This is a genomic window from Streptomyces lavendulae subsp. lavendulae (assembly GCF_002803845.1).
In the GTDB taxonomy this organism is placed as follows: domain Bacteria; phylum Actinomycetota; class Actinomycetes; order Streptomycetales; family Streptomycetaceae; genus Streptomyces; species Streptomyces lavendulae.
On sequence record NZ_CP024985.1, the window covers coordinates 4947690 to 5155000 of the forward strand.

The 207311-nt window shown below is 73.1% G+C and carries 173 protein-coding genes, 3 tRNA genes and 1 riboswitch (2 of these 177 cut by a window edge); of the genes, 112 read left to right on the plus strand and 64 right to left on the minus strand.

Features of this window, described 5'->3' with window-relative positions; genetic code table 11:
• The 5 genes from murJ to SLAV_RS21985 form a co-directional block, all read left to right on the plus strand.
• Positions 1-1099 carry the 3' portion of a murein biosynthesis integral membrane protein MurJ gene (gene murJ / locus SLAV_RS21965; RefSeq protein WP_388096881.1) on the plus strand. It extends 767 nt beyond the left edge of the window, so 1099 of the gene's 1866 nt are visible here — the last part of the coding sequence; the start codon falls outside the window, past its left edge; it ends in the stop codon at positions 1097-1099.
• Positions 1089-1865, plus strand: a complete 777-nt coding sequence (locus SLAV_RS21970) for a polysaccharide deacetylase family protein (RefSeq protein WP_030238824.1) — start codon at positions 1089-1091, stop codon at positions 1863-1865. Before murJ ends, SLAV_RS21970 begins: the two co-directional genes overlap by 11 nt.
• On the plus strand, positions 1862-3181 hold the full coding sequence (locus SLAV_RS21975) for a glycosyltransferase (protein WP_078950613.1): 1320 nt from the start codon (positions 1862-1864) through the stop codon (positions 3179-3181). Before SLAV_RS21970 ends, SLAV_RS21975 begins: the two co-directional genes overlap by 4 nt.
• 71 nt (positions 3182-3252) lie before the next feature.
• A complete protein-coding gene (locus SLAV_RS21980) occupies positions 3253-3945 on the plus strand; it encodes a YveK family protein (RefSeq protein ID WP_030238819.1) in 693 nt (230 codons plus the stop codon).
• Entirely contained in the window at positions 3942-5084 is a 1143-nt protein-coding gene (locus SLAV_RS21985; protein WP_030238816.1) for a GNAT family N-acetyltransferase, read from the plus strand. The genes SLAV_RS21980 and SLAV_RS21985 overlap by 4 nt, the downstream gene beginning before the upstream one ends.
• Before the next feature lie 5 nt (positions 5085-5089).
• Here SLAV_RS21985 and SLAV_RS21990 read toward each other — a convergent pair whose 3' ends face one another.
• Positions 5090-6619, minus strand: coding sequence for a glycoside hydrolase family 26 protein (locus tag SLAV_RS21990; RefSeq protein ID WP_030238813.1), 1530 nt, complete (start codon positions 6617-6619; stop codon positions 5090-5092).
• Between the two features lie 294 nt (positions 6620-6913).
• On the opposite strand from SLAV_RS21990, the gene SLAV_RS21995 reads away from it, so the two are divergent.
• The 5 genes from SLAV_RS21995 (at position 6914) to SLAV_RS41560 (ending at position 12372) form a co-directional block, all read left to right on the plus strand.
• Positions 6914-8383 carry an ATP-grasp domain-containing protein gene (locus SLAV_RS21995; protein WP_078950611.1) on the plus strand — a complete coding sequence of 490 codons (1470 nt, stop codon included), beginning with the start codon at positions 6914-6916 and terminating at the stop codon, positions 8381-8383.
• Positions 8384-8414: 31 nt separating this feature from the next.
• A complete protein-coding gene (locus SLAV_RS22000; protein WP_030238808.1) occupies positions 8415-9695 on the plus strand; it encodes an NAD(P)-binding domain-containing protein in 1281 nt (426 codons plus the stop codon).
• Between the two features lie 24 nt (positions 9696-9719).
• Entirely contained in the window at positions 9720-10016 is a 297-nt protein-coding gene (locus tag SLAV_RS22005) for a hypothetical protein (protein WP_030238805.1), read from the plus strand.
• Between the two features lie 12 nt (positions 10017-10028).
• Entirely contained in the window at positions 10029-12119 is a 2091-nt protein-coding gene (locus SLAV_RS22010; protein WP_051841368.1) for a SpoIIE family protein phosphatase, read from the plus strand.
• A gap of 85 nt (positions 12120-12204) precedes the next feature.
• Positions 12205-12372 carry a hypothetical protein gene (locus SLAV_RS41560; protein WP_167456798.1) on the plus strand — a complete coding sequence of 56 codons (168 nt, stop codon included), beginning with the start codon at positions 12205-12207 and terminating at the stop codon, positions 12370-12372.
• Positions 12373-12477: 105 nt separating this feature from the next.
• On the opposite strand, the gene SLAV_RS22015 is transcribed toward SLAV_RS41560, so the two are convergent.
• The gene (locus SLAV_RS22015) at positions 12478-12918 is read right to left on the minus strand and encodes a DUF6299 family protein (RefSeq protein ID WP_158740864.1); all 441 of its coding nucleotides are present in this window, start codon (positions 12916-12918) and stop codon (positions 12478-12480) included.
• 171 nt (positions 12919-13089) lie between these two features.
• Here SLAV_RS22015 and SLAV_RS22020 point away from each other — a divergent pair, with 171 nt between their 5' ends.
• Positions 13090-13701: a DUF4352 domain-containing protein gene (locus tag SLAV_RS22020; protein WP_051841366.1), complete on the plus strand. Its 612-nt coding sequence runs from the start codon at positions 13090-13092 to the stop codon at positions 13699-13701.
• Between the two features lie 57 nt (positions 13702-13758).
• A complete protein-coding gene (locus SLAV_RS22025) occupies positions 13759-14253 on the plus strand; it encodes a DUF5949 family protein (RefSeq protein WP_030238798.1) in 495 nt (164 codons plus the stop codon).
• Between the two features lie 66 nt (positions 14254-14319).
• On the opposite strand, the gene SLAV_RS22030 is transcribed toward SLAV_RS22025, so the two are convergent.
• Complete coding sequence (locus tag SLAV_RS22030) at positions 14320-15585, minus strand: cytochrome P450 (protein ID WP_030238795.1); 1266 nt, start codon at positions 15583-15585, stop codon at positions 14320-14322.
• 134 nt (positions 15586-15719) lie between these two features.
• On the minus strand, positions 15720-16886 hold the full coding sequence (locus SLAV_RS22035; RefSeq protein ID WP_051841365.1) for a low temperature requirement protein A: 1167 nt from the start codon (positions 16884-16886) through the stop codon (positions 15720-15722).
• A gap of 539 nt (positions 16887-17425) precedes the next feature.
• On the opposite strand from SLAV_RS22035, the gene SLAV_RS22045 reads away from it, so the two are divergent.
• Positions 17426-17683 (plus strand): hypothetical protein, encoded by a 258-nt coding sequence (locus SLAV_RS22045; RefSeq protein WP_030238788.1) that lies wholly within the window; start codon positions 17426-17428, stop codon positions 17681-17683.
• Between the two features lie 13 nt (positions 17684-17696).
• Here SLAV_RS22045 and mscL read toward each other — a convergent pair whose 3' ends face one another.
• On the minus strand, positions 17697-18197 hold the full coding sequence (gene mscL / locus SLAV_RS22050; protein WP_030238785.1) for a large conductance mechanosensitive channel protein MscL: 501 nt from the start codon (positions 18195-18197) through the stop codon (positions 17697-17699).
• Positions 18198-18320: 123 nt separating this feature from the next.
• Positions 18321-18854 carry a hypothetical protein gene (locus tag SLAV_RS41825; protein ID WP_078950616.1) on the minus strand — a complete coding sequence of 178 codons (534 nt, stop codon included), beginning with the start codon at positions 18852-18854 and terminating at the stop codon, positions 18321-18323.
• A gap of 201 nt (positions 18855-19055) precedes the next feature.
• Between SLAV_RS41825 and SLAV_RS22060 the strand changes: the two genes are divergently transcribed.
• A complete protein-coding gene (locus SLAV_RS22060) occupies positions 19056-19418 on the plus strand; it encodes a DUF6086 family protein (protein ID WP_100660940.1) in 363 nt (120 codons plus the stop codon).
• A gap of 58 nt (positions 19419-19476) precedes the next feature.
• Here SLAV_RS22060 and SLAV_RS22065 read toward each other — a convergent pair whose 3' ends face one another.
• The 4 genes from SLAV_RS22065 to SLAV_RS22080 form a co-directional block, all read right to left on the minus strand.
• Positions 19477-20310, minus strand: a complete 834-nt coding sequence (locus SLAV_RS22065; RefSeq protein WP_030238777.1) for an S-methyl-5'-thioadenosine phosphorylase — start codon at positions 20308-20310, stop codon at positions 19477-19479.
• An 83-nt stretch (positions 20311-20393) separates the two neighbouring features.
• On the minus strand, positions 20394-20711 hold the full coding sequence (locus SLAV_RS22070; protein ID WP_030238776.1) for an FmdB family zinc ribbon protein: 318 nt from the start codon (positions 20709-20711) through the stop codon (positions 20394-20396).
• Positions 20712-20778: 67 nt separating this feature from the next.
• Entirely contained in the window at positions 20779-22134 is a 1356-nt protein-coding gene (locus SLAV_RS22075) for an MFS transporter (protein ID WP_030238773.1), read from the minus strand.
• Between the two features lie 590 nt (positions 22135-22724).
• Entirely contained in the window at positions 22725-24185 is a 1461-nt protein-coding gene (locus tag SLAV_RS22080; protein ID WP_030238770.1) for a potassium/proton antiporter, read from the minus strand.
• Between the two features lie 289 nt (positions 24186-24474).
• Here SLAV_RS22080 and SLAV_RS22085 point away from each other — a divergent pair, with 289 nt between their 5' ends.
• Positions 24475-27405, plus strand: coding sequence for a penicillin acylase family protein (locus SLAV_RS22085; protein WP_030238767.1), 2931 nt, complete (start codon positions 24475-24477; stop codon positions 27403-27405).
• A gap of 11 nt (positions 27406-27416) precedes the next feature.
• Here SLAV_RS22085 and SLAV_RS22090 read toward each other — a convergent pair whose 3' ends face one another.
• Positions 27417-28061 (minus strand): 5-formyltetrahydrofolate cyclo-ligase, encoded by a 645-nt coding sequence (locus SLAV_RS22090; RefSeq protein ID WP_051841363.1) that lies wholly within the window; start codon positions 28059-28061, stop codon positions 27417-27419.
• A gap of 51 nt (positions 28062-28112) precedes the next feature.
• On the opposite strand from SLAV_RS22090, the gene galU reads away from it, so the two are divergent.
• The 8 genes from galU (at position 28113) to SLAV_RS22130 (ending at position 34965) form a co-directional block, all read left to right on the plus strand.
• On the plus strand, positions 28113-29015 hold the full coding sequence (gene galU / locus SLAV_RS22095; RefSeq protein ID WP_030238761.1) for a UTP--glucose-1-phosphate uridylyltransferase GalU: 903 nt from the start codon (positions 28113-28115) through the stop codon (positions 29013-29015).
• Between the two features lie 4 nt (positions 29016-29019).
• Positions 29020-30360 (plus strand): molybdotransferase-like divisome protein Glp, encoded by a 1341-nt coding sequence (gene glp, locus SLAV_RS22100; protein ID WP_051841362.1) that lies wholly within the window; start codon positions 29020-29022, stop codon positions 30358-30360.
• Positions 30361-30441: 81 nt separating this feature from the next.
• Positions 30442-30921, plus strand: coding sequence for a cyclic pyranopterin monophosphate synthase MoaC (moaC, locus tag SLAV_RS22105; protein WP_030238757.1), 480 nt, complete (start codon positions 30442-30444; stop codon positions 30919-30921).
• The gene (locus SLAV_RS22110) at positions 30918-31529 is read left to right on the plus strand and encodes a MogA/MoaB family molybdenum cofactor biosynthesis protein (RefSeq protein WP_078950608.1); all 612 of its coding nucleotides are present in this window, start codon (positions 30918-30920) and stop codon (positions 31527-31529) included. Before moaC ends, SLAV_RS22110 begins: the two co-directional genes overlap by 4 nt.
• A 17-nt stretch (positions 31530-31546) precedes the next feature.
• Complete coding sequence (locus SLAV_RS22115) at positions 31547-32176, plus strand: GNAT family N-acetyltransferase (RefSeq protein ID WP_030238752.1); 630 nt, start codon at positions 31547-31549, stop codon at positions 32174-32176.
• A gap of 145 nt (positions 32177-32321) precedes the next feature.
• Positions 32322-33365: a divisome protein SepX/GlpR gene (sepX, locus tag SLAV_RS22120; RefSeq protein WP_030238749.1), complete on the plus strand. Its 1044-nt coding sequence runs from the start codon at positions 32322-32324 to the stop codon at positions 33363-33365.
• A 74-nt stretch (positions 33366-33439) separates the two neighbouring features.
• Positions 33440-33513: transfer RNA gene (locus SLAV_RS22125), tRNA-Ala, on the plus strand.
• Between the two features lie 138 nt (positions 33514-33651).
• Positions 33652-34965, plus strand: a complete 1314-nt coding sequence (locus SLAV_RS22130; protein ID WP_078950607.1) for a CoA transferase — start codon at positions 33652-33654, stop codon at positions 34963-34965.
• A 39-nt stretch (positions 34966-35004) separates the two neighbouring features.
• Here the strand turns inward: SLAV_RS22130 and SLAV_RS22135 are convergent, their stop codons facing one another.
• Positions 35005-35499, minus strand: a complete 495-nt coding sequence (locus SLAV_RS22135; protein ID WP_199922224.1) for a GNAT family N-acetyltransferase — start codon at positions 35497-35499, stop codon at positions 35005-35007.
• Between the two features lie 38 nt (positions 35500-35537).
• Here SLAV_RS22135 and SLAV_RS22140 point away from each other — a divergent pair, with 38 nt between their 5' ends.
• Positions 35538-36341: an exodeoxyribonuclease III gene (locus SLAV_RS22140; protein ID WP_030238742.1), complete on the plus strand. Its 804-nt coding sequence runs from the start codon at positions 35538-35540 to the stop codon at positions 36339-36341.
• Here the strand turns inward: SLAV_RS22140 and SLAV_RS22145 are convergent.
• On the minus strand, positions 36323-37039 hold the full coding sequence (locus tag SLAV_RS22145; protein ID WP_030238740.1) for a MerR family transcriptional regulator: 717 nt from the start codon (positions 37037-37039) through the stop codon (positions 36323-36325). The two genes, SLAV_RS22140 and SLAV_RS22145, sit on opposite strands and share 19 nt — an antisense overlap.
• Before the next feature lie 182 nt (positions 37040-37221).
• Between SLAV_RS22145 and SLAV_RS22150 the strand changes: the two genes are divergently transcribed.
• From SLAV_RS22150 to SLAV_RS22165, 4 genes are all read left to right on the plus strand, one after another.
• Positions 37222-38799 carry a flavin-containing monooxygenase gene (locus SLAV_RS22150; RefSeq protein ID WP_030238737.1) on the plus strand — a complete coding sequence of 526 codons (1578 nt, stop codon included), beginning with the start codon at positions 37222-37224 and terminating at the stop codon, positions 38797-38799.
• Positions 38796-39722, plus strand: a complete 927-nt coding sequence (locus SLAV_RS22155) for an alpha/beta fold hydrolase (RefSeq protein ID WP_030238734.1) — start codon at positions 38796-38798, stop codon at positions 39720-39722. The genes SLAV_RS22150 and SLAV_RS22155 overlap by 4 nt, the downstream gene beginning before the upstream one ends.
• Positions 39719-40603, plus strand: coding sequence for an SDR family oxidoreductase (locus tag SLAV_RS22160; protein WP_030238731.1), 885 nt, complete (start codon positions 39719-39721; stop codon positions 40601-40603). The genes SLAV_RS22155 and SLAV_RS22160 overlap by 4 nt, the downstream gene beginning before the upstream one ends.
• Before the next feature lie 75 nt (positions 40604-40678).
• Positions 40679-40864: a hypothetical protein gene (locus SLAV_RS22165; protein WP_030238728.1), complete on the plus strand. Its 186-nt coding sequence runs from the start codon at positions 40679-40681 to the stop codon at positions 40862-40864.
• Between the two features lie 67 nt (positions 40865-40931).
• Here SLAV_RS22165 and SLAV_RS22170 read toward each other — a convergent pair whose 3' ends face one another.
• A complete protein-coding gene (locus SLAV_RS22170) occupies positions 40932-44216 on the minus strand; it encodes a S41 family peptidase (protein ID WP_030238726.1) in 3285 nt (1094 codons plus the stop codon).
• A gap of 179 nt (positions 44217-44395) precedes the next feature.
• On the opposite strand from SLAV_RS22170, the gene SLAV_RS22175 reads away from it, so the two are divergent.
• The gene (locus SLAV_RS22175) at positions 44396-44974 is read left to right on the plus strand and encodes a TetR/AcrR family transcriptional regulator (protein WP_030238723.1); all 579 of its coding nucleotides are present in this window, start codon (positions 44396-44398) and stop codon (positions 44972-44974) included.
• 189 nt (positions 44975-45163) lie between these two features.
• The gene (locus tag SLAV_RS22180) at positions 45164-47368 is read left to right on the plus strand and encodes an MMPL family transporter (RefSeq protein ID WP_030238720.1); all 2205 of its coding nucleotides are present in this window, start codon (positions 45164-45166) and stop codon (positions 47366-47368) included.
• Between the two features lie 117 nt (positions 47369-47485).
• Here SLAV_RS22180 and SLAV_RS22185 read toward each other — a convergent pair whose 3' ends face one another.
• Complete coding sequence (locus tag SLAV_RS22185; RefSeq protein ID WP_030238717.1) at positions 47486-47950, minus strand: SsgA family sporulation/cell division regulator; 465 nt, start codon at positions 47948-47950, stop codon at positions 47486-47488.
• A 177-nt stretch (positions 47951-48127) separates the two neighbouring features.
• On the opposite strand from SLAV_RS22185, the gene SLAV_RS22190 reads away from it, so the two are divergent.
• The 4 genes from SLAV_RS22190 to SLAV_RS22205 are packed head-to-tail and all read left to right on the plus strand — an operon-like array spanning position 48128 to position 51926.
• Positions 48128-49192, plus strand: coding sequence for an energy-coupling factor ABC transporter permease (locus SLAV_RS22190; RefSeq protein WP_030238714.1), 1065 nt, complete (start codon positions 48128-48130; stop codon positions 49190-49192).
• A gap of 1 nt (position 49193) precedes the next feature.
• Positions 49194-49955 (plus strand): cobalt ECF transporter T component CbiQ, encoded by a 762-nt coding sequence (gene cbiQ / locus SLAV_RS22195; RefSeq protein ID WP_030238712.1) that lies wholly within the window; start codon positions 49194-49196, stop codon positions 49953-49955.
• Positions 49943-50740 (plus strand): energy-coupling factor ABC transporter ATP-binding protein, encoded by a 798-nt coding sequence (locus SLAV_RS22200; RefSeq protein ID WP_051841361.1) that lies wholly within the window; start codon positions 49943-49945, stop codon positions 50738-50740. Before cbiQ ends, SLAV_RS22200 begins: the two co-directional genes overlap by 13 nt.
• 28 nt (positions 50741-50768) lie before the next feature.
• Positions 50769-51926 carry a serine hydrolase domain-containing protein gene (locus SLAV_RS22205; RefSeq protein WP_030238707.1) on the plus strand — a complete coding sequence of 386 codons (1158 nt, stop codon included), beginning with the start codon at positions 50769-50771 and terminating at the stop codon, positions 51924-51926.
• Between the two features lie 68 nt (positions 51927-51994).
• Here the strand turns inward: SLAV_RS22205 and SLAV_RS22210 are convergent, their stop codons facing one another.
• Entirely contained in the window at positions 51995-53638 is a 1644-nt protein-coding gene (locus SLAV_RS22210) for a penicillin-binding transpeptidase domain-containing protein (protein ID WP_030238704.1), read from the minus strand.
• A gap of 280 nt (positions 53639-53918) precedes the next feature.
• Between SLAV_RS22210 and SLAV_RS22215 the strand changes: the two genes are divergently transcribed.
• On the plus strand, positions 53919-54875 hold the full coding sequence (locus SLAV_RS22215; protein WP_100660760.1) for an IS481 family transposase: 957 nt from the start codon (positions 53919-53921) through the stop codon (positions 54873-54875).
• Here the strand turns inward: SLAV_RS22215 and SLAV_RS22220 are convergent.
• The gene (locus tag SLAV_RS22220; protein WP_030242202.1) at positions 54872-56638 is read right to left on the minus strand and encodes a dolichyl-phosphate-mannose--protein mannosyltransferase; all 1767 of its coding nucleotides are present in this window, start codon (positions 56636-56638) and stop codon (positions 54872-54874) included. The genes SLAV_RS22215 and SLAV_RS22220 overlap by 4 nt on opposite strands.
• Before the next feature lie 143 nt (positions 56639-56781).
• Here SLAV_RS22220 and rsmI point away from each other — a divergent pair, with 143 nt between their 5' ends.
• The 13 genes from rsmI (at position 56782) to SLAV_RS22285 (ending at position 73795) form a co-directional block, all read left to right on the plus strand.
• The gene (gene rsmI / locus SLAV_RS22225) at positions 56782-57681 is read left to right on the plus strand and encodes a 16S rRNA (cytidine(1402)-2'-O)-methyltransferase (protein ID WP_051841588.1); all 900 of its coding nucleotides are present in this window, start codon (positions 56782-56784) and stop codon (positions 57679-57681) included.
• Positions 57682-57841: 160 nt separating this feature from the next.
• A complete protein-coding gene (locus SLAV_RS22230) occupies positions 57842-58336 on the plus strand; it encodes a hypothetical protein (RefSeq protein WP_030242197.1) in 495 nt (164 codons plus the stop codon).
• Between the two features lie 10 nt (positions 58337-58346).
• Positions 58347-59234, plus strand: a complete 888-nt coding sequence (locus tag SLAV_RS22235; protein WP_030242194.1) for a TatD family hydrolase — start codon at positions 58347-58349, stop codon at positions 59232-59234.
• Between the two features lie 967 nt (positions 59235-60201).
• Positions 60202-61734, plus strand: a complete 1533-nt coding sequence (locus SLAV_RS22240) for a resuscitation-promoting factor (protein ID WP_394298622.1) — start codon at positions 60202-60204, stop codon at positions 61732-61734.
• A gap of 154 nt (positions 61735-61888) precedes the next feature.
• On the plus strand, positions 61889-62791 hold the full coding sequence (gene rsmA / locus SLAV_RS22245) for a 16S rRNA (adenine(1518)-N(6)/adenine(1519)-N(6))-dimethyltransferase RsmA (RefSeq protein WP_030231962.1): 903 nt from the start codon (positions 61889-61891) through the stop codon (positions 62789-62791).
• A 23-nt stretch (positions 62792-62814) separates the two neighbouring features.
• Entirely contained in the window at positions 62815-63741 is a 927-nt protein-coding gene (locus tag SLAV_RS22250) for a 4-(cytidine 5'-diphospho)-2-C-methyl-D-erythritol kinase (protein WP_388096923.1), read from the plus strand.
• A gap of 74 nt (positions 63742-63815) precedes the next feature.
• The gene (locus SLAV_RS22255) at positions 63816-65156 is read left to right on the plus strand and encodes an acyltransferase family protein (RefSeq protein WP_030231958.1); all 1341 of its coding nucleotides are present in this window, start codon (positions 63816-63818) and stop codon (positions 65154-65156) included.
• Positions 65157-65184: 28 nt separating this feature from the next.
• Entirely contained in the window at positions 65185-66984 is a 1800-nt protein-coding gene (locus tag SLAV_RS22260) for an ABC-F family ATP-binding cassette domain-containing protein (RefSeq protein ID WP_030231956.1), read from the plus strand.
• Between the two features lie 185 nt (positions 66985-67169).
• Positions 67170-68846, plus strand: coding sequence for an outer membrane protein assembly factor BamB family protein (locus SLAV_RS22265; RefSeq protein WP_051841060.1), 1677 nt, complete (start codon positions 67170-67172; stop codon positions 68844-68846).
• A 43-nt stretch (positions 68847-68889) separates the two neighbouring features.
• A complete protein-coding gene (locus SLAV_RS22270; RefSeq protein WP_030231951.1) occupies positions 68890-70668 on the plus strand; it encodes an outer membrane protein assembly factor BamB family protein in 1779 nt (592 codons plus the stop codon).
• Between the two features lie 126 nt (positions 70669-70794).
• Entirely contained in the window at positions 70795-71499 is a 705-nt protein-coding gene (locus tag SLAV_RS22275) for a LuxR C-terminal-related transcriptional regulator (RefSeq protein WP_030231949.1), read from the plus strand.
• A gap of 97 nt (positions 71500-71596) precedes the next feature.
• Positions 71597-72556, plus strand: coding sequence for a UDP-glucose 4-epimerase GalE (gene galE / locus SLAV_RS22280; protein WP_030231946.1), 960 nt, complete (start codon positions 71597-71599; stop codon positions 72554-72556).
• A gap of 474 nt (positions 72557-73030) precedes the next feature.
• A complete protein-coding gene (locus SLAV_RS22285; RefSeq protein WP_030231943.1) occupies positions 73031-73795 on the plus strand; it encodes a response regulator transcription factor in 765 nt (254 codons plus the stop codon).
• On the opposite strand, the gene SLAV_RS22290 is transcribed toward SLAV_RS22285, so the two are convergent.
• Positions 73754-74251 (minus strand): MarR family winged helix-turn-helix transcriptional regulator, encoded by a 498-nt coding sequence (locus SLAV_RS22290; protein WP_030231940.1) that lies wholly within the window; start codon positions 74249-74251, stop codon positions 73754-73756. The two genes, SLAV_RS22285 and SLAV_RS22290, sit on opposite strands and share 42 nt — an antisense overlap.
• A gap of 143 nt (positions 74252-74394) precedes the next feature.
• Here SLAV_RS22290 and SLAV_RS22295 point away from each other — a divergent pair, with 143 nt between their 5' ends.
• On the plus strand, positions 74395-75261 hold the full coding sequence (locus SLAV_RS22295; protein ID WP_030231938.1) for a trans-aconitate 2-methyltransferase: 867 nt from the start codon (positions 74395-74397) through the stop codon (positions 75259-75261).
• A gap of 127 nt (positions 75262-75388) precedes the next feature.
• Here the strand turns inward: SLAV_RS22295 and SLAV_RS22300 are convergent, their stop codons facing one another.
• Positions 75389-76063: a TetR/AcrR family transcriptional regulator gene (locus SLAV_RS22300; protein ID WP_030231935.1), complete on the minus strand. Its 675-nt coding sequence runs from the start codon at positions 76061-76063 to the stop codon at positions 75389-75391.
• Positions 76060-77046, minus strand: coding sequence for an acyl-CoA desaturase (locus SLAV_RS22305; protein WP_030231932.1), 987 nt, complete (start codon positions 77044-77046; stop codon positions 76060-76062). The genes SLAV_RS22300 and SLAV_RS22305 overlap by 4 nt, the downstream gene beginning before the upstream one ends.
• 336 nt (positions 77047-77382) lie before the next feature.
• On the opposite strand from SLAV_RS22305, the gene ppc reads away from it, so the two are divergent.
• Positions 77383-80145 carry a phosphoenolpyruvate carboxylase gene (ppc, locus tag SLAV_RS22310; protein ID WP_030231930.1) on the plus strand — a complete coding sequence of 921 codons (2763 nt, stop codon included), beginning with the start codon at positions 77383-77385 and terminating at the stop codon, positions 80143-80145.
• A gap of 71 nt (positions 80146-80216) precedes the next feature.
• On the opposite strand, the gene pth is transcribed toward ppc, so the two are convergent.
• The 5 genes from pth to SLAV_RS22335 all read right to left on the minus strand — a co-directional run bounded on the left by pth (position 80217) and on the right by SLAV_RS22335 (position 84451).
• Positions 80217-80807 (minus strand): aminoacyl-tRNA hydrolase, encoded by a 591-nt coding sequence (gene pth / locus SLAV_RS22315; protein WP_030231928.1) that lies wholly within the window; start codon positions 80805-80807, stop codon positions 80217-80219.
• Between the two features lie 100 nt (positions 80808-80907).
• Positions 80908-81492, minus strand: coding sequence for a 50S ribosomal protein L25/general stress protein Ctc (locus SLAV_RS22320; RefSeq protein WP_030231927.1), 585 nt, complete (start codon positions 81490-81492; stop codon positions 80908-80910).
• A 181-nt stretch (positions 81493-81673) separates the two neighbouring features.
• Positions 81674-82651 carry a ribose-phosphate diphosphokinase gene (locus SLAV_RS22325; RefSeq protein ID WP_030231925.1) on the minus strand — a complete coding sequence of 326 codons (978 nt, stop codon included), beginning with the start codon at positions 82649-82651 and terminating at the stop codon, positions 81674-81676.
• 134 nt (positions 82652-82785) lie between these two features.
• Positions 82786-84234 carry a bifunctional UDP-N-acetylglucosamine diphosphorylase/glucosamine-1-phosphate N-acetyltransferase GlmU gene (gene glmU / locus SLAV_RS22330; protein ID WP_030231923.1) on the minus strand — a complete coding sequence of 483 codons (1449 nt, stop codon included), beginning with the start codon at positions 84232-84234 and terminating at the stop codon, positions 82786-82788.
• A 145-nt stretch (positions 84235-84379) separates the two neighbouring features.
• A tRNA-Gln gene (locus SLAV_RS22335) sits at positions 84380-84451 on the minus strand.
• Between the two features lie 145 nt (positions 84452-84596).
• Between SLAV_RS22335 and SLAV_RS22340 the strand changes: the two genes are divergently transcribed.
• Entirely contained in the window at positions 84597-85874 is a 1278-nt protein-coding gene (locus SLAV_RS22340; protein ID WP_030231922.1) for a sensor histidine kinase, read from the plus strand.
• A gap of 46 nt (positions 85875-85920) precedes the next feature.
• On the opposite strand, the gene SLAV_RS22345 is transcribed toward SLAV_RS22340, so the two are convergent.
• A complete protein-coding gene (locus SLAV_RS22345) occupies positions 85921-86439 on the minus strand; it encodes an SUKH-3 domain-containing protein (RefSeq protein ID WP_030231920.1) in 519 nt (172 codons plus the stop codon).
• 5 nt (positions 86440-86444) lie between these two features.
• Positions 86445-87002: a YwqJ-related putative deaminase gene (locus SLAV_RS22350; protein ID WP_078950397.1), complete on the minus strand. Its 558-nt coding sequence runs from the start codon at positions 87000-87002 to the stop codon at positions 86445-86447.
• 230 nt (positions 87003-87232) lie between these two features.
• On the opposite strand from SLAV_RS22350, the gene SLAV_RS22355 reads away from it, so the two are divergent.
• The 3 genes from SLAV_RS22355 (at position 87233) to SLAV_RS22365 (ending at position 91649) form a co-directional block, all read left to right on the plus strand.
• Positions 87233-88228, plus strand: a complete 996-nt coding sequence (locus tag SLAV_RS22355; protein WP_078950396.1) for an SMI1/KNR4 family protein — start codon at positions 87233-87235, stop codon at positions 88226-88228.
• Positions 88229-88235: 7 nt separating this feature from the next.
• Complete coding sequence (locus SLAV_RS22360) at positions 88236-90629, plus strand: SUKH-4 family immunity protein (RefSeq protein WP_100660941.1); 2394 nt, start codon at positions 88236-88238, stop codon at positions 90627-90629.
• A 135-nt stretch (positions 90630-90764) separates the two neighbouring features.
• Positions 90765-91649 (plus strand): DivIVA domain-containing protein, encoded by an 885-nt coding sequence (locus SLAV_RS22365; protein ID WP_388096834.1) that lies wholly within the window; start codon positions 90765-90767, stop codon positions 91647-91649.
• A gap of 43 nt (positions 91650-91692) precedes the next feature.
• On the opposite strand, the gene SLAV_RS22370 is transcribed toward SLAV_RS22365, so the two are convergent.
• A complete protein-coding gene (locus SLAV_RS22370) occupies positions 91693-92544 on the minus strand; it encodes an alpha/beta fold hydrolase (protein WP_030231910.1) in 852 nt (283 codons plus the stop codon).
• 81 nt (positions 92545-92625) lie between these two features.
• Between SLAV_RS22370 and SLAV_RS22375 the strand changes: the two genes are divergently transcribed.
• Both SLAV_RS22375 and SLAV_RS22380 read left to right on the plus strand, forming a co-directional pair.
• Positions 92626-93171: a CGNR zinc finger domain-containing protein gene (locus tag SLAV_RS22375; RefSeq protein ID WP_030231908.1), complete on the plus strand. Its 546-nt coding sequence runs from the start codon at positions 92626-92628 to the stop codon at positions 93169-93171.
• A complete protein-coding gene (locus tag SLAV_RS22380; RefSeq protein ID WP_030231905.1) occupies positions 93168-93569 on the plus strand; it encodes a hypothetical protein in 402 nt (133 codons plus the stop codon). The genes SLAV_RS22375 and SLAV_RS22380 overlap by 4 nt, the downstream gene beginning before the upstream one ends.
• Here the strand turns inward: SLAV_RS22380 and SLAV_RS22385 are convergent.
• Positions 93551-94366, minus strand: coding sequence for a hypothetical protein (locus SLAV_RS22385; protein ID WP_234333666.1), 816 nt, complete (start codon positions 94364-94366; stop codon positions 93551-93553). The two genes, SLAV_RS22380 and SLAV_RS22385, sit on opposite strands and share 19 nt — an antisense overlap.
• 76 nt (positions 94367-94442) lie before the next feature.
• The gene (locus SLAV_RS22390) at positions 94443-96083 is read right to left on the minus strand and encodes an MFS transporter (RefSeq protein WP_078950394.1); all 1641 of its coding nucleotides are present in this window, start codon (positions 96081-96083) and stop codon (positions 94443-94445) included.
• A gap of 300 nt (positions 96084-96383) precedes the next feature.
• On the opposite strand from SLAV_RS22390, the gene SLAV_RS22395 reads away from it, so the two are divergent.
• Both SLAV_RS22395 and SLAV_RS22400 read left to right on the plus strand, forming a co-directional pair.
• Positions 96384-97160 (plus strand): ABC transporter ATP-binding protein, encoded by a 777-nt coding sequence (locus SLAV_RS22395; protein WP_388096921.1) that lies wholly within the window; start codon positions 96384-96386, stop codon positions 97158-97160.
• Positions 97157-99730: an ABC transporter permease gene (locus SLAV_RS22400; RefSeq protein ID WP_030231895.1), complete on the plus strand. Its 2574-nt coding sequence runs from the start codon at positions 97157-97159 to the stop codon at positions 99728-99730. The genes SLAV_RS22395 and SLAV_RS22400 overlap by 4 nt, the downstream gene beginning before the upstream one ends.
• 136 nt (positions 99731-99866) lie before the next feature.
• Here SLAV_RS22400 and SLAV_RS22405 read toward each other — a convergent pair whose 3' ends face one another.
• Complete coding sequence (locus SLAV_RS22405) at positions 99867-101333, minus strand: DUF2079 domain-containing protein (RefSeq protein WP_030231891.1); 1467 nt, start codon at positions 101331-101333, stop codon at positions 99867-99869.
• A gap of 189 nt (positions 101334-101522) precedes the next feature.
• On the opposite strand from SLAV_RS22405, the gene mfd reads away from it, so the two are divergent.
• Positions 101523-105059, plus strand: a complete 3537-nt coding sequence (mfd, locus tag SLAV_RS22410) for a transcription-repair coupling factor (RefSeq protein ID WP_030231888.1) — start codon at positions 101523-101525, stop codon at positions 105057-105059.
• Between the two features lie 38 nt (positions 105060-105097).
• Complete coding sequence (locus SLAV_RS22415; protein ID WP_037687591.1) at positions 105098-105652, plus strand: GNAT family N-acetyltransferase; 555 nt, start codon at positions 105098-105100, stop codon at positions 105650-105652.
• A gap of 15 nt (positions 105653-105667) precedes the next feature.
• On the opposite strand, the gene SLAV_RS22420 is transcribed toward SLAV_RS22415, so the two are convergent.
• Complete coding sequence (locus SLAV_RS22420) at positions 105668-106519, minus strand: hypothetical protein (RefSeq protein WP_030231883.1); 852 nt, start codon at positions 106517-106519, stop codon at positions 105668-105670.
• A gap of 31 nt (positions 106520-106550) precedes the next feature.
• Positions 106551-107312, minus strand: coding sequence for a hypothetical protein (locus SLAV_RS22425; RefSeq protein WP_158740706.1), 762 nt, complete (start codon positions 107310-107312; stop codon positions 106551-106553).
• Positions 107313-107640: 328 nt separating this feature from the next.
• Here SLAV_RS22425 and SLAV_RS22430 point away from each other — a divergent pair, with 328 nt between their 5' ends.
• Together SLAV_RS22430 and SLAV_RS22435 are read left to right on the plus strand one after the other, a co-directional pair.
• On the plus strand, positions 107641-108264 hold the full coding sequence (locus SLAV_RS22430; RefSeq protein ID WP_234333665.1) for a hypothetical protein: 624 nt from the start codon (positions 107641-107643) through the stop codon (positions 108262-108264).
• The gene (locus SLAV_RS22435; RefSeq protein WP_030231875.1) at positions 108261-109775 is read left to right on the plus strand and encodes a serine/threonine-protein kinase; all 1515 of its coding nucleotides are present in this window, start codon (positions 108261-108263) and stop codon (positions 109773-109775) included. The genes SLAV_RS22430 and SLAV_RS22435 overlap by 4 nt, the downstream gene beginning before the upstream one ends.
• Positions 109776-109849: 74 nt before the next feature.
• Here the strand turns inward: SLAV_RS22435 and SLAV_RS22440 are convergent, their stop codons facing one another.
• On the minus strand, positions 109850-112240 hold the full coding sequence (locus SLAV_RS22440) for a YfhO family protein (protein ID WP_078950393.1): 2391 nt from the start codon (positions 112238-112240) through the stop codon (positions 109850-109852).
• Between the two features lie 177 nt (positions 112241-112417).
• On the opposite strand from SLAV_RS22440, the gene SLAV_RS22445 reads away from it, so the two are divergent.
• Both SLAV_RS22445 and SLAV_RS22450 read left to right on the plus strand, forming a co-directional pair.
• Positions 112418-113044 (plus strand): SurA N-terminal domain-containing protein, encoded by a 627-nt coding sequence (locus tag SLAV_RS22445; RefSeq protein ID WP_030231868.1) that lies wholly within the window; start codon positions 112418-112420, stop codon positions 113042-113044.
• Positions 113045-113189: 145 nt separating this feature from the next.
• Entirely contained in the window at positions 113190-114254 is a 1065-nt protein-coding gene (locus tag SLAV_RS22450; RefSeq protein ID WP_030231866.1) for a nucleoside triphosphate pyrophosphohydrolase, read from the plus strand.
• A 16-nt stretch (positions 114255-114270) separates the two neighbouring features.
• Here SLAV_RS22450 and SLAV_RS22455 read toward each other — a convergent pair whose 3' ends face one another.
• Positions 114271-115476 (minus strand): globin domain-containing protein, encoded by a 1206-nt coding sequence (locus SLAV_RS22455; protein WP_234333664.1) that lies wholly within the window; start codon positions 115474-115476, stop codon positions 114271-114273.
• Between the two features lie 121 nt (positions 115477-115597).
• Between SLAV_RS22455 and SLAV_RS22460 the strand changes: the two genes are divergently transcribed.
• The 7 genes from SLAV_RS22460 to SLAV_RS22490 all read left to right on the plus strand — a co-directional run bounded on the left by SLAV_RS22460 (position 115598) and on the right by SLAV_RS22490 (position 123080).
• Positions 115598-116881 (plus strand): cytochrome P450 family protein, encoded by a 1284-nt coding sequence (locus SLAV_RS22460; protein ID WP_030231860.1) that lies wholly within the window; start codon positions 115598-115600, stop codon positions 116879-116881.
• A gap of 136 nt (positions 116882-117017) precedes the next feature.
• Positions 117018-118040 (plus strand): LysM peptidoglycan-binding domain-containing protein, encoded by a 1023-nt coding sequence (locus SLAV_RS22465; protein WP_030231857.1) that lies wholly within the window; start codon positions 117018-117020, stop codon positions 118038-118040.
• Positions 118041-118314: 274 nt separating this feature from the next.
• Positions 118315-118484: riboswitch (cyclic di-AMP (ydaO/yuaA leader) on the plus strand.
• A gap of 2 nt (positions 118485-118486) precedes the next feature.
• Positions 118487-119239, plus strand: coding sequence for a LysM peptidoglycan-binding domain-containing protein (locus tag SLAV_RS22470; RefSeq protein WP_030231854.1), 753 nt, complete (start codon positions 118487-118489; stop codon positions 119237-119239).
• Positions 119240-119654: 415 nt separating this feature from the next.
• Complete coding sequence (eno, locus tag SLAV_RS22475) at positions 119655-120941, plus strand: phosphopyruvate hydratase (protein WP_030028493.1); 1287 nt, start codon at positions 119655-119657, stop codon at positions 120939-120941.
• Positions 120942-121040: 99 nt separating this feature from the next.
• Positions 121041-121529: an FtsB family cell division protein gene (locus tag SLAV_RS22480; RefSeq protein ID WP_030231848.1), complete on the plus strand. Its 489-nt coding sequence runs from the start codon at positions 121041-121043 to the stop codon at positions 121527-121529.
• A gap of 70 nt (positions 121530-121599) precedes the next feature.
• Positions 121600-122142 carry a DUF501 domain-containing protein gene (locus tag SLAV_RS22485; RefSeq protein ID WP_030231845.1) on the plus strand — a complete coding sequence of 181 codons (543 nt, stop codon included), beginning with the start codon at positions 121600-121602 and terminating at the stop codon, positions 122140-122142.
• Entirely contained in the window at positions 122139-123080 is a 942-nt protein-coding gene (locus tag SLAV_RS22490) for a Ppx/GppA phosphatase family protein (protein ID WP_030231842.1), read from the plus strand. The genes SLAV_RS22485 and SLAV_RS22490 overlap by 4 nt, the downstream gene beginning before the upstream one ends.
• Before the next feature lie 71 nt (positions 123081-123151).
• Here SLAV_RS22490 and SLAV_RS22495 read toward each other — a convergent pair whose 3' ends face one another.
• Together SLAV_RS22495 and SLAV_RS22500 are read right to left on the minus strand one after the other, a co-directional pair.
• Positions 123152-123421, minus strand: a complete 270-nt coding sequence (locus SLAV_RS22495) for a type II toxin-antitoxin system RelE family toxin (protein WP_030231841.1) — start codon at positions 123419-123421, stop codon at positions 123152-123154.
• Positions 123418-123690 carry a type II toxin-antitoxin system Phd/YefM family antitoxin gene (locus SLAV_RS22500; protein WP_030231838.1) on the minus strand — a complete coding sequence of 91 codons (273 nt, stop codon included), beginning with the start codon at positions 123688-123690 and terminating at the stop codon, positions 123418-123420. The genes SLAV_RS22495 and SLAV_RS22500 overlap by 4 nt, the downstream gene beginning before the upstream one ends.
• Positions 123691-124250: 560 nt before the next feature.
• Between SLAV_RS22500 and SLAV_RS22505 the strand changes: the two genes are divergently transcribed.
• Positions 124251-125636, plus strand: coding sequence for an NAD(P)/FAD-dependent oxidoreductase (locus SLAV_RS22505; protein ID WP_037687579.1), 1386 nt, complete (start codon positions 124251-124253; stop codon positions 125634-125636).
• 165 nt (positions 125637-125801) lie between these two features.
• A complete protein-coding gene (locus SLAV_RS22510) occupies positions 125802-127169 on the plus strand; it encodes an SAM-dependent methyltransferase (RefSeq protein WP_030231832.1) in 1368 nt (455 codons plus the stop codon).
• A gap of 83 nt (positions 127170-127252) precedes the next feature.
• Here SLAV_RS22510 and SLAV_RS22515 read toward each other — a convergent pair whose 3' ends face one another.
• The gene (locus SLAV_RS22515) at positions 127253-129796 is read right to left on the minus strand and encodes an ABC transporter permease (protein ID WP_030231830.1); all 2544 of its coding nucleotides are present in this window, start codon (positions 129794-129796) and stop codon (positions 127253-127255) included.
• A 67-nt stretch (positions 129797-129863) separates the two neighbouring features.
• Positions 129864-130631 carry an ABC transporter ATP-binding protein gene (locus SLAV_RS22520; protein ID WP_030231828.1) on the minus strand — a complete coding sequence of 256 codons (768 nt, stop codon included), beginning with the start codon at positions 130629-130631 and terminating at the stop codon, positions 129864-129866.
• A 465-nt stretch (positions 130632-131096) separates the two neighbouring features.
• Between SLAV_RS22520 and SLAV_RS22530 the strand changes: the two genes are divergently transcribed.
• Both SLAV_RS22530 and SLAV_RS22535 read left to right on the plus strand, forming a co-directional pair.
• Positions 131097-131178: transfer RNA gene (locus SLAV_RS22530), tRNA-Leu, on the plus strand.
• Positions 131179-131314: 136 nt separating this feature from the next.
• The gene (locus SLAV_RS22535; protein ID WP_030231825.1) at positions 131315-132169 is read left to right on the plus strand and encodes a Bax inhibitor-1/YccA family protein; all 855 of its coding nucleotides are present in this window, start codon (positions 131315-131317) and stop codon (positions 132167-132169) included.
• A 115-nt stretch (positions 132170-132284) separates the two neighbouring features.
• On the opposite strand, the gene SLAV_RS22540 is transcribed toward SLAV_RS22535, so the two are convergent.
• Positions 132285-132515, minus strand: coding sequence for a DUF4287 domain-containing protein (locus tag SLAV_RS22540; protein ID WP_030231822.1), 231 nt, complete (start codon positions 132513-132515; stop codon positions 132285-132287).
• A gap of 101 nt (positions 132516-132616) precedes the next feature.
• Between SLAV_RS22540 and SLAV_RS22545 the strand changes: the two genes are divergently transcribed.
• Complete coding sequence (locus SLAV_RS22545; protein ID WP_030231821.1) at positions 132617-132964, plus strand: hypothetical protein; 348 nt, start codon at positions 132617-132619, stop codon at positions 132962-132964.
• Here the strand turns inward: SLAV_RS22545 and SLAV_RS22550 are convergent.
• The 3 genes from SLAV_RS22550 to SLAV_RS22560 all read right to left on the minus strand — a co-directional run bounded on the left by SLAV_RS22550 (position 132948) and on the right by SLAV_RS22560 (position 136508).
• Positions 132948-133751: a hypothetical protein gene (locus SLAV_RS22550; RefSeq protein ID WP_030231818.1), complete on the minus strand. Its 804-nt coding sequence runs from the start codon at positions 133749-133751 to the stop codon at positions 132948-132950. The genes SLAV_RS22545 and SLAV_RS22550 overlap by 17 nt on opposite strands.
• 375 nt (positions 133752-134126) lie before the next feature.
• A complete protein-coding gene (locus tag SLAV_RS22555) occupies positions 134127-135347 on the minus strand; it encodes an acetyl-CoA C-acetyltransferase (RefSeq protein WP_030231814.1) in 1221 nt (406 codons plus the stop codon).
• Positions 135348-135491: 144 nt separating this feature from the next.
• Positions 135492-136508: an SGNH/GDSL hydrolase family protein gene (locus SLAV_RS22560; RefSeq protein WP_030231813.1), complete on the minus strand. Its 1017-nt coding sequence runs from the start codon at positions 136506-136508 to the stop codon at positions 135492-135494.
• 131 nt (positions 136509-136639) lie between these two features.
• Between SLAV_RS22560 and SLAV_RS22565 the strand changes: the two genes are divergently transcribed.
• Positions 136640-138022 (plus strand): cystathionine beta-synthase, encoded by a 1383-nt coding sequence (locus SLAV_RS22565; RefSeq protein ID WP_030231811.1) that lies wholly within the window; start codon positions 136640-136642, stop codon positions 138020-138022.
• A gap of 317 nt (positions 138023-138339) precedes the next feature.
• On the opposite strand, the gene SLAV_RS22570 is transcribed toward SLAV_RS22565, so the two are convergent.
• A complete protein-coding gene (locus tag SLAV_RS22570; protein WP_030231808.1) occupies positions 138340-138732 on the minus strand; it encodes a hypothetical protein in 393 nt (130 codons plus the stop codon).
• 148 nt (positions 138733-138880) lie between these two features.
• On the opposite strand from SLAV_RS22570, the gene SLAV_RS22575 reads away from it, so the two are divergent.
• Positions 138881-139723 carry a MurR/RpiR family transcriptional regulator gene (locus tag SLAV_RS22575; RefSeq protein WP_030231799.1) on the plus strand — a complete coding sequence of 281 codons (843 nt, stop codon included), beginning with the start codon at positions 138881-138883 and terminating at the stop codon, positions 139721-139723.
• 24 nt (positions 139724-139747) lie between these two features.
• Here the strand turns inward: SLAV_RS22575 and SLAV_RS22580 are convergent, their stop codons facing one another.
• Positions 139748-140563, minus strand: coding sequence for an alpha/beta hydrolase (locus SLAV_RS22580; RefSeq protein WP_037687589.1), 816 nt, complete (start codon positions 140561-140563; stop codon positions 139748-139750).
• A 283-nt stretch (positions 140564-140846) separates the two neighbouring features.
• Positions 140847-142202 carry a type III PLP-dependent enzyme domain-containing protein gene (locus tag SLAV_RS22585; RefSeq protein ID WP_030231796.1) on the minus strand — a complete coding sequence of 452 codons (1356 nt, stop codon included), beginning with the start codon at positions 142200-142202 and terminating at the stop codon, positions 140847-140849.
• 104 nt (positions 142203-142306) lie between these two features.
• Here SLAV_RS22585 and hutU point away from each other — a divergent pair, with 104 nt between their 5' ends.
• From hutU to SLAV_RS22625, 8 genes are all read left to right on the plus strand, one after another.
• Positions 142307-143968 carry a urocanate hydratase gene (gene hutU, locus SLAV_RS22590; RefSeq protein ID WP_030231790.1) on the plus strand — a complete coding sequence of 554 codons (1662 nt, stop codon included), beginning with the start codon at positions 142307-142309 and terminating at the stop codon, positions 143966-143968.
• Positions 143968-145242 (plus strand): allantoate amidohydrolase, encoded by a 1275-nt coding sequence (locus SLAV_RS22595; RefSeq protein ID WP_388098553.1) that lies wholly within the window; start codon positions 143968-143970, stop codon positions 145240-145242. Before hutU ends, SLAV_RS22595 begins: the two co-directional genes overlap by 1 nt.
• Complete coding sequence (locus tag SLAV_RS22600) at positions 145233-146573, plus strand: formimidoylglutamate deiminase (RefSeq protein ID WP_030231785.1); 1341 nt, start codon at positions 145233-145235, stop codon at positions 146571-146573. The genes SLAV_RS22595 and SLAV_RS22600 overlap by 10 nt, the downstream gene beginning before the upstream one ends.
• A 212-nt stretch (positions 146574-146785) precedes the next feature.
• Positions 146786-147964, plus strand: a complete 1179-nt coding sequence (hutI, locus tag SLAV_RS22605; protein ID WP_030231782.1) for an imidazolonepropionase — start codon at positions 146786-146788, stop codon at positions 147962-147964.
• Positions 147965-148142: 178 nt separating this feature from the next.
• A complete protein-coding gene (locus SLAV_RS22610; RefSeq protein ID WP_030231779.1) occupies positions 148143-148823 on the plus strand; it encodes an LPXTG cell wall anchor domain-containing protein in 681 nt (226 codons plus the stop codon).
• A 16-nt stretch (positions 148824-148839) separates the two neighbouring features.
• On the plus strand, positions 148840-149835 hold the full coding sequence (locus SLAV_RS22615) for a COG1470 family protein (protein WP_030231776.1): 996 nt from the start codon (positions 148840-148842) through the stop codon (positions 149833-149835).
• Positions 149832-150956: a hypothetical protein gene (locus tag SLAV_RS22620; protein ID WP_030231774.1), complete on the plus strand. Its 1125-nt coding sequence runs from the start codon at positions 149832-149834 to the stop codon at positions 150954-150956. Before SLAV_RS22615 ends, SLAV_RS22620 begins: the two co-directional genes overlap by 4 nt.
• Positions 150953-152320: a hypothetical protein gene (locus tag SLAV_RS22625; RefSeq protein ID WP_234333663.1), complete on the plus strand. Its 1368-nt coding sequence runs from the start codon at positions 150953-150955 to the stop codon at positions 152318-152320. The genes SLAV_RS22620 and SLAV_RS22625 overlap by 4 nt, the downstream gene beginning before the upstream one ends.
• Positions 152321-152402: 82 nt before the next feature.
• Here the strand turns inward: SLAV_RS22625 and SLAV_RS22630 are convergent, their stop codons facing one another.
• Positions 152403-153920: a peptide MFS transporter gene (locus tag SLAV_RS22630; protein ID WP_030231770.1), complete on the minus strand. Its 1518-nt coding sequence runs from the start codon at positions 153918-153920 to the stop codon at positions 152403-152405.
• A gap of 469 nt (positions 153921-154389) precedes the next feature.
• Between SLAV_RS22630 and SLAV_RS22635 the strand changes: the two genes are divergently transcribed.
• Both SLAV_RS22635 and SLAV_RS22640 read left to right on the plus strand, forming a co-directional pair.
• Positions 154390-155067, plus strand: coding sequence for a response regulator transcription factor (locus tag SLAV_RS22635; protein ID WP_030231763.1), 678 nt, complete (start codon positions 154390-154392; stop codon positions 155065-155067).
• 28 nt (positions 155068-155095) lie between these two features.
• Positions 155096-156361: a sensor histidine kinase gene (locus SLAV_RS22640; protein WP_030231762.1), complete on the plus strand. Its 1266-nt coding sequence runs from the start codon at positions 155096-155098 to the stop codon at positions 156359-156361.
• A gap of 65 nt (positions 156362-156426) precedes the next feature.
• Here the strand turns inward: SLAV_RS22640 and SLAV_RS22645 are convergent, their stop codons facing one another.
• On the minus strand, positions 156427-156954 hold the full coding sequence (locus SLAV_RS22645; protein ID WP_037687574.1) for a GtrA family protein: 528 nt from the start codon (positions 156952-156954) through the stop codon (positions 156427-156429).
• A 197-nt stretch (positions 156955-157151) separates the two neighbouring features.
• Here SLAV_RS22645 and SLAV_RS22650 point away from each other — a divergent pair, with 197 nt between their 5' ends.
• From SLAV_RS22650 to SLAV_RS22665, 4 genes are all read left to right on the plus strand, one after another.
• A complete protein-coding gene (locus SLAV_RS22650) occupies positions 157152-158291 on the plus strand; it encodes a 5-(carboxyamino)imidazole ribonucleotide synthase (protein ID WP_078950391.1) in 1140 nt (379 codons plus the stop codon).
• Positions 158288-158824 carry a 5-(carboxyamino)imidazole ribonucleotide mutase gene (gene purE, locus SLAV_RS22655; RefSeq protein WP_030231757.1) on the plus strand — a complete coding sequence of 179 codons (537 nt, stop codon included), beginning with the start codon at positions 158288-158290 and terminating at the stop codon, positions 158822-158824. The genes SLAV_RS22650 and purE overlap by 4 nt, the downstream gene beginning before the upstream one ends.
• Positions 158821-159999: a dipeptidase gene (locus SLAV_RS22660; RefSeq protein ID WP_030231753.1), complete on the plus strand. Its 1179-nt coding sequence runs from the start codon at positions 158821-158823 to the stop codon at positions 159997-159999. The genes purE and SLAV_RS22660 overlap by 4 nt, the downstream gene beginning before the upstream one ends.
• A 114-nt stretch (positions 160000-160113) precedes the next feature.
• Entirely contained in the window at positions 160114-161265 is a 1152-nt protein-coding gene (locus SLAV_RS22665; protein WP_234333662.1) for a membrane dipeptidase, read from the plus strand.
• Here SLAV_RS22665 and SLAV_RS22670 read toward each other — a convergent pair.
• Together SLAV_RS22670 and SLAV_RS22675 are read right to left on the minus strand one after the other, a co-directional pair.
• A complete protein-coding gene (locus SLAV_RS22670) occupies positions 161262-162470 on the minus strand; it encodes a glycosyltransferase 87 family protein (RefSeq protein WP_037687573.1) in 1209 nt (402 codons plus the stop codon). The two genes, SLAV_RS22665 and SLAV_RS22670, sit on opposite strands and share 4 nt — an antisense overlap.
• Before the next feature lie 214 nt (positions 162471-162684).
• Positions 162685-164028, minus strand: a complete 1344-nt coding sequence (locus tag SLAV_RS22675; protein WP_030231743.1) for a UDP-glucose dehydrogenase family protein — start codon at positions 164026-164028, stop codon at positions 162685-162687.
• 196 nt (positions 164029-164224) lie between these two features.
• Here SLAV_RS22675 and SLAV_RS22680 point away from each other — a divergent pair, with 196 nt between their 5' ends.
• The 3 genes from SLAV_RS22680 (at position 164225) to SLAV_RS22690 (ending at position 167767) form a co-directional block, all read left to right on the plus strand.
• Positions 164225-165397 (plus strand): acyl-CoA dehydrogenase, encoded by a 1173-nt coding sequence (locus SLAV_RS22680; RefSeq protein ID WP_030011045.1) that lies wholly within the window; start codon positions 164225-164227, stop codon positions 165395-165397.
• A 457-nt stretch (positions 165398-165854) separates the two neighbouring features.
• Positions 165855-166937: a mannose-1-phosphate guanylyltransferase gene (gene manB / locus SLAV_RS22685; protein ID WP_030231739.1), complete on the plus strand. Its 1083-nt coding sequence runs from the start codon at positions 165855-165857 to the stop codon at positions 166935-166937.
• A gap of 113 nt (positions 166938-167050) precedes the next feature.
• Complete coding sequence (locus SLAV_RS22690) at positions 167051-167767, plus strand: polyprenol monophosphomannose synthase (protein ID WP_234333671.1); 717 nt, start codon at positions 167051-167053, stop codon at positions 167765-167767.
• Positions 167768-167851: 84 nt separating this feature from the next.
• On the opposite strand, the gene SLAV_RS22695 is transcribed toward SLAV_RS22690, so the two are convergent.
• Both SLAV_RS22695 and SLAV_RS22700 read right to left on the minus strand, forming a co-directional pair.
• Positions 167852-169021: an acyltransferase family protein gene (locus SLAV_RS22695; RefSeq protein WP_051841059.1), complete on the minus strand. Its 1170-nt coding sequence runs from the start codon at positions 169019-169021 to the stop codon at positions 167852-167854.
• A 177-nt stretch (positions 169022-169198) separates the two neighbouring features.
• Positions 169199-170569, minus strand: a complete 1371-nt coding sequence (locus SLAV_RS22700; protein WP_051841058.1) for an LCP family protein — start codon at positions 170567-170569, stop codon at positions 169199-169201.
• Positions 170570-170675: 106 nt separating this feature from the next.
• Here SLAV_RS22700 and SLAV_RS22705 point away from each other — a divergent pair, with 106 nt between their 5' ends.
• A complete protein-coding gene (locus SLAV_RS22705) occupies positions 170676-171212 on the plus strand; it encodes an acyl-CoA thioesterase (protein WP_030231729.1) in 537 nt (178 codons plus the stop codon).
• A gap of 167 nt (positions 171213-171379) precedes the next feature.
• Complete coding sequence (locus SLAV_RS22710) at positions 171380-172873, plus strand: glycosyltransferase family 39 protein (protein WP_051841057.1); 1494 nt, start codon at positions 171380-171382, stop codon at positions 172871-172873.
• A gap of 12 nt (positions 172874-172885) precedes the next feature.
• Here the strand turns inward: SLAV_RS22710 and SLAV_RS22715 are convergent, their stop codons facing one another.
• Positions 172886-174382, minus strand: coding sequence for an LCP family protein (locus SLAV_RS22715; protein ID WP_435846447.1), 1497 nt, complete (start codon positions 174380-174382; stop codon positions 172886-172888).
• A gap of 166 nt (positions 174383-174548) precedes the next feature.
• Here SLAV_RS22715 and SLAV_RS22720 point away from each other — a divergent pair, with 166 nt between their 5' ends.
• On the plus strand, positions 174549-175574 hold the full coding sequence (locus SLAV_RS22720) for a glycosyltransferase family 2 protein (RefSeq protein ID WP_030231721.1): 1026 nt from the start codon (positions 174549-174551) through the stop codon (positions 175572-175574).
• Between the two features lie 97 nt (positions 175575-175671).
• Here SLAV_RS22720 and SLAV_RS22725 read toward each other — a convergent pair whose 3' ends face one another.
• The 4 genes from SLAV_RS22725 to SLAV_RS22740 form a co-directional block, all read right to left on the minus strand.
• Complete coding sequence (locus SLAV_RS22725; protein WP_391386555.1) at positions 175672-177384, minus strand: LCP family protein; 1713 nt, start codon at positions 177382-177384, stop codon at positions 175672-175674.
• Positions 177385-177489: 105 nt separating this feature from the next.
• Entirely contained in the window at positions 177490-179223 is a 1734-nt protein-coding gene (locus SLAV_RS22730) for an LCP family protein (protein WP_030231715.1), read from the minus strand.
• 222 nt (positions 179224-179445) lie between these two features.
• On the minus strand, positions 179446-180726 hold the full coding sequence (locus SLAV_RS22735; protein WP_391283771.1) for an LCP family protein: 1281 nt from the start codon (positions 180724-180726) through the stop codon (positions 179446-179448).
• Positions 180727-180871: 145 nt separating this feature from the next.
• Complete coding sequence (locus SLAV_RS22740) at positions 180872-181621, minus strand: TIGR03089 family protein (protein WP_030231710.1); 750 nt, start codon at positions 181619-181621, stop codon at positions 180872-180874.
• Between the two features lie 140 nt (positions 181622-181761).
• Between SLAV_RS22740 and SLAV_RS22745 the strand changes: the two genes are divergently transcribed.
• Positions 181762-183177 carry a peptidoglycan recognition protein family protein gene (locus SLAV_RS22745; RefSeq protein WP_030231708.1) on the plus strand — a complete coding sequence of 472 codons (1416 nt, stop codon included), beginning with the start codon at positions 181762-181764 and terminating at the stop codon, positions 183175-183177.
• A gap of 138 nt (positions 183178-183315) precedes the next feature.
• Positions 183316-184305: a DNA-3-methyladenine glycosylase family protein gene (locus SLAV_RS22750; RefSeq protein ID WP_030231705.1), complete on the plus strand. Its 990-nt coding sequence runs from the start codon at positions 183316-183318 to the stop codon at positions 184303-184305.
• Here SLAV_RS22750 and SLAV_RS22755 read toward each other — a convergent pair.
• The 3 genes from SLAV_RS22755 to SLAV_RS22765 form a co-directional block, all read right to left on the minus strand.
• The gene (locus SLAV_RS22755; protein WP_030231703.1) at positions 184302-185603 is read right to left on the minus strand and encodes a coenzyme F420-0:L-glutamate ligase; all 1302 of its coding nucleotides are present in this window, start codon (positions 185601-185603) and stop codon (positions 184302-184304) included. The two genes, SLAV_RS22750 and SLAV_RS22755, sit on opposite strands and share 4 nt — an antisense overlap.
• Positions 185600-186559, minus strand: coding sequence for a 2-phospho-L-lactate transferase (cofD, locus tag SLAV_RS22760; RefSeq protein ID WP_030231700.1), 960 nt, complete (start codon positions 186557-186559; stop codon positions 185600-185602). Before cofD ends, SLAV_RS22755 begins: the two co-directional genes overlap by 4 nt.
• A 67-nt stretch (positions 186560-186626) precedes the next feature.
• Positions 186627-187160 (minus strand): cupin domain-containing protein, encoded by a 534-nt coding sequence (locus SLAV_RS22765; RefSeq protein ID WP_051841056.1) that lies wholly within the window; start codon positions 187158-187160, stop codon positions 186627-186629.
• A 642-nt stretch (positions 187161-187802) separates the two neighbouring features.
• Between SLAV_RS22765 and SLAV_RS22770 the strand changes: the two genes are divergently transcribed.
• From SLAV_RS22770 to SLAV_RS22780, 3 genes are all read left to right on the plus strand, one after another.
• Complete coding sequence (locus SLAV_RS22770) at positions 187803-188066, plus strand: WhiB family transcriptional regulator (protein WP_030231695.1); 264 nt, start codon at positions 187803-187805, stop codon at positions 188064-188066.
• A 325-nt stretch (positions 188067-188391) separates the two neighbouring features.
• The gene (locus tag SLAV_RS22775; protein WP_051841055.1) at positions 188392-192051 is read left to right on the plus strand and encodes a glycosyltransferase family 2 protein; all 3660 of its coding nucleotides are present in this window, start codon (positions 188392-188394) and stop codon (positions 192049-192051) included.
• Entirely contained in the window at positions 192048-193529 is a 1482-nt protein-coding gene (locus SLAV_RS22780; RefSeq protein ID WP_030231683.1) for a DUF5719 family protein, read from the plus strand. The genes SLAV_RS22775 and SLAV_RS22780 overlap by 4 nt, the downstream gene beginning before the upstream one ends.
• A gap of 20 nt (positions 193530-193549) precedes the next feature.
• Here SLAV_RS22780 and SLAV_RS22785 read toward each other — a convergent pair whose 3' ends face one another.
• Positions 193550-194026, minus strand: coding sequence for a metallopeptidase family protein (locus SLAV_RS22785; protein WP_051841054.1), 477 nt, complete (start codon positions 194024-194026; stop codon positions 193550-193552).
• A 216-nt stretch (positions 194027-194242) separates the two neighbouring features.
• Here SLAV_RS22785 and SLAV_RS22790 point away from each other — a divergent pair, with 216 nt between their 5' ends.
• From SLAV_RS22790 to SLAV_RS22815, 6 genes are all read left to right on the plus strand, one after another.
• Positions 194243-194617, plus strand: coding sequence for a DUF3499 domain-containing protein (locus SLAV_RS22790; RefSeq protein WP_030231678.1), 375 nt, complete (start codon positions 194243-194245; stop codon positions 194615-194617).
• Between the two features lie 78 nt (positions 194618-194695).
• Positions 194696-196066, plus strand: a complete 1371-nt coding sequence (locus SLAV_RS22795) for a phosphomannomutase/phosphoglucomutase (RefSeq protein WP_030231676.1) — start codon at positions 194696-194698, stop codon at positions 196064-196066.
• Positions 196067-196372: 306 nt separating this feature from the next.
• Entirely contained in the window at positions 196373-196558 is a 186-nt protein-coding gene (locus SLAV_RS22800) for a Trm112 family protein (RefSeq protein ID WP_030231673.1), read from the plus strand.
• A 68-nt stretch (positions 196559-196626) separates the two neighbouring features.
• Positions 196627-197760: an SIS domain-containing protein gene (locus SLAV_RS22805; RefSeq protein WP_030231671.1), complete on the plus strand. Its 1134-nt coding sequence runs from the start codon at positions 196627-196629 to the stop codon at positions 197758-197760.
• Between the two features lie 50 nt (positions 197761-197810).
• Positions 197811-198968 carry a mannose-6-phosphate isomerase, class I gene (manA, locus tag SLAV_RS22810; protein ID WP_030231669.1) on the plus strand — a complete coding sequence of 386 codons (1158 nt, stop codon included), beginning with the start codon at positions 197811-197813 and terminating at the stop codon, positions 198966-198968.
• Positions 198969-199042: 74 nt separating this feature from the next.
• Complete coding sequence (locus SLAV_RS22815) at positions 199043-199978, plus strand: cation diffusion facilitator family transporter (protein ID WP_030231666.1); 936 nt, start codon at positions 199043-199045, stop codon at positions 199976-199978.
• Between the two features lie 84 nt (positions 199979-200062).
• On the opposite strand, the gene lepB is transcribed toward SLAV_RS22815, so the two are convergent.
• Both lepB and SLAV_RS22825 read right to left on the minus strand, forming a co-directional pair.
• Positions 200063-200884, minus strand: a complete 822-nt coding sequence (gene lepB, locus SLAV_RS22820; RefSeq protein WP_030231664.1) for a signal peptidase I — start codon at positions 200882-200884, stop codon at positions 200063-200065.
• Positions 200885-201058: 174 nt separating this feature from the next.
• Positions 201059-203128, minus strand: coding sequence for a fructose-specific PTS transporter subunit EIIC (locus SLAV_RS22825; protein WP_030231661.1), 2070 nt, complete (start codon positions 203126-203128; stop codon positions 201059-201061).
• 344 nt (positions 203129-203472) lie between these two features.
• Between SLAV_RS22825 and ahcY the strand changes: the two genes are divergently transcribed.
• Both ahcY and SLAV_RS22835 read left to right on the plus strand, forming a co-directional pair.
• Positions 203473-204909, plus strand: coding sequence for an adenosylhomocysteinase (gene ahcY / locus SLAV_RS22830; RefSeq protein WP_100660945.1), 1437 nt, complete (start codon positions 203473-203475; stop codon positions 204907-204909).
• A 104-nt stretch (positions 204910-205013) separates the two neighbouring features.
• Entirely contained in the window at positions 205014-205670 is a 657-nt protein-coding gene (locus tag SLAV_RS22835) for a hypothetical protein (RefSeq protein WP_030242300.1), read from the plus strand.
• Here SLAV_RS22835 and SLAV_RS22840 read toward each other — a convergent pair.
• Positions 205667-206602 (minus strand): RDD family protein, encoded by a 936-nt coding sequence (locus SLAV_RS22840; RefSeq protein WP_030242302.1) that lies wholly within the window; start codon positions 206600-206602, stop codon positions 205667-205669. The genes SLAV_RS22835 and SLAV_RS22840 overlap by 4 nt on opposite strands.
• Before the next feature lie 110 nt (positions 206603-206712).
• On the opposite strand from SLAV_RS22840, the gene SLAV_RS22845 reads away from it, so the two are divergent.
• A protein-coding gene (locus tag SLAV_RS22845; RefSeq protein WP_030242304.1) for a stage II sporulation protein M crosses the window boundary here: on the plus strand, positions 206713-207311 show its 5' portion. It continues 409 nt past the right edge of the window; the window shows 599 of its 1008 coding nt (coding positions 1-599); the start codon lies at positions 206713-206715; its stop codon lies beyond the right edge, outside the window.

Genomic DNA, 207311 nt, shown 5'->3' on the forward strand with positions numbered 1-207311 from the left:
CTCGTACAACGTCGGGATCATCGGCACCATGGTCGCCCTCCACACCCTGTGGGGCGTGCGCGCCGCCGCCGCCGGAGTCGCCGTCGGCGGACTGCTGATGGTCCTCGTCCAGCTTCCCGCCTTCATCCGCAACGTCGGCTTCGGACCGGCCCGCGCCAAGGGAGCCCCGCGCAGCCAGCGCGACCGGGACCGGCCCACCCTCATCGCCTTCGGACTCATCGCCCCCGTCATCTTCTTCGCCGTCTTCCGCCAGTCCCAGGTCCTCGTCGAACGCTTCCTCGCCGCCTCCCTCCCCCCGGGCGCCATCTCGCACCTCAACTACGCGCAGAAGGTCGCGCAGATGCCGATGGTGCTCTCCCTGATGATCTGCACCGTCACCTTCCCCGTCGTCGCCCAGGCAATGGCCGGCGGGGAACGCGAGAAGGCCCGCCGCCGGGTGGAACAGGACCTCGCCCTCGCCTCCCTCGCCGTCCTCATGGGCAGCGCCCTCGTCATCGGCTACGCGCCGCAGATCATCCAGGTCCTCTTCGAACGCGGCGCCTTCACCCACCGCGACACCCTCGCCACCGCCGACGTCATGCGCGTCTACGGACTCGGACTCCTTGGCCACTGCCTCGTCGGAGCACTCTCCCGGCCCTTCTTCTCGACCGCCCGGCCCACCTGGTTCCCGGCGCTCGCGATGGGCGCCGGGCTGCTCGTCAACATCGTGGCCGGAACCCTCGCCGTCGGCTGGTGGGGCACCTACGGCATCGCCGCCGCCAACGCCGCCGGCATCTCCACCACCGCCGCCCTCCTCCTCACCGGACTCGGCTCCCGCATCATCGCCATCCAGGTCCGCCGCGTCGCCCTCAGCATCGGACGCCTCGCGGTCGCCGCCGTCGCCGCCGGCGCCACCGGCTGGCTCGCCGGCCCGATGATCCCCGACCCCATGCTCAGCGCCGCCCTCGGCTGCCTGCTGGTCCCGGCCATGTTCGGAGCCACCGGCACGGCCATGCGGGCCATCGAGGTCACCGCCCTGCCCGCCCAGATCGCCCAGCTCACCTCCCGGCTCACCCACCGCCTGACCCAGCTCACCCAGAGGTTCCGCAATGTCCGCTGACACCGACACGGCACCCCCCGTCGTCCGGGGCCCCGCCCGACGGTCCGCATCGCCGTGGGTCCTGATGTACCACTCGGTCGCCGAGTTCACCGACCCCGCCGAGGATCCGTACGGGATCACCGTCACCCCCGCCGCCCTGGAGACCCAGCTGCTGTGGCTGCGCGCCCGGAAACTGCGCGGGGTGTCCGTCGGCGAACTGCTGCGGGCCCGCGCCGCCGGAGCGGGACGCGGCCTCGTCGGACTCACCTTCGACGACGGCTACACCGACTTCCTCACCGCCGCCCTGCCCCTGCTGCGCCGCCACGACTGCACCGCCACCCTGTTCGTCCTGCCCGGACGGCTCGGCGCCGACAACGCGTGGGACCCGCTCGGGCCCCGCAAGTCCCTGCTCACCGCCGAACAGATCCGCGAAGCCGCCGCCGGCGGAACGGAGATCGGCTCGCACGGACTGCTCCACCAGGACCTCACCCAAGCCCCCGACGACGTCCTGCGCCAGGAACTGCGCGGCAGCCGCGACCGGCTGCGCGAACTCACCGGCAGCCTCCCCGGCGGCTTCTGCTACCCCTACGGACACCTCGACGCCCGCGTCGCCGGAGCCACCCGGGCCGCCGGATACGCGTACGCCTGCGCGATCACCCCCGGCCGGCTCACCGGCCCGCACGCCCTGCCCCGCACCCACGTCAGCCAGGCCGACGGCCGCGGCCGCATGCGGATCAAGCAGCTCCGCCACCGGTTGCGCGAACTGCGACGGGTGGTCCTGCCGTGAAGGCCCTCCACGTCATCACCGGACTCGGCGTCGGCGGCGCCGAACAGCAACTGAGGCTCCTGCTGCGCCACATGCCGATGCCCTGCGACGTGCTCACGCTCACCAACCCCGGCCAGGTCGCCGAAGGACTGCGCGCCGACGGTGTCCGGGTCGTCCACCTCGGCATGCGCGGCAACCGCGACCTGGGCGCCCTGCCGCGCCTGGCCCGCTTCATCCGGAACGGCCGCTACGACCTCGTCCACACCCACCTCTACCGGGCCTGCGTCTACGGGCGCCTCGCCGCCCGGCTCGCCGGAGTACGGGCCGTCGTCGCCACCGAACACTCCCTCGGCGAGGCGGAGATCGAAGGCCGCCCCCTGACCGGCGGGGTCCGGGCCCTCTACCTGGCCGGCGAACGGCTCGGCTCGGCCACCGTCGCCGTGTCGGACACCGTCGCGGCCCGCCTGGAGGGCTGGGGCGTGCCCGCGTCCCGGATCCACGTCGTCCCGAACGGCATCGAAGCCGCCCGCTTCCGCTTCGACGAAGGCACCCGCCGCGCCACCCGGGCCCGCACGGGCCTGCCCGAACGGGCCTTCGTGGTCGGCGGGGTCGGCAGGCTGGTACCGGGCAAGCGGTTCGACGTACTCGTCCGGGCCGTCGCCGCACTGCCCGGCGCCCACCTGCTCCTCGCCGGGGACGGGCCGGAGCGGGCCGCGCTGCGCACGCTCGCCGCCGAACTCGGCGCGCAGGGCCGCATCCACCTCCTGGGGGAGCGCGACCCCTTCGGCGACAGCCCCGACGGGCGCACGCCCGGGATCCCCGCCCTGCTCTGCGCCATGGACGTCTTCGTGTCCCCCTCCAAGGAGGAGGCCTTCGGGCTCGCCGTGGTCGAGGCCCTGGCCGCGGGCCTGCCCGTGCTCCACGTGACCTGCCCCGCCATCGACGACCTCCCCGCCGACCGGGCGCCCGGGGCGCGGCGGATCGGCCCCGGCACGGAGGAACTCGTCGCCGCCCTGCGCGGGCAGATGGAAGCGGGCGCCCGCCGACTCCCCGCACCCCCGGTGGTCCGCCGCTACGACATCACCCGCACCGCCGCCCAACTCCTCGATGTCTACGCGACCGCCTTCTCCACCCCGAACCCGGGCACGGCGACGGCTCCCGCTCCGGCACCCGGCCCGGGCCCCGATCCGGTCGCGGCTCAGGGCCCCGACCCCGGCACGGCTTCCGCCACGGGCCCCGGAGGCGGGGGGAGACCCCGGGCCGGGGCCGCGGAGGCGGCCGTGCCGGGAGCCGGATCCCGTACCACGGCGGACGCCCCCGCACCCGGCGGGGCCTGACCCCGCCCCCGCATCCCACCCCCGGCCGGGGGTGAACGAACTCCCCTCCACCCAGGAAGCGAGCACCGCACATGGCCGACACCGCCGACCAGAAGAAGCCCGACCACCGGTCGGAGCGCAAGCGCCGACTGCTGCCACCGCCCGCCTGGTGGCCCCTGCCCGCCTGCGCCCTGCTCGGCCTCGCCGCGGGCGGGGCGTACGGGGTCCTCAAGGCCCCCGAGTACGCCGCCACCGGCTACGTCGTCGCCGTCCCCAACGAGACCACCGAGCCCGCCACCGCCCTCGGCTTCGCCCAGGCCTACGGACGGATCGCCACCAGCAGTTCCACCCTCGCCTACGCCCAGCCCCGCGCCGGGATCGACGCCCGCCGCCTGCGCACCCAGGTCCGTACCGAGACCTCCCCCGACTCCCCGATGATCGCCATCACCGGGACGTCGAAGAGCCCCTCCGAGGCCGCCGACATCGCCAACGCCGTCGCCGACGCGCTCACCCTGACCAGCAACCAGGCCGCCAAGAACACCGGCGTACAGCTGCTCCTGTTCAACCAGGCCGTCGCGCCGAGCGAGCCCGCCTCCCCCTCGGCCCCCGTCAGCGGCGCCGTCGGGCTGTGCGCGGGCGGACTGCTGGGCGGGCTGTGGCTGCTGGCCCGGCCCGGCCGCCGCAGGCAGGAGGCGGACGACGCGCTCCCGGTCGTGGAGGAGTACGCCTCGCTGCCCGCCCAGGGCGAGCACTCCGAGACCAAGGAGAAGGAGTCCGTGCGATGACGCGGGGCTCCACCGGGGCCCTGACGGTGACGATGTGCCGCGACCCCCGGCAGTTCGCCGCGCTGGAGGAGCCGTGGAACCGGCTCGTCCGAGGCTGTCGCACCGCCACCCCCTTCCAGAGCCACGCCTGGCTCCACTCGTGGTGGCTCTCGTACGGAAAGGACGGCCGGCTCCGGGTCCTGCTCGTGCGGCGGGGCGGGGAACTGGTCGGCGCGGCCGCGCTGATGCTCGTACACCGGCCGCTGCCGCGGCTGGTGCCGCTCGGCGGGCCCATCACCGACTACTTCGACGTGCTCGTGGCCGACGGGTGCGCCGAACAGGCCGTGCCCGCCCTGGCCCACGGGCTGCACCGGGCCGCCCGCAGCGCGGTCGTGGACCTGCGCGAGGTACGGCCGGGGGCGGCGGCCGAGGCGCTGTACGAGGCGTGGCCGGGGGTGTCCAGCAAGCTGGCGGACTCCACCTGCATGGAGCTGCCCGCGCTGCCCTTCGACGAGCTCGTCAAACGGATGCCGGCCTCCGGCGCCCAGCGGGTGCGGGCCAAGCTGCGCAAGACCGACGCGGCCGGGATCGAGGAACACGAGGTCACCGAGGACGAGGTGCCGGGGGCCGTACGGACCCTGCTGCGGCTCCACGAGAAGCAGTGGCGCGGCCGGGGGGTCACCCCCGAACACCTGCGGCCCCGGTTCGCCGAGCACCTGACCCGGGCCACCCGGCGGATGGTGCGGGCGGGGGAGGGGCGGCTGACGGAGTTCCGGCTGGACGGCGCGGTGGTGGCGGCCAACGTCACGCTGCTGTCGGCCGGGCTGAGCGGCGGCTACCTGTACGGCGCCGATCCGGAGCTGAGGGACCGCAAGGTCGACGTCGCGACGCTGCTGCTGCGCTACGAGGCGGGCCGGGCCCTGGCCGAGGGCCGGCCGGTGGTGAGCTTCCTGCGCGGCAACGAGCCGTACAAGAACCACTGGCGGCCCGAGACGGTCGTCAACCAGCGCCTCCTGCTGGCCACGCACGCGCTCGCGCCCCTGCTGCGGCTGCACGAGTCGCAGGTCACGGGGCGCGAGCGGGCGGTGGACGCGCTGCGCGAGGCGCTGCCGGCCGCCCGGGACTGGCGGGCGCGGCTGAACGAACTGCGGGTGCGATGACCCGTCTAGAAGGGCCAGAAGCCGGAGTCCTTGCCCCAGTCGAGCCTGATGCAGACCGCCTGCTTGCCGACCAGCTTGGACAGCCACTCGCCGAAGTTGAGCGGGACGCACCACTGCGTGCTGTTGGTGTCCGGCCGGGGAGCGGGCGGCTTCGGCGCCGGGCTGGGCACGGGTACGGGGGCGGGGACGAGCGGGCTCGGCGACGCGGGCACCGTGACCTCGGGCGTCGGCGCGGGCGTCGGCGCGGGCGGGAACACCGGCGGGACGGACACCTCGGGCTCGGGCTTGGGCTCGGGGGTCGGCGTCGGGGTCGGGGTCGGGGTCGGGGCCGGGCTCGGGACGACCGGGGGGTCGGACGCCTCCGGGGTGGGGGCCGGCGTCGGGACCTGTGGCGTCGGGACCTGTGGCGTGGGGATCTGGGGCGTCGGGACCTGCGGGGTCGGGACCTGCGGGGTCGGGACGACCGGGGTGGGGACCACCGGGGTGGGGACCACCGGTGTCGGGACGACCGGCGTCGGGATCACGGGCGTCGGGACCACCGGGGGCGTGGGCTCGACCGGCACCCGCGGGGTCAGCGCCTCGCGGAAGACCCTCGACGACTCGGGGTTCTGCTTGCACTGCCACACGCCGTGCGGGCAGTAGTCGGTGATGGTGTGGTAGAGCGGCTTGTGCTGCTCGATCCACTTCAGCATCCGCCGCACGTACTCCGGGTTGTCCCCGTTGCGGAACAGCCCCCACTCCGGGTACGAGATCTCCTTGCCGTGTGCCTTCGCGAAGTCGACGTGCGCCTGGAGCCCGTACGGCTGCGTGATCTGGTCGTCGAAGGTCCGGCCGGGCGCCTGGTCGTACGAATCCATGCCGATGACGTCGACCACGTCGTCGCCCGGGTAGCACTTGGTCCAGCCGATCGCGTCCGTCCCCCGGTTGGGGGCGAAATCGAACTTGAACCGCTGGCCGGGGACGGCGCGCATCGCGTTGACGACGCGCTTCCAGTACACCTTCCAGTTCTCCGGGTCGGGCCCGCAGCGCTGGGTGTAGGTGGTGCCGTTCATCTCCCAGCCGAGCACCACGACCGTGTCCGGCACCCCCAGCGCCACCAGCCGTTCGGCCAGCTTCGTGAAGTGCCGGTCGTACTGGCCCTCCGCGCCGGCCCGGATCAGCTGGGCCACCTGCCAGTCCGGCACCCGGCCCTCGTTGCGGGCCTGCATGGGCACGTTCAGCACGAACATCCGGTCGTCCTCGGCCCGCCGCCACCGGGCCCAGTCCGCCAGGAAGGGCACGTTGCCCTCGATGCCCGCCCACTGGTCACCGGGCAGATACGTGTGCCCGACCCGGATCTCCTTGCCGCCCAGCCAGCGCGACAGGTACGGGATCCGGGCGACGCCGGGCGGCCCGTAGTCGAGGTAGGCGCCCATGGCGATGTCGGAGCCCGCGGGCTCTTCCTCCGGTGCCGCGAGGGCGGCCCCGGTGGCGAGCAGCCCGGCCGTGACCGTACCGATGCAGGTGCTCGCCAGTCGGCGGCGTGGTCTGGGCATGGCGTCTCCCGAGCTTTCCTGAACCGGTGTGCTTGCCACAGACGTTAGACATCACATCTGACGAATGGCCTGTCCGATGGCCCGCGCGTAGGCCATTCGCAGCTGCGCATCCTCCCCGCTTGGTCCGACTAGGTGAAAGACACCGTTTCCATGCACGCGTTCGCCAACCATGTGCCCGCTGTTCTGCTCAGACTCGATCGGAATCCGTTCCACCACGGAACCCTCGGCGCCGTCAGATCCCTTGGGCGCAAGGGCGTGGAGGTCCATGCCGTCGTCGAATCCGGGGGAGGTCCCATGGGGCGTTCGCGGTACCTGCGCGCCACCCACCCCGGTCCCGACGGGGGGCTCGACCCCGAGGCGCCCGAGGCGCTGCTGGAGTGCCTGACCGCGGTGTCCGAGCGGATCGGGCGGCCGGCGGTGCTCGTCGCCATGGACGACCTGAGCGCCATCGCGGTCTCCCGGGTCGCCCCGATGCTGACGGACCGTTTCCGGATCCCCCATCAGCCCGACAACCTGCCCGCACGCGTCGCCGACAAGGCGGAGCTGTCGCGGCTCTGCGCCCGCTGGGACGTCCCGCACCCGGAGACGGTGATCCCGGCGAGCGGGGCCGAGGCGGCCGAGGCCGCCTGGCGGCTCGGCCTGCCGGTGGTGGCCAAGTGGAGCCGGCCGTGGCTGCTGCCCGCCGCCGCCGGACTGCGCAGCACCACCTTGGTGCACGGCGTCGCGGAGGTGCGGCGGCTGTACGAACGCTCCGCGGAGGCCGGGAGCCGCCTGCTGCTCCAGCGGTTCCTGCCCGCCGGCCCCGACACCGACTGGTTCTTCCACGGGGCCTTCGCCCGGGGCGGGCGCCCGCTGCTCGCCGGGTCGGGCCGCAAGGAGCTGTCCTGGCCGGTGCGGACGGGGCTCACGGCGGTCGGGCGGTGGCTGCCGGACCCGGCCGTGGAGGAGTCGGGGCTGCGGCTCGCCGAACGGCTCGGCTACCAGGGGATCCTGGACCTCGACTTCCGGTGCGACGAGCGGGGCACCTTCCGGCTGGTGGACTTCAACCCGCGGCCCGGGGCGCAGTTCCGGCTGTTCACGGACGACCGCGGGCTGGACGTGGTCCAGGCGATGTACCTGGATCTGACGGGGCAACGGGTGCCGGAGCCGGTGGGCGGGCCCGGCCGGGTGTTCGTCGCCGAGAACTACGCGCTGCTCGCGGCGGTACGCGGCCGCCGCCTGCCCACGGCGACGGCCGCACGCTCCGTCGACACCGCTGCCGGGGCCGCTGGCGGGCTCGCTGCCGGGCCCGGGGCCGGGCGGGACGCGGTGCCCGGGGGTGCCGGGGCCGCCCGGGTGCCCGGTCCCGTACCGCCCCGCGAGGAACGGCGTGCGGCGGAGGCGGGTCCCGTCCTGCCCGCCGGGCGGCGCCCGGAGCCGGGCCCGCCGCCCGCCGCCGGTCCGGCCGACGGGGCCCGGGGCCCCCTCGCCGGGCGGCGCCCCGGGCCGGTGCGGGCGGCACCCTCGCGGGAGCGGCGGGGCCGCGTGGAGGCGGCCTGGTTCGCCCCCGACGACCTCGGGCCGTTCCTGGCGATGCTCGGGGCCTTCCTGGGCCGCGGCCTCGGCAAGGGGGCCCGAGCTCTGCGCGGCGTACCCGAACAGGGGCGCCGGGGGGCCCGCGCCGTGCGGGCCCCCCGGCAGCGCGGGGGCGAACGGCCCGGGCCCCCGGCCCGCCGGACCCCACCGGAGGCCCCGGCGGAGCCGGACGAACTGGTCACCCGGTAACCGAGGAGCTGGAGGAACGGCCGTGAGGCGGATGGACGATCTCGTGGTGATCGGCGCGGGCCCGTACGGGCTGTCGATCGCCGCGCACGCGGCTGCGGCCGGGCTCGGGGTGCGCGTGGTGGGACGGCCCATGGCCTCCTGGCGGGACCACATGCCCGAGGGCATGTACCTCAAGTCGGAGCCCTGGTCCTCCAACCTCTCCGCGCCCGGCGGCCGTCACACCCTCGCCGAGTACTGCGCCACCCGCGGGCTCGCGGCGGAACACGGCAGCCCGCTGCCCATCGCCACCTTCAGCGCGTACGGGCTCTGGTTCGCCCGCCACGCCGGGCTGCCCGAGGTGGAGGAGGACACCGTCACCGAGGTCGCCCCGCACGGCGACGGCTTCCTCGTCCGCACCGCCGGCGGCCCGCCCCGCCCGGCCCGCACCGTGGCCGTGGCGGTCGGGGTGATGCCCTTCACCCGGTACCCGGACGCCCTGCGCGACCTGCCCCCCGGCCACTGCTCGCACAGCACCGGCCACAGCGACCTGACCCGCTTCGCCGGGCGGGAGGTGGCCGTCCTCGGCGCCGGGCAGGCCGCCCTGGAGACCGCCGCGCTCCTCGCGGAGGCCGGCGCCCGGCCCTGCCTGGTGGCCCGGCGGTCCCGGCTGAACTGGAACACCGTCCCGCAGCCCCTGGACCGGCCCCTGCTCCGCGCCCTGCGCGACCCCCACAGCGGCCTCGGCACCGGCTGGCGCAGCTGGGTGTGGTCGGAGCTGCCCTGGGCGGTACGGCGGCTGCCCGCCCCGACCCGGGAGCGGATCGCCGCCACCGCTCTGGGGCCCGCCGGGGCCTGGTGGCTGCGGGACCGCTTCGAACGGCGGGTGCCGACGCTGCTGGGACACCGGCTCCACCGGGCGGTGCCCGTGGCCGGCGGCCGGACCCGGCTCGGGCTGACCACGGCGGCCGGGGAGTCCGTCGTACTCGACACCGCGCACGTCATCGCCGCCACCGGCTTCGCCCCCGACCTGGCCCGGCTGGAACTCCTCGACGCGGGACTGCGCGCGGCCCTGGCGACCGTGGGCGACGGCGGCACCCCCGAGCTGAGCCCCGGGTTCGAGTCCTCCTGGCCCGGACTGTTCTTCGCGGGGCTGCTGACCGCTCCCTCGTTCGGACCTTCCATGCGATTCGTACACGGCGCGGGCTTCACGGCGGGGAGACTGGTGAAGGGAGTCCTGGGCCGCCTCGGCGCCCGGGGCCCGCTCACCGGCACCACCGACGGCGCCGGCCCGCACCGGGCCGCCGCCGCGCATCCGAAAACGTATCTACGCTGAGATCCACCGGAGAGGGGTCCCGCGATGGGCGCGGAGCGAGCACAGGGCGGCCGTGGCTGGGTGCGCATCCCCGCCAGCCGCGGGGAACACCCCCCGGCCACGGCCGCCCCCGGCACACCGTACGGCCGGCGGGGGTCCGCCGGCGGCCGGCCACCGGGCCCCTCCGGCCCCGGTCCCTCGGGGAGCTTCGCCCCCGCCGATCAGGCCGCCATCTACCTCGCCCTCCTCAAGCGCTGGCGGGAGGCCGGACGCACCCTCCCGGGGCATCCTGACGAGGAGTGGGAGCGGCTCATCTCCCAGCCGTGCTGGCCAGGCCGTTAGGTGGTGTGACTCGTGGCAGCGGCGGAGCGTGACAGACCCGGGCGGGGCGGCGCCCCCGGCCCGCTGACCGGGCCCGGGGAACGGCTCGCCCTCAACGGCATGGGCAGCTTCGAATGGGAACTCGACGCCGGAACCGTCGCCATCGACGAGGCCGGCCTGGCCGTCTTCGACCTGGAGCCGCACGAGTTCGACCACACCCCCGAGGGCCTCGGGCTGCGGATCCCCGCCGACGACTCGGCGCGGCTCCAGGACACCGTCGTCGGCGTCCTGGACGGCGGCGGCGAGACCTACGGCTCGTACTTCACGGTCCGCCGCCGCGACGGCCGCGACCAGTGGACCCACATCCAGGGCCGGGTGCTGCGCGACCCCGACGGGCAGCCGCTGCGCATCGTCGCGATCGTGCGCGACGCCACCGCCGAGCTCGCCCACGCCACCGTGCTGCGCAAGCTGGAGAACGCCCGCATCCAGCAGGCCGCCATCGTGCAGCGCACCACCGACGCCCTCTCGCGCGCCGTCACCGTCGACGACGTCACGGCCGCCCTGACCGGCGCGGGCGCCCTGGAACGGCTCGGCGCCGACGGGCTCGCGCTGGGCCTCGTCGAGAACGGCACCATCAAGATCATCGCGCTGAGCGGGGAGTCCCTGGAGATCCTCAGCGAACGCAGGTTCACCCGTCTGGACGGATCACTGCCGCTGTCACAGGCCGTGCTCACCAGGCAGGCACGTTTCGTCACCTCGCTCACCGACCTGGCCGCCGAGTTCCCGCTGCTCGCCGACTACCTCAACCGGATCCGCTACGACGCCGCCGCCTACCTCCCGCTGATCGCCCAGGCCAAGGCCATCGGCGGACTCGTGCTCTTCTACCGGCGGCGCAGCGAGTTCAGCCCGGAGGAACAGAACCTCTGCCTCGGCCTCGCCGGCATCGTCGCCCAGTCCCTGCAGCGGGCCCTGCTCTTCGACCAGGAACGCGAGTTCGCCACCGGCCTCCAGGCCGCCATGCTGCCCCGCCGGATCCCCGACATCACCGGCGGCGAGATCGCCGTGCGCTACCACTCGGCCTGGAGCGGACGCGAGGTCGGCGGCGACTGGTACGACGTGATCTCCCTGCCCCGCGACCGGGTCGGCATCGTCGTCGGCGACGTCCAGGGCCACGACACCCACGCCGCCGCCATCATGGGCCAGCTGCGCATCGCCCTGCGCGCCTACGCCGGCGAAGGGCACTCGCCCTCCACCGTCCTGGCCCGCGCCTCCCGCTTCCTCGCCGAACTCGACACCGAACGCTTCGCCACCTGCATGTACGCGCAGGTGGACCTGGAAACCGGAGGCGTACGGGCGGCCCGCGCCGGCCACCTCGGCCCGCTCATCCGGCACACCGACGGCCGCACCGGCTGGCCCAACGTACGCGGCGGCCTGCCACTGGGACTGGCCACCGCCTTCGAACAGGAGGAGTTCCCCGAGACCCGCCTGGACCTGGTGCCCGGCGAGACCCTCGTCCTGTGCACCGACGGACTCGTCGAGGAACCCGGCACCGCCATCACCCAGGGCATGGAAGCCCTCGCCCACGCCGTGCGCAGCGGCCCCCAGGACCCCGGAGCCCTCGCCGACCACCTCTCCGACCGGCTCTGGGAACGCTGGGGCTCCGGCGACGACGTCGCCCTGCTCGTGCTGCGCCGCGCCCCCGACCCCGGCACCCACCGGGCCCCGCGCATCCACCAGTACGTCCACCAGGCCGACCCGGAGGGGCTCTCCGAGGCCCGCTACGCCCTGCGGCAGGCCCTGCGCGACTGGGGCATGGCCGAGCTGGCCGACGACGTCGAGCTGGCGGCGGGGGAGCTGCTGGTCAACGCCCTCCTGCACACCGACGGCGGGGCCGTGCTGACCATGGAGGTGCTGCCCGAACCCGTGCGGCGGATCCGGCTGTGGGTCAAGGACCGCTCCAGCGTCTGGCCGCGCCGGCGCACCCCGGGCGAGGCCGCCACCACGGGGCGCGGGCTGCTGCTGGTCGACGCCCTGGCCACGCACTGGGGCGTGGAGTCCCGGGGCGACGGGAAGGCCGTCTGGTGCGAGTTCGACGCCCGCCGCGCCCCGCGCGGCACCGCGTGAGCGGAGGGCCGCTCCGGGTTGTGGGGTACCGGGTGCGGGGTGATGATGCGCCCATGGAACGGAAGGTTTTGTCTCGGGCCGTGCCGTGCGCCGCCTGAGCAGGGGCGCCGTCACGGGCCTCCTGGCGGTGCTGCTGCTCGTGGCCGGGGTGCCGAAGGTCGTGGACTGGACGACGGGACGGCCCCACGCGGACCCCGGGTGCCAGACGGTCGCGTTCATGTCGATGACGGGCGTCGCGCCCGAATGCCACTGACCCGCCACCGCCGTCACACCACTGCCCTCATGCCCCTCAGCGGGGGCGCCGCCCGGCCGCCCGGCCGCCCGGCGACCGGCCGGACAGCCGACGCGCGCGCGGGCCTCAGCGCTGCTCGTGGATCTCGATGTCCCGGCTGTCCGCGGCGACCGTGTCGACCGCCCTCGGCATCAGGCCGTGCAGGTGCACCTCCTGGAGCTCCACCGTCGCCACCGCACGGCCCGGGTGCAGGCCCGCGCCGTACTGCGGCGCCCGTACCTTCCACTCGTGCGCCGCGCCGTCGCAGACGGCACCGGTCCCGATGCTGAGCCTGCCCGAGTCCTTCTGGGCGACGGTCACCCTGATCTGCGTCGCCCCGCCGGGGGACGCGGTCTCGCACCGGTAGGCCCCGTGAAGGGTGATCGCACCGTCCCGGGCGATCTCCGCGTCCGCGCCGACGACGACGGCCTGCTGATAGACGGTGGCGGCGGCGGGCGCGGCGAACAAAGCGGTGGCGGCCAGTGCGGAGAAGGCGGAGAAGGCCATTCGGCGGGCAGGCGTACGCATTCTTCCTCCAGGGGGGAGTGGATGACGGGAATCCGCCGGAACGCATTGTGCTGGCAGTCGGCGGGCAAACGCGCACCGCATACCCGTGTCGGTGTGTGCAATTGCCCGCTCGGGCGCGTGAGACTGGCCGAAATACATCTCCGCACCGAAGATCCCCGAAGGGGTCCCCGTATGCGCCAGCCCGCTTCCGTCCTCGCCGCCGCCACCCTCCTGCCCGTCCTGCTGCTCGGCGCCACCGCCTGCCAGAGCGCCCCCGAGGGCGCCGCGCTCGCCCCCGCCGCCGCACCCGCCGTCCCGGTCGACGACGGGGCGCCCGGCACCGACGAGGAGCCCGGCGCGCCGGCCCGCGGCGCCGAGGGGGCCGCCGCGAAGGACGCCCATGTGGGTGACTCCGTACGGGTGCAGGGCAAGGAGGTGGGGCGACACCTCCAGGCCGTGCTCGCCGCCTACGTGGACCCCGCGCTCAGCGTGGAGCCGAACTACGGGCCCCCCGCCGGGAAGCGCTGGGCCGCCGCCTCCATGTCGTTCGTCAACGTCGGCGGAGCCTCGTACGGGCCCCTCGGGCGCATGTGGGCGTACGACAGCGCGGGAAAGCGCTACCCCATCGTGCGCACCGGTGAACTGACCACCGGCAAACCACTCGTCTTCGATTCCCTCGCGGTCGGTGAGCGGGCCGAGGGATGGGTGGTGTTCGAAATTCCGGAAAACACGCGCATTGTGCGGCTGCAGTATGAGGACGCGAACATGCGGGCGAATTCCGGAGGGGGTTTCTGGTCGGTCTAGCCCGCCCGGGTGAAAGGCCGTGAAAGGGCCGGGTTCCAGAGCACTAAGGTGCGGCGCATGACTTCAACGCAAGCCGAAATCGACCGGTCCCAGCTCGGCACCCTTTCCGTGCTCGCCTGGATCGGTGACCCCTCCGAAGGGCACGACATCCCGTACCTCCTCGCCTACACCCTCGGCGACGGCCCGCAGGGCCGGGAGGCGGGCGAGAGGGCCGCGCGCGGATTGCTGGAGGAGATCGGCCTGCCCATCGGCGACGTGGTCATGGACGGCACCCGCAGTCCGCGCACCTTCGCCGTGCAGATCCTCCTCGCGGGCAACCAGGTCGCCCTGACCCTGCCCGGCCTGAACGCGACCTGCACCGCCCCCGACGAGTGGGTCGCCGCGGCCGTCGAGAGCGGCCAGGCGTACTTCCTGTTCGCCACGCGCGCCTGGCCCGAGGCCGTCCCCGGCAAGCCGGTCACCCCCGAGCTCCTGCAGGCCTTCGCCGGCGACGAGGAAGTGCTGACCAGCAGCGCCCACTGCGTCCTGACGGTGCAGAGCCTCCAGCAGTAGACGGGGCCGCGCTCCGGCCGCCGGGCTCCCAGCCCGCCCGGTGGCCGGTCCCCCCCCCGCCTGCCGTCACACTTCGGCGTGGGGGCAGTCGAAGGCGAAGCGCAGCGAGCGCACCCGGTTGTCGAAGCTGGACCCCGCCAGATCGGGCAGCCCCACCGCCCGCAGCCCCACCGGACGGGTCAGCAGCTCGCGGAAGAGCGCCTTCATCTCCACCCGGGCCAGGTGCGCGCCCAGGCAGAAGTGCGGACCGCCACCCCCGAACCCCAGATGAGGGTTGGGCGAGCGGGTGATGTCGAAGGCGTCCGGATCGGGGAAGACCGCCTCGTCACGGTTGGCGGAGGCGTAGTACAGCACCACCTTGTCGCCGGGCCGGAACACGTGCCCGCCCAGAGCGTGTTCGGCCACCACCGTCCGGCGGAACTGGATGATCGGCGTCGAATGCCGGATCATCTCGTCCACCGCGCCGTCCGCGTACTTCTCGAAGTCCGACAGCAACAGGTCCCGCTGCTCCGGGAAGTCCGTCAGCAGCGTCAGCCCGTGCGTGATGGCGTTACGCGTCGTCTCCACCCCGGCCACCATCAGCAGACTGAAGAACGCGCCCAGCTGACGGGCCCCGAGCGCCTGGCCGTCGACGTTCGCGCAGACCAGCGCCGAGATCAGATCGTCGGTGGGGTGCCTGCGCCGCTCCCGCCCGATCCCCGCGACCATCCGCTGCATCCGCGCCAGCGCCCGCAGCCCCCGCCCCGGCATCCGCAGCCGCGACGCCAGACCCCGCTCCACCCCGATGTGCTCCGACGCGTGGTTGACCCGGTCCGCGATCTCCGCCCGGTAGCGCTCCGGGATGCCCATCATGTTGCAGATGACCTCCAGCGGCAGCCGGGAGGCCACCGCCGAGACGAACTCGTCCGGCCGCCCCTCCAGCACGTCGTCCACGATCCGCGCCGCGACCGCGTGGATGTCCTCCTCGGCGGCCGCCAGCAGGCGGGGCGTGAAGGCCCGCTGCACGATCTTGCGCAGCTGCGCGTGGTCCGGACCGTCCAGGTTGACCATCGAGTCCCCGAACAGCGCCCGCACCCACCGGGCCGGCTCCGGCGTGGTGACCCCGGGCGCGCTGGCGAACACCTTGGGCAGCCGGCTCGCCTCCTGCACGTCCGCGTGCCGGACCAGCGCCCAGTGGCCAGCCCCTTCCGGGACGAACACCGGGGACGGCAGCGCGCGCAGGCGCGCGAAGGCGGCCAGGCGCCGGTCCGGCGGAAGCTGCCAGAAACCCGGCTCGGCCAGTTCCGCTCCGGGACCGGTCGCGGTGCCCTGCCGTTGCGGGGGGAGTGTCATGGGACCGTCTCTTCCTGTCGCCGTGGTGCGTGATGTGTCTGGCGTGCCGTACGTGGTGCGCCGTGCTGCAGAACGGATCCACGGCCACGGGAGTGACGGCCCCACGGCCGGCGCCTGGCCGCGGGCCCCGGAGCTCAGACGGCGACGGCCGCCCGCGACCCGCCCCGCACCGAGAGGGTCTGGCCCACCGCCACGGTCGCCGTCGCGACCAGGCCCGCGTAGAACACGGCGTAGGCACCCGTCCACGTGCACGCCAGGATCGCCACGGCCGCCCCCGGCAGCACCAGCTGCTGGGCCGGACCCCGCTTGAAGTGCCGGGAGTGCAGCAGCCACACCATCATCAGGAACAACGCCGTCGGGACGGTGACGGCGGCGTTCGCGGCCACCTGCGAAATGTGGGCCTTGCCCACCGCGTGCTCCACCGCGACCTCGATCCCCGCACCGATCGCCGCCCCCGAGGCGAAGATCAGCAGATGGCCGTACCCCCACGGGATCGCCTCCCGGTTGGACGTCAGCCGCTCGTGCATCGGCACCGCGAAGTAGATCCACCACGCGGCGAACACGATCAACAGCCCGCCCGCGGCGATCGGCAGCAGCTCGCCGAGGGCCTCGTGCTCGTCGATCGCCGACTTCACGGCCACCGTGCTCGCGGCGATCGTCTCGCCGAGCACGATGATGGTGAACAGCCCGTACCGCTCCGCGATGTGGTGCGCGTGCCACGGCGTCTGGTGCCCCCGCTCGGCCAGCACCGGAACCAACAGCTCCGCCGCCACCAGCACCAGGAACAGCCACCGCTTCGATTCGTTCGGGGCGAACAGCAGCGCCACCCAGCCCGCCTGGCAGAGCACCAGCCCCGCCGCGTACTTCAACGCCGCCGTACGGGCCGCACCGCTCTCCCCGGACGCCGCCCGCAGCCACTGCGCCGTCAACGCCACCCGCATGATCAGGTAGCCGATGACGGCCACCGTCCAGTCGTTGTCGTTGAAGGCCCGGCTCACCCCCGCCGCGTAGACCAGCACACCGGCGATCTGCACGAGCGTCGCGATCCGGTACGGCACGTCGTCACAGTCGTAGGCCGACGCGAACCACGTGAAGTTCATCCAAGCCCACCACACCCCGAAGAAGACGAAGAAGTACCCGATCACCCCGCTCCCCGGATGGCCCTCCGCCAGCGAGTGCACCAGACACTGGCCGGCCTGGGCGATCGCGACGACGAAACAGAGATCGAAGAACAGCTCCAGCGGGGTCGCCGCCCGGTGGTCCTCGTCGCGGCTGCGCGCGGTCATCGGTACGTACGTCATACCGCCCAGCACAGCAGTGCCCGGCCGCCTGACCGCCGAGGCGCGCGGCCCGCACCCCACGGGTACCCCGGGCGGACTCGTAACGACCCACCCCCAGCCGGGCCCTCCACAGCCCCCCGGCCAACGCCCCCGACACCGTCCGTACCCCCGCCGCACCACCGAAACGCCCCGCACCCACCGGGCACGCCACCACCGCGACCCGGCGCCGCCATGGGGCGTCAGGACACTTCCCGAGGTTCAGGACCACGTCATGGGTTCCGCCACGCAGCAAGCGCCAGAGGCGCTCGCCGATCCGGCGCGGTACCGTCCGGGCCGCACCATCACCGACTGGACGCCGCAGGACCCGGCCTTCTGGCGCACCACCGGCAAGAAGGTCGCCACCCGCAATCCGTGGATCGCGGTCCCGGCCCTGCTGGTGGCCTTCGTCATCGGCTTCCACGCGACCTGTCTCGCCGTGTGCTGGTGGTTCTGCGCCCGCAAGGGCGCCGAGGCCCCCAGCCGGACCGGGCGGGCGGTGGGGGTCGCCGTACCCTGGACGCATGAGCACCTCCGCCGCCCCCGACCCGCTGCCCGAGTCCGCCGAGACGCCTGCCGCGACGCCTTCTCCGGCCCCGGCCCCGGCACCGGCGCCGTCGGCACCGGCTCCCAGGCCGCGCCCCCGGCTGATCTTCGACGACCCGCTGGACCAGCAGTCGTCGGACGACACCGACCGGGGCTGGGGCGAGCGGCCGCCCGCCGGCGGAAGCGCGGCCGACCTGGCCCGCTTCCTCGACGAGAAGCCCCCGCACCACATCTGATCCGCCCGAGCGGTCAGAAGGCGTCCCGCGCCCCCGGAGCCTGGCCGTTGCCGCCGTTCGAGCCCCGCTGCGCCACCAGGGCGTCGCGGATCTCCTTGAGGACCTCCAGCTCGGTGATCTCCATGGTCTCCTTCACCCCCTCCTTGGCCTTGCGGCGCGCCTCCTGCCTGGCCAGGTACTTCGCCATCGGCAGGACCATCAGGAAGTAGACGACCGCCGCGGTGATCAGGAAGGTCAGTGCGGCGTTGAGGACCGATCCCCACAGGATGTTGACGCCGATCGGATCGCCCTTCGCGTCGACGCCACAGAAGCCCTTCAGGCACGAGGTGTAGACATCCAGGCTTTTGGTGCCGATGGCGCCCACGAGCGGGCTGATGATGCCCTTCACGATCGAGTTCACGATGTTCGTGAACGCGGCGCCGATGACCACGGCCACCGCCAGGTCCACCACGTTGCCGCGCATCAGGAAGGCCTTGAAGCCCGCCAGCACGCTCTCCTTCTTCTTCTCGCCCACCGCTGTGCCTTTCTCTGGAACCGCTGAATGCGGAGTCAACTGTTCCGAAAGTTACGGCAGTCCGAGTCCACAGTGTCCAATCGAGCCACACATCAAGGCGACTTGACTGGGCGTGCGTGCGAATCAGCACAACGTCACCGCCAGCCGCGCCACCGCGCCCGCGCCCACCAGGGCCCGCGCGGTGTCCCGGGGGACGGACAGCACCACCAGCGCGCCACCGTCCCCGACGCCCTTCTCCGGCTCGGGCACCTCGGCGACCCGGGCTCCGGCCGCCACCACACGGGGCGGGCCGGTCCGCTCCGCCGCGACCACGTCCACCCGGTCCCCGGGGCGCAGCAGCCGCACCGTCGCCGCGTCCGCGATGCGCACGGGTGCCGACACCAGCCGCACCACCGCCGCCGGCGGCTTCGCCACGGGCGGGGCCGCGCCCCGGGAGGCGCGGGCCTGCGCCCCGCCCACCGCCAGGGCCGCCGCCACGACGGCCAGCCCGGCCGCGGTGGCCCGCCTGCGTCGGCGCACCGCGCGCCGCAGCCGGCCCCCGGCCCGGCCCACGCGGAGCGGGGGGAAGGGGGGAACGGGGCGCGCGGGGGGACACGTAGAAGACGAGGGGGAGGGGGAGGAGGGCGAGCAGGGGGGACGGGCAGGGGTCCTGGACATGGTGAGCACCGCCGAGCCGATCGGGATCCGGTGTCCGGGTCCATCGCCCGGACCCCCTCACGATCCGCCGTTCCGCCCGACCCGGCACCGGCCTGTGGACGGTCCCCAGGTTGTGGACAACCCCGTCACCCTCACGGGTGGGCCCGGAGGCCACCCCACCCGATGCCCGGGCCGCGGCTTCCTCCACGCGATCATCGACGCATGAGCCAGTACTACAACATGGGTGACGAGGTCCTCTGGAACCCGGCGACAGGAGTCTCCCGGCTCTTCCTCGCGCAGGTGGCCGCCTTCGAGCGGGAACTGGGGATCCCCTCCGGGATCGGGCACATGGAGGCCGACGACAGCGAGGTCGACCCCGTGGGGCTCGCCCGGTTCGCCGAGGAGCTCGTGAGCCGGTACCTGCGCGGCAGCCATCCCGTCGCCGCCGCGCTGTCCGAAGGGTTCACCGCCGTCGTGGCGGCCCTGGCCGCGAACGCCCGGATCCCCCTCGACCTGGGGGAGGGGGACCGGGCGGACCGGCTCCGCGAACTCGTCCGCGGGATGCGGCCGGCCGTGAGCGGCTGAGCCGGCTGAGCCGGCTGAGCCGGACGGGGGAAGGCGAGGCCGGGGGGGGGAAACGTGGCTACGGGAGCTCGATGCCGAGGTCCCAGCCGTCGTGGGCATGGGTGCACAGGCAGGAGCGGGACGCGGTCGGCGGGAGGGCCGCGACGGCGTCGAACAGGACCTCGCGCAGCCGGCCGACGTTCTCGCCGAACACCTTGAGCACCTCCGTGTGGGAGACGCCCTCGCCCGTCTCGGCGCCCGCGTCCAGGTCGGTGACCAGGGCCATCGAGGTGTAGCAGAGTCCCAGCTCGCGGGCGAGGACCGCCTCCGGGTGCCCGGTCATGCCGACCACCGACCAGCCCGCCGCCGCGTGCCAGCGCGATTCCGCCCGCGTGGAGAACCGGGGCCCTTCTATGACGACCATCGTGCCGCCGTCCACCGGCTCCCAGCCGCGCCCCCGCGCTGATTCGAGCGCCACCGTGCGCCCGACGGGGCAGTACGGGTCGGCGAAGGTCGTGTGCACCACGTTGGGGACGCTGCCGTCCGGCAGCGGCTCCCCGTCGAAGTAGGTCTGGGCGCGGGACTTCGTACGGTCGACCAGCTGGTCCGGGACGAGCAGCGTGCCCGGCCCGTACTCGGCCCGCAGCCCGCCCACCGCGCACGGGCCCAGCACCTGGCGGACACCGACCGAGCGCAGCGCCCACAGGTTGGCCCGGTAGTTGATCTTGTGTGGGGGCACGGTGTGGCTGCGCCCGTGCCGGGGCAGGAAGGCGACCTGGCGCCCGGCCAGCTCACCCAGGTACAGGGAGTCGCTGGGGGGCCCGTACGGGGTCTCCACCTGGATCTCCGAGACGTCGTCCAGGAAGGAGTAGAAGCCCGAGCCGCCGATGACACCGATCTCTGCGTTGACCATGGCGCCACCCTAACCGGGTACGCGTAAGGCCCCGCCGCCCAGGAGGGCGAGCGGGGCCTTACGGAAAAAGGAAGGCGTACGGGTCAGGCGGCGGAAGTGGAGCCGACGCTACTGCCCGTGCCGGACGACGACGTCGAGGAGGACGAAGCGGCGGCAGGCGCTGCGGTGGTCGTCGTCGAGGACGAGGACGAGGGCTTCGAGGCGGGCGTGCTGCTCGACGAAGCGCCACGGCTGTCGTTCCGGTAGAAACCGGAACCCTTGAAGACGATGCCGACCGCGGAGAACACCTTCTTCAGGCGTCCGTCGCAGTTCGGGCACACGGTCAGTGCGTCATCGGTGAACTTCTGCACGGCCTCAAGGCCCTCACCGCACTCGGTGCACTGGTACTGGTAGGTCGGCACGAATTTCCTCCTGGCACTCTGACTCAATGAGTGCTAACGACGCTCCATGGTGACGTATTCCGGCGGATCAGTCCACCGTCACAGGCTGGCGGTGACCCATGCCACGCTCGTTCACCCGGTTCCGGGCGGCCGGCGCGGGGGTTGCCGCACGGGACGCCGAGGCGGCGGGGGCGGACGAATTCACGAGCCGGCTCGTGGCCGCGGGCGCCAGCTTCGACCGCAGGGCCAGCAGGGTGACCAGCGCGAGGGCGGTGGCCACCAGCGGCACGAGGAAACCGTACGAGGACCCGTGCGCGTCCGTCAGCCGGCCGGCCAGGGTCACGGCGCCGGCCTGGCCGAAGGCGACCGCGCCGGTGAGCCAGGTGAAGGCCTCGGTGCGCGAGGCGGCCGGGATCAGCTGCTCGATCATGGTGTAGCCGGTGATCAGTGCCGGGGCGATGCACAGGCCGACGACCAGGCCGAGCGCGCCCAGCAGGATCATCGAGTGGGCGGCCCACAGGACGGACGCGGCGGCGGTGAGGCCGATGTAGCCGAGGATCAGGCGGCGGCGCGGGCCGATCTTCCAGGCGATGGCGCCCATCGCGATGCCGGCGGTCATGTTGCCGGCCGCGAAGATGCCGTACAGCAGACCGTTGGCGCCCGGGTTGCCGATCTCGTTGGAGAAGGCGGCGAGCGAGACCTGCATGCCGCCGAAGACGGCGCCGATGCCGATGAAGGCGACGATCAGGACGCGCAGGCCCGGGAAGGACAGCGCGGAGGCGTGCTTCTGGCCGCCGGCCGGGACCGGGGCGGGCTTCGGCTCGGTGGCGCGCTGCGCGGCGAAGAAGAGGCCGCCGAGCAGGGTCAGCGCCGCCTCGGTGGCCAGACCGGCCGCCGGGTGGATGCCGGTGCACAGGGCGGTGGCGAGCACGGGTCCGACGACGAAGGTGAACTCGTCGGTGACGGACTCGAACGCGGCGGCCGTCGGCAGCAGCGGGGATCCTTCGAGCTTGGCCGCCCAGCGGGAGCGGACCATGGGCCCGACCTGGGGGACGGATGCGCCGGCCGGGACGGCGGCCAGCGCGAGCGCCCACAGCGGGGCGCCGAGGAGGGCCAGCGCGGTCAGAGCGGAGACCGCGGCGGCGTGGACGAGGACGACCGGCACGAGCACGGCGCTCTGGCCGCGGCGGTCGGTGAACTTGCCCATGACCGGTGCGAAGAGGGCCATGGAGACGCCGGTGACGGCGGCGACGATGCCGGCGTCGCCGTAGGAGCCGGTGGCGTGCTGGACGAGCAGCAGGATGCTGATCGTCAGCATGCCGAACGGCAGACGGGCGGCGAAGCCGGGGAGGACGAAGCCGAGGGCGTCGGGCGTGCGCAGCAGCTGCCCGTAGCCGGGTCGGGTGGACGTGGCGGACTTGTCGGTCGTGACCGCGGATGTCACGGCCTGGCCTTTCCGCTGCCTGGTAGAGCGTCCCCGTCTGCGGACGGTGTGCCGCCTTGTGAGCGACCGCACCCGTACATGTGGGAGCCCCGAGAGCTGTCCTCTTGCGCAGAACCGAGTGATACCTGGGCGCCCACTGCGGGAGGGTGCCACGGCCGCTTTGCGGTCGCGCCAGCTCTGCGTCAGGCAGAGTTGGTTCGATCTGGTGTGCCTTCATCGTACAGGGGAATCCGCTACCACGCCCTGTGATTTCTCTGGCAACTCGTGTCTTCACCTGCGATTAACTGGAGCTTCGCATTCCGGCGCCCATGAAATGGGGGCGAAGAAGGTCATACGCCACTGAAACTGGCCAGTTTAGAGCAACGCTCTATAGCGGAGTGTTCATCTGGCCCGCCTCTGCGTCACCCTCCGTCACCGAAAATCGCCGCCGACCCACCACGGGTGACCGTGCGGGCGGCGGCCGCAGGTGTCCACAAAGTCGACAAATCGCTACAGGTGGGTGGCGAAGTGCGTCGACGGCCGGCGGTGGCCGCCCGGGGGTGCCGAAGGTGCCGGGAGTTCCGGTCGGCGCCGCCGTCCGTCGGCCGCCGTTACAACGAGGTTCCGCCCCCGGTGCCCAGCCACCCCGCCAGCTTGCCGCCGCGCGCGACCGCCCGCAGCCGGGCCTCCGCCGCGTCGCGTACCGGATCCGTGGCCACCACCAGCAGCTCGTCGCCGCGCCGCAGCACGGTCGAAGGCGCCGGTACGAAGCTCTTCGCGTCCCGGACCACCAGCGTCACCGACGCCCCCGCCGGCAGCCGCAGCTCGCTGACCTCCACCCCGTGCATGCGCGAGGCGGGCGGGATGGCGAAGGACAGCAGGTGCCCGCGCAGCTTCTCAAGCGGCGCCGACTCGATCCCGAGGTCCGCCGCGGCCTCGTCCGTGTCGCCGAGCTTCAGCTTGCGCGCCAGCCACGGCAGGGTCGGGCCCTGGACCAGGGTGTAGACGACGACGAGCACGAAGACGATGTTGAAGACCCGGTCGCTGCCCTCGATGCCGGTCACCATCGGGATGGTCGCCAGGATGATGGGGACGGCGCCACGCAGGCCCGCCCACGACATCAGGGCCTGCTCCTGCCACGGGATCCGGAAGGGCAGGAGGCTGATGAAGACCTCCAGGGGCCGCGCCACCATCGTCAGCACCAGTCCGATGATCACCGCGGGCCAGAAGTCGCCCGCCAGCTCGTGCGGGGTGACCAGCAAGCCCAGCAGCACGAACATGCCGATCTGCGCGATCCAGCCGAGCCCGTCCGCGAACCCGCGGGTGGCAGGCCAGTGCGGCAGCTTCGCGTTCCCGAGGACCATGGCCGCCAGGTACACCGCCAGGAAGCCGGAACCGTGCGCCATCGCGCCGGCGGCATACGCGGCCACGGCTATCGCCATCACCGCGATCGGGTACAGACCGGAGGCCGGCAGTGCCACGTGCCGCAGTCCGTACGCCCCCAGGAAGCCCACCGTCAGGCCGATCGCGGCGCCGATCGCCAGCTCCAGCGCGATTTTGCCGAGCAGGACGTACCAGTCGTCCACCGGTCCGACCGTCGCGAAGGCCACCACCAGGATCACGACGGGAGCGTCGTTGAATCCGGACTCGGCCTCCAGCACGCCCGTCACCCGCGAGGGGAGCGGGACCTTCCGCAGAACGGAGAAGACGGCCGCCGCGTCGGTCGAGGAGACGACCGCGCCGATCAGCAGGGCCTGGCGCCATTCCAGCCCGACCAGGTAGTGCGCGCCCGCCGCCGTGACGCCCACGCTCACCGCTACGCCGACCAGCGACAGCACGATCGCGGCCGGCAGAGCGGGTTTGATCTCTTTCCACTTGGTGCCCAGACCACCCTCGGCGAGGATCACGACGAGTGCGGCATAACCGATGACCTGCGTCAGCTCGGCATTGTCGAATACGACGTTGCCGATGCCGTCCTGGCCTATCGCTATGCCTATGCCGAGGTAGATGAGCAGGCTGGGGAGGCCGCTGCGTGAGGAGATGCGTACCGCCGCTACCGCGACGAGCAGCACGAGCGAGCAGACCAGCAGGAGCTCGTTGAGCGTGTGGACAGTCAGCGGGCGGCCCTTTCCTCAGCGCGCCTGACGGAGCGGCGGATCGTTCCTTCCGGAGGCGCGTCCGGCAAGTTACTTCGTTACCTTACCTAATCTTTGACGATTCCTTGACGTGATAGTCACATTGTGAAACGCCTGTTCGGTCCTGTCCTCATGACCTCGACCCCTGGCGGATCAACGGACAGGGTCCTGCGCCTATGGTTGCTCCCAGCACTCCCAGGACCACCCTGCCCCTCTAAGGACAGCGATGCCCGCCAATGAATCCGGACCTTCCGTCAAGAAGAAGGGACGACGCGCACGCCTGCTCGTGCTCGTCTTGGTCCTGGTGCTCTTGGCGGCAATCGGCTACGGCGCGTACTGGAGCGTGGACACCGTGCGCGCCTCCTTCCCGCAGACCACCGGCTCCCTCAAGGTCCCCGGTCTGACCGGGACCGTCGACGTCAAGCGCGACGAGCACGGGATTCCGCAGCTCTACGCCGACAACGACGAGGACCTCTTCCGCGCGCAGGGCTTCGTCCACGCGCAGGACCGGTTCTGGGAGATGGACGTGCGCCGTCACATGACCTCCGGCCGGCTCTCCGAGATGTTCGGGTCCGGCCAGGTGGAGACCGACGCCTTCCTGCGCACGCTGGGCTGGCGCCAGGTCGCCCAGGCCGAGTACGACACCAAGCTTTCGCCGGAGACCAAGAAGTACCTCCAGGCCTACGCCGACGGGGTCAACGCGTACCTGAAGGGGAAGTCCGGCAAGGACCTCTCCGTCGAGCACGCCGCCCTCAAGCTGACCGGCGACTACAAGCCGGAACAGTGGACGCCGGTGGACTCGGTCGCCTGGCTCAAGGCCATGGCCTGGGACCTGCGCGGCAACATGCAGGACGAGATCGACCGCTCGCTGATGGCGAACACGCTCTCGCAGGCGCAGATCGACGAGCTCTACCCGCCGTACCCCTTCGACCGGAACAAGCCGATCGTCGAGGGCGGCGCGGTCGCGGGCGGCAAGTACGCCCCCCAGGGAACCCCGGGCACCGGCACGACCGGCACCGGAACGGGCACGGGTACGGGCACCGGCACCGGCACGGGATCGACCGGAACGGGCACGACCGGCACCGGCACGACCGGCACGGGAACGGGCACGGGAACCGGTTCGACCGGCACCGGCACCGGAACGGGCACCGGCACCGGCTCGCAGGCCACCCCCAACGGCGGCAGCACCGGCCTCGCCGGCAACGCCTCCGCCCAGGGCGCCACGGTCGGCCTGCGCACGCAGCTGACCTCCCTCTCCAAGACCCTGGACGAGATCCCCGCCATCCTCGGCCCCAACGGCAGCGGCATCGGCTCCAACTCCTGGGTCATCGGCGGCAAGTACACGACGACCGGCAAGCCGCTCCTCGCGAACGACCCGCACCTCTCCCCGCAGCTGCCTTCGGTCTGGTACCAGATGGGCCTGCACTGCCGCGCCGTCTCGCCCCAGTGCCAGTACGACGTGGCCGGCTACACCTTCTCGGGCATGCCCGGCGTGGTCATCGGCCACAACGCCGACATCGCCTGGGGCATGACCAACCTCGGCGCCGACGTGACCGACCTCTACCTGGAGCAGGTCAAGCCCGACGGCTACGTCTACGACAACAAGGTGCTCCCCTTCACCACCCGTGAAGAGGTCATCAAGGTCGCGGGCGGCAAGAGCAAGAAGATCACCGTCCGTACCACCAACAACGGACCGCTGATCTCCGACCGCAGCGACGAGCTGGAGACCGTGGGCGTCCGCGCCCCCGTCCCCACGTCGGCCCCCGACCGCGGCAACGGCTACGCCGTCGCCCTGCGCTGGACCGCCCTGGACCCCGGCAAGTCGATGGACGCGGTGTTCAAGCTCGACCGCGCCAAGGACTTCGCGAGCTTCCGGGCGGCCGCGGCCGACTTCGAGGTCCCCTCGCAGAACCTGATCTACGCGGACAACAAGGGCGCCAACGGAAACATCGGCTACCAGGCCCCGGGCCGCATCCCGATGCGGGGCCAGGGCGACGGCCGCATGCCGGCGCCCGGCTGGGACCCGAAGTACGCCTGGAAGGGCGGCAAGGACGGCAACGCGGGCTACATCCCGCAGAACGAGATGCCCTGGGAGCTCAACCCGGCCCGCGGCTACGTCGTCACCGCCAACCAGGCCGTCACCGAGTCCGGCCCCGGCAAGTACCCGTACGTGCTGACCACGGACTGGGGCTACGGCGCCCGCAGCCAGCGGATCAACGACCTCATCGAGGCGAAGATCAAGGACAGCGGCAAGATCTCGACCGACGACATGCGCACCATGCAGATGGACAACAGCAGCGAGATCGCCGCGCTGCTGACCCCGATGCTGGCCAAGATCCAGGTCTCGGACCCGGACGTGCGCTCGGCGCAGAAGCTCCTCGAAGGCTGGAACTACACGCAGGAGAACGACTCGGCGGCCGCCGCCTACTTCAACGCGGTCTGGCGCAACATCCTCAAGCTGTCCTTCGGCGACAAGATGCCCAAGGAGCTGCGGATCGAGGGCAGCTGCGCCAACGTCCAGGAGAGCGGCGGTCCCAACGACGACCTCACCAAGACGGTCCGCGAGTGCGGCACCCGCGGCCCCGACTCGGCGCAGCCGGACGGCGGCGACCGCTGGTTCGAGGTGGTGCGCCGCCTGGTCAAGGACGAGAAGTCGCCGTGGTGGTCCTCGCCCAAGACGCTCACCAAGCCGGCGACGACCACCCGTGACCAGCTCTTCGCCCGCGCCATGAACGACGCGCGCTGGGAGCTGACGGCCAAGCTCGGCAAGGACCAGTCGACCTGGACCTGGGGCCGGCTGCACCAGCTGAACCTGAAGAACCAGACGATCGGCACCGAGGGCCCCGGCTTCATGCAGTGGCTCCTCAACCGCGGCCCGTGGAACCTGGGCGGCGGCGAGGCCACCGTCAACGCGACCGGCTGGAACGCCTCCAGCGGGTACGGGGTCACCTGGGTGCCGTCGATGCGGATGGTCGTCAACCTCAACGACCTGGACAAGTCCCGCTGGATCAACCTGACCGGGGCCTCCGGTCACGCGTACGCCTCCACGTACACGGACCAGACGACGATGTGGGCCAAGGGCGAACTGCTGGAGTGGCCCTTCGGCAAGGAGGCTGTCGACAAGTCGACGGTCGACACGCTGACGCTGAAGCCGTAACGCCGAAGGCGTCAGAAGCGCACCACCCCCGACGGGGTGGCGACCGCCTGGACGGGGTGGTCGTGCGGTTCCTCCGGGACCCGCGCGACCACCTCTTCGTCGTAGAGGAGCACCACCAGCGCCGGGTGCGTCCCGGCGCGCTCCAGCCGGGCCAGCACCCGGTCGTACGAGCCGCCGCCGCGGCCGAGCCGCATGCCGCGCCCGTCGACCGCCAGTCCGGGCAGCAGGACGGCGTCGGCGGCGGTGACGGCCTCCGGGCCGAGCGCCGGTCCGGAGGGCTCCAGCAGCCGCATCTTCCCGGGGTGCGCGGCCTCGGTGAGGCTGCCGGGGCCCTCGTACGCGGCCCAGTCGAGATCGTTGTCGGGCAGCAGCAGGGGCAGCAGCACCCGCTTGCCGGCCGCGCGCAGCGCGTCGAGCAGCTCGTGGGTGCCGGGCTCCGCGCCGACCGAGACGTACGCCGCCACCGTGCGCGCCCCGGCCAGTTCGGGCAGGGCGAGGGCGGAGCGGGCGAGCGCGCGGGCGGCCGCGCCGCGGGACTCGGGGGACAGGGCGCGGCGGGCGGCCAGCAGTTGCCGGCGCAGGGCGGCCTTCTCGGGCGGGGGGTGCTCCGTCACTATGAGGTCACATACCTTTCCTATATGTGTATATCCGGACATAATTACCGGAATCTGGGCGGGTGTTCGGCACGACCCACTATCGTTCTGCCCATGACTCAGTCGCACCCCGTGATCAAGAAGGCCGTCATCCCGGCCGCGGGCCTCGGCACTCGGTTCCTTCCGGCGACCAAGGCGACCCCCAAGGAAATGCTCCCGGTCGTGGACAAGCCGGCCATCCAGTACGTGGTCGAGGAGGCCGTCTCGGCCGGCCTGGACGACGTCCTGATGATCACAGGACGTAACAAGCGGGCCCTCGAAGACCACTTCGACCGCAACTACGAGCTGGAGTCGGCCCTCATCGCCAAGGGCGACGACGACCGGCTGAAGAAGGTCCAGGAGTCCAGCGACCTGGCCACCATGCACTACGTCCGCCAGGGCGACCCGCGCGGCCTGGGTCACGCCGTCCTCTGTGCCGAGCCGCACGTCGGCAGCGAGCCCTTCGCCGTCCTGCTCGGCGACGACCTCATCGACCCGCGCGACCCCCTCCTGCGCCAGATGGTCGACATCCACGCGCGCACCGGCGGCACCGTCATCGCGCTGATGGAGGTCGACCCGGCCAGCGTGCACCTCTACGGCTGCGCCGCCGTCGAGCCGACCGGAGAGCCGGACGTCGTCCGCGTCACCGGACTCGTCGAGAAGCCGGACGCCTCCGAGGCCCCCAGCAATTTCGCGGTCATCGGACGGTACGTCCTCAACCCCGCGATCTTCGGCATACTGCGGGAGACCGAGCCGGGCCGCGGCGGGGAGATCCAGCTCACCGACGCCCTGCAGAAGCTGGCCGCCGACGAGAGCGTGGGCGGCCCGGTGCACGGCGTGGTCTTCCGCGGCCGCCGCTACGACACCGGGGACCGCGGGGACTACCTGCGGGCCATCGTCCGACTCGCGTGCGAACGTGAGGACCTGGGCCCGGAGTTCCGCACCTGGCTTCACCGTTACGTCACGGAGGAGATGTAGGACCGTGAGCAGTTCCGCACCGCAGGACACCGCACCGCACCGTCTGTGGTCGGTGGACGAGCACCTCGCGGACGTCCTCGCCGCCGTCCGGCCGCTGGAGCCCATCGAGCTCCAGCTGCTCGACGCCCAGGGCTGTGTCCTGGTCGAGGACGTCACCGTGCCCGTCGCCCTCCCGCCCTTCGACAACAGCTCCATGGACGGGTACGCCGTCCGCGTGGCCGACGTCCAGGGTGCGAGCGAGGAGTTCCCCGCGGTGCTCGCCGTCATCGGCGACGTCGCGGCGGGCAGTGGCGAACTGCCCACCGTCGGCCCCGGCCAGGCCGCCCGCATCATGACCGGGGCCCCGCTGCCGCCCGGCGCCGAGGCCGTCGTCCCGGTCGAGTGGACCGACGGCGGCACGGGCGGCGGCGCCGCCTCCGGGATGACCCCGGCCAGCGCCGCGCCCGAGGGCGCGGGCGGCGAGGTGCGCGTCCACCGCGCCGCCGAGGCGCGGGCGCACGTGCGCTCGCGCGGCAGCGACGTCCAGGCCGGCGACCTGGCCCTGGCCGCCGGCACCGTCCTCGGCCCGCCGCAGATCGCCCTGCTGGCCGCCATCGGCCGCGGCACCGTACGGGTCCGCCCCCGCCCCCGGGTGGTGGTCCTGTCCACCGGCAGCGAGCTGGTCCAACCGGGTGAGGCGCTGGCCGCCGGGGCCATCTACGACTCCAACAGCTTCGCGCTCGCCGCCGCCGCCCGCGACGCCGGCGCCATCGCCTACCGGGTCGGGGCGGTCGCCGACGACGCCGAGACCCTGCGCGGCGTCATCGAGGACCAGCTGATCCGGGCCGACCTCCTCGTCACCACGGGCGGGGTCAGCGTCGGCGCGTACGACGTGGTCAAGGAGGCGCTGACCTCCGTCTCGGCGGGCGACGAGGCCGTCGAGGCGGGACGCGTCGACTTCCGCAAGCTCGCCATGCAGCCCGGGAAGCCGCAGGGCTTCGGCACGGTCGGCCCCGACCACACCCCGCTGCTGGCCCTCCCCGGCAACCCGGTGTCCTCCTACGTCTCCTTCGAGCTGTTCGTGCGTCCCGCGATCCGGGCGCTGATGGGCCTGCCCGCGTCCGAGGTCAGCCGGCCGAGCGTGCGCGCCGTGCTCAAGGCCGACCGGCCGATCGGCTCGCCGGCCGGCCGCCGCCAGTTCCTGCGCGGCACCCACGACCCCGAGAGCGGGACGGTCAGTCCGGTCGGCGGATCGGGCTCCCACCTGATCGCGGCACTGGCGCACGCGGACTCGCTGATGGTGGTGCCGGAGGACGTCACCTCGGTGGAGCCGGGGGCCGAGCTGGAAGTGATCCTGCTCGGCTGAGGACCCCCCGGTGCGGGTAGCGTGTTGCACCACACAGGCCCCCGGGCTCCAGGGGGCCCGGAGCGGGAGTGGCACGCAGACATGAGTACGCAGAGCAGGCTGACGCACATCGACGAGGCCGGCGCGGCCCGGATGGTAGACGTCTCGGCGAAAGACGTCACCACCCGGACGGCCCGGGCCAGCGGACGCGTCCTCGTGGCCCCCCGGGTGATCGAGCTGCTGCGCGGCGAGGGCGTACCGAAGGGCGACGCCCTCGCCACCGCGCGGATCGCGGGGATCATGGGGGCCAAGAAGACCCCGGACCTGATCCCGCTGTGCCATCCGCTGGCCGTGTCCGGCGTGACGGTGGACCTGAAGGTCGCCGACGACGCCGTGGAGATCCTCGCCACGGTCAGGACCACCGACCGCACGGGCGTCGAGATGGAAGCGCTGACCGCGGTCGCGGTCGCCGGGCTCACCGTGATCGACATGGTGAAGGCCGTCGACAAGGGCGCGGTCATCACCGACGTCCGGGTGGAGGAGAAGACCGGCGGCAAGTCCGGCGACTGGACCCGCGCGTGAACGCCCCCCGCGGCGGCGAGGTCCACAGCCACAGCCACGGTGACGTCGAGGCGGCCCCGGCCCCGGCCCCCGCGGCGGCGGCCCGGCCCGCCGCCGGGACCCCCGCACCGCGCGGGCTGGTGGTCACCGCCTCGAACCGCGCGTCCCAGGGCGTCTACGAGGACCGGGGCGGCCCCCTGCTCGCCGGGGCGCTGGAACGCCTCGGCTTCGCCGTGGACGGCCCGCGCGTCGTCCCGGACGGCGACCCGGTGGAGCTGGCCCTGCGCGAGGGCGTGGCCGCCGGGTACGACGTCATCCTGACCACCGGCGGCACCGGCATCTCCCCGACCGACCGGACCCCGGACGCCACCGCGCGCGTACTGGACTACGAGATCCCCGGGATCCCGCAGGCCATCCGCGCCGAAGGCCTGGAGAAGGTACCGACCGCCGCCCTGTCGCGGGGCCTGGCGGGCGTGGCGGGCCGCACCCTGATCGTCAACCTGCCCGGCTCCACGGGCGGGGTGCGCGACGGCCTCGCGGTCCTGGCCCGGATCCTGCCGCACGCCGTGGACCAGCTCCGCGGCGGCGACCACCCCAGACCCGCGACGCAGCCCGGGAGCCAGAGCTGAACGGCCCCACCTGGCCGGTGGTGCTGACGGACGGCGATGTCACCCTCCGGCCGATAAAGCTGCGGGACCAGCGCGCCTGGCGCGAGGTCAACCGGCGCAACCGCGACTGGCTGCGCCCCTGGGAGGCGACGATCCCGCCGCCCGCGCCGTGGGGGCCGGTCATCCAGCGGCCGACGTACCGGCAGATGGTCCGCCACCTGCGGGCGGAGGCCAACGCGGGCCGGATGCTGCCGTTCGTCATCGAGTACCAGGGCCGGCTGGTCGGTCAGCTGACGGTCGCCGGGATCACCTGGGGGTCGATGTGCGCCGCCCACGTGGGCTACTGGGTGGACCGGGACGTGGCGGGCCGCGGGGTCATGCCGACGGCGGTCGCGCTGGCCGTCGACCACTGCTTCGGGAAGGTCGGGCTGCACCGGATCGAGGTGTGCATCCGGCCGGAGAACGTGCCGAGCCGGCGGGTCGTGGAGAAGCTCGGCTTCCGCGAGGAGGGGCTGAGACCGCGCTACCTGCACATCGACGGCGCGTGGCGGGACCACCTGGTCTTCGCGCTGACGGTGGAGGAGGTGCCGGAGGGGCTGGTGCGCCGCTGGCACCGGACGCGGAAGCCGCCGCAGGGATCGGCGTCCGGGCCGCCGGAAATCAGGTAATCGCAAAAACGTTCGAATTTCTGGCCGATTCGCCCATAACCTGATCCGAAGAATCACAAAAAAAGTCCGTGATATCAGCCGGATCGTGCGACACACCGGCTCAATTGGCTGATCCCCTCGGCCGCGCCCCTCTACGGTGTGGGGTGTGAGCAGCAGCGGCCTCATCTACGCAGTCATTGTCGGGGCCTGGGCCGCCTACTTGGTGCCCATGTGGCTCCGCAGGCAGGACGAGCTGAACGAAGCCCGTCCGACGGAACGCTTCTCCACTGCCATCCGGCTGCTTTCCGGCCGGGCGGGAATGGAGCGCCGTTATGCCAAGGGGCTGCGTGAGCGCGGTGAGGAACAGGCGGAGCCCCAGCCCCACGCGGACCCGGAAGCGGCGACGGAAACGGTGAATTCCGTGGCCGCCGACGCCCGGGCCCTCGGCATGTCCCCGACCAGGACCGAGCCGAGAGCGAGCGAGGCCGAGCGGGTCAGGCGGCAGCAGCGTCTCCAGGTGCTCGCGCGCCGCCGGCGCACCACCGCGCTTCTCTTCCTCGTCTTCAGCGGCGGCGCGATCGCCGCTGCCGTCGGCGGCCTGCGGTACCTGTGGGCACCGGCCGTTCCGGCCCTGCTGCTGAGCGCGTACATCGTGCACCTGCGGGTCCAGGAGCGACGGCGCTACGAGTTCACGATGGACCGGCGCCGCGCCGAGGCGGCCGCGCGCCAGCTGCGCGAGAGCCGCCTGCGCCGCCGGCCCGCCGAGGACGCCCCCGAGGCCGGAGCCGAACCGGACCCCGCGCCGCCGCTCTCCCCGCAGGAGGCCGGGCGGCGTGCGCTCGTCGAGCAGACCGACCACGCCGAGTGGGTGGACCAGCAGCGCGAGCGGGAGCGCGGACCGGCGCGCGGGGACAGCTGGGAGCCGGTGCCGGTCCCGCTGCCGACCTACGTGACCGCCCCCGTCGCCCCCCGCGCCACCGGCCCGGCGGCCCCCGACGGCTGGAGCTCGGCCCGCTCCAGCGCCGCGGAGCCGACCGACCCGCGCCTGCGCGCCCAGCCGGCCCTCCCGAAGCCGGCCCCGGGCCCGGACCAGAAGACCCCGGACCAGAAGACCCCGTCCGCCCCGCGCCCCCGGGGCCAGGGGCGGGGCCGCACCCCGCTCTTCGACCAGTACGAGGGCGAGGACCGGCCCCGCGCCGCCAACGAGTGACGGGGTGCGGGTGACCTGCGCGGAACGCGTTTTGGAGCACCCGCCCGGGGATGCTAATGTTTCACACGTCGCAAGGGCCTGTGGCGCAGTCTGGTAGCGCACCTCGTTCGCATCGAGGGGGTCTGGGGTTCAAATCCCCACAGGTCCACAGACGACAGCTCGCGGGTTGCTCCCGAGAGCGTCACGAGATCCCGTCCGGTCGGAAGACCGGGCGGGATCTCGGCGTTTCCGGGGTGATCGCCCGTCAGGAGGCGTTTCCGGGGGAAGTCCGGCCCACAATGGCCGGATGGGGAACGTTGACGTTGCGACGGGGCAGGCGTGGGCGGCGCTCGGTGGAGCGGCCGACGAGGCGGAGCGGGTGCGGTACCGGGGGGCCGGCGGCTGGGAGGGGCCCCTGCCCGTAGGGGAGTTGGCGCGGGCCTGCGTGGGGGTGTGCGGGCTCGCGGCGGCGCGGCTGGGCGCCGTACGGGCCGGGGGCGCGCTGCGGGACGCGGAGCCGGTGGTGGTGGACGAGGGGGCCGTGGCCACCGCGTTCGTCAGCGAGAGGCACCTGCGGGTGGACGGCCGGGCGCCGGTCTCCTTCGCGCCGCTGTCCGGGTTCTGGCGGGCCTCCGACGGGTGGGTGCGGACCCACGCCAACTACCCCCACCACGAGGCCGCCCTGGTGCGGGCCCTGGGCGTGCCCGGGACCCCGGAGGCGGTGCGCGGGGCGCTCGCGGCGCGCAGCGCCGTGGAGGCGCAGGAACTGGTCTACGCCGAGGGCGGGCTGGCCGTGGCCGTGACGGCCGGGTACGGGGAGCCGCAGCCGCTGGTGGAGACCGTACGGGGGCCCGGGCGGGGGCGGGCGCTGGGTCCGGCGGCGCTGCCCGCGGCCGGCGTGCGGGTGCTCGACCTCACCCGGGTGATCGCCGGACCCGTCGCCACCCGGACCCTCGGGGTGCTCGGAGCGGACGTGCTGCGGATCGACCCGCCCGGGCTGGCGGAGTCCGGTGACGCGTACGCCGACACCGGGTTCGGGAAGCGGTCCGCGCTGCTGGACCTGGCGCGGCCGGACGGCCGGGCCGTGCTGGAGGGGCTGCTCGGCGAGGCCGACGTGGTGGTGACCGGGTACCGGCCGGGGGCGCTGGAGCGGTTCGGGCTGGGCGGCGGGGAACTGCTCGCCCGGTGGCCCGGCCTGGTGGTGGCGGAGCTGTGCGCGTGGGGCCGGCACGGGCCGTGGTCGGCGCGGCGCGGCTTCGACTCGCTGGTGCAGGCCGGGTACGGGATCGCCGCCGCGTGCGGTGAGGACGGCCGGCCGGGGGTGCTGCCGGCGCAGGCCCTGGACCACGGGACGGGGTACCTGATGGCGGCCGGCGTGCTGAAGGCGCTCGCGGAGGGGGGCGGGCGGCTGCTGCGGTTCTCCCTCGCGGGGACGGCGTCGTGGCTGGTCCGGGACGTGCCGAGGGGCGAGGGCGGGGCTGCGGGCCATACGGCGGAGCCGTGGCTGCGGGAGACCTCGTCCGGGTACGGGGTGCTGCGGTACGCCGCCAGCCCCTTCGGGGAGTGGGGGCGGGGGCCCTCGCGGTGGGGGACCGACACCGCCGAATGGCTCCGCCGGTAGGGGAGTGGTCCGGAGGCCCAGCCCCCGGACCCACGCGCCTCAGGGGTGCAGGGGCTTCGTCATGCAGCGGCTGGACTCGTGGAAGCGGTAGTAGCCGAACTTCTCGGACAGGGAGTACCCCGAGGAGAGGTACAGGGCGATCGCCTCCGGCTGCTGGTCGCCCGTTTCGAGGACCATGCGGGTGCGGCCCGCCGCGCGGGCGTCCGCTTCGAGTTCCGCCAGGATGCGGCGGGCCAGGCCCGTGCCGCGGGCCTCCGGGACCACGTACATGCGCTTGATCTCGGCGTCGCCGTCCGAGTAGCCCTCGTCGTTGTGGTCCTGGCAGCGCCAGCCGCCGCTCGCCACCGGGGCGTCCGAGGCGTCGTAGGCGAGCAGGTACAGCCCGATGGGCGGGACGAACATCGCCGGGTCGAGGAAGGTGGCGTCGCCCTCGCCCTCGTAGCGCGTCCGGTACTCGACCTGGACCTGGGCATCGAGCTCGACCGCGTCCGGGTGGTCGTACGGTACGGCGCGGAGGTTTATACCGTGAGACATTTGAATATCGTACGGAACCATCCCGCTATGGTGCAGGGATGCTCACTGTGACCTCCGTGAATGTGAATGGGATCCGCGCCGCCGCGAAGAAGGGCTTCGTGGAGTGGCTCGCCGGATCCGACGCCGACGTCGTGTGCCTCCAGGAGGTACGCGCCGAGGAGGGGCAGATTCCGGCCGAGGCCAGGGAGCCCGAGGGCTGGCACACCGTGTTCGCGCCGGCCGCGGCCAAGGGGCGGGCCGGGGTCGCGCTGTACACGCGGCGGGCGCCCGAGCGGGTGCGGGTCGGCTTCGGGAGCGAGGAGTTCGACGGCAGCGGCCGGTACCTGGAGATCGACCTGCCCGGTGTGACCGTGGCGAGCCTGTACCTGCCCTCCGGGGAGGCCGGGACCGAGAAGCAGGACGAGAAGTACCGGTTCATGGAGGAGTTCCTCCCCTACCTCCGGGGCCTGAGGGAGCGGGCGGCCGCCGACGGGCGGGAGGTCGTGGTCTGCGGCGACTGGAACATCTGCCACCAGGAGGCCGACCTCAAGAACTGGAAGACCAACCGCAAGAACGCCGGCTTCCTGCCCGAGGAGCGGGAGTGGCTCGGGAAGGTCTACACGGAGGCCGGGTACGTGGACGTGGTGCGCGCCCTGCACCCGGACGCGGAGGGGCCGTACTCCTGGTGGTCCTACCGCGGTCGGGCCTTCGACAACGACGCCGGCTGGCGCATCGACCTCCAGGTCGCGACCCCGGGGCTGGCGGGCAAGGCCGTGAAGGCCTTCGTCGAGCGGGCCGAGACGCACCCCGAGCGCTGGTCCGACCACGCGCCCGTGACCGTCGTCTACGAGCTCGGTGTCTGAGGGGCCGAGGTCCGGCTCTGGTGCAGGCGGTCCATCGCCATCGTGAGTTCCGCCTCCACCACGCTCTTCGCCAGGGGGCGCAGGCGGGTGACCGGGTCCTCGGCGGTGCCGGTGCCGGTTTCGGTGTCGGCGGTGAGGTGCGTGGAGATCAGGTCGGTGAACAGGGCCGCCAGGGCGTCCGCGTGCTCGCGCACCCGGCGGGCCGTCTCCAGGACCGCCGCGAGCGGGACGCCCTCGCCGACCAGTGCCGAGGAGACGTCCAGCAGGCGGCGGCTGACGTGCACGATCTCCTCGCCGTCTGTGGCGAGGTAGCCGAGGTCCAGGGACGCCGCGAGGTTCTCCGGGGTGACCTCGCCCTCGAAGTAGTCGGCCAGGGCCTCGGGGGTCAGCCGGACGGGGGTCTCCTCCGACCAGCCGATGCCGAGCAGCTCGCCGAGCTGGCCGACGTCGCGGCCGTGCTCGAAGGCGGCGGTCAGTTCCGCGATGCCGCCGAGGGTGTGGCCGCGCTCCAGCAGGGCGGCGATGGTGCGCAGCCGGGCCAGGTGCTGGTCGTCGTACCAGGCGATCCGGCCCTCGCGGCGCGGCGGCGGGAGCAGCTTGCGCTCGCGGTAGAAGCGCAGGGTACGGACGGGTATGCCGGCCGCCTCGGCGAGTTCCTCCGTCCGGTATTCGCGCATGGTGCTCCCTGACTCGGCCATAGGGTTCTCCGCCACAGGCGCAGCCTAGGGCGTACCCGCAGTAACTTTCCGGGCGCGACCCCTACCCATGGGTACGGGGCTGCTCTACCCTCCCGATTGTGCCAGTGATTGCTGGCAGTGTTGCGGTGTGGTGGCTGGGACTGCGGAAGCGGAAGGCGGCGGGCATGGGCGGCATCGACGGCATGGGCGGACGCGAGCACGTACGGGTGGCGGTGATCGGGTCCGGTTTCGGCGGGCTCGGGGCCGCCGTACGGCTGCGGCGCGAGGGGATCACGGACTTCGTCGTCCTGGAGCGGGCCGACTCCGTCGGCGGCACCTGGCGCGACAACAGCTACCCGGGATGCGCCTGCGACGTCCCGTCCCACCTGTACTCCTTCTCCTTCGCGCCCAATCCCGACTGGCCGCGGACCTTCTCCGGGCAGCCCGCGATCCGGGAGTACCTGGAACACGTCGCCGACGTCTTCGGGCTGCGTCGGCACATCCGGCTGAACCACGAGGTCCGGATGATGCGCTGGGACGCCGACGAGCTGCGCTGGGAGATCGAGACCTCCGGCGGGGACCTCACGGCCGACGTCGTCGTCTCGGCCACCGGACCGCTGTCCGACCCGAAGATGCCGGAGATCCCGGGCCTCGCGGAGTTCCCCGGCAAGGTCTTCCACTCGGCCCGCTGGGACCACGACTACGACCTGCGGGGCAAGCGCGTCGCCATGATCGGGACCGGCGCCTCGGCCATCCAGATCGTGCCCGCCATCGCGCCCGAGGTGGAGCGGCTCACCCTCTTCCAGCGGACCCCGCCGTGGGTGATGCCGCGCACCGACCGGGCGATCACCGCGGTGGAGCGCTGGCTCCACCGTCAGCTGCCCTTCACCCGGGCGGCGCGGCGCGGGCTGCTGTGGGGGATCCGTGAGCTCCAGGTCAGCGCGTTCACCAAGCGGCCGAACCAGCTCGGGCTGATCGAGTCGCTGGCCAAGGCCAACATGGCGCGCTCGATCAAGGACCCGGCGCTGCTGGCCAAGCTGACGCCCTCGTACCGGATCGGCTGCAAGCGGATCCTGCTCTCCAGCGAGTACTACCCGGCGCTCGCCCGGCCGGACGTGGACCTGGTCGCCTCCGGGCTGAAGGAGATCCGGGGCTCGGTGCTGGTCGCCGCCGACGGGACCGAGACCGAGGTCGACGCGATCATCTTCGGCACCGGCTTCCACGTGACGGACATGCCGATCGCCGACCGGGTGGTGGGCGCCGACGGGAAGACCCTGGCCGACGCCTGGAAGGACGGCATGCAGGCGCTGCGCGGGGCGACCGCCGCGGGCTTCCCGAACTGGATGACGATCATCGGGCCCAACACGGGCCTCGGGAACAGCTCGATGATCCTGATGATCGAGTCGCAGCTGAACTACATGGCGGACTACATGCGCCAGCTCGGCGTCCTGGGCGGGCGGACCGCGCTCGCGGCCCGGCCGTCCGCGGTGAACCAGTGGAACCGGCGCGTCCAGGCGCGGATGGAACGGACGGTGTGGAACACCGGCGGCTGCACGAGCTGGTACCTGGACGCGCAGGGCCGCAACACCACCGTCTGGCCGGGGACGACGGGCGAATTCCGCAAGGAGACGCGGAGCGTCGACCTGTCGGAGTACGAGGTCATCCGTGGGCGGGACGGGGACAGGGGGAGGCGCGTGGAGCGGGTGCCGGCGGCGGAGCGGCCGCCCGCGAAGCCGGGTCACGCCGCCGCGAAGGCCGCTGCCGGGGAGGCTGTGGCGTGAGCGGGACCGCGTACGTCACCGCCGGGCGGTACGCGCCGCCCGCCCCGGCCCGCACCCTGACCGCCGTCTCCGCCGACGGGGCCCGCCTGCACGTCGAGGTGCACGGCGCCGAAGGGGCCCCGGCCGTGGTGCTCTCCCACGGCTGGACCTGTTCCACCGCCTTCTGGGCCGCCCAGATACGCGAACTGGCCCGGGACCACCGCGTCGTCGCCTACGACCAGCGCGGCCACGGCCGCAGCCCGGCCGGCGCGAAGCGGTACAGCACCACCGCCCTCGCCGACGACCTGGCCGCCGTGCTGAAGGCCGCCCTCGCCCCCGGCGAGCGGGCCGTCGTCGCGGGACACTCCATGGGCGGCATGACCGTCATGGCCTCCGCCGGGCGCCCCGAGTTCACCGAGCACGCCGCGGCCGCCCTGCTGTGCAGCACCGGGAGCTCCGGGCTGGTCGAGGGGTCCACCGTGCTGCCGCTGCCCCCGGGGCGCGTGCGGACCCGGCTGACCCGCGCGGTGCTGGGCTCGCGCGCCCCCCTCGGGCCGGTCACGCCCGCCGCGCGCGCCGTGCTCCGGTACGCGACCATGGGCCCCGGCTCCGCGCCGGACCGGGTCGAGGCCTGTGCCCGCATCGTCCACGGCTGCCCCACGGCGGTGCGCCACGCCTGGTCGGTGGTGCTGGCCGGGCTGGACCTGGACGAGGGACTCGCCCGGCTGACCCTGCCCACCGCCGTGCTCGCGGGCCGCGACGACCGGCTCACCCCGGTGGCGCACGCCCGCGGGCTGGCGGCCGCGCTGCCGCACTGCGTCGGCCTGACCGAGCTCACCGGCATGGGCCACATGACCCCGGTCGAGGCGCCGGAGGCCGTGACGGCGGCCATCCGCGAACTGACGTCCCGCTACCTCGAAACCGAGAAGGAGAAGACCGCGTGAGCGCTCACAGGAGTCTGGAAGGCCAGGTCGCGGTCGTCACCGGAGCCGCCCGCGGCGTCGGCGAACTGCTCGCCCGCAAGCTGTCCGCGCGCGGGGCGAAGGTCGCGCTGGTCGGGCTGGAGCCGGAGGCGCTCAAGGAGGTCTCCGAGCGGCTGCACACCGACAGCGACCACTGGTACGCCGACGTCACCGACCACGAGGCGATGGCCCGGGTGGCGCGGGAGGTCAAGGAGCGTTTCGGGAAGGTGGACGTCGTCGTCGCCAACGCGGGCGTCGCCGCCGGCGGGCCGTTCGCCGACTCCGACCCCGAGGCCTGGCGCCGGGTGATCGAGGTCAACCTGATCGGCGGGGCCGTCACCGCCCGCGCCTTCCTCCCCGTACTCATGGAGAGCCGCGGCTACTTCCTCCAGATCGCCTCGCTCGCCGCGATCACCCCGGCGCCGATGATGACGGCCTACTGCGCCTCCAAGTCCGGGGTCGAGGCATTCGCCCACTGCCTGCGCGCCGAAGTCGGCCACCAGGGCGTCAGGGTGGGCGTCGGCTACCTCTCCTGGACCGACACCGACATGGTCCGCGGCGCCGACGAGAACGAGGTCATGCGGGAACTGCGCCGGCGGCTGCCGTGGCCCGCGAACCGCACCTACCCGCTGGGGCCGGCCGTCGACCGGATCGTGGCCGGCATCGAGCGCCGCTCGCCGCACGTGTACGCGCAGGGGTGGCTGCGCGGGATGCAGGGCGTGCGCGGCTACCTGCCCGGGATCATCGCGGCGTCCGGACAGCGCGAGATGAAGCGCTTCGGACCGAGGCTCGCCTCGGTCTCCAAGGGGCTCGTGGGTGCGGGCGGGGCGGCGGACGAGAAGGCGCGCACGCAGCGTCACTGATCGAAATGCGAGGGATGTCCGCCCGTGAAAGTCTGGGCGAGGCCCACCCCCGACACCCCTCATGGAGTGAAGAGCATGGCTATCAAGGACCAGTTCCAGGACAAGGCGGAGGAGCTCAAGAGCCGGGCGCAGAAGGCGTCCCGCCCGGGTGCGAAGGACGGGACGCCCGAGCGCGCGCAGCAGCCCGGCGAGAAGAAGCCCGGCGCCAAGCAGAAGGCGCCGAAGGTGCACGACGAGCTCGACGACAACTGGGACATCTGAACCGGCGTACGAAGGGGCGCGATCCGGCACCGTTGCCGGGTCGCGCCCCCTTCGTACGTCCCGCCGGTTACCGGGGCGGCAGCTTCGGACGCCGTAGGTCCGGTACGTCCGCGTACCCGGGCGGCACCGCGGCCGGGTCCTGCTCCAGCAGTTCCAGCGCCAGGTGCACGGCGTCGTCCAGTTGGGCGTACCGCCCCTCCGCCCAGTCGAGCGGGGTGCGCAGGATCGCCAGGTCCGGCTCCACGCCGTGGTTCTCCACCGACCAGCCGTACTCGGGGAACCAGGCGGCGTTCATGGGAACGGTGATGACGGTGCCGTCGCCCAGGGTGTGCCGGCCGGTCATGCCGACGACCCCGCCCCAGGTGCGCTGGCCCACCACCGGTCCCAGGCCCAGCAGTTTGAAGGCCGCGGTGATCATGTCCCCGTCGGAGGAGGTCGCCTCGTCGGCGAGGGCGACGATCGGGCCGCGGGGCGCGTTGGAGGCGTAGGAGACGGGCTGGGCGTTGCGGGTCAGGTCCCAGCCGAGGATGGAGCGGGTGAGCTTCTCCACCACCAGTTCGCTGATGTGCCCGCCCGCGTTGCCGCGCACGTCGACGATCAGGGCGGGCCGGGAGACCTCCAGGCGCAGGTCCCGGTTGAACTGGGCCCAGCCGGAGCCGCCCATGTCGGGGATGTGCAGGTAGCCGCAGCGGCCGCCGCTGATCTCACGGACCACCGCGCGCCGTTTGGAGACCCAGTCCTGGTAGCGCAGGGGCCGTTCGTCGACGAGGGGGACGATCGCGACCCGGCGGGCCGGGCCCTCGCCTCCGTCGGGCTGGAAGGTGAGTTCGACGGTGGTGCCCCCGGCCGCCGCGAGCAGCGGGTAGGGGCCGGCGACGGGGTCCACGGGCCGGCCGTCGACGTGGGTGATGACGGCGCCGTCGCGGATGCCCGTTCCGGCGAGCGGGGAGCGGGCCTTGGAGTCGGAGGACTCGCCGGGCAGGATCCGCGAGACCGCCCAGGCCCCGTCCCGGCAGACCAGGTTGGCGCCGAGGAGTCCGATGGGCCGCTGGTAGTGCGGCGGGCCCTCGTTGCGGCGGGCGGGGGAGACGTAGGCGTGCGAGGTGCCGAGTTCGCCGAGGACCTCGCGCAGCAGGTCGGCGAACTCGTCGGGGGAGGCGACCCGTTCGACCAGGGGGCGGTACTGGCGCAGGACGCCGTCCCAGTCGATGCCGCACATGTCCGGTTCCCAGAAGTAGGCGCGGATGAGCCGGCCGGCCTCCTCGAAGGCCTGGCGCCACTCGGCGGCCGGGTCCACCTCGTGCAGGATGCGCCGCAGGTCGAGGTAGACGGTGGAGTCGCCGTCGCCGGACTCGGTGGCGGGGACCGCGCGCAGGTCGCCGTCGTCGTTGAGGACGAGGCGGGTGCCGTCGCCGCTGGCCGCGAACCAGTCCAGTCCGGAGGCCAGTTCGCTCTTGCGCGCCTTGGTGATGTCGAAGTGCTCCAGCGTCGGCTTGCCGCTGGTGTCGGCCGGGTTGGCGAAGGTCTCGCCGAGCGCGCCCGAGATGGGCCAGCGCAGCCAGACCAGTCCGCCGCCGTGCACGGGGTGGAGGGCCGAGTACTTCGACGCGCTCACGGGGAAGGGGGTGACCCGGCTCTCCAGGCCCTCGACCTCCACGGTCACCGAGCCGTCGCCCTCGCCGCTCTCCCCCTCGACGGGGTCGAGTCCGCCCGCGGCGGGGCGGCCGTCGGGGGAGAAGGCGAAGGGGGACGGGGTGGCCGAGGAGAGGGGTACCAGGTAGGGGCGGCAGCCCAGGGGGAAGGACAGGTCGCCGGTGTGGACGTCGTAGACGGGGTCGAACCCGCGCCAGGACAGGAAGGCGAGGTAGCGGCCGTCGCGGGTGAAGACCGGGTTCTCGTCCTCGAAGCGGCCGTTGGTGACGTCGACGATGACCCGCGACCCGGGGCCGGAGATCCGGGCCATCTTGATCTGCCGCAGGGAGCGGCCGATGCCCGGGTGCGACCAGGTCAGCCAGCAGCCGTCGGGGGAGAAGGCGAGGTCGGTGACGGGGCCGTTGATGGACCGGATGAGTTCGGTGACCTCCCCGTCGGACTCCTCCGTCGCGTCGAGGAGCAGCAGCCGTCCGTCGTTCGAGGCGATGGCGAGGCGTTCCCCGTCGGGGTCGGACAGCAGTTCCAGTACGCGGCCCAGCTCGCCGGAGGCCAGCCGGCGGGGTTCGCGTGGCCCGGAGGCGCGGGGGAGGTAGGCGATCTCGATCGCGTCCTCGCCCTCGGCGTCGGTGACGTAGGCGACCTGTCCGCTGCTGCCGAGCATCTCGGGCAGCCGCACCCGTACGCCCGGGGTGTCGGCGATGGTGCGGGCCGGGCCGTCGCGGTGGGTGAGCCAGTACAGGCTGCCGCGCACGACGACGGCGCTGGCCCGGCCGGTGGCGTCGACGGAGAGGGAGTCGACGTTGCTGGCGGCCGGCACCTGGTAGACGCGCCGGCCGGCGCGCGGGCCGCCGAGGCGGACGTCGAGCCGGCGGGGCGTGCTGTCGGCGTCGAGGGAGTCGACGAGCCAGAGGTCGCCGGCGCACTGGTAGACGACGCGGGTGCCGTCGCTGGAGGCGTGCCGGGCGTAGAAGGCGTCGTGGTCGGTGTGGCGGCGCAGCCCGGTGCCGTCGGGGAGGCAGGAGTAGAGGTTGCCGATGCCCTCGTGGTCGGAGAGGAAGGCGATCCGGCCGTTCACGAACATGGGCGAGTCGAGGTGGCCCTCGATGTCCTCCAGCAGCCGTTGCCCGTGCAGCCACAGCCGGCCGGTGGCGCCGCCGCGGTAGCGCTTCCAGGCGGCGGGCTCGTGCGGGGGCTTCCCGGTGAGGAGCAGGCTGCGGCGTTCGCCCCCGGGGCCGTCGGGGGCGTGGACGGCGATGTCGGAGACGGGGCCCCAGGGCAGGCGGCCGCCGGGGCTGCCGTCGGTGGGCAGGCTGTAGGCCCAGGCGAAGTAGGAGAAGGGCTGGCCGTGGGAGGACACGGCGAGGATGTCGCTGCGGCCCTCCTCGTCGGGCGGGGTCCAGCCGCAGACGCGGGTGTCGGTGGCGCCCCAGTGGGTGAGGCGGCGGGCGGGTCCGCCGGCGACGGGGGCGAGGTGGATCTCGGGGTCGAGGCTGCGCCAGGTCGTGAAGGCGATGTGCCGTCCGTCCGGGGAGAAGCGGGGGTGGCCGACCCTGGTCCGGTCGACGGTGATCCGCCAGGCGCGGCCGGGGCTGCGGCCGTCGGGGACCAGGGGGGCGACCCAGAGATCGTCCTCGGTGGCGAAGCACAGCAGGTCGTCGTGCAGGTGCGGGAAGCGGAGGTACGCGACGTCGTGACTCACCCCCCAATGCTTTCCGCGGCAGGGGGGTGCGGCAACTCGTACAGGTGATCCACCTCACTCCCCGATCGAAACGGAACGGTTTCGTTTCGTTAGAGAGGGGGGTAGTCTTCGTGGAGTACGAAACGGTTTCGTTCGGATGGGTGGTCGTGATGAAGGGAAGCTGCCGGGTGACCGACGTCATGTCGGTTCGGCGCAGCCGGATCACGCCCGAACGCGAGGCCGAACTCCACGGGGCGGTCCTCGACCTCCTGCGCGAGGTCGGCTACGAGGCGCTGACCATGGACGCGGTCGCCGCCCGTACGAAGTCCAGCAAGGCCACCCTCTACCGCCAGTGGGGGAGCAAGCCGGAGCTGGTGGCCCAGGCACTGCGGTGTACCCAGCCGGTCTCCCTGCGGGAGATCGACACGGGCACCCTGCGCGGCGACTTCGCGCTCATGGTCGAGCGTTCGGACGACGTGCAGATGGCCAAGGACACCGCGCTCATGCGGGGTCTGGCCCATGCGGTGCACGAGAGCCCGGAGCTCCACAGGGCGCTGCGCGACCTGTTGGTGGACCCGGAGATCAACGGTCTCCAGGAGATGCTCCGGCGCGCGGTGGCGCGGGGCGAGATCCGGCCGGACTGTCCGGCGCTGGATTTCGTACCGCACATGCTCATCGGGGCGTTCATCGCCCTCCCGCTGATCGAGGACCGGTCCGTCGACCGGGCCTTCCTCGGACAGTTCATCGACGCCGTGGTCTTCCCCGCCCTCGGCGTCTGAGTCCCCGCTCCCCGCGCCCGACCGTTCCGCCCTTCCCCGTACAGCCGAACAGCCGTCCAGGCCGTCCAGCCGTACCCCGTACACGCACTTCCCGCTGCTCCTGACACGCCGCTCTCGTCGTCGGGCCGGCTTTCGACGCCCTGATCCGTCCCGGATCCATCCCACGACCTGAAACGGGAGAACCACGACGTGGCCACCTTCCTCTACCGGCTCGGCCGAGGCGCCTTCAGGCGCCGCGGCCTCGTCGCCCTCGTCTGGGTGGCGCTGCTGTTCGCGGCCGGCTTCGGCGCCGCGACCGCCTCGGCACCCACCTCCGGCTCCTTCTCGATACCCGGGACGGAGGCCCAGAAGGCCTTCGACCTGCTGGACCAGAAGTTCCCGGGCATGTCCGCCGACGGCGCGACCGCCCGCATCGTCGTCAAGGCCCCGGCGGGCGCCAAGGTCACCGACCCGGCGCCCAAGGCCGAGGTCGAGAAGCTCATCTCCGGCCTGAAGGGCGGCCCCGGCGCCGACCAGATCGCCAGCGTCGAGGACCCGTACCAGACGAAGGCGGTGAGCCAGGACGGCTCCACCACCTACGTCAGCGTGAAGTACAAGGTCAGCGGGATGGAGCTGAAGGACGACGCCCGCGACGCCCTCAAGGACTCCGGCCACGACGCGCAGAAGGCCGGCCTCCAGGTCGAGATCGGCGGCGACGCGCTGATGGAGGCCCCCGAGACGGGCTCCGGCGAGGTCATCGGCATCCTGATCGCCGCGGTCGTCCTCGTCATCACCTTCGGTTCGCTGATCGCGGCCGGGCTGCCGCTGCTGACCGCGCTGATCGGCGTGGGCATCGGCGTCTCCTCCATCACCGCGCTCGCCAACGTGCTGGACCTCGGCAACACCACCTCCACCCTCGCGATGATGATCGGCCTCGCGGTCGGCATCGACTACGCCCTCTTCATCGTCTCCCGCTACCGCGCGGAGCTCGCCGAGGGCCGCGAGCGCGACGAAGCGGCCGGCCGGGCAACCGGAACCGCTGGTTCCGCCGTGGTGTTCGCCGGTCTGACCGTGGTCATCGCCCTGGTGGGCCTGGCCGTCGTCAACATCCCGATGCTGACGAAGATGGGTGTCGCGGCCGCCGGAACGGTGGTCATCGCGGTGCTCGTCGCCCTGACCCTGGTCCCCGCCATCCTGGGCTTCGCGGGCAAGAAGGTGCTGCCCGCCGGTACGAAGAGCAAGCTCTTCGGCAAGGGCAAGCCGGCTGGTACCGAGCCCAAGGCCAACGGCGGCACCCGCTGGGCCCGCTTCGTGCTGCGCCGCCCGGTCATGGTCCTGCTGGTCGGCGTGATCGGCCTCGGTGCGGTCGCCATTCCGGCGAGCAAGCTGGAGATGGGCCTGCCGGACGACGGCTCCAAGCCCGTCTCCACCAGCCAGCGCAAGGCGTACGACCTGCTCTCCGAGGGCTTCGGCCCCGGCTTCAACGGTCCCCTGATGGTGGTCGTCGACGGTGACAAGGCGCTCGCCGACAAGACCGCCGACCGGATCAAGGGCCTGGACGGGGTGGCGGTCGTGATGCCGCCGGTCCAGAACGAGGCCAAGGACGCGGCGATCGTCAGCGTCATCCCGAAGGACCGGCCGTCCTCCGTCGAGACCGAGGACCTGGTCCACTCGATCCGCGAGGGCGACCCCGAGGGCGTGTACGTCAGCGGCCAGACCGCGATGAACATCGACTTCTCGCAGAAGATGAACGACGCGCTGCTGCCCTACCTGGCGCTCGTGGTCGGCCTGGCCTTCCTGCTGCTGATGCTGGTCTTCCGCTCGATCCTGGTCCCGCTCAAGGCGGCCCTCGGCTTCCTGCTGTCGGTCGTCGCGGCCCTCGGCGCGGTCGTCGCGGTCTTCCAGTGGGGCTGGCTCGGCTCGCTGTTCGGGGTGGAGCAGACCGGTCCGATCATGTCGATGATGCCGATCTTCATGGTGGGCGTGGTCTTCGGCCTGGCCATGGACTACGAGGTCTTCCTGGTCACCCGCATGCGTGAGGCGTACGTCCACGGCGAGCGCCCGGGCCAGGCCGTGGTGACCGGCTTCCAGTACAGCGCCCGCGTGGTCGTGGCCGCCGCCGTCATCATGATCGCCGTCTTCTCCGGCTTCCTGGGGGCCAGCGACGCGATGGTCAAGATGATCGGCTTCGGTCTCGCCGTCGCGGTCCTCTTCGACGCCTTCGTGGTACGCATGGCCATCGTCCCGGCGGTGCTGGCGCTGCTCGGCCACAAGGCCTGGTGGCTGCCGAAGTGGCTCGACCGGATCCTGCCGAACGTGGACGTGGAGGGCGAGAGCCTGCGCAAGCACCTCGGCGACGCCGACTCCGGCTCCGCGGAGGGCCCGGACAAGGACCGCGAGCTGGTCAACGCCTGACGGCTGACGGCTGACGCCTGACGTGAACCCGGCCCCGTACCTGGACTCCAGGTACGGGGCCGGTGGCGTTTCGTCTCGTCCGCCGTCACGCCGTCACGCCGTCGCGCGGCGTTGGGCCTACCGGGTGGCGGTGACCGCGTACGTGCGGCGCACGAAGCGGCGCAGCGCGGCGATGTCGAACTGGATGACGGCCACTCCCTCGGGAGAGTGGAACTCGACCACGGCCTGCACCCGCCCGCAGGGCCACACGCGGACGTCCCCGGTCCCGGTCGGGGCCAGCAGGCCCGCCTCCAGGAGGGCCCGGGGGAAGACCCACTCGTTGTCGGTGTCCTCAGGGGACAGCTCGGCGGGGAAGACGACGCGGACGGCGAGCGGTTCGGCGGCGGTGAAGCGCAGGGCCACGGGAATGGCGCGGTAGAGGGGGTCGTCGCTGATGACGCGGGCGCGCACGCGCATCTCGACGGTGGGGGCGGAGGCGGAAGCGGTCGCGGTCGGCGGCGCGGGCGCTGTCGCCGTGGCGGTCCCGGCGGCCCCGGCGGCCCCGGCGGTGCGGCCCGGTGGATTCTCGGCGGTGGCTGACATCGGCCAGACTCCTCAAAATCGGAGCAAATAAGTCCGTTTGTCCGTCCAGCGTCGCACATTCCCACGAAATCGCGCGGGTCCATTTGTGACGGACCCGCTCTTGCCAACCATTTGCAACTGGGCACTATTCTTGAACGGTTAAAGACTTAAGTGAGGAAGAGGAAGCGGAGCCGCTCCATGCATGTGCCCGACGGATTCATCAACGCACCCGTCTCGGTGGCCGCCGGAGCAGTGGCCGCCACCGCCGTCGCGGTCAGCCTGCGCGGAGCCCGCCGCGAGCTCGACGAGCGCACCGCCCCGCTCGCCGGCCTCGTCGCCGCCTTCATCTTCGCCGTGCAGATGCTGAACTTCCCGGTCGCCGCCGGCACCAGCGGCCACCTGCTCGGAGGGGCGCTCGCCGCCATACTCGTCGGCCCCTGCACGGGCGTCCTGTGCGTCTCCGTCGTCCTGCTGATGCAGGGCATCCTCTTCGCCGACGGCGGCCTGACCGCCCTCGGCGTCAACATCACCAACATGGCCGTCGTCACCGTGGTCGTCGCCTACGCCGTTTTCCGCGGGCTGCTCAAGGTGCTGCCCGCCGGCCGCCGCTCGGTCACCGTCGCCGCCTTCGCCGGAGCCCTGCTCTCGGTGCCCGGCGCGGCCGTCATGTTCACCCTCTTCTACGCCCTCGGCGGCACCACCGACGTCCCGATCGGCAAGGTGTTCACCGCGATGACCGGCGTGCACGTCCTCATCGGCATCGGCGAAGCCGTCATCACCGCCGCGACCGTGGGCGCCGTCATCGCCGTACGGCCCGACCTGGTGCACGGCGCGCGCGGACTGGCCGTCCCGCTGAAGCTGCGCGTCGACGGCCGGCTCGTCGACGCCCCCGCCGCCGCGGCCGCCGCCCCCGTGCCGGCCGCCGCCCGCTCCACCCGCCCGCTGTGGATCAGCGGCCTGGTCACCGCCCTGGTCCTCGCCGGGTTCGTCTCCTACTACGCCTCCTCCAGCCCCGACGGCCTGGAGAAGGTGGCCGCCGACCAGGGCATCGACGCCAAGGCCCGCGAGCACGCCGCCGCGGGCTCCCCGCTCGCCGACTACAGCGTCAAGGACGTCTCCGACGCCCGCCTCTCCGGCGGCCTCGCCGGGATCATCGGCGTCGGCGGGACCGTCCTCGTCGGCACCGGCATCTTCTGGGCCGTGCGCCGGCGCCGCGCCGAAGACCTCACCGCCACCGCCACGGCCGCCCCCTCGGCCCACTGACATGGGAGCCGGTCACGCGCACAAGCTCTACCGGCACGGGCACTCGCCCGTGCACGGGCTGCCGCCGCACTGCAAGATCGCCGCGACCTTCGCGTTCGTGGTCGTCGTCGTGTCCACCCCGCGCGAGGCGATGTGGGCCTTCGGCCTCTACGCCGTCCTGCTCGCGGTCGTCGCGGCGGCGGCCCGGGTCCCCGCCGGCTTCCTGCTGCGCCGGCTGCTGATCGAGGTCCCCTTCGTCGCCTTCGCCGTCCTCATGCCCTTCGTCGCCGAAGGCGAGCAGGTCCAGGTCCTCGGCCTCTCCCTGAGCGTCTCCGGCCTGTGGGGGGCCTGGAACGTCCTGGCCAAGGGCACCCTCGGCGTGGCCGCCTCCGTCCTGCTCGCCTCGACGACCGAACTGCGCGCCCTGCTGCTGGGCCTGCAGCGCCTGAAGCTCCCGCCGCTGCTCGTCCAGATCGCCTCCTTCATGATCCGGTACGGCGACGTGATCACCGGGGAGCTGCGCCGGATGTCCATCGCCCGCCGCTCCCGCGGCTTCGAGGCCCGGGGCGTGCGCCACTGGGGCGTCCTCGCCAAAACGGCCGGCGCCCTCTTCATCCGCTCCTACGAGCGCGGCGAGCGGGTCTACCTCGCGATGGTCAGCCGCGGCTACACCGGCTCGATGCCGGTGATCGACGACGTCACGGCCAGCCGCGCCCAGTGGGCGTACGCGGCCGTGCTCCCGGTGACGGCCCTCGCCGTCTGTCTGATGGGATGGACGCTGTGACCGCTCCCTCCGCCCCCGCTTCCGCCTCCTCCACGCCGCCCGCGCCCTCCCTGGAGGTGTCCGGCGTCGCCTACGCCTACCCCGACGGGCACCAGGCCCTCTTCGGCGTCGACCTCACCGTCGCCGCCGGGGAGCGGGTCGCCCTGCTCGGCCCCAACGGCGCGGGCAAGACCACCCTCGTGCTCCACCTCAACGGCATCCTGGGCGGCGGGGTCGGCACCGTGACCGTCGCCGGGCTGCCCGTGGAGAAGCGCAACCTCGCCGAGATCCGCCGCCGGGTCGGCATCGTCTTCCAGGACCCCGACGACCAGCTCTTCATGCCGACCGTCCGCGAGGACGTGGCCTTCGGCCCGGCGGCGGCCGGCCTGCGCGGCGCCGGACTGGAGGAGCGGGTCCGCGAGGCCCTCGACCTGGTCGGCATGGCCGACTTCGCCGACCGCCCCCCGCACCACCTCTCCTTCGGGCAGCGTCGCCGGGTGGCGGTGGCGACCGTACTGGCGATGCGCCCCGAGATCCTCGTCCTGGACGAGCCCTCCTCCAACCTCGACCCCGCCTCGCGCCGCGAGCTCGCCGACATCCTGCGCTCGCTGGACGTGACCGTGCTGATGGTCACCCACGACCTGCCGTACGCGCTGGAACTGTGCCCGCGCTCGGTGATCCTCAGCGAGGGCGTCATCGCCGCCGACGGCCGCACCCGTGACCTGCTGTGCGACGAGGCCCTGATGGGCGCCCACCGGCTGGAGCTGCCCTTCGGCTTCGACCCCCGCTCGGTACCCGTGGCATAAGCGCCGGCCTGCGGTTGTTGCCCCGGACGTGAACATCCAGGGTGTGGTGACCGAGGGCTTCGAGCCCGTCCGAGAGGCCTTCGCGCGCAACTTCCAGGTGCTGGGCGACCGGGGTGCGGCCGTGGCCGTCTACCGGGACGGCCGCAAGGTCGTCGACCTGTGGGGCGGCACCAAGGACGCCGAGGGCACCGAGCCCTGGACCGAGGACACCGCGCAGATCGTGCGCTCCGCCACCAAGGGCGTGTCCGCCGCCGTGCCGCTGCTGCTGCACCAGCGCGGACTGCTGGACCTGGACGCGCCCGTGGGCTCGTACTGGCCGGAGTTCAAGGCGGGCGGCAAGGACCGGACCCTGGTCCGCCACCTGCTCGCCCACCAGGCCGGGGTACCCGCCCTGGACCGCGGACTCACCGTGGAGCAGGCCGTGGACGGCGTCACCGGCCCGCGCGCCGTCGCCGCGCAGCGGGCCCACTGGGAACCCGGCACCGCGCACGGCTACCACGCCCAGACCTTCAGCTGGCTGGTGTCCGAGCTGGTGCTGCGGGCGACCGGCCGCACGGTGGGCGGGATCCTCGCCGAGGAGATAGCCGAGCCGCTGGGACTGGACTTCTGGATCGGCCTCCCGGAGGACCAGGCGCACCGGGTGGGCCGGGTGGCCCCGGTCGAGCCCCCGGAGAGTGCCGGCCTGCTGAAGACCCGGCCGAGGAGAAACGTCTCGGAGGCCTACGCGGACCCGGAGTCCCTCACCCGCCGCGCCTTCGCCGCCATCGACCCCCAGCCCGACGAGAACGACCCCGTGTACCAGGCCGCCGAACTCCCCGGTTCCGCGGGCATCGGAACGGCCCGCGCACTGGCCCGCTTCTACGGGGCCACCATCGGGGTGGTCGAGGACGGCGCCCGCGTCTTCACCCCGGCGACGACCGCGCTCGCCGGCACCGAGTTCGCGTCGGGCGCCGACCGGGTGCTGGTGGTGGGCACCCGCTTCGGCCCGGGGTACATGCTGCACGGCCCGGCCTCGCCGCTGCTGTCCCCGGCCTCCTTCGGACACCCGGGGCGGGGCGGCTCGCTGGCGTTCGCCGACCCGGAGGCGGGCATCGGCTTCGGCTACGTGACGAACGCCCACGCCAAGTCGGTCACCGCCGACCCCCGCGCCCAGGCCCTGGTCCGCGCACTGCGCAGCTGCCTGTGACCCCGCCGGGCCGGTGACCTCCGCGGGCCTGTGACCTCCGCGGGCCCGGGACCCCGGCGGGCGGTGCGTCAGGAGTTGAGGACCTGGGCGACGATCGGGCCCGCCGCGTCGGCCCCGTGACCGCCGCCCTCGACCATCGCCGCGGCCGCCACGTCACCGCTGAAGCCCGTGAACCAGCTGTCGGGGGCGGCCGCGCCGTCGACCTCCGCCGAGCCGGTCTTCGCGCCCTTGTCGGAGCCGTGGACCGAGGACATCGCCCCGGCGGCGGTGCCGCTCGTGGCGGTCTGCCGCATCATCTGGACCAGCTGCGCCGAGACCCCGGGCGCCAGCCGGCGGGAGGCCGTGGCCAGCGTGCGCCCGTCCAGGGAGGCCTTGACGAGCACCGGCTGGCGGAACACGCCGCTGCGGGCCGTGGCCGTGATGGAGGCGATGTTCAGCGGGTTCATCTGGATCGCGCCCTGGCCTATGTACTCGGCCGCCGCCGCGGACCCGGAGGCCGGCGGTACCGAGCCGTCCTGCGAGGGGACGCCCGTCTTCCAGTCCAGCCCGATGCCGAAGGCATCGCGGGCCACGCCCGGCAGGGCGCCGTTGTCCTTCACGTCGTCGATCAGGCTGATGAAGGCGGTGTTGCAGGACCGGGCGAAGCTGTTCGCGAAGGTCTGGCCCTGTGTGGAGAAGCCGCCCTGGTTGCGGAAGACCTTGCCGTCCCAGGAGGCGGTGGCCGGGCAGGCCGCGGGCCGGTCCGCGGCCACCAGTCCTTTCTCCAGCAGCATCGCCGCCGTCACGATCTTCATGGTGGAGCCGGGGGCCCGCTTGCCCTGCATCGCCGCGTTGAAGCCGTCCCGGCGGTGGTTGGCCACCGCCAGGATGTCGCCGGTGCTCGGCTGGACCGCGACGACCGAGGCCTCGGCGCGCCCGGCGACCGCCTTCTCGGCCGCCGCCTGCACATCGGCGTCCAGGACGGTCTCGATCCGTCCGGGCTTGCCCTCGGCCAGCGTCACCAGCGTCCGCTTGGGGGCGTCGGGGGTGGCGGGTTCGATCCACAGCTCGGCGCCGGGGGTGCCGCCGGTCTTCTCCCCGTACGTCTTGCGCAGCGCGTCCAGGACCGGGCCCAGCGACGGGTAGCGCTCCGCCGTGAGTTCCTTGCCGTTGCGGTCCACGGCCCGCACCGGCGGGCTCGCCGGGGTGCCCGCGCGCAGCCGCTCGTCGCGCTGGAGCTGCGGGTGGATCACCGAGGGCTGCCAGTCCACGAGCGCCTTGCCGGTGCTCTCGCCTCGTACGACGGTCAGCCGGGAGTCGTAGACGAGAGGCTTGGTCGTGCCCTGGTAGGTGACCTCGGCCTCGACCTTGAAAGGCACGGTGGTGCCTTCGGGGGTGCCGGGGGTGATCACGGCCTTGGAGACGTACGCGGCCTTCCGGTAGTCGGCCACCGCCGACTGCGCGGCCTGCGTGTCGTTCGTCAGGCCGGCCGCGGTCCCGTCGTCGCCGGCCGCCCACGCGGCCAGGAAGGCCCGCGCGGTCTCGGCGGTCTCCTTCTCGGTGACGGGCCCGCTCGCCTTCTGTCCGCCCGGAGCGCTGCCGCTCATCGAGCCCTTGGCGTCGCCGCCGCCGGAGCCCGCGTCGCCGACCAGGCTGTAGACCCCGTACGCGGTGCCGCCGACCATGGCGATAAACACCCCGCCGACGATGGCACCCTTCGCCGCCCCGTTCATACGTCCCCTCCCCAGGAACCCCCGTTCTCTGAACATGTTCAAAGAACTCCTGGTGTGGACCTTACGCTGCGCGAGCGTGATCTCACGCTGTTGTTCACCGGAACGGGATGTCGCACGCATCACACGGTGAACGCGGGGAACGCGGGGAACGCGGCGATGCGGCGAACGCGCTAGATGTATTGATCACGAGCGTTGTTGACACTCGGTGGGTCTTGAACATGACGAAGACCTCCGGTGTGGTGGGAGCTGTCTAGGAACCCATTGCACAACGGAGGTCTTCGTGTCCCACCGTAATGCCCGGCTGACCGTCTTCGGTAGGCGCCTGCTGGTCGAGCGGGTCGCTTCGGGCCGCCCGGTCGCGCACGTGGCCGCCGAGATGGGCATATCTCGGGCCACCGCACACAAGTGGGTGCGCCGGTGGCGGGACGACGGCCCGGCCGGGTTGCACGACCGCTCCAGCCGACCTCGCACGACCCCGCACCGGACCTCGGCCGAGGTCGAAGCGAGGGTCTGCGACCTGCGGCGGGCCCGCAAGCTGGGCCCCGCCCGGATCGGCCCGGTCCTTGGCCTGCCCGCCTCGACCGTCCACCGAATCCTGACCCGGCACGGTCTGAACCGGCTCTCGTTCATGGACCGTCCCACCGGCACCCTGATCCGCCGCTACGAACGCGAGAAGCCCGGCGAGCTGATCCATGTCGATGTGAAGAAGCTCGGCCGGATCCCCGACGGCGGCGGCCACAAGGCCCTGGGCCGGCAGGCCGGCCGTGCCACCCGCAACGGGATGGGCTTCGACTACGTCCATTCCGCGGTCGACGACCACTCCCGCCTGGCCTACAGCGAGATCCACCCCGACGAGAAGGTCGCGACCTGCGCGGGGTTCCTCACCCGCGCGGCCGCGTTCTTCCACCACCACGGCATCACCCGCATCGAACGGGTCCTGACCGACAACGCCTGGGCCTACCGCAAGGGCCTGGCCTGGAAGACCGTCCTGGCCCACCTCGGCGCAAGCGGCAAACTCACCCGCGCCTACCGGCCCCAGACCAACGGCAAAGTCGAACGCTTCAACCGCACCCTGCTCGACGAATGGGCCTACCTGCGGCCCTACACCTCAAACGACGAGCGGACAGCAGCCCTGGCAGACTTCCTCCACACCTACAACCACCACCGCTGCCACACCGCCCTGGGCGGACACCCGCCCATCAGCCGCGTAAACAACCCTGCGGGTCAATACAGCTAGATCCAGGTGTCCAGCCACATGCGGCCGCGCCAGGAGTCCATCGGGAGGGTCTGGCCGGTGTAGATGGGCCAGAAGTAGATGAAGTTCCAGACGATCAGCAGGACGAGGACGCCCGCCCCGATCGCGCCCAGGGCGCGGCGGCGTTCGGTGGAGCCCGCCGGGCCCAGCAGGGCGCCGATCATCATGGCCACGGCCAGACACAGGTACGGGACGAAGACCACCGCGTAGAAGTAGAAGATGGTCCGCTCCTGGTAGTTGAACCAGGGCAGCAGGCCGGCGCCCAGCGCGCACGCGATGGCGCCCGCCCGCCAGTCGCGGCGGAAGAACCACCGCCACAGCACGTACAGCAGCGCGAAGCAGCCCGCCCACCACAGCAGCGGGGTGCCCAGGGCCAGGACCTCGCGGGCGCACTTGCCCGCCTCGGTCGCCGGGCAGCCGTCGGTGCCGGGGGAGGGGGACTCGTAGAAGTAGGAGACGGGCCGGCCCAGGACCAGCCAGCTCCACGGGTTCGACTCGTAGGTGTGGCCCGAGGTCAGGCCCACGTGGAACTTGTAGACCTCGGTTTCGTAGTGCCACAGGCTGCGCAGCCACTCCGGGAGGAAGGAGAGCGAGCTGTTCCGGTCGTACTTGGCGGCCCAGTCGCGGAAGTAGCCGCCCTTGCCGTTGTCCGGGCTCAGGATCCAGCCCGCCCAGGAGGCCAGGTACACGCCGATCGCCACCGGCACCGTCGACAGGAAGGCCGGCAGCGCGTCCCGGCGCAGCATCGCCGTGTACGGGGTACCCGCGCCGGCGGTGCGGCGGGCGGCCGCGTCCCACAGCACGGTCAGCACGCCGAAGAAGGCCAGCACCACCAGGCCGTTCCACTTGGTGCCGAAGGCCAGGCCCAGGCAGACGCCGGCCAGCAGCCGGTACGGGCGCAGACCCAGCCGCAGGTTCCGCGCGACGTCCGGGTCGGGGCGGGCCCGGCCCTCCTCGTCGAGCGGGAGCGCCGCCGCGAGCCGGGCGCGGGCCTTGTCGCGGTCGATGACCAGCGCCCCGAAGGCCGCCAGGACGAAGAACATGAGGACCAGGTCGAGGAGGGCCGTGCGGCTCATCACCAGGTGCAGGCCGTCCACCGCGAGCAGCGCGCCGGCCAGGCAGCCGAGGAAGGTGGAGCGGAACAGCCGGCGGCCGATCCGGCACAGCATCAGCACCGACAGGGTGCCGAGCACGGCCGTCATGAACCGCCAGCCGAAGGGGTCGAAGCCGAACATCCACTCGCCGAGCCCGATCACCCATTTGCCGACCGGAGGGTGGACGACGTAGCCGGGGTCCAGGGGGAGCGGCACGCCGTCGGGATTCGCGAGGATCGACTTGTCGACATCCTTGGGCCAACTGGCCTCGTAGCCCTGGCGGATCGTCGCCCAGGCGTCCTTGGCGTAGTACGTCTCGTCGAATATCACCGCCTTCGGGCTGCCCAGGTGGGCGAAGCGCAGTACCCCCGCCACCAGCGTCACCAGCAGCGGACCGGCCCACGCCATGACCCGCTGCCAGGTGTGCCGGCTCGCCTCCGGGATCCCGAGCGCCGCCCAGAGCTGCCCGGACGGGCGGGCGTACGGGGGCACCAGGCGGGCGCGGACATCGGCCGGCGGCGCGGCGGGCGCGTAGCCGAAGCCCCGCAGGCGGCGCAGCCACGGGGACGGCTCGGGCGCGGAGTCGCCCGCGCCCGGCGGTACGGGCGGGGCCCCCGCGGGGCTGGGCGGCGGCGTCGCGGTACTGGTCACCGGGTCATCGTAGGGAACGCCCCTGTGGAGCCCCAGCCCCCACGTGGGTCGGGACCCGCGAAGTCGGCCCGTGGCGCGGGTGCGGCGGGCGGGGCGGGCGGGAGCGCCCGGAGGCGGGCCGGGAGCGATGAGAGGATGGCGGGGTGACAGCTGAACAGGCCCGCGGTACCGAAGCCACCTCCCCGACCGACGGCGTGCTCGTCCTCGCCGGGACTCCCATCGGGGACCTCGCCGACGCCCCGCCCCGGCTAGGCGCCGAGCTGGAGCGGGCCGATGTGATCGCCGCCGAGGACACCCGGCGGCTGCGCCGGCTGACGCAGGGGCTCGGCGTGCACACCACCGGGCGGGTGCTGTCGTACTTCGAGGGCAACGAGTCCGCCCGGACCCCGGAGCTCGTCGAGGCCCTGGAGGCCGGCAAGCGGGTGCTGCTGGTGACGGACGCCGGGATGCCCTCGGTCTCCGACCCCGGCTACCGGCTGGTCGCCGCCGCCGTGGAGAAGGACGTCAAGGTCACGGCCGTGCCCGGGCCGTCCGCCGTGCTCACCGCGCTCGCGCTGTCCGGGCTGCCGGTGGACCGCTTCTGCTTCGAGGGGTTCCTGCCGCGCAAGGCGGGCGAACGCCTGGGCCGGCTGCGCGAGGTCGAGGCCGAGCGGCGCACGCTCGTCTACTTCGAGGCCCCGCACCGGCTCGACGACACCCTGGCGGCGATGGCCGAGGTGTTCGGCGCGGACCGGCGGGCCGCCGTCTGCCGCGAGCTGACCAAGACCTACGAGGAGGTCAAGCGCGGCGGACTCGGCGCCCTCGCGCTGTGGGCGGCCGACGGGGTCCGCGGGGAGATCACCATCGTGGTCGAGGGCGCCCCGGCGGCCGCGCCCGGCGACGTGGACGCCGAGGAGCTGGTGCGGCGGGTACGGGTGCGCGAGGAGGCGGGGGAGCGCCGCAAGGAGGCCATCGCGGCGGTCGCGGCGGAGGCCGGGCTACCCAAGCGCGAGGTCTTCGACGCGGTGGTCGCGGCAAAGAATGCGACTCGAAAGGTGCCGTAGGTCGGTAAAGAGCCGGCCTGAAAAGCAAAGCTCAGACCGCGCACCGACGTCTTTTGGCATGACTGGCCCAAAGATGGTCCAACACTGAACAGGGTCTGATGCGCTCCCGCCCGAAGAGGCGTCCACTGGCAATGGCACCAGTGGAACAAGAGGAGCTGGCATGAGTGAGATCGCAGACACCCCGGTACCCGCACCCCTGGCCGTATCGGACGCCGTATCCACACCTGCCGTACAGACCGTGCACGAGGCGTACTCCTTCGCGTGCATGAAGTGCGGGTACGGGTGGGAGCAGGCCTACGCGATAGAACACCACGTCGACGGCACGGGTCAGCCGTTCATCATGTACATGGTCAACGGCGAGCGGGTGCCCTCCCCGCTGTCCAACCCCACCTGCCTGAACTGCGGCGGGCACGTCGTACGGATCATGCGGGCCGGGCAGGTCTCCTCGGTGCTCGGCATGCTCGACCAGCTCTACCACCACCGCGTCGCACCCGGAATCGCCGGACCGGTACCGGCCGGCGCCGACGTCCCGCGGACCCCGAAGCCGCGCAAGGCCGCACCGCTGCACGACGCCCCCGGGCCGGTCGCGACCGACGCGCCGGAGCGGCGCCGGAGCTGGTTCTCCCGTCTGCTGGGGCGCCTGCGCCGGTCATAAGATCGGCCGTATGACACGCGATGACAAGACGGGGGCGAAGGACACGCCGCCACCGCTGCCCGAACCCCTGCGGGTGGCGGTGGCGGATTCGCACACCCACCTCGACATGCAGGCCGGCACGGTCGAGGAGGGCCTCGCGAAGGCCGCTTCGGTGGGCGTGACCACCGTCGTCCAGGTGGGCTGCGACGTGAAGGGCTCCCGGTGGGCCGCCGAGACCGCCGCCGTCCACCCGAACGTCCACGCGGCGGTGGCCCTGCACCCGAACGAAGCCCCCCGGATCGTGCACGGCGACCCGGACGGCTGGTCCCGCCAGGGCGCGCGGACCGGCGGCGGGGAGGCGGCCCTCGACGAGGCCCTGGCCGAGATCGAGGCGCTGGCCGCGCTGGACCACGTCAAGGCGGTCGGCGAGACCGGACTGGACTACTTCCGCACCGGGCCGGAAGGGATGGCCGCACAGGAGCGTTCCTTCCGGGCCCACATCGAGATCGCCAAGCGGCAGGGCAAGGCGCTGGTCATCCACGACCGCGACGCCCACGCGGACGTGCTGCGCGTCCTGCGGGAGGAGGGCGCGCCCGAGCGGACCGTCTTCCACTGCTACTCGGGCGACGCCGCCATGGCCCGCGAGTGCGCGGCCGCCGGGTACTACATGTCCTTCGCGGGAACCGTCACCTTCAAGAACGCCGCGCCGCTGCGCGAGGCGCTGGCCGTGGCCCCGCTGGAGCTGGTGCTGGTGGAGACCGACGCCCCGTACCTCACCCCGGCGCCCTACCGCGGACGGCCCAACGCGCCGTACCTCATTCCCCTGACGGTGCGGGCGATGGCCGCGGTCCGCGGCATCGACGAGGACGCCATGGCGACGGCGCTGGCCGCGAACACGGCGCGCGCCTTCGACTACTGACCCACCACTGACACACCTGTTCGTCCGACACGCTGCGTGGTCGAACGGCTTTGGTGCGTGACGGCCGCTCCCGCTAGGGTGCCGTGCCCGAACCAGCCGGGGCCGGACCAGTGGAGCGAGCGACGTGAGCGATACGCAGGGCAGTCACCGCCGTACCCCCTGGCCGGACCCCGCCCCGTCCGGCCCGGGGCCGGCCTCCGCCCCGGATCCGGCCTCCGGCCCCGACTCCGGCCCCGACTCGGGCCCCGACTCGGGCCCCGGCTTCGGCACCGGGGCCCGATCCGGATCCGGGCACGGCACCGACTTCGACCCCGGCACCGGGGCCGGATCCGGGCACGGCAGCGGTACCGGCTCCGGCTTCGGCACCAGGGCCGGAGCCCGGCACGGCACCGGTACCGGACCCGGTTCTGACCCCGCCCCCGCCCCCGGCCCCCGCCCCGGGGACGGGGCCGGGGTGCCCGCCCCCCGGGGCGGGGGCGAGGGGCGGCGGGCCGGGCGCCGGCGCAAGGGAACAGACCGGGAACCCGCCCCGGCCCGCGGCCTCGGCCGCCGCCGCGCCCCCGCCCCGGCCTCCGGTTCAGCCCCGGGCAGCCTTCCCGCCCCGGCCACCGGGCCCGCCCCGGCCACCGGGCCCACCGCGGGCGGCGGGCCCGCGGATCCGGACGCCGTGGACGGCCCGCCCACCGGACGCGGCCGCCGCCGCGCCCCCGCCGACCCCGGCCCGGGCCCCCTCCCCGTCGGGGCCGACGCGGAGGTTCCGCCCGCCACCGGCCGCCGCCGCGCCGCGCCGTCCGACGGTGACGTCCCGCCCGCCGCAGCCTCCGGCCGCCGTCGCGCCGCGCCCCCCGACGGCGACGCCCCGCCCCCCGCCCCCGGCCGCCGTCGCGCCGCGCCGTCCGACGGTGATGTTCCCCCCGCCACCGGCCGTCGCCGGGCCGCGTTCGATGCCGCTGCTTCGCCCGCCGGCATCCTGGGGCGCCGTAGCGCCGTGACCCCCGACGGTGACGCCCCGCCCGCCACCGGCCGCCGCCGCGCCGCGCCCCCCGACGGTGACGTTCCGCCCGCCACCGGCCGGCCTCGGGCCGTGTTCGGGGCCGACGTCCCGCCCTCCGCAGCCCCCGGGCTGCGCCGTTCCGGAGTGTCTGACGCCGATGCGCTGCCCGCCGTCCCGGGCCGTCGCCGGGCCGGGGACCCCGACGGGGGTGACCCGCCCGCCGCGTCCCGGCGGCGCTCCGCGAACCCCGGCGCGGACGCGCCGCCCGCCACCGGCCGCAGGCGGGCCGTCCCCGCCGCCGACGCCCCCGGTGAGCCGGCCCGGCGGCGGGCGGCCGCTGCCGCCGACGCCCCGCGGGTCGTCCCGTCCGGCCGGCGCCGCCGCGGCACGGTCACCGGCAGCGCCGCCGCGGCCCGCGACAACTGGCGGCGCATCGTGCCGCAGGCACTGGTCGTCGCCTTCCTCGCCGGCGGCACCACCGCCTTCGTCGCCGCCGACAAGGCCGTACGCCTCACCGTCGACGGAGTCCCCCGCACCCTGCACACCTTCGCCGGCAGCGTCGACGACCTCCTCGACGCCGAGGGCCTCGGCGTCGGCCCGCACGACCTCGTCGCCCCCGCCAGGGGATCCGCCCTCGACGACGGCGAGCAGGTCGTCGTCCGCTACGGCCGGCCCCTCCGGCTCACCCTCGACGGCCACAGCCGCCAGGTGTGGACCACCTCCTCCACCGTCGAGGGCGCCCTGCGCCAGCTCGGCGTCCGCGTCGAGGGCGCCTACCTCTCCGCCCCCCGCACCGCGCCCGTCCCCCGCTCCGGCCTCACCCTGGGCGTCCGTACCGAACGCGGCGTCACCTTCATGGCCGACGGCCGCGAACGCACCATCCGCACCAACGCCGCCACCGTCCAGGAGGCCCTGGACCAGGCCGGCATCACCCTGCGCGGCGAGGACACCACCTCCGTGCCCCCCGACTCCTTCCCCCGCGACGGCCAGACCGTCACCGTGCTCCGCATCACCGGCACCCGCGAGGTCCGCGAGGAACGCATCCCGTACGAGACCGAACGCGTCGAGGACGACACCCTCTTCGCGGGCACCGAGGTCGTCGAACGCGTGGGCCGGCCCGGCGCGCGCCGGGTCACGTACGGGCTCCGCACCGTCAACGGCGTCCGCCAGCAACCCCGCAAGATCGCCGAAGAGGTCGTGCGCGAGCCGGTCAGCCAGCTCGTCAAGGTCGGCACGAAGCCGCTGCCCGCCTCCGTGGCCGGCGCCGACGGCCTGGACTGGGACGCCCTCGCCCGGTGCGAGTCCGGGGGCCGTCCCACCGCCACCGACGCCTCGGGGACCTACGGCGGCCTCTACCAGTTCGACGTACAGACCTGGCAGGCCCTCGGCGGCAGCGGCCGCCCCCAGGACGCCCCCGGCAGCGAACAGACGTTCCGGGCGAAGAAGCTCTACGTGCAGCGGGGGGCCAGTCCCTGGCCGCACTGCGGGCGGGAGCTCACCCACTGACCCGCACCGCCCCGTCCACCGGCCCCGGGGAGCCGCCCCGGGGCGCCGGGTTCGGCCCCCGCGCCCACCCCGCCCCCGGGCGGCGCGAACACCCGCGCGGACCGGACACCCGGTCCGGCTCGGGATCACCCGGCCGATCTGAGACGCTTTACCGGTGAGCACCGCAGAGCAGCAGCCCCCCGCGACCCCTTCCGACGCCCTCCTCGGCCCGGCCGACATCCGAGAGCTGGCCGAGGTCCTCGGCGTACGCCCGACGAAGCAGAAGGGGCAGAACTTCGTCATCGACGCCAACACGGTGCGCCGGATCGTCCGCACCGCCGAGGTGCGCCCGGACGACGTGGTCGTCGAGGTCGGCCCCGGCCTCGGCTCGCTGACGCTCGCCCTGCTGGAGGCCGCCGACCGGGTGGTCGCCGTGGAGATCGACGACATCCTGGCCGCCGCGCTGCCCGCCACCATCGAGGCGCGGATGCCGCAGAAGAAGGACCGCTTCGCGCTGGTCCACTCCGACGCGATGCTGGTCACCGAACTGCCCGGCCCGGCGCCGACCGCGCTCGTCGCGAACCTGCCGTACAACGTGGCCGTCCCGGTGCTGCTGACGATGCTCGACCGGTTCCCGACCATCGAGCGGACCCTCGTCATGGTCCAGGCGGAGGTCGCCGACCGGCTCGCCGCCCGCCCCGGCAACAAGGTCTACGGCGTCCCCTCGGTCAAGGCCAACTGGTACGCGGACGTCAAGCGGGCCGGGTCCATCGGCCGCAACGTCTTCTGGCCCGCCCCGAACGTCGACTCCGGACTGGTCTCCCTCGTGCGCCGCGCCGAGCCGGTGAAGACCACCGCCACCAAGGCGGAGGTCTTCGCGGTCGTCGACGCCGCCTTCGCGCAGCGCCGCAAGGGCCTGCGCGCCGCCCTCGCGGGCTGGGCCGGGTCGGCCGCCGGCGCCGAGGCGGCGCTGGTCGCCGCCGGGGTCGCGCCGCTGGCCCGCGGCGAGTCCCTCACCGTGGAGGAGTTCGCGGCGATCGCCGAGCACAAGCCCGCCGCCGAGAGGCCCGCCCTGTGAACGCCCGCACGACGGGCGCCGACGTGACGGACACCCGTACGGCGGGCCCCGGCGCGGGCGTGACCGTACGGGTCCCCGCGAAGGTCAACGTCCAGCTGGCGGTGGGCGCGGCCCGCCCCGACGGCTTCCACGACCTGGCCAGCGTCTTCCTGGCCGTCTCCCTCTTCGACGAGGTGACGGCGACCCCGGCCGACGCCCTGACCGTCACCTGCTCCGGCCCGGACGCCGACCAGGTCCCCCTGGACCGTACGAACCTCGCGGCCCGCGCCGCCGAGGTGCTCGCCGCCCGCGCCGGGATCTCCCCGGACGTGCACCTCCACATCGCGAAGAACATCCCCGTCGCGGGCGGCATGGCCGGCGGCAGCGCGGACGGCGCGGCGGCGCTGCTGGCCTGCGACGCGCTGTGGGGACTCGACACCCCGCGCGAGGACCTCCTCGCCCTTTGCGCGGAACTGGGCAGCGACGTCCCCTTCAGCCTGGTGGGCGGCGCCGCGCTCGGCACCGGACGCGGCGAGCTGCTGACGCCCGTCGAGGCGGGGACCTTCCACTGGGTGTTCGCCGTCGCGCACGGGGGCCTGTCCACCCCCTCGGTGTTCCGCGAGTTCGACCGGCTGACCGAGGGCGTCGACGTACCCGTCCCGCAGGCCTCCCCGGTCCTGCTCGCCGCGCTCGCCTCCGGCGACCCGGACGCGCTTGCCGCCGCCCTGGCCAACGACCTCCAGCCGGCGGCGCTCTCGCTGCGCCCGCAGCTGGCCGCCACCCTCGCGGCGGGCGCCGACGCGGGGGCGCTGGCCGGGCTGGTGTCGGGCTCCGGGCCCACCACCGCCTTCCTGGTCCGCGATCCGGAGTCGGCCCAGAAGGTCGCCGCGGCCCTCGAAGCGTCCGGCACCTGCCGGGCCACCCGGATCACCGCCTCCCCGGCCCCCGGGGCGACGGTGGTCCCCGCCTGACGGGCGGCTACTCAGGGCGCGGATGAGTATCCGCGCCCTGTCGGCGGCCCGGCGCCGCGCGGGACCGTGGGGGCATGACAGTCAGCGCGCGCGCCATGGCCGCGGCCACGCCCACCGCCCGGGACCGCTACGTCGACCTGCTCCGGGTCGCCTCCCTCGCCACCGTGGTCCTCGGCCACTGGCTGATGGCCGCGGTCAGCGGGGACGGCATAGGGAACCTGCTCGCCCTCGTCCCCCCGCTCCAGGTCCTCACCTGGGCCCTCCAGGTCATGCCGGTGTTCTTCTTCGTCGGCGGGTTCTCCCACGCCCTGTCCTACCGGTCCCTGGAGCGCAGGTACCCCGGCCGGCCCGGGTACGCCGTCTTCCTGCGCGCCCGGCTGCGCCGACTGCTGCGGCCCACCCTGGTGTTCGTCCTGGTCTGGGCCGCCCTCGCGCTGGCCGTGCAGCTCGCCGGGCACGGCGGCGGCCGGCTGACCGGCGCCGCGCTGCGCACCGTCACGCAGCCGCTGTGGTTCATCGGGATCTACCTCGCCATGGTCGCCCTCACCCCGCCGCTGCTGAGGCTGCACGCCCGCCACGGCTGGGCCGCGTTCGCCGCGCTGGCCGGGGCGGCCGCGCTGGTCGACGTACTGCGCTTCGCGCTCGGGGTCCCGTACGTGGAGTTCCTGAACTTCGCCCTCGTCTGGCTCGCCGTGCACCAGCTCGGCTTCCTGCGCGCCGACGGCCGGATCACCCGGCCCGCCCTCCTCGGGGCCGCCGGTCTGGCCGGCGCGGTCCTGCTGGTGGCCTTCGGCCCGTACCCGCTGTCCATGGTCGGGATGCCCGGCGAGAAGGTGTCCAACATGGCCCCGCCCACCCTCGCCCTGCTCTGCCACGGCATGTGGCTGGTCGGTGCGGTCCAGCTGCTCGCCCGCCCCGCCGGCGCCTGGCTGGCCCGGCCCCGCGTCTGGCACGGGGTGGTCGCCGCGAACGGGGTCGCCATGACCGCCTTCCTGTGGCACCTCACCGCCATGCTCGGCGTGTACGCGGGCCAGCTCCTGCTCGGCATGACCCTCCCGGAGCCGGCCACCGGCGCCTGGTGGGTGCAGGTACCGGTGCGTATCCTGCTCGCCGCGGCCCTGACCGCCCTCCTCGTGGCCTGCTTCCGCCGCTTCGAGGCCCCGGGCGCGGCCGCCCGCGGCGCCGTCCGCGAGGAGGGACCCGGCAGCGGACCGGTCGCCGCCGCCGGGATCACCCTGTGCCTGCTGGGGATCCTGGGCCTGTCGATGACCGGTCTCGGCGGTCTCCTCCAGGGCCACAGCGCCGTCCTGATCGCCCTTCCGGTCACCGCGCCCGCCGCCATCGGCATGGCCGTCGGAGGCGCCTTGCTGGTGGAACGGTCGGGGTCCGCCCGGAGGGTTAGGCTGAGGGGCTGATCCACACCCCTTCCCTGGAGCGCGTCTGATGGCCGTCAATCTGGTCAATGTCGAGGCAGTCAGCAAGGTGTACGGCACCCGTACCCTGCTCGACGGCATCTCCCTCGGCGTGTCCGAGGGGGACCGGATCGGTGTCGTCGGCCGCAACGGCGACGGCAAGACCACCCTCATCCGGATGCTCGCCAAGCTGGAGGAACCCGACACCGGCCGGGTCACCCAGAACAGCGGCCTGCGCATGGGCGTGCTCACCCAGCACGACTCCCTCGACCCCTCCGCCACGATCCGGCACGAGATCATCCGGGACATGGCCGACCACGAGTGGGCCGGCAACGCCAAGATCCGCGACGTGCTGACCGGGCTCTTCGGCGGGCTCGACCTGCCGGGCTTCGGCCAGGGCCTCGACACCGTCATCGGTCCCCTCTCCGGCGGTGAGCGCCGCCGCATCGCGCTCGCCAAGCTGCTCATCGCGGACCAGGAACTCCTCGTCCTCGACGAGCCCACCAACCACCTCGACGTCGAGGGCATCTCCTGGCTGGCCAAGCACCTCCAGGAGCGCCGCTCCGCGCTCGTGTGCGTCACCCACGACCGCTGGTTCCTCGACCAGGTCTGCACCCGCATGTGGGACGTGCAGCGCGGTGAGGTCCACGAGTACGAGGGCGGCTACAGCGACTACGTCTTCGCCCGCGCCGAGCGCGAACGCATCGCCGCCACCGAGGAGCAGAAGCGGCAGAACCTGATGCGCAAGGAGCTGGCCTGGCTGCGCCGCGGCGCCCCCGCGCGCACCTCGAAGCCGCGCTACCGCATCGAGGCGGCCAACGAGCTGATCGCCGACGTGCCGCCGCCGCGCGACACCTCCGAGCTGATGCGCTTCGCCAACGCCCGTCTGGGCAAGACCGTCTTCGACCTGGAGGACGTGTCCGTCCAGGCCGGCCCCAAGGTCCTGCTCAAGCACCTCACCTGGCACCTGGGCCCCGGCGACCGCGTCGGCCTCGTCGGCGTCAACGGCGCCGGCAAGACCTCCCTGCTGCGCGCCCTCGCCGAGGCCGCCCGTACGCAGGGCGAGGTGCAGCCCGCGGCCGGCAGCATCACCGTCGGCAAGACGGTCCGGCTGGCCTACCTCTCCCAGGAGGTCGGCGAACTCGACCCGTCCCTGCGCGTCCTGGAGGCCGTCCAGCGCGTCCGTGACCGGGTGGACCTGGGCAAGGGCCGCGAGATGACGGCGGGCCAGCTGTGCGAGCAGTTCGGCTTCACCAAGGAGAAGCAGTGGACGCCCGTCGGGGACCTCTCCGGCGGTGAGCGGCGCCGGCTGCAGATCCTGCGGCTGCTGATGGACGAGCCCAACGTCCTCTTCCTCGACGAGCCCACCAACGACCTCGACATCGAGACGCTGACCCAGCTGGAGGACCTCCTCGACGGCTGGCCCGGCTCGATGATCGTGATCTCCCACGACCGGTTCTTCGTCGAGCGCACCACCGACACGGTGATGGCGCTGCTGGGCGACGCCAGCCTGCGGATGCTGCCGCGCGGCCTCGACGAGTACCTGGAGCGCCGGCAGCGGATGATCGAGGCGGCCGCTCCGGCGCCCGCCCCGGCGGCCGCCGCCAAGTCCTCCTCCTCGGGCGACTCGCGCGCCGCGAAGAAGGAGCTCCAGAAGATCGAGCGCCAGCTCAACAAGATGTCGGACCGCGAGTCGAACCTGCACGCGCAGATCGCCGAGAACTCCACCGACTACGACAAGGTGGCCAAGCTGGACGCGGAGCTGCGCGAACTGATCTCCGAGCGGGACGACTTGGAGATGCGCTGGCTCGAACTGGCCGAAGAGGCCTGAGGAAGCGCCCCGCGGGGCGTCGAGCGGCGCGGTAACGGCCGAGTCACGGGCCGGTCCGACCTTGGGAACAGGGGTCCGACCGGCCCGTCGCATGTCGGCCACGGGTGATAGAAAGAGTCGGTTCTTTCCGCCCCGTGACCCCCGACCCGCAGATTCCCACCGCCTGACGCCGAAGGTATGCGCTGATGACCGAGCCGCCCCAGCCGCCGAACCAGCCGCCGACACCGTCCGGTTACGGCCATCTCCCGGGGCCGCCCCAGCAGGGTTACGGATACCCGCCGCAGGGCGCCAACCCGTACGCCCAGCAGCCGGAGCAGCAGCCGCAGCAGCCTCCGCAGCCCCCCACGGTCCCGCAGGGGGGCTACGCCTTCCCGCCGCCCGGAGCGCCCGCCGGATCGCCCACCGTGGCGTTCCCCGGTGCGCCGGTCCCCGGCGGGCCGGCCCGCGGGCGGCGGACGGCGGTCGTGGTCGCCGCGGCCGTCGCGGGCGTGCTCGTACTCGGCACGGGCGCCTGGTTCGCCTTCGCGGGGGACGACGGCGCGGACCCGAAGAAGCCGGTCGCGCAGGGCTCCACGCCCGCCGACCAGAAGCCCTCGGGCTCCCCGTCCGTGGACGTCGGCGACGGCTCCGGCAACGGCGGCCCGGACAAGACCGACCTCAACGCGGGCCGCAAGTCCGGTGAGGACAAGGCCCTGTGGCTCAAGACCTCCACCCTCCAGGGGCCCGGCGCGGGCATCCCGACCAAGGGCCAGTGGGTGGTCGGCGACACCGTCGTCAAGACCGTCGACAAGAGCTTCGTCGGCTACGCCGTGACCGACGGCAAGGAGAAGTGGAAGCTGGACGTCCGCACCGAGATCTGCGGACTCACCGGCCAGACCACCCCCGACGGCAAGACGGTCGTCGTCGTCAGGGACGGCGAGGGGTCCACCGCGACCTGCGACCAGATGAAGCTCGTCGACCTCAAGGCGGGCAAGGAGGTCTGGACGAAGCAGGTCCAGAAGGAAGGCCTCTTCGACACGGCGGGCGACGCCACGCTCGCCTTCACCGGCGACACCATCGTCGTCAGCCGCATGGGCGGCACCGCCGCCTACCGGCTCGGCACCGGCGAGCGGCTCTTCTCCGGCTCCGGCCCCGAGGGCTGCCAGCCGCGCGCCTACGCCGCCGGCAACGGCAAGCTGATCGGCGTCGCCACCTGCCAGGACGCCGACCACACCACCGAGGTCCAGGACGCGGACCCGGTGACCGGAAAGAAGACCTGGTCCTACCGCCTTCCCAAGGGCTACGACGTCAACGCGGTGTACTCGGTCAACCCGACCGTCATCGACGCCTCGAACCGGGACACCAAACAGCGCGCCATCATCTCCCTCGGGAACGACGGACAGAAGCGCGCCAGTATGTCCGCCCCGGGCAACTTCGCCCTCAACTGCGGCGGCTACAGCACCTCCGAGGGCCTGCAGAACTGCGGCGACAGCGCCGTCGACGGCGACACCCTGTACCTGGCCACGGGCAACGAAGCGGGCGGCAACAACGAGATCGTCGCCTTCGACCTCGCCAGCGGCAAGGCCAAATGGCGCACCGCGGCCGGGGACAAGAGGAACTACATCCCGCTCAAGGCCGGGAACGGGCAGCTGACGGTCTACCGGACCGGCGCCCTGGACGAGCCCGGCGAGATCGTCTCGCTGGCGGTGGGCGACGGCAAGCCCAAGGTGCTCCTGAGCCTGCCCTCGGGACCCGCCGCGAAGATCGAGGGCTCCTTCCTGTTCGCGAAGCGGTCCTACGAGGGCGGCCGTTTCTTCCTGTCGACGACCAGGCTGAACGGCGACGGCAAGGACGAGAAGCTCCTGATGGCATTCGGCAAGTGAACGAGTCCACCGAGCCGCCGACCGAGAGGCAGCAGTACCCCAGATGAGCACCCCGAACACCCCGCCCCCGCCGAACCAGCCGCCCTCCGGCGGCTTCGGCGCGCCCCCGCCGGTCCCGCCGGCCGGCCCGCAGCCGCCGGTGCAGCCGCCGGTCCCGCCGACCGTCCCGCAGCCGCAGGCCCAGCCGCCGGCCGGCGCGCCGGCGCAGCCGGGCTACGGCTACCCGCAGCCCGGTTACGGCTACCAGCAGCCCCAGCAGCCGCCGCAGCCCGGTTACGGGTACCCGCAGCAGCCGCAGCCCGGCTACGGCTACCCGCAGCAGCCCCCCACCCTGCAGGCCCCGGCGCAGCCCGGCCCGCCCGCGGGCGGCGGCGGTGCGCAGCGCAACCAGCTGATGATCATCGGTGCGGCGCTGCTGGCCGTGGTCCTCATCATCGGCGGCGGCTTCTGGTACCTCTCCGGCGACGAGGACAAGGGCGGCGGCACCCAGCCGACCGCCGACGGCGGCGCCAGCGGTTCCCCTGACGGCAACAAGCCCCCGGCACCCGGGGGCGGCGGCACGGAGAAGCCCCCGGCCAACCCCAAGTCGAGGACGCTGGTCAACGTGGCCAGCCCGACCCCGCCCGACGTGGTCTCCGTCGACGGTTCCTGGCTGACCGACACCACCTACGTCAAGTCGGACATCGCGAAGGTGGTCGGCTACAACCTCGTCGACGGCGGCAAGAAGTGGGAGATCCCGCTCCCCGCCAACGTCTGCGGCGCCACCAAGCACATCAGCGACAACAAGACGGCCATCCTCTTCCAGGAGGGCCAGGCCACCGACGCCAACAAGTACCCCCAGTGCACCCAGGTCGGCGTCATCGACCTGAACACCGGCAAGCTCGTGTGGTCGGCCACCGCCAAGTCCACCACCGGCGGCGACAAGCCCGTGGCCTTCACCGAGGTCACCCTCAGCGGCCAGACCGTCGCCGCGGGCGGGCTCAGCGGCGGCGCCGCCTGGAACCTCGCCGACGGCAAGTCCCTGTGGTCCCCGAAGGTCGACGGCGAGGGCTGCTACGACCTCGGCTACGCGGGCGGCGAGGCCCTCGCCGTGCTGCGCAAGTGCGGCCGGATCCCCAACCAGAGCCTGCTCGCGCAGTCCCTCGACCCCGCCACCGGCGCGCCGAAGTCCTCGTACAAGCTCTCGCCCGGCATCGAGTGGGCGGGCATCATCTCCACGAAGCCGCTCATCGTCGCGGCCAATGTGGGCAACACGGCCAAGAACGCCACCAACGTCAGCGACCTGTTCGTGGTGGACGACGCCGGCCAGCTGAAGTCCCACATCGCGCTGTCGGGCGGCAACTACGCGCCCAAGTGCCCCGCCACCGAGGTCGAGCAGTGCTCGAACATGGTCGTCGGCAACGGCAAGGTGTACATGCCCTCGTACGAGCACCAGGGTTCGGCCTCCGTCGGCCGCACCAACGAGATCGTCTCCTTCGACCTGGAGACCGGCAAGGCCACGGCCGACCGCGCCGACGCGGGCGAGCGGTACACCATGTACCCGCTGCGGATGGACGGTCCGAACATCATCGCCTACAAGGTCCCGCCGTACGACGGGGGCGGCCGGGTCGTCAGCATCGACGGCCGGACGATGAAGGAGACCCTCCTGATGCAGAACCCGGCGGAGAAGACGAGCCAGCGCACCGAGACGAGCTTCTCGCTCGACTACTCGGAGTTCCGCTACCACAACGGTCACCTCTTCATCTCCCGCACCATGGCCCGCAAGCCCTACTCCGACAAGGGCGACCCGGAGTACCTCTTCGCCTCGTTCATCGCGAACTGACGCGAACCGAGCCGTGCCGAAGCCCCCGGAAGGTCAGCCTTCCGGGGGCTTCTCGCGGTAACCGGCACGCTCCGTCGAACAAGCGTGTAGCTTGCCGGGTCAGAAGGATCTGGGGTGGGAGCCTTGATGGGCGTACGGGTCATGGTGGTCGACGAGCACCGGCTGCTGGCCGAGGCGCTCGCCTCGGCCCTGAAACTGCGCGGGCACCGGGTGCTCGCGGCGGCCGCACCGGCGGCGGGTGCCGCCGAACTGGTCATCGGCCGCGCCCCGGAGGTGTGCCTGTTCGGCACCGCCACCCCCGCCGAGCCCGGGGTCTTCGAGCCCGTCGCGCGGATCAGGCGGGAGCGCCCGCAGATCGCCGTCGTGGTCCTCGGGCCGGTGCCGAACCCGCGGGGGATCGCCGCGGCCTTCGCCTCCGGCGCCTGCGGCTACGTACGCCAGGACGAGCGCATCGAGGGAGTGGAGCGGGCCCTGGCCAAGGCGCGGGCCGGGGAGGTCGCCATCTCCCCGCAGCTGCTCCAGGGGGCCTTCGCGGAGCTGCTCAACCCCGCCGCCCAGCCCGACGACGAGGGCAGCCGGCTGCTGCGGCTGCTCACGCCCCGGGAGGTGGAGGTGCTGGTACGGGTCGCGGAGGGCGAGGACACCCGGCTGATCGCCGCCGGGATGGCCATCGCGCCGAGTACCGCCCGTACGCACGTGCAGCGGGTGCTGATGAAGCTGGGCGTCGGCTCCCGGCTGGAGGCGGCCGCGCTGGCCGCCCGTACCGGGCTGCTGGACCGGGCGGTGTTCCCCGCGCCGGAGCCGGTGGCGCAGGGCCCGGCCGGGCGGTGAGTCCGGCGGAACCGGGATTTCCCCGGAAGCGTGGAATCCGGTAAGTCAGAGTCAGTGCACGCGCGCCCGTGCGCGTCCGCGAGAGGTTGGAGTGCGAGTGAGCAAGTACCTGGTCACCGGTGGGGCCGGATATGTGGGCGGCGTCGTGGCCGCCCATCTCCTGGAGGCCGGCCACGAGGTGACCGTCCTCGACAACCTCTCCACCGGCTTCGGCGAGGGGGTCCCCGCCGGCGCGACCCTGGTCAACGCCCGCATCCAGGACGCCGCGGAGCACCTGGACGCCTCCTACGACGCGGTGCTGCACTTCGCGGCGTCCTCGCAGGTCGGCGAGTCCGTGGTCAACCCCGGCAAGTACTGGGACAACAACGTCGGCGGCACCCTCGCCCTGCTGACCGCGATGCGGGAGGCGGGGGTGCGCCGCCTGATCTTCTCCTCCACGGCGGCCACCTACGGGGAGCCCGCGGACGGCCCGCTGACGGAGACCTCCGCGACCGCCCCGACCAACCCCTACGGTGCCTCGAAGCTGGCCGTCGACCACATGATCGCGGGAGAGTGCGCGGCGCACGGCCTCGCCGCCGTCTCGCTGCGCTACTTCAACGTGGCCGGAGCCTACGGCGAGTTCGGCGAGCGGCACGACCCGGAGACGCACCTGATCCCGCTGGTCCTCCAGGTGGCGCTGGGGGAGCGCGAGTCCATCGCGGTGTTCGGCGAGGACTACCCCACCCCGGACGGCACCTGCGTGCGCGACTACATCCACGTGGCCGACCTGGCGGAGGCCCACCTCTCCGCGCTGCGCGTCGCGGCGGAGGGCGAGCACCTGATCTGCAACCTCGGCAACGGCAGCGGGTTCTCCGTCCGCGAGGTCATCGAGACGGTCCGCAAGGTCACCGGCCGGGACATCCCCGAGACGGTCGGCCCGCGGCGGGCCGGCGACCCGGCGGTACTGGTCGCCTCCGCGCGCACCGCGCAGGAGCGCCTCGGCTGGACCCCGACCCGCTCGGACCTCACCCGCATCGTGACGGACGCCTGGAACTTCGCCCGCGCACAGCGTTCCTGACCCGAGCGGCGCACCCCGCCCCCGGTCCCCGCCGCGCCCCCGCCCGTACTCCGGGCGGGGGCGCGCGTGCTGTGCGCGGGTGCGCCGTGCGGGCGTCGCGCGCGGGCGCTCGGCGTGCGTACGCCGGGTGAAATGCCCCTCGTGCAACTGCCCGTGGCACACACCGGTCGGAATTCCGCCCCAGAGCCTTGCGGACAGATGAATTCAAGCCATCGATAGCTCCGTTGAGGACCCTCCCACCGGAAAATCCCTCGAAAAACTTCTGCTATTCGGCCAACCACGAGACAGGACCCGCTCTACGCTGATGCGTGACACCGGTGGGGGCCGGTGTTGATTCAGGGGTCGAGACACGTCGGGTACGGCGTCCGGTCCGGGGTAGTGCACAGATGTCGCGGCGGCGGCCGCGGCGGCAGTGGGCCACCCGGTCCGGGCGTCGTACCCGTAGTCGTCCGTTCCCCGACCCTTGGGGGTTTTGTGGTCCGTATCCGGGTTCTGGTGGTCGACGACCACCGCATCTTCGCCGAGTCTCTGGCAGCCGCGCTCGCGGCCGAGCCGGACGTGGACGTGTCCGCGGCCGGCAGTGGTCCGGCCGCCTCGCGCTGCCTCGAACGCGCGGCGGCCGAGGGCCGCCGCTTCGACGTGCTGCTCGTCGACGCCGACCTCGGCGCCGGCGCCGCCGTGCCCGCCCAGCGGGAGGCGGGCACCGCCCCGCCGCCGTCCGTCTCCGACGGGATCGCCCTGGTCGCGGGGGTGCGCGTGGCCCACCCCGGGGTCCGCACCGTGGTCCTCGCCGAGCGCGACGACCCCCGCCGGGCCGCGCTCGCCCTCCAGGCGGGGGCCTCCGGATGGGTGGCCAAGGACTGTTCCCTCTCGCGGCTGCTGGCCGTCGTCCGCGGAGTGCTGCGCGAGGAGACCCACCTGCCGCCCGCGCTGCTCACCGGGGTGCTGCGGGAGCTGACCGCGGCGCGCAAGCACCGCAGCGACAGCGAACGGCTCGTGGAGTCCCTCACCCCGCGCGAGCACGAGGTGCTGCGCTGCATGGTGGCGGGGCTGGGCCGCAAGGACGTGGCCGCCCGGCTGTTCCTCTCCCCGCACACCGTCCGCACCCACATGCAGAACGTGCTGGGCAAGCTCGGCGTGCACTCCACCCTGGCCGCCGTCGCGCTGGCCCGGCGGGCCGGGGTGCGCCCGGCGGAACTATCCGGGGATGTTGTCGAACGGAGCGGTCAACTGGCGTAGCAGCCCGGCGAGATCGCCGCGCTGGGCCGTGGAGAGCTGGGCCAGGATCGCGCGTTCCTGGGCCAGCAGCCCGGCGAGCGACTGGTCGGCGCGGTCGCGCCCCTCGGGGGTGAGCCGGACCAGGACCCCGCGCCGGTCGCTGGGGTCGGGCAGCCGTTCGACCAGGCCCTTCTTCGCGAGCCGGTCGATGCGGTTGGTCATGGTGCCCGAGGTGACCAGGGTCTGCGTCAGCAGCTGGCCGGGGGAGAGCTGGTAGGGCGCGCCCGCGCGCCGCAGGGAGGTCAGCACGTCGAACTCCCACGGCTCCAGGCCGTGCTCGGAGAAGGCCAGCCTGCGGGCACGGTCGAGGTGGCGCGCGAGCCGGCTGACGCGGCTGAGCACCTCAAGCGGTTCCACGTCGAGGTCAGGGCGCTCTCGCCGCCATGCCGCGACCAGTCGGTCGACCTCGTCCTCCATGCCGATCAGTGTAAGGGGTCTGTCGATGTGAAGTCTCTTCAAATCGAGAATCTTGACATCGAGATACATCAGGTCGACCATGGGAGAGGAGGGGGCCGCAGCGGCCTCCGCTTCCGACCGCCCACCGGCAGGGAGGCTCGACCATGCATTCCGACACCGCACCGGACGCGCGGCACACCGCATCCGGCGCCGCCGCGCCGCAGACGCCCACCTGGGACCCCGGCCAGTACCTCCGCCACGCGGACCACCGCGCACGGCCCTTCCTGGACCTGCTCGCCCGCGTCGGCGCGCTCCCCACCGCCCCCGCCCGCATCGCCGACCTCGGCTGCGGCCCCGGCAACGTCACCGCGCTGCTCACCGGCCGCTGGCCCGACGCCCGCATCACCGGCTACGACCTCTCCCCGCAGATGCTGCGCCGCGCCGAGGAGGAGTACGCCGGCCCCACCCCCGGCGGCGGCAGCCTCGACTTCCGCCACGGCGACCTGGCCGACTGGGTGCCCGGGGAGCCGTACGACCTGATCGTCTCCAACGCGGCCCTGCAATGGGTGCCCGGCCACCCCGGCTCCTTCGCGCGCTGGATCGACGGCCTGCGGCCCGGCGGCACCTTCGCCTTCCAGGTCCCCGGCAACTTCACCGCACCCAGCCACCGGCTGCTCGCCGAACTGTGCGACACCCCGCGGTGGCGGGACCGGCTGGGGGGACTCGCCGCACGCCACACCGACACCCTCGAACCCGGCGAGTACCTCGACCGCCTCACCGGCCTCGGCTGCACGGCCGACGTGTGGGAGACCACCTACCACCAGCTGCTCCAGGGACCCGACCCGGTCCTCGACTGGGTCAAGGGAACCGCGCTGCGGCCCGTGCTCACCACCCTCGGCGACGACCGGCCGGCCGTCGACCGCTTCCTGGCCGAGTACCGCCGGGCGCTGCGCGAGGCCTACCCGCCCGGCCCCCGCGGCACCGTCTTCCCCTTCCGCCGCGTCTTCGCCGTCGCGCGCAAGGAGGCCTGACCGTGCTGAGCGCCGTCGACCACGTACAGCTCGCCGCTCCCCCCGGCTCCGAGGACCCGGTCGGCAACCGGCTGGAGTTCCTGGAGCCGGACCCCGCACACACCTGAGCGGGGCCGGACCCCCGGGCTCAGTTCTTGCGGTGTCCCACCAGGCGGGGCCTGGCCTCCAGGTTCTCCAGCCCGTGCCAGGCCAGGTTCACCAGGTGCGCCGCCACCTCGGCCTTCTTCGGCCGCCGCGTCTCCAGCCACCACTGCCCCGTCAGCGCGACCATCCCGACCAGCGCCTGCGCGTAGAGCGGGGCCAGCTTCGGATCGAAGCCCCGGGCCTTGAACTCCAGCCCGAGGATGTCCTCCACCTGCGTGGCGATATCGCTGATCAGCGAGGCGAAGGTGCCCGTCGACTGCGCCACGGGGGAGTCCCGCACCAGGATCCGGAAGCCGTCGGTGTAGTTCTCGATGTAGTCGAGCAGGGCGAACGCCGCCTGCTCCAGCAGCTCCCGCGGGTGCCCCGCCGTCAGCGCACCCGTCACCCCGTCCAGCAGCTGGCGCATCTCGCGGTCCACGACCACCGCGTAGAGGCCCTCCTTGCCGCCGAAGTGCTCGTACACCACCGGCTTGGACACCCCGGCCTTCGCCGCGATCTCCTCCACCGAGGTGCCCTCGAAGCCCTTCTCCGCGAACAGGGTGCGGCCGATGTCCAGCAGTTGCTGACGCCGCTCGGCGCCCGTCATTCGGACCCGGCGACCTCGCCTGGGCTTGTCGTTGCTGGAACTGCTGCCGTCGATCGCCACGTCCCCCATCATGCCGCGTTCGTCGTCTTTTCCTTGCGCCGGGCGTCGATGCGCCCGTCCGACGGCCAGCGCACGTCCGAGGCCCAGCCCAGCCGCTCGAACCAGCGGATCAGCCGCGCGCTGGAATCGACCTGTCCGCGCAGCACACCGTGCCGGGCAGACGTCGGGTCGGCGTGGTGCAGGTTGTGCCAGGACTCCCCGCACGACAGCACCGCGAGCCACCACACGTTGCCGCTGCGGTCCCGGGACCGGAACGGCCGCTTGCCCACCGCGTGACAGATCGAGTTGATCGACCACGTCACGTGGTGCAGCAGCGCCACGCGCACCAGCGAACCCCAGAAGAAGGCCGTGAACGCACCCCACCAGGACAGCGTCACCAGACCGCCCACCAGCGGCGGGATCGCCAGCGACACCATCGTCCACAGCACGAAGTCGCGCGAGATCCGCCGGATCGCCGGGTCCTTGATCAGGTCCGGGGCGTACTTCTGCTGGTCGGTCTGCTCCTCGTCGAAGAGCCAGCCGATGTGTGCCCACCACAGGCCCTTCATCAGCGCCGGCACCGTCTCGCCGAACCGCCACGGCGAATGCGGGTCGCCCTCGTGGTCGGAGAACCGGTGGTGCTTGCGGTGGTCCGCCACCCAGCGCACCAGCGGCCCCTCCACCGCCATCGACCCCATGACCGCCAGCGCGATCCGCAGCGGCCGCTTCGCCTTGAAGGACCCGTGCGTGAAGTAACGGTGGAAGCCGATGGTGATGCCGTGGCAGGTCAGGAAGTACATGAACACCATCAGGCCGAGGTCCAGCCAGCTCACCCCCCGGCCCCAGGCCAGCGGCACCGCCACCAGCAGGGCCAGAAAGGGAACGGTGATGAACAGCAGCAGCGCGACCTGCTCCACCGACCGCTTCTGCTCACCGCCGCGCGTCGCGGACACCGCGTCAGTGGAAGGAGTGGAGGACGCGGGCGCGTCCTCGATCAGATCGGGACCGATCGTCATGGGGGTTCCCCTGGGGGGTGAGAAGTCGGCAGGCCCGTCGGGACGGACCCTACGGATCCGTAACCTACGGCATCGTAAGTATGGCAAAGGTCCCCGGCACGGCAAGGGAGCACACCACACCGGCCCGCCCCGGCCCCCGGCCGCGGCGCCGCGGCGGCGGCGCAGTGGCGGCGCTGCCGGGGCACAAGGACGCGCCACCTATCCTGGTGTCGTCGGACAGCGCGGTCCGCACGGGCAGCCCGGGCTGCGCACCGGTGCATCGGTACGGCACCGTCACCGCGCGCCCCCGGGAGCCCACAGCCCAGTAGCGCTCGAACACTGCAAGGAGCCGCACCTGTGAGCAGTGCTGACCAGGCCGCCCAGGCCCCCGCCACCCGCACCTCCGCGGAGACCGCGAACGCCGAGCTGCGCGCGGACATCCGCCGCCTCGGCGACCTCCTGGGGGAGACCCTCGTACGCCAGGAGGGCCAGGACCTCCTCGACCTCGTCGAACAAGTACGTGCCCTGACGCGCACCGACGGCGAAGCCGCTGCGGAGCTGCTCGGCGAGACCGACCTGGAGACCGCCGCCAAGCTGGTGCGCGCCTTCTCCACCTACTTCCACCTCGCCAACGTCACCGAGCAGGTGCACCGCGGCAAGGAGCTGCGCGCCCACCGCGCCGCCGAGGGCGGTCTCCTCGCCCGCACCGCCGACATGCTCAAGGACGCCGACCCCGAGCACCTGCGCGAGACGGTCCGCAACCTCAACGTCCGGCCGGTCTTCACCGCGCACCCCACCGAGGCCGCCCGCCGCAGCGTCCTGAACAAGCTGCGCCGCATCGCCGCCCTGCTGGAGGAGCCCGTCTCCGGCGCCGGCGAACGCCGCCGCCACGACCTGCGGCTCGCCGAGAACATCGACCTCGTGTGGCAGACCGACGAACTGCGGGTCGTGCGCCCCGAGCCCGCCGACGAGGCCCGCAACGCCATCTACTACCTCGACGAGCTGCACGCCGGCGCCGTCGGCGACGTCCTGGAGGACCTCGCCGCCGAGCTCCAGCGCGTCGGCGTCGAGCTGCCCGCCGGCACCCGCCCGCTCACCTTCGGCACCTGGATCGGCGGCGACCGCGACGGCAACCCGAACGTCACCCCCGAGGTCACCCGCGACGTGCTGATCCTCCAGCACGAGCACGGCATCACCGACGCCCTCGAACTGGTCGACTTCCTGCGCGGCCTGCTGTCGAACTCCATCCGCTACACCGGCGCCACCGAAGAGCTCCTGACCTCCCTCCAGGCCGACCTGGAGCGCCTCCCGGAGATCAGCCCCCGCTACAAGCGGCTGAACGCCGAGGAGCCGTACCGCCTCAAGGCCACGTGCGTGCGCCAGAAGCTCCTCAACACCCGCGAGCGCCTCGCCAAGGGCATCCCCCACGAGGAGGGCCGCGACTACCTCGGCACCTCCGAGCTGCTCACCGACCTCACCCTCATCCAGACCTCCCTGCGCGAACACCGCGGCGCGCTCTTCGCCGACGGCCGCATGGACCGCACCATCCGCACCCTGGCCGCCTTCGGCCTCCAGCTCGCCACCATGGACGTGCGCGAGCACGCGGACGCGCACCACCACGCGCTCGGCCAGCTCTTCGACCGCCTGGGCGAGGAGTCCTGGCGCTACGCCGACATGCCGCGCGACTACCGGCAGAAGCTCCTCGCCAAGGAGCTGCGCTCGCGCCGCCCGCTCGCCCCGACGCCCGCCCCGCTCGACGCGGCCGGCCACAAGACCCTGGGCGTCTTCGGCGCGGTCAAGGACGCCTTCGAGAAGTTCGGCCCCGAGGTCATCGAGTCGTACATCATCTCGATGTGCCAGGGCGCCGACGACGTCTTCGCCGCCGCGGTCCTCGCCCGCGAGGCCGGACTCATCGACCTGCACGCCGGCTGGGCCAAGATCGGCATCGTGCCGCTCCTGGAGACCACCGACGAGCTGCGCGCCGCCGACGTCATCCTCGACGAGATGCTGGCCGACCCCTCCTACCGCCGTCTCGTCTCGCTGCGCGGCGACGTCCAGGAGGTCATGCTCGGCTACTCGGACTCCTCCAAGTTCGGCGGCATCACCACCTCCCAGTGGGAGATCCACCGCGCCCAGCGCCGGCTGCGCGACGTCGCGCACCGCTACGGGGTGCGCCTGCGCCTCTTCCACGGCCGCGGCGGCACCGTCGGCCGCGGCGGCGGCCCCTCGCACGACGCGATCCTCGCCCAGCCCTGGGGCACCCTGGAGGGCGAGATCAAGGTCACCGAGCAGGGCGAGGTCATCTCCGACAAGTACCTCGTCCCCTCGCTGGCCCGCGAGAACCTGGAGCTGACCGTCGCGGCCACCCTCCAGGCCTCCGCCCTGCACACCGCGCCCCGCCAGTCCGACGACGCCCTGGCCCGCTGGGACGCGGCCATGGACATCGTCTCGGACGCCGCGCACGCCGCGTACCGGGAGCTCGTCGAGGACCCGGACCTGCCCGCGTACTTCTTCGCGGCCACCCCCGTCGACCAGCTCGCCGACCTGCACCTGGGCTCCCGCCCCTCCCGCCGCCCCGACTCGGGCGCGGGCCTGGACGGGCTGCGGGCCATCCCGTGGGTGTTCGGGTGGACCCAGTCCCGGCAGATCGTGCCCGGCTGGTACGGCGTGGGCTCCGGCCTGAAGGCCCTGCGCGAGTCCGGCCAGGACGCGGCCCTCGCCGAGATGGGCGAGCGCTGGCACTTCTTCCGCAACTTCCTCTCCAACGTCGAGATGACGCTGGCCAAGACGGACCTGCGGATCGCCCGCCACTACGTCGACACGCTCGTGCCCGACGAGCTCAAGCACGTGTTCGCCCGGATCGAGGCCGAGCACGAGCTGACCGTCCGCGAGGTCCTTCGCATCACCGGCGGCGAGCGGCTCCTGGACTCCAACCCGATCCTCCAGCAGACCTTCGCCGTCCGCGACGCCTACCTGGACCCGATCTCCTACCTCCAGGTGTCCCTGCTGGCCCGCCAGCGCGCCGCGGCCGCCCGCGGCGAGGAGGCGGACCCGCTGCTGGCCCGCGCCCTGCTGCTCACCGTCAACGGCGTGGCGGCCGGTCTGCGCAACACCGGCTGACCCGGCCCCGCCCCGTACGCACGCGAGCCCCCGCCGACGGCGGGGGCTCGCGTGCGTACGGGTGCCGGGCGTCAGGAGTTGTACGTCGACTGCGCCCGTTCCAGACCGTCCAGGATCAGGCACTCCACGGCGTCCGCGGAGCGGTCCACGAACCAGTCCAGTTCCTTGCGCTCGGTGGAGGAGAAGTCCTTCAGGACGAAGTCCGCGACCTGCATGCGGCCGGGCGGGCGGCCGATGCCGCAGCGCACGCGGTGGTAGTCGGGTCCCATCGCCTTCGTCATCGACTTCAGGCCGTTGTGCCCGTTGTCCCCGCCGCCCAGCTTCAGGCGCAGCGTCGGGTAGTCGATGTCCAGCTCGTCGTGGATCGCGACGATCTTCTCCACCGGCACCTTGTAGAAGTCGCGCAGGGCCGTGACCGGGCCTCCCGACAGGTTCATGAACGACATCGGCTTGGCGAGCACGATCCGGCGGTTCGCCGGTCCCGGCGGGCCGATGCGGCCCTCGACGACCTGGGCGCGGGCCTTGTGCGCCTTGAACCTGCCGCCGATCCGCCCGGCCAGCAGGTCGGCCACCATGAAGCCGATGTTGTGGCGGTTGCCGGCGTACTCCGGTCCGGGGTTCCCGAGACCGACGACCAGCCAGGGCGCCGCGTCGTCCGACATCAAAAGCTCCTTAAGTGCCTGGAACGAAGACGACCGCCGTCCCGCTCCAGTGGAGCCGGACGGCGGTCGGTCAGCAACTGCTGAGGGGGTGGGGCGAGGCTCAGGCCTCGGTGCCCTCGGCGGCCTCGGCGGCCGGCTCCTCGGCCTGCGGGGCGACGACCTGCAGGACGGCGATGTCGCCGTCGACGGCCAGGGTGGTGCCGGCGGGCAGGACCAGGTCCTTGGCGTGGATGGTGGCGCCGGCCTCAAGGCCCTCGATCGAGACGGTGACCTCGGTCGGGATGTGGGTGGCCTCGGCCTCGACGGAGATGGTGTTCTGGAGGGTCTCCAGCATGTTGCCGCCGGCGGCCAGGTCGCCCTCGGTGACGATCGCGACGTCGACGGTGACCTTCTCGCCCTTCTTGACGATCAGGAAGTCGACGTGCGAGATGGAGCGCTTCAGCGGGTGCTTCTGCACGGCCTTCGGGATGACCAGCTCGGTGCCGTCGCCCGCGATGTCCAGGGAGATCAGGACGTTCGGGGTGCGGAGCGCCAGCTGCAGGCCGTGGCCCTCGACGTTGACGTGCTTGGGGGCCTGGCCGTGGCCGTAGATGACACCGGGGACCAGGGCGTCGCGACGGGCCTGGCGGGCGGAGCCCTTGCCGAAGGTGTCGCGGAGCTGGGCGGAAAGCTTGACCTCGGACATGCTCACTCCTCGTGGGGTGACGGAAGAACGGACTGGGTCACCCGGCCGGAACGGCCTGCTACGAAGAGCGCGTCGATAACGGAGCGTCCGTCCCGCGGAACGGGTACGGCCTCCCTCGCCGAGCAACTCATGGAGTGTACCCGGCGCGGGAGGCCGCGCCCAAAAGGATCTCTGCCCGGTGTTACTGCTGCTCTTCGAAGAGGCTGGTGACCGAGCCGTCCTCGAAGACCTCGCGCACCGCGCGGGCGATCATCGGGGCGATGGAGAGCACCGTGATCTTGTCGAGCTCCAGGTCCGAGGGGTCCGGGAGGGTGTTCGTGAAGACGAACTCGCTGACCTTGGAGTTCTTCAGGCGGTCGGCGGCCGGGCCCGAGAGGATGCCGTGCGTGGCCGTCACGATGACGTCCTCGGCGCCGTGCGCGAAGAGCGCGTCGGCCGCGGCGCAGATGGTGCCGCCGGTGTCGATCATGTCGTCGACCAGGACGCAGACGCGGCCCTTGACCTCACCGACGACCTCGTGGACGGTCACCTGGTTGGCGACGTCCTTGTCGCGGCGCTTGTGCACGATGGCCAGCGGCGCGTCGAGGCGGTCGCACCAGCGGTCGGCGACGCGCACGCGGCCGGCGTCCGGGGAGACGATGGTCAGCTTGGTGCGGTCCACCTTGGCGCCGACGTAGTCCGCGAGGACGTTCAGGGCGGAGAGGTGGTCGACCGGGCCGTCGAAGAAGCCCTGGATCTGGTCGGTGTGCAGGTCGACCGTGAGGATGCGGTCGGCACCCGCGGTCTTCAGCAGGTCGGCGACCAGACGGGCCGAGATGGGCTCGCGGCCCTTGTGCTTCTTGTCCTGGCGGGCGTAGCCGTAGGACGGGATGATCACGGTGATGGAGCGTGCCGACGCGCGCTTCAGCGCGTCGATCATGATCAGCTGCTCCATGATCCACTTGTTGATCGGAGCCGTGTGGCTCTGGATCAGGAAGCAGTCCGCGCCACGTGCCGACTCCTGGAAGCGGACGTAGATCTCGCCGTTCGCGAAGTCGAAAGCCTTGGTCGGCACGAGGCCGACTCCCAGCTGGTGCGCGACCTCCTCGGCCAGCTCGGGGTGGGCGCGGCCGGAGAAGAGCATCAGCTTCTTCTCGCCGGTCGTCTTGATCCCGGTCACAGCACTGTCTCCTCAGACGTGTGGAAAGCTGCTCGCCCCCGTGTGCGTCCGTCCCGCACACGGTGAGCCAGCCGAATTGCGTGCACCTATCACGGTACGCCGTCCCGGGCGTACCTGTTTCCGGTCAGTTCACCTCAGAGGTGACCGGAGTCCTTCTCGCCGGTCGACTGCGCGGCCGTCGCGGCCGCGCTGCCGGGGCGCTTGCGGGCCACCCAGCCCTCGATATTCCGCTGCTGGCCACGGGCCACGGCCAGGGCGCCGGGCGGCACGTCCTTCGTGATCACCGAACCGGCGGCCGTGTAGGCGCCGTCCCCGATGGTGACGGGAGCCACAAACATGTTGTCGGAACCCGTCTTGCAGTGTGAGCCGACGGTGGTGTGGTGCTTGTGTTCGCCGTCGTAGTTCACGAACACGCTGGCCGCGCCGATGTTCGTGTACTCGCCGATCGTCGCGTCGCCCACGTACGACAGGTGCGGCACCTTGGTGCCCTCGCCGATCGTCGCGTTCTTCATCTCCACGTACGTGCCGGCCTTGGCCTTGAGGCCGAGGTTGGTGCCCGGGCGCAGGTACGCGAAGGGGCCGACGCTCGCCTGCTCCCCGATGACGGCGCCGTCGGCCACCGTGTTGTCCACGCGGGCGCCCGCGCCGACGCGGGTGTCCTTGAGCCGGGTGTTCGGGCCGACCTCGGCCCCCTCGGCGATGTGCGTGGCGCCCAGCAGCTGGGTGCCCGGGTGGATCAGGGCGTCCTGCCCGAAGGTCACCGTCACGTCCACGAAGGTGCCGGCGGGGTCGACGACCGTGACGCCCGCGAGCATGGCCCGCTCCAGCAGGCGCGCGTTCAGCAGCGCGCGGGCCTCGGCCAGCTGTACCCGGTTGTTGATGCCGAGGATCTGGCGGTGGTCCGTGCCGACGGCCGCGCCGACGCGGTGGCCCGCCTCGCGCAGGATGCCGAGCACGTCGGTGAGGTACTCCTCGCCCTGGCTGTTGTCGGTGCGGACCTTGCCGAGCGCGTCCGCGAGGAGGTTCCCGTCGAAGGCGAAGACCCCGGAGTTGATCTCCCGGATCGCGCGCTGGGCGTCGGTGGCGTCCTTGTGTTCGACGATGGCGGTCACGGCGCCGGTGGCCGGGTCGCGGACGATGCGGCCGTAGCCGGTGGAGTCCGGGACCTCGGCGGTCAGCACGGTGACGGCGTTGCCGTCCGCCCCGTGGGTGGCGGCGAGCTGCGCGAGGGTCTCGCCGGTCAGCAGCGGGGTGTCGCCGCAGACCACGATCACGGTGCCGTCGACCGGCCCGCCGAGCTCTTCGAGGGCCATCCGGACGGCGTGCCCGGTGCCGTTCTGCTCGTACTGGACCGCGGTGCGGACGTCGGCGTCGATCCCGGCGAGGTGTGCGGTGACCTGTTCGCGCGCGTGGCCGACGACGACCACGAGGTGCGCGGGGTCCAGCTCGCGGGAGGCGGCGACCACGTGACCGACGAGCGAGCGCCCGCAGATCTCGTGCAGGACCTTGGGGGTGGCCGACTTCATGCGGGTGCCTTCACCCGCTGCGAGTACGACGACGGCTGCCGGGCGGGTTGCGCTCACGGGTGTGCCCTTCGGCTTCGGGGGTGGACCCAGGAAGGATACCGGTGCCGAAGTGCCCCTGTTCTGGGGGACTCCCGGGGGCGGGCATGCGAAAGGGCCCCGACCGGAGGTCAGGACCCGCGTGCTGTGAGCTCCCCGTGCTGAGCTCCCCTGTCAGGACTCGAACCCGAACATAAGGCACCAAAAGCCTCAGTGCTGCCAATTACACCACAGGGGATGGTAAACCCGATCGAATCGGACTTTCTGTGCTGCCGATCAAGCTGGCCGTCCCTACTATGCCGTACCACCCGCCTTCCCCGCGACGGTACTCGCGCCCGGATATGTCCGGGGTCGCCGCACGGGCCGCCCGTACGCTGGACGGCATGACCGGTACGGGGGAAGAGCGCGAGGGGACGGGCCGCGACGGGCCCTGGTGGTGGGAACGGCGGCGGGCCGCCCTCCTGGACGTGGGGCTCGCCGCGGTGTCCGCCGCCGAGTGCGGGCTGGAGGGGCTGCCCTTCGCCCGGGAGGCGGGGATCCCGGCGGCCCTCGGCGTGGCGTTCGGCGTGGTGGTGGGGTCCACGCTCCTGCTGCGGCGCCGGTGGCCGGTCGCGGTGGTGCTCGTCGGCATCGGCGTCGCCCCGGCCATGATGGGCTTCCTGCTCGGGGTGGTGGGCCTCTACACCCTCGCCGCCTGCGAGGTGCCCCGCCGGGTCACCGTGACGCTGGGCTCGATGTCCCTCGCCGCGACCTTCGTGGTGACGTACCTGCGCACCCGCGGCGACGTGGAGGCCGACGGGCTGCTCGTCGTGGTGCTGTCCGCGTTCATGGCGGTGGCGCTGACCCTGCCGCCGGTGCTGCTCGGCCTGTACGTGGGGGCCCGGCGACGGCTGATGGAGAGCCTCCAGGAGCGCGCCGACTCCCTCGAACGGGAGCTGTCGCTGCTGGCCGACCGGGCCGAGGAGCGGGCCGAGTGGGCCCGTACGGAGGAGCGCACGCGGATCGCGCGCGAGATGCACGACGTGGTCGCGCACCGGGTGTCGCTGATGGTGGTCCACGCGGCGGCGCTCCAGGCGGTGGCCGAGAAGGACCCCGGCAAGGCCGTCAGGAACGCCGCGCTGGTCGGCGACATGGGCCGGCAGGCCCTCACCGAGCTGCGCGAGATGCTCGGTGTGCTGCGGGCCGGGTCGCCCGGGCCGGAGCCCCGGCCGGCGGCCCGCGGCCGGGCCGCGCGGGTGGCGCCGGCGCTCGCGGGGAGCGGCGAGGACGGGCCCCGCCTCGCCGAGCTGGAGGTGCTGGTCGGACAGTCCCGGGCGGCCGGGATGAGCGTGGAGATGGTCGTGCACGGCGAGGCGGAGCCGTACCCGGCGGAGGTCGAGCAGACCGCCTACCGGGTGGTGCAGGAGGCGCTGACCAACTGCCACAAGCACGCTCCGGGCGCGCGGGTCGTCGTACGGCTCGCGCACCGGGAGGGCGAGTTCGCCATGCAGGTCCAGAACGGGCCCTGCGGGGCGGACGGGGTCGAGCCCGGGCTGCCCAGCGGGGGCAACGGCCTGGTCGGGATGCGGGAGCGGGTGCTCGGGCTCGGCGGGGTGTTCGTGTCCGGGCCGACGGACGAGGGCGGCTTCAAGGTCTCCGCCGTCCTGCCGGCCTCCCGCTAGGCCTCCGGGGCCCCGAGGGGGCCGGCGGCCGCGGCGGTCCGCGGGGTCAGGGGCCCGTGGTCAGGCGGGCCGGCTGGAGGCCGGTCAGCAGGAGGGTGAGGGCCTCGTCGAGGCCGGAGCCCAGGTACCAGTCGCCGGTGTGGTCGATCCCGTAGACCCGGCCCTCACGGTCGATGGCGAGGTGGGAGCCGCCGTCGGTGTCGGTGCCCAGCGGACAGAGCTGGGTGGACAGGGCCCGTCCCAGGTCGGCGAAGGTACGGGCCAGGTGCAGGCCCGACAGCGGGTCGATGCGGAGCGTCGCGGGGGCTATCTGCCGGCCCGGCCCGGGGGCGGTCACCCGCAGGCCGCCGAACTCGGCCCAGGCCTCCACGGCCGCCGGGAAGACGTTGTGCCGGTGCCCGGCGGGCGTGGTGTGGTCGCGCAGCGCGTCGGCCCAGTACTCGGCCTGCTTGATGTCCCAGCGGCCGGGCTCCCATCCGGCGGTGCGCAGCGCTGAGTCCACGGGGCCCGGGAACCGGGTCGCCGAGGAGCGGTCGTAGGAGGCGGAGGCGGAGGAGGCGGTCATGGCGGCTACTCGGGGTGGGTGAGGTCGACGGGGCGTACGCCGAAGTGGTTGAGGAGCGCGTCGCAGGAGCGGCAGGGCGGAGCGTAGCTGCCGTGCAGCGGGTCGCCGTCCTCGCGGATGCGGCGGGCGGTGATCCGGGACTGCTTCAGGGAACGCCGGGCCTCGCTCGCCGTGAGCGGTTTGCGGGAGGCGCGTCTGCTGCGGGCGCCCTCGACGGCCGTGAGGTGGCGGGAGAGCAGGATCGCCTCCGGACACCGGCCGGTGAAGCGCTCCCGCTGGCCGCTGGTGAGGGTGTCGAGGAAGTCCTGGACGAGCGGGTGCAGCACCGGCGGCCGGTCGCCCTTGCCCGCGGTCCCGGTCAGGGTCTCCCCGCGGACCGAGAGCGCGGCGGCGACGGTGGGCAGGATGCCGTCGCGGCGGAAGCGCAGCACGGGCGGCGGCGTGGGGCCGTCGGTGCTGCTCCAGCGCAGGCGGGGGTCGCCGGCCGCGCCGGCCGGTGCGGCTTCCGTCGCTTCCGCGCGGTCCGTGCGGCTTGCCAGGTTTTGCGTCGTCGCCGTCTGCATGGTCGCTTCTTCCCTCCCGTGACCGCGGTGGTGGCCGCCGTTGCGCACGCCCCCGTGCTGCGGGGACAGCCTGTCAAATGTCCCCAGTGGTGTGGAAGCGGGGTCGAATATTCGTATCAATTCGGATGTTCCCGCCCCGCGCGCCCACGTGGGATGCATGGGCGGGTGACGCTCTTGCCCGAGCACATAGGCTGTGGTGAACCAGCCAGATCCAGCAGGGGGCTACCGCCATGACGACAGGTCGGCTCGGGCAGCAGGCCGTGCCACCCAACGCCGCTTACTCGGGGCAGGTCGTGCACTTCCCGGACCCGGTCCGGGCCGCCCGCCATCCCCACGGAGTGCGGATGAGCGGGGACGGTCATCCCGACTTCTCGCGGTACGCGCGCGCGGCCGTGGAGATCGCCGAGCCCCCGGAGGGCTTCGGCGTGGACGAGCTTCGGCTGACGGACTTCGTGTCCGCCAACGCGGCCATGCGGGCGTCGGGCCACGCCCTGTGGGACACCGTGGGAGCGGTGGCCACCCCGCACGGCTGGACCTGGCACCACGTGGCCGGATCCCGCCGGATGGAACTGGTCCCCGTCGAGGTCAAGGCCCTGCTGCGGCACCACGCGGGCCTGGCGACGGCGCCCGTGGACCACGACAAGCGCGGTACCCGGCCGCTCCAGGAGGTGCGCCCCGCGCACCTCGGGCTGCCCAAGAACCTGGTCTCCGTCGCCGAACAGCAGGTGCAGGGGGTCGAGGAGGACCTCGGGTACCGGCTGCCCGAGGCCTACCGTTCCTTCCTGAAGGCGGCGGGCGGCTGCGCGCCGGTGGGCGCGGGGCTCCTCGTGGAGCTCGGGCTGCTGGTCGACCAGCCGTTCTTCACGGTGCGCGAGGAGGCGGCGGTCAACGACCTCGTCTACGTCAACAAGTGCCTGCGGGACCACCTGACGAAGGACTACCTGTGCGTGGCCTTCGTCCAGGGCGGACTGCTCGCGGTGAAGGTCAAGGGCGAGGGCGTCGGCTCGGTCTGGTTCTCCCCGTACGACGACGCGCGCGACCGGGACGGCTGGTCCGTGCAGGAGCGGGTGGAGCGGCTGTTGCTGCCGTGCGGTGCCGATTTCGATGCCTTCCTCGAAGGCCTGGCGGGGAACCCGCCGGAGCTGGAGACGGTGGCCGGTCTGATGGTGGACGGCGGATTCGCGCGTTCGGTTCCGGTGGCGGGTGCCGCCCCGGGTGAGGGGTGATCACGCCGTGGTGACGTTTGCGCAGGCGCAGGAGCGCGCCGAAGAGTGGATCAACGGGGACGTGCCCGCGTACCAGCACCGGGAGGTGCGCGTACGGGAGTTCGGGCTGGGCTTCGTGGTGTGGGCCGAGGACCGGGCGGCCGGTCCGGTGTCCGGCGGGGGCCGGCAGCGGCTGGTCATCGCGCGGGACAGCGGTGAGGTGACCCTGTGGCCGGGGCTGCCGGTCGGCGAGGTCATCCGGCGCTACGAGGAGGAGTACGGGGCCGCCGCCGTGGCGGCCGCCGCGGAGGCCTCGGTGCCGCCGCCGCGGATCGACTCGGAGCAGACCTCCTTCATGCTGAGCCCGCCGGAGTGGCTGCAGGAGGCGGCGGACCGGGCGGGGATCCCGCCGGCGGCCCCGGCTCCCGCGGCCCCCGCGGCTGCCGCGGCTGCCGGTTCCGCGGCCGAGCCGGTGCCGCTGCGGCGCGAGGGCGAGGTCTCCCGCGAGCCGGCCGCCGGCGACGGGGTGCCGTCCGGGTCCACGCCGTGGGCGGGTACCGATGTGAACTCCGGCGGGGACGGGGCCTCCGTGCCGCTGCCCGCAACGGTGTTCGCACCGCCGCTGTCCGGCACCGATCTGGAGGACGGCCCGTCGGCCCCCTCCGGGGTGGCCCCGGAGGCCAAGACCACGCTGATGGCGGGCGGCAGCCAGCTGCCGAAGACCACGGTCGCCCCGGTGCTGGGGATCCCGGACGGGGCCGGCTCGATCGCCGACGCCCCGACGAGCCGGGCCCAGGCGCCGGGTCGGGGCGGGGTCCAGCAGCCGCCTCAGCCGCACCAGCCGCCTCAGCCGCTTCAGCAGCAGCCGCCGGGTCAGCCGGGTGCGCCGGTACCGCCGGTTCCGGCTCCCGGTGTTCCGGGTGCGCCCGGTGCTCCTGGTGCGCCCGGGGGTGGGGCGCAGTACGCCGCGACCATGCTCGCCGGGCCCGCCGTGGTGCAGCCGCCCGGTCCTCCGGCGCCACCTGGCGCGCCGCCGGCCGCTCCCGGTGCGCCCGGTGCTCCCGGTGCTCCCGGTGCGCCTGGTGCGCCTGGTGCTCCCGGTGGGGGGCTGGACCATGCGGCGACCATGCTGGCCGGGCCCGCCGTCGTGCAGCCGCCCCGGCCGCCGGGTCCGCCCGGTCCGCCGACCCCGCCGCCCGGTGCTCCCGGTGCTCCCGGGGGCGGGGCGCATCATGCCGCGACCATGCTGGCGGCGCCGGGGATGGTGCCGCCGCCCATGGCTCCCGGTGCGCCTGGTGCGCCTGGTGCTCCCGGTGGGGGGCTGGACCATGCGGCGACCATGCTGGCCGGGCCCGCCGTCGTGCAGCCGCCCGGCCCGCCGCCCGGTGCGCCGGCCGGTCCGCCGCGCGGTCCGGCTCCGCAGCAGCCCCCGGCCCCGTCCGGCGCGCCCACCGTCGGCCCCGGCTACCAGGCCGTGCTGCGCTACCGTGCGCCCGACGGCTCCGAGCAGCAGATCATCCGGCGCTCGGCGCCCGGTACCCCGCACCCCGAGTGGCAGATCCTCTACGAGCTCCGCGCGCTCAACGTGCCGCCCCAGCAGGTGCTGGAGCTGCACACCGAGCTGGCCTCCTGCGAGCTGCCCGGCGGTTACTGCGCCCGGATGATCCGGGAGACCTGGCCGCAGGTGCGGATCACCAGCGTGGCCCCGTACGGGACCGACCACGCGGGACGTCAGCAGGGCATGCGGCACCTGCTCACCCATCAGGGTGAGCTGCACCAGGTGGCCGACGGGCCGGCGCGTCCCGCGCCGGTGCGGGCGCCGCTGCCGCAGGTGCCGCTGCAGCCGGCCATCCCGATGGACGCCATCGCGCAGGAACTGGCCGGCGCCTTCGGGCCGCAGGGCGTGTTCCGCTTCGACCAGCGGGCGGTGTCCCGTCAGGGCGTGCCGGAGATCGTGGCGCAGACCCTGATGTGGGCCGGTCTGCCCGTCGACTTCGGGCCGTTCTTCTGGGCGCAGGCCGTGCCGGGCCAGCCGGTGCCGACGCTGGCCGAGCTGGCGGCGCAGCGGCAGGTCCAGCCGGCGTCCGACGCGGGTTCGTACCTGGTGGTCGGCAGCGACTTCGGCAAGGCGCTCTGCGTGCAGTACGGGACGGCGCACATAGTGGCGGTTCCGGTGGAGGCCGGACCCGGAGGGGCGCCCGTACCGCCGCAGTTCGTGAATTCGAGCCTGCCGCAGTTCGCGCGTTCGCTGGCGATGCTGGGTCACATGTGGCGCCTGAGGCAGCATCTGACGCCGGAACAGGCGGGCCGCTGGACCGTCGATTTCCAGGCGAATCTGGCGGGCCTCGACAGTGCGGCGCTGGCCTCTCCGGAGAGCTGGTGGTCGGTGCTGCTGGAGCAGATGTGGGACGGGCTCCTCTGATCGGATGATCGGATGTACGGCCGGGTCGGGACCTTCGAACGGGGTCCCGGCCCGGCCATTCCGGCTTCTGGCGCCAAATGACGCATCCTTGTCAGCAATCCCCGCGAGAGAGGCGCTTCCAGGATGAGTGCACCCATGTCACCTCACGGACCTCAGGGTTTCTCGACCGTGAGAGGTCGCGGCTACCGGACCGAAGAGGTCGACCGGTACCTGGCCCGCCTGTCCGGGAGCCGGGACGAGGCGTGGGAACGGGTGGCGCGGCTGACCGTCCTGGCCAAGCGGATGGAGGCGGAGGCGGAGCGGCTGCGGGTAGCCGTCGCGGAGCTGGCCCCGCAGACGTACGACGAGCTGAGCGAGCGCGCCCGGCGGATCCTCTCGCTCGCCCAGGAGGAGGCGGAGGTCCTGCGCAGCGACGCGCGGGCCGACGCGGTGGAGGCGAAGGGCGCGGCCGAGGCGCACGCCGACCGGGTGGCGGAACTGGCGCGGCACGACGCGGAGGCGGTGCGGGAGCAGACCGAGGTCCGGGCGCGGCAGGGGCTGTTGCGGGCGCAGCGGGAGGCCGACGCGGCGCGGGCGGAGGCGCGGGAGGACGCGGCGCTCTGGCGGGCGGAGGCGGTGGCCGCGCTCGGGGAGATGCGGCGGCGGACGGAGGCGCTGCTCGCGGAGCGGGAGCAGGAGCACGCGGAGCGCTGGGACGCGGCCGGGCGGGAACTGGCGGCGCGCGAGGCGGAGCTGGAGGCGAGGAACGCGGAGCTGGAGCGGCTGGCGGAGGCGCGGCTGGCTGAGGCGCGGCGGGGGTTCGCCGAGGCGGAGGAGACGGCGCGGCACGGGCAGGAGGACGCGGAGGCGCGGGCCGCGGAGCTGATCGCGCAGGCGCGGGTGCGGGAGGAACGGGTGGGGCGGGAGACGGACCGGGTGCTGCGGGAGCACGAGGAGGCACAGGAGGAGATGCGGGCCCACATGAACCACGTGCGGTCCAGCCTGGCGGCGCTCACGGGGCGGGCGCCGGCGGAGGGGTAGGGCCCCGCCCCCGCCGGCCCGGTGGAGGCCCGCCCCCGGTCGCTCAGAGGTGCTTCGTCAGGAAGGTGGCGATCAGGGGGGCGATGGTGGTGAGGTGGGTTTCCAGGGCGAAGTGGCCCGCGCCCTCGAAGACGTGGATCTCGGCGTCCGGTACGTCGCGCCGGTACGCCTGCGCTCCCGCCGGGGTGAAGAAGGGGTCGCCCGCGCCCCAGACGACCAGCAGCGGCGGGCGGGTGTCGCGCAGCCAGGTCTGCCAGGCGGGGTAGTGCGCGAAGTTGCCGGAGTAGTCGAAGGCCAGGTCGGCCTGGGCGTCGGCGCGGCCCGGCAGGCCGAGGTAGTGGACGTCCAGGGTCCGGTTGTCCGGTGAGACGAGGGAGGGGTCCGCGACCCCGGTCTCGTACTGGAAGCGGGTGCCCTCCTCGGTGAAGAGGCGCCGGACGCGTTCCTCGTTGCCGGGGACGTCGCGGGTGAGCCCGGCGAATTCCCGGGCCGCGTCCGAGAGGCCTTCGTCGTACGCGTTGCCGTTCTGGACGATCAGGCCCGTGACGCGGTCCGGCCGGCGGGTGGCCAGGCGCAGGCCCACGGGTGCGCCGAAGTCGAAGACGTAGAGCGCGTAGCGGTCCAGGCCGAGGGCGTCGGTGAAGCCCTCCACGATGTCCGCGAGCCGGTCGAAGGTGTACGTGAACCCGTCCGGGGCCGCGGTCCGGCCGAAGCCGGGGTAGTCGGGGGCGATCAGCCGGTACGGGGCGTCGCCGAGCGCGTCCATCAGGCGTGCGAACTGGTGGGAGGCGGTGGGGAAGCCGTGCAGCAGCAGCAGGACGGGGGCGTCGGCGGGACCGCTCTCGCGGTAGGCCACGGACACGCCGTCGACGTCGACGGTGCGGTGGATCGGCATCACATGCCTCCTTGGGGTTCGTTGGCGTTAGTCTGAGGGAGTGCGGCTAATGGGTCAAGGGTGGTTGGTAGAGTTAGTTCCATGGTTTCGTTTCCGCTTGTGGGTGAGCCCCTCGCCCTGGACCTGCTGAACGCGGGGGAGCTGCTCGACGCCCCCGAGGGCCTCGCGGCCTGGATCGGGGAGCAGTCCGGGCGGCTGGAGCCGGTCGGCGCCGTGGGACGGGCCGAGGTGTCCGCCGTACGGGCCGTCCGGGAGGCGGCCGGGCCGGTGCTGGACGCCGTCCGGCAGGGCGGGCCGCCGCCGGAGGGGGCGCTGCGCGCGCTGAACGGTTTCCTCGCCGCCGCCCCCTCGCACACCGAGCTGGCCTGGACGGACGGGGCCGGGCTGACGGCCGCCCCGCGCCGGCCGGCCGACCCGGCGCGGCGGCTGGCGGCGGAGCTGGCGCAGGCGGTGGCGGAGCTGGCGACGGACCCCCGGGTGACGTCGGTCCGCCGCTGCGAGGCGGAGGGCTGCGTGCTGCTGTTCCTCCCCGCGCACCCGCGGCGCCGCTGGTGCGTGGCGTCGGTCTGCGGCAACCGGGCCCGGGTTGCCCGCTACTACGCCCGTCACAAGGAGGCCGGCGCGTGAGCGAGGAGTGGGCGACGCTCGACGAGAGCCGTCGGGCGTTCATGATCAACGCGTTCGAGATCGACATCCTGCCCGGGGTCTGGGGCGACCTGGCGGAGGAGGACAAGGAACTGCCGGTCTCCGCGCTGGCCGCGATGCTGCTCGAACTCGTCGACCGGGGCTGGGTGGAGGTGCGCCGGGTCGCGCCGTGGACCGCCCCCGACGGCACGCCCGGCTGTCAACCGGGCGAGCCGGTCCCGCGTGCGGAGCTGCCCGCGGTGCTGGCCGACCCGGACGCGTGGGAGTACCCGCCGGACGGGGCGGAGTGGATCGGGGCGCTGACCCTGACCGAGACCCCCGAGGGGTGGCGCGTCAACCGCATCGGCCCGGACGAGGCCGGCTACCCGGCCGGCACGTAGCGGTACGGGTCGCTGCGCAGCCCGCGGGAGGTGACCACCACCGTGAACGGGGGCCGCGCCGTGGCCGGGAGGGGCGCCGTCAGGGCGCCCGTCGCCGGGTCCGCGGTGGCCGGGAGGGCGGTGTCGTCCACCGTGAGGCGGGGTTCGGTGAAGCCGCCGCCCTCCACCGTGAGCAGGCCGTCGGCGGCTTCGACGTGGGTGATGACCGGGTTGGCGCGGGTGGCCAGCTTGTTCACCAGGTAGGCCCCCGCCGGGGCGCCGGTCAGGGCCCAGATCTCGGACGGCAGCCGCGGGAGTCCCGCGCGCACGTCGGAGAGGAAGAACAGGACGACGTAGAGCATCGTGACGCCGCTCAGGACCACGTACTGGAGGTCCACGAGGTCGGTGCGGCCGCTGTCGTTCGCGATCAGTTCGCGCAGCGGGCGCCGGCCGGTGGCGGTGGGCCGCGGCGCCGGTTTGGCCAGGGTGCCGCTCTCCACCCGCATCCCGACGACCGTCTTCGCCGCGATCAGGGCCACGTAGGGGCCGCCGAGCAGCGGGAGGTAGACGGAGGTCAGGGAGGACAGGGGGCCGTCCGGGCCGTCGAAGTACCGTACGCCGCCGCCCGCGGTCAGCCCGTACCCGAGGATCGAGACCAGCAGCCAGACCAGGATCAGGGTCCAGGCCAGCGCGAGGGCGGTGGAGGTGGAGAGCCGGCCGTCGCGGCCGGTCACCGCGCCCGGCCGGCGGTACAGGCGCAGGCCGGCGGGGCCGGCCAGCGCGGCCAGTAACACCAGTGCGCAGAGTGCGGATGCCATGTCGTCCCCCCGGGTGCGGTCCAGGGGAAGAGGGTCACCCAATGGGTCCGGGCATGACAAGTCTGCCGGGTGGCGGCTACTCCTGTTCCGGCAGCACCGGGAACCGTCGCGGCGCCACCAGCAGCAGCACCAGCAGGGCGGCCACGGCGGCGGCCGTCGCGCCCAGGAAGATGTGGTCCACGGCCGCCGCGACCGCCGAGCGCAGGTGGTCCGAGGCGGCCGGGGTCAGGGAGCCCGGCTCGGCCAGGGCCCGTGACACGTCGTCGAGCCGCTCCGGGGACCCCGCGGCCGGTGAGTCCGCCAGCCGGGCGGCGACGGTCGCGTTGGCCACCGCCCCCAGCAGCGCGGCCCCCACGCTCTGCCCGACGGTGCGGCAGAAGAGCACGGAGGCCGTCGTGGTGCCCCGCTCGGCCCAGCCCACCGTGGACTGCACGCCGACGATCAGCGGCAGCTGGAACAGCCCGAGGGCGGCGCCCAGCAGCAGCATGACGAGTGCGGGCTGCCACGGCCGGGCGGGATACGGCAGCAGGGTGAAGGCGAACAGGATGACCGCCGCGAGGGAGATGCCGAGGACGGCGGTGTCACGGAAGCCGATGCGCCGGTAGACGTGCTGGCACAGGGCGGCCGACAGCGGCCAGCTCAGGGTCATCAGCGCCATCACGAAGCCGGCCCCCACCGGCCCGAGGCCGAGCACGGACTGCGCGTAGGTCGGCATGAACACCATCGGGGCGACCATCAGCAGCCCGAGCGCGCCGAGCGCCAGGTTGACGGCGGCGATGGTGCGCCGGCGCCACACCCAGCCCGGCAGGATCGGCAGGGCCGCCCGCCGCTCGATCCGGACCACCACGGCGGCCAGGACCGCGCTCGCGCCGAGCAGCCCCAGCGAGGGCGCCGACAGCCAGGGCCAGGCGACCCCGCCCTGCACCAGCGCGGAGAGCAGCAGCCCGCCGCAGGCGAAGACGCCGAGGGCCCCGGCCCAGTCGACCGGGCCCCGGCGGCCGGGGGAGCGTACGGGCTCCACGAGGTGGCGGGCGGTCAGCCACAGGGCGAGCCCGGCGAGCGGCACGTTGATCAGGAAGGTCCAGCGCCAGCCCGCGTAGGCGGCGAGCAGACCGCCGAGGGCCGGGCCGATCAGGGAGGAACTCGCCCACACGGTGGTCATCCGGGCCTGTATGCGCGGGCGGTCCCGGAGCGGGTAGAGGTCGGCGGCCAGGGTCTGCACGGTGCTCTGCAGGGCGCCGCCGCCCAGCCCCTGGACGATCCGGAAGGCGATCAGCGCGGCCATGTTCCAGGCGGACGCGCACAGCACGGAGCCGAGGAGGAAGAGGGCCGTCCCGAAGAGGAGCACGGGCTTGCGGCCGAGGGTGTCGCTCAGCCCGCCGTAGACGGGGAGGGTGACGGTGACCGCGAGGAGGTAGCCGGAGAAGAGCCAGGTGAAGACCGAGAACCCGCCGAGGTCCCCGACGATCTGGGGGACGGCGGTGGAGACGATCGTGCTGTCCAGGGCGACCAGGGCCATGTTCAGCATCAGCGAGACCACGACGGCGGTGGGCGGGCGCTTTCGCGCACCGGCCGCGGCGGCGGTCGCGGGAGCGGCCGCGGCGGGAACCCCGCCCGCGGACGGACCTGCGGCCGCCGCCGGTGTTCCCCGCCCCGCGGCGTCCGCCCCGCTCTTCCCTGACCCCACCCTGTCCCCCTCGTCGGCGGACAACACCATCTCACCGGGGGTGCGATCCCCGGTATCCCCTACACCGGATCGCCCGAAGGGTGGACATCCCCTAGGGGTGTCTCCCCACAAGGGGGCAGGGGACTTTCGTCCCGGCGGATGAGGCCGAAGGTCCCCCGGCGTCCTTAACTGGTTCCTACGGAAGGGGCCGTGGGGGTGGGGTTAACCCCCCGGTGGATACGGCGAAGGGCACCAGGGCGCCGGACACCCCCCGCACCGCAGACTTCACGGCGGCGACGCATTCAGGCGCGCAGACGAAACACAACGGGGGAGAACACCGTGACAACGGCGATGACCGAAACCAGGCACGGAGGGACCGGTGGCCAGAGCACCGTCGCGGCCCGGGCGCGCGAGGTCGTCAAGGCCTACGGCTCCGGCGAGACCCGTGTCGTCGCCCTGAACGCCGTCGACGTGGACGTCCACCGCGGCCAGTTCACCGCGATCATGGGCCCCTCGGGCTCGGGCAAGTCCACCCTGATGCACTGCCTGGCCGGGCTGGACACCGTCACCAGCGGACGGATCGAGCTCGACGGCACCGAGATCACCGGGCTGAAGGACAAGAAGCTCACCCAGCTCCGCCGCGACAAGATCGGGTTCATCTTCCAGGCCTTCAACCTGCTGCCGACGCTGAACGCCCTGGAGAACATCACCCTCCCCATGGACATCGCGGGCCGCAAGCCCGAGCCGCAGTGGCTGGAGCGGGTCGTCGAGACGGTGGGCCTCGCCGGCCGCCTCAAGCACCGCCCGACCGAGCTCTCCGGCGGCCAGCAGCAGCGCGTGGCGGTCGCCCGCGCGCTGGCCGCGCGTCCGGCGATCATCTTCGGCGACGAGCCGACCGGAAACCTGGACTCCCGGGCCGGCGCCGAGGTCCTCGGCTTCCTGCGCCGGTCGGTGGACGAGCTGGGCCAGACCATCGTGATGGTCACCCACGACCCGGTCGCCGCCTCCTACGCGGACCGCGTCATCTTCCTGGCGGACGGCAGCATCGTCGACGAGATGTACGCCCCCACCGCCGAGCAGGTCCTCGACCGCATGAAGGACTTCGATGCGCGCGGGCGGACCTCGTGACCGTCATGAAGACCGCGCGTCGCAACTTCTTCGCGCACAAGGGCCGGATGGCGCTCTCCGCCATCGCCGTACTGCTCTCCGTCGCCTTCGTCTGCGGCACGCTGGTGTTCACGGACACCATGAACACCACCTTCGACAAGCTGTTCGCGGTCACCAGCTCCAACGTCACCGTCAGCCCCAAGGCGCCGGCCGAGGGCGAGGAGAACCAGAACCGCGGCAAGCCGCAGGTGCTGCCCGCCTCGGCCGTGGAGAGCGTCCGCGCGGCCGCGGGCGTCAAGTCCGCGGAGGGCGGCGTCTTCTCGACCGCCGTCACGGTCGTCAACTCCAAGAACGAGAACATGGGGTCGAGCACCGGCGCCCCGACCATCGCGGGCAACTGGACCGAGAACGAACTCAAGTCCATGAAGATCACCTCCGGCCGGGCCCCGCGCGGCCCCACCGAGGTGATGATCGACGCCGACACCGCCGAGAAGCACCACCTGGCGCTCGGGGACGAGCTGCGCACCATCGCCGTCACCGGTGACATCCGTACGAAGATCAGCGGCATCGCCTCCTTCACGGTCACCAACCCGGGCGCGGCCATCGTCTACTTCGACACCGCCACCGCGCAGGACAAGCTCCTCGGCGCGACCGGCGTGTTCACCCACGTCAACGTCACCGCCAAGGAAGGCGTCAGCGACGAACAGCTCAAGAAGGACGTGGCGGCGGCCATCGGCGCGGACACGTACAAGCTGCAGACCGCCAAGGAGGCCGCGGCCGAGAACAAGAAGGACATGGGTTTCCTCGACGTCATGAAGTACGTGATGCTCGGCTTCGCCGGCATCGCCTTCCTCGTCGGCATCTTCCTGATCTTCAACACCTTCTCGATGCTGGTCGCCCAGCGGACCCGCGAGATCGGCCTGATGCGCGCCATCGGCTCCGACCGCGGCCAGATCAACCGGTCCGTTCTCGTCGAGGCCTTCCTGCTCGGTGTGGTCGGCTCGCTCGCCGGAGTCGCGGCGGGCGTGGGCCTGGCCGTCGGCCTGATGAAGCTCATGGGCCAGATGGGCATGCACCTGTCCACCGACGACCTGACCGTCAAGTGGACGACCCCGGTCGTCGGCCTGCTCCTCGGCATCATCGTCACCGTCGTCGCCGCCTACATCCCGGCCCGCCGGGCCGGCAAGGTCTCCCCGATGGCCGCCCTGCGCGACGCCGGCACCCCCGGCGACCGCAAGGCCGGTACCGTCCGCGCGGTCCTCGGACTGGTCCTCACCGGGATCGGCGGCGCGGCCCTGTTCCTCGCCGGCGCCGCCGAGAAGGCCTCGGCCGGATCGCTGTGGCTGGCCCTGGGCGTGCTCTTCACCCTCATCGGCTTCATCGTGATCGGCCCGCTGCTGGCCGGCGTGGTGGTACGGGTGCTCGCCGCCCCTGTGCTGCGGCCCTTCGGCTCCGTGGGCCGGCTCGCCGAACGCAACGCGCTGCGCAACCCGCGCCGTACCGGCGCCACGGCCGCCGCGCTGATGATCGGACTGGCGCTGGTCGCCTGCCTGTCGGTGGTCGGCTCCTCGATGGTGGCCTCGGCCACCGACGAGCTCGACCGGACGGTGGGCGCCGACTACATCGTCAGCTCCCAGACCGGACAGCCGGTCATGCCGCAGGCCGAGGAGGCCCTGCGCGCCGTCAAGGGCCTGGACCACGTCACGGCCTACCGCGAGGTGGACGCCAAGGTCACCGCGCCCGACGGGAGCAGCCTGCAGACCGGCCTGAGCGTCACGGACCCGACGTACGCCCAGGACGTGCGCCGCAAGACGACCGCCGGGGCGCACAAGGACGCGTACGCGCCCGGCTCCATGTCGGTCGGTTCGCTCTACGCCGACCAGCACCACGTCAAGATCGGCGACGAGATGACGGTCGCCTTCACCGGGGGCAAGACGGTCCGGCTGAAGGTCGCCGCGATCACCTCGGACGAGGGCAACCTCGACAAGGGCGTGAAGTACATCAGCACCGCGACCGCCGAGGCGAACCTCCCGGCCGACCAGCTGGCCCGCCCCTTCATGCTGCTGGCCAAGGCCAAGCCGGGACAGGCCGACGAGGCCTACACGGCCCTCAAGGCGGCCATGGCCGGGTACCCGCAGTACAAGGTGCTCAACCAGACCGACTACAAGCAGGACCTCAAGGACCAGGTCGGGCAGCTGCTCAACATGGTCTACGGCCTCCTCGCGCTCGCGATCATCGTCGCGGTGCTGGGCGTCGTGAACACCCTGGCCCTCTCGGTGGTGGAGCGGACCCGCGAGATCGGCCTGATGCGCGCCATCGGCCTCTCCCGCCGCCAGCTGCGCCGGATGATCCGTCTGGAGTCGGTGGTCATCGCCCTCTTCGGCGCCCTGCTGGGCCTGGGGCTGGGCATGGGCTGGGGCGCCACCGCGCAGCAGCTCCTCGCCCTCCAGGGCCTGAAGGTGCTGGAGATCCCGTGGCCGACGATCATCGGTGTCTTCGCCGGCTCGGCCCTGGTGGGCCTGTTCGCCGCACTGGTCCCGGCCTTCCGGGCGGGGCGGATGAACGTACTGAACGCGATCGCCAGCGAGTAGTCGGCGCGGACCGGTCGTACGGGGGGAAAGAACGGGGGGGACAACGGGGGAACCAACGGGGGAGACACGGGGGAAGCGCGCCGGCCCCGGCCCGTCCGCGAGGACGGGCCGGGGCCGGCGTACGTCCGGGTCCGGCTCAGGCCACCCGTTGGAGCAGGACGACCCCGCCCGCCTCGCCCACCAGGACGAACCGGGACCCCGGATGCAGCCGCGCGGCGTAGTCGACCGGGTCCTGCCCGGCCCAGCCGGAGGAGTTGTCGAAGGTCAGGTAGGCGGGGAGCACGCCCCGGGTGTTGCCGATCCAGAAGACCCGGCAGCGCGAGGCCAGCCGGCTCAGCACGCCGATGTCGGCCTCCACCCCCGCCCCGTCCGGGATCCGCGCGAGCAGCTTCTCCACGGCGGCCACCCGGGCGGGCTTGCGGTAGGTGTCCCGCTCCCCGAGCCGGGCCAGCGGCAGGCTGGTCGCGCTCAGCGCCAGGGCCGCGGCGAGCACGGCGGCGGGCAGCTGGTGGGCGTACGAGCGCAGCCACGGCCGCCGGTCGCGCCGGACGGTGTCCAGGGCGTCGGCCAGGGCGAGGAAGACGACCGGCATCAGGACGGCGCTGTAGTGGAAGTCGGTGGACCAGAAGTACGGGTCGCTCGACACGAACCGCCAGCCGAGGGTGGGCACGGCCACCAGCAGCAGCGGGGAGCGCAGCGCCAGCAGCCCGGTGGTGGGCACCAGCAGCCAGGCGAGGGTGGCGAGCTTCGTGCCGTACCCCTGGAAGGGGCCGCCGCCCTTGCCCATCTTCTCCCAGTAGGTGTACCCGTCCAGGGCGAAGCCGGGTATCACCACGGTGAAGACCAGGACGGCCACCACCACCCCGGCCACCGCGACGGCGAGCGCGAGCCGGGCGGCCCGCCGGTCCGCGCCCCTGGCCCGCCAGGCGACCACCAGCGCCAGCGCCGCCACGGTGGCCCCGAGGTCCTCCTTGACCAGCAGCAGCGGCAGCGCCCACAGCAGCGCGGCCCGCCACCGGCGCGCGAGCAGCGCCTCCAGCGCGAAGGCCAGCAGCGGCACCGCGAAGCAGACCTCGTGGAAGTCGAAGTCGACGGTCCGCTGGAGCCCCCAGGACAGCCCGTACGCCGCCCCGACCGCGAGCCCGCGGGCGTGCCCGAGGAGGCGGGACGCGGCCCGGGTGACCGGCAGCGCGGACAGCGCGAGCAGCGCCGCCTGCACCACGAGCAGGGTGACCGGGCTCGGGAAGACCCGGTAGAGGGGGCCGATCAGGGCGATGACGGGGCTGAAGTGGTCGCCGAGGACGAGGGCCCCGGGGCCCTTGAGGTCCACCACCGGGGCCCGGAAGTGGGCGTAGGCCCTGACCGCCTGCTCGAAGATCCCCAGGTCCCAGGAGGACTCCTCCATCCGCCGGTGGCGGCAGACGGAGAGCGTCGCGTACGCCAGGAACAGCGCGCAGACCAGTGCGTACGGGGCCGCGCGTACGGCCCGCGCCGCCAGGCGGGTCCGCCCGGCGGCGGGCGGGCGGGCGTAGGCCGGAGGGGAGGGCGCGGCGGGTCCGCCCGCGGGCTCCTCGGCGGTCTGGGGGCTCCCGGACGTGGACATAAGGACAGATTGTCATCCCGGAGTGGAGCGGGTCGCTCCGGCCCCTCACCCGTGCGGAGGCCGCAATCCCCCGCGCGGGCGTCACACCCGCGTCGTAGGGTGGGAACCCCCGGCCCGTTCACGTGTCGGGTCCTTCGCGTTGCCCCTCGACGCCTCCACACCCTTCCCTCAGGACGGAAAGCCGCCTTCATGAGCCTGCACGGACTGCTCGACGCCGTCACCCGGGACCCCGCCCTCGCCGAGGCGGTCACGGCGGCCGGGGACGGCAACCGCATGCACGTGGACCTCGTCGGTCCGGCCGCCGCGCGGCCCTTCGCGATCGCCGCGCTGGCCGCCCGTACGCAGCGGACCGTCCTCGCGGTCACCGCCACCGGGCGGGAGGCCGAGGACCTGGCCGCCGCGCTGCGCTCGCTGCTGCCGGCCGACGGGGTGGTGGACTACCCCTCCTGGGAGACGCTGCCGCACGAGCGCCTCAGCCCGCGCAGCGACACCGTCGGCCGCCGCATCGCGGTACTGCGCCGGCTCGCGCACCCGAGCAAGGACGACCCGGCCGCCGGTCCCGTCTCGGTGGTCGTCGCCCCCATCCGTTCCGTGCTCCAGCCGCAGGTCAAGGGGCTCGGGGACCTGGTGCCCGTCAGCCTGCGCCAGGGCCAGAGCACCGACCTCGGGGAGGTCACCGAGGCGCTCGCGGCGGCGGCGTACGCGCGCGTCGAGCTGGTCGAGAAGCGCGGCGAGTTCGCCGTGCGCGGCGGCATCCTCGACGTGTTCCCGCCCACCGAGGAGCACCCGCTGCGCGTGGAGTTCTGGGGCGACGAGGTCGAGGAGATCCGCTACTTCAAGGTCGCCGACCAGCGCTCCCTGGAGATCGCCGAGCACGGCCTGTGGGCCCCGCCCTGCCGGGAGCTGCTGCTGACCGACGAGGTGCGCGAGCGGGCGGCGGCGCTGGCCGAGGCCCACCCGGAACTGGGCGAACTGCTGCACAAGATCGCCGAGGGGATCGCGGTCGAGGGCATGGAGTCCCTCGCGCCGGTCCTCGTCGACGACATGGAACTGCTGATCGACGTACTGCCCGCCGGGGCCATGGCCGTGGTCTGCGACCCGGAGCGGGTACGGACCCGGGCCGCCGACCTGGTGGCGACCTCCCAGGAGTTCCTGATGGCCTCCTGGGCCGCCACCGCGGGCGGCGGCGAGGCCCCCATCGACGTCGGCGCGGCCTCGCTGCGCGGCATCGCCGACGTCCGCGACCACGCCCGAGAGCTCGGCATGATGTGGTGGTCGGTCTCCCCCTTCGCCGCCGAGGACGTCGACCTGGCGGGCGGCGACACCCTCAAGCTGGGGATGCGCGCCCCCGAGGCCTACCGCGGCGACACCGCCCGGGCGCTCGCCGACACCAAGGGCTGGATCGCCGACGGCTGGCACACCGTCTACCTCACCGAGGGCCACGGCCCGGCGGCACGCACCGTGGAGGTGCTGGGCGGCGAGGGCATCGCGGCCCGCCTGGAGGCCGACCTGCCGGCCCTGGAACCGGGCGTCGTGCACGTCTCCTGCGGCTCCCTCGACAACGGCTTCGTCGACCCGGCCCTGCGCCTGGCCGTCCTGACCGAGACCGACCTCACCGGGCAGCGCACCGCCACCAAGGACCTCGGCCGGATGCCGACCCGGCGCCGCAAGTCCGTCGACCCCCTCACCCTGGAGGTCGGCGACTACATCGTCCACGAGCAGCACGGCGTCGGCCGCTACATCGAGATGGTGCAGCGCACCGTCCAGGGCGCCACCCGCGAGTACCTCCTCGTCGAGTACGCCCCCGCCAAGCGGGGCCAGCCCGGCGACCGCCTCTACATCCCCACCGACCAGCTGGAGCAGGTCACCAAGTACGTCGGCGGCGAGGCCCCCACCCTGCACCGGCTCGGCGGCGCCGACTGGACCAAGACCAAGGCGCGCGCGAAGAAGGCCGTCAAGGAGATCGCCGCCGACCTCATCAAGCTCTACAGCGCCCGCATGGCGGCCCCCGGCCACACCTTCGGCCCGGACACCCCCTGGCAGCGCGAGCTGGAGGACGCCTTCCCGTACGCGGAGACCCCCGACCAGCTCACCACCATCGCCGAGGTCAAGGAGGACATGGAGAAGTCCGTCCCCATGGACCGGCTGATCTGCGGCGACGTCGGCTACGGCAAGACGGAGATCGCCGTCCGCGCGGCCTTCAAGGCGGTGCAGGACGGCAAGCAGGTCGCCGTCCTCGTCCCCACCACCCTGCTCGTGCAGCAGCACTTCGGGACCTTCTCCGAGCGCTACAGCCAGTTCCCCGTCAACGTGAAGGCGCTGTCCCGCTTCCAGTCCGACACCGAGTCCAAGGCCACCCTTGAGGGGCTGAAGGAGGGCTCGGTCGACGTCGTCATCGGCACCCACCGCCTCTTCTCGCAGGAGACGAAGTTCAAGGACCTCGGCCTGGTCATCGTCGACGAGGAGCAGCGCTTCGGCGTCGAGCACAAGGAGCAGCTGAAGAAGCTGCGCGCCAACGTGGACGTGCTGACGATGTCCGCGACGCCGATCCCGCGCACCCTGGAGATGGCGGTGACCGGCATCCGCGAGATGTCGACCATCACCACCCCGCCCGAGGAGCGCCACCCGGTCCTGACCTTCGTCGGCCCGTACGAGGAGAAGCAGATCGGCGCGGCCGTGCGCCGCGAACTGCTGCGCGAGGGCCAGTGCTTCTACATCCACAACCGGGTCGAGTCCATCGACCGGGCCGCCGCCAGGCTCCGCGAGATCGTGCCCGAGGCGCGCATCGCGACCGCCCACGGGCAGATGTCCGAACAGGCCCTGGAGCAGGTCGTCGTGGACTTCTGGGAGAAGAAGTTCGACGTGCTCGTCTCGACGACGATCGTCGAGTCCGGCATCGACATCTCCAACGCCAACACCCTGATCGTGGAGCGCGGCGACAACTTCGGCCTCTCCCAGCTGCACCAGCTGCGCGGCCGCGTCGGGCGCGGGCGCGAGCGCGGGTACGCGTACTTCCTGTACCCGCCGGAGAAGCCGCTGACGGAGACCGCGCACGAGCGGCTCGCGACGATCGCCCAGCACACCGAGATGGGCGCCGGCATGTACGTGGCGATGAAGGACCTGGAGATCCGAGGCGCGGGCAACCTGCTCGGCGGCGAGCAGTCCGGACACATCGCGGGCGTCGGCTTCGACCTGTACATCCGGATGGTCGGCGAGGCCGTGGCCGACTACCGGGCCGCCATCGAGGGCGGGGCGGAGGAGGAGCCGGCGCTGGAGGTCAAGATCGAGCTGCCGGTCGACGCGCACGTCCCGCACGACTACGCGCCCGGCGAGCGGCTGCGCCTGCAGGCCTACCGGTCCATCGCCTCGGCGAACTCGGAGGCCGACATCAAGGCGGTGCGCGAGGAGCTCACCGACCGCTACGGCAAGCTGCCCGAGCCGGTGGAGAACCTGCTGCTGGTGGCGGGACTGCGGATGCTCGCGCGGGCCTGCGGGGTCGGCGACATCACCCTCCAGGGGCCCAACATCCGCTTCGGGCCGGTGGAGTTGCGCGAATCGCAGGAGCTGCGGCTCAAGCGGCTCTACCCGGGGACGGTGCTCAAGCCCGCGACCTCGCAGGTGCTGGTGCCGCGCCCGAAGACGGCCCGGGTGGGCGGGAAGCCGCTGGTCGGGCGTGAACTCCTCGCCTGGACCGGGGAGTTCCTCACCACGATCCTCGGCTCCTAGGCAGCCCGGCCGGCCGGGCTGCCTATCATCGGACGGTGATCCCTTCCTCCGTCGCCCTGCGCTGCCCGGCGCAGCCGGACCGTCCCGCCCTGCTGCTGCGCCCCTGGGAGGAGGCGGACGTGCCCGCCCTGCGGAGCGCGTACCGGGACCCGGTGCTGCGCCGCTGGACCCGCTACCCGGTCGACAGCGAGCGCGACGGGCTGATGTTCGTGGAGGACCACCGGCGGGACTGGGCCGAGGGCCGGCGGTTCGGCTTCGCCGTGCTGGAGGAGGACTCGGGACTGCTGGTGGCCAACACCGCCCTCAAGCGGCCGGACGCGGACGGCCCGTCCGCCGAGGTGGGCTACTGGACGGCGGCGCACGCGCGGGGCCGCGGCGTCGCCCCGCGCGCCCTGGAGGCCCTCACCGCCTGGTCGTTCGCCGCCTTCGCCGGGGCCGGGCTGGAACGCCTCGACCTCCTGCACCAGGAGGACAACGAGGCGTCCTGCCGCGTGGCCGCCAAGAGCGGGTACGCCTTCGAGGCGACCCTGCCCGCCGCGCCGCCCGAGTTCCCCCTCAGCGGCCACCTGCACGTGCGGCGGGCCCGCGCCTGACGCCGGAGCGGCGGCTCAGACGGCCTCGCCCGCCGGGCCGCCGATCTTCGACAGGTCCAGGACGTCGGAGTCCTGCGGGGACGCCGTGTCGACCGGGACGTCGAACGCCGAGAACAGCGCCTCGCCGGGGGCGTCCCCGCTGACCGCCGACTTCAGCACGTACGGCTTGCCCTCGGTGGCGACGTAGTCGGTCTGCGTGCCCTGCCGGGACGGGGAGGTGACCGCCAGCGCCGGCTTGCCGTCGACGGTGGTGGTCTGGCCCTTGCGGGCGAGCGGGCTCCCCTTGCCGAAGTCGCCCGTCAGCTTGTCGAGGTCGCAGCTGCCCGTCATCGACGCGGCCCGCGGATCGGAGACGGGGACCTTCACCCACCGGTCGGCGAGCGCGGCCACCATCTGGTCCGTCTGCTTCTGCGGGGTGTTGCGCTGCCGGGCCGCGCCCCTCCAGTAGGCGGCATCGCCCCGGAAGTGCACCAGCTCGCTGGACTTGATGATGTCGAGGCGGCCCATGCCGTCCAGGCGGACGGCGCCGTTGCAGTTGCCCTTCTTGTCGAGGGACAGGTCTATCTGCATCGGCTTGCCCTGGTAGTCGACCTTCGCGGTGACGTGCGCCGACTCCGCCTTGCGCGTGGTCTCGTAGGCCTCCGTCAGGATCTCCTGCCCGGACCGCTCGGTGAGCGGGCCGCCGCTGCGGGCGGGCGCCGGAGCCCCGTCCGGGGCCGAGGGCGAAGGGGCCTGCGCCGCGCGGGCCTCGCGCCCCACGGACGCGGCCCTGCCGGCGCCGCCCCCGGGCACGCAGGCCGTCAGACCCGCGCCGATCAGGGCCGTGGCGGCGAGGGCCGCCGCGCTGGTCTTCGTACGGCTGCGCATTTCGGATCCCCCCGTGGAACGGCGAACAGGCTCAGCCGTCGAGCGTAGAGGGTGCCTGTGACACGGCGGGGGCGGCCCCGGCCCGGGACGCCCCGCCGGCCGGGGAGCCGGACCGGCGCACCGTGCGGTACTCGGCGCTGCCGGCGTCCGCGCCGCCCCGCTGCCAGTGCTTGACGAGGTACGGCTCGCCCTCCAGCAGCACGTGGTCGATCAGCTGGACGCCGCCGGGGCCCTTCGAGGTGAACACCGCCACCGGCTTGCCGTTCTGGTAGGTGTCCGGCTCCCGGTGGATCCCGGTCCGCTCCGCCGGAAAGGCGCGGGAGGGGTAGCCCTCCTTGCACAGGGCGAGGAGGTGGGCGACCGAGGGGTCGGCGGGCCTGACGTCGAACCAGCCGTCCTCGGTGTCGGGGGCCTTGACGGGGGCGTCCCCGAAGTGGTCCTTGAGGAATCCGGCATCGCCCCTGAAGGAGAGCCTGCCGTCCTCCATCAGGACCTCCCCCGTTCCGGCCCGGAAGACCGTGACCCTGCCCCAGCACGAGCCGTCGCCCTCGAAGGACAGGTCCGCCCTGATCTGACGGGCGCCGATCGTGCGCTGGAAGGTCGCCTCCTTGGAGTCGGCCGACTCCGTCTGCTCGTAGGCGGAGCGCAGGACGGCGGCCGGGTCCCGGCCCGCGAGCGGGTCGGGCGCCGGGGCGGAGGCCGACGGCGTGCGCTGCGCCGCCGCGCCTGCGGACCCGGGCCCGCAGGCGGTGGCGGTGGCGGCCAGCAGGGCCGCGCAGGCGAGTGCGGCCACGGACACGGGTATGGGTACGGGTACGGGCGGTGCGGTGCGCAAGACGGGTCCCCCCTGGGATCGATCAGAACCCCAGAGGCTAACCACGGCGGCCCGGAGGACCGCTGGAGAGGCTCTGCGCCCCGGCGCGGCCGCCGGATCCGGCCCCCGGGACCGGCCGGGCCGCGACCCTGCAACGGTTGGGGTCTTCCCCTCACGGACGGCCGGAAAGGCTGTATACGCTCAGACCCGCACCCTTCCGTACGCCTCGTCAGGAGCACCGATGCACGGCCCCGGCCTCCCGCCGCAGCAAGGCCCCCACGGCCACCGTTCCCTTTCCGGGAGCGAGATGACGCTGCGCGTGCTGTTCACGGCGCTGCCGCTCCTCAGCTGCGGGTTCTTCGCCTGGGGGTCGATGCTGCGGCTCGCGATCCTCACCCGCAAGGGGCGGGACTGGGCGCTGCTGGTCATCACCGGGGTGCTGTCGGTCGTCTGGCTGACCCTGATCGAGATGGACCCGACGGCCGAAGTCAACGGCTGGCAGGGCAACCTGGGCGCCGGTGGCTCGATCTTCACGGGCTTCGCGATCTGCGTCTACCACCTGGTCGCCGACATCCGCCACCACGAGAACAAGCGCCCCGCCCCGGCCGTCGGGGCCGCGCCCTGGTACCCGGCCGGCCCGCAGACCCCGTACGGCGGGCAGCAGACCGTCCCCTCCTACGGCTACCCGCCCGCGGGGAACCCGACCCCCGTGCCGGCGCCCCCGCAGGTCCCCCCGCAGACGCCGCCGCCGCCGCGCCTCGGGCAGGTCCGCGCCGAACTCGACGAGCTCAGCGAACTCCTGCGCCGCCAGGGCCAGGGCCAGGGCCCCGGCCGGGAGCAGCAGGGCCCGGCCCGCCCGCCGCAGCCCCCGCGGCCCGGCGGCCCCTACCAGGACCCGAACAGCACGGCGTTCCAGGACCCGAACCGGTGACCGGGACCGAACGTCTGATCGGCGAGCGCTACCAGCTCGCCACCGTCCTCGGCCAAGGCGGCATGGGCCAGGTGTGGACGGCCTACGACCGCCGCCTGGACCGGCGCGTCGCCGTCAAACTGCTGCGCCCCGACCGGGTGGCCGGCCCCGGCACCGTCGCCGAGGAGCTGCGCCGCCGCTTCGTGCGCGAATGCCGCGTCACCGCCCAGGTCGACCACCCCGGGCTGGTCACCGTCCACGACGCCGGCAGCGACGGAGACGAGCTCTACCTCGTCATGGGTTACGTCGAGGGCTCCGACCTCGCCGACCACCTCGCCGCCCACGACCCGTACCCGTGGCCCTGGGCGGTCGCGGTGGTCGCGCAGCTGTGCGCCGTGCTCTCCGCCGTGCACGCGGTGCCGATCGTCCACCGCGACCTCAAGCCCCGCAACGTGATGGTCCGGCCCGACGGGACCGTGCTCGTCCTGGACCTCGGCGTCGCCTCCGTGATGGACACCGACACCACCCGCCTCACCAGCACCGGCTCCCCGATCGGCAGCCCCGCCTACATGGCGCCCGAACAGGCGATGGGCGGCGCCGTCGGCCCCTACACCGACCTGTACGCCCTCGGCGTGCTGCTCTACGAACTCCTCACCGGTAACGTCCCCTTCGCCGGATCCACCGCCCTCGGCGTCCTGCACCGCCACCTCTACGAGCCCCCGGCCCCGGTGCGCCCGCTGCGCCCCGAGATCCCGCCGGAGCTGGAGGCGCTGCTGCTGCGCCTCCTCGCCAAGGACCCGCAGGACCGCCCCGGTTCCGCGCAGGAGGTCTACGAGGCCCTCGAACCCCTGCTCCCGGCCCGCGGCAGCCGCTCCCCGGCCGGCCCCCTCGACCCCACCCGCCCCTTCCTGCGCCCCCAGGCACCCTGGCCGGACCGGGCCGCCGCCATCCCGCCCCGGCCCGCCGACCCGCCCGCGCCGCCCCGGCCCGACATCCCCGGCGCGGTGGACGAGGCCCGCAAGCTGCTCGACCAGGGGCAGCTCACCCGGGCCGTGGACATCCTCGGGGGGATCCTCCCGGCGGCGGCCGCCGAGCACGGCGAGCACTCCCCGGTGGTCCGCTCGCTGCGCAAGCAGTACGCCGCCACCCTGATGGACGACGGCCAGTTCCGCCGCGCCCTGCCCGAACTGCGCCGCCTCGCGGACGAGTTCCCGGCCGGGGACCCGCAGGCGCTGCGCCTGCGCTACGACGCCGCGCAGTGCCTGGAGCAGCTCGGCGAGCCGACGGCGGCCCTGGCCGAGTACCGGTCGCTGCTGCCCCTGTTCGAGAACCACTACGCCAATCCGGACCCGGGGCTCCCCCTGGAGGTCCGGCGCCGGATAGCGCACCTGCTGCTGTCGCTGGGCGACCGCCCGGCGGCCCACGACACCCTGGTCCGCCTCCTGTACGACACGGACCGCGTCCACGGGCCGGGCCACCCCCTCGCGGTGGACGTCCGCCGCACCCTGCAGTGGCTGGGCCAGGTGCGCTGACCTCCCGGCCGGGACCGGACGCCCGGCCCCGGGGAACCGGCTCCCCGGCGCCCGGGGCGCCCGGGGCGCCCGGGTCACCGCGTCCGCCGCCGCCTGAGTGCCAGGCCGAGCACCACCAGTGCCGACAGGCCGGCCGCCGTCGTGCCCGCCACCAGGCCCGGGGGGCGGAAGGAGCAGGTCAGGGTGGTGATGCGGCCGTCCAGGGGGACGGCCAGCAGGCCGAGCCGGGACGAGGCCGGGCGGCCGTCGCAGGTCCAGCCCGCGATCGCCGGGACCGCGACCACGGCCGTACCCCGGCTGCCCGGCGGCAGGGTGGCGCGCAGGCCCGAGGCGCTGACCCGGACCGAGGTGGCGGCCGAGGCGCGCAGGGCCGACACCGCCGCGGTCAGGCGGGTCCGGTCCAGGCAGGACAGCTCCCACCGCTGCGGGGCCGGCCGGTCGAAGACCAGCCGGGAGGCGGGTCCGCGCGAGGTGCCGAGGGGCTGGAGCGCCGCCCGGTTGCGGGGGGCGCTGCCGTTCAGCCGGAACGGGCGGCCGCCGGCGAGGCGGGCCGTCGCGTTGTACTCCGGGGCCCACAGGTAGGCCTCCGTCCCCGCCCGGCAGACCCCGGGCGCGACCGGGTCCTCGTAGACCTGCGCGCCCAGCAGCAGCTCCTGGTTGGCGAAGGGGGATTCCCCGTACGCCGGTTCGGGCCCCGCGGGGTGGACGGTGACCAGCGGCGGGACCTCGGCGCGGGCGATCGTGCCGTCGGGCTTCAGGCGGGCGCCGACCGCGAACACGGCGTCCGTCACCGGGTTGTCGATGCTCTGCACGTTGCGGCCCCGCGAGGTCCAGCCCGCGCCCAGCGCCTGCATGGTGCGGGTGAACACGTCCGGGGTGTGGCTGCTGTAGTACGAGCCGCCCTCGCCCCCCAGCAGCATCGGGTCGTTGCCGGACAGTGCCGGCCGGCCCGCGTCGGTGCGGTACGCGGGCCAGCCCTCGGCGCCCGCGAGGGCCTCGGCGCGCCGGGTGTGCGCCGCGTTCCAGGACGGGTAGTCGTCCAGCCCGGCCAGCTTGCCCTTGTGGCCGTACGCCGTCGTCGCCGCGGCCTGCGCCACCAGCACCGCCGCCAGCACGCCCGCGGCGGGCAGCAGCAGCCGCGGCCGGCGCAGCGCCCACCAGGCCCCGGCCGCCAGCGCCAGCCCGCCGGCGGACAGGGCGTACCCCCAGGTGGTGGCGAGGGCGCTGCCGCTCGCCCACAGCCCGGCCGACGCCAGCACGGCGGCCCCCGCCGCGAGCGCCCGCCCGGAGGGCACCCCGGCCGCCAGCCCCGTCCAGGCGGCGATCACCACGATCCCGGCCAGCACGAAGGTCTGCCGGTACGCGCTCCCGTTCGGGGTGGCGAACAGGTGCCAGGCCAGGTGGGTCGGCGCCCACTGGAGCGAAAGCAGCACCGCCGTCACCAGCCCCGCCCACCACCACCGGGTCCGGGCGGGCAGGGCCCGGTGGAAGGGGAGCGCCGCGACCAGCAGCAGGGTCCCGGTGCCCACGAACACCGCGGGGGAGTTGAAGGAGTACGTCGCCGGCATCAGCCGCGCGAACAGGTCGGACCACGGCACCGGACCGAACGTGCGGGACCATCCCGGATAGGCCTGCTTCGAGCTCAGGAACAGCGGCACCAGCACCGGCGCTGCCAGCCCGATCCCCAGCAGCACCGTCCCCGCCGCCCGTCCGACCACCCGGGCCCGCTCCCGTACGCCCTCCCGGGTCAGCACCACCCGCACCAGCAGCACCAGGGCCGCGCCCAGGGTGGCCATGTACGCGGTGTAGAAGTTCGCGGTCCAGCCCACCGCCACCACCAGCACCCCGAGCACCGGCCGCCGCCCGCGCAGCGCCCACTCGCCGGTGAGGCACAGCAGGGGGAACGCGATGAGCCCGTCCAGCCACATCGGGTTGTAGGAGGCCTCGATCACCGACCAGCCGCACAGCGCGTACGAGGCCCCCAGCAGTCCCGCGGCCCACCACGGACCCGGCCGCTGGGTGCGCAGCAGCCAGGCCATCGCCGCCGCCGCGGCGGCCGTCTTCAGCACGGTGACCACGTACACCGCGAGGTCGATGTCCTGGCGCGGGAAGAGCGCCACCAGCACGGCGAAGGGGCTCGTCAGATAGGTCCCCAGATCGGGCAGGAAGCTGGTCCCGTACCCGGACTGCCAGTTGAAGAGGAGACCGCCCTGCGCCCGCCCGTGCAGCAGGTCCCACAGGTGCGCGTGGAACGGCACGAACTGGTTGCCGAGGTCGTTGACGCTGCGGTGGCGGGGACCGTACGGGAAGACGCGCGCGGTGGCGTCCCCGCCGCACACGGCCACGACGGTGACCAGCGCCGCGAACGCCGCCCCCGCCAGGCCGGCCCGCCGCGCGGAGCGGCGCGCGGGGGAGGGGGCGGGACGGTCCGGGACGCGGGGCGGGGCGAGCTGCTGTGTCGACATGGTGGAGCGACCATCCCAGGAACGGTGGGCAGGGCGGTGGCCGGGGGGTGAACTCGCACCCCAACACCCCCCGAATCGTTGGTCGAAGCGGTGGCCCGTACCACCCTGACTGCATACCATCGATCACCGCACGGCCCTTGTGCACCGACGCACAATCTCCCGGCCCTGGAGGCTCCTTTGCACCGTCGCACAGCGCTCTCCGTCTCCGCCGCCCTCCTCGCGGCGGCCCCCCTGCTGGCTGCCTGTTCGGGCGGGACGCGGCCCGGCACCGCGGCCGTCGTCGGCGGGGAACGCATCACCACCTCCGCGCTCCAGGCCCAGGTCAACGACGTCCGCACGGCGCAGAACCGTTCCGGGCAGGGGGCGCAGCTCATCGAGGCGACCGCCGGACTGGAGCGCCTCAAGCTCAACAAGATGATCCAGACCGCCGTCCTGGAGCGGGCCGCCGACGACGCGGGCCTGAGCGTGAACACCCGGGAGATCGAGGAGGTCCGCAAGGCGCAGCTGCAGCAGGCGGGCGGGGAGAAGGAGCTCGCGGCGGCCGCGCTGCAGCAGGCGCAGCTGGCGCCGGACCAGCTGGAGGCGGACACCCGCTTCAAGCTGCTGCGCGACAAGCTCTTCGAGCACTACGGCAGCCAGGACAAGGCCCTGGCCAAGCTCGGGCAGGCGGCGAAGGCCCTGCACATCGAGGTGAACCCGCGCTACGGCCGCTGGGACCCGCAGCAGATCATCCTCGGTGACCAGCAGACCCCGTGGATCACCCAGCGGACCCGCCCCGAGCAGGCGGCCCCCGCCGGAGCCTGACGCGCCCGGGCGGAGGTAGGTTCGGAGGGTGACCGACCACACCGCCGAACCCGCCCCCGCCGAAGCTCCCGCCGGCGCCTCCGCCGACGCCCGCGCCGCCGGCTCCGCCGGCGTCCCCGCCGAAGCCGGTGCCGGGCCCGGCCGGATCGTCCTGCTGACCGCCAGCCACCGGGTCGCCCCCGGGCTGCTCTCCTGGCCGGCCTGGCGGACCCTGCGCGCCGCCGACCTGGTGCTGTGCGCCGATCCGGCCCACCCGCAGCTGCCGTACCTGCGCGAGGCGGGGGTGGAGGTGGCGCGGGAGGTGCCCGACGCGCACGGGCTCGTCGACGCGTGCGCGGGCGGCCGTACGGTCGTGGTGATCCCGGGCGGCGAGGGGGACCAGCGGCTCACGGACGGCCTGGCCCGCCTCGCCGGGTCCGGCCGCGTCAGCATGCCCGACCTGGAACTGCTGCCCGGCTCCTACGACCTGCCCGGCGCGCGCCTGCTCGACCTGGTGCAGGTCATGGACCGGGTCCGGCGCGAGTGCCCGTGGACCTCCCGGCAGACCCACGAGGGGCTGGTGAAGTACGCCATCGAGGAGGCGTACGAGCTGGTCGAGGCGATCGAGGACGGTGACCGCGCGGCGCTGCGCGAGGAGCTCGGCGACGTGCTGCTCCAGGTGTTCTTCCACGCCCGCATCGCCGAGGAGGCCGGCCGGGCGGACGCAGAGGGAGAAGAAGAGGCAGAGGGAGAAGAAGAGGCAGAGGGAGAAGAAGGGGCAGAGGGAGAAGAAGAGGCAGAGGGAGAAGAAGGGGCAGAGGGAGAAGAAGGGGAGGGGGCGCAGGCGGCCTTCTCCATCGACGACGTCGCGGGAGACCTGGTGGACAAGCTGGTCCGCCGCCACCCGCACGTCTTCGGGGACGCCGAGGCCGAGTCCCCCGAGGACGTCAGCGCGCACTGGCAGGCCACCAAGGCGGTCGAGAAGCAGCGGGAGTCGGTCACCGACGGGATCCCGCTGGGCCAGCCGGGGCTCGCGCTCGCGGCCAAGCTCGCCGGCCGGGTCCGGGCGGGCGGCATCGACGTGGAACTGCCCCGCGGCGAGGGCGTCGGGTACGAACTGCTCGCGCTCGCGGCGCGCGCCGAGGCGGCGGGGACCGACCCCGAGACGGCGCTGCGCGCGGCGGCCCGCGCGTACCGGGACGCGATCCGGGTGGCCGAGGGCGTCGGCTGATCCGACGGCGCGCGGCTCAGCCGGTGTCGCGCGGGGCGCGTCCCGCCGGGTTGTGCCAGTGCGGGTCGGGGCGGTCCAGGAACCACTCGCCGAAGCCCAGGGGCCGGGTCCGCGCGGCACCGGAGGCGGGGACGGCGTCGTGGAAGAGCCGGTCGGGGCGGGCGCCCAGCTCCTCCAGGAGCCCGGCGGTCTCCTCCACGAACGGCGCGGGGCCGCTGAGGTGGACGTCCTGCTCCCGCCACAGGCCCCGGTGGCCGAGGGCGGTGGCCAGCCGCTCGGTGGCCTGGTTGCGGTGCCGCCCGGGGGCGGGGGTGATGTAGGTGACGGAGAGCCAGCGGCGGGAGGCGGCGTACCCGTCGATGAGCGGGCGGTCGTAGAGGTGGGCGGCGTCCCGGGCGACCACGAAGAGCCGCACGTCCTGATCGGGAGGGTGCGCCACCAGGTCCTCCAGCATGGCCCTGACCGGCGCCCAGCCGGTACCGGCGGCGATCAGGGTGACGGGCCGGTCCTCGCGGCGCAGCACCAGGTCGCCGCCCGGGGCGCCGAGCCGCAGCAGCTCGCCGGGCCGGACGTCGCGGACCAGCACGGTACTGAGCCGGCCGCCCTCGATCCGGCTCACGTGCAGGTCGACGGTGGTGTCGGGGCGGGGCGCGTTGCCGAGGGAGTACGTGCGCCAGGTCGTCGGGACGCGTGCGCTGCTCACGCTGACGTACTGGCCCGGCCGGTAGGGGAGCGGGACGTGCGGGCGCAGGGTGAGCACGCCGATGTCCTCCCCGTACTGCAGGTGGCGCACCACCTCGGCGTCCCACCAGGGGGGCTCCGCGCTCGCGGCGGCGCCGGCCGTCATCGCGTCGGCGATGACCTGGTAGGCCTCCGTCCACGCCTTCTCGACGTCGGGGGTCCAGGCTTCGCCGGAGGTCCGGGCGAGGGCGGCGAGGAGGCTGGCGCCGACGGCCGCGTAGTGCTCGGGGCCGACGAGGAACTTGCGGTGGTCGCGGCCGAGGTCGCGTAGATAGGGGAGGAGGGTCCCGCTCTCCAGGTGCGCGACGACGTGGGTGAGCGCGGCGAAGAGCCGGTCGCGCTGGCGCTCCATGTCCTCGGGGGAGGAGGGGAAGAGGGCGCGGAGTCCGGGGTGGTGCCAGAAGAGGTGGGAGTAGAAGAACCTGGCCGCGTGCTCGGCCCGTCTCTCCACCACCGCGAAACTGCTTTTCAAGATCCTCACGTCCACAGAACCGAAAGTAGGAATGTCGTGGAAGTCGAGGTCAAGCGATGGCCCATCTGCGGACAGCCGCGACGAACCGCCCATATGGGATGGCGGCTTCCGGCCGGGATAACGTCGTCAGGTGCATGAGCAGACCTCCACTCCCGCGGCCGACGGCACCCCTCCCCAGGGGCCGACCCTCTTCGACTGGGAGTTCGCGACCGACCCCTACCCGGCCTACGCCTGGCTGCGCGAGCACTCCCCGGTGCACCGCACGAAGCTCCCCAGCGGGGTCGAGGCCTGGCTGGTGACCCGCTACGCCGACGCCCGCCAGGCCCTCGCCGACCAGCGGCTGAGCAAGAACCCGGCGCACCACGCGGAACCCGCGCACGCCAAGGGCAAGACCGGGATCCCGGGGGAGCGCAAGGCGGAGCTGATGACGCACCTGCTGAACATCGACCCGCCGGACCACACCCGGCTGCGGCGGCTGGTGTCGAAGGCGTTCACCCCGCGCAGGGTCGCCGAGTTCACCCCGCGCGTGCAGGAGATCACCGACCAGCTGATCGACCGGATCGTGGAGAAGGCGGGGGACGCGGAGCGGGGGGAGGCCGATCTCATCCATGAGTTCGCCTTCCCGCTCCCCATCTACGCCATCTGCGAGATGCTCGGCGTACCGCGCGAGGATCAGGACGACTTCCGCGACTGGGCCGGGATGATGATCCGGCACGGCGGGGGGCCGCGCGGCGGCGTGGCCCGGTCCGTGAAACAGATCCGCACCTATCTCGGGGAACTGATCCACCGAAAGCGGGACGATCTGGGCAATGACCTCATCTCGGACCTGATCCGGGCGAGCGACCACGGGGACCACCTGACGGAGGCGGAGGCCACGGCGATGGCCTTCATCCTCCTGTTCGCCGGCTTCGAGACCACGGTCAACCTGATCGGCAACGGCCTGCACGCCCTCTTCGTGAACCCGGACCAGCGCGCGCGCCTCCAGGACTCCCTCGCCGCCGGGGAACGTTCCCTGCTGGAGACCGGCGTCGAGGAACTGCTGCGCTACGACGGACCGGTGGAGCTGGCCACCTGGCGCTTCGCGACCGAGCCGCTGACCCTCGGCGGGCAGGAGATCGCCGTCGGGGACCCCGTCCTGGTGGTCCTCGCGGCCGCCGACCGCGACCCCGCGCGGTTCGCCGACCCGGACACCCTCGACCTCTCCCGGAGTGACAATCAGCACCTCGGATACGGCCACGGGATCCATTACTGTCTCGGCGCCCCGCTCGCCCGTCTCGAAGGCCAGACGGCGCTCGCGAGTTTGCTGACGCGTCTGCCGGATCTGGAACTTGCCGTTCCCCCTACGGACCTGCGCTGGCGCGGCGGGCTCATCATGCGGGGCCTGCGCACGCTCCCGGTCCGCTTCACACCTTGAAACACCGGGGTCCGGCAACCCGGCGGCGGGAACCGGTCGGCTGACCGGAAGTCAGCCCGGGCCCGAACTTGTGACATCCGTTCGAAGGCGGCTAGGTTCTGCCGTTACCCCGCCGTTATGCGAAAGGTGCAGCCACATGCTTCCCGGGAACGGCCGCCACAGACGCCCCCGCCAGGTACCCGCCCTGGTCGTCACCGCCGGAGTCACCGGCTCCGCGTTGGCCCTGCCGCTGCTCGCCGCCACGAACGCGAGCGCCGCCGACACCGCCACGTGGGACAAGGTCGCCGACTGCGAAAGCGGCGGCACCTGGAGCGCCAACTCCGGCAGCGGGGCCTACGGCGGCCTCCAGTTCAGCCTGGAGCAGTGGAAGAACGCGGGCGGACTCGCCTACGCGGAGCGCCCCGACCTCGCCAGCCGCTCCCAGCAGATAGCCGTCGCCGAGACGGTGCTGGCCTCCCAGGGCCCCCAGGCCTGGCCGCTGTGCTCCGCCTCGGCCGGGCTGACCCAGCAGGGGCCGGCGCCCCAGGTGGACCCCGGCGACCGCCGCGGGCCGGTCGCCCCGACCCCGACCCGGCCGGACACCGCCGTGCCCGACACGAGTTCGAGCGGGCGCGCCACGGACTTCGGGGCGCCGACCCCGCAGCCGGGGACGCCGGGCGCATCCCCCTCCACGAGCCCGAGCGGCCTGCCCGACTACCCGCTGGGCCCGAACACCGGACTGCCCGTCATGCCGGACCCGGACCCGACCCAGCCGGCCACCACGCCCCCGGTCAGCCCCACCACCCCGGTGGACCCGACCGCCCCGGTCTCCCCGACGGCCCCCATCTCCCCGACCGCCCCGGTGGACCCGACGGCCTCCCCGGCCCCGACCACCCCCGGCGCCACCCCCAGCCCCACCTCCGCGGCCGCGGAGAAGGGCGAGGGTGCGGGCAAGCACCGCGGTCCGGCGGCCGTCGAGGTGGCGACCGCGCCCGGTACGGCGTCGGGCACCCCGGACCCCACGTACACGGTCAAGCCGGGCGACAGCCTCACCGACATCGCGAACGCCAAGGGGCTCAAGGGGGGCTGGACCGCCCTCTACCAGGCCAACGAGCAGGTCATCGGCGGGGACGCGGACCTCATCAAGCCCGGCCAGAATCTGGATCTAACCAAGAAATAGGGGCAGTTCGGGCATCCGGAAAGACCTGAATGTCCGTTATCGGTAAATGAGACATGCGTCTCTTCCGGTCAACTGGCGTGTCTCGTTCCGGAACTTCCGCAAACCCCGCCCTCACCTGCGAAAACGCCCATTTGAGGAATGCAAGTAGGCCGGTTTCTCCCTGATGTCGCGCGTTGAACATCGGGGAGAGACCTGTCTACCTTCTGAATCGCTCGCCACCGCGGGCTCCTTCGACCGCATCGCCGAATCCTGCCGGCGGACGGAGGGAACAGTCGTCGCGCAAGCGCCGAAGGCAGGAGCGGGGGAACCAAGGTAGGCGCCGGGAAAGGCCGTTGAGAGACGGTCACGACCGGCTAGGGGTTAAGCCACGTGCTCGACACGTGACCGGGCAACTCATCCGCCCGAACCCGACAGCTCACCTCGAAGGCGTCGGTGAGGAGAACTCCATGCTGCTTTCCGGCAAGGGCAAGCACCGTCGCGGCTCCAAGGCCGTCCGCATCGTCACGCTCGCCGGTGTCGCCGGTGTCGCCGTCGCCGCCCCGCTGATGGCCGCGGGCTCCGCGAGCGCCGCCACCGTCAGCGAGTGGGACAAGGTCGCCTCCTGCGAGTCCGGCGGCAACTGGTCCATCAACACGGGCAACGGCTACTACGGCGGCCTGCAGTTCTCGTCCTCCACGTGGGCCGCGTACGGCGGCAAGGCGTACGCCGCGCAGGCCAACCAGGCCTCCAAGAGCCAGCAGATAGCCATCGCCGAGAAGGTCCTCAAGGGCCAGGGCAAGGGCGCCTGGCCGTCCTGCGGCGTCGGCCTGTCCAACTCCGCCTACAACGGCGGCGGCTCGACCGCCACCCCGTCGAAGCCGAAGCCCGACACCAAGCCGGCCCCGGCCAAGCCCGCCCCGGCGAAGCCCTCCACGCCGAAGGCCGACACCGAGACCAAGGCCTCCGGCTCCGGCTCCGGCAACTGGACCCCGTCCAAGCCCGCCCCGGCGAAGCCGTCCACCCCGAAGGCCGAGGCCCCGTCGACCGGCACGGTCAAGACCGGCAACGGCTCGTACGAGGTCAAGGAGGGCGACACCCTCGGCACCATCGCCCAGGCCAACGGCGTCAAGGGCGGCTGGGAGAAGCTCTTCGAGCTCAACAAGGACATCGTCGACGACGCCGACATGATCTTCCCGGGGCAGAAGCTGAAGCTCAGCTGAATTCCCGCGTAACACCCGCGCGCCGGACCCCGGGTCCGGCGCACGGGTGAGCACCACCCCGGCACGGCCCGCGGCATCGACGCCCGGCGCGCATTCCCCTGCGCGCCGGGCGTCGCCGCGTTCCGGCCCGGCCGTGCCCGTCGCGGTCCCGCGCGCCGGTTCGGGGCGGGCTCCCGCGCGCCCGCGGCCGGGTGTCCGCCCGCCCGCGCGGCACGACGGCACGGCACGTCAGGGACCGGTCGGGAAGGGACTTTTCCAGGGCTCTATGTCCTGGAACACGGGTATTCGGGCCCTTTTTCGTCCCAGGAGCCGGGCGGTCGGGCGGACCGGTGCCCCGAGCCGGTTAGGCTCTAGTCGGCAAGGCCGTCCCACGGCCACCCGCCACCGCACACCCAGCGTCACATCCCAGAAGGAGATGCTCGTGCCGTCCATCGACGTCGTCGTAGCCCGGGAAATCCTGGACTCCCGAGGCAACCCCACGGTCGAGGTCGAGGTGGGCCTCGACGACGGCAGCACCGGCCGTGCTGCCGTCCCGTCCGGCGCCTCCACCGGAGCGTTCGAGGCCATCGAGCTCCGTGACGGTGACCCCAACCGTTACATGGGCAAGGGTGTCGAGAAGGCCGTCCTCGCCGTCATCGAGCAGATCGGCCCGGAGCTCGTCGGCTACGACGCCACCGAGCAGCGCCTGATCGACCAGGCCATGTTCGACCTGGACGCCACCGACAACAAGGGCTCCCTCGGCGCCAACGCCATCCTCGGCGTGTCCCTCGCCGTCGCGCACGCCGCGTCCGAGGCCTCGGACCTGCCGCTCTTCCGCTACCTCGGCGGCCCGAACGCGCACCTGCTGCCCGTTCCGATGATGAACATCCTCAACGGTGGGTCGCACGCCGACTCCAACGTCGACATCCAGGAGTTCATGATCGCCCCGATCGGCGCGGAGTCCTTCTCCGAGGCGCTGCGCTGGGGTGCCGAGGTCTACCACACCCTCAAGAAGGTCCTGCACACCAAGGGCCTCTCCACCGGCCTGGGCGACGAGGGCGGCTTCGCCCCGAACCTGGAGTCCAACCGCGCCGCGCTCGACCTCATCATCGAGGCCATCAAGCAGGCCGGCTACACCCCCGGCAAGGACATCGCGCTCGCGCTCGACGTCGCCGCGTCCGAGTTCTACAAGGACGGCAAGTACGAGTTCGAGGGCCAGTCCCGCTCGGCCGCCGAGATGACCGACTACTACGCCGAGCTCGTCGAGGCGTACCCGCTGGTCTCCATCGAGGACCCGCTGTTCGAGGACGACTGGGCCGGCTGGAAGACCATCACCGACCGCCTGGGCGCCAAGGTCCAGATCGTCGGCGACGACCTCTTCGTCACCAACCCGGAGCGCCTGGCCCGCGGCATCGAGGAGGGCTCCGCGAACGCCCTGCTCGTGAAGGTGAACCAGATCGGTTCGCTGACCGAGACCCTCGACGCCGTCGAGATGGCCCAGCGCAACGGCTTCAAGTGCATGATGTCGCACCGCTCCGGCGAGACCGAGGACGTCACCATCGCCGACCTCGCCGTCGCCGTGAACTGCGGTCAGATCAAGACCGGCGCCCCGGCCCGCTCGGACCGCGTCGCCAAGTACAACCAGCTGCTGCGCATCGAGGAGATCCTCGACGACGCCGCCGTGTACGCGGGCCGCTCGGCGTTCCCGCGCTTCAAGGGCTAATCACCCCCTCTCGGCGCTGGCCTCCGTACGTCCCCGCACTCGGTCCCGTACCGTGTGCGGGGACGTATTTGCGTAGTACGCACCAGGGGAGGCGGGACCATGGCCGGGAACCGGGATCGGTTCTCCACCTTCTCGACGGCGACCAGGCTCAAGCAGCTCGGCGAACGTACCGCGGCCCACGTCTACCGCTCGCAGTCCCGCCGGCACGTCCGGCGCAGCCGGCTCACCGGCCGGGCGGCCCTGCTGGTGCTCGTCCTCTGTACCCTGGTCGTCGCCCTCGCGTATCCGATGCGCCAGTACGTCTCCCAGCGCTCGGAGATCGCGGACCAGCAGCGGGCCGCCGACGACGCGCGCAAGCGCCTCGACCAGCTCCGGGACGAGAAGGCCCGCTGGCAGGACCCCGCCTACGCGGAGCAGCAGGCGCGCAGGCACCTGCACTTCCTGCGCCCCGGGGAGGTCGGCTACATCATGACCGACCCCGGAGCCGGGGCCGCGGAACACCGCCGCGGCGGGCAGTCGGGATCCGACCGCCCCTGGTACTCCAACGTCTGGGACGGCGTCGACAAGGCCGACCGCCCCGGCGAGTGAGACCGCCGGCACGGCACCGCACCGCTCCGCCCCGCACCCACCCACGAGAACGAAGAGACTTCCTCCAGGCATGCAGACGCCCCCGCCCCAGACCGACCGGACCGAGCCGACCGACGCGGACATCGACGCGTTCCAGCAGCAGCTCGGCCGCCCCCCGCGCGGGCTGCGCGCGATCGCGCACCGCTGCCCCTGCGGCCAGCCGGACGTCGTGGAGACCGCCCCGCGCCTCCCCGACGGCACCCCCTTCCCCACGCTCTACTACCTCACCTGCCCGCGCGCGGCCTCCGCGATCGGCACGCTGGAGGCCAACGGCGTGATGAAGGAGATGCAGGCCCGTCTCGCCGAGGACCCGGAGCTCGCCGCCGCGTACCGCAGGGCGCACGAGGACTACATCGAGCGCCGCGACGCCATCGAGGTGCTCCAGGGCTTCCCCAGCGCCGGCGGCATGCCGGACCGGGTGAAGTGCCTGCACGTGCTGGTCGGCCACTCGCTGGCCGCGGGCCCCGGCGTGAACCCCTTCGGCGACGAGGCCCTGGCGATGCTGCCCGAGTGGTGGGCCAAGGGCGCCTGCGTCACCCCGTGCGGGGAGAAGAAGGCGGAGGCGGAAGCGTGACCCGGGTCGCGGCAGTCGACTGCGGTACGAACTCCATCCGCCTCCTCGTCGCGGACTGCGACCCGGCCACCGGCGAGCTCATCGAGCTGGACCGCCGGATGACGGTCGTCCGGCTCGGCCAGGGCGTGGACCGGACCGGCCGGCTGGCCCCGGAGGCGCTGGAGCGCACCTTCGCGGCCTGCCGCGAGTACGCCGCGGTGATCAAGGAGCTGGGGGCCGAGCGGGTCCGTTTCGTGGCCACCTCCGCCTCGCGGGACGCCGAGAACCGGGACGACTTCGTCCGGGGCGTCCTGGACATCCTGGGCGTGGAGCCCGAGGTGATCTCCGGCGACCAGGAGGCCGAGTTCTCCTTCACCGGCGCCACCCGGGAGCTCACCGGCCACACCCACCTGGAGCGGCCCTTCCTGGTCGTGGACATCGGCGGCGGCTCCACGGAGTTCGTGGTCGGCGAGGAGCACGTGCGCGCGGCCCGCTCGGTGGACGTGGGCTGCGTCCGGATGACCGAGCGCCACCTGGTCGTGGACGGGCAGGTCACCGACCCGCCGACCGCGGAGCAGGTCGCCGCCATGCGCGCCGACATCGAGGCGGCCCTGGACCTGGCCGGGCTGACGGTCCCGCTGGACGAGGCCCGCACCCTGGTGGGTCTGGCGGGCTCGGTGACCACGGTCGCCGCGATCGCCCTGGACCTGGCGGAGTACGACTCCTCGGCGATCCACCACTCCCGGATCCCCTACGAGCGGGTCCGCGAGATCAGCGAGCGCATGCTCACCTCGACGCACGCCGAACGCGCCGCGATCCCGGTGATGCACCCGGGCCGGGTCGACGTGATCGGCGCCGGCGCCCTGGTCCTCCTCGCGATCATGGAGCGCACGGGAGCGGCCGAGGTCGTGGTCTCGGAGCACGACATCCTCGACGGCATCGCCTGGTCCGCGGCCTGACCGCGACCCCGCCCCGCAGCACCCCAGCACGGCGGCCCTCCGGTCCACAGACCGGAGGGCCGCCGTCGTGCTCAGATCCCGCGGTAGACGTCGCGGCGGTCTCCGACCTTGACGACGAGGATGACGAGCTCGCCGTCCAGGACCTGGTAGGCGATCCGGTGGCTGCCGACCAGAAGCCGGTAGAGGCCGGAGGGGCCGTTGAGCTTCTCGATGTCGGCGTCTTCGCGGAAGGGGTCGTCCCCCAACGCGGTCAGCGCGGCGAGGATGCGCATCGCGGCCGGCTTGTCGATGGCCCGGAGTCGCCGTTGTGCCGCGGTGGTGAACCGGAACGCGTATTTCACGCCGCGCCGTCACCCCGTTCGCTGAACAGGTCGGCCAGCAGCTCGGCCATGGTCACGGTCGGGCCGCCTTCGGCCAGCACGGCCTCCGCCTCGCGGGCGAGCAGTTCGTCGGCCGCCTGTTCGAGCGCGTTGAAGTCCGCGATGGGGACCAGGGCGGCCACCGGGGCACCGTTACGGGTGATGATGGTCGGAGCGCCCTGCTCCGCCCGATTGATGTGGTCCGCGAGATGGGCACGGGCTTCGCGCACGGTCACGGCGTTCTCACTCATGACAGGAGTGTACGCGCGGGTGTGTACACGCGCCTGTCCGGCGCCGAATCGGTGCGGGTTCACCGGGGATGCTGCACGGCATCGCGTGGTCCTGCCGGTGGCTGAACATCGTGTTCCGCCCGATGGCGCGATCGCGGTCGGGGCGAGCGAGGACCGAGCGGAGGCCGGGCGGAGGCCGGGCGGAGGGCTCGCGGAGGCCGAAAGTCCCTTCCTCCACACGAACTTCGTGAAGTTCTTCACAAGGAAAAGAGGCCTGCTGGGCCCCAGGAAGGGCCCTTCGAAGGGTTCTCGGGGGTCGCGAGGCCGTTTCTCCGTGTGTTTGTGCGAAGAAGTAGGGCTGCGGGTTTCGTATCAGAGGTATGGACGAAGACCAGTGGTCCAGTCCGGTTCAGGCCTTGGAGGCCAGTTCAGGACGGGTGAACAACGATTTTTGATCCACTCCGGTTCCCGTTGCGTGCCATGATCTGGGTCACGTGGGCCGCGCAGTGTAGCAGAGGGTCTACCGCACCTTGTGAAGGGGCTCACGAGCGTCACCCCTTGGGGTGCTGGATACTCATTCCATGAGCACCACGGAGCGTCCCAGGATCCTCGTTGTAGGAGGTGGGTACGTAGGCCTGTACGCGGCCAAGCGCATCATGAAGAAGATGCGCTACGGCGAGGCGACCGTCACGGTCGTCGACCCGCGGTCGTACATGACCTACCAGCCCTTCCTCCCCGAAGTGGCCGCAGGCAGCATCTCGCCTCGGCACGTCGTCGTCCCGCTGCGACGCGTGCTGCCCAAGGCGGAGGTTCTCACCGGCCGGGTCACCACCATCGACCAGGACCGCAAGGTCGCCGTCGTCACGCCGCTGGTCGGCGAGGCGTACGAGTTGCCCTTCGACTACCTGGTGATCGCGCTCGGCGCCGTCTCCCGCACCTTCCCGATCCCCGGCCTCGCCGAACAGGGCATCGGCATGAAGGGCGTCGAGGAGGGCATCGGCCTGCGCAACCACGTCCTTGAGCAGCTCGACAAGGCCGAGTCCACGACGGACGAGAACGTCCGCCGCAAGGCACTCACCTTCGTCTTCGTCGGCGGCGGCTTCGCCGGCGCCGAGACGATCGGCGAGGTCGAGGACATGGCCCGCGACGCCGTGAAGTACTACTCCACGATCAAGCGCGAGGACATGCGCTTCATCCTGGTCGACGCGGCCGACAAGATCCTTCCCGAGGTCGGGCCCAAGCTCGGCACCTGGGGCAAGGAGCACCTTGAGTCGCGCGGCATCGAGATCTACCTCAACACCTCCATGGACTCCTGCGTGGACGGCCACGTGGTGCTGAAGAACGGCCTTGAGGTCGACTCCAACACCCTGGTGTGGACCGCGGGCGTCAAGCCCAACCCGGTCCTGGCCCGCTACGGCCTGCCGCTCGGCCCCCGCGGCCACGTGGACGCCGAGCCGACCCTCCAGGTCAAGGGCACGGACTACATCTGGACCGCCGGCGACAACGCCCAGGTTCCCGACATGGCCTCCCGCAAGGCCGGCGTCGAGAACGCCTGGTGCCCGCCGAACGCCCAGCACGCGCTGCGCCAGGCCAAGGTCCTCGGCGACAACGTCATCTCCGGCATGCGGGGCTTCCCGCAGAAGGAGTACGCGCACTCCAACAAGGGTGCGGTGGCGGGCCTCGGCCTCCACAAGGGCGTCGCGATGATCGTCATGGGCAAGATGAAGATCAAGCTCAAGGGCCGGCTCGCCTGGTACATGCACCGTGGCTACCACGGCATGGCCATGCCGACCTGGAACCGCAAGATCCGCGTCTTCGCCGACTGGACCCTCGGCATGTTCCTCAAGCGCGAGGTCGTCTCCCTCGGAGCGCTGGAGACCCCGCGCGAGGAGTTCTACGAGGCCGCCAAGCCGGCTCCGGCCCCCGCCGCCGCCGCGGCACCGGCCCAGAAGGCCAAGGCCTCCTGACCCGGTAGCCACCGGCAGGAACCCGAGCAGTACCCGTACGTCCCCGAAGGGGCCGCCCGCCATCCGTGGTGCGGGCGGCCCCTTCGGCGTACCCGGCGCCGGTTCTGATTGACGCGTGCCCGAAACGGGTAGGCCGTTCGGTCGGAACTTATGGAGGTGCCTACGATGACCGACGCCGCGCCGCGGCTGGCCGCTCTTGCCGAAACCCTGCTGGGCGCCCCCCTGCCCGTCCGCATACGGGCCTGGGACGGCAGCGAAGCCGGTCCCGCCACCGGCCCCACCCTCGTGGTCAACAACCGGCGCGCACTGCGCCGCGTCCTGTGGATGCCCGGAGAACTCGGGCTGGCCCGCGCCTGGGTCGCCGGGGACCTGACCGTCGAGGGCGACCTGTTCGAGGTGCTGGACCGGGTGGCCGGACTGCTCTGGGAACGGGAGCCCGCCGAGGCCCCCGCCACGCCGGCGCCCCGCACGGGCCTGGGCAAGCTCACCGCCCTGCGCCCCCACCTGCCCTCCGGCGCCGCCGGGACGGCCGCGTTACTCCGCGATCCGGCGAGCCGGGCCGCCGTACGGGACCTCGTGGCCCTGGCCCGGCCCTGGGCGGCTCCCGCGCCGCCCGCCGAGGAGGCGGTCCGCAGGGGCGGGCCGGTCCACTCCAAGGGCCGCGACCGCCAGGCCATCAGCCACCACTACGACGTGGGCAACGCCTTCTACGAGCACGTGCTCGGGCCCTCGATGGTCTACTCGTGCGCCTACTGGAGCCCCGGCGGGACGCTGGAGGAGGCCCAGCGCGACAAGCTGGACCTGGTCTGCCGCAAGCTGGGCCTGAAGGAGGGCGACCGCCTCCTCGACGTCGGCTGCGGCTGGGGCTCCATGGCCCTGCACGCGGCCCGGGAGTACGGGGTCCGGGTCACCGGGGTCACCCTCTCCCGGGAACAGGCCGCCTACGCCCGCAAGAGGATCGCCGAGGAGGGCCTGACCGACCGGATCGAGATCCGGGTACAGGACTACCGGGACGTCAAGGACGGCCCGTACGACGCCATTTCCTCCATCGGGATGGCCGAACACGTCGGCGCGGAACGCTACCGCGAGTACGCCCGCACCCTGCACGCTCTGCTCGCCCCCGGCGGCCGGCTGCTCAACCACCAGATCGCGCGTCCGCCGGAGCCCGACGAAGAGGCGTACCGGGTCGACGAGTTCATCGACGCCTACGTCTTCCCCGACGGGGAGCTGTCCCCGGTCGGCACGACCGTCGCCGAACTGGAGCGGGCCGGCTTCGAGGTCCGCGACGTGGAGGCGCTGCGCGAGCACTACGCGCTCACCCTGCGGGCCTGGGTGGCGCGGCTGGAGGAGCACTGGGAGGAGGCCGTGCGCCTCACCTCGCCCGGCCGCGCCCGCGTCTGGCTGCTCTACATGGCGGCCTCCGCGCTCGGCTTCGAGCACGCCCGGCTCGGGGTCAACCAGATCCTGGCGGTACGGCCCGGGGGCGGAGGGGCTTCGGGGCTGCCGCTGAGGGCGCGCACGTGGGGCGCGTGACGGCGTAGCGGCGACCGGAGGACCGGACGCCGAAGGGCCCCGGGGGCATGCCCCCGGGGCCCTTCGCGCGTGAGCCGCCCCCGCTACTCGGTCTTGATGGCGGTCAGCATGTTCAGCCGGGCGGCGCTGCGGGCCGGCCACATGGCGGCCAGGACGCCGACCAGTCCGGCGAGGAGGAAGAAGATCCCGATCCGGTCGAAGGGGATCACCAGCTCGTAGCCCGGGACGGAGCCCGCGATGGTCCGGCCGCCGGCCCAGGCGAGGAAGACGCCGACGCCGATGCCGAGGACCGCGCCGAAGAGCGAGATGACCACGGCCTCCAGGCGGATCATGTTCTTGACCCGGCCGCGGTCGAGACCGACCGCCCGCAGCATGCCGATCTCCTGCTGGCGCTCGTAGACCGACATCGCGAGGGTGTTGATCACGCCGAGGACCGCGATGATCAGCGCCATGCCGAGCAGGCCGTACATGATGTTCAGGGACGTGTTGATCATGCCGGCCATCTCGTTGCGCATGGCGGCCTTGTCGGAGACCTTGATGGCCGGGTTCTTGCCGAGGGCGTCGACGACGGCCTGCTGGCCCGCGGCGGAGGTGCCGCCGGAGACCTTGACGAGCACCTCGGGCAGGTACTGGGACTCGTTGTGCGCGGCCAGGATCCTGTTGTCGAGGACGTAGTCCTCCAGCTGGTCCTTGCCGTCGAACAGGGCGCCGACCTGGAGCTTGCCCTTCTCTCCGTCGTCGTACTGGGCGTCGACGGTGGAGCCGACCGACAGGCCCCGCTTCTGCGCCTCCTTGGCGGAGACCATCAGCTTGCCCTGGCCGAGGGAGGCCAGGTCACCGGCGGTGGTCTTCACGTTCAGCACCGCGTCGAGGGCGGCCGGGTTGACGCCGCTCACGGTCCGGGAGTCGCCGCCGATCCGGACGATCTCCATCGTCTTCGGGGAGACGGCGGTGACGCCCTTGCCCTTCTCCAGGGCGGGGAGCACGGACTTGTCGAGGTTCATGCCCTCGCCGGCCATGGTGACCCGGTAGTCGGCCTTGATGTTCTGGGTGCTGAGCCGGTCGACGGCCTGGCCGACGGTGATGCCGATGACCGACATCGCGGTGACCAGGGTGAGGCCGATGGTCAGCGACGCGGCGGTGACGGCGGTGCGGCGCGGGTTGCGGACCGCGTTCTGCGCGGCCAGCTTGCCGGAGACGCCGAACACCTTCTCCAGCAGCGGGCGGACCGCGGCGATGACCGGGCGCGACAGCATCGGCAGCAGTACGAACAGGCCGATGATCAGGAAGAACGCGCCGGCGGCGATGGTGGTGCGGCCGTCGCTCTTCTGGCCGGCGCCGAGCAGGACCACGCCGATGCCGATGACGGCCAGGACGCTGCCGATGATGTTGCGCAGCACCAGGGACTTCATGGTGGCGGGCAGGTGGACGCTGCCCATGGCGGCGACCGGGGCGATCTTGGCGGTCCGGCGGGCGGGCAGCCAGGCGGCCAGCATGGTCACGAGGACGCCGATGACCAGGGCGACGAGGACGGTCGCCGGGGCGATGATCAGCGAACCGGCCGGGATCTTGGCGTCGAAGAGCTCCATCGCGGAGCGCATGGCGACCGCGAGGCCGATGCCGCAGGCCAGGCCGATGACGGAGGAGACGAGGCCGACGACCCCGGCCTCGGCCAGGACCGAGCGCTTGACCTGGCCGCGGTTGGCGCCGACGGCGCGCAGCAGCGCCAGCTCCTTGGTGCGCTGGGCGACCAGCATGGTGAAGGTGTTGTAGATCAGGAAGATGCCGACGAAGAGGGAGACCCCGGCGAAGATCAGCAGGCCGGTGCTCATGCCGGACATGGCCCGCTCGATGTCCTTGGCCTGCTCGGCGGCCAGCGCGGCGCCGGTCTTGGCCTCGGCGGTCTTGGAGAGCAGCGGCTTGACGTCGGCGAGGATCTGGTCGGCGGTGGTGCCGGCCTTGGCGGAGATGGAGAGCTCGCGGTAGAAGCCGGGCTGGAGGTAGAGCTCCTGGGCGACCTTGGTGTCGAAGAGGACGAGGCTGCCGCCCGCGTTGACGGCGCCGTCCTCGGTGGTGAAGACGCCGGTGAGGGTGAACTCCCTGACCGGGCCGTTGGTGGCGACGCGGACCTTGTCGCCGACCTGGTACTCGCCCTTGGCGGCGCTGTCCTTGTCGAGGGCGATCTGGTCGTCCTTGACCGGTCCGGAGCCCTCCGTGAAGGTGTAGCGCGGGTCCTTGCCGTCCTTGACGGGGGCGAAGTTGGCACCGGCGTTGGCCCAGCCGCTGCCGATCAGCTTGCCGCTGCGGTCGCCGACGCCAGCGAAGCCCTGGACGCGGCCGGAGACCGTGTCGACCCCCTTGACGGCCTTGACCTTGTCGAGGGTCTGCTGGCCGATGCCGGGGTCGCCCTGCTTCTGGCCGTCCTCGCCGCGGGCGCGGCCGTAGTCGGTGACGGAGACCGCGACGCCCTCGTAGGACTTCGCGGACTGGTTGGACATGGCCTTGCTGAGCGTGTCGGTGAACACGAGGGTGCCGGAGACGAACGCGACGCCGAGGGTGACGGCGAGCACCGTCATCAGCAGCCGGGCCTTGTGCGCGAGGACGTTGCGCAGGGCGGTACGGAACATGGGGATCTCAGTCCTGGGGCTGGAAGTCTGTGCGGAGGGCTGTGGGGAGCCGCCGGGCGGCCCCGCTTCAGCTGGTACGGCCCTTGGCGTCGAAGGCCTTCATCCGGTCGAGCACGCCGTCGGCGGTGGGCTCGCGCATCTCGTCGACGATGGCGCCGTCGGCGAGGAAGATGACGCGGTCCGCGTAGGAGGCGGCGACCGGGTCGTGGGTGACCATCACGACGGTCTGGCCGAGCTCGCGGACCGAGTTGCGCAGGAAGCCGAGGACCTCGGCACCGGAGCGGGAGTCGAGGTTTCCGGTGGGCTCGTCGCCGAAGATGATCTCGGGGCGGGAGGCCAGGGCGCGGGCGACCGCCACGCGCTGCTGCTGGCCGCCGGAGAGCTGCGTGGGGCGGTGGGAGAGGCGCTCGGAGAGACCGACCATGGCGATCACGGTGTCCAGCCACTGGCGGTCGGGCTTGCGGCCGGCGATGTCCATCGGGAGGGTGATGTTTTCCAGGGCGGTCAGGGTCGGCAGCAGGTTGAACGCCTGGAAGATGAAGCCGATCTTGTCCCGGCGCAGCTGGGTCAGCTGCTTGTCCTTGAGGGAGCCGAGCTCGGTGTCGCCGATGCGGACCGAGCCGCCGGAGAAGGTGTCCAGCCCGGCGACGCAGTGCATCAGGGTGGACTTGCCGGAGCCGGACGGGCCCATGATCGCGGTGAACTGACCCTGCGCGAAGTCGACGGAGACGTTGTTCAGCGCGACCACCTGGGTTTCGCCCTGGCCGTACACCTTCGAGAGCTGGGTGGCGCGGGCGGCCACTGCCTGGGAGGTGTGGTGCGGGGCGTAGTTCATGGCGGTCACGGAGGACTCCTGTCGAGCGGCTGCTGCGGTGGGGGTGGGACCCTTCCATCCTCACCGCGGCGACGGCGCCGGGGATCAGCCGCGGTGCCCGTTCTCCGGCCCACTGGAGTCTGACCGCGAGCGCCCGCGCCTCCTCCTCTGGTATGACGGCACCCCTGAGGGCCGGCCGGGTCGGGGGCGCGGGCGGGGGCGTACCCGGGGGCGCGGTCGGGGGCGTGGTCAGGGGGTGGCCCGGGGTGGCGGACGGGGTGGCGCGGGGCAGCGAAATTACGTCATTCCCGGGGCGGGCGAGAGCGTTGCCCGGAACGGTGCCGACCGTGACTTATCGACCCTGACGCTCCCTCAATCACCAATAAAATCAGACAACATCGGATAGAAGGCCGTCTGGTCGACAGAGGGATCCGGATAGGCTCGCCACAGCGTTCAAGGCTTTTCCACGGGGGCCCGCTGCGCCTTGCCCGGATGGTGGAATGCAGACACGGCGAGCTTAAACCTCGCTGGCCCTCGGGCCGTGCCGGTTCGAGTCCGGCTCCGGGCACTTCCGCAGCCGTCCCCGTTATTCGCGGCGCTCCGCCGCGTCCTCTTCTAAGATCCTCCTCCAGCAGTAGGGTGCTTTCTTTGCGAGCACATTACTCTTGTGGCAAGGCTGCGCACGGTGGCCAAGGAGGAGTGAGATGAGGAGCAGCAACCCGGTCTTCTCGCGACGGGGGTTCAGCCGCGACAACGGCGGCTACGCGGGCTTCGAGGCGCAGCACGCGCAGGCCGGGACCGCGACCAACCCGTACGCGACGAATCCTTACGCCACCGACCCGACGACCGGCATGCCGGCGGCGCCGGTCCGCGGCAACGCCATGACGATCGACGACGTCGTGAGCCGTACGGCCATGACGCTCGGCACCCTGATCGTGACGGCGACGCTGGCCTGGATCACGCTTCCCGTCGACCCGGCGAACGTCAACAAGTCGTACGGCTTCGCCGTCGGCGCGGCGCTCGTCGCGTTCGTCCTCGCGATGATCCAGAACTTCAAGCGCAAGCCGTCCCCCGCGCTGATCCTGGGCTACGCGGCCTTCGAGGGCGTCTTCCTCGGCGTCATCAGCATGGTGACCAGCACCTACATCAGCCCCGGCGTGGTCGTCCAGGCCGTGCTCGGCACGATGTGCGTCTTCGCCGCGGTGCTCTTCGCGTACAAGATGCGCTGGATCCGCGTCACCCGCCGCTTCACCGGCTTCGTGATGGCCGCGGCCCTCGGCTTCGTCCTGCTGATGCTGGCGAACACCCTGTTCGCCGTGTTCGGCGGCGGTGACGGCCTCGGCTTCCGCAGCGGCGGCCTCGGCATCGTCTTCGGTCTCCTCGGCGTCGTCCTCGGCGCCTGCTTCCTCGCCATGGACTTCAAGCAGGTCGAGGACGGCGTGACCTACGGCGCCCCGCGCGAGGAGTCCTGGCTGGCGGCCTTCGGCCTCACCCTGACCCTGGTGTGGATCTACCTGGAGCTGCTGCGCCTCTTCCAGATCCTCTCCGGCGACGACTAGCCGGACCGCCCGCAGGCACCGCGCCACGGGCACGGCACAGCACGGGGAAGGCCCCGCGAGCGGACCGCTCGCGGGGCCTTCCCGCGTGTGGTGGAGGAGGTGGAGGTGGACGGACTCAGCCGAACCGGCGTGCGGCTCTGCGCAGGTCGTACTCGTGGATGATCGCCTTGGCCTGGCCGTACGAGAGTTCGTGCGCGCCGCGCAGCCAGCTGACCTTCTCCTCGAACCGGTGGAGGGAGGGCCCCTCGTCGACGGTGCGGAGCCAGTCGGAGATCTCACGACCGGTGGTCCGGTGGATTCTGTCGATCATGTTGCGGTGGGTCTGCTCGGAGAACTCTACGGACATGGGCGCCTCCGGGGGTCTCGCCGTGCTGTTCCCTTCACGTCACCGTGCCGGAGAGTTCGCCCATTGGCAATGGTGCCGTGGCGGCGCGTAGGGTCGGCCGCGTGCTTGATACTTCGCCCCTGACGGACGCCGTGGAACGTTTCGCCGACCGGCTGCGGGCCGCCCCGCAGAGCCGCCTCCAGCGCGGGGCCGCCGCCGAGGCGCTCGACCTGGCCCGGGAGCTCGCCCTGCGGGCGCAGCGGCTGGAGGACCCCTCGGGACGGGCTCCGGAGCGGCTCGTGCCGGACGCGGGCGTCTTCGTCGTGGGGGACCAGGTGGCGGTGGCCGGGCTGGACCTCGCCGTGGCGCTGGGCGCGCTGCGGGACGGGGAGAACGCGAAGGCCCCGTCCGAGATGCTGGACGAGGCCGTGGCGCTGGTGGAGCGGGCGGAAGTCAGAGCGATGCGATGACGCGGTCCGCGAGGATGTAGACGTTGCTGTCGGGGTCCTCGGAGTCACCGCAGGAGAAGGTCAGCGCGTAGGCGCCGGAGATGCCCGAGCCGCCGAGCAGGACGGGCGCCGTGCCCGAACGCAGGGCCTCCGCGAGGCGCTCCGCCGTCTCCCGGTGGCCCGGGGTCATGCACAGCGTGGTGCCGTCCGTGAAGACGTACACGTCCAGGGTGCCCAGGGGGCCCGGACGGACGTCCGCGAGGGCCGTACGGGCCTCCGCGAGCTCCTCCAGGCGGTTGACCGTGCGCTCGTGGTCGGCGCCCGGGTGCGACTGGACCGGGACGAAGTCGGGGTGCGACGGGTGGCGCCGGCGGGCCGCGGCCAGTTCGGCCGAATCCTCCGGGTACTCGTCGGCGAGGTCGTCGCCCAGGACCGGCTCCAGGCCGACCATGTCCGCCTGCCGGGGCAGGAAGACCGGGCCGTCCTCGCCGAGGCCGGGCAGGCCGCCCAGCAGCGAGGGGGCGTCGGCGGCGTCGCGGGCCTCCTGCGCGGCCCAGAAGGCCCGCGCCTCGGCCAGCTCGCGCTCGCGCTCCTCGGCGAGTGCCTCGGCCACGGCGGCTCGTATCTCCGCGGCGGGGGAGGCCCCGGCCGTGCGGGCGTGGGGGACGGTCACGGCACACGGGTGTGCCGACACCGTCAGCTCACCGCGCAGGGCCGTGACCTGCTTGCGCAGTCCGTGGACGGCGTGCAGCGCAGCAGCGCCCACGGCCGTGGCAGCGGCCGTGGTCAGCAGCAGGGCAAGAGACATGGCGCTCACTGACTAACTCCTGATTGATTCGATCCCCCGACTTCCTACATCAGCTTGTCCTGTGCTGGGAATGGCGTGCAGTGCATTACGTCATGAATTGGACAGGTCTTTCGGCCTGGCGGCCTCGGGGGGATAGCGTCTGACCTGGGCAAATACCGATCCCCCAGGACAAAGGTCACATCCTGGGGGAGATTCGGTCACAGGTCGGCCGCGACCGGATTAGATTCGACGTCAGTACAGCGCATGGATCTAGAGGATCCCTTGCGGGGCCTGGGGGCCCGCGCTGGGGCCGTACCGAACCCTCACCCTCCGCTACGGCCGGCGGCGGTCCGGGACCGGTACGGCCGACATCGGCTCAGCCGCTCGTGGACGCGCTCAGCTCAGCCGCTCGATGACCATGGCCATGCCCTGGCCGCCGCCCACGCACATCGTCTCCAGACCGAACTGCTTGTCGTGGAACTGCAGGCTGTTGATCAGAGTGCCGGTGATGCGGGCGCCGGTCATCCCGAACGGGTGACCGACGGCGATGGCGCCGCCGTTGACGTTCAGCTTCTCCAGGGGGATCCCCAGGTCCCGGTAGGAGGGGATGACCTGGGCCGCGAAGGCCTCGTTGATCTCGAACAGGTCGATGTCGCCGACGGTCAGCCCGGCCCGCTTCAGGGCCTGCTTGGACGCCTCGACCGGGCCGAGGCCCATGATCTCCGGGGAGAGGCCCGTGACGCCGGTGGACACGATCCGCGCCAGCGGGGTCAGGCCCAGCTCCCGCGCCTTGGTGTCGCTCATGATGACCAGCGCCGCGGCGCCGTCGTTCAGCGGGCAGCAGTTGGCGGCCGTGATCAGGCCGTCGGGACGGAAGACGGGCTTCAGGCCCGAGACGCCCTCCATGGTCACGCCGGCGCGCGGGCCGTCGTCGGTCGAGACGACCGTGCCGTCCGGCGTGGTGACCGGGGTGATCTCGCGGGCCCAGAAGCCGTTCTTGATGGCCTCCTCGGCCAGGTTCTGGGAGCGGACGCCGAACTCGTCCATGTCCTGACGGGTCACGCCCTTGAGGCGGGCCAGGTTCTCGGCGGTCTGCCCCATCGCGATGTACGCGTCCGGGATCAGACCGTCCTCGCGCGGGTCGTGCCAGGAGGAGCCCTCGCTCTGCGCGACGGCGGCCGTACGGGCCTCGGCGTCGGCGAACAGCGGGTTGTGGGTGTCCGGCAGGCCGTCCGAGGAGCCCTTGGCGAAGCGGGAGACCATCTCGACGCCCGCGGAGATGAAGACGTCGCCCTCGCCCGCCTTGATGGCGTGCAGCGCCATGCGGGAGGTCTGGAGCGAGGAGGAACAGTAACGGGTGATCGTGGTGCCGGGCAGGAAGTCCATGCCCATCTGCACCGCCACGATGCGGCCCAGGTTGTGGCCCTGCTCGCCGCCGGGGAGACCGCAGCCGAGCATCAGGTCGTCGATCTCGCGCGGGTCCAGCTCGGGGATCTTGGCGAGGGCGGCCTGGATGATCGTCGCGGTCAGGTCGTCCGGCCGCACGTCCTTGAGGGACCCCTTGCCGGCGCGCCCGATGGGAGAGCGGGCGGTGGAAACGATGACGGCTTCGGGCATCGGGACTCCAAGGGGTGCGTCGTTGCGGGACCGCATGCGAAGTTACCGCTCCGTACGGTCGAGGTCACCGGCCTGGACATGTGACGCCTCCCTCTTTTTGGGGCGGCTTCGCCTCCGGGGCGCCGATGCCGGCGCCCCTTCGGCTCAGGCGCCCCGTGCGGGCTGCGGGGGAGCCGGGTCCGGGAGGTCCTCGGCGGGGACGCGCCGGCGGCGGCGGTGTTTGAGGAGGGCCCACGGCCCCCGGGCCGCGGTGACCTCCGTGCCCGCCTCCCCGGCCGCCGCCGACGCCGCCTTGGCCACCGGCAGCATGTCCTCGTCCCGCGAGACGTCCAGCCGGTCCGAGCCCGGCCACAGGCCCAGCGCCGCGCACAGCGTCGGCAGTATCGCCATCGCCGCGGTCGCGTACCCCTCCGCCGAGGGGTGGTACGAGTCCGGGCCGAACATCTCCCTCGGGTTCGCCGCGAACTCCGGCCCCAGCAGGTCCCCCATCGAGATCGTGCGGGCCCCCAGTGCCACCACGCCGATGGTCTGCGCCGCGGCCAGCTGGCGCGAGACCCGCCGGGCCATCCACCGCAGCGGCTGGTACACCGGCTCGATCGTGCCCAGGTCCGGGCAGGTGCCGACCACGACCTCGGCGCCCGCGAGCCGCAGCCTGCGCACCGCCCCCGTCAGGAACCGGACCGACTGCGTCAACGGCATCCGCCGCGTCACGTCGTTCGCCCCGATCATGATCACGCAGACGTCCGGCGGCGGGGCGTCCCCGTCCAGCAGCAGGCCCACCTGGCGGTCCAGGTCGTCCGACTTGGCCCCGGACAGCGCCACGTTGCGCAGCTCCACCGGCCGCTCCGCCACCGCCGCCAGCCCGGACGCCAGCAGCGCCCCCGGGGTCTGGCGGGCCCGGCGCACGCCCAGCCCGGCCGCCGTCGAGTCGCCCAGCATGCCCATCCGCAGCGGACCGGGGCTCAGCTCGGGCCCGGAGAACTCGCTCCCGTACAGCCCGTCGGCGCGCGGCGGATCCGGCAGCCCGGTGCCCACCGTCCGCTTCGCGAACTGCACCTCGGCCAGTACGAGCCCCACCGCGGCGACCCCCACCAGTCCGAGTCCGCCCCCGCCGTACGCTGCCCCCGCCGCGATCCGGCGGGCCGTTCTCGCCCTGGACACCCTTCAGGCCCTCGCTTCCTGTCCTGCCTCGTTGACCTTCCTGCCCCGTACGGCCGGTCGGCCAATCCCTTTCCGCATACTCTGGCCAAACCTCCCGGAGAACCCGTGGAGTCCCCTCCCTGGAGAACATGGTGCAATTCCACGACTCGATGATCAGCCTCGTCGGCAACACCCCGCTGGTGAAGCTCAACCGTGTGACCGAAGGCCTGCAGGCCACCGTCCTTGCCAAGGTCGAGTACTTCAATCCCGGTGGATCCGTGAAGGACCGGATCGCCGTCCGGATGATCGAGGCCGCCGAGCAGAGCGGTGCCCTCAAGCCCGGTGGCACCATCGTGGAGCCGACCAGCGGCAACACCGGCGTCGGACTCGCCATCGTGGCCCAGCAGAAGGGCTACAAGTGCATCTTCGTCTGCCCTGACAAGGTGTCCCAGGACAAGATCAACGTGATGCGCGCGTACGGAGCCGAGGTCGTGGTCTGCCCGACCGCCGTCGACCCGGAACACCCGGACTCGTACTACAACGTCTCCGACCGCCTCGCGCGCGAGCCCGGCGCCTGGAAGCCCGACCAGTACAGCAACCCGAACAACCCCCGTTCGCACTACGAGACCACCGGCCCCGAGCTGTGGGACCAGACGGACGGGAAGATCACCCACTTCGTCGCGGGCGTCGGCACCGGCGGCACGATCTCCGGCACCGGCAACTACCTGAAGGAGGTGTCCGGCGGCAAGGTCAAGGTCATCGGCGCCGACCCCGAGGGTTCCGTCTACTCCGGCGGCTCCGGCCGCCCGTACCTCGTCGAGGGCGTCGGCGAGGACTTCTGGCCGACCGCCTACGACCAGAACGTCACCGACGAGATCATCGCGGTGTCCGACAAGGACTCCTTCCAGATGACCCGCCGGCTGGCGAAGGAGGAGGGCCTGCTCGTCGGCGGCTCCTGCGGCATGGCCGTCGTCGCCGCGCTGCGCGCCGCCGAGGGCCTCGGCCCCGACGACGTCGTCGTCGTCCTGCTGCCCGACAGCGGCCGCGGCTACCTCAGCAAGATCTTCAGCGACGAGTGGATGGCCGGTCACGGCTTCCTGGAGGACGCGGGCCCGGCGGCGCGCATCGGCGACGTCCTCGCCGACAAGGAGGGCGGCATCCCCTCCCTCGTGCACATGCACCCCGAGGAGACCGTCGGCCAGGCCATCGAGGTCCTGCGCGAGTACGGCGTCTCGCAGATGCCGATCGTCAAGCCCGGCGCCGGCCACCCCGACGTGATGGCCGCCGAGGTCATCGGCTCGGTCGTGGAGAAGGAACTCCTCGCCGCGCTGTTCGCGCAGCGGGCCTCCCTCGGGGACCCGCTGGAGAAGCACATGAGCGCGCCGCTGCCGCAGGTCGGCTCCGGCGAGCCCGTGTCCGAGCTGATGGCGGTGCTGGGCGAGGCCGACGCGGCGATCGTGCTCGTCGAGGGCAAGCCCACCGGCGTCGTCAGCCGCCAGGACCTCCTGGCGTTCCTCGCCAAGGGCGCGAAGTAGCCACACGTCGCGCAAACGGTACGGGCCCGACACGTGACGGCAGCACCGGCTTAACACGGCTCCGGCACAGTGGTGGTCGTCGGCAGGGAACCCCGGACACCCGGGAACCCCGCCGGCACCACGAACGGCGTCGGCGCACCTCCGGAGCGGCTCCCGGACCGCGTGGACGTCAAGGACGCGGACGGCCCTGACCCGGCCCGTGTCCCTCGCGGGGACCGCCGTCGTCCCGCCCCCCGGGCAACCGGGGGTGCGGCGGTCCCCGCTGTAATTCTTGGGCTGTTTCGGTCCGGGGCTTCCCGGGGGTCGCCGGAAGTGGGTCAGGCCAGGGGGTCCGCGGTGGTCCGGCGGAGCCGCCCGGTGTGGGCGAGGTTGACCCCGCAGATGCCGGCCCAGGCCACCAGCAGGCCGCCGATGCCCGCCTGGGCCGCACCGATCGCGGAGAGCGGGATCGCGAGGACCAGGGTCACGACGGCGAAGCCGAAGCGTTCCCCGAAGGCGGCCACCGCCGAGTCCGCGTCCCCGGGACCGCCGCGCGCCGTCCGCAGCCGCTCCTCGGCGAGGCGGCGCCGCACCAGGGTGTCGACCTTCTCGACGAAGGAGTCCACCAGGGCGGCCTCGTACTCCGGCCCCAGCTCCCGCCGGGCGTCGAGGGTCGCGGCGAGCTCCTTCTTGAGCTCCTGGGCCTGGGGAGAGTGGGCTGAAGCGGTCATGCGCCCACCGTAGGAACCGGCGGAGCCCCCGGCACTGGGGGTAGCCCCCGTATCCCGGATCGCGGGCGCGGCTTGCCGTCCTGCATAACCCGATGCAGAGTGCACCGTGACTGAATATCTCACCGGGGACGGGACGGAGGGGACGGCGATGAGCGACAGCCCGGCCGCACGGCTGCAGAAGCTGTTCGAGGGGCACCGGCTGACGCCGACCCAGCGGCGGATCGCGCACTGCATGGTGCGCGGCGCCGCGGAGGTGCCCTTCCTGTCGAGCGTGGAGCTCGCCGAGCTGGCCGGGGTGAGCCAGCCGTCGGTGACCCGCTTCGCGGTGGCGCTGGGCTTCGACGGGTACCCGGCCCTGCGCCGCCACCTGCGCGAGGTGGCGCCCGCCGGGCGGCCGGAGCCCGTGCGGGAGGACTCGTACAACGAGTACCAGCAGGCCGTCCAGGGCGAGATCGAGAACCTGCGGCGGCTGTCGGCGATGCTCGCGGATCCGGCGCCGGTCGAGGAGGCGGGCCGGCTGCTCGCCGGGTCGGCGCCGCTGCCGGTGCTGGGGCTGCGGGCGGCGTCCTCGCAGGCGCGCGGGTTCGCGTACTTCGCGGCGAAGGTGCATCCCGACGTACGGCTCCTCGACGAGGGCGGCTCCATGCTCGCCGACCGGATCGACGCGGCGGCCGCCGCCGGGGCCTCGGCGCTGCTGTGCTTCGCGCTGCCCCGCCACCCCCGGGAGGTGGTGGAGGCGCTGGAGCACGCGCGGGCGTCCGGGCTGACGACGGTGACGGTCGCCGACTCGGCGTTCGCGCCCGTCGCCCGTCACTCCGACCTGCTGATCCCGGCTCCGGTCGGCACCGGGCTCGCCTTCGACACGGCGTGCGCGCCGATGCTGCTGGGCCGGGTGCTGCTGGAGGCCATGGCGGACGCGCTGCCCGACGCGCAGGCGCGGCTGGAGTCCTTCGACGCGCGGGCCGTGGCGCGCGGGCTGTTCGTGGAGTGAGCCCGGCGGGTCCGCCGGGTCCGGTCAGCTCGCGGCGGCCAGGGACGTGGTCCGGCGCAGCCAGGTGAGGGAGGCGTCGGCGAGTTCGGGCCAGCCGTGGTCGACGATCAGGGAGTGACCGCGGTCGTCGAAGCGCCGGTACTCGGTGATCGCGGCGGAGTGCCGGTACCGCTTGAGCGTGGCGCGGGTCAGGATGTCGGGGACGGTGTGGTCGAGCTTGCCGGAGAGCAGCAGCAGCGGCCCGCGGGTCCGGTTGGCGGTGTCGACCCGGGCCGGTGAGTGTGGGGTGAAGTTGCCGAGGGCCAGCTGGAACAGCGGCCGGGCGGGACTGGGGATCGTCCACTTCTCGTACAGCTCGTCCGACTCGTGCTCCGGGACGGCGTTGGCGAAGGCGTAGCGGAACTGCTCGGGGCTGAGGGAGACGGCCCGCCGGGTGTTGGCGGGGTTGCTCAGGAACGCGAACGTCGACCTGGCCTGGGCGGGGCCGATGGCCTTGACGCCCCTGATCTGGCCGGGGCAGATCGCGACGGCCGCCGCGCCCAGGCCCTCGCCGAGCAGGTGCTGGGCGATGAAACCGCCGACGGAGTGCCCCACGAGGACGGGCGGGGCGTCGAGCTCCCTGATGACCCGGGCGTGGGCGTCGGCGATCTCCGTGAGGCCGACGCCGGCCTGGTCGTCCCCGCGCAGGCGGGCCTCGGCGACCGTCGGCGGGACGCCGGGCCACTCGGGCAGGACGGGTTCGTAACCGGCGTCGCGGAAGACGTCGGCCCAGCCTTCCCAGCTGGTGGAGTGGAGCCACAGGCCGTGGATGAAGACCACGGGGGTGGGACGGGCGGCCATGGTGGCCTCCTCGGGGGCGGCGGCCCCGGCGGCCCGGGGCCGCGGGGGTTGCGAGGGCGGGCCGTCCGGCACCGGCGTGCGACGTCGGCGTCCGGCACCGGCGTGCGGCACCGCCATCCGGCACCGGCGTGGCGCGTCGCGCGTCGCGCGTCGGCGTACGCGGGCGCGTGCGGGCCGCGGAGTACGCCCCGGTCTCGTGCGGACCCCACCATTCCACCCCATCGGGGCCGCCACCGCCCGTTCGCGCCCTCGTGCGCCCCCGGGCCGCGGCCCGGGGCCCGGCTCACAGCAGCGCGTCGCGGAACGCGCCCCCCGCCTCCGTGACGAGGTCCGCGAGGGTCTGCGCCGGGCGGGCCGGGGCGAAGCGGATCCCGCCCCGCGGGGTGGCCGTGAAGCCGTGGACGGACGGGCGCGGGAGGCTGTTGTAGCCGTAGTGGGCGGTGAAGAAGTACGCGCCGGTGTCCGGGACGGCGATCACGTCCCCGGGCCGCAGCCGGGGCAGCTCCCGGGCGGTGGCGAGCAGGTCCCCCGCGAAGCAGGCCGGGCCTGCGACGTCCTGGGCCACCGGGGGGCCGGTGCGCGGCTCGCCCTTGGCGTCGTAGGCGAGGATCCGCAGCGGCCAGGACGCCGGGGCGTACACGGTGCGCGTCGCCAGCTGCACCCCGGCGTGGGTCACGGCGATGGGGCGGCCCCCGGTCTCCTTCGTGTACTCGACCCGGGCCAGGATCAGGCCCTGCTTGGCCAGCAGCGACCGGCCGAACTCGGTGACCAGGCCGTACGAGCCGTCGAAGAGGGCGGGGACGGCTGCGCGCAGGGCCGTGACGTACGCGGCGTAGGTGGGGGCGTGTTCGTCGGAGGCGAAGTCCACCGGCAGGCCCCCGCCGATGTCGAGGGTGTCGATCCGGCGCCGCCCGGCCGCCGCGTTGACCTCCTCGGCCAGTGCGTGGACCTCCCGGACCCCTTGAGCGATCAGGGCCAGGGGCACCCCCTGCGAGCCCGAGTGGGTGTGCAGGCGGGTCAGCCAGGGCCGGTCGAGGAAGGCGCGCACCAGCCGCTCCCGGGCGCCGGGGTCGCGCAGCGCGAAGCCGAACTTCGAGGTGGCGGTGGCCGTGGACAGGGCGTCGATGGTGCCGGCGCCGGTCTGCGGGTTGATCCGCAGCCCGATCGGGGACCGGGTGGGCGGGCCGGCGGCCATCAGCGCGTCGAGCCGTTCCAGTTCCTGGGCGTTGTCGGCGTTGACGGCGATGCCCAGGGCCAGCGCCTCGCGCAGTTCGGCCTCCGTCTTGGCGGGGGAGTCCAGCACCGTGCGCTCCGCCGGGACCCCGGCCGCCCGGGCCAGCGCGAGCTCGCCGGGGCTGGCCACCTCGCAGCCGACACCGGCGTCCGCGAGCAGCCGCAGGACCGGGACCAGGGGGGCGGCCTTCACCGCGAAGGTGTGCAGGACGGGTGTCCCGGGTGCCGCGGCGGCGTCGAAGGCGGCGGTCAGGGACGCGGCGCGGGCGCGGATCCCGGCCACGTCGAGGAGGCAGGTCACGGGCTCGCGGTCCAGCAGTCCCTGCTCCACCGCGGCCCGTACGGCCAGGTCACGAAGGGTGGCGGGGTCCGGGAGGGGCGTCCGTGCGGGTGTCGGGGCGGCCATGTACGCCATCCCATCATCCGGCCGACCCCGCCGCAGCTGTTGACTGGATCTATTCATCCGGAGAGGATGTGAATAGATTGACCAACATCGGAGGAGGCACCGCCATGTCAGGACCCCGCCCCGTACGGGCCGCGCGAGGCACCGAGCTCAGCACCCTGGGATGGCAGCAGGAGGCCGCCCTGCGCATGCTGCAGAACAACCTCGACCCCGAGGTCGCGGAGCACCCCGACAAGCTGGTCGTCTACGGCGGCACCGGCAAGGCCGCGCGCGACTGGCGCTCGTACGACGCGATGGTGCGCACGCTGCGGACCCTGAAGCAGGACGAGACCATGCTGGTCCAGTCCGGCCGCCCGGTCGGCGTGATGCAGACCCACGAGTGGGCGCCGCGCGTCCTGCTCGCCAACTCCAACCTGGTCGGCGACTGGGCCAACTGGGAGGAGTTCCGCCGCCTGGAGCACCTGGGCCTGACCATGTACGGCCAGATGACCGCCGGGTCCTGGATCTACATCGGCACGCAGGGCATCCTCCAGGGCACCTACGAGACCTTCGCGGCCGTCGCCGCCAAGAAGTTCAACGGGACCCTCGCCGGCACCATCACCCTCACCGCCGGCCTCGGCGGCATGGGCGGTGCCCAGCCGCTGGCCGTGACGATGAACGACGGCGTCGCGATCTGCATCGACGTCGACCCGCGCGCCATCGAGCGCCGCATCGAGCACCGCTACCTGGACGTCAAGGCCGACAACCTGCGCCACGCCCTCCAGCTGGCCGTCGAGGCCCGCGACGCCCGTAAGCCGCTCTCCATCGGCCTCCTCGGCAACGCCGCCGAGCTGCTCCCGCAGATGCTGGCCGAGGGCGCCCCGATCGACATCGTGACGGACCAGACCTCCGCCCACGACCCGCTCGCCTACCTCCCCGTCGGCGTCGACTTCGACGACATGGCCGCCTACGCCGCCAAGGACCCGGCGGGCTTCACCACCCGCGCCCGCGAGTCCATGGCCAAGCACGTCGAGGCCATGGTCGGCTTCATGGACGCCGGCTCCGAGGTCTTCGACTACGGCAACTCCATCCGCGGCGAGGCCCAGCTGGCCGGCTACGACCGCGCGTTCGCCTTCCCCGGCTTCGTCCCCGCCTACATCCGCCCCCTGTTCTGCGAGGGCAAGGGCCCCTTCCGCTGGGCGGCGCTGTCCGGCGAGGCCTCGGACATCCACAAGACCGACAAGGCGATGCTGGAGCTCTTCCCCGAGAACGAGTCCCTGCACCGCTGGATCAAGATGGCCGGCGAGCGCGTCCACTTCCAGGGCCTGCCCGCGCGCATCTGCTGGCTCGGCTACGGCGAGCGCGACAAGGCCGGCGAGCGCTTCAACGAGATGGTGGCCGACGGCACCCTGGCCGCCCCGCTGGCCATCGGCCGCGACCACCTCGACTGCGGCTCGGTCGCCTCCCCGTACCGCGAGACCGAGGCCATGCTCGACGGCTCCGACGCGATCGCCGACTGGCCGCTGCTCAACGCCATGGTCAACGTCGCCTCCGGCGCCTCCTGGGTCTCCATCCACCACGGCGGCGGCGTCGGCATGGGCCGCTCGATCCACGCGGGCCAGGTCACCGTCGCCGACGGCACGAAGCTCGCCGGCGAGAAGATCCGCCGCGTCCTGACCAACGACCCCGGCATGGGCGTCATCCGTCACGTCGACGCCGGCTACGACATCGCCGAGTCCGTCGCGGACGAGCGGGGCGTGCGCGTCCCGATGCGCGAGGGCGACGCGTGATCCCCACCCCCGAGGCACCCGCCCCCCGGTCCGCCGCCGCACCCGCGGCGGCGGCCCGGGGCGGCGCCGGTTCGTTCCACACCCTGTGGAACGAGCTCGCGCCCATCGGCCGCCACGCGGACAGCGGCGGGTACCGCCGCTACGCCTGGACCGGAGCCGACGCCGACTGCCGCGCCTGGTTCCGGGCCCAGGCCGAGTCCCGCGGACTCACCTACGAGGTGGACCGCAACGGCAACCAGTGGGCCTGGCTGGGCGACCCCCTCGCGGGCGACGCCGTCGTCACCGGCTCCCACCTGGACTCCGTCCCGGACGGCGGCGCCTTCGACGGCCCCCTCGGAGTGGTGTCCTCCTTCGCGGCCCTGGACGAGCTCCGCTCCCGCGGCGCCGCGTTCTCCCGGCCGCTGGCCATCACCAACTTCGGCGACGAGGAAGGCGCCCGCTTCGGCCTGGCCTGCGTCGGCTCCCGGCTCGCCGCCGGACAGCTGACCAAGGAGAAGGCGTACGAGCTCCGCGACGGCGACGGCGTCAGCCTGCCCGAGGCGATGGAGCGGGCCGGGTACGACCCCGAGACCATCGGAGCCGACCCCGAACGCCTCGCCCGCATCGGCGCCTTCGTCGAACTCCACGTCGAACAGGGCCGCGCCCTCGACCTGTCCGGGGACCGCGTCGGCATCGCCTCCGCGATCTGGCCGCACGGCCGCTGGCGGTTCGACTTCCACGGCGAGGCCAACCACGCGGGCACCACCCGCCTCGTGGACCGCCGCGACCCGATGCTGACGTACGCGGCGACCGTGCTCGCCGCCCGCCAGGAGGCGGCCCTCGCCGGGGCCGTCGCCACCTTCGGGAAGATCTCCGTCGAACCCAACGGGGTCAACGCCATCCCCTCCCTCGTCCGCGGCTGGCTCGACTCCCGGGCCGCCGACCAGGCCACCCTCGACACGGTCGTCACCGCCGTCGAGAAGGCCGCCCGCGAGCACGCCGACCGGGACGGCATCGACCTGGCCGTCGTCCGCGAGTCCTTCACCCCGGTCGTGGAGTTCGAGCACGCCCTGCGCGACGAGCTCAACCGGATCCTGGGCGGGAGCGTCCCCGTCCTCGGCACCGGGGCGGGACACGACGCCGGAATCCTCTCCGCCGCCGTCCCGACCGCGATGCTGTTCGTGCGCAACCCCACCGGGGTCTCCCACTCCCCGCGGGAGTTCGCCGCCGAGGACGACTGCGTGGCCGGCGTCCTCGCCCTCGCCGACGTACTGGAAGGCCTGGCATGCCGCTGAAGACGTACTGGCTGGAGCACGCCTGGCTCGGCACCCACGTCGAGCCGGGCGTCGCCCTCGGCGTGGGCGACGACGGCCGCATCGCCGAGCTGCGCACCGGGGTGGACGCCCCGCCGCCCGGGGCCGAGGTGCTGCGCGGGCTCACCGTCCCCGGCCTGGCCAACGCGCACTCCCACGCCTTCCACCGGGCGCTGCGCTCCGTCGTCCAGGTCGGTTCCGGCACCTTCTGGACCTGGCGCGAGGTCATGTACGGCGTCGCCCAGAACCTCACCCCCGAGAACTACTTCGCCCTCGCCCGGGCCGTGTACGCGGAGATGGCGCTGGCCGGCATCACCGACGTCGGCGAGTTCCACTACGTCCACCACGCCCCCGGCGGCACCCCGTACGCCGACCCCAACGCGATGGGCGAGGCGCTGATCGAGGCGGCCGCGGCGGCCGGCATCCGCATCACCCTCCTCGACACCGCCTACCTGGCCGCAGGCTTCGGCGAAGCGCCCAACCCGCACCAGCTGCGCTTCTCCGACGGCACCGCCGAGGCCTGGGCCGAGCGGGTCTCCGCCCTCAAGCCCCGCGAGCACGCGCTGATCGGAGCGGCGGTCCACTCCGTACGCGCCGTCCCGGCCGACCAGCTGGCCACCGTCGCGGCCTGGGCGCAGGAGCGGCGGGCCCCGCTGCACGTGCACCTGTCCGAGCAGACGGCGGAGAACGACGCCTGCCTCGCGGCGCACGGCCGCACCCCGACGCAGCTGCTCGCCGACCACGGCGTCCTGGGCCCGCGCACCACCGGCGTCCACAACACGCACCTGACGGACGAGGACATCGCCCTGCTCGGCGGCACCACCACCGGCACCTGCATGTGCCCGACCACCGAACGCGACCTCGCCGACGGCATCGGCCCGGCCGGCCGGCTCCAGCGCGCGGGCAGCCCGCTGTCCCTGGGCAGCGACAGCCACGCGGTGATCGACCTGCTGGAGGAGGCCCGGGCGATGGAGCTCGACGAGCGGCTGCGCAGCCGTACGCGCGGGCACTGGACGGCGAACGCCCTCCTGACGGCCGCCACCGCCGACGGCCACGCCGCCCTGGGCCGCCCGGACGCGGGACGCCTGGAGACCGGGGCCCTCGCGGACTTCACGACCATCGCCCTGGACACCGTCCGCACCGCCGGGCCGCTGCCCCGCCTCGGCGCCGAGACGGCCGTCTTCGCCGCCTCGGCCGCCGACGTACGCCACACGGTGGTGGGCGGCCGGCACGTGGTCCGCGACGGAGTCCATACCCTGGTCGGGGACGTGGCCGGCGCCCTGGCTTCCGCGATCGCCGCCGTCCGGGGCTGACGCCTGCAACTCCCCCACCCCGCCCCTTCCCGAAACCGGGGCAGCGGCCCCGGACCCCGCTTCCGGGGGCTCCGCCTCCGGGCCCCCGCGCCTCAAACGGGCGCGCAGCGCCCGTACGGGGTCCGGGGCGGAGCCCCGGGAAGGGGGCCCGGGGCTCGCCCCGGTTCCGGGAAGGGGCGGGGTGGGGGAAACGACCCTCCCGAGAGGAACCCATGACCACCACCCTCATCACCAACATCGGCAGCCTCGTCACCAACGATCCCGCCCTCGGCGACGGATCCCCCCTCGGCCTGATCGAGAACGCCGCCCTCGTCATCGACGGCGACACGATCGCCTGGGTCGGCGAAGCCGCCGCGGCCCCCGCCGCCGACACCGTGTTCGACGCGAACGGCCGCGCCGTCATCCCCGGCTTCGTCGACTCGCACTCCCACCTCGTCTTCGCAGGCGACCGCACCGCCGAGTTCAACGCCCGGATGTCCGGCCGCAGCTACTCCGCCGGAGGCATCCGCACCACCGTCGCCGCCACCCGCGCCGCCAGCGACGAAGCGCTGGAAGCCAACCTGCTGCGCCACCTCGACGAGGCCCGCCGCCAGGGCACCACCACCTTCGAGACCAAGTCCGGCTACGGCCTCACCGTCGCCGACGAGGCCCGCGCCCTGCGCATCGCCGCCGCGCACACCGAGGAGGTCACCTACCTCGGCGCGCACATCGTCTCCCCCGACTACGCCGACGACCCGGCCGGCTACGTCGACCTCGTCACCGGCGAGATGCTGGCCGCCTGCGCCCCGTACGCCCGCTGGGTGGACGTCTTCTGCGAGAAGGGCGCCTTCGACGGAGACCAGGCCCGCGCCATCCTCACCGCCGGCGCCGCCGCCGGGCTGATCCCGCGCGTCCACGCCAACCAGCTCTCGTACGGGCCCGGCGTACAGCTCGCCGTGGAGCTGGAAGCCGCCTCCGCCGACCACTGCACCCACCTCACCGACGCCGACGTCGACGCCCTCGCCCAGGCGTCCGCGACCACCGTCGCCACCCTCCTGCCCGGCGCCGAGTTCTCCACCCGCGCCCAGTGGCCCGACGCCCGCCGCCTCCTCGACGCGGGCGCCACCGTCGCCCTGTCCACGGACTGCAACCCCGGCTCCTCCTACACCAGCTCCATGCCCTTCTGCATCGCGCTCGCCGTCCGCGACATGGGCATGACCCCCGACGAGGCCCTGTGGTCGGCCACCGCAGGCGGCGCCGCCGCGCTGCGCCGCACCGACATCGGGCGGATCCGCCCCGGGGCCCGCGCCGACCTCGCGCTCCTGGACGCGCCCAGCCACGTCCACCTCGCCTACCGGCCGGGCGTCCCGCTCGTCACCGCCGTCTGGCAGCGGGGAGTGCGCGCCGCCTGACGCGCCGCCCGAGCCCCCGCCCGACGCCCCGCGCACCCCGGGAACGGCCGGAAACGGCACGTCCGGGGGGCCGTTGATCCGGGCCGTCCTTTGTCTTCCCTCCGTAAGGTCCCGGGCGTACCTTGAGCCACCAATCTGATGTGTCGTCAGTAACTTGTGGCCCGAGGGGAAGACGAAGGTGTCCGACCGGAAACGTTCCACCGTGCTCGCGCTGGCCTGTGCGCTGGCCGGATCGGCGGTGCTGCTCGCCGCCCCCGCGGCCCACGCCGATGTCGTCGACGTCCAGTACGACTGCAAGACCCCCATCGGGGACAAGTCGGCGGTCTCGCCCATCGACATCAAGGCCGTCAAGGAGGGCGACGGCTACAAGCTGACGATGTCCTTCCAGAAGGGCGTCTCCTCCAGCCCCATCGAGCTGGGCAAGGGCGCCATGACCCCCAGCGCCGTCATCCAGACCGACGGCGCCGAGAAGGCCGCCGTCCCGGTCTCCGGCCCGCCCAACTCCGAGGCCGTGCCCGCCAACACCCCCATCAAGATCTCCGACCTCTCGGGCACCTACACCCCCAAGCAGAGCGGCAAGGTCACCTTCACCGCCGGGGTCCTCACCATCAAGGCCATGGGGACCACCACCACCTGCACTCCCGGCAACAGCCCCAAGCCCTCCCTGGAACTCCAGGTGACGGGAGCCGCGGGCGCCCAGGACCCCGCCCCGCCCACCGGCGACACCCTCCCGCAGACCGGCCCCGCCGACTCCGCCCTGGCCCTGGGCACCCTCGGCGCCACCGTGCTCCTCTCCGGCGCCGCCGGAACGCTCTGGCTGACCCGGCGCGGGCGCCGGATCCAGCAGACCCGGCCCTGAACGGAGCGGCCCCGGCATGCGCGTGCTCCACACCCCCACCCGGCTCGGCGCCGCGCTGCTCGCCGCCGCCGCCCTCCACGGCGCCCCCGCCGCGGCCGCCGACGAGCCCGGCTGGACCGCCGCACCGGCCGCCGGGCGGCCCGGCACCCCGCGCCCGTACTTCTACCTCGCGGGCGCGGCCGGCGCCGTCCTGGAGGACCGCCTCACCCTGGCCAACCCCGGCGACCGCGAGCGGACGCTCACCCTGCGCGGGGCCGACGCCTACAACACGCCCGACGGCGCCCTCGCGGTCCGCCCGGCCGGGGAGGGCGCCGCAGTGGCGGCCGACGCCGGTTCCGGGGCCGGGTCCTGGATCAGCTTCGGCGCGGCCGCCACCGTGAAGGTCCCGCCGCACACCCGCGCCGTGGTCCCCTTCACCGTCACCGTGCCGCCCGCCGCCGCGCCCGGGGACCACCCCGCCGCCGTCGTCGCCACCGAGGCCGGCCACGAGGCGGCGGTACGGGTCCACCTGCGCGTCGGCGGCCCGACGCTGGCCGCCCTCACCGTCGAGGACGTCGCCGTGCACGGCTCGGGCAGCTCCGCCGTCATCCGCTACGCGCTGGTCAACCGCGGCAACGTGGCCGTCGCCCCGGAGCTCGCGGTCCGGGCCGAGGGCCGCTTCGGCGAGGCCCCCGGCCGCGCGGCCCACGCCGTGCCCGTCGAACTGCTGCCCGGCCGGCGGGTCGAGCTGAGCGAGCCCTGGCCCGGCGCCCCCGCACTCGACCGGGTCGACCTCACCCTCACGGCCACCGCCCCCGGCGCCGCACCGGCCACCGCCCGCGCGACGGCCTGGCTCCTGCCCGGGGGGACCGCAGCGCGGCTCGGCACCGGGCTGCTCGCCCTCGGCACGCTCGCGATGGCCGCGCTGCTCCTCGTACGGACCCGGCGCACCCGCCGGGAACGGTCCCCCGAGCCGCCCGCGACCGCGGCGGCGCCCGCACCGGAACCCGAGCTGACGGGAGCGTCCAGGTGAGCCCCAGCCCCGGCCGCACCCCCGGCCGTATCGCGGCCCTCCTGGCCGCGCTCGCCCTCCTCGCCCTCCCCGCGCTGCTTCCGGCCGCGGCCCCGGCCGCCGCCGACACCGGCAAGCCCGCCGTGGCGCTCTCCCTCCAGGAGGCCGCCAAGGGCACCGAGATCGCCGTCGACGGGACCGGCTGGCGGGCCAGGACCATGGTGATGCTGCTGGTCTGCGGCCAGAACATGATCGGCGGCACCAACAGCTGCGCCAACGCCGACGGGGTCGCCGTCGCGGTCGGCGACGACGGCCACTTCGGGGCCCGGCTGCCGGTCGTGGCCCCGCCCAAGCCGTGCCCCTGCGTGGTGAACGTGACCTCCGTCAACGGGGACCAGTCCACCGTCGCCGTACCGCTGAAGATCACCGACCATCCGGTGGCCGACCTGCCCGCGGAATCCGGCACCGCCCGCCTCGCGGTGCTCACCGGGGTCCGCCTCACCGGCGGGGACGGGGTGCTGACCTGGTTCGGCGCGCCGCCCGCCAGGAAGTTCACGGTCACCGTCGGCAACCTCGGCTCGGCCCCCGTCAAGGACCCCGTCTTCCAGCTCGGCACCGCCCACGGGGTGTTCGCCCCGACGTGGGAGGAGGCCCGCTGGAAGGGCACCATCGCGCCCGGCGGCAAGGCCGAGATCGCGCTGGGCGTGGAGCTCCCGGCCGGCGCCCACGGCGACTACGCCGTCTCCCTCAAGTACGGCGACACCCTCCTGGCCACCCAGCCCTGGGGCGTGGACCGCCCGTACGGGGTGCTGCTGTTCTGGGCCCTGCTCCTGGTGGTGATCCCGACGGCCCTCTTCCGGCTCGGCATGGCCGTCGTGGACAAGGTCCGCCCGCGCACCGCCGCCCCCGGCACGGGCCGCCGGCACGCGGCCTCCGCCGTGACGGCCCGGCTGCCGAGGATCCCCGGCGTACGGGAACGGCCGCCGACGGGGCCGCCCCCGGCCGGCCCCGCCCCGGTCCTGCCCTGGTTCACCCCGGAGCCCGCGCCGGGTCCGGGACCGGAGCCCGGCGCGGGACGGCCGCGCGCCCCACAGACATCCGCACCGTCCGATCACAGTCCGACGACGAAGGGACACTCGTGAAGACCCAACGGAGGGTGAGCGCGGCCGTGGTTGCGCTGCTGCTCAGCGGCGCGGGTATCGCCATGGCGGCTTCGCCCGCCCAGGCCGCCGACGCCACGTTCAAGGTCAGGTGCGTGCCGCCGGCCGGGGGCGGTGATCCGGTGGAGGGCGAGACCACCGCCAGGATCACGGCGCCGGCCACGGCGAAGGTCGGGGACGAGGTCGACGTGTCCTGGGAGACCGTCAAGCCGGCCTCGAACAACACCGACCTGATGGTGATCCCGAAGGACGCGGTCCAGCCCACCGGCTGGATCGCGCTGGGCGGGGGCACGGGCGAGCTGAAGGTGGTGGGGGAGAAGAAGAACCCCGAGATCCCCAAGAAGGCGCCGATGGTCATGTCCGTCATGAAGGGCAAGCTGAAGCTGACCAAGGCGGGGAAGATCAGCCTGACCCCCGGCAGGTACGAGGTCGCGGTCACCTTCTCCTTCGGCACCTTCGTCACCAAGTGCGCGCCGACGGGTGAGGTGAGCGGCGGGGCCACCATCGACGTGGCGTCCGGCAGCGGCACCGGCGGCACGACGACGGGCGGCACCACGACGGGGGGCTCCACGACGGGAGGCTCCACGACCGGCGGTGCGACCACCGGCGGTTCCACCACGACGGGAGGCTCCACCACCGGCGGTTCCACGACGACCGGCGGCTCCACCACCGGTGGCAGCGGCGGCCAGACCGACTTCCCGGGCAAGGCCGTCGAGGTCGCCTACGACTGCGGTCCCGTGGTCCCGGGCGGCATCAAGACCCCCGTCACGATCAACGCCAAGAAGAACGGCGGCAGCTACGACCTGACGGTCAAGACCGCCAAGGGGGCCATGGCGGCCCCCATGGCCCTGCCCGCCGGAGCCCTCAAGCCCTCGATGGACATCAAGCTGGGCGGCGCCGACAGCGGCTCCGTCAAGGTCACCGGTCCGGCCAACGCCGAGCCGATCCCGGACAAGGCCCCGGTCAGCCTCAGCGACATGACCGGCACCTACAAGCCGGGCAAGACGGGCAAGACCACGCTCAGCCCCGACCAGCTGACGATCGACGTCACGATGGCCCCCGGCTCCACCCCGATCAACGTGCCATGCAAGGCCACCAGCAGCGCGGTCTCCCTGGAACTGGACACCACCGCCCAGCAGGGCGGCGCCACCGGCGCCACCACGGCCGGCACCTCCGGGAGCGCCGGCACCTCCGGCACCTCGGGCGCCGCGGGCGGCCTGGCCGAGACCGGCGCCGAGAACACCGGCGGCGTCAAGGCCCTCGCCCTCGTCGCCGGCACGGTGATCCTGCTCGGCGCCGCGGTCTTCACCCTCACCCCCTGGCGCCGCCTGCGGGGCACCCGCTAACCCCACCGCGTCCGCACACGCGGAACGGCCCGGCACACCGAAGGGTGTGCCGGGCCGTTCCGTCGTACGGGGCGGGGGTGCGTCAGTGCACGGCGCCCATGAGGACCTGGACCTTCTTGCGGTAGGTGTAGACCGCGAAGCCGGCCAGGACCGCGGCGAGCGCCTGGAAGGCGATCACCCAGGTGCCGTTGAGGTCCACGCCACCGATGGACAGGAGGCTGGTGATGCAGTCACCGGCGGTGACCGCCAGGAACCAGACACCCATCATCTGGGAGGCGTACTTCTGCGGGGCCATCTTCGTGGTGACGGAGAGGCCGACCGGGGAGACGCACAGCTCGCCGATGGTCTGGATCATGTAGATCGAGACCAGCCACATCGGGGAGACCTTGGTGCCGTCGCCCGCCATGTTCATCGGAACGATGAAGACGAAGAACGAGGCGCCGATCAGGACCAGACCCATCGCGAACTTCACGATGGTGTTCGGCTCCTGGTTCTTGCGGGCCAGCCACACCCACAGCCACGCGAAGACCGGTGCCAGCGCCATCACGAACAGCGGGTTCAGCGACTGGTACCAGGTAGCCGAGAAGCCGAGGCCGAAGACGGTGTCGGCGGTCTTGTCGTCCGCGAACAGGGACAGCGTGGAGCCACCCTGGTCGTAGATCATCCAGAAGACGGCGGCGGCGATGAAGAACCAGATGTACGCGGTCATCTTCGACTGCTCGGGGCCCGACAGGTCCTTGTCGCGCTTGATCCGGGTCAGGACTGCGATCGGGATGAACAGGCCGGCCAGGGTCAGCGGGACCAGGGCCCAGTTCAGGGTGTAGGCGCCCAGGGCGACCACGGCACCGTAGAAGACGGCGATACCGAGGACCGCGAGGGCGACCTTGGTGAGGACGGCCTTGCGCTCGTCCGCGGACAGCGGGTTCGGGACCACGCTGCTCTTCGGGCTCAGGTGCTTGGTGCCGAGCAGGAACTGGGTCAGGCCCAGGCCCATGCCGACGGCGGCGAGGGCGAAGCCCAGGTGCCAGTTGTGCTCCTTGCCGACCGTGCCGACGACGAGCGGGGCGACGAAGGCGCCGAGGTTGATGCCGACGTAGAACAGCGTGAAGCCGCCGTCACGACGCGGGTCCTCGGGACCGTCGTAGAGGTGGCCGACCATCGTGGAGATGTTGGCCTTCAGCAGGCCGGAGCCCACCGCGACGAGGATCAGACCGACGAAGAACATGGCCTGGCCGGGGAGGGCCAGCGACAGGTGACCACCCATGATCACGAAGCCGGCGATGGCGACCGTCTTGCGGGCACCCCAGACGCGGTCTCCGAACCAGCCGCCGGGCATGGCCATGAGGTAGACCATCGAGACGTACACGGAGTAGATGGCCGTGGTCGTGGCCGCGGTCATCGCCAGGCCGCCGCCCTGGCTGCCCGTGGCGGCGTCGGCGCCGCCCGAGACCAGGTAGTACACGAGGAGGGCCCTCATGCCGTAGTAGGAGAAGCGCTCCCACATCTCGGTCATGAAGAGAGTGGCCAGGCCACGGGGGTGTCCGAAGAAGGTCTTCTCGGCGGCCGGGGACGCCGAGTCCTTCGTCAGGCTGGAAGCCATGGTCGATCCTTGCTTGCTCGGGACGCTCGGCTTCGTGAGCTGTTCAGCGCCCGGTGGGGGGTGGCCGGCACCGGCAGACGGGTGTCCCACCCCACGCCCTGGGGTCTCGGCTCCGGTCGGGAGACGAAGGAACAGCAGTCACCGGGATCCACGCCCTCCGCGCAGCATCGCGCGCAGGGCCCGGCCCACAGGTCATTCACTGTCATCTGGGTCGGATCAAACCGACCAGAGCAGAATTTGAGGTCTCTGGCTCGCTTTTCGGCACAAAGATCCCCTGGGTAGTGCATCAGGCGTCTCGCCACCATACGACAGGACACTGCGGCATATGGAAGGACTTGAGAGATGGATCACAGGCTTCCAGGGAACCGTTTCGTCATATTCGAAGGCCGTTAGTAGTTCATAAGCCCAGTTCGAGAGGGGTGTGCGGGCAGGCACCTCCTTTCAGCCGCCGCGGACTACCATCACCCACATGACGCGTGTACTGCTCGCCGAGGACGACGCATCCATCTCGGAACCCCTGGCCCGCGCCCTGCGCCGGGAGGGCTACGAGGTCGAGGTACGGGAGGACGGTCCCACCGCCCTGGAGGCCGGACTGCAGGGCGGCGTCGACCTCGTCGTCCTGGACCTCGGACTGCCCGGCATGGACGGCCTGGAGGTGGCCCGGCGACTGCGCGCCGAGGGCCACGGCTTCCCGATCCTGGTCCTCACCGCCCGGGCCGACGAGGTGGACACGGTGGTCGGCCTCGACGCCGGCGCCGACGACTACGTGACCAAGCCCTTCCGGCTCGCCGAACTGCTGGCCCGCGTCCGGGCCCTGCTGCGGCGCGGCGCCAACGAGGCCGCCCAGGCCCCCGCCACCCACGGCGTGCGCATCGACGTCGAGTCCCACCGCGCCTGGATGGGCGAGGAGGAGCTCCAGCTCACGGCCAAGGAGTTCGACCTGCTGCGCGTCCTGGTGCGCGACGCCGGCCGGGTCGTCACCCGTGACCAGCTGATGCGCGAGGTCTGGGACACCACCTGGTGGTCCTCCACCAAGACCCTCGACATGCACATCTCCTGGCTCCGCAAGAAGCTGGGCGACGACGCCGCGAACCCCCGCTACATCGCCACCGTCCGGGGCGTCGGCTTCCGCTTCGAGAAGAGCTGAGTCCTTCCCTTAGGGCATCCTCTAAGCCATGCGCCGCCGCCTGATCAACTCCACGCTCGCCGTGGTGCTCGTCGTGATCGCCGTGTTCGGGGTCTCCCTCGTCATCGTGGAGACCCGGACCATCACCAGCAGCGCCCAGGACCGCATCGGCTCCGAGGCGCTGCGGCTGCTGGGCACCGTCGAGGCGGACGCGCTGGAGCACAAGCCGGTCGATCCCACCGCGCTCGCCGAGCAGCTGGACCTGGGCACTTACGCCCGCATCTCCATCCCCGGCCGGCCCGTCGTCGAGGTCGGCGACCGGATCCCCGACAGCGTCATCCGGGGCACCGCCCGCGGGGAGCAGGGCGAGGTGGTGACCGTCGAGGAGTCCCGCGCCACCGTCACCCGGGAGGTCGGGCGGACCCTGGCGGTGGTCGGGGCGGTGGCCCTGCTGGCGGTCGTCGCGGCCGTGCTGCTCGCCGTACGCCAGGCCAACCGGCTCGCCTCCCCCCTCACCGACCTCGCCGAGACGGCCGAGCGGCTGGGGTCGGGCGACCCGCGGCCCCGGCACAAGCGCTACGGGGTCCCCGAGCTGGACCGGGTCGCCGACGTGCTCGACTCCAGCGCGGAGCGGATCGGCCGGATGCTCACGGCCGAGCGCCGGCTCGCCGCGGACGCCTCCCACCAGCTGCGGACCCCGCTGACGGCCCTGTCGATGCGGCTGGAGGAGATCACGGTCACCGACGACCTGGAGACCGTACGGGAAGAGGCGACGATCGCCCTGACCCAGGTGGAGCGGCTCACGGACGTGGTGGAGCGGCTGCTCACGAACTCGCGGGACCCGCGGACCGGCTCGGCGGTCCCCTTCGACCTCGACGAGGTCGTCAAGCAGCAGGTGGAGGAGTGGCGGCCGGCCTACCGCAGCGCCGGGCGGGCCATCGTGCGCTCCGGGAAGACGGGGATGCGGGCCGTCGGCACCCCCGGGGCGGTCTCCCAGGTCCTGGCGACCCTGGTGGAGAACGCGCTGATGCACGGCGGCGGCACGGTCGCGCTGCGCACCCGGGTGACCGGCAACCAGGCCGTACTGGAGGTCACCGACGAGGGACCCGGAGTCCCCCCGGACCTCGGCAACCGGATCTTCGAGCGGGCCATCAGCGGCCGCAACTCCACCGGGATCGGCCTCGCGGTCGCCCGGGACCTCGCGGAGGCGGACGGCGGCCGGCTGGAGCTGCTCCAGAGCCAGCCGCCGGTGTTCGCGCTGTTCCTCAGCCGTACCGCGCCGCAGCGGACCGAGCCGGAGCCGACGGTCCGCTGACCGCCCGGCCCGGGCGTCCGGCCGCCGGGCCCCGGGCGTCCGGCCCCGGCGTCGCCGCGTACGGGCTACTTCGCGGCCGGCTCCGGGGTGAGCGCCGCGGCCGGCGCGTCCTGGCCGTCGCGCTGCTCGACGACCAGCGAGGGCGCGGCGGGCGTCGGCAGGGCCTGGAAGACCCAGGTCCGGTAGGACCAGAAGCGGAACACGGTGGCGATCGCCATGCCCAGGAACTTGAAGACGTTGTTCTGCAGCGAGCTGTCCCAGCCGAAGCCGTACGTCGCCGCGTAGAGCACGCCGCTCTCGATGACCATGCCGATCAGGCTGAACAGGACGAAGAGGATCATCTCGCGACGGCGGCTGCCGAGGTCGCGGTCGCGGTACGTGAAGTAGCGGAAGCCGATGTAGTTGGTGACGATGGCCACCACGATGGCTATGACGTTCGCGCGCACCGTCTGGAGGTCGGTCGTGCTCCGGAGCAGGTTGAACACACCGAAGTTGACCAGGACGCCCAGCCCGCCCACCGCTCCGAACTTGACGGCCTCCCGGGCGAGACCGCGGAAGCGCTCGGACAGCGGTGCTGCTTTCGGCGTACTCATGTGATCCTTCAGTCCCTGTCCGTCGTCGCCGCCCCGCGCTGGAGCGTCACTCGATTTCGTCAACCCCGACATGTTAAGTGTCGCCCCCGGGCTCCGTACGCGCCTTGGCGCCCCTGCGACGCACGGCACACGGCCCGGCACGCGGTATGCGCCAGGCCACGTCCGGATGGCGGAATACCGCCGGATACCCTGGAGAGGTGACGTTCCCGGTAGTCGGCATGGTCGGCGGCGGACAGCTCGCCCGCATGACCCACGAGGCGGGTATCCCCCTCGGCATCAGATTCAAGATCCTCAGTGACACCCCACAGGACTCGGCGGCCCAGGTCGTGAGCGACGTCGTCATCGGCGACTATCGCGATCTGGAGACACTGCGCGCCTTCGCGCGCGGCTGCGACGTGATCACCTTCGATCACGAGCACGTCCCCACCGAACACCTCCGGGCCCTGGAAGCGGACGGCATTCCCGTCCGCCCGGGGCCCGACGCGTTGGTGCACGCCCAGGACAAGGGGGTGATGCGCGCCAAGCTCGACGAGATCGGCGCGCCCAGCCCCCGCCACCGGATCGTGCGCGATCCGGCGGACGCGGCGGCCTTCGCGGACGAGGTGGGCGGCTTCCCCGTCATCCTCAAGACGGTGCGCGGCGGGTACGACGGCAAGGGCGTGTGGTTCGTCCGCACGCCCGAGGACGCGGAGGCCCCCTTCAAGGCGGGGGTCCCGGTCCTCGCGGAGGAGAAGGTGGACTTCGTCCGCGAGCTCGCGGCCAACATCGTCCGCTCCCCGCACGGCCAGGCCGTCGCGTACCCCGTCGTCGAGTCCATCCAGGTGGACGGCGTGTGCGACACGGTGATCGCCCCCGCCCCGAACCTCTCCGAGGCACTGGCGGGCGAGGCCCAGGCCCTCGCCCTGCGCATCGCCAAGGAACTCGGCGTGACCGGCCACCTGGCCGTCGAGCTGTTCGAGACCGCGGACGGCCGCATCCTCGTCAACGAACTGGCCATGCGCCCGCACAACAGCGGGCACTGGACCCAGGACGGTGCCATCACCTCCCAGTTCGCCAACCACGTCCGCGCGGTCCTGGACCTCCCCCTGGGCGACCCCCGCCCCCGGGCCCGCTGGACGGTCATGGCCAACGTGCTCGGCGGGGACTACCCCGACATGTACGCGGCGTACCTGCACTGCATGGCGCACGACCCCCAGCTGAAGATCCACATGTACGGCAAGGACGTGAAACACGGCCGCAAGGTCGGCCACGTCAACACCTACGGCGACGACCTGGACGATGTGCTGGAGCGCGCACGTCACGCAGCCGGCTACCTCAGAGGAACCATCACCGCATGAGCACCGCTACCGCAGGTCCCGTCATCGGCATCGTCATGGGTTCGGACTCCGACTGGCCGGTCATGGAGGCCGCCGCCAAGGCACTGGACGAGTTCGAGATCCCGTACGAGGTCGACGTCGTCTCCGCCCACCGGATGCCCCGCGAGATGGTGGCGTACGGCGAGCAGGCCGCCGGACGCGGCCTGAAGGCGATCATCGCGGGTGCGGGCGGCGCCGCCCACCTGCCCGGGATGCTCGCCTCGGTCACCCCGCTGCCCGTCATCGGGGTGCCGGTGCCGCTGAAGTACCTCGACGGCATGGACTCGCTGCTGTCGATCGTGCAGATGCCCGCCGGGGTTCCCGTCGCCACCGTCTCCGTCGCCGGGGCGCGCAACGCGGGCCTGCTGGCCGTACGGATGCTGGCCGCGCACGACCCGGAGCTGCTGGCCCGGATGCGCGAGTTCCAGCAGGAGCTCAACGACCAGGCCACCGAGAAGGGCAAGCGGCTGCGGACCAAGGTCGCGGGCGCCGACTCCTTCGGATTCGGCAAGTGAGCGCGGCGCAGCGCCTGGAGGAGGCGCGCGGCCTGCTCGCGGAGCACCCGGTCGTCGACGGGCACAACGACCTGCCCTGGGCGCTGCGCAACCAGGTCCGCTACGACCTGGACCGGCGCGACATCGGCGCCGACCAGTCCGCGTACCTGCACACCGACATCCCCCGGCTGCGCGCCGGCGGGGTCGGCGCGCAGTTCTGGTCCGTCTACGTACGCTCCGACTTCGCGGGTGACGAGGCGGTCAGCGCCACCCTGGAGCAGATCGACGCGGTCGGCCAGCTGATCGACCGTTACCCCGGCACCCTGGTGCGGGCACTGACGGCCGACGACATGGAGGCGGCCCGCGAGGGGGGCCGGATCGCCTCCCTGATGGGCGCCGAGGGCGGCCACTCCATCAACAACTCGCTCGCCACCCTGCGCGCCCTGCACCGGCTCGGCGTGCGGTACATGACGCTCACCCACAACGACACCATCGACTGGGCGGACTCGGCGACCGACGAGCCCCGCCACGGCGGGCTCACGGACTTCGGCCGCGAGGTCGTCCGCGAGATGAACCGCGTCGGCATGCTGGTCGACCTCTCGCACGTGGCGGCCACGACGATGCGCGACGCCATCGCCGTCTCCTCGGCGCCGGTGATCTTCTCGCACTCCTCGGCGCGGGCCGTCTGCGACCACCCCCGCAACGTCCCCGACGACGTGCTGGAGCTGCTGCCCGTCAACGGCGGGGTGGCGATGGCCACCTTCGTGCCGAAGTTCATCCTGCCCGCGGCCGTGGAGTGGACCGCGGCAGCCGACGAGAACCTGCGCGCCCACGGCTTCCACCACCTCGACACCTCCCCCGAGGCGATGGAACTGCACCGGGCCTTCGAAGCGGGCCGGCCCCGCCCGGTGGCCACGGCGGCCACCGTCGCCGACCACCTCGACCACATGCGCGAGGTGGCAGGCGTCGACCACATCGGCATCGGCGGGGACTACGACGGCACCGCCTTCACCCCGTCGGGCCTGGACGACGTCGCGGGCTACCCGAACCTCATCGCGGAACTGCTCGCGCGCGGCTGGTCGCGGGCCGACCTGGCCAAGCTGACCTGGTCGAACGCGGTACGGGCGCTGCGCGACGCCGAGGCCGAGGCCCGCGCCCTGTCGGCGTCCCGGGGGCCGTCGAACGCCCATCTCTGACGCTCCACCGGGGGCGGGTCGCGGGGTACCACCCCGAGGCCCGCCCCTTTTCCACACCCTCCTCACCCTCCTCCACCCGAACGCCACACCCGCCGGGCGCCCCAGCCGCCCCACATGTCACGGTGGCACCACATCTCCTCCCTCCCCGCTGCCGCCGAGACCGGAGCGAACGCCATGGCCGACCTGCAGGACGACCCGCACGCCGACCCGAGCCTCCCGGTGGGCCCCGGCTCCGTCGGGATCGAGGACGTGTCCGCCCCCGCGGCGGTGCCCGGCGCCCTGGAACGGGCCGCCGAGCTGCTCGCCGTACATCCCGTGGCGGACGGCTGCAACAGCCTCGTCTGGACCCTGAGCCAGAGCCCGTACCACGACATCGACACCCCCGACACCGGGATCGACACCGACATCCCGCGGCTGCGGGCCGGGGGAGTGGGCGCCCAGTTCTGGTCGCTGCTCGTGCCACCGGGCCGTACGCGCGAAGGCGGGGCCGCCGACCAGGTGGTCTCCGACACCCTGGAACTCATCGACGTGGCGCTCGCCCTGGTGCGCCGCTACCCCGACGGCCTGCGCCTGGGACTGACCGCCGACGACATGATGGACGCCCGCAACAAGGGCCGCATCGCCTCGTACCTCGGCCCGGTGTCCGGCGCCACCCTCACCGGCTCGCTGGGCGCGCTGCGCGCCTTCCACGCGCTGGGCGTACGGATCCTCGCACCGGCCGGGGCGCCCTGGGCGCGGGAGGGGCTGACGGCCTTCGGCCACGAGGTGGTCAAGGAGGTGAACCGGCTGGCGATGCTGCTGGACCTCACGGGCTGCCCGCCGGTGGCGGCCTGTCAGCTCGCGGCCGCCTCGAAGGCGCCGGTGATCGTCTCGAACACGGGGGCGGCGGCGCTCACCGCGCACCCGGACAACGTCACCGACGAGGTGCTGCTGGCGCTCCGGACGGCCGGCGGTCTGGCGATGGTCACCTTCGACACCGCGCGGACGGGGGACTCCCTGCACGCGGTCGCCGACCACCTCGACCACCTGCGGGCGGTCGCGGGCCCGGAGTGCGTGGGACTGGGAGCCGCCTTCGGCACCGAGGGGGCGACGCCCCGCCCGACGGGGCTCACCGATCCCTCGGGTTACCCCAGACTCCTCGCGGAACTACTGGAGCGGGGCTGGCCGGAGTCCGACCTGGCCCTGCTGACCTGGGGCAACGCCCAGAGGGTGCTGCGCGACGCGGAGTTCACGGCCCGCGCCGCACAGCACCGTAGAACTCCTTAGGCGGACTGCGCCGCCAGGCTGTCCTTGGGCAGCACGGTCGCCTTCCACAGACGCACGCCGGACCACACCGTGGCGTACAGCAGCAGGCCGTTGCGCGCGCACAGCAGGATCGTGCCGAGCGTGGAGTTGGTCAGGATGTCCGAGCCGTACCAGACCGGGAAGATCAGCGAGGTGAGCGCGGTCGCGACCACGAGCAGCCAGGCGATCGGACGCTGGGTGGTGTGCCGGGACGTCAGGCAGACGGCGGCGAGGCCGAGCAGCCAGATCATGTACTGCGGGCTGATGACGCGGCTGGTGACCGTGAACACCATGATGGCGCAGAGCGCGGCGTCGAACGGGGTCGCGGGCGACCAGCGGTTGGCCTTCACGCGCCACAGCAGGAGCAGCAGGAAGCCGATCACCGTCAGCGCGAGGGAGGCCCGCGCGATGCTGGAGACGTACGGGCCGACGTACTCGAACGCGCCGTACTGGAAGTTGATCTTCCCGGGCCACAGGTGCACGAGCCGGGCCGCCATCAGCGCGCTGCCGCCGAGGGACTCGACCTGGACACCGCGGTCGCCCTGGTTGCCCAGGAAGCCGAGGGTGTCGCGGAACAGCGCGGCGAAGACGGCGAGCAGCGCGACGCAGGAGAGCGCGGCGGCGACGAGGGCCTCGCGCGTCGACTTGCCGCGCGGGGTGCCGAGCAGGGTGAGCAGCGGCCACACCTTGACCATGGCGCCGATGCCGGCGATGACCCCGCCGAGCTTCGGGCGGTGGCGCAGGCAGAGCAGCGAGGCCACGGCGAGCAGGGTGACCTGGACGTCGTAGCGGGCGAACGGGGTGGCCATCAGCATCGGCAGCGTGACGAGCCACAGGACGGCGCCGGCCATGCTGCCGTCGCTCCGGCGGGCCACGCGCATCAGGCCGAGGAGGACCACCGCGTCGCAGAGCACCGTCAGGGCGACGAAGGCCTGGAAGTAGGTGAGGAACGGCAGGAGATCGGGCGAGAGGAAGATCGCCGCGGCTGCCGGGGGGTACTGCCACATGATGTCGTTGTGCGGCATCGTCCACGTGACGAGGACGTTGTACCAGTTGTGATAGGTCGCGGTGATCTCTACCCGTACGACGTTCGAGCTGAAGAAGTCGTTGACGAGCATCCAGAGCATCGCGGCCCGACTGGCCAGCCAGAAGCCCGCGATGCCCAGAAGGGCTCCGCGTCCTCGCATGGCTGCTTCGAAGGATCCCCGCCGGTCACGCGTGGCGGGCGCCGCCGTCGCAGATGCGGAGGGGTTGGTCGGGGGGCTGCTGGTCGTGGTCATCGGCCCGAAGTCTACCCAGTCATTTATTCCACTTACCTGGGTGCGATCCCGTGAAACGGGGTATGTGAATACGCCCAGGTCAGCCTCTGCGCCCCCGAACCCCCTTCTCCGCGCGAGCGGGTTACGCGAAGGGGCGGCCCATCGCGCGGTAGGTCCAGCCGGCGGCCCGCCACCGCTCCGGGTCCAGCGCGTTGCGTCCGTCGAGGACCAGGCGGTCGGTGACGGCCTCGCCGAGGACCGCGGGGTCCAGGTCGCGGAACTCGCGCCACTCGGTGAGGTGCAGGACGACCTCGGCGCCGCGGGCGGCCTCCAGCGCGGAGTCGGCGTAGCCGAGGGTCGGGAAGACGCGGCGGGCGTTGTCCATGCCCTTGGGGTCGTAGACGGTGACCTGCCCGCCCTGGAGGTGGATCTGCCCGGCGACGTTCAGCGCGGGCGAGTCGCGGACGTCGTCCGAGTCGGGCTTGAAGGTGGCGCCGAGGACGGCGACCCGCTTGCCGAGGAAGGAACCGCCGACCGCGTCGCGGGCCAGCTCCACCATGTGCCCGCGGCGGCGCATGTTGATGGAGTCGACCTCCCGCAGGAAGGTCAGGGCCTGGTCGGCGCCCAGTTCGCCGGCCCGGGCCATGAAAGCCCGGATGTCCTTGGGCAGGCAGCCGCCGCCGAAGCCGATCCCCGCGCGCAGGAACTTCGCGCCGATCCGCTCGTCGTGACCGATGGCCTCCGCCAGCTTGACCACGTCACCGCCCGCGGCCTCGCAGACCTCGGCCATCGCGTTGATGAAGGAGATCTTGGTGGCGAGGAAGGAGTTCGCCGCCGTCTTGACCAGTTCGGAGGTCGGGAAGTCGGTGACCACCAGCGGGGTCCCCTCCGCCATCGGCGTCGCGTACACCTCCCGCAGCACCTTCTCGGCGCGCTCGCCCTGCACGCCGATGACGATCCGGTCGGGGTGCAGGGTGTCCTGGACGGCGAAGCCCTCGCGCAGGAACTCCGGGTTCCAGGCCAGCTCCACGTCCGCGCCGGCCGGGGCCAGCTCCACGAGCTTCGCCGCGAGCCGCTCCGCCGAGCCCACCGGCACGGTGGACTTGCCGACGACCAGCACCGGGCGCGTCAGGTGCGGGGCGAGCGAGGCCATCGCGGAGTCGACGTAGGACATGTCGCAGGCGTACTCGTTGTGCTTCTGCGGGGTGTTCACGCAGACGAAGTGGACGTCGCCGAACTCCCCGGCCTCCTCGTAGGAGGTGGTGAACCGCAGCCGGCCCGTGGAGCCCGGCAGCCCCGCGACGTGCGCGGCGAGCAGCTCCTCCAGCCCCGGCTCGTACATGGGGACCCGGCCGGCGGCCAGCATCTCGATCTTCTCCGGGACCACGTCCAGCCCGAGCACCTCGAAGCCCAGCTCGGCCATCGCGGCGGCGTGCGTCGCGCCGAGGTAGCCGGTGCCGATCACAGTGATCTTGAGGGGGGCCATGGGTGCTCCAGAGGTGCGGGGCCGTTTGCGGCCACCGAGCATAGTCGTGCCCCGCACGGGGGACGTTCCCCGGCGGGTTCCCCGCTGTCACGCAGCTCACGTGCGCCGTACATATCGCCGACGGGACCCCGGACACTAAGATTTCAGTTACTTAACGGTAGTTAGCATCACGCATCACACATGGGGAGTGAGAGTCTTGGCGGGTTCTGCCGACTTCGACCTGTACCGCCCGGCCGAGGAGCACGACATGCTCCGCGAGTCCGTCCGCTCGCTCGCCGAGGCGAAGATCCTGCCGTTCGCCGCCGCGGTCGACGAGGAGTCCCGCTTCCCGCAGGAGGCCCTCGACGCCCTGGTCGCCAGCGACCTGCACGCCGTCCACGTCCCGGAGACCTACGGCGGCGCCGGGGCCGACGCCCTCGCCACCGTGATCGTGATCGAGGAGGTGGCCCGTGTCTGCGCCTCCTCCTCCCTGATCCCGGCCGTGAACAAGCTCGGCTCCCTCCCGGTGATCCTCTCCGGCTCGGAGGAGCTCAAGGCCAAGTACCTCGGCCCGCTGGCCAAGGGCGACGCGATGTTCTCCTACGCGCTCTCCGAGCCCGACGCGGGCTCCGACGCCGCCGGCATGAAGACCCGCGCCGTGCGCGACGGGGACTTCTGGGTCCTCAACGGCGTCAAGCGCTGGATCACCAACGCGGGCGTCTCCGAGTACTACACGGTCATGGCCGTCACCGACCCGGAGAAGCGTTCCAAGGGCATCAGCGCCTTCGTCGTCGAGAAGGGCGACGAGGGGGTCTCCTTCGGCGCCCCGGAGAAGAAGCTCGGCATCAAGGGCTCCCCGACGCGCGAGGTCTACCTCGACAACGTCCGCATCCCCGCCGACCGCATGATCGGCGCCGAGGGCACCGGCTTCGCCACGGCGATGAAGACCCTCGACCACACCCGCATCACCATCGCCGCCCAGGCCCTCGGCATCGCCCAGGGCGCGCTGGACTACGCCAAGGGCTACGTCCAGGAGCGCAAGCAGTTCGGCAAGCCGATCGGCGACTTCCAGGGCGTGCAGTTCATGCTCGCGGACATGGCCATGAAGATCGAGGCCGCCCGCCAGCTGACCTACTCGGCCGCCGCCAAGTCGGAGCGCGTCTCCGCCGGGGGCGACAAGGAAGACCTCACCTTCTTCGGTGCCGCGGCCAAGTGCTTCGCCTCCGACGTCGCCATGGAGGTCACCACGGACGCCGTCCAGCTCCTCGGCGGCTACGGCTACACCCGCGACTACCCGGTCGAGCGGATGATGCGCGACGCGAAGATCACGCAGATCTACGAAGGAACGAACCAGGTCCAGCGGATCGTCATGGCCCGCAACCTGCCGTAGCGGCCCCGCAGGCACACGCGCACAGGAAGGCCCCCGGCGTCCCGCCGGGGGCCTTCCGTGTGGAGAAGGGGCAAGGGTTCGTAACGGGTTGCCGACAGGTTCGGAACAACCGGCCGTCAACCGCGGTGGGCACAGCACCCTTCCGCGCCGGATCGGTTACGGAGGGGTTCCGCGGCGCCCGCCGCGCCGGGAGGCCGGGCCGAGCCCGGTGCACCTCTCTGACCAGCGGTGATGGTCCACCAGGTGGGCGGCCGGGCGTGATGCGCCCTCATATATAGAGGACAGCCTCGCGCGGAGGTGTCCGATCTGCCGCAATCCGCCCTTCTCCGCGCGGCCGTCCGGCCGTAACCGGAACGTGGCCGGGGCGGCCCCCGCCGGGCCCGCCCACGGCCTTGGCATGTCCCCGGATGGGCTAAATTTGAACCTTCGTACGCCCGAACCGGTTGGGGAGAAAACAATGACGGAAGCGATCCTGCTGGTCGGCGGGCAGGGGACGCGACTGCGCCCCGTGACGGTGAACACCCCCAAGCCGATGGTTCCCGCGGCAGGCGTTCCCTTCCTCGCCCACCAGATAGCCAGGGCCGCCGCCGCCGGTGTCACCCACATCGTGATGGCCACCTGCTACCTCGCCGAGGTCTTCGAGCCCTACTTCGGTGACGGTTCCGACTTCGGCATCACCCTCGAATACGTCGTCGAGGACGAGCCCCTGGGCACCGGCGGCGCCATCCGCAACGCCGCGCAGCGGCTGACCGGCGGCCCGGACTCGCCCGTCCTCGTCTTCAACGGCGACATCCTGACCGGCCTGGACATCGCCGGCCTGGTCGAGTCCCACCAGGCCGCCGACGCCGACGTCTCCCTGCACCTGGTGCGGGTCGAGGACCCGCGCGCCTTCGGCCTGGTCCCCACCGACTCCGAGGGGCGGGTGCTGGCCTTCACCGAGAAGCCGCAGACCCCCGAAGAGATCATCACCGACCAGATCAACGCCGGCTGCTACGTCTTCCGCCGCAGCGTCATCGACTCCATCCCGGCCGGCCGACCGGTATCCGTCGAGCGCGAGACCTTCCCCGGTCTGCTCGACTCCGGCGCCAAGCTGCACGGCGTCACCGAGGACACCTACTGGCTGGACCTCGGCAAGCCCGAGTCCTTCGTGCAGGCCTCGGCCGACCTCGTGCGCGGCATCGTGTCCTCCCCGGCCGTCCCCGGCCCCCGCGGCGAGGCCCTGGTCCTCCCGGGTGCGGTGGTGGCGGACGGAGCCAAGCTGTCGGGCGGTACGGTGGTGGGTGCCGGCGCCCGGATCGAATCGGGCGCGGTCGTCCAGGGCTCGATCGTGCTGGACGGTGCGACCCTCGGCCCGGACACGGTGGTGAGCGCCAGCCTCATCGGCGCCGGCGCCTCGGTGGGTTCGCGCACGGTGGTGAACGGCGCGGTCGTCGGTGACGGTGCCGTCGTAGGGGCCGACAACGAACTTCGCGCAGGGGTGCGGGTGTGGTGCGAGGCTGAACTGCCCGACGCCGCGGTCCGCTTCTCCTCTGACCGGTGACCAACTTCAGTGAGGCACAACCTGTGATAGGCGAGCAGCAGACTCCCCGCGCGACCGACGTCGCAACCACGAAGCTCCCCGACACCTGGGCACACACACCGCTCACCGTGGTCATGCCGACCTACAACGAGGCGGGCAACCTGCCGGGCATGGTGGAGCTGCTCATGGGTCTCGACCAGCCGGGCCTGCGCCTGCTGGTCGTCGACGACTCCTCGCCCGACGGCACCGGCAAGATCGCCGACGAGCTGGCGGAGGGCTTCCTCACCGAGGACGGCAAGCCGCGCATGTCGGTCCTGCACCGCACCGCGAAGGACGGCCTCGGCCGCGCCTACGCCGCCGGCATGGCCAAGGCCGTCGAGGACGGCGCCGAGTACGTGCTCCAGATGGACGCGGACGGCTCCCACCCGGCCGGCAAGATCGCCGAGATGCTGGGCGTCGCCCGCTCCACCGGCGCCGGTCTCGTCGTCGGTTCCCGCTACGTGCCGGGCGGCACCCTCTCCGACGCCTGGGGCGCCCACCGCAAGCTGCTCTCGCGCTGGGCCAACGCCTACGCGAGCACCATCCTGGGCACCCGCGTCCGTGACATCACGGGCGGCTTCAACCTGTGGAGCGCCCCCGCGCTGAAGGCGATCGACCTCGCGTCGATCGGCAGCGCCGGCTACAGCTTCCAGGTGGAGATGAAGTTCAAGGCCCTGCGCCGCGGCTTCCAGGTGATGGAGGTCCCGATCCACTTCGAGGACCGCACCGTCGGCGAGTCCAAGATGAACCTGGCCGTCCAACTGGAGTCCATCGCCATGCCGTGGAAGCTCCGCGCCCGCGCCGGCAAGTAACCGCACGCACGAACGCGAAGAAGGGGCACCCCCCGCGGGGGGTGCCCCTTCTTCGTACCCGGTGTGTCCGCGGCGTGCGAGGGCCTACTGCGGCGTCTCGCGCAGGGTCTTGGCCCGTCCGCCCGGCCGGCTCTCCAGGAAGCGCTTGAGCCCCCGCGCGGCCGGCCGCTCCACGAACCGCTGGATCAGCCACGAGGCCAGCAGCATCACGGCCGTCGCCGACAGCAGGAGCGTCCACGGCTCGACGTTGCCGCGCCACTTGTGCAGCAGCGTCACGCCGATCTGCTGGTGCAGCAGGTAGAGCGGGTAGGACATCGCGCCCGCGACCGACAGCCAGCGCCAGGCGACCCGGTCCAGCCACCCCAGGGCCACGGCGGCCATCACCACGTAGCACAGGGTGATGACGAGCAGGCACATCTCCCAGGACAGCCGGTCGCCCTTGACGGTGTTCCACCCGACGATGTCGTTCAGCCAGCGCTGCATCAGCAGCCAGGAGAACGCGAGCAGCACCCACGGCTCGCCCGCGCGCGCGCCCTCACGGCGGATCAGGTAGAAGCAGATGCCGGAGATGAACAGCGGGGAGTAGGTGGGGTTCGCGAGGACGTTCAGGATCGGCAGCCCGGAGCTGGGCGCGAGCAGCGAGGCGACCGTCCAGATCCAGCAGAAGTTCAGGACCTTGCGGTACGTCAGGCCGGTCCAGGCGACCGCCGCGAAGATCAGGTAGAACCGCAGCTCGGACCAGAGGGTCCAGTACGACAGGTCCAGCTCGGCACTGCCCAGCGGGGTCTGGAACATCGTCAGGTTCGTCAGGACCTGGCTCAGCCCCGGCCCGGAGCCCCCGAAGGGCTTGCCGACGGCCAGCAGCACGCCCATGGTGACCAGGACGCAGAACCAGTACGCGGGTCCGAGGCGGATCACCCGGCTGCGCAGGTAGGAGCCCAGCGGACGGCCCCACGCCGACATGCAGATGACGAAGCCGCTGATCATGAAGAACAGCTCCACGCCCATCCAGCTGTAGCGGCCGACCACCGTCAGCCACCCGAACGCATCGTGCCCCCACACCTCTTGACGGGTGTAGTGGTGCATGAGCACCAGGACCGCCGCCAGGATCCGCAGCCCGTCCAGGATCCGCAGCCGCGGCCGGTCCGCCGGGACCGGGGCGGGGAGCTCGGGCCGTTTCAGGGTGGGCCAGGCCGAGGGTCTGCCGTCTTCCCGTGGGTCGCCGAGGACGCGCGGGGACGGGTGCAAGGACATGAACGCTCCACGGGCAGGACGGACGCGTGCCCGATTCCGCTGAGGCCGCGCCGGACGACGGGCCCAGCCGGGCATCCCCCCCGTGGCATGGGCCGCCTCAGTCTTACGAGAAAACCATCGCACTGTCCACAACACGTGGTTCATCGCACCCCGGCCCGCACCCCGCGCGCGGCCGGTTCACTGCCCCCGGACGGTGACCTTCTGGTCGTTCTGGATCTCCTTGACCAGCTGCTGCACCTTCGCCTTGTCCCAGACGAGGTTGCCGCCCTTCTGGCCGGAAATGGGCATGTTCATCGACACGCCGTCACCCGAGGTGATGCCCTTCATCGCGAAGAACATCTGACCGAGGTCCCACAGCCCCATGTCCTTGTCGACGACGAGGGTGTCCAGGCCGGCGCCCATCACCGGGTAGAGGGCGAAGGGGTTGAGGATCGTGCCCGGCGTGGCCGCCTGGCTCGCCAGCGCCGACAGGAACTTCTGCTGGTTCTTGGTCCGCTGCAGGTCCGACTCGGCGAAGGCGTACCGGGTGCGCACGAAGGCCAGCGACTGTTCGCCGTTGAGGGTCTGACGGCCCGCCTTGAAGTCGGCGCCCGACTTCTCGTCCTTGAAGCCCTGTTCGATGTCGAGTTCCACGCCGCCCAGCGCGTCCACGATGTTCGCGAACCCGGCGAAACCGATCTCGGCGTAGTGGTCGATGTGCAGTCCGGTGTTGAACTCGATCGTCCGCACCAGCAGTTCCGGTCCGTCCTCCGCGTACGCCGCGTTGAGCTTGACCCGGCGGCCCTGGGAGGGGAACTTCTTGCCGGACTGGGAGCCGACGAAGGAGGGGATCTCCACGTCCGAGTCGCGCGGCAGCGAGATCATCGTGTTCCCGCTGGAGCACTTCGCGAGGACCATCATCGAGTCGGTGCGCTTGCCCTCGGCGGAGCCGGTGTGAAGCTTCTTCTTCTCCTCGTCGGACATGCCCTCGCGGCTGTCGGAGCCGACGATCAGGTACGTGGTGCAGTCGCCTTCCTTGGGGCGCTCGATCACCTTGGAGAGGTCGACCTCGCGGCGCACCTTGGAGTCGGCCCAGAAGTAGGTGCCGATGGAGGTGACCAGGAGCGCGGAGACCAGCACGATGGAGCCGATCTTGATCCGCCTGCGCCAGTCCGGAGCCGGGCCGGCGGGGCCGCCGGGGCCGCCGGGCCGGGAGGGGCCGCCCGGGCGCCCGGGGCGGCCCGGTCCGGCCGGACCGCCGGGGCCCTGGGGCCGGCCGTAGACCTGCCCGGTGTTGTACCCGCTGTCGTACGCGGCGTCCGGTCCCTGCGTCTGCTGCGGCGGCACTCCGCCCGCGGGGCGGCCCCGCGGCGGTCCCTGCGGGGGGACCGGCGGGCGGCCGGGGCGCTGCGGCGGCTGGGCCGGGCGCTGCGGCGGCTGCGGCTGCCGCTGGACGTGGCGCATCCGCTGCGCGCCCTCCGGCTGCGGCTGCCCGCTGCCGCGCCCGTACCCGTCATCGCGGCGGCCGCGCGCGTCGCGCTCGCCGTTCCACCCGTCCCAGTCGCTCATGCGCACAAGAATGCCTGCCGGGGCGTGCCGCCCGACACCCAGGTGGACGCTTCGTACCGCGGCTGTTGCAGAGCTGATGCCTGCGGCACCCACTTATGGTGGCTCCATGACAGAAATACCGCCGGTGCCCGCGGGCAAGCCGATCTCGGCCTCCCGGACCACGCTCAGCCACATCATGACCGCCAACGACACCAACCTCCTCGGTACCGTGCACGGCGGTGTGATCATGAAGCTGGTGGACGACGCGGCCGGCGCGGTGGCCGGGCGGCACTCGGGCGGGCCCGCCGTGACGGCGTCGATGGACGAGATGGCCTTCCTCGCCCCGGTCCGGGTCGGCGACCTGGTCCACGTCCGGGCGCAGTGCAACTGGACCGGCCGCTCCTCGATGGAGATCGGCGTACGGGTCCTCGCGGAGCGGTGGAACGAGTCCACCCCCGCCACCCAGGTCGGCAGCGCCTACCTCGTCTTCACCGCGGTCGACTCCGACGGCAAGCCCCGCCAGGTCCCGCCCGTGCTCCCGGAGACCGAGCAGGACGAGCGCCGCTACCAGGAGGCGCAGATCCGCCGCACCCACCGGCTCGCCCGCCGCCAGGCGATCACGGAGCTGCGCGAGCGCCGCGCCGCCGAGGGCCTCGACGACTGACCGCACCCCCGCCGCCCCCCCCGCCGGGCCGCCGACCGTCCGTGGCGTACGGGCTCCCGGGCATACCCGTGCCTTACGGGGGCCCCGTAGACTGGTCCGTCGACGTCCGGCTGCTCCGCCCGAGCGACGGCCTGCCCCTCGACCGGCCCTGCCGCGGAGAACCCCTGATGCCGACTGCCACCCAGACCACCACCGCGGCCGCGTCCGCCCCCGCCCGCGCGGGTGCGCGGCGGCCGACCGGGCCCGACTGGCTGTGGGCGGCGCTGCTGACCCTCGCGGTCACCGCCTTCCGGGGCGGCACCCCGCAGCTCTGGCGCGACGAGCTGGCCAGCTGGAACGCGGCCTCCCGGTCCACCGGCGAGCTGCTCGCGATGCTGGGTCACGTCGACGCCGTCTCCGGCCTCTACTACCTGCTGCTGCACGGCTGGGTCTCGGTGTTCGGGGACTCCGCGGCGATGCTCCGGCTGCCCTCGGCCCTGGCGATGGCCGGCTCCGCCGCCCTGGTGGTGCTGACCGCGCGGGCCCTGTTCGACCGTCGCACGGCCGTCTTCGCCGGGCTGCTGTTCGCGCTGCTGCCCGTCGTCACCCGGTACGGCACCGAGGCCCGTTCGTACGCCTTCGTCGTCCTGGCGGTCTGCGCCGCGACCTGGCTGCTGCTGCGGGCGCTGGAGCGGCCGCGCCCGGGGCGCTGGGCCGGGTACGCGGTGGCGGTCGCGGCGGCCGGGCTGCTGCACATGGTGGCCCTGCTGTTCCTGCTGCCGCACGCCATGGTCGTGGCGCTGCGCTGGTGGCGGGACCGGCGCGGGCGCACCCTGCTCTCCTTCGTCCTGGCGGCCGCCGCCGGGCTGCTGCCGGTGATCCCGCTGGTGCTGCTGGGGCGTCAGCAGGTCGGCCGGCAGATCAGCTGGATCAAGACCCCGCGGCTGCGGGACATCGCGGGTCTGTGGGACAACCTCTTCGCCTCCCCGCTCGTTGCGCTCGCCGTCGCCGCGCTGGCGCTGCTGCCGCTGGCCTGGAGCCGGGGCCGGCGTCCCGCCGTGGAGCTGATGCTGCTGGGCGCGGTGCCGATCCTTGCCGTCTACGTGGTCTCGCAGGGCTCCACCTCGTACTTCATCGACCGCTACGTCCTGTTCACCGTGCCCGCGTGGGCGGTGCTGGCGGCCGCCGGACTGGCCGCCCTGAAGCCCCGCGCGGCCGGGGCGGCGGGGCTGGCCGCGCTGGTCCTGCTCGGCGTGCCCGACCAGCGGCACCTGCGGACCGAGCAGGCCAAGGAGACCTCCGACGGCCGGGCTGCGGCGCGGGTCATCGCGCAGGGCTACCGGCCCGGCGACGGCTTCGTGCCCGTCCGCGGCGCCGACCGGGTGTACATGGTCGACTTCCAGATCGCGTACTACCTGCCCGGCCGGGTCCACCTCCACGACGTCTTCGCGGCCCGTTCGGCGCTGGACGCCGACGACCTCTTCCCGCAGGAGTGCGAGCGGCCCGAGCAGTGCCTCGGCGACACCCGGCGGATCTGGCTGGTCACCCGTGGCACCGGAAAGGCCGACCCGTACAGCCGGCTGCCGGCCGAGCAGGTGCGGGCGCTGAAGGGCCACTACCGGGTCGCCTCGACCACCGAGGTGCGCGGACTGCACGTCTCCCTGCTGGAGCGGACCGGCTGAGCCCGCCGGGGTTCAGCTCCCGCAGACCACCTGGTCGCCGGTGACCACCCCGAACTCGCCCTGGTACGGGTCCTCGGCCCGCACCGGCACGACCTTCTTGAAGTCCGCGCCCGCGATCACCAGCACCGTGCGGCCCTGTCCGGCGACCGCGCGCAGCTCGCTGCCGGGCAGCGCCGTGGACACCGTCCGCGCCGAGCGGTCCCAGCGGGGGTCGTACACGATCACCGTGCGCCGGACCTCGCGGCTGGCGCCGGTCGCCGGGGCCTGGGTGGTGTCGAAGCCGGTGGCGCGCAGGGCGGCGTCCACCCGCCCGCCGAGTCCGTCGATCCGGGTCCCGTTCTCCACCTGGACGCGGATCTGCTTCGGCGGCACGTCGACCGGGACCGGCGCGGGCCCGTGCGGGGCCTGTCCGGGGCGGGCGGGGGCCAGGGGCTGGTCCTGGCGCAGCGCCTCGAAGAGCTTGGCGGCCTTCGGCTCGTCCCATTTGACGGTCGAGCCGATTCCCTTGACCTGGAACGAGGGGTCACCGACCGGTACCGAGGCGAACTCCGACGAGGAGGGGGTGAAGCCCCGCATGGCCTGTCCGAGCGCCAGCATCTGCTCCGACCCGAAGCCCCGGTCGGCGCGCACCGACCCCAGCAGGGTGGAGCTGACCTCCTTGAACTTCACCGGGTTCAGCAGGACGCCGCCCCCGGTGGCCTGCTTGATCAGGGCGGCGATGAACCGCTGCTGACGCTGCATCCGGCCCAGGTCGGAGGCCCCGTCCACGTGGCGCGAGCGCACGTACTGCAGGGCCTGGCCGCCGGTGAGGCGGTGGGTGCCGGGGAGCAGGTCGAGGCCGGTGTAGGTGTCGTGCATGGCCTTGGCCGTGCAGATCTCGACCCCGCCCATCGCGTCGACGGTCTTCATGAAGCTGGTGAAGTCGACCTCCAGGTAGTGGTCGATCTTCACGCGGGTCATGTTCTCGACGGTCCGTACGGTCAGGTTGGGGCCGCCCTCGGCGTAGGCGGCGTTCAGCTTCACCGGGTGGGCCTTGTGCGCCGTGCCGGTGACCAGGTCCTGGTGCGCGGGGACCTCGGCGTAGCTGTCCCGGGGCAGGCTGATGACGCTGGCCCGTTCCCGGTCGGCGGACAGGTGGACGAGCATCACGGTGTCGGTGCAGTGGCAGGGCGCGCCGCCGAGCCGGTACTCGCGCTTCTCCTCCGGGGTGATCTTCTCGCGGCCGTCGGTGCCGACCAGCAGGAAATTCACCCCGTGGCCGGCCTGCGGGCGGTTCTTCATGTCCTTGAACGGATCGACCCGTTCGATGCCGGTGTCCAGGCCGGTCATCACCGCGTGCCCGACCGCCCCGGAGCCCAGCACCACCAGCGAGAGCACGGCCGCGATCCGCACCCCCCAGCGCGGGCGGTCGTCCCGGCGCCCGGGCCGGGGGCCGCCGCCGCGCGCGGACCGCGGCGGGGGCGGCTGGGAGCCGGGGGCGCGTCGGGTGGGACGGTGCGGCTGGGGCACGGGGGACACCTCCGCGGGGGCGCTGCGGGCGGATCATGCTCATTCGTCTGATTCGTGTGAACAGTAGGCCCATACGATCAGCCTCTGTCCGTACCGCTCGTCCGCCGCGCACCCGTTTCCCCCGTACGCGGTAACGTGACACCGATACCCGACCGTGAAGGACCACATGCCCGCCCAGCAGCCCGCAGTTTCGGTGATCATGCCGGTGCTCAACGAGGAGCGCCACCTGCGTGACTCCGTCCGGCACATCCTCGGACAGGAGTACGCAGGCGAGATGGAGGTGGTGATCGCGCTCGGGCCGTCCACGGACCGCACCGACGAGATCGCCGCCGAACTCGTCCGGGAAGACCCGCGCGTCCACACCGTCCCGAACCCCACCGGCCGCACCCCCGCCGCCCTCAACGCCGCGATCAAGGCCTCGCGCCATCCGATCGTCGTGCGCGTCGACGGCCACGGCATGCTCTCCCCGAACTACATCGCCACCGCCGTCCGCCTCCTGGAGGAGACCGGCGCGCAGAACGTCGGCGGCATCATGCACGCCGAGGGCGAGAACGCCTGGGAGGACGCCGTCGCCGCCGCGATGACCTCGAAGATCGGCGTCGGCAACGCGGCCTTCCACACCGGCGGCCAGGCCGGCCCGGCCGAGACCGTCTACCTCGGCGTCTTCCGCCGCGAAGCCCTCGAACAGCAGGGCGGGTACAACGAGGAGTTCATCCGCGCCCAGGACTGGGAGCTGAACTTCCGCATCCGCGAGGCCGGCGGCCTCATCTGGTTCTCGCCGGAGCTGAAGGTCCAGTACCGCCCGCGGCCCTCCGTACGGGCCCTGGCCAAGCAGTACAAGGACTACGGCCGCTGGCGGCACGTGGTGGCCCGCTACCACGCCGGCTCCATCAACCTGCGCTACCTGGCCCCGCCGACCGCCGTCTGCGCGATCGCGGCCGGGGTGGTCGCGGGCGTCGCCGTCAGCCCGTGGGCGTTCGCCGTCCCGGCCGGCTACCTCGCGGCGATCACCGCCGGGTCCGTCCCGGCGGGCAGGGGGCTGCCGCTGAAGGCCCGCGCGCAGATCCCCGTGGCCCTCGCCACGATGCACATGTGCTGGGGCTACGGCTTCCTCACCAGCCCGCGCTCGCTCGCCCGGAAGGTCATCGCCAGCCGCCGCCCGTCGGTGCGCCACGACCCGTCCCAGGTCTGAGACACCACGCGAAAAGGGGGTGACCCGGTCCGTACGGACCGGGTCACCCCCTTTTTCGCTCGTTCACGCTCCGCGCGGCCGGCTCACCGGCCCCGCGTCACCAGCGGTACGGCTTGTAGACGTCCATGCAGGCACCGGTGTCGGAGCCGTTGATCGCGTCGGCCGTGTCCGGGATCGCACCGGCCGCCGGCGGGGTCTGCGCCGGGAAGGCGTTGCCCTCGCGCCAGTCCGCGCCCACCACCAGGGTGATCTTCGAGACGTCGGCCGACTGCTGGACCGCCGTGTTCGGGATGCCCAGGGACGCCGCCACGCTCTGCGCCTCGTCGGCCAGGTCGGGCGTCGGGTAGCGCACCACGGTGGTCTTCTCCGGGGTCAGCGCGCTGTCCGCCCGGGCCCCGGTGAAGCCCTTGGAGACCAGCACCTCCGAGATCGCGTTCGCCCGGTGGGGCGCCAGCGGCTGTCCGGCCGCGGTGCCGTTGACCACGTTGACGGGGATCTTGTCCGGGGTGGTGGCCGGGGCCTTCGAGGGCTCCTGGCTCGGCTGGACCGGCTGCTGAGAGCCTTGCGGGGCCGGCTGCGAGGCGCCCGGCGCGGGCGCGGAGGCCGAGGGGCTCTGCGGGGTCTGCGGATCGCCGTTCTTGTCGAAGGCGACGTCCTTGCGGAGCATCGTCCACAGCTTGTCGGCGTCCGCCGGGTTCACGATGAGCCGGTCCACGTCCCGGGGGTCCTGGAAGGTCGGCATCGTCGTCATCGTGATGCGGTTGGTGGGGACGTCCTTGAGCTGCATGGCCAGGTTGTAGAGCTTCTTGACCGAGCCGATCTCCTCGGAGACCTCCAGGGCCTTGGTGCCCGCCTCCGCCAGGTCCGTGATCCGGCCGACGTCGGTGAAGGCGTTCTGGCTCTTGAGCTCGCGCATCATCGAGTTCATGTACATGTGCTGGGCCTGCGCCCGGCCCAGGTCGCTGCTGAACGCGTGCCGGGTGCGCAGCCACTGGAGGGCCTGCTCGCCCTTGACCCGGGTCGTGCCCTTCTGGAGCTTGAGGCCGGAGCCGCCGCCCGAGGTCGGCAGCGGCCTGTCCCAGACGTTGTCCTTGACGCAGACCGGGACGCCGCCGATCGCGTCGGCCATCTGCACCACACCGGAGAAGTCGATCATCATCCAGTGGTCGATGTAGACGTTGGTCAGCCTCTCCCAGGTGGCCAGGGTGCAGCCGGGGCCGCCGCGGCCGAGCGACTCGTTGATCATCGCGTTGGTCTTCTTGAACTTCTCGCCGGTCTTGGGGTCCGTGCACTCGGGTATGTCGACCCGGGTGTCGCGCGGGATGCTCACCACCGAGGCGTTCTCCCGGTCGGCCGACACGTGCAGCAGCATCTGCACGTCCGCGAGCGGAGGGTTCCCCACGGTGTCGCTGCTGCCGCCGAGTTCCACGTTCTCCGGCTTGTTGCGGCTGTCGGAGCCGATCAGCAGGATGTTCAGCGGGCGCTGGCCCTTGGCGTTGGCGTGGGTCTTCTCCACGCCGCTCTCTCCGCTGAGGCGCTGCCCGCTGCGGATGTTGCCGTCGAGGTGACGGTAGTAGAGGTACCCGGCCGCCGACGTCCCCAGGATCAGGAACGCCAGTACGGACGCCACCCAGAACAGCACCCGCCGGCGCTTGCGCCGCACGGGCGTTCCACCGCCGCCCGCGGGCCGGGCGCCGCCCTGGCCCGACCGCGGTGGAGGCACCGCGCCGGAAGCGCCCGTCCCCCCGCCGGATATGCCGTCGGTGGCCTGGTCGGGCGCCCCCTCCCCCCGCACGCTGCTGTGCCTCACGCGTACCCCCCTCAAGATCACTGATGTCGGTGTTGTGCCGGGCCTACCGGCTGCCGCCCGGTCGTGCGGCGGTGGGTGGGTGGCGGTGGCGTAACCGCACTCCCGTCACTTGGCGCAGACCGCCTTGTCCGCCTCGACCCGCTGCAGCCCCTCGGGGGCCTGCTGCGGGGCGGCCGGCGCACCGAGCGGCGTACCCGGCTCCTTGAAGTCGGAGCCGAGCGTCAGCTTCATCGGGGTCTTCGGCCCCGCGTCCACCGTGCCGACCTTCATGGCCGCGGCGGACAGCCCCATCATGTCCGCCAGCGCCCGTGCCTGGTCGGCCTGGTTGGGGGCGTACTCCAGCTGCGTGGCCGCGAGCCGCTCCGCGGCGTTGCCGTGGTTGCTCGCCTTGTAGACGCCCTTCGCGTTCTGCAGCCAGGTCAGCGTCGTGGACGCCGACCCCGGGGGGCCGCCGCCGTTGTACACGTCCACCCGCACGTCCCCGGCGGGCGCCCGGTTCCCCTGGAGCAGCGCGTCCTGCTTGGCGTCGGCGGCCTCCTTCGCGGCGTGCTCCTTCTTCTCCACCTCGGTGAGGGAGACGTCCTCGCGGATCATCTGGAGGAGGGGATCGGCCTGCGAGGAGTTGACGACGACGGTCGCCTTCCGGTTCGACGGCTCGTTCGGATTGTCGACCACCGGCAGCGTCGTGAAGGTGACGTTCTTCAGGTTCATGTCCTTCAGCTCACCGGCGAGATCGGTGAGTTTGCCGATGGACCCCAGCCCCTGGTCCACGGTCAGCGACTTGGTGGCCGCCTCCGCGAGGGAGAAGAACTTCTTCGGACTGGTCAGCGTCTCCTTGGACTTCATCTCGCGCATCATCGAACTGAGGAACTGCTGCTGGGTCTTGATCCGGTCCAGATCGCTCTCGTTGCCGAAGGAGTGCCGGGTCCGTACGAAGGCCAGCGCCTCCTCGCCCTGCAGCCGGTGCTCGCCGGCCTTCAGGTTCAGCTTGGAATCACGGTCGTTGACGTCCTTGGCCAGGCACACCGGCACACCGCCGACCGCCGTGCTCAGGTTCTTGACCGCGTTGAAGTCGACCATCATGAAGTTGTCGACGTCGATCCCCGTGAGCTGCTTGACCGTGCGCATCGTGCAGCCCGGGTCGCGGCCCTCCTGGCCCAGGCTGTTGTTGAAGCGGCTGCCCTTGGTGGCGGCGATCTGCTTCACCGAGCCGCCTGGCTGCTTCGTGGGGCAGACCGGGATGTCGGTGATCAGGTCGCGCGGGATCGACAGGGCGGTGGCGTTGCTGCGGTCCTTCGACACGTGGAAGAGGATCGTGGTGTCGGCGTGGCCGACGCTCTCGGCGTCCCCGTAGCCCTGGTTGCCCGCGCCGCTGCGCTTGTCGGTGCCGATCACCAGGATGTTGATCGGCTGGTCCTTCTTGAAGCTGCCGCCCGCACCGTTGGTGTCGATGACCTTCAGGTTGCCGTTGAGGTGCTGGTAGTACAGGTACGACCCCAGCCCGCCGCCGACCAGCAGGAACGCCAGGGTCCCGCCGGTGACGGCCAGTGCCTTGCGGCGCCGCCGGGACGCCCCGCCGCCGGCGGGCCCGCGGGGCCTGCCGCCGCGCCTGCCGCCGGGCGGGCCTTCGCCGCGCCGGGGTTTGGGGACCGCGGGGGAGGGGGCCGACGGCGCGGAAGGGGCCGAGGGGGTTCTGCGGGTCCGGCGGGGGGTGCTGACGGAGTGCTGCTGCGCTGGGGAATTGCCCAGTCGCAGTTCGTAGTTGCCAGTGCGGGGATTGAGGACCCACTGGTCTGCGGGGTCGATCTCGTCCGCCCGCCCACGGCTTTGCGCATCCACGGTTGCTCGAATCCTCCGTCGGTGCCTCACGACGCGCCTCCCCCCAGGCACGCGGTCAACGATCCGGCTGCTGGTGCACGGTGTCTTCGCTTCCGGTGCACCGGATCGCTCACCTTATCCGCCCAGGTCAGCTGCAAACCATGCCGGTGACGAAATCCACTCCCCCGATAACTGCCCAAAACGCCCATCCAGTGCGGTTGGACCACCGGCTTTTGGATTGCTTTACCGGCACTCGGCCGTACCCGCCGTGGTTCCTGTGAAAGTCGGGTCCGGAAAGGGGGCGGACCCGGTTCCGCTTTCCGCCCGCACAGCGTCGCGGAACAGCTCGGCGGGGGAGAGCGGGACGGGCTCCGCGGCGGCCGCGGCCGAGGACGCGGAGGTCACCGCGGACACCGCCGTGGGGGCGGGCGCCGGCGTCGCCGTCGAGGTGGGCACGGGCGGGGTGACCGTCACGGGCCGGTCCAGCCGCAGCCGCTGGAACAGCTGCCCCGCGTCGGGCTCCAGCAGCTCGTCCCGGTTGGGGTTCGGCGCGTAGGGCCGCCGCGGCACCGTCAGGAACCTGACCTCGTCGGACGGTATGTCCCGCACGCTCCGTACCAGTTCGTACAGCCCGCGCAGCGAGGCCAGCCCCGGGTCGGTGGTCAGCGCGGAGGTGGCCGCGTCCAGCAGCGGGTAGAGCCGCGCCGGGTTCAGCAGGACGCCGTTGCTCTGCACCTTCTTGACGAGCGAGCCGAGGAACTGCTGCTGGCGCTGGATCCGTTCGGTGTCGCTGCCGTTCCCCAGGCCGTACCGGGCCCGCACGAAACCCAGCGCCTGCTCCCCCTGGAGGAGGTGGCGGCCCGCCGGGAGCCGCAGGTGCGCCTCGGCGTCGTCCACCGGCTGCGGCAGGCACACCTCCACCCCGCCGACGGCGTCGACCATCTGCTTGAAGCCGCCGAAGTCCAGCACCATGTGGTGGTCGATCCGCACCCCCGTGAGCCGCTCGACCGTACGGATCGTGCAGGCAGCCCCGCCCCACTGGAAGGCCCAGTTGAACTGGGCGAAGCGCTCGGCGGTACGGGTCCCGTCGGCGGCCCGGCAGGCGGGCACCTCCGTCATCAGGTCCCGGGGTATCGAGACGGCCGTCACGCTCCCGCGGTCCGCCGCCAGGTGCAGCAGGATCGTCGTGTCGGAACGCTGCGTGCCGCCGTCCTGCCCGTAGCCCGCGTTCTCCCGGCCGGAGCGCGAGTCCGAGCCGATCAGCAGGATGTTCTGGGCGCCGTCCGCGAGGTGCACCGGGCGCTCGCGCTCGAAGCGGCGCAGTTCCGCCTCCGCGGAGGTGTCCGAGGTGATGTTCCCGTCGAGCTTCTCGTACAGCCACCAGCCGGTGGCCGCGCCCGCCAGGACCAGCAGGACGGCCCCGAGCCCGATCCAGCGCAGCAGGCGCCGGCGACGGCCGGCCGGAGGCCTCGGCCCGCCTCCGGCCGCCCCGGTACCGCCAGGTATGCCCGCGCTGTCCGTCACTCGCGTTCCGTCCCCTCGCCGAACCGGCCGCCAGCCGTACGGGTGAGTACGGCCTGGAGCCGATCCTGCCCCCCGGTGGCGCGGACGGCCCGGGGGCACCGCCCTGTACAGGGCCATGCGGGTGACAGATCGCGCGAACTCGCCGTTAGACGGTGTGGGTGACGCGCTCGCTCTCGGTCCGCTGCTCCAGCGCCTGCGGCGACAGCCGGTCCAGGTGGCGGCACAGCACCACGGAGCCGCCGGTGGCCAGCGCCCCGTACAGCCCCGAGGAGAGCCCCTCCCAGCTGTCGTAGCCCAGCCCCGACAGCACCCGGGCGCCCTCGCCGAAGCCACGCGCAGCCGCGTCCGCGCGGGCCCGCTCGACCACGGCCGCGTACGAGAGCTCCTCGCCGCCCACCACCAGCCCCGGGGCGTCGGCGTCGACCGGCGAGAACGGGGCGAAGCGGTCGCCCTGCCCCGGCACCTCCACCGCGTAGTCCGCGAACCCGGCCGGCGGCTGCGGGAACCGCCCGCCCAGGGGACGCAGCGCGAGCGCGACCCGCTCCCCGGAACAGGCGCGGGCCTCCTCCAGGGTGTCGGGCCCGCTCACCACCAGGTCCGCGCCGGCCGGGTCCCCGCCCACCTCGGCGACCACGCCGACCGAGGCGCAGGCGAGCAGCCACACGGCGCTCTGCCAGTGCGCGGGGAGCAGCAGCGCGAGCCGGTCGCCCGGTTCGGCGGCCAGGTCGCCCTGGAGCAGATTGGCGGTCTTGGCCACCCAATTGGCGAAGGTGGCGACGGACAATTCGACGCGCTCGCCCGTGGCGTCGTCGTAGAAGGTGACGAGGGGGCGGCCCGGATCGGCGGCGAGCGCGGATCGCAGCAGGTCGGCAGGGGTGCGGTCAGTGGCGTTCACCCGCCCCAGCCTACGCGGGCCCTTCCCTCGTACGGGGGGCGGCGGCTGCGCCGTCCAGGGGAGGCGCGGCCCCGCCGCCGTCGGACGGATCGTCAGTTCTCCGATGGCGCTTCGTGAGGGCTGTGCCCAGCATCGCTTCCATGCGTGGATTCCTTGCTTCCTCGATCGGTGTCGCGACCGCGGCCGCACTGGCCCTTCCGCTCGCGCTCTCCACTCCGGCCCTGGCCGCCGCGTCCGAGGGCGCGGCGGCCCCCGTGACCCCCGCGGGGTCCACCCAGTCCCTGCCGCTCGCCCCCCTCGGTCCCTCCGGCGGACGGATCCCCGGCGTACCGGGCATGAGCGCCTCGCCCGGCGGCCCCGAAGCGCGGGGGCTCGCCGCCCGGGACGTGAAGACCTTCTCGCTGGTCGGCGTCGTCTGGGACGACGCCGCCACCCGGCTCGTCGGCCGGGTCCAGGTCCGCACCCGCGCCGCGGGCACGGCCACCTGGTCCGGCTGGCAGGACGTCGAGACCCACAACGGCGAACACGCCGCCGACCCCGACGCGGTGGAGCGCGGCTCGCGCAGGGTCCGCGGCAGCACCGCCCCGCTGTGGGTCGGCGCCTCCGACGGGATCGAGGTCCGGGTCCACGCCGAGACCGGCGGCGAGGACACCCGGGCCGCGTCCCGGCTCCCCTCGGGCCTGCGCATCGAACTCGTCGACCCGGGCGCGGCGGAGCCCGTCGCCGTCCTCGACGGCAAGAACGCCGGCCGGCCGGCGTCGCCGGCCGGCGACGACAAGGGCGACGCGGCGCTCGTGCCCGAGATGACCATGGAGGGGGCCGAGTCCTCCGCCGCGAACGTCCCGCACGCCACGCTCGGCGCGCTGGAGATCGGCGCGCTGAACAAGGCCGACTCCACCGCCGACGCGGTCCTCGCCAGCGACGGGGCCCTCAGCGCGGCCGCCCGCCCGTTCATCGGCCCGCGCCCGCGGATCGTCACCCGGCGCGGCTGGGGCGCCGACGAGAGCCTGCGCGAGACGGGCTTCGTCTACACGAACACCGTCAAGGCGGCGTTCGTCCACCACACCGCCTCCGGCAACAACTACGCCTGCAAGGACGCCCCGGCGGTGCTGCGCAGTCTCTACCGCTACCACGTGGTCAGCGAGGGCTGGCGGGACATCGGCTACAACTTCGCCGTCGACCGCTGCGGGACGGTCTACGAGGGGCGGGCGGGCGGGGTCGCCAAGCCGGTGCTCGGCGCGCACACCATGGGGTTCAACGCGGACAGCATGGGCATCGCGGTGATCGGCTCCTTCGGCGGCGCCGCCCCGCCGAGGGCGGCGGTGGACGCGGTGGCGCGGCTCACGGCCTGGAAGCTCGGGCTGTTCGGCGCGGACCCGCGGGCGAAGACGACGCTGAGGTCGGGCGGGGGGAACCGGTTCCCGAAGGGGACCAGCGTGAAGATGAACGTGATCTCGGGGCACCGCGACGGGTTCGCCACGGAATGCCCGGGCAAGCAGCTGTACAACCAGCTCCCGCCGACCCGCACGACATCGGCGAAACTCCAGGGCCGCTGACGACCCGGGCGAAGGCGAACCCGGCCCCGGCGGCGTTTGAGGCGCGGGGCCCGGGGCGGAGCCCCAGGGGGCTGCAGCCCGGCCGGCGTTTGAGGCGCGGGACCCGGGAGCCGGCCCCCGGAGGGCTACGCTCGGGGGATGGCCGGCCGTTTCGACCCCCTCACCCGTACCGCCGTCCGCGGCGGCCGCACCGACGTACCCCCCGGCGCCGCGACCCCCGCCGGAGGCGGCTCGCGGCGCCGGTGGAGCCCCGGCGGGCCCGTCGACCTGGGGCTCATCCTCGGCCCGCTGCGCCGCGGCCCCGCCGACCCCACCTTCCGCGTCACCCCCGACGGCTCCGTCTGGCGGGCCACCCGCACCCCGCAGGGACCCGCCACGCTCCGGATCGGCCGCGCCGGCGAGGAGGTGGAGGGGGAGGCCTGGGGGCCCGGCGCCGAGTGGGCGCTCGCGGAGCTGCCCCGGCTGCTCGGTGCCGACGACGATCCCGCCGCCTTCGTCCCCCGCCACCGCCTCGTGCACGCCAGCCACCGCCGCCGCCCCGGGCTGCGCCTGACCCGTACCGGGCTGGTCCTGGAGTCGCTGGTGCCGGTGGTGCTGGAGCAGAAGGTGACCAGCGACGAGGCCTACCGGTCCTGGCGCCGCCTGGTCCGCCGGTACGGGGAGCCCGCCCCCGGGCCGCAGGAGCTGTGGGTGATGCCCGACGCCCGGACCTGGGCGCTGATCCCGTCCTGGGACTGGCACCGGGCCGGGGTGGACGCGAAGCGTTCGGCGACGATCGTGCGCGCCGCACGGGTGGCGGACCGGCTGGAGGAGGCCGCCGCGATGGACCTGCCGCGGGCGGCCGCACGGCTGGAGGCCGTGCCCGGCATCGGCCCGTGGACCTCCGCCGAGACCCTCCAGCGCAGCAACGGCGCCGCCGACGCGCTCACCACGGGCGACCTCCACCTGCCCGGCATCGTCGGCTACGCCCTCACGGGCGAGCGGGACGCCGACGACGAGCGGATGCTGGAGCTGCTCGCCCCGTACGAGGGCCAGCGCCACCGGGCCGCCCGGCTCATCCTCCTCGCGGGCCGTACCCCGCCCCGCCGCGCGCCCCGCATGCCGCGCGGCGACATCGGCCGCCTCTAGCGGACCTCGACGAACGCGTCCGCGGCCCGCCCCGGCCGCGGCGCCGGGGCCGCGGCCGGGTGGCCGACCGCCACCGCGCCCATCGGGTCCCAGTCCTGCGGCAGCGCGAGCACCTTGCGCACCACGTCCCGGCAGAACATCGTCGAGGACACCCACGCCGAGCCGAGCCGCTCACCGGCCAGCGCCACCAGGAAGTTCTGCACGCCGGCGCCCATCGCGACGACGAACATCTCCCGTTCGGCCGCGTCCCGCCGCGCGTGCCCGTAGTCGTGCGCGCCGTCCGTCACCAGGCAGGGCACCACCAGGTACGGGGCCCGGCGCAGCACGTCCCCGCGCCGCACCCGCTTGGCGATGGACTCCTCGGACCTGCCGTCGGCGCGCAGGTCGGCGATCCACGCGTCCCGCATCGCGTCCAGCAGTTCCCGGCGCGCGGCCGCCGACTCCAGCAGCACGAAGCGCCACGGCGTCGTGTGGTGCGGTGCCGGAGCCGTCACGGCCGCGGCGACGGCCCGCCGTACCGCGCCCGGGTCCACGGGCTCGTCGGTGAAGTCGCGCACGGTGCGCCGCTGGGTGACGGCTTCCCGTACGGCCTCCGAGGTGCCCAGGCGGAACATGTCGTCGGCCGGCGCGCGCACCAGGTCCCGCGCCGAGGACCCTTCGCCGCGTACGTGTCCCAGCCCGCGCACGACGGCCACGGGCAGCCCCGCCGCCTTGCCCTTGACCAGGTCGCCGGCGGCGGCCAGTTCGTCGGCGGTGGCGACGACGGTGGCGCTCAGCGGGTTGCCGTGCGCGTCGGTGCCGCCGCGCAGGTCGTCCAGGACCCGTACCCCGGCCGCGCCGATCGCGACGTCCGTCAGCCCGCTGCGCCAGGGCCGCCCGAACGTGTCGGTGACGATCACGCCGACGTCCACGGAGAGCAGTTCGCGCAGTCCCGCCCGGATCCGGGCCGCCGAGGCGTCCGGGTCCTCGGGCAGCAGGAGGACGGTGCCGGGGGCGGTGTTGGAGGCGTCGACGCCGGCGGCGGCCATCACCAGGCCCCGCCGGTCCTCCACGATCCGCAGCGCGCCCCGGCGCGCGACGACGCGTACGGTCTCGGCGTCTATGGCCTCCTCGCGGGAGGCCGCCGTGACGATCCGGCCCTCCGCCTTGGAGACGATCTTCGAGGTGACGAGCAGGACGTCCCCGTCGCGCAGGCCGGGTGAGGTCCCGGCGATCAGGGCCGCCAGGTCGTCGCCGGGCCGGACCTCGGGGATCCCGGCCAGGGCGCGCACCTCGTACGAGGGGGCGGGCAGGGTCACCGGGAGGCCTCGGCGAGCTCCAGCGCGGCCCGCGCCATCGCGGCGGTGGCCTCGGTGTCGGTCATCATCAGCGGTACGGCCCGGCAGGTGATGCCGGCGGCCTCCACCTCGGCGACCGCGTCGGCGTCGGCGGTGTCCACGAGCCAGCCGTCGAGCAGCCCGGTCCCGTAGTGCAGGGCGACGGCGGCCGCGGTGGCCTCGACGCCGACGGCGGCCAGCACCTTGTCGGCCATGCCGCGCACGGGGGCGCCGCCGACGATGGGGGAGAGGCCGACGACGGGGGCGTCGGCGGCCGCGACGGCCTCCCGGATGCCCGGCACGGCGAGGATGGTGCCGACCGAGACGACGGGGTTCGACGGCGGGAAGAGGATCACGTCGGCGGCGGCGATGGCCTCCAGCACGCCGGGTGCCGGCTTGGCCTGCTCGGCGCCCACGGGGACGACGGCCTCGGCGTCCACCGCGGCGCGCATCCTGACCCAGTACTCCTGGAAGTGGACGACGCGGCGTTCGCCGGACTCCGGGTCGGTGATGGCGACGTGGGTCTCGACGCGGTCGTCGGACATGGGCAGCAGCCGGACGCCGGGCTGCCAGCGGTCGCAGAGGGCCTCGGTGACGGCGCTGAGCGGGTAGCCGGCGCCGAGCATCTGCGTACGGACGATGTGGGTGGCGAAGTCGCGGTCGCCGAGGCCGAACCAGGTGGGTCCGACCCCGTACGCCGCGAGTTCCTCCTTGACGGTGAAGGACTCGTCGGTGCGGCCCCAGCCCTGGTCCTCGTTGATGCCACCGCCGAGGGTGTACATCACGGTGTCCAGGTCGGGGCAGACCTTCAGCCCGAACAGGTGAATGTCGTCACCGGTGTTGCCGATGACCGTGATCTCCGCGTCGGGGACCGCGGACAGGAGTCCGCGCAGGAAACGGGCGCCGCCGATGCCGCCGGCCAGAACAACAATGCGCATGCGGACAGTCTGTCAGCCGTGGGCCGCCGCCCGGTGGGGGGTGGTGGCCGGGTGACGGGCGGGTGCGTCAGGCCGGTACGTGTTCCCCGCGGGCCGGGGAGCAGCTGTGCATGGGCATCTCGGTCAGGCCGGGGAAGTACACGTGCAGGCTGACGGCGCCGTCGAGGGTGTCGTTGACGACCTCGTGGGAGTAGCCGGGGGCGAAGACGCGCTGGGAGCCGGGGCCGAGGGCGAGCGGGCCGCGGGCGCTGTGCTCGGTGAGCTCGCCGTCCAGGACGGTCAGCACGCCGGAGGAGCCGCCGTGGCCGTGGCGGCCGCTGCCCTGGCCGGGGACCCAGCTGAGCAGCCAGACCTCGTAGCCGGGGCCGGTGCGCAGGCGGTGGTACCAGCGGGTGGTGGCGTCGTAGCGGACCAGGTGCTCCCAGCCGGCGCGGTCCTCGGCGATGGACCGGGCGAGGCCGGCGAACTCGGCGACGGTGGCCGGGTGTTCGCGGGCGGGCTGGAGGAGGTGCTGGACGGCGAGGATGTCGCCGGCGATCTGGAGGTCGCTCTCGATCACGGCGGCCGTGATGGGGGAGGTGGCGGCGGGGGCGCTGTTCATCGTGGGGGTGTCCTCGACGGATGTCAGTCGTGCGGGGCGGTTGCTGTGGGGGAGTAGCCGGTGCTCGGACGGAGCCGGGGCTCCGGAGGCATCAACAGCTGCAACAGCAACAGCGAACCTGGGCAGCGCACAGGAACCCACGAATGGGGGTCCGGGTGGCGGCTGCGGGCGCTGACATGCGTACAAGGAGAACGGGGAAAGGGGTGGACTGTCAACCCAATGTCCGGTTTGAGGGAAAAGTTTCACCTCATCCGGTTACCGTGCGCGGAGAAAGGTTTGTGCAGTCGGGCCCGGGGGATGTGCCGTTCAGTCCCGCCCGAGCCGCCTTCAAACCCGCTGCCGACACTCGTAACCGGAATGTGATCCGCGCCGCATCTTCGGCCGAATCGCAACCCCACCCCGGGGTGACTCGTCGGCAACGAGAGAGGGTGGCGCCCGCGCGACACCTGAGCCATGTGTCACGATTTTTGGCGATATGAACACTTTCTGCATAGGCTTGGTTCCGCAGAGTGAATAAGGCGCCCAATAGCAGATCTCGGCTTGACTGCGCCGGAGCCACGCACTTGTAATTTCACTCGTGTCGTTACCTGGCGATCAGTAACGGCAACACCACGGGGACGCACAGAAGAGCGAGGGGCGCACATGACCGAGCTGTTTCAGGAACTGCTGGTCGAGGAGGCGGACGAGGAGCTCGGATGGCAGGAGCGCGCGCTGTGCGCCCAGACCGACCCCGAGTCCTTCTTTCCCGAGAAGGGCGGCTCCACCCGCGAGGCCAAGAAGGTCTGCCTGGCCTGTGAAGTCCGCTCCGAATGCCTGGAGTACGGCCTCGCCAACGACGAGCGATTCGGCATCTGGGGCGGCCTCTCCGAGCGCGAGCGCCGCAGGCTGAAGAAGGCGGCGGTCTGATCCGGCCGCACCGGCCGCACCGCCCCCGCCGGGACGCCCGTCCCGCCGCCCACCCCATACCCGCCGCCCACCCCATATCCGGCGGCCCGGCCCCCACGGCGCCAGGCCCACCGCGCACCACCGCACACCGCACTACTCGCACCACCGGTACACAGAGCAAACGGTCCGCCTCCCGCACCTTCCCCGCAGGAGGCGGACCGTCGCGTTCCGGCCCCTGCGCACACGAGGCGGACCGTCCCCTTCCCAGCCGTTAGGGTGGGGCGCTGTCCAGCAGCCTCCGAGGGCACAACACCCCCGGATCCCCGGCCGGAGGGCCCGTACCGCGATGTCCCTGCACAGCAACTCGACGGCCTCCCACCAGGCGGCCGCCACCCCCGAGTTCCCCCGGCACGTCGTCACCGCGGTCCTCGTCGCCCACGACGGAGCCCGCTGGCTGCCCCAGACCCTCGCCGGTCTCCTCGCCCAGGAACGCCCCCCGCAGAGCCACGTCGCCGCCGACACCGGCAGCGCCGACGACTCCGCGCGCCTGCTCGACCAGGCCTTCGGCGACGACCGCGTCCTGCACCTCGCCCGGCGCACCGGCTTCGGCGCCGCCGTCGACGAAGCCGTCCGCAGCGCGGCCGTCCTGACCGCCGAGGACCTCCCGTACCTCAAGCGGCCCAGCGGCTGGGACCCCGTCAGCCGCACCTGGCGCGACGACGCCTACGACCTCCCCGACCTCCCCCACGGCGAACCCGTTCAGTGGCTCTGGCTGCTCCACGACGACAGCGCCCCCGAACCCGACGCCCTCGCCGAACTCCTGCGCGTCGCCGACGAGAACCCCGACGCCGCCGTCATCGGCCCCAAACTGCGCGGCTGGTACGACAAGAAGCAGCTCCTCGAAGCCGGCGTCACCATCGCCCGCAGCGGCCGCCGCTGGACCGGCCTCGACCGCCGCGAACAGGACCAGGGCCAGCACGACCAGGTCCGCCCCGTCCTGTCCGTCTCCACCGCCGGCATGCTCGTGCGCCGCGACGTCTACGACGCCCTCGGCGGCTTCGACCGCCGCCTGCCCCTCATGCGCGACGACGTCGACCTGTGCTGGCGCGCCCACAGCGCCGGCCACACCGTCCTCGTCGCCCCCGACGCCGTCCTGCGCCACGCCGAGGCCGCCGCCCGCGAACGCCGCACCGTCGACTGCGCCGGCCGCTCCGCCGTCGACCCCCACCGCGTCGACAAGGCCGGCGCCGTCTACACCCTGCTGGCCAACTGCTCCGGCCGCGCCCTGCCCTACGTCCTGCTGCGCCTGGTCCTCGCCACCCTCCTGCGCACCCTCGGCTACCTCGTCGGCAAGGCCCCCGGCCAGGCCGTCGACGAGTTCACCGGCCTCCTCGCCACCCTGCTGCGCCCCGGCAGGATCCTCGCCGCCCGCAAGGCCCGCCGCCGGCCCGCCGTCCCCGCCGCCGACCTGCGCCCCCTCTTCCCCCCGCCCGGAGCCACCCTGCGGGCGGGCGCCGAACAGCTCGCCGGCCACTTCGGCTCAGGCCAGGGCGCCGACACCGCCCCCGCCGGACGGCACGGCGGAGCCGTCGAATCCGGACCCGGCGGCGACGACGCCGACTACCTGGAGATCGAACAGTTCGGCCGGCTCAAGCGGATCGCCCGCAGACCCGCCCCCGTCCTCTTCGCCCTCCTGCTGCTGGTCTCCCTCGCCGCCTGCCGCGCCCTGATCGGCGGCGGCACCCTGATGGGCGGCGCCCTGCTCCCCGCCCCGCCCGGCGCCCTCGACCTGTGGCACGCCTACACCGGTGACTGGCAGCCCGTCGGCCTCGGCACCACCGCCGGCGCGCCCCCCTACCTCGCGGTCCTCGCCGCCTTCGCCGCGCCCCTGCTCGGCTCCACCAAGGCCGCCCTGACCCTGCTGCTCGTCTGCTCCGTCCCCCTCTGCGGGCTCACCGCCTACTTCGCCTCCCGCCCCCTCGTCCCCTCCCGGCTGCTGCGCGCCTGGGCCGCCGTCGCCTACGCCTTCCTGCCCGCCGTCACCGGAGCGCTCGCCGGGGGCCGCCTGGGCACCGCCGTCCTCGCCGTCCTGCTGCCGCTCCTCGCCCGCTCCGCCGTCGCCGCCTTCGGCTTCGCCGACCGCGAGAGCACCGGATCCTGGCGGGCCGTGTGGACGTACACCCTGCTGCTGACCCTGACCACCGCCTTCACCCCCGTCGTGTGGCCGCTCGCCGCCGTCCTCGGCACCGGCGCGCTCCTCGTACGCCGCGCGCGCTGGAAGGCGTACGCCCCCCGGCTGCTCGCCACCCTCGCCGTCCCCCTGGCCGTCCTCGCACCCTGGTCGCTGGGCCTGCTCACCCACCCCGCCCGCTTCCTGCGCGAGGCCGGACTGCCCTACGGCAGCGGCTCCGCCACCGCCCTCGGCCTGCTCGGCGCCAGCCCCGGCGGCCCCGGCACCACCGGCGGACTGCTGTTCGCCGGGACCGTCCTCGCCGCCCTGGCCGCACTGCTGCGCGCGGACCGGCGCTTCGCCGTGGCCGTCGCCTGGACCACCGCCCTGACCGCCCTGTTCCTGGCCGTCCTGCTCAACCGCGACGGCTGGGCGGGCCCCGCGACCCTCGTCCAGGGACTCGCACTGATCGCGGCCGCCGTGGTCGGCGCCGACGGCGCCCGGGAACGGGTCGCCGCCCGCAGCTTCGGCTGGCGCCAGCCGCTCGCCGCCCTCGTCGCCCTCGGCGCGGCCCTCGGCCCGCTGCTCCTCGCCGCCGTCTGGACCGTCGCCGGGGCCGACGGACCGCTCGGACGGCGCGACCCCGTCCAGGTCCCGGCCTTCGTCGCCGCCCAGTCCGACGACAGCAACCGCACCCGCACCCTCGTCCTCGGCGGCGACTCGCCCGCCACCGTCTCCTACACCCTGGTCCGCGGCTCCGGCGTCCGCCTCGGCGACGCCGAACTCCTCGCCGAGGCCGGTTCCGGACCCCGCCTCGCCCAGGCCGTCTCCAGCCTCGTCTCCGGCTCCGGAGCCGACCAGTCCGAGCAGCTCGGCGCGTTCGCCGTCCGCTACGTGATGATCCCGCCCGGCGGCTCCCCCGCGATGCGCCGCACCCTCGACGGGACCCCCGGCCTGCGCCAGCGCCACCAGGACGACGGCACCGCCATCTGGGAGGTCCAGCGGCTGCCCGCCCGCGTCGCGATCCTCCCCGGGAAGCAGGGCCAGGCCACCGTCGCCGTCGACGCCGGCCCCGTCGAGGCCCACGCCAAGGTCCCGGCCGGCGAGGAGGGCCGCACCCTGCGCGTCGCCGACCGCGCCGATGCGGGCTGGCACGCCACCCTCGACGGCAAGCCCCTGAAGCCCAAGGCCCTCGAAGGCCGCGACGCCTGGGCCCAGGGCTTCGCCCTCCCCAGGGAGGGCGGCCGCCTCGCCCTCGTCCACACCGACTCCCTGGCCCGCGACGCCTGGCACTGGACGCAAGGGCTCCTCGCGCTGGTGCTGCTGGTGATGGCCCTGCCCGGCCGCCGCGCCCGCCTCGACGACGACCTGCCCGAGGAGGACGCCGCCCCCGCCGGGGACGGTGCCGGCGCCGCCGTGCCCGGACAGGGCCGCCGCGCCCGCCGGGCCGCCCCCGCGGAGCCCGCGCCCGACCCGGCCCCCGCCGAGGCCGTCGCCGACCCGTACGCGCAGATCCCGGCGCAGCAGGTGTACGGGGAGGAGTCGTACGCCTACCAGGAGCCCTGGTCCCCGTACGCGGACGGGCAGCAGGCGCAGCAGCCGCATCAGGCCGAGCAGGGCGACCCGTACGCCCAGCCCTACGCGCAGCCGTACACCCAGCCCTACGCCGCCCCGCCCCACCCGGACGCGCAGCACCCGGGCGCGCAGCAGCCGTACGGCCACGGGCAGCAGTTCGGCTTCCCGCAGCAGCAGCCGCCCCACCCGTACGAGTACGACCAGCCGTACGACACCTACGGACAGCACGACCCGCGTCCGGACGGGAGCCCCCAGCAGTGAAGCAGCGCGCCCCCCTCACGCTCGCGGCCGTGACCGCGGCCCTGGCCGCCGCCTGCGGCCTGGCCGTCCTCACCGCCCCCGCCGCCACCCCGGCCGGGGGCACCGGCGGGCCGCCCGCCGCCCGCATGCCCGTGGAGCGGTCCGTGCTGGTGTGCCCGGCACCGAGCGCCTCCGACATCGCCGAGACCACGTACACCTCCCTCACCCCCGGCAAGGGCGGCGGCAAGGGCACGGCCCGGCTGCTGACCAAGGAGGGCAAGACGGTCCTGCAGCCCAAGGAACCCGGCAGGCCCGTCGGCGCCACCGCCTCCGGAGCCGAGGCGCCCGCGCTGACCGGCACCGCCGACGGGGTCCTCGCCCCCGGCTGGACCGCCCAGCAGACCACCAAGGTCGCCGTCGGCCAGACCCGCGGCCTGCTCGGAGTGGCCTGCACCGCGCCCGGCACCGACTTCTGGTTCCCCGGCGTCAGCACCGCCAAGGGCCGCCAGGACTACATCCACCTCACCAACCCGGACGACACCGTCGCCGAGGTGGACATCAAGCTGTACGGCCCCGACGGGCTCGTCAAGGGCAAGCCCGGCACCGCCGACACCGTCATCGCGGTCGACCCCCGCTCCACCACCAAGGTGCTGCTGTCCTCCCTCGCCCCCGACGCCCCGCTCACCGACGTCACCGCGCACGTGACGACCGGCTCCGGCCGGGTCGGCGCCTCCGCGCAGATCGGCGAGGACGGGGTGGGCGCCGACTGGCTGCCCGCCTCGGCCGGACCGGCGGGCTCCGCCGTCCTGCCCGGCATCCCCGCCGACGCGACCTCCGTACGCCTGGTCGCCTTCGCCCCCGGCGAGGACGACGCCGACCTGCGCCTGAAGCTGGCCGGCCCCACCGGCTCCATCAGCCCGGCCGGCGCCGAGCAGCTGCACCTCAAGGCCGGCATGACCGCGAGCGTGGACCTCAAGGACGTGACCCGCGGCGAGGCGGGCTCCCTGCTGCTGGCCCCCGCCGACCCGAAGAAGGCCGTACCCGTCGTCGCCGCCCTGCGCGTGGTGCGCGGCACCGGGACCAAGCAGGAACTGGGCTTCATCCCCGCCGCCGCCCCCGTCGGCGCCCGGGCCACCGTCGCCGACGACCGCCTCGACGACAAGGCCACCGCCCTGGCCCTCACCGCCTCCGGCGGCGCCGACGCCAAGGTCCGCGTCACCGCCTCGGCCGGGACCGAGGGCGGCGAGGGCGCCGTCAAGGAGGTCACGGTCAAGGCGGGCACCACCCTCGCGGTGACACCGCCACCGGCCCCCGCGGGCGGCAAGGGCGCCTACGCCCTGACCCTGGAGACCCTCTCCGGCGGCCCCGTCCACGCGGCCCGCACCCTGACCCTCCCGCACGAGGGCATCCCGATGTTCACCGTCCAGACCTTCGGCGACGACCGCTCCACCGTCGCGGTGCCCCGGGCCGTCGAGGACCCCTCGATCCTCGTCCGCTGACCACCGTCCCGGTACGGGCCTCAGTCCTGCCCGTACCGGGGGTCCACCGTCTCAGGCGACAGCCCCAGCAGCTCCGCCACCTGCTCGACCACGATCTCGTGCACCAGCAGCGCCCGCTCGTCCCGGGTCTTCGCCCGGATCTCCACCGGCCGCCGGAACACCACGATCCGGGCCGGCCGCCCGTCCCGGGCGTCGATCAGCCCGCCCAGCGGCACGGCCTCGTCGTTCCACCCGGCGTCGGGCCCGCCCGGCGGCCCCGGCACGTCCGCGATCACGAACTCCACCTCGGCGAGCTGCGCCCAGCGCCGCTCCAGCCGCTCCACCGAATCCCGTACGAGGTCGCCGAAGAGCTCCGCCCGGCTCGCCGACAGCGGCACCTGCGGCGGCGCCAGCGGCCCCCGCATCCCCCGGCCGTGCCGGTCGCGCCGCCGCGGCCGCGGCTCCTGGGGGATCTCGGCGGAAGGAACGGGGCGGGGAGGAAGGGAGCTGTCCGTCACCCCCGCAGGGTAGCCCTCACCCCACCTCCCGGAAGGGCCTCGATCCGGTCACGGCCCGGTGTCGCGGCGGTGTCACCCCACGAACGATCCGGCCAAGATCGGGTACCGGTGCGGACCCGGCGGCCCCCGCGGCGGCCCCCGCGGGAGGCGACACGGGGGACCGGCCGGGGGGCGAGTCGTCGCGGCCCGGTCAAGAGTGCGGTACCGTCCAACGTCGTGAGCCTTGTACGTCGCTGTTCGCGCACCGCGTGCGGCCGCCCTGCCGTCGCCACACTGACGTACGTCTACGCCGACTCGACCGCAGTTCTCGGCCCGCTCGCCACCTACGCCGAACCCCACTGCTACGACCTGTGCGCCGAGCACTCCGAGCGCCTGACCGCCCCGCGCGGCTGGGACGTCGTCCGCCTGTCGGACGGCTCCGGCCCGTCCCGCCCCAGCGGTGACGACCTGGAAGCCCTCGCGAACGCCGTGCGCGAGGCCGCCCGTCCGCCGGAGCGCGCGGCCGAGGCCGGCGGTTCCGGCCAGGGTCCCCAGGTGACCGGCGAGACGCGCCGCGGCCACCTGCGCGTCCTGCGTTCGCCCGACTCCTGACACCAGGATCGTCTGAAAAGCCGCTCTGCGTACAGGGTAGGTTTGCTCCACCGCACAGAACCTTCAGGAGGGCAGGCAGTGGCCGCAGATCTTTCGAACATCGTCAAGGCTTACGACGTACGCGGCGTCGTACCGGACGAGTGGGACGAGCCCCTGGCCGAGCTGTTCGGTGCTGCGTTCGTCGAGGTCACCGGCGCCACGGCGATCGTCGTCGGCCACGACATGCGCCCCTCCTCCCCCGGCCTGTCGGGCGCCTTCGCCCGCGGCGCCGCAGCCCGCGGCGTGGACGTCACCCTGATCGGGCTGTGCTCCACCGACCAGCTGTACTACGCCTCCGGCAAGCTGGACCTGCCCGGCGCGATGTTCACCGCCTCGCACAACCCGGCCCAGTACAACGGCATCAAGCTCTGCCGGGCCGGCGCTGCCCCCGTGGGCCAGGACACCGGCCTCGCCACCATCCGCGAGCTCGCCGAGAAGTGGACCGACGAGGGCGCCCCGGCGATCCCCGCCGGCACCGTCCCGGGCACCGTCACCGAGCTGGACAGCCTCCCCGGCTACGCCGAGCACCTCAAGGGCCTGGTCGACCTCACCTCGATCCGCCCCCTCAAGGTCGTCGTCGACGCGGGCAACGGCATGGGCGGCCACACCGTCCCCACCGTCTTCGAGGGCCTCCCGCTGGACCTCGTCCCCATGTACTTCGAGCTGGACGGGACCTTCCCGAACCACGAGGCCAACCCCCTCGACCCGAAGAACATCGTCGACCTCCAGGCCCGCGTGATCGCCGAGGGCGCCGACCTCGGCCTCGCCTTCGACGGCGACGCCGACCGCTGCTTCGTCGTCGACGAGCGCGGCGAGGGCGTCTCCCCGTCCGCCATCACCGCCCTGGTCGCGGCCCGCGAGCTGGCCCGCAACGGCGGCACGGGCACCGTCATCCACAACCTGATCACCTCGTGGTCCGTCCCGGAGGTCGTCCGCGAGCACGGCGGCACCCCGGTCCGCACCCGCGTCGGCCACTCCTTCATCAAGGCGGAGATGGCCTCCTCCGGCGCCATCTTCGGCGGCGAGCACTCGGCGCACTACTACTTCAAGGACTTCTGGAACGCGGACACCGGCATGCTCGCCGCGCTCCACGTCCTCGCGGCCCTGGGCGGCCAGGAGGGCACCCTGTCCGCCCTCGTCGCCGAGTACGACCGCTACGTCGGCTCCGGCGAGATCAACTCCACCGTCGCCGACCAGGCGGGCCGCACCGCCGCCGTCAAGGCCGCGTACGCCTCCCAGGAGGGCGTGACCTTCGACGAGCTCGACGGCCTGACCGTCTCGGCCGCCGACTGGTGGTTCAACCTCCGCCCCTCGAACACCGAGCCGCTCCTGCGCCTCAACGTCGAGGCCCGCGACGAGGCCACCCTGGCCAAGGTCCGCGACGAGGTCCTCGCCCTCGTCCGCGCCTGAGGTTCCCCTCCCGGCGCCGGCCGAAGCCGGCGCCGGGCAGCGGCCGCCCGAATCCAGCCCCACCAGGCGGCACCTCCCAGCGGTAGCCAGGGGAGTTTGAGGCGCGGGGGTCCGGGGGCAGAGCCCCCCGGAACGGACCCGCACCCGCCGCGGACCCGGCGCCGCCCTGCCGGGGGCGGCCCGGGGACCGGGGCGGAGCCCCGGGGGCCCACCCCCACCTCCGAGCCGCACCGCAGGTGACTCGGCGGTACGCTGACCACGCCCGATCCGCGATCCGCGACCCGTATCCCCGAAGGGAACCGCCCCATGCCGCTCGAAGCCGGCCTGCTGGAGATCCTCGCCTGCCCCGCCTGCCACTCCCCCCTCCGGGACAACTCCGCAGACGAGAGCGCACCCGAGCTGATCTGCACCGGCCAGGACTGCGGCCTCGCGTACCCGGTCCGCGACGGCATCCCGGTCCTCCTCGTGGACGAGGCCCGCCGCCCCGCATAGCACCCCGCCGCACCGCCCGACCCGCGCAGCGCAGACCGCACCCGCCGTCAACACCGCCGGAGGCCGCCATGCTCGACGAGCCACTCCTCGACGCACCGGACGATCTCGCCCGTGCCGACCGCCGCGGCCTCCTCCGCGGCGCCGCCGACGCCGGGGCGAGGGTCCGCACCGCCGCCCGGCACGCGACCGAGGCGGGCCTGGCCGACCTGCGCCCCGACGGGCGCCCCCGGGCCGTCCTCATCGCCGGCCCCGGCACCGCGGCCACCGGTGTCGCCGACCTCCTCGGCGCCCTCGCCGGAGCCTCCGCCCCGGTGATCCGGCTGCACCCGACCGGCGTCGCGCACGCCGCCGGGGCCCTGCGCTGGGCGCTGCCCGGCTGGGCGGGCCCGGTGGACCTGCTCCTCATCGCCACCACCGACGGCACCGAACCCGGCCTCGCGGTCCTCGCCGAGCAGGCCTACCGGCGCGGCTGCTCCGTGGTCGCCGTCGCCCCCGAACGCTCCCCGCTGAGCGAGGCGGTGGACGGCGCGCACGGGGTCCTCGTACCGATGGCCAAGGCCCCGTACCAGGAGTACGACGAGTCCGCCGCGGCCGGTCCCGGCGCCCTGTGGGCCCTGCTGACCCCGCTGCTGGTCCTCCTGGACAAGGTCGGGCTGGTCTCCGCCGCCCCGGACAACCTCCAGCTCGTCGCCGACCGCCTCGACCGCACCGCCGAGCGCTGCGGCCCCGCCATCGCCACCTACTCCAACCCGGCCAAGACCCTCGCCGCGGAGCTCGCCGACTCCCTGCCGCTCATCTGGAGCGAGGGCGCCGGAGCCGGGCCCGCCGGCCGCCGCTTCGCCGCCACCCTCGCCGAACTCGCCGGCCGCCCCGCGCTCGCGGCCGACCTCCCCGAGGCCCTGCCCGCGCACGGCGTCCTGCTCGCCGGGGCCTTCGCCGCCGGAGCCGACCCCGAGGACTTCTTCCGCGACCGCGTCGAGGAGCCCCAGGCCCTGCACGCCCGCGTCGTCCTGCTGCGCGACCGCCCCACCGGCGGCCTCTCCGCCGCCCCCGCCGCCCGCGAACTCGCCCTCAGCCACGACACGGCCATCAGCGAGCTCGAACCCGAGGAGGGCACCGAGCTGGAACAGCTCGCCGAACTCCTCGCCGTCACCGACTTCGCCACCGCGTACCTGGCGCTGGCGTCCCGGGGACACAGCTGAGGCACGCACCCGTGCCCGCACCACATCGCACCAGATCCAGGAAGACGACGATGGACCGCCTGACGAACACGATCCGCCCCTACGCGTGGGGATCCACCACCGCGATCCCGGCCCTCCTCGGGGCCGAGCCCACCGGTGAACCCCAGGCCGAGATGTGGATGGGCGCCCACCCCGGCGCCCCCTCCCGCCTCGACCGCGCAGCCGGCGGGACGACGCTGTCGGCCGTCATCGCCGCCGACCCCGAGGGCGAACTCGGTGCCGCCGCCGTCGCGAAGTTCGGTCCCGCCCTGCCGTTCCTCCTGAAGATCCTCGCCGCCGGAGCCCCCCTCTCCCTCCAGGTCCACCCCGACCTCGCCCAGGCCCGCGCCGGCTTCGAGGACGAGGAGCGCCGCGGCGTCCCCATAGACGCGGGCCACCGCAACTACAAGGACGCCAACCACAAGCCCGAACTGATCTGCGCCCTCACCCCCTTCGACGGCCTGTGCGGCTTCCGGCCGCCCCGGGAGGCCGCGGACCTCCTCGAAGGCCTCGGCGTCGACTCCCTGAAGCCGTACGTCGACCTGCTGCGCGCCCACCCCGAAGAGGCGGCCCTGCGCGAGGTCCTCACCGCCGTCCTCACCGCCGACCGCGAGGAGATGGCCCGCACCGTCACCGAGACCGCGGCCGCCGCCGAGCGCCTCGGTGGCCCGTACGCGCCCTACGCGGGCCTCGTCCACGACTACCCCGGCGACCCGGGCGTGATCGCGGCCATGCTCCTCAACCACGTCCGGCTCCAGCCCGGCGAGGCCATGTTCCTCGGCGCGGGCATCCCGCACGCCTACCTCGACGGCCTCGGCGTCGAGCTCATGGCCAACTCGGACAACGTGCTGCGCTGCGGGCTCACCCCCAAGCACGTCGACGTCCCCGAGCTGCTGAAGGTCGTCGTCTTCGAGCCCAGCGCCCCCGGCGTCCTGCGCCCCGAGGGCGGCGCCGAGGAGGTCTACGAGACCCCCATCGACGAGTTCCGCCTCTCCCGCTTCGTGCTGGCACCCGGCGGCGCCCCCCACACCCTCCCGGACGCCGCCCCGCAGATCCTGCTGTGCACCGCGGGCGCGCCCACCGCCGGGGAACTGACCCTCGCCCCGGGCGAGTCGGTCTTCGTCCCCGCAGGCGAAAAGGTCGAACTGTCCGGTTCTGGCACGGTCTTCCGCGCCACCCTGGTCCTCTGACGTAGCGTCGGCCGCACAGGCAGCTGCAACAATGTGCGGCCGTAGTCAGTGGCTAGGAAGGGACATCGGCACCCATGAGCGCGTCGGGCGGTACCAGGGCGATCGTGGCGGCACTCGCCGCCAACCTCGCCATCGCTGTAGCCAAGTTCGTGGCATTCCTCATCAGCACGTCCTCGTCGATGCTCGCCGAAAGCGTCCACTCGCTGGCCGACTCCGGGAACCAGGGCCTGCTGCTCCTCGGCGGGAAGAAGGCCAAGCGCGAGGCGACCCCCCAACACCCCTTCGGGTACGGGCGGGAACGCTACATCTACGCCTTCCTCGTCTCCATCGTCCTGTTCACCGTCGGCGGCATGTTCGCCCTCTACGAGGGCTACGAGAAGATCCACGACCCGCACCCGATCAAGGCCTGGTACTGGCCCGTCGGCGTCCTCGTCTTCGCGATCGTCGCGGAGAGCCTCTCCTTCCGCACCGCGATCAAGGAATCCAACGAGATCCGCGGCAACCAGACGTGGAGCCAGTTCATCAGGCGCGCCAAGGCGCCGGAGCTGCCGGTCGTGCTCCTGGAGGACTTCGGCGCGCTCATCGGCCTCGTCCTCGCCCTCGCCGGGGTCGGCCTCGCCCTGCTCACCGGCAACGGCGTCTGGGACGGCATCGGCACCGTGTGCATCGGCGTCCTGCTGATCGTCATCGCCGTCGTGCTCGCGCTGGAGACCAAGTCCCTGCTCCTCGGCGAGGCCGCGGGCACCGAAGAGGTCGAGAAGATCAAGGCGGCCCTCGTCGACGGGGACACCGTCACCCGCGTGATCCACATGCGGACCCTGCACCTCGGCCCCGAGGAACTCCTCGTCGCCGCGAAGATCGCCGTCCAGCACGACGACACCGCGACCGAGGTCGCCAACGCCATCAACGCCGCCGAGGCCCGCATCCGCGCGGCCGTACCGATCGCCCGCGTCATCTACCTGGAGCCGGACATCTACCACCCCGAGGCCGCCAAGGCCGACGGGAACTGACCCCGGTCCGGACACACGAGGGCCCCCGCCGCTCACCGAGCCGCGGGGGCCTTCGCACGTCCCTACGGGAGTTGTCCTGCGGTCCTACGAGGGCACGTCCGCACGCCCACCGGGCCCGACCGGCGCCTGCGCGTCCCCCGGACCCGGCTGCGCGGCGACGGGAGCCTGCTCGCCGGCCCCCTCACCGCCGCCCTCGCCCGGCTCCGGCTGCGCCGCCGCCGGAGCGGGGATCACGGCAGGGCCCGCGGCGGGGGCCGCGGCGGCCCGCCCGGCCCGGCCGCGCGCCCGCCGGGCCACGCCCGCCAGCACACCGCCGAGCAGGAGCACCAGAGCGCCCGCCAGCTGCCCCCACACGGCCAGCTTCGCCATCGGGTACGCCACGACCTTGGCGGTGACCTTGTCCGCCGGGACGGGACCGTTGTTCGCGTACTGCGAGCCGTCCGAGTTCATCCGGTTGTCCGCCATCAGGAAGACGTACCCCTTGGGCACCTTCACGTTGAAGGCCACCGCCGACGGGTTCTTCCACTGCTCCAGGTACGGCTCGTCCAGCGGCGTCCCGTTCAGCACCAGCCGGTACTGGCCCGCCACCTTGCTGCTCGGCTTGTACTGGATGCGGTCCCCGCCCACGGCGACGACCCGGTTCATCTGGGTCTTCTGCAGGGACCACGGCACGGAGGCGAGCACGACGTCACCGCGCCGGAGCCCCCCCTTGGCCACCGGTTCCAGGTAGATGCTCTCCCCGTTGGTGTAGGTCGGCGTCATCGTCCAGCCGACCGCCTTGCCCTCCGTGTACCGCGAGGGCGGGTTCACGGCCTTCGCCACCGTCACCCCGCCGAGGATGACCGCTCCGAGCACCAGCAGGACGATCGCCGCGATCCCGCGTCTGCGTCCTGGCCTGTGTTCCATTTCGTCCCTTCCGATGTACCTGCCTTGCATCGTAGGTCGACCGGGAAGCCGCCGATGCCGCCGGGGGGCCGGTGTGCCGAGTCCGTACATACCGATTCGGACACTGCGCACACGCCGTCGGGTCCCGTACCGGAGCGGTACGGGACCCGACGGGAGGGAGCGGAAGGACCGCGGCTAACGGATCTCCCGCAGCACCTCCAGGGCGGCCGCCCGGTCCGGCGCGCCCTGCAGCCGGTCGCGGAAACCGGTGTCCATCAGCTTGCGCGACAACAGCGCCAGGATCCTCAGGTGCTCGTCACCGGCCGCCGCCTCCGGCACCGAGATCATGAAGACCAGCCGGGCTTTCGTACCGTCGAGCGAACCCCACTCGATGCCCTCGGCGGACCGGGCGAAGCCCACCGTGGGGCGGACCACCGCATCCGTCTTGGCGTGGGGGATCGCGATCGACTCGCCGAGCCCGGTCGTCCCCTGCGCCTCGCGGGCGAGGGCGACCCGGACCAGCTCGTCCACGTCCCGCACGTTGCCGGTGGTGGCCAGCATCTCGGCCATTTCCCGGATCGCGGCCTCCTTCGAGTCCGAGACGAGCTCCGTCTTGACCGTCCGCGCGGTCAGGTACCCGGACAGCACCTCCGCCTCCGCGGCCTCCTCCGCCTCCTTCGCCTCCTTCGCCGCGGCGGGGGGCGCCGGGGCGGGGGCGCCGGCGGGCACGGCCCGCGCCGGGACGGCCGTCGCGTCCGCCCCCGCCACCGCGCCCACCAGTACGGGCTCGGGCGCCGGGACCGGGACCGGGACCGGTGCCGGCCCGCCGTGGCGCTCCTTGATCCCGATCAGCAGGTTGGTGGTGAGCGCCGTGACGACGGCACCGGCGGTGATGGCGACGAAGAACATCGCGACCCCGCTGACCGCGCCGAACAGCGCCACGATCGGACCGCCGTGCGGCACCGAGTCCTCGACCCCGGCCACGCCCGCGACCGCACCGGCCACCGCGCCGCCCAGCATGTTCGCCGGGATGACGATCGCCGGCCGGGCGGCGGCGAACGGGATCGCGCCCTCGGAGATGCCGAAGAAGCCCATGAACAGGGCGGCGACACCCGTCTCGCGCTCCTGGGCGCTGTAGAAGCGGCGGCGCAGCAGCGTGGCCAGGCCCTGGCCCAGCGGCATGACGGGGATCGCGGCGGCGGCCATGCCCATGACGGCGTTGTTGGTGCCGATGAGCCCCACCGCGACCAGGAACGCGGTCTTGTTGACCGGGCCGCCCATGTCGAAGGCGATCATCAGGCCGATGATGGCGCCGAGCACGACCGCGCTGGAGCCGGTCATCCCGTTCAGCCAGGCGGTCAGATGCGTGAAGAGCCAGGAGATGGGCCGGCCGATCACGTAGATGTAGACCAGCCCGAGCGTCAGCGTCGACACGATCGGGATCACGATGATCGGCATGATCGGCTGGACGAACCGGGGGACCTTGACCTTCTTGATCCACACGACCAGATAGCCGGCGAGGAATCCGGTCGCGATCGCGCCCAGGAAGCCCGCGTTCGCCTCGGCCCCGTAGATGTTCACGGCATCGGCCGCCAGGAAGCCGCCGAGCATGCCCGGAACCAGGGCGGGCCGGTCGCCGAGCGCGTAGGCGATGTAGCCGGAGAAGATCGGCAGCATCAGCTTGAAGCCGAGGCCGCCCAGCGCGTTGACGTAGAACCAGAACGTGCCCTGGTCGAACTCGATGCCCTTGGACGTGCTGTGCCCGCCGAGCGCGATCGACACCGCGAGCAGCAGACCGCCCACGACCACGAACGGGATCATGTGGGAGACGCCGTTCATCAGCGCCTTGTACGCCGCGCCCCGCTCCCCGCCGGCCCCGCCGCCGGAGGCCACCGTGCCGGGCTGCACCGGTGCGCTGCGCACCCGCTCGATCAGCTCCTTCGGCTTGTGGATGCCGTCCGCGACCCCCGTGGACAGGACCCGCTTGCCCGAGAAGCGGTCGCGGTCGACCTCCTTGTCGGCGGCGATGATCACCCCGTCCGCCGCTCTGACATCGTTGTCAGAGAGCACGTTCTCCGCCCCGATGGAGCCCTGCGTCTCCACCTTGATGTCCACGCCGAGCTCGTCGGCGGCCTGCTGGAGCTTCTCGGCGGCCATGTACGTGTGGGCGATCCCCGTGGGGCAGGCGGTGACGGCCACGAACTTCAGACGCTCGGGCCCGCTTGCGCCCCCGTCACCGGGAGGGCCGGCCGGACTGGTGGTCACTGGAATCTCCTTCAGCCATAGGTCCTGCGGGGCCGCGCGCACGACCCGGTCCACCGGGCATCCTGCCCCAGGCGAGGGGCGCATCAAAAGTCCGAAAGGCCCCGAACCGTTCTGCCGGAGGACCCGAAACCGGGGGCCGACACATTCCCCTCACGACTGGGGCCGCTAGGCCGATCGGTGTAGATTCGTCGTCAGTGTCAGGCGTCGCTGCTGATGGCGGTCGGGCGGTCCCCGTGGCCGGCCGAGGGGAGAGAGGGCCCCCGACGGACTGTGCTCGGCGTACCGTCCCCGACGGCACGCGGCCCAGCCGTACCCACCCTCTCGAACCATGAGGAGCAGCACCCATGGACTTCAAGGTCGCCGACCTTTCCCTTGCCGCCTTCGGCCGCAAGGAGATCACCCTGGCCGAGCACGAGATGCCGGGTCTGATGTCGATCCGCCGCGAGTACGCCGAGGCGCAGCCGCTGGCCGGCGCCCGGATCACCGGTTCGCTGCACATGACCGTGCAGACCGCCGTCCTGATCGAGACCCTCGTCGCCCTCGGCGCCGACGTCCGCTGGGCCTCCTGCAACATCTTCTCCACCCAGGACCACGCGGCCGCGGCCATCGCCGTCGGCCCGAACGGCACCCCGGAGAACCCGCAGGGCGTCCCCGTCTTCGCCTGGAAGGGCGAGACGCTGGAGGAGTACTGGTGGTGCACGGAGCAGGCGCTGACCTGGCCGAACACCCCCACCGGCGGCCCGAACATGATCCTCGACGACGGTGGCGACGCCACCCTCCTCGTCCACAAGGGCGTCGAGTTCGAGAAGGCCGGCGCGGCCCCGGACCCGTCCACCGCGGACTCCGAGGAGTACGCCCACATCCTCACGCTCCTCAACCGCACCCTCGGTGAGGCCCCGCAGAAGTGGACGCAGCTCGCGTCCGAGATCCGCGGCGTGACGGAGGAGACCACCACCGGTGTCCACCGCCTCTACGAGATGATGGCCGAGGGCACGCTGCTGTTCCCGGCGATCAACGTGAACGACGCCGTGACGAAGTCGAAGTTCGACAACAAGTACGGCTGCCGCCACTCCCTCATCGACGGCATCAACCGTGCCACCGACGTCCTGATCGGCGGCAAGGTCGCCGTCGTCTGCGGCTACGGCGACGTCGGCAAGGGCTGCGCCGAATCCCTGCGCGGCCAGGGCGCCCGTGTGATCGTCACCGAGATCGACCCGATCTGCGCCCTCCAGGCGGCGATGGACGGCTACCAGGTCGCCACCCTCGACGACGTCGTGGAGATCGCCGACATCTTCATCACGACCACGGGCAACAAGGACATCATCATGGCCTCGGACATGGCCAAGATGAAGCACCAGGCGATCGTGGGCAACATCGGCCACTTCGACAACGAGATCGACATGGCCGGCCTCGCGAAGATCGAGGGCATCGTCAAGGACGAGGTCAAGCCCCAGGTCCACACCTGGAAGTTCCCCGACGGCAAGGTCCTCATCGTCCTGTCCGAGGGCCGTCTGCTGAACCTGGGCAACGCCACCGGCCACCCGTCGTTCGTGATGTCGAACTCCTTCGCGGACCAGACCCTGGCCCAGATCGAGCTCTTCACCAAGCCCTCGGAGTACCCGACCGACGTCTACGTGCTGCCCAAGCACCTCGACGAGAAGGTCGCCCGCCTCCACCTCGACGCCCTCGGCGTCAAGCTCACCACCCTGCGCCCCGAGCAGGCCGCCTACATCGGCGTCAAGGTCGAGGGCCCGTTCAAGCCCGACCACTACCGCTACTGATCCCCACGGATCCACAGCACCGAGCCAGGCCCCCGGCACTCCGCCGGGGGCCTGCCCCGTACCTCCCGTACGCACCCTCCGTACGCACGCAAGGACCCAGCCCCATGCCCCGCGGCCGCTACTCGCTCCACGACCCGCACGACCACACCCCCCTCGGCGAGGAGCACTTCCACTGCGCCCCCGGCCCCTCGGGATGGCGCTACGTCGCGCAGCTGACCCACCCCGACGGCGGCCACCGCGGCTCGGTCGACCTGGCCGTCGACGCCCTCGGCCGCCCCATCCGCCTCGAACTGAACGCGGCCGGCTGGCAGGTCCGCGGCGCCGCCGTCGACGGCGTCACCTGGGTCCGCACCGACCCCACCGGAACGGAGGCCACCGAGGGCAACGTCCGGGCCCCCGGCTTCACCGGCACCTCCCCGGCCTTCCTCATCGCCACGGCCCGCCTGCTGCGCCTCGTGCCCGGCGGCCCCGCGACCCGCGTCCGGCTGGTCGCCCTCACCGACCCGGTGCTCGCGGCCCGCACGGTCGACCAGGCCTGGGCCCTGCTGTCCCGCGCGGAGCACCCGACGGACAGCGGCCCGCTCGTGGTGGACGAGTACCGGGTCACCGCCCTGGACACCGGCGAGGTGCACACGGTCCACATCGCCGGGGACGTGGTCCTCGCGGCGCCCGGCATCGAGCTCGAACACCTGGAGACCCCGCCGTCCACCTTCCCAGAGGGCGACTTCCCGGAGGACGACGACTTCGACGCCGGGATCTAGCCGGGCGGAGCGAACCCGGTCCGCCGCACGGGAGCCTCGGCGGGAGCGGGAGCCGGAGCGGGAGCCGGCATCGGCGCGGAGCCGGCCGCCGGCGCGGTGAACGGCGCGGCGACCGGCATCGGCATCGGCATCGGCATCGGCCCGGAGACCGCGGCCGCCACCGGGCCGGGCCCGGGCGGGGCGTGAACGGCGAAGGCCCGCGCCGCGTCCCGGGTCTGCCGCTCGTGCACCACCGCCATCAGGAACGCGGCGGCCGTCACCCCGGGCGGCGGCGGCGTCCCGGTCCGGGCCACCACGTCGTCCGCGAGCCGGGCCGCCATCGCGGCACCCGTGTGCGGGTCGAGCTGGTCCATCCGGGTCAGGTACTGGCGGATCGCCAGCCACAGCCCCTCCGGCACCGCCGACAGGTCCAGCCCGGTGAACCGCCCGGCCAGCCAGGGCGGCGGAGGCGGCACCGGCATGACCCGGGCCCCCGGCACCCGTTCCCGGATCACCAGCGTCCCCGCGAACACGTCACCGAGCCGCCGCCCCCGTTCCGAGACCAGCGAGGCGATGCAGGCGATGGTCCCGAAGGTCATCAGCAGTTCCACGACCCCCATGGCCCCCCGTACGAGCGCGTGCCGGAAGCGGATCGGACCGCCGTCCTCGCGGACCACCCGCAGACCGCAGGCCAGCTTCCCCAGCGACCGCCCGTGGCTCAGCGTCTCGACCGCGATCGGTACGCCGACCAGCACCAGCAGCAGGCTCGCCACCGACACGGCCGCCTGCGCGGCGTCGTCCAGCGAGGCCGTCGCGAAGACCAGCGCGAACGTGACGACCAGGTAGCAGCCGACGTACACGAACAGGTCCAGCAGGACGGCCAGGGCCCGGCTCGGCAGCCGCGCCGACCGCAGACCCAGGACGACCGCGTCCCCCGTCACGAGATCGCTCACCACTGCACCTTTCCCCGACCTGACCCGCCCCTGTGCGCTCCAGTCTGCCAAGCTGGCCGCAGGAGCAGTAGGCCGAACCGTGCGGCCTGGGGCAGGGGAGCGGAAACCGGATGGATCTCGACGTCTTCGTGGCCGCCCACCAGGCGCAATGGGCCCGCCTGGAGCAGCTCCTCGGCCGCGGCCGGCACCTGACGGGAGCGGAGGCGGACGAGCTCGTCGCGCTCTACCAGCGCACCTCCACACACCTCTCCCTGATCCAGTCGAGCGCCCCCGACCCGATGCTCACGGGCCGGCTCACCCAGCTCGTCGCGCGCGCCCGCGCCACCGTGACCGGCACCCGCCGCGCGAGCTGGCGCGACGCGGCCCGCTTCTTCACCGCGGGCTTCCCCGCGGCCGTGTACCGCAGCCGCCGCTGGTGGATACCGACGGCGCTGCTCTCCACGGCGCTCGGGATCCTCATCGGCTGGTGGATAGCCACCCACCCCGAGGTGCAGGGCGCGATCGCCGCCCCCGACCACCTCAAGGAGCTGACCAGGCCAGGTGGCCAGTACGAGACGTACTACTCCAGCCACCCGGCGGCCTCGTTCGCCGCCCAGGTCTGGACGAACAACGCCCAGGCCGCCGCGGTCTGCCTGGTCCTGGGTGCCTTCCTGGGCCTTCCCGTCCTGTGGATCCTCTTCCTGAACATGGCGAACCTGGGCGTCGGCAT

Bases quoted from the DNA above. Each gene is read 5' to 3' on its own strand.
- SLAV_RS21970 (WP_030238824.1), top strand. From the start codon at position 1,089: ATGTCCGCTGACACCGACACGGCACCCCCCGTCGTCCGGGGCCCCGCC.
- SLAV_RS21980 (WP_030238819.1), top strand. From the start codon at position 3,253: ATGGCCGACACCGCCGACCAGAAGAAGCCCGACCACCGGTCGGAGCGC.
- SLAV_RS21985 (WP_030238816.1), top strand. From the start codon at position 3,942: ATGACGCGGGGCTCCACCGGGGCCCTGACGGTGACGATGTGCCGCGAC.
- SLAV_RS21990 (WP_030238813.1), bottom strand. From the start codon at position 6,619: ATGCCCAGACCACGCCGCCGACTGGCGAGCACCTGCATCGGTACGGTC.
- SLAV_RS21995 (WP_078950611.1), top strand. From the start codon at position 6,914: ATGGGGCGTTCGCGGTACCTGCGCGCCACCCACCCCGGTCCCGACGGG.
- SLAV_RS22000 (WP_030238808.1), top strand. From the start codon at position 8,415: ATGGACGATCTCGTGGTGATCGGCGCGGGCCCGTACGGGCTGTCGATC.
- SLAV_RS22005 (WP_030238805.1), top strand. From the start codon at position 9,720: ATGGGCGCGGAGCGAGCACAGGGCGGCCGTGGCTGGGTGCGCATCCCC.
- SLAV_RS22015 (WP_158740864.1), bottom strand. From the start codon at position 12,918: ATGCGTACGCCTGCCCGCCGAATGGCCTTCTCCGCCTTCTCCGCACTG.
- SLAV_RS22020 (WP_051841366.1), top strand. From the start codon at position 13,090: ATGCGCCAGCCCGCTTCCGTCCTCGCCGCCGCCACCCTCCTGCCCGTC.
- SLAV_RS22025 (WP_030238798.1), top strand. From the start codon at position 13,759: ATGACTTCAACGCAAGCCGAAATCGACCGGTCCCAGCTCGGCACCCTT.
- SLAV_RS22030 (WP_030238795.1), bottom strand. From the start codon at position 15,585: ATGACACTCCCCCCGCAACGGCAGGGCACCGCGACCGGTCCCGGAGCG.
- SLAV_RS22035 (WP_051841365.1), bottom strand. From the start codon at position 16,886: ATGACGTACGTACCGATGACCGCGCGCAGCCGCGACGAGGACCACCGG.
- SLAV_RS22045 (WP_030238788.1), top strand. From the start codon at position 17,426: ATGAGCACCTCCGCCGCCCCCGACCCGCTGCCCGAGTCCGCCGAGACG.
- SLAV_RS41825 (WP_078950616.1), bottom strand. From the start codon at position 18,854: ATGTCCAGGACCCCTGCCCGTCCCCCCTGCTCGCCCTCCTCCCCCTCC.
- SLAV_RS22060 (WP_100660940.1), top strand. From the start codon at position 19,056: ATGAGCCAGTACTACAACATGGGTGACGAGGTCCTCTGGAACCCGGCG.
- SLAV_RS22065 (WP_030238777.1), bottom strand. From the start codon at position 20,310: ATGGTCAACGCAGAGATCGGTGTCATCGGCGGCTCGGGCTTCTACTCC.
- SLAV_RS22085 (WP_030238767.1), top strand. From the start codon at position 24,475: ATGCCCGCCAATGAATCCGGACCTTCCGTCAAGAAGAAGGGACGACGC.
- SLAV_RS22090 (WP_051841363.1), bottom strand. From the start codon at position 28,061: ATGTCCGGATATACACATATAGGAAAGGTATGTGACCTCATAGTGACG.
- galU (WP_030238761.1), top strand. From the start codon at position 28,113: ATGACTCAGTCGCACCCCGTGATCAAGAAGGCCGTCATCCCGGCCGCG.
- moaC (WP_030238757.1), top strand. From the start codon at position 30,442: ATGAGTACGCAGAGCAGGCTGACGCACATCGACGAGGCCGGCGCGGCC.
- SLAV_RS22130 (WP_078950607.1), top strand. From the start codon at position 33,652: ATGGGGAACGTTGACGTTGCGACGGGGCAGGCGTGGGCGGCGCTCGGT.
- SLAV_RS22135 (WP_199922224.1), bottom strand. From the start codon at position 35,499: ATGTCTCACGGTATAAACCTCCGCGCCGTACCGTACGACCACCCGGAC.
- SLAV_RS22140 (WP_030238742.1), top strand. From the start codon at position 35,538: ATGCTCACTGTGACCTCCGTGAATGTGAATGGGATCCGCGCCGCCGCG.
- SLAV_RS22145 (WP_030238740.1), bottom strand. From the start codon at position 37,039: ATGGCCGAGTCAGGGAGCACCATGCGCGAATACCGGACGGAGGAACTC.
- SLAV_RS22150 (WP_030238737.1), top strand. From the start codon at position 37,222: ATGGGCGGACGCGAGCACGTACGGGTGGCGGTGATCGGGTCCGGTTTC.
- SLAV_RS22165 (WP_030238728.1), top strand. From the start codon at position 40,679: ATGGCTATCAAGGACCAGTTCCAGGACAAGGCGGAGGAGCTCAAGAGC.
- SLAV_RS22175 (WP_030238723.1), top strand. From the start codon at position 44,396: ATGTCGGTTCGGCGCAGCCGGATCACGCCCGAACGCGAGGCCGAACTC.
- SLAV_RS22185 (WP_030238717.1), bottom strand. From the start codon at position 47,950: ATGTCAGCCACCGCCGAGAATCCACCGGGCCGCACCGCCGGGGCCGCC.
- SLAV_RS22190 (WP_030238714.1), top strand. From the start codon at position 48,128: ATGCATGTGCCCGACGGATTCATCAACGCACCCGTCTCGGTGGCCGCC.
- cbiQ (WP_030238712.1), top strand. From the start codon at position 49,194: ATGGGAGCCGGTCACGCGCACAAGCTCTACCGGCACGGGCACTCGCCC.
- SLAV_RS22200 (WP_051841361.1), top strand. From the start codon at position 49,943: ATGGACGCTGTGACCGCTCCCTCCGCCCCCGCTTCCGCCTCCTCCACG.
- SLAV_RS22210 (WP_030238704.1), bottom strand. From the start codon at position 53,638: ATGAACGGGGCGGCGAAGGGTGCCATCGTCGGCGGGGTGTTTATCGCC.
- SLAV_RS22230 (WP_030242197.1), top strand. From the start codon at position 57,842: ATGAGTGAGATCGCAGACACCCCGGTACCCGCACCCCTGGCCGTATCG.
- SLAV_RS22235 (WP_030242194.1), top strand. From the start codon at position 58,347: ATGACACGCGATGACAAGACGGGGGCGAAGGACACGCCGCCACCGCTG.
- SLAV_RS22255 (WP_030231958.1), top strand. From the start codon at position 63,816: ATGACAGTCAGCGCGCGCGCCATGGCCGCGGCCACGCCCACCGCCCGG.
- SLAV_RS22260 (WP_030231956.1), top strand. From the start codon at position 65,185: ATGGCCGTCAATCTGGTCAATGTCGAGGCAGTCAGCAAGGTGTACGGC.
- SLAV_RS22265 (WP_051841060.1), top strand. From the start codon at position 67,170: ATGACCGAGCCGCCCCAGCCGCCGAACCAGCCGCCGACACCGTCCGGT.
- SLAV_RS22270 (WP_030231951.1), top strand. From the start codon at position 68,890: ATGAGCACCCCGAACACCCCGCCCCCGCCGAACCAGCCGCCCTCCGGC.
- SLAV_RS22275 (WP_030231949.1), top strand. From the start codon at position 70,795: ATGGGCGTACGGGTCATGGTGGTCGACGAGCACCGGCTGCTGGCCGAG.
- SLAV_RS22290 (WP_030231940.1), bottom strand. From the start codon at position 74,251: ATGGAGGACGAGGTCGACCGACTGGTCGCGGCATGGCGGCGAGAGCGC.
- SLAV_RS22295 (WP_030231938.1), top strand. From the start codon at position 74,395: ATGCATTCCGACACCGCACCGGACGCGCGGCACACCGCATCCGGCGCC.
- SLAV_RS22300 (WP_030231935.1), bottom strand. From the start codon at position 76,063: ATGATGGGGGACGTGGCGATCGACGGCAGCAGTTCCAGCAACGACAAG.
- SLAV_RS22305 (WP_030231932.1), bottom strand. From the start codon at position 77,046: ATGACGATCGGTCCCGATCTGATCGAGGACGCGCCCGCGTCCTCCACT.
- pth (WP_030231928.1), bottom strand. From the start codon at position 80,807: ATGTCGGACGACGCGGCGCCCTGGCTGGTCGTCGGTCTCGGGAACCCC.
- SLAV_RS22320 (WP_030231927.1), bottom strand. From the start codon at position 81,492: ATGTCCGAGGTCAAGCTTTCCGCCCAGCTCCGCGACACCTTCGGCAAG.
- SLAV_RS22340 (WP_030231922.1), top strand. From the start codon at position 84,597: ATGACCGGTACGGGGGAAGAGCGCGAGGGGACGGGCCGCGACGGGCCC.
- SLAV_RS22345 (WP_030231920.1), bottom strand. From the start codon at position 86,439: ATGACCGCCTCCTCCGCCTCCGCCTCCTACGACCGCTCCTCGGCGACC.
- SLAV_RS22350 (WP_078950397.1), bottom strand. From the start codon at position 87,002: ATGCAGACGGCGACGACGCAAAACCTGGCAAGCCGCACGGACCGCGCG.
- SLAV_RS22355 (WP_078950396.1), top strand. From the start codon at position 87,233: ATGACGACAGGTCGGCTCGGGCAGCAGGCCGTGCCACCCAACGCCGCT.
- SLAV_RS22365 (WP_388096834.1), top strand. From the start codon at position 90,765: ATGTCACCTCACGGACCTCAGGGTTTCTCGACCGTGAGAGGTCGCGGC.
- SLAV_RS22370 (WP_030231910.1), bottom strand. From the start codon at position 92,544: ATGCCGATCCACCGCACCGTCGACGTCGACGGCGTGTCCGTGGCCTAC.
- SLAV_RS22375 (WP_030231908.1), top strand. From the start codon at position 92,626: ATGGTTTCGTTTCCGCTTGTGGGTGAGCCCCTCGCCCTGGACCTGCTG.
- SLAV_RS22385 (WP_234333666.1), bottom strand. From the start codon at position 94,366: ATGGCATCCGCACTCTGCGCACTGGTGTTACTGGCCGCGCTGGCCGGC.
- SLAV_RS22390 (WP_078950394.1), bottom strand. From the start codon at position 96,083: ATGGTGTTGTCCGCCGACGAGGGGGACAGGGTGGGGTCAGGGAAGAGC.
- SLAV_RS22395 (WP_388096921.1), top strand. From the start codon at position 96,384: ATGACCGAAACCAGGCACGGAGGGACCGGTGGCCAGAGCACCGTCGCG.
- SLAV_RS22405 (WP_030231891.1), bottom strand. From the start codon at position 101,333: ATGTCCACGTCCGGGAGCCCCCAGACCGCCGAGGAGCCCGCGGGCGGA.
- mfd (WP_030231888.1), top strand. From the start codon at position 101,523: ATGAGCCTGCACGGACTGCTCGACGCCGTCACCCGGGACCCCGCCCTC.
- SLAV_RS22420 (WP_030231883.1), bottom strand. From the start codon at position 106,519: ATGCGCAGCCGTACGAAGACCAGCGCGGCGGCCCTCGCCGCCACGGCC.
- SLAV_RS22430 (WP_234333665.1), top strand. From the start codon at position 107,641: ATGACGCTGCGCGTGCTGTTCACGGCGCTGCCGCTCCTCAGCTGCGGG.
- SLAV_RS22440 (WP_078950393.1), bottom strand. From the start codon at position 112,240: ATGTCGACACAGCAGCTCGCCCCGCCCCGCGTCCCGGACCGTCCCGCC.
- SLAV_RS22465 (WP_030231857.1), top strand. From the start codon at position 117,018: ATGCTTCCCGGGAACGGCCGCCACAGACGCCCCCGCCAGGTACCCGCC.
- SLAV_RS22470 (WP_030231854.1), top strand. From the start codon at position 118,487: ATGCTGCTTTCCGGCAAGGGCAAGCACCGTCGCGGCTCCAAGGCCGTC.
- eno (WP_030028493.1), top strand. From the start codon at position 119,655: ATGCTCGTGCCGTCCATCGACGTCGTCGTAGCCCGGGAAATCCTGGAC.
- SLAV_RS22480 (WP_030231848.1), top strand. From the start codon at position 121,041: ATGGCCGGGAACCGGGATCGGTTCTCCACCTTCTCGACGGCGACCAGG.
- SLAV_RS22485 (WP_030231845.1), top strand. From the start codon at position 121,600: ATGCAGACGCCCCCGCCCCAGACCGACCGGACCGAGCCGACCGACGCG.
- SLAV_RS22500 (WP_030231838.1), bottom strand. From the start codon at position 123,690: ATGAGTGAGAACGCCGTGACCGTGCGCGAAGCCCGTGCCCATCTCGCG.
- SLAV_RS22505 (WP_037687579.1), top strand. From the start codon at position 124,251: ATGAGCACCACGGAGCGTCCCAGGATCCTCGTTGTAGGAGGTGGGTAC.
- SLAV_RS22510 (WP_030231832.1), top strand. From the start codon at position 125,802: ATGACCGACGCCGCGCCGCGGCTGGCCGCTCTTGCCGAAACCCTGCTG.
- SLAV_RS22515 (WP_030231830.1), bottom strand. From the start codon at position 129,796: ATGTTCCGTACCGCCCTGCGCAACGTCCTCGCGCACAAGGCCCGGCTG.
- SLAV_RS22520 (WP_030231828.1), bottom strand. From the start codon at position 130,631: ATGAACTACGCCCCGCACCACACCTCCCAGGCAGTGGCCGCCCGCGCC.
- SLAV_RS22535 (WP_030231825.1), top strand. From the start codon at position 131,315: ATGAGGAGCAGCAACCCGGTCTTCTCGCGACGGGGGTTCAGCCGCGAC.
- SLAV_RS22540 (WP_030231822.1), bottom strand. From the start codon at position 132,515: ATGTCCGTAGAGTTCTCCGAGCAGACCCACCGCAACATGATCGACAGA.
- SLAV_RS22550 (WP_030231818.1), bottom strand. From the start codon at position 133,751: ATGTCTCTTGCCCTGCTGCTGACCACGGCCGCTGCCACGGCCGTGGGC.
- SLAV_RS22555 (WP_030231814.1), bottom strand. From the start codon at position 135,347: ATGCCCGAAGCCGTCATCGTTTCCACCGCCCGCTCTCCCATCGGGCGC.
- SLAV_RS22570 (WP_030231808.1), bottom strand. From the start codon at position 138,732: ATGACCGCTTCAGCCCACTCTCCCCAGGCCCAGGAGCTCAAGAAGGAG.
- SLAV_RS22575 (WP_030231799.1), top strand. From the start codon at position 138,881: ATGAGCGACAGCCCGGCCGCACGGCTGCAGAAGCTGTTCGAGGGGCAC.
- SLAV_RS22580 (WP_037687589.1), bottom strand. From the start codon at position 140,563: ATGGCCGCCCGTCCCACCCCCGTGGTCTTCATCCACGGCCTGTGGCTC.
- SLAV_RS22585 (WP_030231796.1), bottom strand. From the start codon at position 142,202: ATGGCCGCCCCGACACCCGCACGGACGCCCCTCCCGGACCCCGCCACC.
- hutU (WP_030231790.1), top strand. From the start codon at position 142,307: ATGTCAGGACCCCGCCCCGTACGGGCCGCGCGAGGCACCGAGCTCAGC.
- SLAV_RS22600 (WP_030231785.1), top strand. From the start codon at position 145,233: ATGCCGCTGAAGACGTACTGGCTGGAGCACGCCTGGCTCGGCACCCAC.
- hutI (WP_030231782.1), top strand. From the start codon at position 146,786: ATGACCACCACCCTCATCACCAACATCGGCAGCCTCGTCACCAACGAT.
- SLAV_RS22615 (WP_030231776.1), top strand. From the start codon at position 148,840: ATGCGCGTGCTCCACACCCCCACCCGGCTCGGCGCCGCGCTGCTCGCC.
- SLAV_RS22630 (WP_030231770.1), bottom strand. From the start codon at position 153,920: ATGGCTTCCAGCCTGACGAAGGACTCGGCGTCCCCGGCCGCCGAGAAG.
- SLAV_RS22635 (WP_030231763.1), top strand. From the start codon at position 154,390: ATGACGCGTGTACTGCTCGCCGAGGACGACGCATCCATCTCGGAACCC.
- SLAV_RS22640 (WP_030231762.1), top strand. From the start codon at position 155,096: ATGCGCCGCCGCCTGATCAACTCCACGCTCGCCGTGGTGCTCGTCGTG.
- SLAV_RS22645 (WP_037687574.1), bottom strand. From the start codon at position 156,954: ATGAGTACGCCGAAAGCAGCACCGCTGTCCGAGCGCTTCCGCGGTCTC.
- purE (WP_030231757.1), top strand. From the start codon at position 158,288: ATGAGCACCGCTACCGCAGGTCCCGTCATCGGCATCGTCATGGGTTCG.
- SLAV_RS22665 (WP_234333662.1), top strand. From the start codon at position 160,114: ATGTCACGGTGGCACCACATCTCCTCCCTCCCCGCTGCCGCCGAGACC.
- SLAV_RS22670 (WP_037687573.1), bottom strand. From the start codon at position 162,470: ATGCGAGGACGCGGAGCCCTTCTGGGCATCGCGGGCTTCTGGCTGGCC.
- SLAV_RS22675 (WP_030231743.1), bottom strand. From the start codon at position 164,028: ATGGCCCCCCTCAAGATCACTGTGATCGGCACCGGCTACCTCGGCGCG.
- manB (WP_030231739.1), top strand. From the start codon at position 165,855: ATGACGGAAGCGATCCTGCTGGTCGGCGGGCAGGGGACGCGACTGCGC.
- SLAV_RS22690 (WP_234333671.1), top strand. From the start codon at position 167,051: ATGCCGACCTACAACGAGGCGGGCAACCTGCCGGGCATGGTGGAGCTG.
- SLAV_RS22695 (WP_051841059.1), bottom strand. From the start codon at position 169,021: ATGTCCTTGCACCCGTCCCCGCGCGTCCTCGGCGACCCACGGGAAGAC.
- SLAV_RS22700 (WP_051841058.1), bottom strand. From the start codon at position 170,569: ATGAGCGACTGGGACGGGTGGAACGGCGAGCGCGACGCGCGCGGCCGC.
- SLAV_RS22705 (WP_030231729.1), top strand. From the start codon at position 170,676: ATGACAGAAATACCGCCGGTGCCCGCGGGCAAGCCGATCTCGGCCTCC.
- SLAV_RS22710 (WP_051841057.1), top strand. From the start codon at position 171,380: ATGCCGACTGCCACCCAGACCACCACCGCGGCCGCGTCCGCCCCCGCC.
- SLAV_RS22720 (WP_030231721.1), top strand. From the start codon at position 174,549: ATGCCCGCCCAGCAGCCCGCAGTTTCGGTGATCATGCCGGTGCTCAAC.
- SLAV_RS22745 (WP_030231708.1), top strand. From the start codon at position 181,762: ATGCGTGGATTCCTTGCTTCCTCGATCGGTGTCGCGACCGCGGCCGCA.
- SLAV_RS22750 (WP_030231705.1), top strand. From the start codon at position 183,316: ATGGCCGGCCGTTTCGACCCCCTCACCCGTACCGCCGTCCGCGGCGGC.
- cofD (WP_030231700.1), bottom strand. From the start codon at position 186,559: ATGCGCATTGTTGTTCTGGCCGGCGGCATCGGCGGCGCCCGTTTCCTG.
- SLAV_RS22765 (WP_051841056.1), bottom strand. From the start codon at position 187,160: ATGAACAGCGCCCCCGCCGCCACCTCCCCCATCACGGCCGCCGTGATC.
- SLAV_RS22770 (WP_030231695.1), top strand. From the start codon at position 187,803: ATGACCGAGCTGTTTCAGGAACTGCTGGTCGAGGAGGCGGACGAGGAG.
- SLAV_RS22775 (WP_051841055.1), top strand. From the start codon at position 188,392: ATGTCCCTGCACAGCAACTCGACGGCCTCCCACCAGGCGGCCGCCACC.
- SLAV_RS22800 (WP_030231673.1), top strand. From the start codon at position 196,373: ATGCCGCTCGAAGCCGGCCTGCTGGAGATCCTCGCCTGCCCCGCCTGC.
- SLAV_RS22805 (WP_030231671.1), top strand. From the start codon at position 196,627: ATGCTCGACGAGCCACTCCTCGACGCACCGGACGATCTCGCCCGTGCC.
- manA (WP_030231669.1), top strand. From the start codon at position 197,811: ATGGACCGCCTGACGAACACGATCCGCCCCTACGCGTGGGGATCCACC.
- SLAV_RS22815 (WP_030231666.1), top strand. From the start codon at position 199,043: ATGAGCGCGTCGGGCGGTACCAGGGCGATCGTGGCGGCACTCGCCGCC.
- lepB (WP_030231664.1), bottom strand. From the start codon at position 200,884: ATGGAACACAGGCCAGGACGCAGACGCGGGATCGCGGCGATCGTCCTG.
- ahcY (WP_100660945.1), top strand. From the start codon at position 203,473: ATGGACTTCAAGGTCGCCGACCTTTCCCTTGCCGCCTTCGGCCGCAAG.
- SLAV_RS22835 (WP_030242300.1), top strand. From the start codon at position 205,014: ATGCCCCGCGGCCGCTACTCGCTCCACGACCCGCACGACCACACCCCC.